Source organism: Massilia sp. MP_M2 (genome assembly GCF_039123635.1).
GTDB lineage: Bacteria > Pseudomonadota > Gammaproteobacteria > Burkholderiales > Burkholderiaceae_D > Telluria.
In genome coordinates this window covers 284,421-481,589 of record NZ_JBCHJF010000004.1, presented here as the reverse complement: position 1 = coordinate 481,589, position 197,169 = coordinate 284,421, and the positions used below count along the sequence as shown (strand labels likewise).

168 protein-coding genes, 1 tRNA gene and 1 riboswitch (1 of these 170 cut by a window edge) are annotated in these 197,169 nt (G+C 64.0%); of the genes, 110 read left to right on the top strand and 59 right to left on the bottom strand.

The features are described 5' to 3' along the window. Window positions 1-310: 310 nt before the first annotated feature. Together RCH14_RS12430 and RCH14_RS12425 are read right to left on the bottom strand one after the other, a co-directional pair. Window positions 311-1,753 carry a DHA2 family efflux MFS transporter permease subunit gene (locus tag RCH14_RS12430; RefSeq protein WP_343026420.1) on the bottom strand — a complete coding sequence of 481 codons (1,443 nt, stop codon included), beginning with the start codon at window positions 1,751-1,753 and terminating at the stop codon, window positions 311-313. Window positions 1,754-1,873: 120 nt separating this feature from the next. Further along, window positions 1,874-2,437 (bottom strand): acyloxyacyl hydrolase, encoded by a 564-nt coding sequence (locus RCH14_RS12425; protein ID WP_343026419.1) that lies wholly within the window; start codon window positions 2,435-2,437, stop codon window positions 1,874-1,876. A gap of 139 nt (window positions 2,438-2,576) precedes the next feature. On the opposite strand from RCH14_RS12425, the gene RCH14_RS12420 reads away from it, so the two are divergent. Next, window positions 2,577-3,278, top strand: coding sequence for a suppressor of fused domain protein (locus tag RCH14_RS12420; protein ID WP_343026418.1), 702 nt, complete (start codon window positions 2,577-2,579; stop codon window positions 3,276-3,278). A gap of 45 nt (window positions 3,279-3,323) precedes the next feature. Here RCH14_RS12420 and RCH14_RS12415 read toward each other — a convergent pair whose 3' ends face one another. Beyond that, the gene (locus tag RCH14_RS12415) at window positions 3,324-4,517 is read right to left on the bottom strand and encodes a M20 aminoacylase family protein (protein ID WP_343026417.1); all 1,194 of its coding nucleotides are present in this window, start codon (window positions 4,515-4,517) and stop codon (window positions 3,324-3,326) included. 245 nt (window positions 4,518-4,762) lie between these two features. Between RCH14_RS12415 and RCH14_RS12410 the strand changes: the two genes are divergently transcribed. The 4 genes from RCH14_RS12410 to RCH14_RS12395 all read left to right on the top strand — a co-directional run bounded on the left by RCH14_RS12410 (window position 4,763) and on the right by RCH14_RS12395 (window position 11,600). Further along, window positions 4,763-6,865 (top strand): molybdopterin oxidoreductase family protein, encoded by a 2,103-nt coding sequence (locus RCH14_RS12410; protein WP_343026439.1) that lies wholly within the window; start codon window positions 4,763-4,765, stop codon window positions 6,863-6,865. A gap of 25 nt (window positions 6,866-6,890) precedes the next feature. Then, on the top strand, window positions 6,891-7,967 hold the full coding sequence (locus RCH14_RS12405; protein ID WP_343026416.1) for an aminopeptidase: 1,077 nt from the start codon (window positions 6,891-6,893) through the stop codon (window positions 7,965-7,967). A 172-nt stretch (window positions 7,968-8,139) separates the two neighbouring features. Further along, the gene (locus tag RCH14_RS12400) at window positions 8,140-9,828 is read left to right on the top strand and encodes a long-chain-fatty-acid--CoA ligase (RefSeq protein ID WP_343026415.1); all 1,689 of its coding nucleotides are present in this window, start codon (window positions 8,140-8,142) and stop codon (window positions 9,826-9,828) included. An 89-nt stretch (window positions 9,829-9,917) separates the two neighbouring features. Beyond that, a complete protein-coding gene (locus RCH14_RS12395; RefSeq protein ID WP_343026414.1) occupies window positions 9,918-11,600 on the top strand; it encodes a long-chain-fatty-acid--CoA ligase in 1,683 nt (560 codons plus the stop codon). 182 nt (window positions 11,601-11,782) lie between these two features. On the opposite strand, the gene RCH14_RS12390 is transcribed toward RCH14_RS12395, so the two are convergent. After that, window positions 11,783-12,226 carry an acyl-CoA thioesterase gene (locus tag RCH14_RS12390; RefSeq protein WP_183555969.1) on the bottom strand — a complete coding sequence of 148 codons (444 nt, stop codon included), beginning with the start codon at window positions 12,224-12,226 and terminating at the stop codon, window positions 11,783-11,785. 56 nt (window positions 12,227-12,282) lie between these two features. Between RCH14_RS12390 and RCH14_RS12385 the strand changes: the two genes are divergently transcribed. Continuing rightward, on the top strand, window positions 12,283-14,166 hold the full coding sequence (locus RCH14_RS12385; RefSeq protein WP_343026413.1) for an ABC transporter ATP-binding protein/permease: 1,884 nt from the start codon (window positions 12,283-12,285) through the stop codon (window positions 14,164-14,166). Between the two features lie 107 nt (window positions 14,167-14,273). Here RCH14_RS12385 and RCH14_RS12380 read toward each other — a convergent pair whose 3' ends face one another. From RCH14_RS12380 to RCH14_RS12370, 3 genes are all read right to left on the bottom strand, one after another. Then, the gene (locus RCH14_RS12380) at window positions 14,274-15,347 is read right to left on the bottom strand and encodes a type II asparaginase (protein ID WP_343026412.1); all 1,074 of its coding nucleotides are present in this window, start codon (window positions 15,345-15,347) and stop codon (window positions 14,274-14,276) included. Between the two features lie 31 nt (window positions 15,348-15,378). Continuing rightward, entirely contained in the window at window positions 15,379-16,662 is a 1,284-nt protein-coding gene (locus tag RCH14_RS12375; protein ID WP_343026411.1) for an amidohydrolase family protein, read from the bottom strand. An 82-nt stretch (window positions 16,663-16,744) separates the two neighbouring features. Beyond that, a complete protein-coding gene (locus tag RCH14_RS12370) occupies window positions 16,745-18,013 on the bottom strand; it encodes a dicarboxylate/amino acid:cation symporter (RefSeq protein ID WP_343026410.1) in 1,269 nt (422 codons plus the stop codon). 264 nt (window positions 18,014-18,277) lie between these two features. Here RCH14_RS12370 and pyrC point away from each other — a divergent pair, with 264 nt between their 5' ends. From pyrC to RCH14_RS12345, 5 genes are read left to right on the top strand one after another with little or no spacing between them, the layout of a single operon-like run. Next, window positions 18,278-19,327, top strand: coding sequence for a dihydroorotase (pyrC, locus tag RCH14_RS12365; RefSeq protein ID WP_343026409.1), 1,050 nt, complete (start codon window positions 18,278-18,280; stop codon window positions 19,325-19,327). 5 nt (window positions 19,328-19,332) lie between these two features. Next, window positions 19,333-20,136 carry a DUF3025 domain-containing protein gene (locus RCH14_RS12360; RefSeq protein WP_343026408.1) on the top strand — a complete coding sequence of 268 codons (804 nt, stop codon included), beginning with the start codon at window positions 19,333-19,335 and terminating at the stop codon, window positions 20,134-20,136. A gap of 15 nt (window positions 20,137-20,151) precedes the next feature. Next, window positions 20,152-21,153: a Gfo/Idh/MocA family oxidoreductase gene (locus tag RCH14_RS12355; protein WP_343026407.1), complete on the top strand. Its 1,002-nt coding sequence runs from the start codon at window positions 20,152-20,154 to the stop codon at window positions 21,151-21,153. Next, window positions 21,150-21,506 (top strand): glyoxalase superfamily protein, encoded by a 357-nt coding sequence (locus RCH14_RS12350; protein ID WP_343026406.1) that lies wholly within the window; start codon window positions 21,150-21,152, stop codon window positions 21,504-21,506. The genes RCH14_RS12355 and RCH14_RS12350 overlap by 4 nt, the downstream gene beginning before the upstream one ends. A 57-nt stretch (window positions 21,507-21,563) precedes the next feature. After that, on the top strand, window positions 21,564-21,959 hold the full coding sequence (locus RCH14_RS12345) for a 50S ribosome-binding protein YggL (protein ID WP_343026405.1): 396 nt from the start codon (window positions 21,564-21,566) through the stop codon (window positions 21,957-21,959). 14 nt (window positions 21,960-21,973) lie between these two features. On the opposite strand, the gene RCH14_RS12340 is transcribed toward RCH14_RS12345, so the two are convergent. Beyond that, window positions 21,974-22,732, bottom strand: a complete 759-nt coding sequence (locus RCH14_RS12340) for a hypothetical protein (protein WP_343026404.1) — start codon at window positions 22,730-22,732, stop codon at window positions 21,974-21,976. A gap of 209 nt (window positions 22,733-22,941) precedes the next feature. Between RCH14_RS12340 and RCH14_RS12335 the strand changes: the two genes are divergently transcribed. Further along, entirely contained in the window at window positions 22,942-23,676 is a 735-nt protein-coding gene (locus tag RCH14_RS12335) for an NYN domain-containing protein (protein ID WP_343026403.1), read from the top strand. On the opposite strand, the gene recG is transcribed toward RCH14_RS12335, so the two are convergent. Then, window positions 23,673-25,733, bottom strand: coding sequence for an ATP-dependent DNA helicase RecG (gene recG, locus RCH14_RS12330; RefSeq protein ID WP_343026402.1), 2,061 nt, complete (start codon window positions 25,731-25,733; stop codon window positions 23,673-23,675). The two genes, RCH14_RS12335 and recG, sit on opposite strands and share 4 nt — an antisense overlap. A gap of 118 nt (window positions 25,734-25,851) precedes the next feature. On the opposite strand from recG, the gene queA reads away from it, so the two are divergent. The 6 genes from queA (at window position 25,852) to RCH14_RS12300 (ending at window position 35,611) form a co-directional block, all read left to right on the top strand. Then, the gene (queA, locus tag RCH14_RS12325) at window positions 25,852-26,874 is read left to right on the top strand and encodes a tRNA preQ1(34) S-adenosylmethionine ribosyltransferase-isomerase QueA (protein WP_343026401.1); all 1,023 of its coding nucleotides are present in this window, start codon (window positions 25,852-25,854) and stop codon (window positions 26,872-26,874) included. Between the two features lie 26 nt (window positions 26,875-26,900). Next, window positions 26,901-28,040: a tRNA guanosine(34) transglycosylase Tgt gene (gene tgt / locus RCH14_RS12320; protein WP_343026400.1), complete on the top strand. Its 1,140-nt coding sequence runs from the start codon at window positions 26,901-26,903 to the stop codon at window positions 28,038-28,040. A 179-nt stretch (window positions 28,041-28,219) separates the two neighbouring features. Continuing rightward, complete coding sequence (yajC, locus tag RCH14_RS12315; RefSeq protein WP_183555984.1) at window positions 28,220-28,552, top strand: preprotein translocase subunit YajC; 333 nt, start codon at window positions 28,220-28,222, stop codon at window positions 28,550-28,552. Window positions 28,553-28,603: 51 nt separating this feature from the next. Continuing rightward, window positions 28,604-30,478: a protein translocase subunit SecD gene (secD, locus tag RCH14_RS12310; protein ID WP_343026399.1), complete on the top strand. Its 1,875-nt coding sequence runs from the start codon at window positions 28,604-28,606 to the stop codon at window positions 30,476-30,478. 16 nt (window positions 30,479-30,494) lie between these two features. After that, a complete protein-coding gene (gene secF, locus RCH14_RS12305; protein WP_343026398.1) occupies window positions 30,495-31,517 on the top strand; it encodes a protein translocase subunit SecF in 1,023 nt (340 codons plus the stop codon). A gap of 356 nt (window positions 31,518-31,873) precedes the next feature. Next, window positions 31,874-35,611, top strand: a complete 3,738-nt coding sequence (locus RCH14_RS12300; protein WP_343026397.1) for a PAS domain-containing protein — start codon at window positions 31,874-31,876, stop codon at window positions 35,609-35,611. 66 nt (window positions 35,612-35,677) lie between these two features. On the opposite strand, the gene RCH14_RS12295 is transcribed toward RCH14_RS12300, so the two are convergent. The 5 genes from RCH14_RS12295 to RCH14_RS12275 all read right to left on the bottom strand — a co-directional run bounded on the left by RCH14_RS12295 (window position 35,678) and on the right by RCH14_RS12275 (window position 40,213). Continuing rightward, a complete protein-coding gene (locus tag RCH14_RS12295) occupies window positions 35,678-37,510 on the bottom strand; it encodes a glycoside hydrolase family 15 protein (protein ID WP_343026396.1) in 1,833 nt (610 codons plus the stop codon). Further along, window positions 37,503-38,300: a 3-oxoacyl-ACP reductase FabG gene (fabG, locus tag RCH14_RS12290; protein WP_343026395.1), complete on the bottom strand. Its 798-nt coding sequence runs from the start codon at window positions 38,298-38,300 to the stop codon at window positions 37,503-37,505. Before fabG ends, RCH14_RS12295 begins: the two co-directional genes overlap by 8 nt. 280 nt (window positions 38,301-38,580) lie before the next feature. Beyond that, complete coding sequence (locus RCH14_RS12285) at window positions 38,581-39,414, bottom strand: HDOD domain-containing protein (RefSeq protein WP_343026394.1); 834 nt, start codon at window positions 39,412-39,414, stop codon at window positions 38,581-38,583. 92 nt (window positions 39,415-39,506) lie between these two features. Beyond that, window positions 39,507-39,788 (bottom strand): hypothetical protein, encoded by a 282-nt coding sequence (locus RCH14_RS12280; RefSeq protein WP_343026393.1) that lies wholly within the window; start codon window positions 39,786-39,788, stop codon window positions 39,507-39,509. Continuing rightward, a complete protein-coding gene (locus tag RCH14_RS12275) occupies window positions 39,785-40,213 on the bottom strand; it encodes a MarR family transcriptional regulator (protein WP_343026392.1) in 429 nt (142 codons plus the stop codon). The genes RCH14_RS12280 and RCH14_RS12275 overlap by 4 nt, the downstream gene beginning before the upstream one ends. A 237-nt stretch (window positions 40,214-40,450) precedes the next feature. Between RCH14_RS12275 and RCH14_RS12270 the strand changes: the two genes are divergently transcribed. The 12 genes from RCH14_RS12270 to RCH14_RS12215 all read left to right on the top strand — a co-directional run bounded on the left by RCH14_RS12270 (window position 40,451) and on the right by RCH14_RS12215 (window position 58,301). After that, complete coding sequence (locus tag RCH14_RS12270; protein ID WP_343026391.1) at window positions 40,451-41,389, top strand: helix-turn-helix domain-containing protein; 939 nt, start codon at window positions 40,451-40,453, stop codon at window positions 41,387-41,389. Window positions 41,390-41,522: 133 nt separating this feature from the next. Then, a complete protein-coding gene (locus RCH14_RS12265; RefSeq protein WP_343026390.1) occupies window positions 41,523-42,824 on the top strand; it encodes an acetylornithine/succinyldiaminopimelate transaminase in 1,302 nt (433 codons plus the stop codon). A gap of 67 nt (window positions 42,825-42,891) precedes the next feature. Continuing rightward, a complete protein-coding gene (locus RCH14_RS12260) occupies window positions 42,892-43,944 on the top strand; it encodes an arginine N-succinyltransferase (RefSeq protein WP_343026389.1) in 1,053 nt (350 codons plus the stop codon). After that, a complete protein-coding gene (gene astA, locus RCH14_RS12255) occupies window positions 43,935-45,014 on the top strand; it encodes an arginine N-succinyltransferase (protein ID WP_343026388.1) in 1,080 nt (359 codons plus the stop codon). Before RCH14_RS12260 ends, astA begins: the two co-directional genes overlap by 10 nt. Then, complete coding sequence (gene astD / locus RCH14_RS12250; protein ID WP_343026387.1) at window positions 45,007-46,503, top strand: succinylglutamate-semialdehyde dehydrogenase; 1,497 nt, start codon at window positions 45,007-45,009, stop codon at window positions 46,501-46,503. The genes astA and astD overlap by 8 nt, the downstream gene beginning before the upstream one ends. A gap of 2 nt (window positions 46,504-46,505) precedes the next feature. Then, window positions 46,506-47,846, top strand: coding sequence for an N-succinylarginine dihydrolase (gene astB, locus RCH14_RS12245; protein ID WP_343026386.1), 1,341 nt, complete (start codon window positions 46,506-46,508; stop codon window positions 47,844-47,846). Window positions 47,847-47,944: 98 nt separating this feature from the next. After that, window positions 47,945-52,651, top strand: a complete 4,707-nt coding sequence (locus tag RCH14_RS12240) for an NAD-glutamate dehydrogenase domain-containing protein (protein ID WP_343026385.1) — start codon at window positions 47,945-47,947, stop codon at window positions 52,649-52,651. A gap of 13 nt (window positions 52,652-52,664) precedes the next feature. Beyond that, on the top strand, window positions 52,665-53,666 hold the full coding sequence (locus RCH14_RS12235) for a succinylglutamate desuccinylase (protein WP_343026384.1): 1,002 nt from the start codon (window positions 52,665-52,667) through the stop codon (window positions 53,664-53,666). Between the two features lie 242 nt (window positions 53,667-53,908). Beyond that, complete coding sequence (locus RCH14_RS12230) at window positions 53,909-55,021, top strand: NADH:flavin oxidoreductase/NADH oxidase (RefSeq protein ID WP_343026383.1); 1,113 nt, start codon at window positions 53,909-53,911, stop codon at window positions 55,019-55,021. A 124-nt stretch (window positions 55,022-55,145) separates the two neighbouring features. Then, window positions 55,146-56,009, top strand: a complete 864-nt coding sequence (locus tag RCH14_RS12225) for a head GIN domain-containing protein (RefSeq protein ID WP_343026382.1) — start codon at window positions 55,146-55,148, stop codon at window positions 56,007-56,009. 140 nt (window positions 56,010-56,149) lie between these two features. Beyond that, window positions 56,150-57,634: an amino acid permease gene (locus RCH14_RS12220; RefSeq protein WP_343026381.1), complete on the top strand. Its 1,485-nt coding sequence runs from the start codon at window positions 56,150-56,152 to the stop codon at window positions 57,632-57,634. A 13-nt stretch (window positions 57,635-57,647) separates the two neighbouring features. Beyond that, window positions 57,648-58,301 (top strand): CatA-like O-acetyltransferase, encoded by a 654-nt coding sequence (locus RCH14_RS12215; RefSeq protein WP_343026380.1) that lies wholly within the window; start codon window positions 57,648-57,650, stop codon window positions 58,299-58,301. A gap of 399 nt (window positions 58,302-58,700) precedes the next feature. On the opposite strand, the gene RCH14_RS12210 is transcribed toward RCH14_RS12215, so the two are convergent. The 3 genes from RCH14_RS12210 to RCH14_RS12200 form a co-directional block, all read right to left on the bottom strand. After that, entirely contained in the window at window positions 58,701-60,860 is a 2,160-nt protein-coding gene (locus tag RCH14_RS12210) for a S46 family peptidase (RefSeq protein ID WP_343026379.1), read from the bottom strand. 163 nt (window positions 60,861-61,023) lie between these two features. Continuing rightward, complete coding sequence (locus RCH14_RS12205) at window positions 61,024-62,301, bottom strand: phospholipase D-like domain-containing protein (RefSeq protein ID WP_343026378.1); 1,278 nt, start codon at window positions 62,299-62,301, stop codon at window positions 61,024-61,026. A gap of 70 nt (window positions 62,302-62,371) precedes the next feature. After that, window positions 62,372-62,641: a GlsB/YeaQ/YmgE family stress response membrane protein gene (locus tag RCH14_RS12200; protein WP_123067791.1), complete on the bottom strand. Its 270-nt coding sequence runs from the start codon at window positions 62,639-62,641 to the stop codon at window positions 62,372-62,374. Window positions 62,642-62,924: 283 nt separating this feature from the next. Between RCH14_RS12200 and RCH14_RS12195 the strand changes: the two genes are divergently transcribed. Further along, entirely contained in the window at window positions 62,925-64,247 is a 1,323-nt protein-coding gene (locus tag RCH14_RS12195) for a hypothetical protein (protein WP_343026377.1), read from the top strand. A gap of 101 nt (window positions 64,248-64,348) precedes the next feature. Here the strand turns inward: RCH14_RS12195 and RCH14_RS12190 are convergent, their stop codons facing one another. The 3 genes from RCH14_RS12190 to RCH14_RS12180 form a co-directional block, all read right to left on the bottom strand. Further along, window positions 64,349-64,918 carry a YceI family protein gene (locus RCH14_RS12190; protein ID WP_343026376.1) on the bottom strand — a complete coding sequence of 190 codons (570 nt, stop codon included), beginning with the start codon at window positions 64,916-64,918 and terminating at the stop codon, window positions 64,349-64,351. A gap of 145 nt (window positions 64,919-65,063) precedes the next feature. After that, on the bottom strand, window positions 65,064-65,639 hold the full coding sequence (locus RCH14_RS12185; protein ID WP_343026375.1) for a YceI family protein: 576 nt from the start codon (window positions 65,637-65,639) through the stop codon (window positions 65,064-65,066). Continuing rightward, window positions 65,636-66,184, bottom strand: a complete 549-nt coding sequence (locus tag RCH14_RS12180; RefSeq protein WP_343026374.1) for a cytochrome b — start codon at window positions 66,182-66,184, stop codon at window positions 65,636-65,638. The genes RCH14_RS12185 and RCH14_RS12180 overlap by 4 nt, the downstream gene beginning before the upstream one ends. 226 nt (window positions 66,185-66,410) lie before the next feature. Between RCH14_RS12180 and RCH14_RS12175 the strand changes: the two genes are divergently transcribed. Beyond that, a complete protein-coding gene (locus RCH14_RS12175) occupies window positions 66,411-68,306 on the top strand; it encodes a TonB-dependent receptor (protein WP_343026373.1) in 1,896 nt (631 codons plus the stop codon). A gap of 73 nt (window positions 68,307-68,379) precedes the next feature. Here RCH14_RS12175 and purB read toward each other — a convergent pair whose 3' ends face one another. Then, window positions 68,380-69,759 carry an adenylosuccinate lyase gene (purB, locus tag RCH14_RS12170; RefSeq protein WP_343026372.1) on the bottom strand — a complete coding sequence of 460 codons (1,380 nt, stop codon included), beginning with the start codon at window positions 69,757-69,759 and terminating at the stop codon, window positions 68,380-68,382. 157 nt (window positions 69,760-69,916) lie between these two features. Here purB and RCH14_RS12165 point away from each other — a divergent pair, with 157 nt between their 5' ends. Together RCH14_RS12165 and RCH14_RS12160 are read left to right on the top strand one after the other, a co-directional pair. After that, window positions 69,917-70,531 carry a glutathione S-transferase N-terminal domain-containing protein gene (locus tag RCH14_RS12165; protein ID WP_343026371.1) on the top strand — a complete coding sequence of 205 codons (615 nt, stop codon included), beginning with the start codon at window positions 69,917-69,919 and terminating at the stop codon, window positions 70,529-70,531. Beyond that, window positions 70,528-71,454 carry a PfkB family carbohydrate kinase gene (locus RCH14_RS12160; protein ID WP_343026370.1) on the top strand — a complete coding sequence of 309 codons (927 nt, stop codon included), beginning with the start codon at window positions 70,528-70,530 and terminating at the stop codon, window positions 71,452-71,454. The genes RCH14_RS12165 and RCH14_RS12160 overlap by 4 nt, the downstream gene beginning before the upstream one ends. Window positions 71,455-71,509: 55 nt before the next feature. Here RCH14_RS12160 and bfr read toward each other — a convergent pair whose 3' ends face one another. Together bfr and RCH14_RS12150 are read right to left on the bottom strand one after the other, a co-directional pair. Further along, window positions 71,510-71,980, bottom strand: coding sequence for a bacterioferritin (bfr, locus tag RCH14_RS12155; protein WP_183556014.1), 471 nt, complete (start codon window positions 71,978-71,980; stop codon window positions 71,510-71,512). Between the two features lie 251 nt (window positions 71,981-72,231). Further along, on the bottom strand, window positions 72,232-72,441 hold the full coding sequence (locus RCH14_RS12150) for a (2Fe-2S)-binding protein (protein WP_343026369.1): 210 nt from the start codon (window positions 72,439-72,441) through the stop codon (window positions 72,232-72,234). A gap of 248 nt (window positions 72,442-72,689) precedes the next feature. Between RCH14_RS12150 and RCH14_RS12145 the strand changes: the two genes are divergently transcribed. The 6 genes from RCH14_RS12145 to RCH14_RS12120 all read left to right on the top strand — a co-directional run bounded on the left by RCH14_RS12145 (window position 72,690) and on the right by RCH14_RS12120 (window position 77,176). After that, on the top strand, window positions 72,690-72,944 hold the full coding sequence (locus RCH14_RS12145) for a FeoA family protein (protein ID WP_343026368.1): 255 nt from the start codon (window positions 72,690-72,692) through the stop codon (window positions 72,942-72,944). 4 nt (window positions 72,945-72,948) lie between these two features. Beyond that, a complete protein-coding gene (locus RCH14_RS12140; RefSeq protein WP_343026367.1) occupies window positions 72,949-74,829 on the top strand; it encodes a ferrous iron transporter B in 1,881 nt (626 codons plus the stop codon). A 2-nt stretch (window positions 74,830-74,831) separates the two neighbouring features. Further along, on the top strand, window positions 74,832-75,092 hold the full coding sequence (locus RCH14_RS12135; RefSeq protein ID WP_343026366.1) for a DUF6587 family protein: 261 nt from the start codon (window positions 74,832-74,834) through the stop codon (window positions 75,090-75,092). Between the two features lie 76 nt (window positions 75,093-75,168). Beyond that, the gene (locus RCH14_RS12130) at window positions 75,169-75,849 is read left to right on the top strand and encodes a glutathione S-transferase (protein ID WP_343026365.1); all 681 of its coding nucleotides are present in this window, start codon (window positions 75,169-75,171) and stop codon (window positions 75,847-75,849) included. Window positions 75,850-75,960: 111 nt separating this feature from the next. Continuing rightward, window positions 75,961-76,743 carry a 5'-3' exonuclease H3TH domain-containing protein gene (locus tag RCH14_RS12125; RefSeq protein ID WP_343026364.1) on the top strand — a complete coding sequence of 261 codons (783 nt, stop codon included), beginning with the start codon at window positions 75,961-75,963 and terminating at the stop codon, window positions 76,741-76,743. Between the two features lie 34 nt (window positions 76,744-76,777). Next, window positions 76,778-77,176 (top strand): response regulator, encoded by a 399-nt coding sequence (locus tag RCH14_RS12120; RefSeq protein ID WP_343026363.1) that lies wholly within the window; start codon window positions 76,778-76,780, stop codon window positions 77,174-77,176. 56 nt (window positions 77,177-77,232) lie between these two features. On the opposite strand, the gene RCH14_RS12115 is transcribed toward RCH14_RS12120, so the two are convergent. Beyond that, a complete protein-coding gene (locus RCH14_RS12115) occupies window positions 77,233-77,979 on the bottom strand; it encodes a GAF domain-containing protein (RefSeq protein WP_343026362.1) in 747 nt (248 codons plus the stop codon). A gap of 165 nt (window positions 77,980-78,144) precedes the next feature. On the opposite strand from RCH14_RS12115, the gene RCH14_RS12110 reads away from it, so the two are divergent. Beyond that, entirely contained in the window at window positions 78,145-79,923 is a 1,779-nt protein-coding gene (locus RCH14_RS12110) for an EAL domain-containing protein (protein WP_343026361.1), read from the top strand. Between the two features lie 7 nt (window positions 79,924-79,930). Here RCH14_RS12110 and mnmA read toward each other — a convergent pair whose 3' ends face one another. Together mnmA and RCH14_RS12100 are read right to left on the bottom strand one after the other, a co-directional pair. Then, window positions 79,931-81,043 (bottom strand): tRNA 2-thiouridine(34) synthase MnmA, encoded by a 1,113-nt coding sequence (gene mnmA / locus RCH14_RS12105; protein WP_343026360.1) that lies wholly within the window; start codon window positions 81,041-81,043, stop codon window positions 79,931-79,933. Between the two features lie 21 nt (window positions 81,044-81,064). Further along, entirely contained in the window at window positions 81,065-81,547 is a 483-nt protein-coding gene (locus RCH14_RS12100; RefSeq protein WP_343026359.1) for an NUDIX hydrolase, read from the bottom strand. A 248-nt stretch (window positions 81,548-81,795) separates the two neighbouring features. Here RCH14_RS12100 and RCH14_RS12095 point away from each other — a divergent pair, with 248 nt between their 5' ends. The 5 genes from RCH14_RS12095 to RCH14_RS12075 all read left to right on the top strand — a co-directional run bounded on the left by RCH14_RS12095 (window position 81,796) and on the right by RCH14_RS12075 (window position 86,234). Further along, the gene (locus tag RCH14_RS12095; protein WP_343026358.1) at window positions 81,796-82,908 is read left to right on the top strand and encodes a Re/Si-specific NAD(P)(+) transhydrogenase subunit alpha; all 1,113 of its coding nucleotides are present in this window, start codon (window positions 81,796-81,798) and stop codon (window positions 82,906-82,908) included. A 38-nt stretch (window positions 82,909-82,946) separates the two neighbouring features. Then, entirely contained in the window at window positions 82,947-83,267 is a 321-nt protein-coding gene (locus RCH14_RS12090) for an NAD(P) transhydrogenase subunit alpha (protein WP_343026357.1), read from the top strand. Next, window positions 83,264-84,721, top strand: a complete 1,458-nt coding sequence (locus RCH14_RS12085; RefSeq protein WP_343026356.1) for an NAD(P)(+) transhydrogenase (Re/Si-specific) subunit beta — start codon at window positions 83,264-83,266, stop codon at window positions 84,719-84,721. The genes RCH14_RS12090 and RCH14_RS12085 overlap by 4 nt, the downstream gene beginning before the upstream one ends. 131 nt (window positions 84,722-84,852) lie before the next feature. Continuing rightward, a complete protein-coding gene (locus RCH14_RS12080) occupies window positions 84,853-85,458 on the top strand; it encodes a TetR/AcrR family transcriptional regulator (protein WP_343026355.1) in 606 nt (201 codons plus the stop codon). An 89-nt stretch (window positions 85,459-85,547) separates the two neighbouring features. Continuing rightward, window positions 85,548-86,234 (top strand): type 1 glutamine amidotransferase domain-containing protein, encoded by a 687-nt coding sequence (locus RCH14_RS12075; protein ID WP_343026354.1) that lies wholly within the window; start codon window positions 85,548-85,550, stop codon window positions 86,232-86,234. A 227-nt stretch (window positions 86,235-86,461) separates the two neighbouring features. Here the strand turns inward: RCH14_RS12075 and RCH14_RS12070 are convergent, their stop codons facing one another. The 4 genes from RCH14_RS12070 to RCH14_RS12055 are packed head-to-tail and all read right to left on the bottom strand — an operon-like array spanning window position 86,462 to window position 90,748. Beyond that, window positions 86,462-87,628 carry a UbiH/UbiF/VisC/COQ6 family ubiquinone biosynthesis hydroxylase gene (locus tag RCH14_RS12070; protein ID WP_343026353.1) on the bottom strand — a complete coding sequence of 389 codons (1,167 nt, stop codon included), beginning with the start codon at window positions 87,626-87,628 and terminating at the stop codon, window positions 86,462-86,464. Continuing rightward, window positions 87,607-88,953: a Xaa-Pro aminopeptidase gene (gene pepP / locus RCH14_RS12065; RefSeq protein WP_343026352.1), complete on the bottom strand. Its 1,347-nt coding sequence runs from the start codon at window positions 88,951-88,953 to the stop codon at window positions 87,607-87,609. Before pepP ends, RCH14_RS12070 begins: the two co-directional genes overlap by 22 nt. Continuing rightward, window positions 88,950-89,672, bottom strand: coding sequence for an N-acetylmuramate alpha-1-phosphate uridylyltransferase MurU (gene murU, locus RCH14_RS12060; protein ID WP_343026351.1), 723 nt, complete (start codon window positions 89,670-89,672; stop codon window positions 88,950-88,952). Before murU ends, pepP begins: the two co-directional genes overlap by 4 nt. 11 nt (window positions 89,673-89,683) lie before the next feature. Further along, the gene (locus RCH14_RS12055) at window positions 89,684-90,748 is read right to left on the bottom strand and encodes a phosphotransferase (RefSeq protein ID WP_343026350.1); all 1,065 of its coding nucleotides are present in this window, start codon (window positions 90,746-90,748) and stop codon (window positions 89,684-89,686) included. A 113-nt stretch (window positions 90,749-90,861) separates the two neighbouring features. Between RCH14_RS12055 and RCH14_RS12050 the strand changes: the two genes are divergently transcribed. The 4 genes from RCH14_RS12050 to rsmA all read left to right on the top strand — a co-directional run bounded on the left by RCH14_RS12050 (window position 90,862) and on the right by rsmA (window position 96,485). After that, window positions 90,862-93,138, top strand: a complete 2,277-nt coding sequence (locus RCH14_RS12050) for an LPS-assembly protein LptD (protein WP_343026349.1) — start codon at window positions 90,862-90,864, stop codon at window positions 93,136-93,138. A gap of 75 nt (window positions 93,139-93,213) precedes the next feature. Continuing rightward, the gene (locus tag RCH14_RS12045; protein WP_343026348.1) at window positions 93,214-94,614 is read left to right on the top strand and encodes a peptidylprolyl isomerase; all 1,401 of its coding nucleotides are present in this window, start codon (window positions 93,214-93,216) and stop codon (window positions 94,612-94,614) included. Window positions 94,615-94,617: 3 nt separating this feature from the next. After that, window positions 94,618-95,694: a 4-hydroxythreonine-4-phosphate dehydrogenase PdxA gene (gene pdxA, locus RCH14_RS12040; protein WP_343026347.1), complete on the top strand. Its 1,077-nt coding sequence runs from the start codon at window positions 94,618-94,620 to the stop codon at window positions 95,692-95,694. A gap of 14 nt (window positions 95,695-95,708) precedes the next feature. Continuing rightward, window positions 95,709-96,485 (top strand): 16S rRNA (adenine(1518)-N(6)/adenine(1519)-N(6))-dimethyltransferase RsmA, encoded by a 777-nt coding sequence (gene rsmA, locus RCH14_RS12035; RefSeq protein WP_343026346.1) that lies wholly within the window; start codon window positions 95,709-95,711, stop codon window positions 96,483-96,485. Window positions 96,486-96,842: 357 nt separating this feature from the next. Here the strand turns inward: rsmA and RCH14_RS12030 are convergent, their stop codons facing one another. Then, the gene (locus tag RCH14_RS12030; RefSeq protein ID WP_343026345.1) at window positions 96,843-97,487 is read right to left on the bottom strand and encodes a hypothetical protein; all 645 of its coding nucleotides are present in this window, start codon (window positions 97,485-97,487) and stop codon (window positions 96,843-96,845) included. Between the two features lie 19 nt (window positions 97,488-97,506). Further along, window positions 97,507-98,100 carry a hypothetical protein gene (locus RCH14_RS12025; RefSeq protein ID WP_343026344.1) on the bottom strand — a complete coding sequence of 198 codons (594 nt, stop codon included), beginning with the start codon at window positions 98,098-98,100 and terminating at the stop codon, window positions 97,507-97,509. Between the two features lie 232 nt (window positions 98,101-98,332). On the opposite strand from RCH14_RS12025, the gene RCH14_RS12020 reads away from it, so the two are divergent. Continuing rightward, window positions 98,333-99,106, top strand: a complete 774-nt coding sequence (locus RCH14_RS12020; protein ID WP_343026343.1) for an HAD family hydrolase — start codon at window positions 98,333-98,335, stop codon at window positions 99,104-99,106. A gap of 92 nt (window positions 99,107-99,198) precedes the next feature. Beyond that, window positions 99,199-100,215, top strand: a complete 1,017-nt coding sequence (hrcA, locus tag RCH14_RS12015; protein ID WP_343026342.1) for a heat-inducible transcriptional repressor HrcA — start codon at window positions 99,199-99,201, stop codon at window positions 100,213-100,215. A gap of 80 nt (window positions 100,216-100,295) precedes the next feature. On the opposite strand, the gene fur is transcribed toward hrcA, so the two are convergent. Further along, window positions 100,296-100,727, bottom strand: coding sequence for a ferric iron uptake transcriptional regulator (gene fur / locus RCH14_RS12010; protein ID WP_343026341.1), 432 nt, complete (start codon window positions 100,725-100,727; stop codon window positions 100,296-100,298). 79 nt (window positions 100,728-100,806) lie between these two features. Between fur and RCH14_RS12005 the strand changes: the two genes are divergently transcribed. The 26 genes from RCH14_RS12005 to RCH14_RS11880 all read left to right on the top strand — a co-directional run bounded on the left by RCH14_RS12005 (window position 100,807) and on the right by RCH14_RS11880 (window position 135,745). Beyond that, the gene (locus tag RCH14_RS12005; RefSeq protein ID WP_343026340.1) at window positions 100,807-101,418 is read left to right on the top strand and encodes an outer membrane protein assembly factor BamE; all 612 of its coding nucleotides are present in this window, start codon (window positions 100,807-100,809) and stop codon (window positions 101,416-101,418) included. An 8-nt stretch (window positions 101,419-101,426) separates the two neighbouring features. Next, a complete protein-coding gene (gene dapB / locus RCH14_RS12000; protein WP_343026339.1) occupies window positions 101,427-102,236 on the top strand; it encodes a 4-hydroxy-tetrahydrodipicolinate reductase in 810 nt (269 codons plus the stop codon). A 1-nt stretch (window position 102,237) separates the two neighbouring features. After that, window positions 102,238-102,564, top strand: a complete 327-nt coding sequence (locus tag RCH14_RS11995) for a barstar family protein (RefSeq protein WP_343026338.1) — start codon at window positions 102,238-102,240, stop codon at window positions 102,562-102,564. Between the two features lie 130 nt (window positions 102,565-102,694). Continuing rightward, window positions 102,695-105,337: a leucine--tRNA ligase gene (gene leuS / locus RCH14_RS11990; protein WP_343026337.1), complete on the top strand. Its 2,643-nt coding sequence runs from the start codon at window positions 102,695-102,697 to the stop codon at window positions 105,335-105,337. Continuing rightward, window positions 105,337-105,906 (top strand): LPS assembly lipoprotein LptE, encoded by a 570-nt coding sequence (gene lptE / locus RCH14_RS11985; RefSeq protein ID WP_343026336.1) that lies wholly within the window; start codon window positions 105,337-105,339, stop codon window positions 105,904-105,906. Before leuS ends, lptE begins: the two co-directional genes overlap by 1 nt. Window positions 105,907-105,909: 3 nt before the next feature. Beyond that, the gene (gene holA, locus RCH14_RS11980) at window positions 105,910-106,923 is read left to right on the top strand and encodes a DNA polymerase III subunit delta (RefSeq protein WP_343026335.1); all 1,014 of its coding nucleotides are present in this window, start codon (window positions 105,910-105,912) and stop codon (window positions 106,921-106,923) included. A gap of 66 nt (window positions 106,924-106,989) precedes the next feature. Further along, a complete protein-coding gene (locus RCH14_RS11975) occupies window positions 106,990-108,255 on the top strand; it encodes a glutamate-5-semialdehyde dehydrogenase (RefSeq protein ID WP_343026334.1) in 1,266 nt (421 codons plus the stop codon). Window positions 108,256-108,280: 25 nt separating this feature from the next. Then, entirely contained in the window at window positions 108,281-108,694 is a 414-nt protein-coding gene (locus tag RCH14_RS11970; protein WP_343026333.1) for a CopD family protein, read from the top strand. Between the two features lie 169 nt (window positions 108,695-108,863). Then, window positions 108,864-110,066 (top strand): class I SAM-dependent RNA methyltransferase, encoded by a 1,203-nt coding sequence (locus RCH14_RS11965; protein ID WP_407070072.1) that lies wholly within the window; start codon window positions 108,864-108,866, stop codon window positions 110,064-110,066. 14 nt (window positions 110,067-110,080) lie between these two features. Further along, window positions 110,081-111,364: a multidrug effflux MFS transporter gene (locus RCH14_RS11960; protein WP_343026332.1), complete on the top strand. Its 1,284-nt coding sequence runs from the start codon at window positions 110,081-110,083 to the stop codon at window positions 111,362-111,364. Between the two features lie 287 nt (window positions 111,365-111,651). After that, complete coding sequence (locus tag RCH14_RS11955; protein WP_343026331.1) at window positions 111,652-113,823, top strand: HDOD domain-containing protein; 2,172 nt, start codon at window positions 111,652-111,654, stop codon at window positions 113,821-113,823. 8 nt (window positions 113,824-113,831) lie between these two features. Beyond that, window positions 113,832-116,054, top strand: coding sequence for an EAL domain-containing protein (locus RCH14_RS11950; protein WP_343026330.1), 2,223 nt, complete (start codon window positions 113,832-113,834; stop codon window positions 116,052-116,054). A gap of 6 nt (window positions 116,055-116,060) precedes the next feature. Then, window positions 116,061-117,611, top strand: coding sequence for a tetratricopeptide repeat protein (locus tag RCH14_RS11945; protein ID WP_343026329.1), 1,551 nt, complete (start codon window positions 116,061-116,063; stop codon window positions 117,609-117,611). Window positions 117,612-117,749: 138 nt separating this feature from the next. Beyond that, window positions 117,750-118,979: a putative DNA modification/repair radical SAM protein gene (locus tag RCH14_RS11940; RefSeq protein ID WP_343026328.1), complete on the top strand. Its 1,230-nt coding sequence runs from the start codon at window positions 117,750-117,752 to the stop codon at window positions 118,977-118,979. Beyond that, a complete protein-coding gene (locus tag RCH14_RS11935; protein ID WP_343026327.1) occupies window positions 118,976-120,520 on the top strand; it encodes a UdgX family uracil-DNA binding protein in 1,545 nt (514 codons plus the stop codon). Before RCH14_RS11940 ends, RCH14_RS11935 begins: the two co-directional genes overlap by 4 nt. 165 nt (window positions 120,521-120,685) lie before the next feature. Further along, window positions 120,686-121,714, top strand: a complete 1,029-nt coding sequence (locus tag RCH14_RS11930) for a TraB/GumN family protein (RefSeq protein WP_343026326.1) — start codon at window positions 120,686-120,688, stop codon at window positions 121,712-121,714. A 275-nt stretch (window positions 121,715-121,989) separates the two neighbouring features. Beyond that, window positions 121,990-123,708: a circadian clock protein KaiC gene (gene kaiC, locus RCH14_RS11925; protein WP_343026325.1), complete on the top strand. Its 1,719-nt coding sequence runs from the start codon at window positions 121,990-121,992 to the stop codon at window positions 123,706-123,708. Between the two features lie 2 nt (window positions 123,709-123,710). Next, a complete protein-coding gene (locus RCH14_RS11920) occupies window positions 123,711-125,429 on the top strand; it encodes an EAL domain-containing protein (RefSeq protein ID WP_343026437.1) in 1,719 nt (572 codons plus the stop codon). Window positions 125,430-125,845: 416 nt separating this feature from the next. Next, window positions 125,846-126,889: a LacI family DNA-binding transcriptional regulator gene (locus RCH14_RS11915; protein ID WP_343026324.1), complete on the top strand. Its 1,044-nt coding sequence runs from the start codon at window positions 125,846-125,848 to the stop codon at window positions 126,887-126,889. A gap of 309 nt (window positions 126,890-127,198) precedes the next feature. Next, window positions 127,199-129,490 (top strand): TonB-dependent receptor domain-containing protein, encoded by a 2,292-nt coding sequence (locus RCH14_RS11910; RefSeq protein WP_343026323.1) that lies wholly within the window; start codon window positions 127,199-127,201, stop codon window positions 129,488-129,490. A gap of 61 nt (window positions 129,491-129,551) precedes the next feature. Further along, complete coding sequence (locus tag RCH14_RS11905) at window positions 129,552-131,369, top strand: alpha-amylase family glycosyl hydrolase (protein ID WP_343026322.1); 1,818 nt, start codon at window positions 129,552-129,554, stop codon at window positions 131,367-131,369. Between the two features lie 23 nt (window positions 131,370-131,392). Further along, window positions 131,393-132,331, top strand: a complete 939-nt coding sequence (locus tag RCH14_RS11900) for a PfkB family carbohydrate kinase (protein ID WP_343026321.1) — start codon at window positions 131,393-131,395, stop codon at window positions 132,329-132,331. A gap of 20 nt (window positions 132,332-132,351) precedes the next feature. Continuing rightward, window positions 132,352-133,719 carry an MFS transporter gene (locus RCH14_RS11895; protein WP_343026320.1) on the top strand — a complete coding sequence of 456 codons (1,368 nt, stop codon included), beginning with the start codon at window positions 132,352-132,354 and terminating at the stop codon, window positions 133,717-133,719. Between the two features lie 261 nt (window positions 133,720-133,980). Beyond that, window positions 133,981-134,054: transfer RNA gene (locus RCH14_RS11890), tRNA-Gly, on the top strand. Between the two features lie 81 nt (window positions 134,055-134,135). After that, a complete protein-coding gene (locus tag RCH14_RS11885) occupies window positions 134,136-135,065 on the top strand; it encodes an aldo/keto reductase (RefSeq protein WP_343026319.1) in 930 nt (309 codons plus the stop codon). After that, a complete protein-coding gene (locus RCH14_RS11880; protein ID WP_343026318.1) occupies window positions 135,062-135,745 on the top strand; it encodes a DUF6064 family protein in 684 nt (227 codons plus the stop codon). Before RCH14_RS11885 ends, RCH14_RS11880 begins: the two co-directional genes overlap by 4 nt. On the opposite strand, the gene RCH14_RS11875 is transcribed toward RCH14_RS11880, so the two are convergent. Beyond that, window positions 135,717-136,832 carry a succinylglutamate desuccinylase/aspartoacylase family protein gene (locus tag RCH14_RS11875; protein WP_343026317.1) on the bottom strand — a complete coding sequence of 372 codons (1,116 nt, stop codon included), beginning with the start codon at window positions 136,830-136,832 and terminating at the stop codon, window positions 135,717-135,719. The two genes, RCH14_RS11880 and RCH14_RS11875, sit on opposite strands and share 29 nt — an antisense overlap. A 156-nt stretch (window positions 136,833-136,988) precedes the next feature. On the opposite strand from RCH14_RS11875, the gene trmB reads away from it, so the two are divergent. The 3 genes from trmB (at window position 136,989) to RCH14_RS11860 (ending at window position 139,744) form a co-directional block, all read left to right on the top strand. Further along, entirely contained in the window at window positions 136,989-137,669 is a 681-nt protein-coding gene (gene trmB / locus RCH14_RS11870) for a tRNA (guanosine(46)-N7)-methyltransferase TrmB (protein ID WP_343026316.1), read from the top strand. A gap of 168 nt (window positions 137,670-137,837) precedes the next feature. Continuing rightward, the gene (locus RCH14_RS11865; protein WP_343026315.1) at window positions 137,838-138,998 is read left to right on the top strand and encodes a histidine kinase; all 1,161 of its coding nucleotides are present in this window, start codon (window positions 137,838-137,840) and stop codon (window positions 138,996-138,998) included. Continuing rightward, on the top strand, window positions 138,995-139,744 hold the full coding sequence (locus tag RCH14_RS11860; RefSeq protein ID WP_343026314.1) for a LytTR family DNA-binding domain-containing protein: 750 nt from the start codon (window positions 138,995-138,997) through the stop codon (window positions 139,742-139,744). The genes RCH14_RS11865 and RCH14_RS11860 overlap by 4 nt, the downstream gene beginning before the upstream one ends. 2 nt (window positions 139,745-139,746) lie before the next feature. Here the strand turns inward: RCH14_RS11860 and recQ are convergent, their stop codons facing one another. Continuing rightward, the gene (recQ, locus tag RCH14_RS11855; protein ID WP_343026313.1) at window positions 139,747-141,591 is read right to left on the bottom strand and encodes a DNA helicase RecQ; all 1,845 of its coding nucleotides are present in this window, start codon (window positions 141,589-141,591) and stop codon (window positions 139,747-139,749) included. Window positions 141,592-141,649: 58 nt separating this feature from the next. Beyond that, complete coding sequence (locus tag RCH14_RS11850) at window positions 141,650-142,483, bottom strand: undecaprenyl-diphosphate phosphatase (RefSeq protein WP_343026312.1); 834 nt, start codon at window positions 142,481-142,483, stop codon at window positions 141,650-141,652. 205 nt (window positions 142,484-142,688) lie between these two features. Between RCH14_RS11850 and RCH14_RS11845 the strand changes: the two genes are divergently transcribed. Continuing rightward, window positions 142,689-143,096 (top strand): hypothetical protein, encoded by a 408-nt coding sequence (locus RCH14_RS11845; RefSeq protein WP_343026311.1) that lies wholly within the window; start codon window positions 142,689-142,691, stop codon window positions 143,094-143,096. Here the strand turns inward: RCH14_RS11845 and RCH14_RS11840 are convergent. After that, window positions 143,093-143,392 (bottom strand): YkgJ family cysteine cluster protein, encoded by a 300-nt coding sequence (locus tag RCH14_RS11840; protein ID WP_343026310.1) that lies wholly within the window; start codon window positions 143,390-143,392, stop codon window positions 143,093-143,095. The genes RCH14_RS11845 and RCH14_RS11840 overlap by 4 nt on opposite strands. Before the next feature lie 183 nt (window positions 143,393-143,575). Between RCH14_RS11840 and RCH14_RS11835 the strand changes: the two genes are divergently transcribed. From RCH14_RS11835 to RCH14_RS11820, 4 genes are all read left to right on the top strand, one after another. Next, window positions 143,576-144,226 carry a TetR/AcrR family transcriptional regulator gene (locus RCH14_RS11835; RefSeq protein WP_343026309.1) on the top strand — a complete coding sequence of 217 codons (651 nt, stop codon included), beginning with the start codon at window positions 143,576-143,578 and terminating at the stop codon, window positions 144,224-144,226. A 183-nt stretch (window positions 144,227-144,409) separates the two neighbouring features. After that, entirely contained in the window at window positions 144,410-145,063 is a 654-nt protein-coding gene (locus RCH14_RS11830; protein WP_343026308.1) for a protein-L-isoaspartate O-methyltransferase, read from the top strand. A gap of 10 nt (window positions 145,064-145,073) precedes the next feature. Further along, entirely contained in the window at window positions 145,074-145,397 is a 324-nt protein-coding gene (locus RCH14_RS11825; protein ID WP_343026307.1) for a rhodanese-like domain-containing protein, read from the top strand. A gap of 39 nt (window positions 145,398-145,436) precedes the next feature. Beyond that, the gene (locus RCH14_RS11820; protein ID WP_343026306.1) at window positions 145,437-146,795 is read left to right on the top strand and encodes a TolC family outer membrane protein; all 1,359 of its coding nucleotides are present in this window, start codon (window positions 145,437-145,439) and stop codon (window positions 146,793-146,795) included. Between the two features lie 59 nt (window positions 146,796-146,854). Here the strand turns inward: RCH14_RS11820 and ribB are convergent, their stop codons facing one another. The 4 genes from ribB to RCH14_RS11800 all read right to left on the bottom strand — a co-directional run bounded on the left by ribB (window position 146,855) and on the right by RCH14_RS11800 (window position 149,113). Next, complete coding sequence (gene ribB / locus RCH14_RS11815; RefSeq protein WP_343026305.1) at window positions 146,855-147,502, bottom strand: 3,4-dihydroxy-2-butanone-4-phosphate synthase; 648 nt, start codon at window positions 147,500-147,502, stop codon at window positions 146,855-146,857. Window positions 147,503-147,607: 105 nt separating this feature from the next. Further along, a riboswitch (FMN riboswitch) is annotated at window positions 147,608-147,760 on the bottom strand. Window positions 147,761-147,829: 69 nt separating this feature from the next. Then, window positions 147,830-148,243 carry a lactoylglutathione lyase gene (gene gloA, locus RCH14_RS11810; RefSeq protein ID WP_343026304.1) on the bottom strand — a complete coding sequence of 138 codons (414 nt, stop codon included), beginning with the start codon at window positions 148,241-148,243 and terminating at the stop codon, window positions 147,830-147,832. A gap of 94 nt (window positions 148,244-148,337) precedes the next feature. Then, a complete protein-coding gene (locus tag RCH14_RS11805; protein ID WP_343026303.1) occupies window positions 148,338-148,769 on the bottom strand; it encodes an OsmC family protein in 432 nt (143 codons plus the stop codon). Window positions 148,770-148,771: 2 nt separating this feature from the next. Further along, entirely contained in the window at window positions 148,772-149,113 is a 342-nt protein-coding gene (locus RCH14_RS11800; RefSeq protein WP_343026302.1) for a hypothetical protein, read from the bottom strand. 144 nt (window positions 149,114-149,257) lie between these two features. Here RCH14_RS11800 and RCH14_RS11795 point away from each other — a divergent pair, with 144 nt between their 5' ends. The 10 genes from RCH14_RS11795 to RCH14_RS11750 all read left to right on the top strand — a co-directional run bounded on the left by RCH14_RS11795 (window position 149,258) and on the right by RCH14_RS11750 (window position 160,046). Further along, complete coding sequence (locus RCH14_RS11795) at window positions 149,258-150,145, top strand: DUF3667 domain-containing protein (RefSeq protein WP_343026301.1); 888 nt, start codon at window positions 149,258-149,260, stop codon at window positions 150,143-150,145. A gap of 130 nt (window positions 150,146-150,275) precedes the next feature. Then, complete coding sequence (locus tag RCH14_RS11790) at window positions 150,276-151,178, top strand: NAD kinase (protein ID WP_343026300.1); 903 nt, start codon at window positions 150,276-150,278, stop codon at window positions 151,176-151,178. A gap of 109 nt (window positions 151,179-151,287) precedes the next feature. Then, entirely contained in the window at window positions 151,288-152,952 is a 1,665-nt protein-coding gene (gene recN, locus RCH14_RS11785; RefSeq protein ID WP_343026299.1) for a DNA repair protein RecN, read from the top strand. Between the two features lie 76 nt (window positions 152,953-153,028). Further along, the gene (locus RCH14_RS11780) at window positions 153,029-153,457 is read left to right on the top strand and encodes an organic hydroperoxide resistance protein (RefSeq protein WP_343026298.1); all 429 of its coding nucleotides are present in this window, start codon (window positions 153,029-153,031) and stop codon (window positions 153,455-153,457) included. 148 nt (window positions 153,458-153,605) lie between these two features. After that, window positions 153,606-154,715 (top strand): ferrochelatase, encoded by a 1,110-nt coding sequence (gene hemH, locus RCH14_RS11775; protein WP_343026297.1) that lies wholly within the window; start codon window positions 153,606-153,608, stop codon window positions 154,713-154,715. A gap of 215 nt (window positions 154,716-154,930) precedes the next feature. Beyond that, window positions 154,931-155,482: a nucleotide exchange factor GrpE gene (grpE, locus tag RCH14_RS11770; RefSeq protein ID WP_343026296.1), complete on the top strand. Its 552-nt coding sequence runs from the start codon at window positions 154,931-154,933 to the stop codon at window positions 155,480-155,482. Between the two features lie 93 nt (window positions 155,483-155,575). Beyond that, window positions 155,576-157,528 carry a molecular chaperone DnaK gene (dnaK, locus tag RCH14_RS11765; RefSeq protein WP_343026295.1) on the top strand — a complete coding sequence of 651 codons (1,953 nt, stop codon included), beginning with the start codon at window positions 155,576-155,578 and terminating at the stop codon, window positions 157,526-157,528. 107 nt (window positions 157,529-157,635) lie between these two features. After that, window positions 157,636-158,763, top strand: coding sequence for a molecular chaperone DnaJ (gene dnaJ / locus RCH14_RS11760; protein ID WP_343026294.1), 1,128 nt, complete (start codon window positions 157,636-157,638; stop codon window positions 158,761-158,763). Window positions 158,764-158,989: 226 nt separating this feature from the next. Continuing rightward, complete coding sequence (gene can / locus RCH14_RS11755; RefSeq protein ID WP_343026293.1) at window positions 158,990-159,688, top strand: carbonate dehydratase; 699 nt, start codon at window positions 158,990-158,992, stop codon at window positions 159,686-159,688. Beyond that, the gene (locus RCH14_RS11750) at window positions 159,654-160,046 is read left to right on the top strand and encodes a nucleotide pyrophosphohydrolase (RefSeq protein WP_343026436.1); all 393 of its coding nucleotides are present in this window, start codon (window positions 159,654-159,656) and stop codon (window positions 160,044-160,046) included. The genes can and RCH14_RS11750 overlap by 35 nt, the downstream gene beginning before the upstream one ends. 13 nt (window positions 160,047-160,059) lie before the next feature. Here the strand turns inward: RCH14_RS11750 and gabD are convergent, their stop codons facing one another. Then, window positions 160,060-161,514 (bottom strand): NADP-dependent succinate-semialdehyde dehydrogenase, encoded by a 1,455-nt coding sequence (gabD, locus tag RCH14_RS11745; RefSeq protein ID WP_343026292.1) that lies wholly within the window; start codon window positions 161,512-161,514, stop codon window positions 160,060-160,062. A gap of 251 nt (window positions 161,515-161,765) precedes the next feature. Between gabD and RCH14_RS11740 the strand changes: the two genes are divergently transcribed. Beyond that, window positions 161,766-162,539 carry a gamma-glutamyl-gamma-aminobutyrate hydrolase family protein gene (locus RCH14_RS11740; protein ID WP_343026291.1) on the top strand — a complete coding sequence of 258 codons (774 nt, stop codon included), beginning with the start codon at window positions 161,766-161,768 and terminating at the stop codon, window positions 162,537-162,539. Further along, window positions 162,539-163,909, top strand: a complete 1,371-nt coding sequence (locus RCH14_RS11735) for a glutamine synthetase family protein (RefSeq protein WP_332533165.1) — start codon at window positions 162,539-162,541, stop codon at window positions 163,907-163,909. The genes RCH14_RS11740 and RCH14_RS11735 overlap by 1 nt, the downstream gene beginning before the upstream one ends. Window positions 163,910-163,964: 55 nt before the next feature. Here the strand turns inward: RCH14_RS11735 and RCH14_RS11730 are convergent, their stop codons facing one another. The 3 genes from RCH14_RS11730 to RCH14_RS11720 form a co-directional block, all read right to left on the bottom strand. After that, window positions 163,965-165,407 (bottom strand): sodium:solute symporter family protein, encoded by a 1,443-nt coding sequence (locus RCH14_RS11730; RefSeq protein ID WP_343026290.1) that lies wholly within the window; start codon window positions 165,405-165,407, stop codon window positions 163,965-163,967. 76 nt (window positions 165,408-165,483) lie between these two features. Beyond that, window positions 165,484-166,218 carry a LytTR family DNA-binding domain-containing protein gene (locus RCH14_RS11725; RefSeq protein WP_343026289.1) on the bottom strand — a complete coding sequence of 245 codons (735 nt, stop codon included), beginning with the start codon at window positions 166,216-166,218 and terminating at the stop codon, window positions 165,484-165,486. Between the two features lie 2 nt (window positions 166,219-166,220). Continuing rightward, on the bottom strand, window positions 166,221-167,282 hold the full coding sequence (locus RCH14_RS11720) for a histidine kinase (RefSeq protein ID WP_343026288.1): 1,062 nt from the start codon (window positions 167,280-167,282) through the stop codon (window positions 166,221-166,223). Between the two features lie 166 nt (window positions 167,283-167,448). On the opposite strand from RCH14_RS11720, the gene RCH14_RS11715 reads away from it, so the two are divergent. Beyond that, entirely contained in the window at window positions 167,449-168,600 is a 1,152-nt protein-coding gene (locus tag RCH14_RS11715) for an MFS transporter (RefSeq protein ID WP_343026287.1), read from the top strand. Window positions 168,601-168,613: 13 nt separating this feature from the next. Here the strand turns inward: RCH14_RS11715 and panB are convergent, their stop codons facing one another. Next, window positions 168,614-169,501 carry a 3-methyl-2-oxobutanoate hydroxymethyltransferase gene (panB, locus tag RCH14_RS11710; protein WP_343026286.1) on the bottom strand — a complete coding sequence of 296 codons (888 nt, stop codon included), beginning with the start codon at window positions 169,499-169,501 and terminating at the stop codon, window positions 168,614-168,616. Between the two features lie 267 nt (window positions 169,502-169,768). Here panB and RCH14_RS11705 point away from each other — a divergent pair, with 267 nt between their 5' ends. From RCH14_RS11705 to arsH, 6 genes are read left to right on the top strand one after another with little or no spacing between them, the layout of a single operon-like run. Next, the gene (locus RCH14_RS11705; protein ID WP_343026285.1) at window positions 169,769-170,101 is read left to right on the top strand and encodes a metalloregulator ArsR/SmtB family transcription factor; all 333 of its coding nucleotides are present in this window, start codon (window positions 169,769-169,771) and stop codon (window positions 170,099-170,101) included. A gap of 45 nt (window positions 170,102-170,146) precedes the next feature. Beyond that, window positions 170,147-170,647 carry an arsenate reductase ArsC gene (locus RCH14_RS11700; protein ID WP_343026284.1) on the top strand — a complete coding sequence of 167 codons (501 nt, stop codon included), beginning with the start codon at window positions 170,147-170,149 and terminating at the stop codon, window positions 170,645-170,647. Between the two features lie 24 nt (window positions 170,648-170,671). After that, window positions 170,672-171,151: an arsenate reductase ArsC gene (locus RCH14_RS11695; RefSeq protein ID WP_343026283.1), complete on the top strand. Its 480-nt coding sequence runs from the start codon at window positions 170,672-170,674 to the stop codon at window positions 171,149-171,151. A 56-nt stretch (window positions 171,152-171,207) separates the two neighbouring features. Further along, on the top strand, window positions 171,208-172,488 hold the full coding sequence (locus tag RCH14_RS11690) for an arsenic transporter (RefSeq protein WP_343026282.1): 1,281 nt from the start codon (window positions 171,208-171,210) through the stop codon (window positions 172,486-172,488). Between the two features lie 15 nt (window positions 172,489-172,503). Then, entirely contained in the window at window positions 172,504-172,926 is a 423-nt protein-coding gene (arsC, locus tag RCH14_RS11685) for an arsenate reductase (glutaredoxin) (protein ID WP_343026281.1), read from the top strand. After that, the gene (arsH, locus tag RCH14_RS11680) at window positions 172,923-173,639 is read left to right on the top strand and encodes an arsenical resistance protein ArsH (RefSeq protein WP_343026280.1); all 717 of its coding nucleotides are present in this window, start codon (window positions 172,923-172,925) and stop codon (window positions 173,637-173,639) included. Before arsC ends, arsH begins: the two co-directional genes overlap by 4 nt. Window positions 173,640-173,663: 24 nt before the next feature. On the opposite strand, the gene RCH14_RS11675 is transcribed toward arsH, so the two are convergent. From RCH14_RS11675 to hda, 5 genes are all read right to left on the bottom strand, one after another. Then, window positions 173,664-174,197, bottom strand: a complete 534-nt coding sequence (locus tag RCH14_RS11675; protein WP_343026279.1) for an NUDIX domain-containing protein — start codon at window positions 174,195-174,197, stop codon at window positions 173,664-173,666. A gap of 79 nt (window positions 174,198-174,276) precedes the next feature. Next, window positions 174,277-174,750 (bottom strand): 2-amino-4-hydroxy-6-hydroxymethyldihydropteridine diphosphokinase, encoded by a 474-nt coding sequence (gene folK / locus RCH14_RS11670; RefSeq protein WP_343026278.1) that lies wholly within the window; start codon window positions 174,748-174,750, stop codon window positions 174,277-174,279. Further along, window positions 174,747-176,210: a polynucleotide adenylyltransferase PcnB gene (gene pcnB / locus RCH14_RS11665; RefSeq protein WP_343026277.1), complete on the bottom strand. Its 1,464-nt coding sequence runs from the start codon at window positions 176,208-176,210 to the stop codon at window positions 174,747-174,749. Before pcnB ends, folK begins: the two co-directional genes overlap by 4 nt. Further along, complete coding sequence (locus RCH14_RS11660) at window positions 176,203-176,877, bottom strand: HAD family phosphatase (RefSeq protein WP_343026276.1); 675 nt, start codon at window positions 176,875-176,877, stop codon at window positions 176,203-176,205. The genes pcnB and RCH14_RS11660 overlap by 8 nt, the downstream gene beginning before the upstream one ends. Then, window positions 176,874-177,557 carry a DnaA regulatory inactivator Hda gene (gene hda / locus RCH14_RS11655; protein ID WP_343026275.1) on the bottom strand — a complete coding sequence of 228 codons (684 nt, stop codon included), beginning with the start codon at window positions 177,555-177,557 and terminating at the stop codon, window positions 176,874-176,876. The genes RCH14_RS11660 and hda overlap by 4 nt, the downstream gene beginning before the upstream one ends. Before the next feature lie 190 nt (window positions 177,558-177,747). On the opposite strand from hda, the gene purM reads away from it, so the two are divergent. Next, window positions 177,748-178,791, top strand: coding sequence for a phosphoribosylformylglycinamidine cyclo-ligase (purM, locus tag RCH14_RS11650; protein ID WP_332532772.1), 1,044 nt, complete (start codon window positions 177,748-177,750; stop codon window positions 178,789-178,791). A 27-nt stretch (window positions 178,792-178,818) separates the two neighbouring features. Continuing rightward, window positions 178,819-179,409: an adenylyl-sulfate kinase gene (gene cysC / locus RCH14_RS11645; RefSeq protein WP_343026274.1), complete on the top strand. Its 591-nt coding sequence runs from the start codon at window positions 178,819-178,821 to the stop codon at window positions 179,407-179,409. 37 nt (window positions 179,410-179,446) lie between these two features. Here cysC and RCH14_RS11640 read toward each other — a convergent pair whose 3' ends face one another. The 7 genes from RCH14_RS11640 to tssE form a co-directional block, all read right to left on the bottom strand. Continuing rightward, entirely contained in the window at window positions 179,447-179,725 is a 279-nt protein-coding gene (locus RCH14_RS11640; protein ID WP_343026273.1) for a PAAR domain-containing protein, read from the bottom strand. 25 nt (window positions 179,726-179,750) lie between these two features. Next, entirely contained in the window at window positions 179,751-180,680 is a 930-nt protein-coding gene (locus RCH14_RS11635; protein WP_343026272.1) for a DUF6396 domain-containing protein, read from the bottom strand. Between the two features lie 100 nt (window positions 180,681-180,780). Beyond that, on the bottom strand, window positions 180,781-182,724 hold the full coding sequence (locus RCH14_RS11630; RefSeq protein WP_343026271.1) for a phospholipase D-like domain-containing protein: 1,944 nt from the start codon (window positions 182,722-182,724) through the stop codon (window positions 180,781-180,783). Window positions 182,725-182,769: 45 nt separating this feature from the next. Further along, window positions 182,770-185,577 carry a type VI secretion system tip protein TssI/VgrG gene (locus RCH14_RS11625; protein ID WP_343026270.1) on the bottom strand — a complete coding sequence of 936 codons (2,808 nt, stop codon included), beginning with the start codon at window positions 185,575-185,577 and terminating at the stop codon, window positions 182,770-182,772. A 112-nt stretch (window positions 185,578-185,689) separates the two neighbouring features. After that, window positions 185,690-186,760 carry a type VI secretion system baseplate subunit TssG gene (gene tssG / locus RCH14_RS11620; RefSeq protein ID WP_343026269.1) on the bottom strand — a complete coding sequence of 357 codons (1,071 nt, stop codon included), beginning with the start codon at window positions 186,758-186,760 and terminating at the stop codon, window positions 185,690-185,692. Then, window positions 186,760-188,601 (bottom strand): type VI secretion system baseplate subunit TssF, encoded by a 1,842-nt coding sequence (gene tssF / locus RCH14_RS11615; RefSeq protein WP_343026268.1) that lies wholly within the window; start codon window positions 188,599-188,601, stop codon window positions 186,760-186,762. The genes tssG and tssF overlap by 1 nt, the downstream gene beginning before the upstream one ends. A 20-nt stretch (window positions 188,602-188,621) precedes the next feature. Next, a complete protein-coding gene (tssE, locus tag RCH14_RS11610; RefSeq protein WP_343026267.1) occupies window positions 188,622-189,104 on the bottom strand; it encodes a type VI secretion system baseplate subunit TssE in 483 nt (160 codons plus the stop codon). 51 nt (window positions 189,105-189,155) lie between these two features. On the opposite strand from tssE, the gene tssK reads away from it, so the two are divergent. Continuing rightward, window positions 189,156-190,631: a type VI secretion system baseplate subunit TssK gene (tssK, locus tag RCH14_RS11605; protein ID WP_343026266.1), complete on the top strand. Its 1,476-nt coding sequence runs from the start codon at window positions 189,156-189,158 to the stop codon at window positions 190,629-190,631. A gap of 15 nt (window positions 190,632-190,646) precedes the next feature. On the opposite strand, the gene RCH14_RS11600 is transcribed toward tssK, so the two are convergent. Then, on the bottom strand, window positions 190,647-192,674 hold the full coding sequence (locus RCH14_RS11600; protein ID WP_343026265.1) for a prolyl oligopeptidase family serine peptidase: 2,028 nt from the start codon (window positions 192,672-192,674) through the stop codon (window positions 190,647-190,649). A gap of 340 nt (window positions 192,675-193,014) precedes the next feature. On the opposite strand from RCH14_RS11600, the gene RCH14_RS11595 reads away from it, so the two are divergent. Next, window positions 193,015-193,875 (top strand): sulfotransferase, encoded by an 861-nt coding sequence (locus tag RCH14_RS11595; RefSeq protein ID WP_343026264.1) that lies wholly within the window; start codon window positions 193,015-193,017, stop codon window positions 193,873-193,875. Continuing rightward, a protein-coding gene (locus RCH14_RS11590; RefSeq protein ID WP_343026263.1) for an Ig-like domain-containing protein crosses the window boundary here: on the top strand, window positions 193,872-197,169 show its 5' portion. 2,555 nt of this gene lie beyond the right edge of the window; only the first 3,298 of its 5,853 coding nucleotides appear in the window; the start codon lies at window positions 193,872-193,874; the stop codon falls past the right edge of the window. Before RCH14_RS11595 ends, RCH14_RS11590 begins: the two co-directional genes overlap by 4 nt.

Sequence of the window (197,169 nt, the reverse complement as noted above, 5' to 3'; positions counted from 1 at the left end):
GATAGTGCTGCAACCAGTGTGAAAGTAGGTTATCGTCAGGCTAGTTATATAGAAAAGCCCCACTCAGTGATCTGAGTGGGGCTTTTCGCTTTGGGCGATCGATTTATCATGCCCCTTCCTCACAAGACCAAACCCTGCCATCTTGCTGATCGAGGCCAGCCCTGACCACCATGAATGCGTTCTCAACGCCACCATGCGCGTCAGGCGGTTGATGATCTACTCCGACGTGACCAAACGTATGGAAGCTAGTTTTCATCAACGTCATGTCGAACTATCGTGACCATCGGCCCCCTGACAAGGCCATTTCGACTCACTGCCCCGTCACCGTCACCGGTTCCACCGTCTTGGCCACGCCGCGGCTCTGACTGATACTGTCCCCATCATCCCGGCGCAGGCGCCAGAACACCAGGGAAGAAAATAGCGTCAGTATCGCCAGCGCCATGAACCCGTGGTGCATCGCTTGCGTTACCTGCCCCTGATTGGTCTGTGACACGTCACCAAGGAACCAAGCGGTGACGATCGATCCCGCTGCCAGTCCAAAGCTCATCGACAATTGTTGGAGCGAACTCGAGATCGTGCTCGCCATGCTCGAGTCTGCCGGTTCGATGTCGGCATAGGCCAGCGTGTTCATGCTCGAAAACTGCAGTGAGTTGAAGAATCCCAGCATCAGGCTGACGCACACGATCATGATCAACGGCGTGCTGGCATGGACCAGCGTGAACATGGCAATCGTCACGCCAATCATGATGGTATTGGACCGCAGCACCTGCCGATAACCGAAGCGAGCGAGCAAGCGCGGCGCGAACAGCTTCATTCCCATTGCCGCCAATGCCGACGGCATCATCATGAGCCCCGACTGCCACGCCGGCATCCCCAGGCCCAGCTGATATAGCAGCGGTAGCAGGAACGGCAGGCCGCCGACACCGAGACGGGTCACGAAGCCGCCCAGCACGGCAATACGGAAGGTACGCACCTTGAGCAGTGTCAGGCGCAGCAATGGAAACTTCGTGCGGCAGGCATGCCAGGCGTAGGCACCGAGCAAACCCAGCGCCAGCAGGAACAGCAGGCCGGCCGTGATGCCGTCGAGCGTGTGTTCGCCGAACACTTCCAGCACCCACGACAGCAACGCCGTGCCGCTGCTGAACAGCAGCAGGCCAACCACGTCGAGCGGGCGCTGCTGCTCTGCGCGGTAATCTGGCATATGGCGCCAGACAAAATACAGCGCGATCAGGCCTACCGGAATATTGACGAAAAAGATCACGCGCCATGTCGTCCAGTGCACGATCAGCCCGCCGATCGTCGGCCCCAGCAATGGCCCGATCAGCGCGGGGATGATCACGAAGTTCATCGCTCCCAGCAACTCGTTCTTGGGAAACGTGCGCACGATTGCCAGGCGCCCGATCGGGATCATCATCGCGCCGCCCAACCCCTGCAGCAGGCGCGCGCCCGTCATCATGCGCGCATCGACCGACAAGCCGCACAACACGGACGCAAAGGTGAAGATCGCAATCGCCGTAAAAAACACGCGCCGCGTGCCGAAGCGATCGGCCATCCAGCCACTGAGTGGAATACCGACGGCCAGGCCCAGGATATAGCTGGTGACGACCGATTTGAGGCTCAGCGGCGTAACGCCGAGACTGGCGGCAATGCTGGGAATGGCGGTGTTGACGATGGTCGCGTCCAGCTGCTCCATGAACAGCGCGATGGCGACGAGCCAGGGGAGATAGCGTTTGAGGGTAGGCGAAGGAGTCAATCGGGCCTCGACAACAGCGCGCGGACTGCGCCGCGAAAGGCCCGATTGTGTCACGAAATACTATTTACCCGCGCCGTGTACCCGCCGCCCAGGCGGGTGTCACGCGGGTAACGAAACCCATCAGAAGCGGTAGGCTGCCTTGGCGACGAGCCAGTTGGCACCGGCGTTCGGGCTCTTGATGCTGCCGTTCGAATAGTGCTGGTACTTCAGGCCGAAGTCCCACTTGGCGGTGGTGTAGCCCACGCCGAGATGGTCGCCAAACTGGAACGCGGTCGACAGTTCCTTGTCTTCATTCTTGTACAGCGTCGACAGAACGTTCAGGCCGATACCGATTTCGCCATACAGACCCAGCTTGTTGTCGTTCTGGTAGCGGAACACCGGCGTAAAGCCCAGCACGCCGATGTTCTTGTTGCGACCGGGGACGTTCTCGTACGCATTCAGGCGCCACAGGGCCAGGTTCGTTTCAAAGTAACCCGACAGGTGGCGGCCATTGCCGGCGAACCACTGCTTGTCCCAGTCCGACTGGATCGCGACGCGGCCCATGCGCTGCTGCGGATTGGTGCCGTATTCAAACGACACGGAATCGATGTAGCCGTTGCCCACGGTGGACTGGGCGAACGCGGCAGGCGCGCACAGCGCGGCGCTGGCCAGCGCCAGCATGCTGATTTTTTTGAAAGTGAACATGGTCTACCTGGAAAGGGTGGGAATGACGTTTTGGAATAATGCGGTATTGTACTAGCGAGAACAATAGCGTGCTGCCGGCCACGCAAGCGGACGGCGCAGGTATCATAGGCGCCCGCCGCAACAATATCGATCAATAACCATGGCCGAACCAACCATCACCCCGTTGTATCCCTTGAGCGCGCCGATGCAGCGCCAGCCGGAAACCGTCGTGCTGCCGCATGACCCGGTCGGCGAACACATTGCCACGCACCTTGGTGCGCCCACGATGTTCTTCCACGAGACGGATGGCGGCGCCATCCAGGTCGACATCCACGTGATCGCACCGACCGCCGATTTTCCTTACGTGCGCCTGCTGACCTCGGGGATGAGCAAGCGCCCGATGACGACGCCGGAAGGTGCGCCACCGTTTGCCGAGCTGATGATGGCCTTGCCGGCCAACTGGCAGCTCGATGAAGCGTCGGTCAGGGAAGAACGCTGGTACTGGCCGGTGGCCCTGATGCGCCATCTGGCGCACTATCCGCACAACCAGGGCACCTGGATTGGCCTGGGTCATGCGCTGCCCAATGGCGCACCACCCAAGCCCTACGTCGATGGCGTGGGCTTCTGCGGCGCCATCCTGCTGCCGCCGGTGTCGGCGCCCGAACCGTTTCATTCGGTGACGGTCGACGGCAAGGATATTTATTTCCACTGCGTCGTGCCGCTATTCAAGGAAGAACTCGACCTGGCGCGACACCGTGGCTTTGCCGCCCTGATCGACAAGTTCAACGACAAGGATGTGACTGATGTCGTCGACCCGGCGCGCAAGAACACGGTCAAGAAAAAATTCCTCGGCCTGTTCTAGACGCCGTCAAACAGGGCCGCGCGCGATGCGCGGCCCGCCAGGTTGTCAGGCAACCGGCAGACGCATCTCCACCAGGCGCGCCCAATAGCTCGCGCCAATTGGCAGCAGGTTGTCGTTGAAGTCATAACTGGCATTGTGCAACTGGCATGGGCCAAGGCCATGGCCACCTGCGCGGTGGTCGCCTTCGCCATTGCCGAGGAAGACATAGCACCCTGGCTTGGCCTGCAGCATGAAGGCGAAATCCTCGGCGCCCATGGTCGGCTCGACGTTTGCATTGACCGCGTCCGGGCCCACCACGGCGCGCATTGCCTCGATCGCAAACGCGGTCTGCTCGGTGTGGTTCACCAGCGGCGGATAATTGCGCTTGAAGCCAAAGTCGACCGTCGCGCCAAAGCCGGCGGCAATTCCGTCGGCCATTTCCTGCATGCGGCGCTGGATCAGATCCAGCACCTCGGTCGAGAACGTGCGCACCGTTCCCACCAGCTTTGCTTCATCCGGAATGATGTTGGTGGCACTACCTGCGTGGATCTGGGTGATCGACAACACCGCCGTGAGCAGTGGATTCTTTTCGCGCGAGATGATCGTTTGCCACGCTTGCGCGATCTGCACCGCCACCATGATCGGATCGATGCCGCGGTGCGGCTGCGCCGCATGGGCGCCCTTGCCGCGCACGGTCACGCGAAACTCGTTACTCGACGCCATCATCGGCCCGTCGACCACGGCAAACGTGCCTTCGGCGATGCCTGGCCAGTTGTGCATGCCGTACACGGCGTCCATCGGGAAGCGCTCGAACAGGCCGTCTTCGATCATGCGCCGCGCGCCGCCGCCGCCTTCTTCGGCCGGCTGGAAAATCAGGTACACGGTGCCGTCGAAGTTGCGGTGCTGCGCCAGATAGTGCGCAGCGCCGAGCAGCATCGCGGTGTGGCCGTCGTGGCCACAGGCGTGCATCTTGCCCGCGTGGGTCGATGCATGGGCGAAGCCATTGATTTCTTGCATGGGCAGTGCGTCCATGTCGGCGCGCAGGCCGATCGCGCGTTCAGACGTGCCGTTCTTGATGATGCCGACGACGCCCGTCACGCCCAGCCCGCGCACGACGGGAATGCCCCAGGCTTCGAGGCGGTCGGCCACGATCTGCGCAGTGCGGTGTTCTTCGTAGCTCAGTTCGGGATGCGCGTGCAGGTCGTGCCGGATTGCCTGGATTTCGGCGAGTGACGCCAGAATAGGTTCAACCAGTTTCATGATGTTCTCCGCGATGGGGACCTCGGTGGCGCTGCCGCGCACTGCAGCGCGTCAGGCGCTGCGGGCAGGGGTTTGCTGGAGGCCCCTCGGTTGTCTTGCCACCCTTGCATGGCATGGTTTTAACTATTGTAGCGTGCCTTAAACAGACTTGACAGGGGAGGTCACGAACCCCGTCCGAATCGTATAAAGTATTGGTTTAGCGCAGTATTTTCAGTGCAGCCTGCATGCAAAGCCCAAATAACAATATGACCACCACCACCGTCCGTGCGACCTGTCCCCACGATTGTCCCGATACCTGCGCGCTGCTCGTCAAAGTCGAGAACGGCGTTGCCACGGAGGTCAAGGGCGACCCGGACCATCCCACCACGGCCGGCGTGCTGTGCACCAAAGTCGCGCGCTACGTCGAGCGCACCTACCACCCGGACCGCGTGCTGTATCCGATGCGGCGCATCGGCCGCAAGGGCGAAGGCAAGTTCGAGCGCATCACGTGGGACGCAGCCCTGGACGAGATCGCCACGCGCCTGACCGCCATCGCCGCGCGCGACCCCGAAGCGATCCTGCCGTACAGCTATTGCGGCACGATGGGCCTGGTGCAGGGCGAATCGATGTCGCTGCGCTTTTTCAATCAACTGGGCGCGTCGCTGCTCGATCGCACCATCTGCGCCACGGCCGGCGCAACCGGCTACCGGTATTCCATCGGCAGTTCGATCGGCACCGACCTCGAACAGTTCCAGAACGCCAAACTGATTCTGATCTGGGGCGGTAACCCGATCGCGTCGAACCTGCATTTCTGGATGCGCGCGCAAGAAGCCAAGCGCAATGGCGCCACCTTGATTGCCATCGATCCGTATCGCTCGCTCACCGCCGAAAAATGCCATCAACATATTGCGCTGCTGCCCGGCACGGATGCCGCGCTGGCCCTGGGCATGATGCATGTGCTGATCCAGGAAGATTTACTGGATCACGCCTACATCGACCAGCACACACTGGGTTTCGAGCCGCTCAAGGCGCGCGCGCTCGAATGGCCGCCTGAACGTACGGCCGAGATCTGCGGCATCACCGTCGATGAAGTGGTCAACCTGGCGCGCCTGTATGGGCAGACCGCGAAGAATGGCGAGGCGGCCGCGATCCGCGTCAACTACGGCATCCAGCGCGTGCGCGGCGGTGGCATGGCCGTGCGCAATATCGCCTGCCTGCCGGCCCTGGTGGGCGCCTGGCGCCAGCCGGCCGGCGGCATCCAGTTGTCGAGTTCGGCGTCGTTCCCGACCAACCGCCCGGCGCTGCAGCGCCCCGATTTGCTGGCCGGCCGAACCCCGCGCACGATCAACATGACCACGATCGGCGACGACCTGCTGCGCGAGAGCGCGCCCGATTTCGGCCCGAAGATCGAGGCCGTCATCGTCTACAACGCCAACCCGCTGGCGATCGCGCCCGATTCGCGCAAGGTGCAGCAAGGCTTCGAGCGCGAAGACCTGTTTACCGTGGTGCTCGAACACTTCCATACCGACAGCGCCGACTACGCCGACATCCTGCTGCCGGCCACCACCCAGCTCGAACACGTCGATGCGCACCTGGCCTATGGGCACCTGTACATGATGGCCAACAACGCCGCTGTGGCGCCGGTGGGTGAATCCAAGCCCAACACCGAATTCTTCCGCTTGCTGGCAGCGCGCATGGGCTTTACCGATCCGTGCTTCCAGGAGAGCGATGACGCCATCGCCGCCCAGGCCTTCGACAGCAGGGATGCGCGTGCGGTGCACTTCGACTGGGAGTCGCTCAAGCGCACCGGCTGGAGCAAGCTCAACATGCCGGACGCGCCGTTTGCCGACGGTGGCTTCACGACGCCATCGGGCAAATGCGAGTTCTTTTCAGAGAGCATGCTGGCCGACGGCCTCGATCCGGTGCCCACGTATATCCCGCCCTACGAGTCGGTGGCATCGAACCCCGAGCTGGCGAAAACCTATCCGCTGGCCATGATTTCTCCGCCGGCGCGGAACTTCCTTAACTCGACGTTTGTCAATGTACAGAGCCTGCGTGCAACTGAAGGCGAACCGCACCTCGACATCCACCCGCACGATGCCGCCGCACGCGGCATCGGGCACGGTGACATGGCGCGCATTTATAACGATCGCGGTTCGTTCCTCGCCCGTGCACGCGTGACCGACAAGGCGCGCGCTGGTTTGGTGGTGGGCTTGTCGATCTGGTGGAAAAAGCTGGCCACCGACGGCAAGAACGCCAACGAAGTCACCAGCCAGCGCTTGACCGACATGGGCCGGGCGCCCACTTTCTACGACACCCTGGTGCAGGTTGAAAAAGCTGCGCCCCCAATACGAGATGACGCCCTCTAGATTCTCACAGGCCTTGCGGCCGCTCATGGCCGCGGCAGCTGCGGTCTTCATGTTGACCAGCTGCTCATCGCTTTCGTATTACACCCAGGCCGCGCAGGGCCAGCTGCAATTGCTGTCCGACGCGCGCCCGATCGACGACTGGATCGCCGATACCGGCACCAGCGTCAAATTACGGCATCGGCTGGAGGCGGCGCGCCAGATCCGCCGCTTTGCCATCCAGGACATGCAGCTGCCGGATAACGGCAGCTACACCAATTACACGAGCCTCCAACGCCCCTACGTGCTGTGGAACGTGGTGGCCACGCCCGAACTGTCCCTTAAACCGATCCAGTGGTGCTTTCCGGTGGCCGGCTGCGTGAACTACCGCGGCTACTACAGCAAGACCGACGCCCAGGCCTATGCCAGGCAATTGCGCGCAGAAGGTCACGACGTGGAAGTGGGCGGCGTGAGCGCCTATTCGACGCTCGGCTGGTTCAGCGATCCGCTGATATCGACTTTCATCAATTACCCGGACGCCGAACTGGCGCGCCTGATTTTCCATGAGCTCGCGCACCAGGTCGTCTACGTCGCGGGCGATTCGCAATTCAATGAATCGTTTGCCAGTGCCGTGGAGCAGGCCGGCGTGGAAGCCTGGCTCGAACGCTTCGGCAACCCGGCCATGAGCGCGGCCTACGATCGCTACAAGGCGCGCAAGCGCGATTTCCTGGCCCTGCTGCTGCATTATCGCGGCGAGCTCGAGCGCACCTACAAGAGCATCGAACCGGACGAGACCAAGCGCGCTACCAAAGGCCGTCTGTTCATCGCGCTGCAGAACGACTACCAGGTGCTCAAGGCAAACTGGGGCGGCTACGCCGGGTATGACCGCTTTTTTGCCGAGCCGCTCTCGAATGCCCACCTGGCGTCGGTGGCGACCTACAATGACCTGGTGCCGGCATTTCGCGCATTGCTGCATCGCGAGAAGACCTGGAACGGTTTCTACAGGGCCGTCAACCGGCTCGCCGCCCTCGACAAGAAAGAACGCAATCGCGTGCTGGCGCGGCTGGCGACGACAACGCCGCCGGGCTTGCAGGTGGTGCAGCGCACCATCGGCGCACTGCCGTAGAGGGCAGGTTCCAATCGGCGTAAAAGCGCTTGCGCACAAGGGCGCTGCCCGATAGCATCACACTCAGCGATAGCAAAGGCATAAGCTTCGTGCGCATGCGAGCCGGCAACATAGCACGGCCGCCGACAAAAACGACCACGATCCGACCAGGATCACGAGACAGAGGCAACCCATGGACAAGATTTGGCTGCAGTCGTATCCGCCAGGCATGCCGGCAGAGATCAATCCTGATCAGTACTCTTCGCTGGTGCAGTTGCTGGAAGAATCGTTCAGCAAATTCGCAGACCGCAATGCCTTTGTCTGCATGGACAAGTTCATCACTTACCGCGAGCTTGATGCGTATTCGCAAAAGCTCGCCGCCTGGCTGCAAAGCCGCGGCCTGACGCCCGGCGCGCGCGTGGCCATCATGATGCCGAATGTATTGCAGTACCCGATCGCGCTGGCCGCCGTACTGCGCGCTGGCTACGTCGTCGTCAACGTCAATCCGCTCTACACCGCGCGCGAACTCGAACACCAGATCACCGACTCGGGTGCCGAAGCGATCATCGTGCTGGAAAACTTCGCCCACACCGTGCAGAAGGTGATGGGCAAGACCCCGCTGCGCCACGTGGTGGTGGCGAACATGGGCGAGCTGCTTGGCGGCGTCAAGGGCATGGTGGTCAACCTCGTGGTCCGTCACGTCAAGAAGATGGTGCCCGAGTTCTCGCTGCCGAACATGGTCTCGTTCAAGGATGCACTGGCGCAGGGCGCCCGCATGACCTTCAAGCCGGCCACGCTCAAGGCCGGTGACGTCGCCTTCCTGCAGTACACGGGTGGCACCACGGGGCCATCGAAGGGCGCCACGCTCACGCACCGCAACGTGATCGCCAACGTGCTGCAAAGCGAAGCCTGGTCGGCGCCGGCGCTGGGCGAGGCGGGCGGCGAGCCGCTGACGATCGTGTGCGCGCTGCCGCTGTATCACATCTTCGCGCTGACCGCGTGCGCCATGTGGGGCATGCGCATGGGGGCGCTGAACGTGCTGATCGTGAACCCGCGCGACATCCCAGGCTTCGTGAAAGAACTGGCCAAGTACCGGTTCAACATGCTGCCGGCCGTGAACACGCTGTACAACGCGCTGGTGAACAACGCCGCTTTCACCCATCTCGATTTCTCCGGCCTGCGCATCTGCAATGGCGGCGGCATGGCGGTGCAAAAGGCCGTGGCCGACAAATGGCGCGATATCACCGGCGTGGCCATCATCGAAGGCTACGGCTTGTCCGAGACGTCGCCGGTGGCTACCTGCAACCGCGCCGACGTGCTTGACTTCACCGGCACCATTGGGCTGCCGGTGCCATCGACCGACATCGCCATCATCGACGATGCCGGCAACCAGGTGGCCCCAGGCCAGAGCGGCGAGATCGCGATCCGCGGTCCGCAAGTCATGCAGGGGTACTGGAACCAGCCGGCCGAGACCGCCAAAGTCATGACGGCAGACGGCTTCTTCCGCTCGGGCGACATCGGCATCATGGACGCGAGCGGCTACGTCAGGATCGTCGATCGCAAGAAGGACATGATTCTGGTCTCGGGTTTCAACGTCTACCCGAACGAGCTCGAAGGCGTCATCGCCGGTCATCCGGGGGTGCTCGAGTGCGCCGTGGTCGGCGTGCCAGACGCCCATTCGGGCGAGGCGGTCAAGGTATTCGTGGTAAAAAAAGACCCGAATCTCACGACGGACGACTTGCTGGCCTACTGCAAGCAGGAATTTACCGGCTACAAACGACCCAAGTACATCGAATTTCGCACTGAGCTTCCCAAGACCAACGTCGGCAAGATCCTGCGACGCGCGCTGCGGGATGAAAAGCAGGCGGACACGGTGGCGTAAGTCACGGCGAATGATGGGCAATCAGTCGAAGCCGCCTGCGGGGCGGCTTCGGCGTTTTATTGGAACCAACAAGGAAGGCAGTGGAATACATGGACAAATTCTGGCTAACGTCGTACGAAACCGGGATACCGGCAGAGATCGATGCGACGCAATATCGCTCGCTGGCGCATTTGCTCGAGGAGGCGTTCCGCAAGTATGCCGACCGCAAGGCCTATGCCTGCATGGGCAAGTCCATCACGTTTTCCGAACTCGATACGATGTCGCAGCGCATGGCCGCCTGGCTGCAGGCCAAGGGCCTGAAACCCGGCGCGCGCGTGGCGCTGATGATGCCCAACGTGCTGCAGTATCCGGTGGCGCTGGCCGCCGTGCTGCGCGCCGGCTACGTGGTCGTCAACGTCAACCCGCTCTATACCCCGCGCGAGCTGCAGCATCAGCTGATCGACTCGGGCGCCGAGGCGATCGTGGTGCTGGAAAACTTCGCCCATACACTCGAACAGGTGATCGGCCAGACGCAGGTTCGGCACGTCATCCTGGCCACGATGGGCGACCTTCTGGGCGGCCTGAAAGGCACGCTGGTCAACCTGGTGGTGCGCAAGGTCAAGAAGATGGTGCCGGCCTATTCGCTGCCAGGCGCGATCGCCTTCAACAAGGTGCTGGCCGACGGCGCGCGCGAAACCTTGGGGCAGGTTGCGATCGGTCACGACGATATCGCCTTCCTGCAGTACACGGGCGGCACCACGGGCGTGTCGAAAGGGGCGGTGCTGCTGCACCGCCACGTGATCGCCAACGTGCTGCAGAACGAAGCCTGGTTCGCACCGACCCTCGGTCGCATGCCGCCGGGCGAGCAGGCGCAGTTTGCCTGCGCGCTGCCGCTGTACCACATCTATGCGCTGACGGTCTGCGCGCTGCTCGGCCTGCGCGTGGGCGGCATGAACCTTCTGATCCCCAACCCGCGCGACATCAAGGGCTTCATCAAGGAGCTGGGTGGTTACCGCATCAACATCTTCCCGGCAGTAAACACGCTGTACAACGGCCTGCTGAACAACGACGAATTCGCCAAGCTCGATTTCTCGGGCCTGATGGTGTGTCCGGGCGGCGGCATGGCCGTGCAAAAAGCGGTGGCCGATAAATGGCTCAAGACGACGGGCATCCCGATCGTCGAAGGCTACGGCTTGTCCGAGACCTCGCCCGTGGTCACCGCCAACCGCTGCGACATCAGCGAGTTCACCGGCACCATCGGCTTGCCACTGCCATCGACCGAACTGCGCATCCTCGACGATGCCGGCAACGCCGTCCCGTTCGGCACCGCCGGCGAGATCGCCGTGCGTGGCCCGCAGGTCATGGCCGGCTACTGGCAGCGTGACGACGAAACGGCCAAGGTCATGACGCCCGACGGCTTCTTCAAGACCGGCGACATCGGCATCATGGACGACAAGGGCTACACGCGCATCGTCGATCGCAAGAAGGACATGATCCTGGTCTCGGGCTTTAATGTGTACCCGAACGAAGTCGAAGGCGTGGTCGCCTCGATGCCGGGCGTGCTCGAAGTGGCGTGCGTGGGCGTGCCCGACCAGCATTCGGGCGAGGCGGTCAAGCTGTACGTGGTCAAGAAGGATGCGAGCCTCACCGCCGACCAGGTCACGGCGTTCTGCAAGGAGCAGTTGACCGGCTACAAGCGGCCGAAGTTCGTCGAGTTCCGCGAGACGCTGCCGAAGACGAACGTCGGCAAGATCCTGCGGCGCGAACTGCGCGACGAAAAAAAGCCGGCTTGATGCCGCCGTCAGCCAGTAGGGTGGGCGGCTATGCCGCCCACGCGTTCAACGCACGGCTGCACCGCCCTAGCGCATGCCTCGTTTGAACGCGTGGGCGGGAAACCCGCCTCGCCGGCCGCGCCCACCCTACGACCGGCTAATTGAACGGTGTCAGCGGCATGGCGGCCTTCGTCACCACCGGATTACCGGTTCGCGATCAGCGATTCGAGCGGCGGCAACTGGCGCGGCTTGCGATCCGGGCCGGTGGCCACGTAGGTCAGCGTCGCCTCGGTCACCTTGACCACCTCGGCCGCCAGCCGGTTACGCTCGGCGTACACCTCGACGAACACCGTGATCGACGTATTGCCCACCTTGGTGATATCGGCATAGAACGACAGCAGGTCGCCGACGAACACCGGATTCTTGAACAAAAACGAGTTCACGGCGATCGTCGCCACGCGGCCATTGGCGCGGCGCGTGGCCGGCAGCGAACCGGCCAGGTCGACCTGGGCCATGATCCAGCCCCCGAACACATCGCCATAGACATTGGCGTCGGACGGGGCGGGCATGACCCGCAGTTCGGGCATCTTGCCGGCGGGGAGGCGAATGGTGCTGGGCGTGGTAACGGTATTTTCGGGCGTGGTCATCGTGAATTCTCGGTAAAAGCTACAATCGACCCGAATTGAACCACAAAAGTCTCCCCATGCGCCGCAATACCTCACTTCCGCCCGACCCCACAGGCATTCCCCGCAACGACTGGGCCACGCTCAAGACCTTGTTCCCCTACCTGTGGGTCTACAAGTGGCGCGTGCTGGCCGCCATGGGCGCGCTGGTGGCTGCCAAGATGGCCAACGTCGGCGTGCCGCTCGTGCTCAAGCGGCTGATCGACGGCCTGGCCATCGACCCCGCGCATCCGCACGCGCTGCTGGTGCTGCCGGTCGGCGTGCTGGTCGCCTACGGCTTGCTGCGACTGTCGATGACCGTCTTCACCGAGCTGCGCGAATTTCTGTTCGCGCGCGTGACGCAGCGCGCCGTGCGCACCATCGCGCTGCGCGTGTTTCGCCACCTGCATGCGCTGTCGCTGCGCTTTCACCTGAACCGCCAGACCGGCGGCATGACGCGTGACATCGAGCGCGGCACGCGCGGCGTGAACTCGCTGATCTCATACTCGCTCTTCAACATCTTGCCGACGCTGGTCGAGATCACGCTGGTGCTGGGCTACCTGATACTGAACTACGACATCTGGTTCAGCATCATCACCGCCGTGGCGCTGGTCTCGTACATCACCTTCACCGTGGTGGTCACCGAATGGCGCACGCACTTCCGGCGCACGATGAACGACCTCGAATCGAAAGCCAGTACCAAGGCGATCGATTCGCTGCTGAACTACGAGACGGTGAAGTACTTCGGCAACGAAGACTACGAAGCCAAACGCTATGACGAAGGCCTGAAGAACTACGAGAACGCCGGCGTGCGCTCGCAGACCTCGCTGTCGGTGCTGAACACGGGCCAGTCTCTGATCATCGCCACTGCTGTCACGCTGATCTTGTGGCGCGCCACGCAAGGCGTCATCAACGGCACCATGAGCCTGGGCGACCTGGTGCTGGTCAATACCTTCATGATCCAGTTGTACATGCCGCTGAACTTCCTGGGCGTGATCTACCGCGAGATCAAGCAAAGCCTGGCCGACATGGAGCGCCTGTTTGGCCTGCTCGACCAGAACCGCGAAGTGGCCGACGGCCCCAAGGCGCTGTCGCTGGTCATCAAGGGTGCACAGGTCGAGTTCTCGCATGTCGAATTTAGCTACGAGACCAAGCGCCAGATCCTGTTCGATGTCGACTTCACGATTGCCGCCGGCACCACGACGGCGGTGGTGGGCCACAGCGGCTCGGGCAAGTCCACGCTGTCACGCCTGCTGTTTCGGTTCTATGACGTGAACGGCGGCGCGATCCGCATCGATGGCCAGGACCTGCGCGACATCACCCAGGCGTCGCTACGCTCGGCGATCGGCATCGTCCCGCAGGACACGGTGCTGTTCAACGACACGATCGAATACAACATCGCCTATGGCCGGCCCGGCGCCAGCCGCGAGGACATCGTGGCAGCGGCGCGCGCAGCGTCGATCCACGACTTCATCGAAAGCCTGCCGGATGGCTATCAAAGCATGGTGGGCGAGCGGGGCCTGAAACTGTCGGGTGGCGAGAAGCAGCGCGTGGCGATCGCGCGCACGCTGCTGAAAGACCCGGCGCTGCTGATCTTCGACGAAGCCACGTCGGCGCTCGACTCGCGCGCCGAGCAGGCGATCCAGGCGCAGTTGAAAGAGATCGCGAAGAACCGCACGACGCTGGTGATTGCCCACCGCCTGTCGACGATCGCCGACGCGCAGCAGATCATCGTGCTCGATCACGGCAGGATCGTCGAGCGCGGCACGCACGGCGCGCTGCTGGCGGCGCGCGGCCTGTATGCGCAGATGTGGGATCGGCAACTGGCGCGGCCCGATGAGGATGTGGCGTCGCCGCCGCTGGTGCCGGAAGCGTTTGAGCGCGTGGACGGCGCAGCTGTCCACCCTACGATATCCGGCGCGTAATCAAACCGTGTAGAACATCCGCTGGATCTCCTTGGTGCTGGCCGTCTTCGTCAACGCCAGACGTAGGGTGGACGGCTCCGCCGTCCACGCGTCCAGCCAGCAGTGCATCAATACGTATAAAACATCCGCTGAACTTCCTTGGTGCTGGTCGTCTTCGTCAGCGCCAGCATCAGCAGGATGCGCGCCTTCTGTGGGCTGAGCGTATCGGCCACCACGAAGTCCAGCTCATCGTCATTGGCTTCGCCGTTACGCGCCACGATGCCCTGGCCGACGCGGCTCGCGCGCACCACGATGACCCCTTTGGCACGCGCAGCCACCAGCGCCGGCTTCGTTCTGGCCGGCAGGCTGCCGTTGCCGACACCCGCATGCACCAGCCCCTTCGCACCGGCCGCCACCAGTGCATTGACCGCCACATCACCCACGTTCGCATACGCATACGCCACGTCCACCTGCGGCAGCGCGTCGAGCCTGGCCAGATCGAATTCGGTATTGACCGTGTGCTTGCGCGTCACGTCGCGATAAAAGAACGGCTTGCCGCCCTGGATGTAGCCGATCATGCCCAGCTCGGTGGTGCGGAAGGTGTCGGCCGTCGTCGTATTGGCCTTGGTGACGTCGCGCGCCGCGTGGATCTGGTCATTCATCGCCACCAGCACGCCGCGTCCCGCCGCTTCAGGCGTGCCGGCCAGGCGCACCGCGTTGTACAGGTTGATCGGGCCGTCGGCCGACAGCGCCGTTGATGGCCGCATCGAGCCGACCACCACCACCGGCTTCCTGCTCTTGACGACCAGGTTCAAAAAATATGCCGTCTCTTCCAGCGTGTCGGTGCCATGCGTGATGACGATGCCATCGACGCTGCTCTGCGCCAGCAGCAGGTTGACGCGCTTGGCCAGTTGCAGCCACTGCGCATCGCTGATGTTTTCGCTGGCGATCTGGAACACCTGCTCGCCGGTGACGTTGGCCACCTTCGCAATCTCGGGCACGGCCGTGATCAGCGATTGCACGCCGACGGTGGCAGCGGTATAGCCGATCGTCGTCGTGCTGCTGGCGCCGGTCCCGGCGATGGTGCCGCCGGTGGCGAGGATCGTCACGTTCGGCAGCTTGGTGGTCTGGGCCTGGACGGCGGCCGCAAACAGAAAAAGAACGCCGCACAGGGCGGCGTGGGCAGATCGCGGGAACAGCATGAAGGTCTCCGGGCTTTTCAAACCCGGCAGCTTACAGCTTTTTATAGACCACGCCATCCTTCATCACGAACCTGACCTGCTCGAGCAGCTTGACGTCCTTGAGCGGGTCGCCCTCGACCGCGATGATGTCGGCCGCAAAGCCCGGTGCGATTGCGCCCAGTCGCTTGGGCTGATCCAGCAGCATGGCGGCATTGACGGTGGCTGCGCGGATTGCCTCGATCGGCGTCATGCCCGCTTCGACCATGTAGCCGAACTCTTTCGCATTCTCGCCATGCGGGAACACGCCGGCATCGGTGCCGAACGCGATCTTCACGCCGGCCTTACTGGCGCGGGCGAACGTGGCCTGCAGCTGCGGCCCGATCGCCGCGGCCTTGGGCTGCACCAGCGCCGAATAGTAGTTCGGCACCTTGGCCTTGTCCGCCACGTAGCGGCCGGCCGAGATGGTCGGTACGTACCAGCCGCCGGTCTTCTTGAAGAGCGTGATGACCTCGTCGTCCATCAGCGTGCCATGTTCGATCGAGTCGACGCCAGCGCGCAGCGCGCGCTTCATGCCTTCGGCGCCGTGGGCGTGGGCCGCCACGCGAAAGCCGTAATCCTTCGCGGTCGTGACCACGGCGCGCAGCTCGTCCTCGGTGTACTGCGAGTTCTGGCCGCTGGCGGCCTGGCTCAGCACACCGCCGGTGGCCGTCACCTTGATCAGGTCTGCGCCATCCTTGTAGCGCTGGCGCACGGCCTGGCGCGCTTCTTCGGGGCTGTTGAGCACACCCTCGACCGGGCCGGGCGTGCCGATCTTCTCGTTCAGGAAGTGCGACAGGTTGTTGGTCGGATCGGCGTGGCCACCCGTGGTGGCCAGCGACTTACCGGCCGTGAACATGCGCGGGCCCGGCACGTCGCCGGCGGCAATCGCCCGCTTGAGCGCGATGTTCAAATCATCGGCCGCGCCCAGGTCGCGCACCGTCGTGAAGCCCGCCATCAGCGTGCGCTCGGCAAACCTGATCGAGCGGTAAGCCATGTCGGCCGGGTTGGCGGTGAGGCGGTCGCGGTAGGCGTCGACTGCCGGCTGGGTCTCGCTGGTCAGGTGCACGTGCATGTCGATCAGGCCGGGCAGGCAGGCGTGGCGCGACAGGTCGATGTTCCCGGCAGCGCCGGTCATGGGGCCGACCGAGACGATGCTGCCGTTCTCGATGACGATGCTGACGCGTTCGCGCCAGACGCCTTGCTGCACGTCCAGCAGGCGCCCGCAATCGACTGTCTGGGTGGCGGCGTGCGCGCTGTTCAAGGCCAGCAGGATGCCGGCGGCCATCATGGTTTTCATCGTTCGTCCCTCGTTATTTTCATGAAAAAAAAGGCCCTCCATCGCTGGAAGGCCTTCGGGTATCAGGCAATGCCCGCCGCGCCTAGCGCAGCGGTGAAATGGCGGGTTCGGCGTTCGGCTCCCCGAGCTCGCCCTCCCACTTGGCCACGACGGCGGTGGCGATGCCGTTGCCGATGACGTTGGTGGCCGAGCGGGCCATGTCCAGGAAGTGGTCGATCGCCAGCAGCAGCAGCAGGCCTGCTTCCGGGATGTCGAACTGGTTCAGCGTGGCGGCGATCACCACCAGCGATGCGCGCGGCACGCCGGCCATGCCCTTGGAGGTCAGCATCAGCACCAGCATCATCGTGATCTGGGTGCTCATCGACAGCTCGATGCCGTAGGCCTGGGCGATGAAGACGGCGGCGAAGGTGCAGTACATCATCGAGCCGTCGAGGTTGAACGAGTAACCGATCGGCAGCACGAACGAGGCCAGGCGGTTCTTGACGCCGAAGCGCTCGAGGCCTTCCAGGGTTTTCGGGAACGCCGCTTCGGACGATGCGGTCGAGAAGGCCAGCAGGGTCGGGCCGCGCAGTTCGGCGATCAGGCGCAGGATGCGCGGGCCGATGAAGATCATGCCGATGCCGATCAACACCACCCACAAGAGCGCGATGCCGAAGTAGAACTGGGCCATGAAGACGCCGTAGGTCGACAGCACGCCCAGGCCGCTCTTGGCGATGATGCCCGAAACGGCGGCCAGCACCGCGATCGGCGCGAAGTTCATCACGTAGCCGGTCAGCTTGAGCATGACGTGGGCAACGCCGTCGATGGCGTCGATCATTGGCGTGGCGCGTGCACCGACGGCGGCGGCAGCGGTGCCGAAGAACACCGAGAACACGACGATCTGCAGGATCTCGTTGCGGGCCATGCCGTCGACGATCGAGGTTGGCACCAGGTGGGTGATGAAGTCCTTCATCGTCAGGCCGCTGGTGGTAATGCCCGAAGTGGCGTCCACTGGCGGCATCATGCCGGCGGCGAACAGCGCGTCACCGGGACGGAACAGGTTCACCAGGATCAGGCCCAGCGACAGCGAGATGAGCGAGGCAATGAAGAACCAGCCCAGCGCCTTGACGCCGATGCGGCCCACTTCCTTGGCGTCGCCCATCTTGGCGATGCCAACCACCAGGGTGGCAAACACCAGAGGCGCGATGATCATCTTGATCAGGCGAAGGAACAGCGTCGTGATCAGCGACATCGTGTCGGAGAAGCTTTGTGCGCCGGCCGTGTCCGAATTGGTGTTGACCAGATAGCCGACCAGAATACCGATCACCAGCGCGATCAGAATATAGGTGGTCAGGCGGTTTCGATTGTTCATAAAGCTTCCTGTCTTTGGGACCTGTGCGACACCCGCGGCAACGGCGCTGTCGCTGGTGAATTGTTCGGGCAGTGGCTGGCTGTCGAGGACCGAAAGACCAGTTGATTCTGAAGATTATGGCAAGTTCCGCAGTATCCTAGGGGCTGTTAGTGCTGTCAAGCATGCAGTCGCGTGTGGTGTGTGCGGACGATCACGCCACGTCGCGCGATGATCCAAGGCGCCCCGGCGCAGGTAAAATACGCCATCCGTTTTCCGAGAGCCGCCATGTCCACCATCGAAATCCCCGACACCATCACCATCACCCGACCAGACGACTGGCACCTGCACCTGCGCGACGGCGCGGCCATGGCCAGCGTGCTGCCGCACAGCGCGCGCCAGTTCGCGCGCGCGATCGTGATGCCCAACCTCCGGCCGCCCGTCACGACCACCGCCATGGCGCTGGACTACCGCGCCCGCATCCTGGCCGCGCTGCCCGAAGGCGTGCAGTTCGAGCCCCTGATGACGCTGTACCTGACCGACAACACCAACCCGGACGAGATCCGCCGCGCGCAAGACACCGGCTTCATCCACGCCGTCAAGCTGTACCCCGCCGGCGCCACGACCAATTCCGATGCCGGCGTGACCGACCTGACCAAGTGCTACAAGACGCTCGAGGTGATGCAGGAAATCGGCATGCCGCTGCTGGTGCACGGTGAAGTCACCAATCACGACATCGACCTGTTCGACCGCGAGGCCGTGTTCATCGAGCGCGTCATGCGCCCGCTGCGCCGCGATATGCCGGCCCTGCCGGTCGTGTTCGAGCACATCACCACCAAGGACGCGGCGCAGTACGTGGCCGAAGCCGAAGGGCCGATCGCCGCCACCATCACCGCCCACCACCTGCTGTACAACCGCAATGAGCTGTTCAAGGGCGGCATCCGCCCGGACTTCTACTGCCTGCCGGTGCTCAAGCGCGAAGAACACCGCCTGGCGCTGGTCACCGCCGCCACCAGCGGCGACGAGCGCTTCTTCCTGGGCACCGATTCGGCCCCGCACGCCGTGCATACCAAGTACGCTGCCTGTGGCTGCGCGGGCTGCTACACGGCGCTGCATGCGATGGAGATGTATGCCGAAGCGTTCGCCCAGGCCGGCGCGCTCGACCAGCTGGAAGCGTTCGCCAGTTTCAACGGCCCGGCGTTCTACAACCTGCCGCGCAACGAGGGCACGATCACGCTCAAGCGCGAAGCCTGGACCTTGCCCCAATCGGTGCCGATGGCCGAGCACCAGCTGGTGCCGCTCAACGCGGGCGAGACCATCAACTGGAAGATGCTGTAACACCGATGCTTCCGCCGATCGACTGGGCGCAGCCGTGGTACGACACGGTGCGTCCGGCCTTCGAGCGCGCCGCGCCACCGGCCGACGGCTTCATCGACGCCTTCAATGCTGCCGCGTGCGCACTCGATCTGCGCAACGGCGCCGGCCAGCTGCTGCGCTTCGTGCCGCAAGCGAGCCTGCCCGATGGCACGGCGTACGAGGCATTCATTGGCGCGACGGGGCAGGTGCCCACGCGCGACAATCTGCACGACTTCTTCAATGCGTTGGTGTGGCTGACGTTCCCGGGCATCAAGCGCGCCCTGAACTCGCTGCAGGCGGCGCAGATCGCGCAGGCTGGCGTGGGCAAGTCGCGCGGACCGGCGCGCGACGCCGCCACGATCTTCGACGAGAACGCGGCGCTGCTGGTGGTGCGTGACACGGATGTGGGGCGGACACTGGTCGACGACCTGCGCGCGCACCGCTGGCTCGACGCGCTGTATGACAAGCGGACCCTGTTCGGCCGCGATGCCGAAGTCTGGCTGTTCGGCCACGCGCTGATGGAAAAGCTGGTCACGCCGCGCAAGGCGATCACCGCGCACACGCGCGTCGTGTTCGTGGACGACGCTTACTTTGCGCTGGCGCCGGATGCGCGCCGCGCCTGGATCGACCGCGAGGTGGCCGCTGCACTGGCCGGCGAAGGCCTGGCGCACGGTGGCGCCACCTCGGGCTTCACCCCGCTGCAGGTGCTGGGCGTGCCGGGCTGGTGGCCGGGGCAGGATGCCGATTTTTATCGTGATACCACCGTGTTCCGTCCACGCCGGACGGACTAACCAAGGAGAATGTGCATGGCTGAAGCGGTACGTTGGGGAATCCTCGGGACGGGCAAGATTGCCCATGCCTTTGCCACTGCACTGAAGGATGTGCCGGGGGCGGTGCTGGCAGGCGTGGCGTCACGCAGCCAGGCGACGGCCGACGCGTTCGGCCACGAATTCGGCGCGCTGGCCAGCTACGGCGCGTACGAGGCACTGGTGGCGAACCCGGACATCGACCTGGTCTACATCGGCACCCCGCACCCGCAGCACGTCGAGAATGCCTTGATGGCCCTGCGCGCGGGCAAGGGCGTGTTGTGCGAGAAGCCCTTTACGATGAACCTGCGCGAAGCCGAGCAGGTCGTGACGCTGGCGCGCACCAGGCGCCTGTTCCTGATGGAGGCAATGTGGACGCGCTACCTGCCGGCCTACCAGGAAGTCCAGCGCATCCTGGCCTCCGGCGAAATCGGCACGCCGCGTCAGGTGGTGGCCGACTTCGGGTTTGCCGCCACGTTCGGCCCCGAGCACCGCGTCTTCAACCCCGAGCTGGGCGGCGGCGCGCTGCTCGACCTGGGCATCTATCCATTGTCGATCGCTGCCGGCCTGCTTGGCCCGGTGGCGGAAATCCGCGCCCAGGCCCAGATGGGCCCGACCGGCGTCGACGTGCAGACGGGCTTCACGCTCAAGCACGAAGGCGGCGGCATGTCGGTATGCAGCTGCTCGCTGCTGGCGCGCACGCCAGCCGAACTGACGGTGGCGGGCGAGCGTGGCCACGTGCGCATGAATACGCGCTTTCACTGCGCGACGTCGGTCACGGTCACGCTCGACGACGGCACCTCGCGCACGATCGACACGCCGTATCTGGGCAACGGCTACGTGCACGAAGCCATTGAAGCACAGCGCTGCTGGCAAGCCGGTTTGCTGGAAAGCCCGGCGATGACGCAGCGCGAAACGCTGGCGCTGATGGGCGTGATGGACGAGATCCGGCGCCAGATCGGCTTGCGTTACGAGGCGGACCGGGTACGCGCGCCAGCATGAGGCTTGGCGCCGTCACGCCGATCCTGCGCATCTTCGATGAAGCGAAGGCCAGGCAGTTCTATGTCGATTACCTTGGCTTCAAGGTCGACTGGGAGCACCGCTTCGCGCCCGACCTGCCGTTGTACCTGCAGATCGCGCGTGATGGGTGCGTGCTGCACCTGAGCGAACATCATGGCGATTGCTGCCCTGGTGCTGCGCTGCGGATCAACATCGACGACATTGACGTCTTGCACGCCGAACTGGCAGCCAGACAATATGGGTATGCGAGGCCGACGATCGAGGATACGCCATGGGGCACCCGCGAATTGAGCATCAAGGATCCATTCGGCAACCGGCTCACGTTCACATGCTAACGACACGATCGAACCGTCACCGGCGGTTCGAATAACACCGACAACAACAAGGACACCATGAAACGCGATGCTCGCTCCACCGCCCGTGTACGGCGCCTCAATCAACGCCAACGCAAGAAGCTGCGCGTTGGCGAATTCACGGAATACGTCTTCGACGTCGAGCTGACGTTCAGTCAGCCGATCAATGACGCTGCGCACAGCGCCCTGATCGATGACTTGTTCGGTTTTATCGAAGAGCGCGGGATGATCGGTGGCGGTTTCGGCGGGCGCTTCCCGCTCACCGAAACATCCGGCGTCATTACCGCCATGGAGCGTGGCTCGCCGAGCGAAGACGACCGTGAGGCTGTTGCGCAGTGGTTACGTGCCCGGCCAGAGGTGGCCGATGTTCGTGTTCTCGCGTTGGTCGATGGATGGCACGGCGAAACCCAACATGGGCATGCTCGTACCCAATAAAGGTATGTTCCGAGTCAGGTGGCTGGTGGCATCGACACGGTCGCCGCATCCAGCCGCCTGAACAACTCCCGGTGCAGATCCCGCGTGTGCTTTTCCATGTGCTTGCGCGCGTGCGCGATCTCTTGCAGCTCGCGCTGCGCCACCTCGATCTTGCGATTGGCGATGGCCCACAGCGCCAGTTCGACGCGCGCATCGATACTGCCGAAGCGTTCCACGACCGACGCCAACTTAACGCCGGCCTCAAGCTGCTGATTGTTCGCGGCATACGCGCGCCCCAGCGCTAGCCCAACCTCATCGGCGCGAAAGCCCGGATGCCTGGTTTGCAGCGGCGCGAGCAGCGCGATTGCTGCTGCCGGCTGGCCATGCGCCGCATTGGCACGCGCAGCGCCCAGGACCACTTCCGGATCGCCGGCGAATGGGCCACGCAGGCAGGCATCGTAATGCTGGACCGCTTCTTCGGACTGGCCAGCACCCAGCAGCGCGGCGGCCAGGCGCATCTGGTTGTGGGCCGTCGGCGTCAGGTCGAACGCGCGCCGCGCTTCACGCACGTCGCGGCCGGGATCGATGGTGTTCTGCAGCGCGCGGGTGGCGATGCGGCCCTTGCGCTCCAGGCGCGACGCGGGCAGGTACTCGGCCACGAAGTAGGCCAGGCTGCCAAGGACCGGGAACGAAAACAGGATCAGCAGCCAGTACATCTGGCGCCCGTTGCGTAGCGCATGGACCGCGAAGAACAGCGCGATCAGAAAGTGTAGGCCGAGTCCGACGATAGGCATGCCAGGTTCCGTGTCTTGTGATGGATGGGGCGCGACTGTTCAGAAGCAGGACGTTGCAACTCAGCCAAGATAACTTGAAACAGGGAGCAAATTTCTAACGGATTGTCACAGTGCGTTTGTATAACACGGTAAGCCATCAGATGGGAAATGCCGCCCGCCCGTCGTTAATATCCTGCTAGAGTTTAAGTTGTTGCCTAACGGGAATTCTCATGTCTGCAGAACGGAATGTCGCGGTATTGGTGGACTGCGAAAATGCGCAGAGCGCCGTGCTCGATCAGGCGATGCAGCATGCATCGACCCTTGGGCGTGTGGTCCTGCGGCGCGGTTACGGTAACGCGGCATCGCTGACAAACAAGTGGCAGGAAGCGCTGATCCGCCACGGCTTTACGCCGTGCCTGCAATTCCAGTATGTGGGCGGCAAGAACACGGCCGATATCGCACTGGCGCTGGACGCGCTGGAGATGCTGCTCGACGGGCGTGCCAATCAGTTCGTGATTGTCACGAGCGACTCGGATTTTGTCGGCTTGTGCCGCAAGCTGCAGGAGCGCGGGGCTGGCGTGCATGTATGTGGCGAAGCGAAAACGCCTGCAGCTTTGCGATACGCCTGTGGCGCATTTCATGAGGCGGCATCGGTCGTACCGGTCGTCGAATTGCCACCGGTCGCTTCGGGCGGCGTGAAAGCCGTCGTCGACTGGCGTAATCTACTGGTCAAGACGGTTCGCAAAGTCGCAAAGGCTTCGCCGAATGGATCGGTCAAGCTGAGCGAGCTGGGAAACCAACTGAAGCTAGCCAGTCCCGGTTTTTCTCCGGCAGCGCATGGTCATGCCAAGCTGCGGACGATGATCGAAGCATGCAGCCAGTTGCGGTTGCATCAGACCGAGGGTGGCCATTGCACCGTCGGCATGGCCCCAGCAGCGCCACCCACCGCCCTGCGCGCCGTCTAAACCTTCAGGAATTCCTCACGTCCACCCAGCCAGCGCGCCAGATGCGCATCGACCACGGCCATCTTTTCAGGCGTCTCGCCATCGAGCAGCCACTGCGCCACGTCGCGCGCCCGATCCACCATCCACTGGTCGATTTCCAGGTCGGCAAAGCGCAGCATCGCCTGACCTGACTGGCGCGCGCCCAGAAATTCGCCGGGCCCGCGGATCTCCAGATCGCGCCGCGCGATTTCGAAACCGTCCGTCGTCTCGCGCATCGTCATCAGGCGCTGCTTGGCCACCTGGCCGAGCGGCGACTGGTACAGCAGCAGACAGACCGACGCGGCCGAACCGCGGCCCACGCGTCCGCGCAGCTGGTGCAGCTGCGACAAGCCGAACCGCTCCGCATGCTCGATCACCATCAGCGACGCATTGGGCACGTCCACGCCCACCTCGATCACGGTCGTCGCCACCAGCACATGCACCTGGCCCGCCGTGAACGCGTCCATTACTTCCTGCTTCTCGGCCGGCTTCATGCGGCCATGCACGAGCCCTACCTGCAGGTCGGGCAGCGACTCGGCCAGCGTTTCATAGGTCTCGGTCGCAGTCTGCAATTGCAGCGCTTCGGATTCCTCGATCAGCGGGCAGACCCAGTACACCTGGCGCCCTTCGAGCGCCGCGGCGTACACGCGTTCGACGACTTCGTCGCGCCGCATCTGGTCGATGGCGCGCGTGACGATCGGGCTGCGCCCCGGCGGCAGTTCGTCGATCACCGACACCTCGAGGTCGGCGTAGTACGTCATTGCCAGCGTGCGCGGGATCGGCGTGGCCGACATCATGAGCTGGTGCGGCACCAGGCCGTCGCTGCCCTTGTTGCGCAGCGTGAGGCGCTGGCCGACGCCGAAGCGGTGCTGCTCGTCGACGATCACCAGGCCCAGTTTCGCGAACTGCACCGAGTCCTGGATCAGCGCGTGCGTGCCGATCACCAGGTGCGCTGCGCCCGACTCGATCAACGCGTTCGATGCGGCCTTGTCCTTTTTCTTCAGGCTGCCGGTCAGCCAGGCGACCTTCACGCCAAGGGGCTCCATCCAGGCGGCGATCTTGCGAAAGTGCTGCTCGGCCAGGATCTCGGTCGGCGCCATCAGGGCCGCCTGGTAGCCGCTGTCGATCGCCTGCGCGGCGGCCAGCGCCGAGACCACGGTCTTGCCGCTGCCGACGTCGCCCTGCAGCAGGCGCTGCATCGGGTAGCCGGCGCGCAGATCGGCGCGGATTTCTTCGACCACGCGCTGCTGCGCACCGGTCAGCGCGAACGGCAGGCCGGCCAGGAAGCCTTCGGACAGCTGGCCCACCGCGCGTAGTGGCGGCGCGCCTTTTTCGCGGCGCGCACGCTGCGCGCGTTTCAATGACAACTGCTGCGCCAGCAGTTCGTCGAACTTCATGCGGTCCCAGGCCGGGTGCGAGCGCTCGATCAGCGCATGCTCGTCGACGTCCGCCGGCGGGTAGTGCAAGAGTTTCACGGCCGGCGCGAAGTCCATCAGGTCCATGCGCTTGCGGATCGCGGGCGGCACGGTGTCGGCCCAGTCGATGCGCTTCATCGCGTCGGCGATCGCGCGCCGCAGCACCGTTTGCGACAGGCCTTCGCCGGCCGGGTACACGGGCGTGAGCGAGGCGGGCAGGGGCGCGCCTTCGTTGACCACCTTGTAGCCCGGGTGGACCATCTCGGCGCCAAAGAAGCCGTGTTTGAGTTCGCCCCGCGCGCGGATGCGCACGCCTTCGGCCATCTGCTTGACCTGGCTGCCGTAGAAATTCATGAAGCGCAGCAGCAGGTCGCCCGATGCATCCGCGATCGTGACGAGAAGCTGGCGGCGCGGCTTGAACGAGATCTCGTTCTTGGTCACGATGCCTTCCACCTGCCAGGTCTGGCCGCCGCGCATGCAGGCATCCCGGATCGTGATGATCTGGGTCTCGTCCTCGTAGCGCAGCGGCAGGTGCAGCACCAGGTCCATGTCGGTGTGCAGGCCGAGGCGGGCGAGCTTGCTTTCGAGCGTTTTTGGGGGTGTTGTGGTTTTAGGGGCGGGCATATTGCGGCAAAGTGGCGCTTGCTGACGTAAAATAGAAGGTTCGCCGTATGCGCTTCAAGCCCCTATTGTAAAGCTGGCAGCATTGATTTGCCGAGATTTGCCCAACCAATTGAACATCATGTATTCGCTATCCGATTTCGACTTCGACCTGCCCCCCGAGCGCATCGCGCAATTGCCGCTGCCGGACCGTAGCGCGTCGCGCCTGCTGCACCTCGATGGCGACCAGATCATCGACCGCCAGTTCGCCGACATCGTCGACCAGCTGCAGGCGGGCGACCTGCTCGTGATGAACAACACCCGCGTGCTCAAGGCGCGCTTCTTCGGCGTCAAGGAATCCGGCGGCCAGGTCGAGGTGCTGGTCGAGCGCGTGCTCGACAACCGCACGGTGCTGGCCCAGGTCCGCGCGTCGAAGTCGCCCAAGCCGGGCAACCGCATCCGCCTGGCCGACGCTTTCGATGTGACGGCGGGCGAGCGCGCCGGCGAATTCTTCACGCTGCATTTTGAAGGCGACGTGTTCGACCTGATCGAAGCGCACGGCCGCCTGCCGCTGCCGCCGTACATCGAGCACACGGCCGACGAATTCGACGAACAGCGTTATCAGACGGTGTACTCGAAAGAGCCGGGCGCCGTGGCCGCGCCCACGGCCGGCCTGCACTTCGACCAGCCGCTGCTCGACCGCCTGGCTGCGAAAGGCGTGAACTTCGCCTACGTCACGCTGCACGTGGGCGCGGGCACCTTCCAGCCGGTGCGGGTCGAAGACCTCAGCGAACACAAGATGCACACCGAGTGGTACACGATCGCGCAAGAGACGGTTGACGCGGTGCGCGCCACCCGGGCCGCAGGCCGCGATGTGGTCGCCGTCGGCACGACCAGCCTGCGCGCGCTGGAGTCGGCCTCGCAAAGCGGCGATCTGGTCGCCGGCAGCGCCGACACGGCCCTGTTCATCACGCCTGGCTACACCTTTAAAACGGTCACGCGCCTGGTGACCAACTTCCACCTGCCCAAGTCGACGCTCCTGATGCTGGTGTCGGCCTTTGCCGGCTACGCGCCGATCCGCGCTGCCTACGCGCACGCGATCGCCAATGAATACCGCTTCTTCAGCTATGGCGACGCCATGCTCTTGAGCACCACCTCCCGCTAAGCCAGAAAAATAGGCAAGACACCACAATGCTCGAATTTACCCTGCTCAAAAAAGACACCAGCGGCCTGTCGCACGCCCGCCGCGGCCGCCTGAAGCTGAACCACGGCACCATCGAAACCCCGATCTTCATGCCGGTCGGTACCTACGGCTCGGTCAAGGCAATGGACCCGATCGAGCTGAAAGACGTCGGCTCGCAAATCATCCTGGGCAATACCTTCCACCTGTGGCTGCGCCCGGGCGTGGATGTGTTGAACAAGTTCGGCGGCCTGCACAAGTTCATGGGCTGGGACGGTCCGATCCTGACCGACTCGGGCGGCTTCCAGGTGTTTTCGCTGGGCGCAATGCGCAAGATCACCGAAGAGGGCGTCAAGTTCGCCTCGCCGATCGACGGCTCGAAGCTGTTCCTGTCGCCCGAGATCTCGATGCAGATCCAGCGCGCGCTGAACTCGGACATCGTGATGCAGTTCGACGAATGCACGCCGTACGAAATCGACGGCCGGCCGGCCACCGCCGAAGAGGCAGCGAAATCGATGCGCATGTCGCTGCGCTGGGCCCAGCGCTCGATGAACGAGTTCACGGGCGGCGGCAACCCGAACGCGCTGTTCGGCATCGTCCAGGGCGGCATGTACGAGCACCTGCGCGACGAGTCGCTGGCGGGCCTGGAAGACATCAACTTCCCGGGTCTGGCGATTGGCGGCCTGTCGGTCGGTGAGCCGAAGGAAGACATGAAGCGCATCCTGGCCCACGTCGGCCCGCGCCTGCCCGAGAACAAGCCGCACTACCTGATGGGCGTGGGCACGCCGGAAGACCTGGTCGATGGCGTGGCCAACGGCGTCGACATGTTCGACTGCGTGATGCCAACCCGCAACGCCCGCAACGGCTGGCTGTTTACGCGCTTTGGCGACGTCAAGATCAAGAATGCGCGCTATAAAGAAGAGATGGCGCCGCTCGACGAGAGCTGCACCTGCTACTGCTGCCAGAATTTCTCTCGCGCTTACCTGCATCACCTGCACCGCTCGAACGAAATTCTGGGCGCGCGCCTGAACACGATCCACAACCTGCATTACTACCTCAATCTGATGCAGGAAATGCGCGACGCGATCGACGCCGATGGCTTCCAGGCCTTCCGCGTCAAGTTCGCGGCCGACCGCGCGCGCGGCGTGTAAGCACTTGCTTACTGTGCGGCCCCGACCTTGCCGTATTGACGCTCGGGGTTGCCAGCGAAACGACCGGTTTGTCTTGCAATACTTGAAAGCAAAACGACATACTGCCGGATATGGTTTGCGGCTTCTGGCCGATGCTAGAATACACCGCTTATTTTTTTAACTTCACCATCGGAGTTCTTGTGTTCATTTCCAACGCGTACGCGCAAACTGCCCCTGTCGCCGATGCCGGCATCATGGGTAGCCTGACGACCTTCCTGCCGCTGATCCTGATGTTCGTGGTCATGTATTTCCTGATGATCCGTCCTCAGCAAAAACGCCAAAAAGAGGCGAAAGCCATGATGGACGCTCTGGCCAAGGGCGACGAAGTCGTCACCGCCGGCGGTATCGTCGGCCGTGTGTCGAAAGTGGCCGAAGCCTATGTGACGCTGGAAGTTGCCGTCGGCACCGAAATCACCGTGCAAAAGAATTCGGTGACCACGCTGCTGCCAAAAGGCACGCTCAAAGCCCTGTAAGCCAAGCTGTGCGGGGCAACCCGCACTGCCTAACCTGAACGCCGGAACACTATGAATCGCTATCCCGTCTGGAAATACTTACTGATCGTCATTGCGCTGCTGCTGGGCGCCTTGTACACGGCGCCCAACTACTTCGGCGAAACGCCGGCGTTGCAGGTCACATCAGGCCGTTCTACCCTGAATATCACGAGTGCCTCCACCACCGTGGTCGAGGATGCGCTCAAGCGTGCCGGCATTCCTTCCACCGGTATCACCCTCGAAGGCACGGGCCACACCACCTCGGTGCGCGCGCGCTTCGCCGGTACCGAACAGCAGTTCAAGGCCAAGCTGGCCTTGGAGCGCGAACTCAACCGCGACCCTGCCAATCCCGATTATATTGTCACCGTGAACCTGGTGAAGAACACCCCGGCCTGGATGACGGCCATTGGCGCAGCGCCAATGAGCCTGGGCCTGGATTTGCGCGGCGGCGTGCACTTCCTGCTGCAGGTCGACACCAAGGCGGTGCTCGACAACAAGGTCAAGGCCCTGCAGTCGAGCGTGCGCAGCAACCTGCGTGACAAGAACGTGCGCCACACCGGCATCGAGCGCGTGCGCGACACCATCGAAGTGCGCTTCCGCGACGCCGCCACCCGCAGCAACGCGCGCAATGTGCTGGCCGCGCAATCGAGCGAGCTGGCCTTTGCCGACGCCGCCGATGGCGCCGACATGAAGCTGGTCGTGAGCCTGAAGCCCGAAGCCATCAAGCGCTCGGTCGAAGACGGCATCAAGCAGAACATCATGACGCTGTCCAAGCGCATCAATGAACTGGGCACCACCGAGCCGATCATCCAGCAGCAGGGCGCCGACCGCATCGTGGTCCAGCTGCCAGGCGTGCAGGACGTCGCGCGCGCGAAAGACATCATCGGCCGCACCGCGACGCTCGAACTGCGCATGGTCGACACCACCGTGACCCCGGGCACCGAGCTGTCGGCAGCGATTCCGCTGAACTCCGAACTGTTTACCGAAGGCCGCGGCGCACCGATCGTCGTCTCGCGCGACATCATCCTGACCGGCGAATCGATTTCGAGCGCCACCGCCAGCTTCGACCAGAACCAGCAGCCTGCCGTCTCGCTCGACCTGAACGGCGACGGCGGCCGTCGCATCCGCCTGGCCACGCGTGAAAACGTGGGCAAGCGCATGGCGATCCTGCTGAAAGAGAAGGGTGTCTACAACGTGCTGTCGGCGCCGACCATCCAGAGCGAACTGGGTTCGAGCTTCCAGATCACCAATATGGGCACCTCGCAGGACGCCAACGAGCTGGCGCTGCTGCTGCGCTCGGGCGCGCTGTCGGCGCCGATGGAATTCGTCGAAGAACGCGTGATCGGCCCGCAACTGGGCGCCGAAAACATCGAACGCGGCCTGCACTCGACGATCTGGGGCTTCGTGGCGATCGCGATCTTCATGGTCATCTACTACCACCTGTTCGGCGTGTTCTCGGCGCTGGCGCTGGCGGCCAACGTGCTGTTCCTGCTGGCCCTGTTGTCGATCCTGCAGATCACGCTGACCCTGCCGGGTATCGCCGCAATCGCGCTGGCACTGGGCGTGGCAATTGACTCGAACGTGCTGGTGAACGAACGTATCCGCGAAGAGCTGCGTGCCGGCGCGACGCCGCAGGCAGCGATTTCGGCCGGTTCCAAGCATGCTTGGGACACCATTGTCGACTCCAACGTGACCACGCTGATCGTCGGCCTCGCGCTGTTGATCTTCGGTTCGGGTCCGGTGCGCGGCTTCGCCGTGGTCCACTGCCTGGGCATCCTGACCTCGATGTTCTCGGCCGTGGTCGTGGCGCGCGGTTTCGCCAACCTGTGGTACGGCCGCCAGAAGAAGTTGACGAAGATTTCGATTGGCACGGTCTGGAAGCCTGACATGACGCCTAACAAGAACTAAGCACCGGGATACGACAATGGAATTTTTCAAGATCAAACGGGATATCCCGTTCATGCGCCACGCCCTGATCCTCAATGCGATTTCGGTGATCACATTCGTGGCGGCGGTGTTCTTCCTGATCACCAAGCCCCTGAACTTCTCGGTGGAGTTCACGGGCGGCACGGTGATGGAGCTGCTCTATCCGAAGGCGGCGGACCAGGAAAAGATTCGCAACACGCTGCGCGGCATGGGCTATTCACACCCTGAGGTGGCCAGCTTCGGCACCGCGCAGGACATCATGCTGCGCCTGCCGATCGTCGAAGGCGCGCCGGCGGCGAGCGGCTCGACGGCCGTGTTCAACGCGATCTGCCGCGACGAGCAGGGCACGCCCAAGCAGACGCAAACGACGACCGACAAAGGTGAAGTGCTCAACCGCACCAGCTGCGTCGCACCCGGTGGGCAAGAGCTGATCAGCCTGCAGCAAGTGCAGTTCGTCGGCCCATCGGTCGGCGACGAACTGGCCCAGAACGGCCTGAACGCGCTGCTGATGGTCATCCTCGGCATCGTGGTCTACCTGGCGATCCGCTTCGAATGGAAATTCGCTGTCGCCGCTGTCATTGCCAACCTGCACGACGTGGTCATCATCCTGGGCTTCTTCGCATTCTTCCAGTGGGAATTCTCGCTGACGGTGCTGGCGGCAACGCTGGCGGTGCTGGGCTACTCGGTCAACGAGTCGGTCGTCATCTTCGATCGGATCCGCGAGATGTTCCGCAAGCAGCGCCGCATGAGCGTGCCGGAAGTAATCGACCATGCGATCACCAGCACGATCTCGCGCACGATCATCACGCACGGCTCGACGCTGATGATGGTGTTGTCGATGCTGTTCTTCGGCGGCTACGCGCTGCACTACTTCGCGATCGCGCTGGCCATCGGCATTCTCTTCGGTATCTATTCGTCGGTGTTCGTGGCCGCGGCCGTGGCGATGTGGCTGGGCGTCAAGCGTGAAGACCTCATCAAGCCGGTCAAAGAGAAAGACGACACCGACGGCGCCGTCGTCTGATCGACAGCAGTTTCGCGACTTTGTGTGTGTCAACGCACGGAGTCGCGATCTGTACATACCTATAGTGGAACCGTCTCTTTCAGGACATCCCTAGTTTTGGACTTCACCCGCTCCGGCAACGGCGCGGGTTTTTTTTGTCCCGCTTTCCTTGCAGAAAAGCGGGGGCAGGTCTGACATTCGGACAAGATCTCGACAGTCGGGTAGCCGTAACTGGCTGGCTGTGCGTGCTTACTTCACGCCGAGGCGCGCTCAGGAAATGAACCATCGATGTGGGACTGCTTTCCAGCCCAGTTCGCGCGCTTCACGATGTCCCGCTGTGAGACAATCGGTGACATTCTGTTGAACGAGCCCGCCCTATGCTGACTGCACCGATGCCATTGGACGAACCGGAGCGCCTGCGGGCGCTTGAACGGCTCGGCGTCCTCGACTCCGCGCCCGAACGTGAGTTCGATGCCTTGGTGGCAATCGCTGCCTTGGTATGCGGCGTCCCGATCTCGCTGGTCAGCCTGATCGACCACGACCGGCAATGGTTCAAGGCCAATGTTGGCCTGCCCGGGGTGGCAGAGACGCCCCGTGACGTGGCGTTCTGCGCTCACGCGATCCTGGACGACGGCATCTTCGAGGTGCCGGATACCCTGGCCGACCCTCGCTTTTCCGATAACCCGCTGGTCGCAACTGCGCCGGACATCCGCTTCTACGCCGGTGCCACGCTGCGCCTGAGCGACGGTGCGCACGTCGGCACGCTGTGCGTAATCGACCGCGTACCCCGCCGTCTGAGTGAGAAGCAGCGCGAAGCGCTGCGCCTGTTGTCGATCGCTGCCGTTGAGGCGCTTGAATCGCGTCGCATGGCACGGGGTTTCGTGGCCAGTGAAACCCGCTTTCGTACGCTCAGCGAGGCATCTCCGTTAGGCATGTTCGCCACCGATGCGGCCGGCGCCTGCACCTACACCAATTCTCGCTGGCAAACCATCTACGGTTTGAGCGAGGCCGAGGCTCTGGGCGACGGCTGGAGCCGTACGCTGCACCCAGACGACAAGGCCGTCGTTTTCGCGCAATGGGCGCACGCAGCGGCGCTGAAGCAAGAATTCGACATGGAGTTCCGGGTTCGCCGCCACGATGGTGCGGTGCGCCATGTGCGTGCTGTTGCGCGTGCCTTGCTGGATGGCGATGATGAGGTCACGGGCTACGTGGGTTCGGTGGAAGACATCACCGAGCGCTTGCAGTCGCGCCGTGCCCTCGACGAAGAGCGCGAGCGTCTGGCAGCGATCATTCAGGGCACCGGCGCGGGCACCTGGGAATGGAACGTTCAGACTGGCGAGACGCGCTTCAATGCGCGCTGGGCCGAGATTGTCGGGGCCACCCTGGATGAGCTTTCCCCTACCACCATCCAGACCTGGGGCGATCTTGCTCACCCTGAGGACATGGCGCGATCCAGTGCGCTGCTTCAAGCCCACTTTGCGGGTGAGACGGCAGCCTACGAATGCGAGGCGCGCATGCGCCACCGCGACGGCCACTGGGTCTGGGTGCTCGACCGCGGCAAGGTACTGACCACCACCGCAGACGGCCAGCCCGAGTGGATGTTCGGCACGCATCTGGATATCACGGCGCGCAAGGCGCAGGAAGACCAATTGCGCAAGAGCGAAGAGCTGCTGAACCGCACCGGCGCTCTGGCACAGGTCGGGGGCTGGGAGGTCGACATCATCAGCGGCAGCGTTCACTGGTCCGAGCAGACCTGTCGCATCCACGGCGTGGCGCTCGATTACCAGCCCCAATTGGCCGAAGCAATCGAGTTCTATGCGCCGCAAGCCCGCCCCATCATCGAAGCAGCGGTGGCGCAGGCCATGGCCGACGGCACCGACTGGGACCTGGAACTGCCGTTCATCCAGAAGAGCGGTCAGAATATCTGGGTACGTGCGGTGGGCCATGCGAAGTTCGAGGGCGGAAAACCGGTGCAGCTGTTCGGAGCCTTTCAGGACATTACTCAACGGGTGGAAAGCCGCTTGGCCCTCGATGCCGCTCAACAACGCATTGTGCTGGCGACAGAGACTGGTGGCATCGGGGTGTGGGAGTTGAACGTGCAAACCGGCGCATTCACTTGTGATGCCCTGATGTACGCGCTGTACGGTTTGCCGGAGGGATCGGGTACGGACGGCTACGAGCTCTGGGCTCGCCACCTTCACCCCGCCGATCACAGCCGCGCTAAGCTGGAGTTCAAGTCGTCTTTGGAAAAAGGTACCGACTTTCGCTCCGAGTTCCGTGTGATCTGGCGCGACGGCTCCGTGCATTTTCTTCGCGCCGCTGGCAGGGTGACGCGTGATGCCGAGGGCCAGGCTCTGCACATGGTGGGCGTGAGTTGGGATGTGACGCCACTGCGCGAGCTCGCCAACCAACTGGCCGAACAGCATGAGCTCCTGCGCGTGACGCTGCAGTCGATCGGCGACGCCGTGATCACCACCGACGCCGAAAGCCGGGTGACCTGGTTGAACCCGGTCGCCGAGCGCATGACCGGTTGGCTGTCCAGTGAAGCACTCGGGCGACCACTGACCCAGGTCTTTCATATCGTCAACGAAGAGACCCGCAATCTCACCGAGAGCCCTGTGGCCACCTGCCTTGCACAGGGCAAGATCGTGGGCCTGGCCAACGACACCGTGCTCATCTCGCGCAATGGCGATGAGTTCGGCATCGAGGACTCTGCTGCACCGATCCGCAACCCGAGTGGCGACGTGCTGGGCGTCGTGCTGGTCTTTCACGACGTGACCGAGAAGCGGCGCATGTCCGGTGAGATGAGCTACCGCGCCACGCACGACGCCCTCACGGGCCTGGTCAACCGGGCCGAGTTCGAGACCCGGTTGCGCCGCACCCTGGACAAGGCGCACGAGGACCGTAGCGAGCATGCCCTGCTGTATATCGACCTCGACCAGTTCAAACTTGTGAACGATGCCTGCGGCCACTCGGTGGGCGACCAGCTCCTGCAGCAGGTGGCCAAGCTGCTGCGCGAAGCCGTGCGTGCGCGCGACACGCTGGCCCGCCTGGGCGGCGACGAATTCGCGGTCATCCTCGAGCACTGCATGTCCGATCAGGCGCTGCGCGTGGCGCAGCAGATCTGCGACCGCATGGAGGCGTTCAGGTTCGTGCACGACGACCGACGCTTCCGGATCGGCACCAGCATCGGCCTGGTGCCGGTGGACAACCGCTGGACCAACACGGCCGCCGCCATGCAGGCGGCAGACACCTCGTGCTACGCCGCCAAAGAGGCGGGCCGCAACCGCGTGCATGTCTGGTTCGACACCGACCAGGCCATGCGTACACGTCATGGCGAAATGCAGTGGGCCGCACGGCTGGAGCAGGCGCTGGATGAAGGCCGGTTTGTGCTCTATGTGCAGCGCATCGACCCGCTTGGCGAGGGCGCCACGGGGCTTCACGCGGAAGTGCTGATCCGGCTGCTGGACAGCGATGGCAGCCTGATCCAGCCCGGGGCCTTCCTGCCTGCTGCAGAGCGCTTCCACATGGCCACGCGCATCGACCGCTGGGTGCTGACGCACGCCGTTCAGCAGATCCATGGCATGGCCGATTTGCGTGCCCTGCAAACCTTGTGCATCAACCTGTCAGGCCAGTCGGTGGGCGACCGCGCGTTTCACAGGCATGCCATCGACGTGTTGACCGAAGCGGGGAGTGCGGTCTGCCGCTGCATCTGCCTGGAGATCACCGAGACCGCTGCCGTGACCAATATGGCCGATGCCGCGATCTTCATCGAGCAGGTGCGCGCTCTCGGGGTCAGGGTGGCGCTCGACGACTTCGGGGCCGGGGCATCGTCGTTCGGCTACCTGAAGACCCTCAAGGTCGACCTGCTGAAGATCGACGGCAGTTTCATCCGCGACGTGATCGACGACCCGCTGGACGCCGCCGCCGTGCGCTGTTTCGTCGACGTGGCCCGGGTGGTTGGGGTCAAGACGGTCGCCGAGTATGTGGACCAGCCGGCAGTGCTGGCGCGGGTGCGTGAGATTGGCATCGACTACGCGCAAGGATTCTTGCTGCACAAACCCGAGCCGATCGAGAACCTGTTCGGCGCTGTCGCGCTAGTCACGCCGGTCTGAATCAACGCAGCGGCCAGGCCGATGATCTTGCCGCCACTCTGAAAGGTGGCGTGCAAGCTGCTCGCTCTACAACTGCCACGGATGGTTGTTCCTGCCATCGAGGGCGCTGTCGAGATACGTGGCAGCGCTGATCAGGGCCAGGTGCGTGAACGCCTGCGGGAAGTTGCCGAGAAGCTCGGCCTGGCTGGTGAACTCCTCGGCGTACAGCCCGACGTGGTTGCCGTAGGCGAGCAACTTTTCCATATTGTTGTGCGCCTGCTCCAGACGCCCGGCGCGGGCCAGGCATTCGACGTACCAGAACGAACAGGCCGCGAACGCGCCTTCCTCACCCTCCAGGCCATCGTCGCGGTCGTAGCGCAGCACCAGCGCATCGTCGCCCAGCTGCTCGCCAATGGCGTCGAGCGTGGCCAGCCACTGCGGGTCGGTCGAGCCGATGAAGCGCACCAGCGGCATCATCAGCATCGCGCCATCGAGGTCGGTGGAACCCTTGCTGCGCACGAAGTAGCCCAGATCCATGTTCCAGAACGTGGCCCAGATGTAGTTGGAGATGTCGTTGCGCGCCGCGATCCAGCGGTCGAACGGGGCGCTCAGCGAGCGCTTGCTGGCCAGGCGGATCGCCCGGTCGACCGCCACCCAGCACATCAGTTGCGAGTGCAGGTGCTCGCGCGGCGCTTCGCGGCCTTCCCAGATACCGGCGTCGGGCCGGCGCCAGTTGGCGCACACGAAGTCGACCACGTGGCATACGCCCAGCCAGCCGGCATGCGAGATCGCCTCGCCGTACTTGTTGCTCAGGTAAACCGCGTCGAGCAGGGCGCCGAAGATGTCGAGCTGCAGCTGGGTGGCCGCGTCGTTGCCGATCCGGACGGGCTGCGAGCCGGCGTAACCCGCCAGGTGATCCAGGTCGACTTCGGCCTGCACCTCGCCGCCGTCGAGCGCGTACATGATCCGCAGCTGGCCGTGATCCGGTCCATGACCGGGCCGCTCGGCCGACCAGCGCGTGAACGCCTTGGCGTCGTCGGTGTAGCCAAGCCGCATCAGCGCGTACACGGTGAACGAGGCGTCGCGGATCCAGGTCGAGCGGTAATCCCAGTTGCGCGAGCCGCCCAGCACTTCGGGCAGGCCGAAGGTCGCGGCTGCGACCATCGAGCCGTGACGGCGCGAGGTCATCAGCTTGAGCACCAGCGCCGAGCGGGTGACGTCTTCGCGCCAGCGGCCCTTGTAGGTCGAGCGCCGGGCCCAGTTGCGCCAGTGCGCGACGACGTCGACGACCAGCGTATCGCGCGCCGCCAGATCGAGTGGCGGGTCGCCTTCTTCGTCCAGAACGATGTCGATCGACTCGCCGGCCTTCATCACGAAAACAGCGCCGGCGCCGCCGTCGATGGCAGTGAAGTCGACCGCCGCGCACAGGCGCAGCGACGGCGCGCCGGCCGCGGAAAACACCACCTGGTCCTGCGTGATGCTGACCTCGGGCTGCAGGCGCGCATAGTCGAAGCGCGGCTGACAATCGAGCCGCATCCGTACCTGGCCCTTCGTGACCTGCACGCGCCGCAGCAGACATGCCGCGCCGTGGCCGATTTCTTCGGGGCCGGCCATCAGGTCGGTAATCTGGACACTGGCCTCGTCACCCAGCCACTGCGTGAGCAGGACATTGGTGTCGGGCAGGTAGGTCTGCACGACGCGCGCATCCGCCATCTGCGGGGCCAGCGTGAAGTGCCCGCCCTTGTCCGGGTCGAGCAGGGCGGCGAATATGCTGGGGCTGTCGAAGTCGGGCCAGCATAAAAAGTCGATCGTGCCGTCGGTGGCGACGAGCGCCATCGTGGCCAGGTTGCCGATGGCGCCGTGGTTGGCGATGGGCCGTGGCGGTGGCGTGCCGTTGGAGTTGGCTGAACGGTCAACCATTGTCTTCAAAGCCCGGATACAGCGTCATGCCGCCGTCGACATACACCGTGGTACCGGTCATGTAGTCGGCCAGGTCGGATGCCATGAACAGCGCCAGCGCCGCCACGTCGTCCACGTCGCCGATGCGGCCATACGGGATCAGCTTGAGCAGCTTGTCGGCCGCCGCGCCTTCGGTGGCCTCGGCATTGATCGGCGTGCGGATGGCGCCCGGGGCGATGGCGTTGACGCGGATGCGGTCGGGCGCCACTTCCTGCGCCAGGGAGCGCATCAGCATGCCGATGCCGCCTTTGGACGCAGCGTAGTTGACGTGGCCGGCCCAGGGAATGATCTCGTGCACGGAACTCATGCACAGGATGGCGCCGTTGGCGCGCATGCGGCCGCGGTTGCCCTGCTCGCGAAAGCGCCGGATGGCCGCGCGCGTGCACAGGAACTGGCCGGTGAGGTTGACGTCGATGACGGCTTGCCAGTCCTTGAGCGTCATCTCGGCGATTGGCGCGTCTTTCTGGATACCCGAATTGGCTACCAGGATATCGATGCCGCCAAAGGCTTGAATGGTTTCGTCGAACAGGCGCGTGACGTCGTCTTCATGGCCGACATTGGCCTGGACCGCGACGGCGCGGCCCCCGGCGGCGGTAATCTGGGCGACGACTTCTTCGGCCTTGTCGCGGCTGCTGTTGTAATTGACGACGACATGCGCGCCGGCGTCGGCAAACGCAAGGCTGATGCCGCGGCCGATGCCGGAATCGCCGCCGGTGACGAGCACCACCTGGTCTTGCAGGCTGATTTTCATGGGATTCTCCAGAAGGTCGGGGCGCACGGTTGCGTGCGCCGGATATGAGAATGACCTTAGCAGAAAGCGGGGATGGGCCCGATACGCATGCCCTGGCAATGTCGCGCGGAAAAAGAGGGGGTGAATAATCGGGCTGAAATAAGCCGATTGAAATGCGTCCAGTGTGAGTCAGCGCACCGAGTGCGCATCCCACGGGACATAAGATCAGGCTGTCTCTTTCAGGACATCCCTAGTTTTGGACTTTGGCCCGCTCGTCACCGAGCGGGCATTTTTTTTTTGCCTACCGCAGCGCCGATGCCAGGCTTCTGACCTCGTCGCCCGACTCTGCCAGTACGCCCTTGAGCGTGCCGTGGCCGAACACGAAGTCGATGGTGGCCGCGCCCGCATAGGTCGTGGCGCCCACCGGCGCGAACAGCGGCGACGGGAACGGCGCCAGGTCATTGGCCAGCAGCAGCGTGTCGCCGAGGGTTTCGGGCGGCAGCGCGCGCATGCCGTCCCACAACGCTTCGATGGCGTCCATCACCGGCGCCGGCACGGCAAGCTTGTGCAGCACGCCGCGGCCGATGGCCGCTTCGCCATGGTCGAGCCAGGCATCGAGGTTATCGTCAAGCAGTCCCGGCATCGATTCGGCGCGCGACAGCAGATAAAAGCCGCCGACTTCGTGCACGATACCGGCGAACAGGGCGGTTTCAGGGTCGACGAACGACACGCGGCGCGCAATGACCTGCGCCAGCGCGGCCACGTGGGCCGAGTGGGTCCAGAGCTGGTCGGCCTTCTTGCGCAGGCCCGGATCGCGGATTTCGCCAGCCAGCTGGCGCACGATGACGGATGCGGCCAGCGCGCCGAGCGTGCGAAAGCCCACCCGCTGCACGGCGGCGGGCACGTTCGTGACGTCGTTGCCAGACCGGTTATAGGCGACCGAGTTGGCGATTGCCACCGTGCGCGCGGCCAGCAGCGGCTCGGCCTGCACGAGGCGGGCGGCGGCGTCGATGTGGCAGTCGGGTTCGCTCAGCGCCCGCTGCAACTTGAGCGATGCATGAACGCTGGTGGGGAACGTGAGTTCGCCCCGGCTGGCTTCAGCAGCGATGCTGTCGAGGGAGGAGAGTCGGTCCATGAAAAAATTATACCCCCAACCCATCGGAGCGCAACCAAATATATTGCTCTAGAGAACCACTGGCGATGGCCTGTGGTATCCCTGCGACCCGATTACGCTTCGCTGAAGATGGCGTCGCAGCCTTCTTTTGGCTCTTCGGTATTTTCCAGCTCGTCGGCCAGGCCCAGGTCGAACAGTTCTTCGACCGCGTTCATGTAGCTGTTGAGCTTGGTTGCGCCGATGAGGCGATAGATCTCGCCCGCTTCGTTGCGCACGCCGATCAGCATCGGTTCTTCCTGGACTTCATCCAGTGGTGCGACGTCGAGCAGGATGTTGCCGATGATGTGCTTGTCGAAATGAGCGGGCTTCTTGTCGTCGATGAGGGCGGTTTTCAAGGCGTTTCCTTCAGGTGGGGTGGTGATGGCGGGGGACCGTTGCCGTCGCTGGCGATGCGGGTACGCAGCAGCATCAGGGCGGTTTCGAGCGTGGCGAAGTCGGTGTCGCTGTAAGCGTGGAACAATTCCTTGCCGCGTGCGATCACAATCGGGAACACATCGCAGAATACCTGTTCGCCGGCGGGCGTGAGGCGCACGAAGAACGACCGCTTGTCGTCGCAGCTGCGCTCGCGCAGTACCAGGCCCTTGTGCTCCAGACGCTCGATGACGCCGGTGAGCGTGCCCTTGGTGATCAGGGTGCGCTCGCCCAGCTCCTTGTAGCTCATGCCGCTCGTGTTGCCGAGCGTGGCGATGATATCGAACTGCGCATGCGTCAAGCCGTTCTGGCGCACTGCGTCGCCCGAGACGCGCTCGAAGCTCTGCATGCACTCGGCCAGCAGTCGGACGCTTTTTAGATATCGTTCCCCCATGGGCCGGGATTATAGCCGCCCGCTGCACTGCCCGCTGCATTGCCCGAAACGCCACGCCTCCATCGCTACGCAATATTACCGGGCAGGCCGCCACAGGCTTGTGGCGTGAATGTTCTCCGGTATGATGTACGCCCATGTCGTTCGCACAGGCCTGTGGCCGTTTCCTTTTCGTGACCCTGACCATCCGCCGCGATGCAGCCTGACCTGTCCCTGCTGACGCAGGAGCGGCTTCTGCGCGTGCTCCTGGTCAATGCTGGCGAGCCCGACGCGCTGACCTGGTCCGGGTTGTACCAGCCGCTGCGGCTGGCCGCCAAGGTGCTGGGACCCGAGCGCCTGCACGTCGACGTGCGCAGTCCCGACAAATTCATGGGCGACGCCCAGCGTCACTGGCACCTGGTGCTGCTGGTGGCCGACGAAGCCGAAGCGGCGCTGCGCCCGGCCAATCTGCGCGCGCTGGTCGAACGCTGCCGCGCCGCGCCGTTCTGGGGTGGTGTCGGCGCCGGCGTGCTGTGGCTGGCCGATGCCGGCGCCCTGCACGGCGTGCGCACTGCGCTGCCGTGGGCGCTGTACCCGGACGTCAACGCCCAGGCCGAGCATGCCCTGCTCACGCCCAATTTATACGAATTCGATGCCAACCGCCTCACCTGCTGCGGCGGCGCGGCCAGTATCGACTTCGCGCTGACGCTGGTCGACCTGCTGTTTGGCGCGACCGTCCAGGCGCAAGTGAAAGAAACGCTGTGCATCGACCGCGTGCGCGGCCCGGACGAGCGCCAGCGCGTGGCGCTGCAAGCCCGCTTCGGCGCGCTGCAACCGAAACTGTCCGAAGCGGTGGCGCTGATGGAAGCCAATATCGAAGAGCCGCTGTCCACCGACGAGATTGCGCAGCTCTCGGGCATTTCGCGGCGCCAGCTCGAGCGCCTGTTCAAGCAATACCTGGGCAGCCTGCCATCGCGCTACTACCTCGAACTGCGCCTGCGCCGCTCGCGCCAGTTGCTGCTCGACACCAACCACTCGATCGTGCAGGTGGGGCTGATGTGCGGGTTTTCGTCGGGCTCGCACTTTTCGACGGCGTTCGGGGCCTTGTTCGGCAATACGCCACGCGAAGAGCGGCAGAGGAAATTGGCGCAATAGCGCCCTCCGGCGTCAAAAATGAAAATGCCTGTCGCACTTCTAAAAGAAGTTGTCAGCAAGCGTTTCTATAATGAATTGATCATGCGGGAGACCTGTCCCGCGCCATTTACATTGATTGGATGAGGAAAAAGCCATGAACGCTCAGCTCGATTCGGGTATCGCCACGCGGTCTGTCACCCGCCAGACCTTCGACGACGTCCTGGTCCCGACCTACGCCCCGGCCGCCATGGTGCCGGTGCGCGCATCGGGCCTGGACCTGTGGGACCAGGAAGGCAAGCAGTATCTGGACTTCACCTCGGGCATCGCCGTCACCTCGCTGGGCCACGCCCATCCTGAAGTGAACGAAGCGCTGACCAAGCAGCTCAACACCCTCTGGCACCTCGGCAACGGCTACACCAACGAGCCGGTGCTGCGCCTGGCCAGCGCCCTGACCGAAGCGACGTTCGCCGAGCGCGCGTTCTTCTGCAACTCGGGCGCCGAAGCCAACGAAGCCGCGCTCAAGCTCGCCCGTAAATATGCGCACACCAAGTTCGGTCCGCACAAGTCGCGCATCGTCTCGTGCCTGGCATCGTTCCACGGCCGCACGCTGTTTACCGTGTCGGTTGGCGGCCAGTCGAAATACACCGAAGGCTTCGAGCCGCTGCCACCTGAACTGAGCCACATCCCGTACAACGACATCGAGGCCGCGCGCGCCGCGATTACCGATGATGTCGCGGCCGTGATCGTCGAGCCGATCCAGGGCGAGGGCGGTGTCATCCCGGGCCACCCGGATTATCTGAAAGCGCTGCGCGAGCTGTGCGACCAGACCGGCGCACTGCTGATCTTCGACGAAGTCCAGTCGGGCATGGGCCGCACCGGCACGCTGTTCGCCTACGAGCAGATGAACGTCAAGCCTGATGTGCTGACCTCGGCCAAGGCACTGGGCAACGGCTACCCGATCGGCGCGATGCTCACCACCACCGAGATCGCCCAGCATCTGGGCGTGGGCAGCCACGGCACGACCTACGGCGGCAATCCGCTGGCCACCACCGTCGCACTGAAGGTCCTGGAGATCATCAACCAGCCGGCCTTCCTGGCGCGCGTGAAAGAAGCGAACCTGGCAATCATGACGAACCTGCTGCAACTGGCGGCGGACTTCCCGCAAGTATTCGGCCAGCCACGCGGCATGGGCCTGCTCCTTGGCCTGCCGATGGCAGAAGCGTCGAAAGGCCGCTCGAAGGACTTCACCAAGATCGCCGAGAAGATGGGCCTGATGCTCCTGATCGCCGGTCCTGATGTCGTGCGCCTGGCGCCGGCGCTGATCGTCTCGGATGCACAGATCGCAGAAGCGAACCGCATCATGCGCGCCGCCGTGGCTGAATTTTTGGCCGGCGCCATCGAGGCGCCTGCGGCGCCACGCAAAGAGGCACCCGTGCCGGCACCCGACGCCGCCTGACGCATCGGACCCGCCGGCCGCCTCGCACGAGGCGGCCGGCTGCACGCACTGACTCACAGGAGACCACATGTATGTTGTCCGTCCGGTAGACCGCGCGGATATCGGCGCGCTCGAAGCGATGGCCGCTATCTCGATGCCGGGGGTGCATACGCTCCCGCGCACGCGTGAAGGCATCAATGCCGCCGTCGAGCGCTCGCTCGCCTCGTTCGCCGCGCAAGTCGATATTCCAAGCGAAGAATCGTATCTTTTCGTGCTCGAAGACCTGCGCTCGCGCGAGGTCGTCGGCACCGCCGCCATCCACGCGTCAGCCGGCTCGAACGGCACCTATTTCGCGTTTCGCAACGATGTCATCCAGCAGGTCTCGCGTGACCTGAACATCAGCCACAACGTGCACGCGCTGACGCTGTGCTCCGAGCTGACTGCCTACTCGCACCTGTCGGGCTTTTTCGTGCGCGACCGCGACAGCGCCGGCGTCGAGGCGGCGCTGCTGTCGCGCGCGCGCCTGCTGTACGCAATGCTCGCCCCGCACCGCTTTGGCGACCGCTTCTTCGTGCCGCTGGCCGGGCGCGTCGATGCCGATGGCCAGTCGCCGTTCTGGAATGCGCTGGGCCGCAAGTTTTTCAAGATGGATTTTCTCGAAGCCGAGCGCCTGATCGAAGGCGCCCGCAACCGCACGCTGATCGTCGAACTGATGCCGCATTATCCCGTCTATGTGCCGCTGCTGCCGGGCGATGCCCAGGCAGCCCTGGGCCAGATCCATCCAGGTGGCCAGATGGCCTTCGACCTGCTGGCGCAAGAAGGCTTTGAAGCCGACGAGTACATCGACATCTTCGATGGCGGCCCGATCCTGCAGGCGCACAAGAACGCGCTGCGTTCGTTCGGCGCCTCGCAGCGCCTGCGCGTGGCCGCTGCCGGCCAGGAGCCGGCCAATCAGGGCGCGCCAGTGGAATACGCCATCGCCAGTGTCGGCAACGGCTTCCGGGCCGTCACGCTGCGCTGCGCGCCGCTCGAGCACACGTCAACGATCGCGCTGCCGCGCGACGTCCAGCAAGCCCTTGGCGTCGCAGCGGGCGACGAGGTCGTGTGCCTGCGCATCGAAGGAGAAGCATCATGCTCGTGATCCGCGCCGCCAAAACGTCCGACCTGGACGCCCTGATCGACATGGCGCGCCAGGCCGGCAGTGGCATGACGACCCTGAAGCCCGATCCCGAGATGCTCGGCCAGCGCCTGACCACGTCCGAGGCTTCGTTTGCCGAGACCATTCGCCCCGAGCAGCGCGACTACATGTTCGTGCTCGAACAACCGCACGATGGCAGCATCGCCGGCGTCTGTGCGATCAAGGGCGCGGTGGGCCTGACCGAACCGTTCTATAACTACCGCATCGGCACGCTGGTGCACTGCAGTCGCGAGCTGAATGTCTTCACGCGCATGGAGACGCTGTATCTGTCGAATGACCTCACCGGTTCGACCGAGCTGTGCTCGCTGTTTTTGCTGCCCGAATACCGCGTGGGCTTCAACGGCAAGTGGCTCTCCAAGAGCCGCTTCCTGTTCATCGCCCAGTTCCAGCAGCTGTTTACTGAAAAGATCATCGCCGAAATGCGCGGGTACCAGGACGAAGCGGGCGATTCGCCGTTCTACGAAGGCCTGGGCCGTCACTTTTTCAAGATGGATTTCAACCACGTCGACGGCCTGACGGCAATCGGCAAGAAATCCTTCATCGCCGAACTGATGCCGCGCCAGCCGCTGTATGTCGATTACCTGCCGCAATCGGCCATTGACGTCATCGGCAAGGTGCATACCTCGACCCAGCCGGCGCGCCGTCTGCTGGAACAAGAAGGCATGTACTACGAAGGCTATGTCGATATTTTCGACGCTGGTCCCGTGCTGCAGGGCCGCGTGTCCGAACTGCGCGCCGTGCGTGACAGCGTACTGGCCGTGGCAGCCGAAGGCTTGCCGGCGATCGACGCCGGCGAGGTGCTTGACGGCGCGCCAAAAGACATCGCCCACGACACCGAACACATGCTGGTGTCGAATACGCGTCTGGACGACTTCCGGATGATTCTCACGCGCGCCGTGCCCGGCGCGGGCAGCGTGGTCCTGAGTCCCGACGAGCTGGCGCTATTGCGTATCGCCGCCGGCGACAACGTGCGTACCCTGACACTCAATACCAGGAAAAACACCCATGGCTAATCTCTCGAATTACATCAACGGCGAATGGCTCGCCGGCAGCGGCGCCGAACTCGCGACGATCGACCCATCGACCGGCCGCCAGACCTGGACCAGCAATAGCTCGAGCCCGGACGACATCGGGCGCGCCGCGCAAGCCGCGCGCGACAGCTTCGAAGACTGGGCCTTGACGCCGCTGGCCGAACGCATCGCCATCGCCACCCGTTTTCGCGATCTGCTGAAGGACAACGCCGAGTCGCTCGCCGCGACGATTGCCGAAGAAGTCGGCAAGCCTTTATGGGAAGCGCGTACCGAAGTGGCCACGATGGCCAACAAGATCGACATCTCGGTCCAGGCGCACGCTGCCCGCACCGGCGAGAGCGCAACCAGGATCGCCGACGGCAACGCCGTGCTGCGCCACCGCCCGCACGGCGTGTTCGCCGTCTACGGGCCGTACAACTTCCCGGGCCATCTGCCGAACGGCCACATCGTGCCGGCGCTGATCGCCGGGAACACGCTGCTGTTCAAGCCCAGCGAATACGCACCGCGCACGGCGGTCAAAACGGTGCAGCTGTGGGAGCAGGCCGGTTTGCCCAAGGGCGTGCTGAACCTGGTCAACGGCGGCCGCGACACCGGCATCGCGCTGGGCCAGCAAGCGCTGATCGACGGCGTGCTGTTTACCGGCAGCAGCCAGACCGGCGCTGCGCTGCATAAACAGTTCGGTGGCCAGCCGGGCAAGATGCTGGCGCTGGAAATGGGCGGCAACAATCCGCTCGTCGTCTGGGGCCTGGGTGACAGCACCGTCGATGTCGACGCGGCCGTGCACCACACGGTGATGTCGGCCTTCATCTCGGCCGGCCAGCGCTGCACCTGCGCGCGCCGCCTCGTGATCGAAGACGGCGCTGCCGGCGACGCGTTCCTCGCGCGCCTGGTGGACGTGGCCGCGCAGTTGCAGGTCGGTGCGTCGAACGCCGAACCGCAACCGTTCATGGGCCCTGTTGTTTCGAGCGCTGTCGCTGCGCGCCTCGTGCAGGCGCAGGCCGATATGGTCGCCAAGGGCGGCAAGCTGCTGCTGGCGATGCGCCAGCTTGATCCTGCCACCGGCTTTGTCACCGCCGGCATCGTCGACACGACCGACGCGCAAGGCATCCCGGACGAAGAATGGTTCGGTCCCTTGCTGCAGGTGATCCGCGTGGCGAGTTTCGACGAGGCGCTGCGCGTAGCCAATGCCACCGAATACGGCCTGGCCGCAAGCCTGCTGTCGCCTTCCGAAGACCTGTGGACGCGCTTTGCCGTGCGCGCCCGCGCCGGCATCGTCAACTGGAACCGGCCGACCACCGGCGCGGCCAGCTCGGCGCCGTTCGGCGGCGTGGGCAAGTCGGGCAACCATCGCCCGAGCGCGTATTACGCTGCCGACTATTGCGCCTATCCGGTTGCCTCGATCGAGAACGCTGCGCTGGAGATGCCGGCCAAGCTCTCGCCCGGCTTGACCTTCCCGGCCGAAGGAGCTTGACCATGCGCGACGCACGCGAATTCAATTTTGACGGCCTGGTTGGCCCGTCGCACAACTACGCCGGCCTGTCGTTTGGCAACGTGGCCTCGTTCAGCAATGTGCGCAGCAGCTCCAATCCGCGCCAGGCTGCCTTGCAGGGCCTGGCCAAGATGCGCGAGCTGGCTGCGCGCGGCTTTGCGCAAGCGGTGATGCCGCCGCAGGGGCGGCCGAATTTCAGGCTGCTGCGCAGCCTGGGCTTTTCGGGTACCGATGCCGACGTGCTGGCCCGCGCCTACCGCGAAGCGCCGGTGATTCTGGCCTGCGCCTGGTCGGCTGCGCCGATGTGGACCGCCAACGCGGCCACCGTCAGCCCGTCGGCCGATTCGCTCGATGGCCGCGTGCACTTCACGGCCGCGAACCTGAACAACAAGCTGCACCGCTCGGAAGAACACGTGCAAGCCACGCGCACGCTGCGCGCGATCTTCGGCAACAGCGACCATTTCATGGTGCACGAGCCGCTGCCATCGGTGCCGGCCTTCGCCGACGAAGGGGCGGCCAACCACACGCGCTTTGCCGCGAGCCATGGCGCTGCCGGCGTCGAGTTCTTCGTGTACGGCCGCGTCGAGTTCGACCCATCGGCGCCGGCACCGAAAAAATACCCGGCGCGCCAGACGCTGGAAGCGTCGCAAGCCATCGCGCGCCTGCATGGCCTGGACCCGGCGCGCACCGTGTTTGCGTCGCAGAACCCGGACGTGATCGACCAGGGCGTCTTCCACAACGACGTCATCGCGGTCGGCAATGGCAATGTGCTGTTCTATCACGAGCAGGCGTTCGCCGATGAAGCGGGCACGCTCGACGCGCTGCGGCGCGCGCTGGCCGTTGCCGGTACCGAGCTGCATCCGGTGCGCGTGGGAAGCAGCCAGGTCGCGGTTGGCGACGCCGTCGCCAGCTACCTGTTCAACAGCCAGTTGCTGTCCAAGGCGGATGGCCGCATGGCGCTGGTGGTGCCGCAGGAATGCCGCGAGAACGCCGCGGTTGCCGATTATCTGGCAGGCTTGCTGGCCGGGCGCGGTGCGATCGACGAATTGATCGAATTCGATCTGCGCCAGAGCATGCGCAACGGCGGCGGGCCGGCGTGCCTGCGCCTGCGCGTGGCGCTGACCGATGCCGAGGCGGCCGCGATGCATCAGGGCGTGATCATGACCGAGGCGCTGTATGCGCAACTGGTTGGTTGGGTTGAACGCCACTATCGCGACCGCATCGAGACGCAGGATCTGATGGACCCGCAGCTGGCGCTCGAATGCGCCGCCGCGCTGGAAGAACTCACACGCATCCTCGGCTTGCCGGGGCTGTACGACTTGTAACAGGTAAGATTCGGGCGGGTAATCCCTGTCCATATAAAGCAGGGAAGCGCCATGCCACGAGCTGCGGCGCGCCAGGCACACAACTTTGGAGAAGCAAGATGAACGATATGTCCAACGATTTGCGCGGCCAGACGCTGGCGCTGGTCAACGAGAACGGTTCGGCCAATCAATCGGCCAGCAGCGCGCAGGTCAATGCCCTGATCGCGGCATGGCTCGCCTCGCTCGACGACGAAGACCTGGCCGGCACCGCGCCGCAAAGCCTGGCGCCCGTGCTGGTGGACGGTTTCTCGCAGCTGGCCCAGCGCACCGGTCCTGGCGCGCAGATCGCCACGATGGGTTACTCGGACGGCCGCGGCGGCAAGGCCACCGCACTCTTGATTCTCAACGATGACCGCCCGTACCTGGTCGACTCGTTCGTCATGGCGTTGCGCCGCGAGCGCATCGTCGCCGCCGGCGTCATGAACGCCGTGCTGCCGGTTCGCCGCGACGCCAGCGGCGCGTTGGCCGCCATCGGCGAAGCGGGCAGCCCGCTCGAATCGGTCGTCCTGTGCCTGCTGAACGATGAACTGCAGGTCGAAGAACTCGACAAGCTGACCGCGCGCATCCGCATGGTCGCCAACGACGCCGCCACCGTGCAGCGCGACGCCGTCGCCATGGGCGACCGCATGACTGCCGTGGCTGCAGCCGCAGCCGCCGCCGGCACACCGGACGGCCAGGAAGCCGCCGCCTTCCTCGAATGGGCCAAGAACGAAGGCTTCGAGCCGTTCGGCTATGCCTACTACGTCGTCAAGGCGGGCGAGCGCGAACTCGAACGCGATCTGGGCAGCCGCATCGGCGTGCTGAAAGACACCGCGCATCCGGTGTATGGCGATTGCCTGGCCAGCATCCCGGGCGACCTCGATACGCTGTCGCGCCGCGCCGACACGCTGTCGATCGTCAAGGCCGACGTGGGCGGCACGCTGCACCGCGACCAGCCGCTGGACTTCATCGGCGTGCGCGACACCGACGCGCAGGGCCGCATCCTGGGCGAGCACTGCTTCATTGGCCTGTTCACCCGCGCCGCCACCTCGACCCCGCTGGCGCGCCTGCCGTTTGCCCGTGGCCGCGTGGCCAAGGTGCTCGGCATCGCCGGCGTGCGCCAGGAAGGTTTCCGCGCCGAGAAATTCATCGAGATCCTCGAATCGCTGCCGCGCAACGAAGCGCTGGAAGCCGAGCCGGAATGGCTGGCCGAAGTCTGCAGCGCCGTGGTGTCGCTGTACAAGCAGCCACGTGCCAAGGTGTTTGCACGCCGCGATGTGTATCGCCGTCACCTGAACGTGCTGGTGTACCTGCCGCGTGAGCGTTTCAGCGCTGCCGTGGCCGCGAGCCTGGCTGGCGCCCTGAAGGAAAGCTCGGGCGCGCGCGAGGTCGACGTCCAGACCCTGGTGGCCGACGGTCCGCTGGCGCGCGTGTACCTGATCGCGCATGCTGCCCGCTATCCGCTCGACCTGGAAACCGATCTGCAGGCGCCGCTCCTGGGCGTGCTCGATGGCTGGCATGACCGCTTTGCCCAACTGACCAACAGCGTCGATGAAAGCCGCCTGCGCAGCCTGATGCGCAAGGTGGTGCCGACGCTGCCAGTGAGTTTCGTCGCTGCCACCGCGCCCGAAACGGCGTTCCGCGACGTGCACGCGCTGCTGACGCGCTGCCGTCCGGATCGCGTCACTGCCCGCATCGAGCAGGATGACGCTGCCGGCACCTCGATCCGCCTGTACTCGAGCGAAACCGTGCCGTCGCTGTCGCGCATCCTGCCTGCGCTGCAGAACGCCGGCATCGCGGTCGACCGCGAGCAGACCTTCCGTCACACGGGTCTCGATGGTGTGCGCCGCTACGTGACCGCGCTGTCGGTCGACGCCGAAAGCGCCACCAAACTCACCAAGCCGGGCATCGGCAAAGTGGCCGAAGAATTGTTCTCCGCCCTGTTCAACGATGAAGCCGAAGATGGCCGCATGAACGGCCTGACCATCGAAGGCGGCCTGTCGCTGCGCGAAGTGCAACTGGTGCGCGCGTACATCAGCTACTGGCGCCAGCTCGGCTCGAAGTTTTCGGTGCGCTACATGGCCGAAACGCTGCGCGCCCAGCCTGGTCTGGTCAAGGAATTCGTCAATGGCTTCATGCAGCGCTTCGATCCGGCGCTGACCGACGAACAACGCAACGAAGGCAGCAGCGCGCTGTATCTGCTGAAAACCAGCCTGCCGGGCGTGAACCACGCCGACACCGAAGAAATCATGGCGGCCCTGATCGACCTGGCGCTGGCCACCGTGCGTACCAACTACTTCCAGAACAGCGGCGAAAAAATCATCTTCAAGGTCGACACGAGCGACCTGGCGCTGGCGCCGGAGCCACGGCCGTTCCGCGAAATCTACGTGTTCTCGCGCCGCTTCGAAGGCGTGCACCTGCGCGGCGGCCCGGTCGCCCGCGGCGGCCTGCGCTGGTCGGACCGCATGGAAGACTACCGCACCGAGGTGCTGGGCCTGGTGAAGGCGCAGATGGTCAAGAACGCCGTGATCGTGCCGGCCGGCTCGAAAGGCGGCTTTGTCTGCAAGCAGATGCCGAAGGATGCGGCGCGCGACGTGGTCGCCGCCGAGGGCGAAGCCGTCTACCGCCTGTTCATCGCCAGCCTGCTGGAAGTGACCGACAACCGCGTGCGCGGCGAGATCGTGCCGCCAGAGGCGACCGTGCGTCACGACCAGGACGATCCGTACCTGGTGGTGGCAGCCGACAAGGGCACCGCGACGTTCTCGGACATCGCCAACAGCATCGCCGTGCAGCGTGGCTTCTGGCTGGGCGATGCGTTCGCGTCGGGCGGCTCGAACGGCTACGACCACAAGAAGATGGGCATCACCGCCAAGGGCGCGTTCGAAGCGGTCAAGCGCCACTTCTATGAACTGGGCCACGACCTGGCCAACAACCCGATCACGATGACCGGCGTGGGCGACATGTCGGGCGACGTGTTCGGCAACGGCGTGCTGCTGTCGCGCCAGCTGAAACTGGTGGCGGCGTTCGACCACCGCCACATCTTCCTGGACCCGACCCCGGATGTCGAGGTCTCGTTCAAGGAACGCGAGCGCATGTTCGCGCTGCCACGCTCGTCGTGGGAAGACTATGACAAGAGCCTGATCTCGGCAGGCGGCGGCGTGTACCCGCGCAATGCCCGCTCGATCGAACTCTCGCCACAGATCCGCGAAGCGTTGCAGATCGAAGAGACAGCGCTGTCGCCACAAGAACTGATGCACCGTATCGTCAAGGCGCCGGTCGACCTGTTCTATAACGGCGGTATCGGCACCTATATCAAGGCCTCGACCGAAACGCACGCACAGGTGAAGGACCGCGCCAACGACCAGATCCGCGTCAACGGCAATGAGCTGCGCTGCAAGGTGGTGAGCGAAGGCGGCAACCTGGGCGCGACCCAGGCCGGCCGCATCGAATTCGCGCTTGCCGGTGGCCGCATCTTCACCGATGCGATCGACAACTCGGCCGGCGTGGATTGCTCGGACCATGAAGTCAACGTCAAGATCTGGCTCGACACCGAAGTCAATGCCGGCCAGTTGTCGGAAACCGACCGTAACCGCACGCTGAACGAAATGACCGGCGAGATCGAGCGCCTGGTCCTGCGCGACAACACGCTGCAGACGCATTTGCTGACGCGCGAAGTGCAGGCGCAGGCCACCGGCGCGGTGGTCGACGGCTACATCGCCCTGATCGCCAACCTGGAAGCCGAAGGCGCCGTCTCGCGCGAGCTGGAGCAGCTCCCGAGCGACGTCGAACTGCTGCGCCGCAAGGCGCTGGGCCTGGGCCTGACGGCGCCGGAACTGGCCGTGGTCATCGCCAACGTCAAGAACCGCTTCAAGCGCACGCTGGCTGCACTGCCGCTGACCGACGAAGTGTGGGCCGATTCCCTGCTGCGGCCTTACTTCCCGGCGCAGCTGGTTGCCACCCGCGATCCGCTGGACCATCCGCTGGCCAACGCCATCCTGGCCACCGTGCTGGCCAACGAAGCCGTCAACCGCTGCGGTCCGCTGATGCTGCGCGACCTGGCGCTGGAACACCGCATCGACGACACCGAAGTCGTCAAGGCGTGGGCCAAGGCCTGGGCCGCGTTGCACCTGGCGCCGGTGTTCGACGACCTCGATGCCGATGCGCTGGTGGTGCCGCGCGACGTGTCGGTCTCGGTCGACAGCCGTACCCGCGCGCTGCAACGCGCCACGATCGAAGGCGTGCTGTCGCTGCCGCCAGGCTCGCAAGGTCTGGACGAGCTCTCGACGCTGTTCGCCGAAGCCGACGGGAGCGCCGCCGCCAAGTTCCGCTCCGAGGCCGATGGCCACACCGGCCTGCCGCCGCAGTTCGCGGCTGCCTGGAAGGCCGTCGAGATCATCGAGTCGCAAGCCTCGTTCCTGTTCGCAGCGGTATCGGTGCCACGGCCAGAGGGCATGACGCTGCTGCAGTTCCTGCAGGTGGGCACGCTGCTGCGCCAGCAGGTCGGCATCGACACGCTGGAACTGGGCCTGAAGCTGCCGGCGCAGAGCAAGTCGCAGGAACAGCTGCGCAACTACGCGCTGCAATCGCTGCGCCGCGCGCAACAGCGCCTGCTGCTGCAGGTGATCGAGCATGCGGGCCAGAACGGCAACGACATGCAGGCAGCGGTGGACGAAGTGACCGCCGCGCGCGGCTTGACGGGCTTTGCCCCGCCGACCGAGCTGGAGCAGGCGATGCTGGACGTGTGGGCGCTGTCGGAAGGCCTCAGCCCAGAACGTCTGGCCGCGTGATATGAGCACGGAGATGAGCACCGCAGCTGCAGAAGGGTTGCCGGAAGCGGTGCGCGCCCTGGCCGAAGCCGACTTCGGCGCGGTCGCGCAGCGTTTTCGTGACGCCGGCTTGGTCGTCGCGTTGCCGGCGTCGGGCATCCTGACGGTGCGCGCCGCAACGCCGGACGTCGATCGCCCCAGCGTGCTGGTGTCGGTCGGCGTGCATGGCGACGAGACGGGGCCGATCGAGATGGTGGCATATCTGGTCGACGCGCTGTCGCGCTCCGCAAGCGAACTGGCGGTGGACCTGATGCTGTGTGTCGGGCATATCGACGCCATCCGCGCCGGCAAGCGTTTCATCGACGCGGACCTGAACCGGATGTTCCGCGCCGAACGCGGCGCGCTGGCCGGGACGTTCGAGGCAGGGCGCGCCGATGTGCTGATCGAGGCGACCCGTGCGTTTTTCGAGGGCAGTGGCCCGGCGCGCTGGCACCTTGATCTGCACACGGCAATCAGGCCGTCGCACTATCCGATGTTCGCGATCGTGCCGGAACTGATTGCGGATGCGGCGCGCGCTAGCTTGATGGGGTGGCTGGGCGAGGCGGGGATCGAAGCGATCATCATGAATCCCGAATCGGCCGGCACCTACAGTTACTTCACGGCCGAGCATCTCGGTGCGGCCAGCAGCACGGTCGAACTGGGTCGTGTTGGCACGCTGGGGCAGAACGATCTGTCGCAGTTTGCCGCTGCGTCAAGCGCGCTGGATCGCCTGCTGCGTGGGAAGCCAGCGCAGCCAGCGACTGTGCCGCCGCGCGTGTTCGCGACGGCGCAGTCGATCATCAAGCTGTCCGACGCATTTAGCATGCGCGTGGGACGCGAGACCTGGAACTTCACGCCGATGCAACAAGGTGACGTGATCGCGCAGGATGGCGCAACGACCTATACGGTGCAGCACGACGAAGAACTGGTCGTGTTCCCAAACCCGGATGTGCGGGTAGGCTTGCGCGCCGGGATCATGGTAGTGCGCATCGGGTAAGACCAAGCGGGCCATGGCCTGATGTCGTTCTATCAGCTGTAGGGTGGACGGCTATGCCGTCCACGCGTCCAAACCAACCCCGCTCTGTTGTATGCAAAGGCAGGTTGAACGTGTGGACGGGAAACCCGTCCACCCTACGGTCCTTGACTGAACCACATTCGGGCTGCGGCCCGCTTTTTTTGGTCGACGACACGAATTTTCACGTCGGGCTAGACTGGTGCTCTCGATATGCAGGAGCCACCATGACCATGCTGTTTTCACCGTACTCGCTCGGCCCCCTCGAGCTGTCCAACCGTATCACCATCGCCCCGATGTGCCAGTATTCCGCTGTCGACGGCTTGCCCACCGACTGGCACATGATCCATCTTGGCAGCCTGGCGCTGTCCGGCGCCGCGCTGATCATCCTCGAAGCCTCGGCCGTCGTGCCGGAAGGCCGCATCTCGCCGAGTGATCTGGGCCTGTGGTCCGACGCGCATGCCGAGGCGCTCGCGCCAATTCTGGCGGCGATGCGGCGTCACTCGCCGATCAAGATCGGCATCCAGCTAAGCCACGCGGGCCGCAAGGCGTCGACGAATGTGCCGTGGGAAGGTGGCGCTCAGATCGCCCCCGACGCGGCCAATGGCTGGCAGACTGAAGGCCCGTCCGCCGTGCCGCATACCGAGGGCGACGCCGCGCCGCTGGCGCTCGATGCCGCCGGCCTGGAACGGGTGAAGGCCAGCTTCGTTGCCGCTGCACGCCGCGCGCATGTGCTGGGTTTTGACGCGATCGAGCTGCACGGCGCCCACGGCTACCTGCTGCACCAGTTTCTCTCGCCGCTGGCTAACCACCGCACCGACGCATACGGCGGCTCGCTCGAGAACCGCATGCGCTATCCGCTCGAGGTCTATGCCGCCGTGCGCGCAGCCGTGCCGTCGACGACGCTTGGGATGCGTATCTCGGCCACCGATTGGGTCGATGGCGGCTGGGACCTCGAGCAGAGCGTCCGTTTTGCGCAAGAACTCGAGCGCATCGGCTGCGACTTCATCCACGTCTCGAGCGGCGGCGTCTCGACCGCCCAGAAGATTCCAGTGGAGCCGGGTTACCAGATCGGCTTTGCCGAACGCATCAAGCAGGACACGGGCTTGCCGACGATCGGCGTGGGCCTGATCACCGAGGCGCGTCATGCCGAGGCGATCCTGCAGGCCGGCCAGGCCGACGTCATCGCCCTCGCGCGTGCGATGCTGTACGACCCGCGCTGGCCGTGGCATGCGGCGGCCGAACTTGGTGCGCAGGTGAGCGCGCCGCCGCAGTACTGGCGCTCGCAGCCGCACGAATTCAAGGCGCTGTTCGACACCACGCGGCTAGCCAAGAACTGACACGGTTCGCGCCGGGGGCATGCAGTCCACGGCGCCGTTCCTGCAGCCTGTCGCATGCAGCACCTTGCGGGGCAGGGCGGTTGGTAGAGTGCCATCACCCGAACAACAACCTGACAGGACTGCCATGCGTACCCTCATCGCCCTTGCCGCTCTTGCTGCCCTTGCCGGCTGCGCCATCATCGTCGCGCCGCAGGATGGCAGCGACATGCGCGTTCATACTTCGTGGAGCAGCGGTACGACGGAGGGCAACGGCATCGCGGCGCGCGATGCCCGCGCTATCGCGGCGCTGCCGGCGCTGGACGTGAGCGGCGCGCTGCCGGTCGATGTGCGCGTGGGACCGGTCGCGTCGCTGGTGGTCGAAGCCGACAGCAACCTGCTGCCGCTGATTCTCACCGAGACGCGCGGCGACACGCTGCGGGTCTGGTCCGAGCAGAACGTGCGCAGCAAGACACCGCTGCGGATCATCTACACCACGCCGCGCCTGAGCGAGGTGCGCGCGTCGGGCGCGACCCGCGTCGATGTGAGCGGCCTGAATGGCGCGCCGCTCGATGTGCGCAAGAGCGGTTCGGCGAGCGTGACCCTGGCCGGCACGGCCGGCAACCTGCATGCGCGGGCGAGCGGCTCCGGTCTGCTGGATGCGGCCCGACTCACCAGCAACAGCATCGATGTCACGCTGTCCGGGTCGAGCCGCATGCGCGTCGGGCCAGTCAGCGGCGAGGTCGCGCGCATGGAGTTGAGTGGATCGAGTTCGCTCGAGGCCAGCGGCGCGGTGCGCTCGCTCAACGCCCGCGTGAGCGGTTCGGCCAGCGCCGACCTGGCGGGCCTGACGACGCAGGACGCCGACCTGGGTGCGAGCGGCGCCGGCAGCATCCGGGCCACGGTCAGGCAGTCGCTGTTTGCCCGTACCTCGGGCTCGGGCGGCATCCGCGTGTATGGCCAGCCGGCCCAGCGCAGCATGACAGGCGAGCGGATCCACCTGCTCGATTGAGGTCTTGTCGCGCATGCAAACAAAATGTCTTCAGCGACAGCAGAGTCCCCTATAATCGCAGCTTCGTTTTGAGACTGCGTTTGGGGACTGCTTACCGGCGGCATCGAACGCGATTGCAACCGCGTACTGAAGGACTCGCCGTGAATCAGACTCTGGGCCAAAAGCTGCTACGTACCAAACCGGCGGGACGCCATCAAGATGAGGGCACATCCGTTGGGGTTGCCGGCGCCTTGCCCGGCCTTCACCGCTCGCTCGGGTTGTTCCCGCTGACGATGATCGGCGTGGGCGCCACGATCGGTACCGGCATCTTTTTCACGATGGTCGAAGCAGTGCCGAAAGCCGGTCCTGCCGTCGTGCTTTCGTTTTTGCTCGCGGCGATCACCGCCGGCCTGACGGCGCTGTGCTACGCCGAACTGGCCGGGCGCGTGCCGGCATCGGGCTCCTCCTACTCGTTCGCGTATGCGACGCTGGGCGAATTCGCGGCATTCATCGTCGCGGCCTGCCTGCTGCTCGAATATGGCCTCGCGGCCAGTGCGACGTCGATCGGCTGGTCCGATTACCTGAACAACTTCCTGCTCAATGCGTTCCACTGGCAGATACCGGCTGAACTGCGCTCGCCGATGTTCGTGTCGGACCACCATAAGGTCTCGTTCAATCCGGGGAATATCAACCTGCCGCCGATCATCCTCGTGATCATGTGCGGCATCATGCTGGTGCGCGGCACGAAGGAATCGGCCACGACCAACGCCATCATGGTGATGATCAAGCTGGCGATCCTGGTGTTCTTTGCCGCGATCGCGTTCACCGGCTTTGACGCCAACAACTTCCAGCCGTTCTTCAATGTCGACGAGAGCAAGGGTTACGCAGGCATGGCCGGCGTGACCGCTGCTGCCGGCACCGTGTTCTTCTCGTTTATTGGCCTCGACACCATCGCGACCGCCGGCGAAGAGGTCAAGGACCCGCGCCGCAACGTGCCGATCGGGATCCTGTCGGCGCTGGTCATCGTCACCGTGTTCTACATGCTGGTGGCGATTGCCGCGATGGGCGCGCAGCCGGCGCACCTGTTCGAAGGCCAGGAAGCCGGCCTGTCGGTGATCCTGCAGAACGTGACGGGCCAGGCCTGGCCGGCGCTGATCCTGTCGGCTGGCGCGGTGGTGTCGGTGTTCTCGGTGACGCTGGTGACGATCTACGGCCAGACCCGCATCCTGTACGCGATCAGCCGCGATGGCCTGATCCCGAAGGTATTCCAGAAAGTCAGCCCGCGCACGCAGGCGCCGGTGGGCAATACGATCATCGTGTGCTCCGTCGTGGGCCTGGTGGCCGGCACGGTCGATTCGACCTTCTTGTGGGACATGGTCAGCATGGGTACGCTGACGGCGTTCATGGTGGTGTCGATCGCGGTGCCGGTGATTCGCCACAAGCAGGGCCCTGACGCGCCGCCGGGCTTTCGCGTGCCGTTCGGTCCCTACATCGTGCCGGGGCTGTCGGTACTGGCCTGCCTGTACATCATGAAGGATTTGTCGGGCACGACGTTCCGCGTGTTCTTCATCTGGATGGGCGTGGCGGTCGTGACCTACTTTGTCTACAGCATGCGCAACAGCCGCCTGAATAAACCGCAGTCGTAAGCGGCTGGCGATCATGATGGAAAAGTTCGAACGACGGCGCGACCGCTTCGCGCTGTTCGACAGCATGGACAGCCCGGCACTGAATCTGTGCTTCACGCTGACGCTGCCGGACTTTCGTCCCTGGTGCCGCGCGCAGGGCCTGGCGCCATTCCACGTGCTGCTGTATGCCACGCTGCGCGCGGTGCTCAAGAGCGAGAACTTCTGCTACCGCGTCCTCGACGGCGAAGTCATCCGCATCGAGCGCTTGATCCCATCGTTTACGGTCACGAACGCCAACGACGACCTGAATTTCGCGATGTTCGGGTGGTCCGATGACCTGCACGATTTCGTTGCACGCAGCCGCGCCGCTGGTGTCGAGGCCGCCGGCATGACCGCGTTGAACGCCCAGTACGCAGCGCTGTCGCCGCGCCAGGCGAAAGAGCAAGTCTTCGTCACCTGCATCCCCTGGCTCGACTTCACATCGATCCAGCACCCGACAGCAACGCTGGCACAGCCCGACATCCCGTCACTGGCCTGGGGGCGCTTTCGCGACGCCCCGAACGGAAAATTGACGCTGCCATTCTCGGTCCAGGCCCACCACGGCTTCGTCGACGGCCTCCACATCCACCGCCTGGCCGAACAAATCACCGCCGAACTCACCACCATCCTCCAATCAGGGTCAGAGTAGAATTATTGGCAAATTGCCCGCGAGATAATTAGGGTCAGAGTCGCATTAACGGCTCATCCGCAAAAGTTGTCAAACAATTCGACTCTGACCCTAATTGTTTTTGAGGTGGTTTTCTGCTTGGGTTCGGTAGGAATTACATCGCATCCAAATATCCGCGGTATTACTTTCTTATAGCTACCAAAATCGCTACTTTTAACCCAAAAATTAATTAGGGTCAGAGTAGAATTATTGGCCAATTGCCCGCGAGATAACTAGGGTCAGAGTCGCATTGATGGCTCATCCGCAAAAGTTGTCAAACAATTTGACTCTGACCCTAATTGTTGGGAATTTCTTTGGGATATTAAAAAGGCCGCGCTCCTTTCGGTAGCGCGGCCTTCGGCTAGATGGACGACGCGAGATTTACAGCGCGTTCATCTCTTTCAGCAGGTTATCCGCCTTGTCCACATACTGCATATTCCACAGCATGTAGCGGGAATCGACCTGGATCGAGCGGGTCATCGCCTTGTTGAAGTCCCAGTCCGAAATGATCGAGTCAAGCGTGCCGTCGAATGCCAGGCCGATCAGCTCGCCCTTGGCGTTCAGTGCGGCTGAACCCGAGTTGCCGCCGGTGATATCCAGCGTCGCCAGGAAGTTCACAGGCAGCGTTTTCAGTTTCGGGTCGACGTACTTGCCAAAGTTCTTTGCCTGGATGGCGGCCAGTTGGTTGTCCGGTGCGTCGAACTCGCCTTCGCCCGTGTGCTTGGCAGTGACGCCGGCCACGGTGGTGAATGCGGTCCAGCCGGTGGTGCCGTCGGCGCCTTGCGGGCGGCCGGCGATTTTGCCGAAGGTGACGCGCAGCGTGCTGTTGGCATCCGGGTAGACGGCCTGGCCGCGGCTGTTCATGTAGGCGATCTTGGCCTTCATGTAGTTGCCGTAGGCTTGCTGGATCTTGCCGGCCGATTCTTCCTGCTTTTCTTCGTCCTTCATGTCGGCGTCGTACATCGCGACTGCGGCCTTGATGAAGCTGTCGTTCGATGCCTTGAACTCGGCTGGCGTCTTTTTGAGCCACGCAGTGCGCGCTGCCTTGTCGGCCAGCTTCGAGCCTGCATAGATGCGCTCGAGTGCGGCCTTCAGTTCGGCTTCGCTCATGCCGGCGCGCAGGCCCAGTGCGGCGTCGAACGCGGCATCATGCTCGGCGGCAGGTTGCGCGTTGTACTTGGTCAGGAAGTTCAGCACCAGCGCCTTGTCGACTTTTTCGTCGTAGGTGCGGTCCTGGCCTTCGACGACGGACGTCAGGCGCGGCAGGTCGCGTTCCTGGTAGCCGGTCTTGCGCTCAGTGTCCGGCTTGGTGCGCTCATTGGCCAGGCGGTACAGCGTGCGTGCCGACGACAGGAACTTCGGTTGCGCGTAGGTCTGGAAGAAGCTCTTCTTCATACCTGCATCGCGTTCGGCGATCAGCTTTTCGGCCATGTCGATGTCGGCCGCGTACTGCGCCTTGCGCGCTGCGTCGCCATTGACCCAGGCCTTGAGCGCATTGTGCTCGGCCGTTTTACGCTGCAGGAAGTCGCTGCCCTGGTACGACACCAGCATGCCCTTGCGATTCTTGTAGTAGTTGTTCACGCCCGCGATCTGGCCCGCGTATTTCAGCTTGGCAGCCGGATCGGTCTTGGTTTCGCGGTCGATGATGGCCAGCGTTTCGCTCGAGGCCTGGATGAAGGCCGGGTAGTTCCAGTCAAACGTGAACGCCACTTCGGATGGCAGGCGGTGACGGTTGGTGCGGCCCGGGTAGCCCAGCACCATCACGAAGTCGCCTTCTTTTGCCTGGTCTTTGGCGACCTTGATGATGTGCTTTGGCTGGTACGGCACGTTGTCCTTCGAGAACTCGGCCGACTTGCCGTCCTTGCTGACATAGGCGCGGTAGAAACCGTAGTCGCCCGTGTGGCGTGGCCACATCCAGTTGTCGGTGTCGCCGCCGAACTTGCCGACGCCCGACGCCGGCGCATGCACCAGGCGCACGTCGCGGATTTCGAGCTGTTTCAGGCGATAGAATTCCAGGCCGCCGTAGAAGCTGGCCACGGTGCAGCGGTAGCCGGCATCTTTTTCGCAGGCCGCCACCAGGGTTTTCTGGTTCTTTTCGATGGCGTCGATGCGCGCCTTGCCGGTCAGCTTGGCCACGTCGGGCGTGATGACCTGGGCGCTGACATTGGCCACTTCGTCGGTGACATACACGCGGCTGCCGGGCGAGGCCGGCAATTCGTCGGCCATGGTCTTGGCCAGGAAGCCGTTGGCCAGCAGGTCGCGCTCGGGCGTCGAGTTGACGGCGATGCTGTTGTAGACGCAGTGGTGGTTGGTCACGACCAGACCTTGCGGCGAGACGAACGATGCCGAGCAGCCGCCCAGGCTGACGATCGCGCCCATCGGGAATTCAGTCAGCTTGGTCAGATTTGCCGGATCCAGCTTGAGGCCGGCGGCTTTCAGTTGCTTGGCTACTTGTGGCAGCTGTTGCGGCATCCACATGCCTTCGTCCGCGTGGGCGGCGAAGCTGGAGAGGATGGCGAGCGAGAGAAGGGTCTTTTTCATGCGCTTTGGTCTGGTTGGGAAGGGATATTCATGGACTCCGGAGAGTGTCCATGAGTATGGTTAATCCGCTATCGGATCGTCAACCAGTATTTCAGCCACGCCAATGAAAAAGCCCGCGCCTGGATCGGCGCGGGCCTGCTTGCAACGGTGCGTGCAACTGCGCTTACAACTGCGCCTCGAACAGCGACACGAACCACGTCGCAGCGTGTTCCCACCACGGTCGCTTGGCAAGTGCATGTGGCGTTACCGGCTTGGCCAGCGCCCAGTCGGCGTCAAAGACGTCCGTCATCTGCGCCGCAAACCCGGTATCGAGCACGTTCAGGTTCGCTTCGTCGTTGATGCTGAACGAGCGGTTGTCGAAGTTGGTCGAACCCACCGAGACCAGCAACTTGTCGACGATCAGCGTTTTCACGTGATACATCGTCGGCTGGTATTCCGAGATCTGCACGCCGGCCGCCAGCAGCTCGGGCCAGCGGTCGCGCGAGGCCGCACGCACGAGATCCGAATCGATGATCTCGCCCGGCGTGATCAGGCGGACTTTCACGCCGCGCTTGGCCGCCGCGATCAGCGTACGCACCGTCAGCTCATCGGGCACGAAGTACGAGGCCGACAAATCGATCGTCTCGCGCGCCGACGTGATCGCCATCAGGTACATCAGGTGCATGCTCTCGCTGCCGCCCGTGGGCGAGCTGGAGAACATCTGCGCCGGCATCGTGCCCTTCGCCTGCAGCGGCGGGAAGTACGCCGCACCATCGAGCACGACGCCCGTGGCCTTGGTCCAGTTATCGTTGAACACGGCCTGCATCTGCCCGACGACCGGGCCTTCGACGCGGAAGTGGCTATCGCGCCAATGGTCTTCGTCCTGCGCATTGCCGCGCCATTGGTCGGCAATGCCCACGCCGCCCGTGAAGCCGACCGCGCCGTCGACGATCAGCAGCTTGCGGTGGGTGCGGTTGTTCATGCGCGCCAGCTTCCACCAGACGGGCTTGTGATAGCGCTGCACCTGCACGCCGGCCGCTTTCATCTTGTCGACCTGGGCATTGTCCATCTTCATGCTGCCCATGAAGTCGAGCATCACGTGCACCTTCACGCCAGCGCGAGCGCGCTCGGACAGGGCTTCGGAAAACTCGGTGCCGATCGATTCCGACCAGTAGATATAGGTTTCCAGCGTGATCGTTTTTTTCGCCCCGCGAATGGCCTCGAGCATCGCCGGGAAAATCTGGTCGCCATTGAGCAGCGCCTCGACCTGGTTGCCTTCAATGATCGGTGGACCAAGCAATACGCCGAGCGAGCGACGGAACTGTGGATCGGCCGTATCGTACTGCCGTGTCAGTTGCCGTTCGATCTGTTTTTCGCCCGGCATGAAATTCAAGGCGAGCACCCCCAGTACGAGAGTGGCGGCCACTGTCAGCAACAGTGTCCAGAATTTTTTTGAGCTCATCAGTAAGATCGCAGAGGAAAAAAAACCAACGCACAAGGCGTTGGTTCTTTATGGGTGGCGAACCACCATATTAGCGAACGCGACCGCGACGCAGCAGATTCACGATGGCCAGCAGGATCACTGCGCCCAGGAACGAGACCAGGAGCGACGCAACACTGAAGTCGTCGGAATTGATGGTGCCGGTACCGAACAGCGGCGAGAGCAACCAGCCGCCCAGGAAGGCGCCGATGATGCCGACCACGACGTTCAGGATGATGCCTTGCTCGGCATCGGTTTTCATGACCATGCTGGCCAGCCAACCCAGAATACCGCCAACGACGATCCAGATAATGAATAACATGGTGCTTCCTCCTCAAGTGAAAAGACATTTCCCCCAGGCCCAAGGAATGCCGTGACCATGTGAAAAATTTTAAAGACGCTACAAAGGCGGGTCGGTGCGGCAGCGTACCTTCGATGACGAATTTGCATCATCAAAAAAAATGCCTTTGTGCAATATTCCTGCAGTCACTCCGAGCGTGCGTCATCGAACAGAGCCAGGGGGCCCCGGGGCCTATGGTGAAGGTCCTTGGCAGCAACAGCTCATCAGTAGCTGGCTGCCTAAACCAACCAGCAAAGGATTCACCATGAGCAGCTTCGATACCACCCGCACCACGGATGACCAGCGCATGGTCACTGGTCTGTTCCCTGACCGTGCCAGCGCCGAGCGTGCGTATGGCACCGTGTCCGAGCGCGGCTACAACCGCGACGATGTCAACCTGATGATGTCCGACTCCACACGTCAAACCCACTTCGCCGACAAAGACACCGAACTGGGCAGCAAGGCTGCTGAAGGCGCGGGTATCGGCGCCGGTATCGGCGGCACCATCGGCGCCGTGCTGGCTGGTATCGCAGCAGTGGGCACCACGCTGGTTCTCCCAGGCCTGGGCCTGGTCGTGGCCGGTCCTTTGGCCGCGGCGCTGGCTGGCGCCGGTGCGGGCGGTATCACCGGTGGTCTGATCGGCGCGCTGATCGGCGCCGGCATCCCGGAAGAACGCGCACAGCATTATGAAGACGGCATCAAGGGCGGCGGCATCCTGCTGGGCGTGAATGCACGCTCGGATGAAGACGCAGCGCACATCCACAAATCGTGGACCGAACAAGGTGGTTCGCACGTGCTGGGTGCTGGCCTGGGCGTGGCAGGCGGCGCGGCGCTGGGCGCCACCGTCGGCACCGTTGCCGGTCCGATCGGCATGGCGGCGGGCGCCGTTGTTGGTGGCATTGCTGGCGGCCTCGCCGGCCAGGGCGCCGCTGAAGTGGTCAATCCAAAAGCCAATGACGACCTGTCCGAGCACCATCTGGCCAAGGGCGTCGGCGCAGGTTCGGGCGCAGCAGCGGGCGCACTGGTGGGCGCAGTCGGCGGTCCGATCGGCATGGCTGCAGGCGCCGTGGTTGGTGGCCTGGCGGGCGGTGCAGCCGGCCGTGGCGCGGGTGAAGTGGTCAATCCAAAAGCCACCGACGAACTGCATGACCATAATCTGGCGCAAGGCGTCGGTGCGGGTAGCGGCGCGACGGTTGGCGCCGTGATCGGTGCAGCAGCCGGCCCACTGGGCGTGGCGGCAGGCGCGGCCATCGGCGGCATGGTAGGCAGCGCAGCAGGCAAGGGCGTGGGCCACGTGGTCAATCCGAAGGCCGAGAATGACTACTGGCGCAACGAGTATCAGACCCAGCCGTACTATTCGCCAGGCTACACCTACGACGACTACGAGCCAGCCTATGCACTGGGCTACAACAACTACGACAAGTATGACGGTGGCTACGATGCCAACGAAGGTCGCCTGTCGACCGAGTGGGATCGCTCGAAAGGCAATTCGCGCCTGAGCTGGGACCAGGCCAAGTCGGCCACCCGCGCCGGCTGGCACCGTGTCGAGCGCGCGATCCCGGGCGACTTCGACCGTGATGGCCGTTAATTTGCACTGAGCTGCACTGAGCTGCACTGACTCGTCACAGCGCAGATAAAAAAAATCCCCGCCGGTGCGAACCGGCGGGGATTTTTCATGGTCGAACCAGATTACTTTTTCACTGCTTCAACCTGGATTGCCAGCTTCACTTCCGGCGAGAAATTCGGCAGGCCGAAGCTGATGCCGAAGTCATCACGCTTGAAGGTGCCAACGACGTCAGCGCCGCATGCTTCTTTCTTGAGCATCGGGTGCATGATGCACTTGAACTTGTTGATCTGCAGGGTCAGCGGCTTGGTCACGCCGTGCAGAGTCAGTTCGCCGTCGACCGAGGTCGGCACGTCGCCCGTGAACTTGATCGCTTTCGACTTGAAGGTTGCGGTCGGGTACTTGGCAGCATCGAAAATATCAGGCTTTTTCGCGTGCTCGTTCATCTTTTCGTGACCGAAATCGATGCTGTTGATGTCGACGGTGATATCCAGCGAGCCAGTCTTGGCTTCGCGGTCAATGGTGACGCTGCCGCTCGACTTGTTGAACTTGCCGCGCCATACCGACAGACCCATGTGGTCGGCTTCGAAGCTCGGGTAAGTGTGGTTCGGCTCGATGTCATACGTGACTGGCGCAGCGAAGGCCGACGTGGCGGCAAAGGCGGCGGCTGCCGCGATCAGGTGCTTGATGTTCATGGGGCGCGATTCCTGTAAAAGTTGAAAGGACGGTTTTTTTTCTGCGTAGCGTGGGCGGCTATGCCGCCCACGCGTTCAAACTGACCAAGCTTCGTTGAACGCGTGGACGGGGAACCCGTCCACCCTACAGTGGTGGTGAAACAATTTATTTTGCTGCAACGGCAGGTGCTGCGGTAACGCGAAACTTGATGACAACTTCATCGGCGACCATGCTCGTGTCTTTCCACTCGCCTTCGCCGATATTGAACGCCAAGCGCTTGATTGGCAACTGGCCTTCGAACACGGTCTTCGCACCGGCAGCCTTGACCGTCAGCGGGAACGTGACATTGGCACTCTTGCCTTTCAGGGTCAGCTTGCCCGTCACCGTCAGCTTGCCGGCGCCAGCCGGTGCGATGCTGGTCGAGACAAAGGTGGCCTTCGGAAACTGCGCCGAATTGAACCACTCTTTCTTGGCCACTTCCTTGTTGTACATGGCGTCGCCGATATCGAAGCTGGCGGTCGTGATCTCGACGCTGGCCTTGGCCGTTGCCGGCTTGGCCGCGTCGTAGTCGATCTGCGCGGCGAAGGTGCGAAACGGTGCTTCCACCGGGACGTTCATCTGCTTGAAGACGGCCGAGACGCCGCTGTTCGCCTGCTCAGTCGTGAGCGGGGCGGCGTGGACGGCGGTTGCAGCGCTGCCGGCGACCAGGGTCGCGAGTATCAGGGCCTTGATTGACTTCATGGTTTTTCCTTTGGAACAGGGATGGGAAGCATGCGCTGCATGATGCCGTCACGGTCGATGAACAAGTGCTTGAGCGCGGCGAGCACGTGCAGCGCGACCAGAGCGGCCAACAGCATATTGAGCCAGTAGTGCAGGTCGCGCAGCGTCTCGCGCAGCACGGGATCGGGGCCGATCAGCACCGGCAGCGCAATCTTGCTGAAATAGACGACCGGATAGCCTGCCGCCAGGCTGAAGAAATAGCCGGACAGCGGCACGGCAAACATCAGCACGTACAGTGTCAGATGCAGGCCATGGGCGGCGCCATGCTGCCAGCGCGGCAACCCGGCAGGATAGGCGGGCGGCTTGTTGAACAAGCGCCACAGCAGGCGCAGTGCGGCCAGCGCCAGGATTGTGATGCCGGCCCACTTGTGCCAGCTTGTGTAGCGCAGCTTGGCCATGCTGATGCCCTGGATGTCGGTCATCACAAGGCCCAGCGTGAAGGTGCCGATGATCGCAACGGCCATCAGCCAGTGCAGCACGATTGCAGGAATCGAATAGCGGCGCATTTTTCTTATGAGTAATTAGTACGGGCTAGAACTAACTCACTATAGCAAAAAAGGTCGTCGTGGTGTTGACACGGTTTTTCACGATCAACAAGGCACACCGGATTGCAAAAGATACACCACTGCGTTCCGCCGAATGTAATATCTGGTTATGAGCGCGTTCATACCCCGCAGACCGTTTGCCCCTGTGCCCTGGGCCGCTGCTGCCTGCGTTGCGCTGTGTTGGGCGGTGCCTGTCCTGGCGGCCGCACAAGGCCAGGTAACGCCTGTCGACCTGGCTGATCTGTCGATCGAAGAACTGGCCAATATCCAGGTGACGTCGGTCTCGAAGCGCCCCGAGCGCTTGCAGGACGCTGCCGCGGCGGTCTTCGTGATCACCGCCGATGATATCCGCAGCTCTGGCGCCGATTCGCTGCCCGAAGTGCTTCGCCTCGCGCCCAATCTGCACGTGGCGCGCATCAACGGCTACGCCTATTCGATCAGCGCACGCGGGATGAACAGCGGGCCCAGTGTCCTGTCCAACAAGATCCTGGTGCTGATCGATGGCCGCTCGGTGTATACGCCGCTGTTTTCGGGCGTGTTCTGGGATGCGCAGGACGTGCTGCTCGAAGACATTGCGCGCATCGAGGTGGTCAGCGGGCCGGGCGGCGTGATGTGGGGGCTGAACGCCGTCAGTGGCGTCATCAACATCAGCACGCGCTCGGCCGTCGATACGCAAGGGGGCATGGTGGCGCTGCATGGCGCCAGCGACGGCGTGGCAGGCACCGCATTTCGCCAGGGCGGCACGAGCGCTGGTGGCGTGGCCTGGCGCGCCTTTGGCAAGGTTACGCGGCGCAGCGACAGCGAGCGCGTTGGCGACGGGCGCATCGACGACGGCCACCGGCGCGCGCTGGTGGGCATGCGCGCCGACTGGGAACGTGGGGTCGATGCCTTCTCGGTCATCGGCAATGTCAATCGCGGCCGCCTCGATCAGCCGGCGCCGGGCGAACTGGCCACGCCGAACGGCCCGACCACCTTTGGCCGCGTGCGCTCGGACGGCGCCAACCTGCTGGCGCGCTGGCAGCGCACACTGGACGCGGGTGCCAGCGTGTCGCTGCAAGCCTATCTCGATCATACGGTGCGCGAATCGCCGCCGCTGTTTGCCGAGCGCCTCACGACCGCTGACGTGCAGGTCCAGCACACGCTGGCCACGAAAGGCCGTCACGACCTCCTATGGGGCGCCAACTACCGCAGCACGCGTGACCGCGTTACCAACAGCCGCTGGGTGGCGTTCCTGCCGGCGCGCACGCTACTGCGCTGGGGCAGCGTGTTCGTGCAGGACGAGATCCTGCTGAATGACGACTGGCGCCTGACGCTGGGCGGGCGCGTCGAATACAACCATTACACCGGTATCGAATGGCTGCCGAGCGCGCGCCTGTCGTGGCGTGTCTCGCCCCAGCACGCGCTGTGGGCGTCGGCCGCGCGCACGGTGCGCTCGCCTGCGCGGCTGGACGTCGATGCCTTTGTACCCGGCCAGCCGCCGTTCATCCTGCGCGGCGGGCCGCAAGTGCGCAGCGAAGTGGCGCGCGTGCTCGAACTGGGTTACCGCGGCCAGCCGGCGGCGGGGCTGTCGTACACGGTCGTGCTGTACCACCACGACTACGACCACCTGCGCGGGCAGCAGATCGACCCGGGCTTCAGCTATGTCGAGTTTGCCAGTCTGCTGGAAGGCAGCGCCAGCGGCATCGAAACGTGGGCCAGCTGGCAAGCGATGCCGCGCTGGCGCCTGTCGGCCGGCTGGACGGCGCTGCACCAGCGCCTGCGCCTCAAGCCGGGAGGCAACGATCTGATGGGCGTGGCCGCGGCGCGACGCGATCCGTCGCACACGCTGCAACTGCGGTCGCACTACAACATCGACGATGCGCGCGAAATCGACGTCACGCTGCGCCGCACCGGCGAGATGCCAGCGTCACGCATTGCGTCGGCAACGGCGCTCGATGCGCGCTTCGGCTGGCGCTTGCGGCCGGGCCTGACCTTGTCGGTGTACGGAGAGAATCTGAATGGCGGACACGCACAATTCGGCTCGACCACGTATTGGGCGGAGTTCGAGCGGCGCGTCGGGGGGAAGATCAGGTGGGATTACTGACGCGCCGGGGCCGGCGCGCCATCAAAGCGCGATGCCTGTGTGATGCCGCCGTGTGGCAGCATCACGCACGACATCAGATCTCTGCCGCCAGCTTGGCGGCCAACCCGATGTAGTTCGCCGGCGTCATCGCCAGCATCAGGTCTTTCGCCTCTTGTGGCACCGCCAGCGTCCCGATGAATTCACGCAGCGCGTCGCGGGTGATGCCTTTGCCGCGCGTGAGTTCCTTGAGCTGTTCGTACGGGTTCTCGATGCCGTAGCGGCGCATCACGGTCTGCACCGGTTCGGCCAGCACTTCCCAGTTCGCGTCCAGGTCCTGCTCGAGGCGCGCTGCGTTCACTTCCAGCTTGTTCAGGCCGCGCAGGCAGCTGTCGTAGGCCAGCAGCGTGTAGCCAAAACCCACGCCGATATTGCGCAGCACCGTCGAATCGGTCAGGTCGCGCTGCATGCGCGAGACCGGCAGCTTGTCGGCCATGTGGCGCAGCAGCGCGTTGGCCAGGCCCAGATTGCCTTCCGAGTTTTCGAAGTCGATCGGGTTGACCTTGTGCGGCATGGTCGACGAACCGATTTCGCCGGCCTTCAGCTTCTGCTTGAAGTAGCCCAGCGAGACGTAGGTCCAGATGTCGCGGTTCAGGTCGAGCAGGATCGTGTTGGCGCGGGCGAACGCGTCGAACATCTCGGCCATGTAGTCGTGCGGTTCGATCTGGATCGTGTACGGGTTGAAGCTCAAACCCAGGCGCGTCTCGATGACGTCCTTCGAGAATGCCGGCCAGTCAAAGCCCGGATAGGCCGACAGGTGTGCGTTGTAGTTACCGACCGCGCCATTCATCTTGCCAAGGATTTCGACGTCGGCGATGCGCTTGATGGCGCGCTGCAGACGGGCGACGACGTTGGCCATCTCCTTGCCCAGCGTGGTTGGGCTGGCCGTCTGGCCGTGGGTGCGCGACAGCATCGGCAGCGCTGCATTGGTGTGCGCGATCTCGGTCAGCTTGGCAATGATCGCCTGCAGTGCCGGCAGCATCACGCCGTCGCGCGCGCTTTTCAGCATCATGCCGTGCGACGTGTTGTTGATGTCTTCCGAGGTGCAGGCGAAGTGGATGAATTCGCTGGCCGCGACCAGTTCCGGCACGTCCTTGACCTGCTCCTTGAGCCAGTATTCGACCGCCTTGACGTCATGGTTGGTGACCGCTTCGATTTCCTTGATGCGGGCCGCGTCCTTCTCACCGAAGTTGGCCGCCATGCCGTCGAGGTGGGCGATCGCTTCGCTCGAGAATGGCTTGATCTCGGCGAAGCCGGCCTGCGACAGCGCCTGCAGCCACGCGATTTCAACCTTCACGCGGTGGTGCATGAAACCCGTTTCCGACAGGATGGGACGCAGCTTGTCGGTTTTGGTGGCGTAACGGCCATCGAGCGGGGACAGGGCCGACAGGGTCGGCGACAGAGCAGTAGAGGTCATGGCGGGCGTGTCGGTCAAAAACGCGGATTTTACCACTGGCCGGCCGGTCACCTCTTGCCGATGCTGCGATGTTGCGGCGCACCGCAGCAGCCGCAGTGCAGGTTTTGCGGCTGGGCCCGATGCTATACTGAAGGTCGATTTCCACTTGCGTACATCCATGAAACTCATCGGTTCCATTGCCAGCCCCTACGTGCGCAAGGTGCGCGTCGTGCTGGCTGAAAAAAAGCTCGACTGCGCCTTCATCCTCGAAGACGTCTGGTCGGCCGACACCACCATCGCGCAGACCAACCCGCTGGGCAAGGTGCCATGCCTGCTGATGGATGACGGCAGCGCCCTGTACGACTCGCGCGTGATTGCCGAATATCTCGACACGCTCACCCCGGTGTGCAAGCTGCTGCCGCCAAACGGGCGTGAGCGGGCCGAGGTCAAGGTCTGGGAAGCGCTGGCCGATGGCGTGCTCGATGCGGCCGTGCTGGTGCGCCTTGAAAAAACGCTGCGGCCCGAGGCACAGCAAAGTCCCGAATGGATCGCCCGCCAATTGGGCAAGGTGCATACCGGCCTGCGCGTGATGTCCGAGCGCCTGGGCGAGGGCGCTTTCTGTCGCAGCAACCAGTACACGCTGGCCGACGTCGCCGTTGGCTGCGCACTGGGCTGGCTCGCGTTTCGCTTTCCCGAAATCGACTGGCGCGGCGACTACCCGAACCTGGCGCGCCTGTTCGACAAACTGTCCGAGCGCCAGTCGTTCAAGGACACCGTGCCTGTCGTCGCATGAACCTCCCTACCACCGTGATCTTCGGCGAAGCGCTCGTCGACGACTTCAACAACGAACAGATCGTCGGTGGCGCGCCGTTCAATGTGGCGCGCCACCTGTCTGCCTTCATGGCACCGTGCCTGGCGATCACGCGCATCGGCGACGATCGCAGCGGCCAGCTGGTGCGCGCCGAATTCGAACGCTTCGCGATGAGCGACGCCGGGCTGCAGGTCGATCCGATCGAAGAGACTGGCCGTGTGCTGGTCGAGCGCAGCCCGCGTGGCCACCGTTTCACGATCCTGCCGCACCAGGCCTACGACTTCATCGACGCCGCCGCTGCCGGCACCGCGCTGGCAAACGTGCAGCCGGCCATGGTCTATTTCGGCATGCTGGCCCAGCGCAATACGCAGTCGCGCGCCGCATTGACGGCGGTGCTGGCGGCAAGCAGCGCGCCACGCTTTCTCGACCTGAACCTGCGCGATGGCCAGTACGACGAACGCCGCGTGAGCCGCTCGCTGGAGGCGGCCCAGATCGTCAAGGTCAATGAAGAAGAATTGCAGGTGCTGTTCGGCTGGCACTTCCAGATCAAGCCCGACGCCCCGGCGCTGGCGGCCGACGAAGTCCGCGCGTTTTGCCAGGCCCTGCTGCGGATGTTTTCGCTCGACGCGCTGATGGTCACGCTGGGCCACCGCGGCTCGGTGTATTTCGGCAGCGACGGCAGCGTGGTCACGCATCACGACGCGCCGGCGCCGCCGTTCGTGATCGACACGGTGGGGGCGGGCGACGCCTTCTCTGCCATCTTCCTGCTGGGGACGGCGCGCGGCTGGGCGCTGGACGTCACGCTCGCGCGCGCGAACGAATTCGCCGGTGCCATCTGCGCGATGCCGGGTGCGGTGCCAAGGGATATGGGGTTTTACGACAAGTGGATGACGCGCTGGCGCTGAGGATGCGCTAGTGCCTGAAGCGCCGGACTCCCGGGCGGGAATCCGGCGTGGCTGATTACTCGCCGATCTGCGTTTGCAGGTAGTTCTGGATACCGATCTTGACGATCAGGTCCAGCTGCGTTTCGAGCCACTCGATGTGCTCTTCGGTGTCTTCGAGGATCATCAAGAGCAGGTCGCGCGACACGTAATCGGCCGCTGCTTCGCAGGCGCCGATGCCTTCCTTGACCGTCACGTGCGCGGCGCGTTCGAGTTTCAGGTCGCATTCGAGCGTTTCCTGTGTCGACTCGCCGATCATGAGCTTGTGCAGCGCCTGCAGGTTTGGCAGCGCGTCGAGCATCAGGATGCGTTCGATCAGCTTGTCGGCGTGCTTCATCTCGCCGATCGATTCGTCGTATTCCTTCTTCGCCAGCTTGTCCAGGCCCCAGTGGCGGTACATGCGCGCGTGCAGGAAGTACTGGTTGATCGCGGTCAGCTCGTTGGTCAGCTGTGCGTTCAGCAGACGGATGACGTTTGGATCGCCTTTCATGGGGTGCCCTCGGTAGTGTTTTGAATGACCTCCATGATAGCAAACGGAGAGCCATTAAAACGCCAGAAATTGCACGAAAATGGGTAAAAAGCCGCATTAAATTACACGAAATGCGCCATTTTCGCGCGTAATAGCAACCGTTCTCAGTTCACTGTGCGAACGGTTCTCACTACCTCGCTACGCGGGAATACCGGACGTAAAAAAGCCCCGCACATATCGCGAGGCCAGCCGTACTGAAAAGCGGAGAAGGTTCAGGCGGCCTGCGGCAGGCGGCGCACTTCGGTGACGGTGGTTTTGCTGTCGATGTGTTCGTGCAGCACCTGGCGTGCATAGCTGACGCACGTGCCGCACATGGTACCAACGCCCAGTTCCTTGCGCAGTTCGGCCATCGACGAGATGCCCAGTTCGGCCGCCTGGCGGATTTCACGGTCGGAGATGTTGTTGCAGACACAGACGATCATTGGAGCAACCCTTTTGAAACAACCATTGCAGTTTAGTCTATAAAATGCGAATCATTCTCATTTGCGTTGCTATTTTCTGTAAACTCGGCCGTGAACGCAAGCGAAATTTTCGGTTCGAACACAGTATTTTTGGACTTGACCGTCTGGCAATGACAAGCTGCAAATAGAAATAATTCCTATTTAGGTTTATGATACCGGGATCGTTCCAGTCGCTGTCTCATACGCGCAACAATTTTTCGGAAGCCGCCATGACCCACGCCGCATTGCCAACACTCGACTCGCTCAAAACGGGCCAGAGCGCCACCGTTGTCCATCTTGCGTCTGGTGCGCAGGAGGGCGGCATCGATGTCCAGCGCCGCCTGATGGAGCTGGGCTTTGTGCCGGGCGAGCGGATTCGCGTGCTCAAGCGTGTGCTCGGTGGTCCGCTGGCCGTCAAGGTCGGCGAGTCGACGTTCGCGCTGCGCCGTTTCGAAGCCGCCCTCGTCTCGATCAAGGCGGACTAGTCGCATGGGAGTCATGGAATCGCAAGTCGCGTCGCGCACGCCATTGGTCGCACTGCTGGGCAACCCCAACTGCGGCAAGACTGCGCTCTTCAACCGCCTGACCGGCGCGCGCCAGAAGGTCGCCAACTATGCCGGCGTCACGATCGAACGCAAGGAGGGCAGCTTCACGTCGCCCGCCGGGCGCGCATTTCGCGTGCTCGACCTGCCGGGCGCCTACAGCCTGAATGCACAGACGCCCGACGAAGGCATCACGCGCGACGTGGTGGCCGGCCTGCGCGCCGGTGAAGTCCCGCCCGACGCCATCCTGTGCGTCGTCAACGCGACCAACCTGCGCCTGAACCTGCGCCTGGTGCTCGAGCTGCGCCGTCTGGGCCTGCCGATGGTACTGGCGCTGAACATGGTCGACGTCGCGAAAAAGCGCGGCATCGAGATCGATACCGCCAAGCTCTCGCAAGAACTGGGCATGCCGGTCGTCGAGACGGTCGCGATCCAGTCCGGCGGCGAGAAGGCCTTGCTGGCCCAGCTCGATGCGATGGCCTTCGGCGTGCCGGTGATGCCCAAGCCGCTGTCGGCGATCGACGAAGTGTCGGTCGAAGACACCCAGCGCGAGGTGCGCCGCATTCTGGCCGTCGCCGTTTCGTCGGCGAAGGATACCGGCAACCTGAGCGAAAAGATCGACAGCGTCGTGCTGCACCCGATCGCCGGTCCGGTCATCCTGGCGCTGTTGATGTTCGTGATTTTCCAGGCCGTGTTCAGCTGGGGCGACGCACCGATCGAGCTGATCGAGGCGGGCATGGGCGCCTTTGGCGAGATGGTCGGCTCGTGGATCGGCGAAGGCATGCTGCATAGTCTCATCGTCGACGGCATCATCGCCGGCGTGGGCAGCGTGCTCGTGTTCCTGCCGCAGATTCTGATCCTGTTCTTCTTCATCCTGCTGCTAGAGGACGTCGGCTACCTGCCGCGCGCCGCGTTCCTGCTCGACCGCATCATGGGCAGCGTGGGCCTGTCGGGCCGCTCGTTTCTGCCGCTGTTGTCGTCGTTTGCCTGCGCCATTCCGGGCGTGATGGCCGCGCGCACGATCCAGAATCCGCGCGACCGCCTGGTGACGATCATGATCGCGCCCCTGATGACGTGCTCGGCGCGCCTGCCGGTGTATGCGCTCCTGATTGCCGCGTTCATTCCCGACCGCGTCGTGGGCGGCTTCATGAACCTGCAGGGCATCGTGCTGTTCGTGCTGTACCTGGCCGGCATCCTGTCGGCAATGGCGGTGGCCTGGTTCATGAAGCGCCGCAACGGCTACAAGCAGCATGCGCTGATGCTCGAACTGCCGGCCTATCACTGGCCGCATCCACGCGGCCTGGCCTCGGGCCTGCTCGAACGCGCCAAGATCTTCCTGATGCGCGTCGGTACCCTGATCCTGGCCATGATGATCCTGCTCTGGCTGTTCTCCAGCTTCCCCGGCGCACCGGAAGGCGCGACCCATCCACCGATCTACTACAGCGTGGCGGGCATGATCGGGCGCGCACTCGAGGTCGTGCTGGCCCCGATTGGCTTTAACTGGCAGATCGCCATCGCGCTGGTGCCGGGCATGGCCGCACGCGAAGTGGCCGTCGGCGCGCTGGGCACCGTGTACGCGCTGTCGGGCGGCGATGAAGTGGGCAACACGCTGGCGCCGCTGATCGCCCAGTCGTGGTCGCTGGCCACCGGCCTGTCGCTGCTGGCCTGGTATGTCTATGCGCCGCACTGCCTGCCGACGCTGGCCACCGTGGCGCGCGAAACGGGCAGCCGCAAATATGCCTGGATCATGGCCGGCTACATGTTCGCGCTGGCCTACGTGGCGGCGTTCATCGTCTACCGCGTCACGCTGGCCATCACCGGAGCCTGACAATGCAAGAACTGACCGTCATCGTCATCGTTGCCATCGCCGCGCTGTACCTGGGCGCGAAGTACCTGCCGGCCCCTTTGCGCGCGCGCGCCGTGCTGGCGCTGACGAAGGGTGGCCGCCAGTCGGCGCTGGCGCGCTGGCTCGACACCAGCAGCGGCGGCGCCTGCGGTGGCGGCAGCTGCAACAGCTGCGCCCCGAAAGCCGCGGCGTCGGCGCCGCAGGGTGCAGGCAAGCACCGCGTCATCAAGCTGCACCAGCGTTAGCGCTAGCCCTAGCGGGCTGCAGGTGCATGGCCAACGGTGCTAAGCTGCCCATCATCTCCACTCTCCTTTCCACGCCATGATCGTCGTCCACCACCTGAACAATTCGCGCTCGCAGCGCATCCTCTGGCTGCTCGAAGAGCTTGGGCTCGAGTACGAGATCAAGCGCTACGAGCGCGATCCCAAGACGATGCTGGCGCCGCCCGAACTGAAGGCCGTACACCCGCTGGGCAAGTCGCCCGTGATCACCGATGGCGACCTGGTGGTGGCCGAATCGGGCGCCATCGTCGAGTACCTCACCGCGCGCGCTTCCGGCGCGGATGTCGCGCGTCTGGTGCCCGCCGCCGGCACACCGGCGCGCCTGCGCTACACGCACTTCCTGCACTTCGCCGAAGGCTCGATGATGTCGCCGCTGCTGCTCAAGCTCGTGTTCGACAAGATCGAAAGCACACCGATGCCGTTTTTTGCCAAGCCGATCGCGCGTGGCATCGCGCGCAAGGTCAAGGGCACCTTCGTGCTGCCGCAGATCGCGCTGCAGCTGGGTTACCTCGAGGCCGAACTGGGCAAGCACCCGTGGTTTTCCGGTGAAGAATTCAGCGCCGCCGACATCCAGATGAGCTTCCCACTGGAGGCGGCTGCCTCGCGCGGTGGGCTCGATGCCAAGTACCCCAACCTGACCGATTTCCTGGCCCGCATCCATGCACGGCCGGCGTATCGCCGCGCGCTCGAGCGTGGTGGCGAGTACGCCTACGCGAAGTAGGGTCGTCGTCGTCCTCACGGTCGTGGGCACTGCGCCTTGCCGCGCATCTTCCCGCGACCGTGCAACCGGTTTATGATGGGCGCCGTCCACGTCTCCTCATGACCATACCCCATGCCCAACCCGGCAAAGCTGCTCGCGATCGACGGCCTGAACATCGTGCGCCGCGTCTACGAAGCCAGCCCCGAGCCCGATTCCGACCTGAAGGCCAGCATCGCGCTGCGCCACGCGTTCTCGTCGTTTCGCCACGTGCTCGAGGCGCATGCGCCGACCCACGTGCTGGCCGCCTTCGACCATGGCGGCCCGACCTGGCGCCATGCGCTGTATCCGCGCTACCGTGAGGGCAGGGCGGCGATGCCGTCCGAACTGCGCGCGGCGCTGCCCGAATTTCACGACCGCCTGCGCGCGGCCGGCGTGCATGTCCTGATGGTGCCCGACGTTGAAGCCGACGATGTCATCGCCACCGGCGTGATGCGCTGGCTGTCCGAAGGCCGCGGCGAAGCGGTCGTGGCCACCACCGACAAGGACCTGCATCCTTTGATCGCACACGGCGCGCTGGTGTGGGATCATTTCAAGAACGAGTGGCACGACGACGCCTGGGTGCGTGCGCGCTTTGGCGTGGCGCCCGAGCAACTGCACGACCTGCTGGCGCTGATGGGCGACCCGACCGACGGCGTACCGGGCGTGTCGAAGGTCGGCATGAAGACGGCGGCGCGGCTGCTGGGTGCGTATGGCAATCTCGAGGCCGTGATGGCCGGCGCCGGCATCCTCAAGACGCCGCTCGGCGAGAGATTACGCGCCGAGCGTGAGATACTGGAGATGTCACGCTGCCTGGTGTCGCTGAAACTGGACGTGCGTCTGGGCGTGACATGGAAAACACTGGCGTACGAAAGCTGATTTTTTTCAGCGCACTGACAAGGAATGTGAAGCTATGCTCAAGGCGGTCATCGTGGATGCAAATGCAGTTTCGCGCGCGACGCTCGGCACCGTGCTGGCCGACGGCAGCTACGACGTGGTTGGCGCCACGCACACCAGCGCACTCGGGTTAGCGCTGGCGGTCAAGCACCATCCGCACGTGATCTGCATCGCGCGCGAACAGGTCGAGGATGGTAGCGACGTGGTCGAGCAGCTGCGCGCGGCGCTGCCCAAGACGCTCGTGTTCCTGGTTTCGGGCACGCTTGACGCCACGGCGGTCCAGAGCGCGCTCGCGCGTGGCGTGCACGGCTTCATCGTCAAGCCATTCAAGGCCGACACCGTGCTCAAGACGATTCGCAATACCGTGATTGCCTTCGTCAAGCAGCAGCAGCAGGCGCCGGCCAAGCCGGGCTGATACGCCGAGCGCCAGCGTGACACGCGCTCGCGCCCGGCGTCCGCCCGTAACGGAGGCTACGCGCGCCGCTGCAGTTCGTCCGAGGCGAGCAAGGCCAGTTCGCGCAGCGCGCGCATCTCGCGCTCGCGCAGGCGGCGTGGCTCGGTATCGAGCACGCACAGCGACCCCAACGCGAGCCCTTCAGCGGTGCGTACTGGATAGCCGGCATAGAACCGGATAAATGGCGCGCCGATGACCATCGGGTTGTCGGCAAAGCGCGGGTCGGCGCTGGCATCCTCGACCACGAAAGGCTCGTCCTGCATCAGCGCATGGCTGCAAAAGGCCAGTGAGCGCGCGGTCTCGCGGCTGTCCATGCCGACGCGCGATTTGGACCACTGCCGCTGCGCGGACAATAGGCTGAGCAGGGCCATCGGGCAGCCCGTCGCATGGCTGGCGAGCCAGGTCAGGCGATCAAAGGCCGCATCCTCTTCCGAATCCATCAGGCCGCTTCGGGCGAGCGCTGTCAGCCGCTGCTTTTCATTGGCCGGGACCGGGTAGTCCGGCGTGGCCGACGGCAGGAATTCCGCAGTCAATACGGCAGCAACTGGCGGCGTTGCCGCTTGGTCGTCTTCCTTCGGCGCGACGCGCTCGCGCACCAGCCGCATCACGGCGCTGTGGCGCACACGGCGATGCCCGCCCGGTGTCTTCCAGGCTGGCAGATCACCGCTCTCCATCCATACCTGCGCCGTACTGACAGCAACGCCAAGCAACTGCGCTGCTTCACGGGTGGTCAGTATCCGATCGTTAATTTCATGTGTTTTCATGACATCGTTCGTGTAATTCGCTGATTTTATTTTACACGAAGCAACTAAAAATGACGAATACAACGATTCTTTTGAAAATAGTGATTGACCTTAAGTTTTTTATTGGCAACAATAGATTCTTGTTCGTCATATTCGTCATATTTGCGCGCACCGCGCGTCGTCTCCATGAATTCTCCGCTCTCTCAACCGCACTGTGCCTCGCCCCAGTACGAGACCGCCCGTCTCGCTGCCTTGCGCCGCCTGGAGCTGCTCGACACGCCGCCAAGCGAAGCGTTCGATCGCATCACGCGCATGGCGGCGCAGTTGTTCGGGCTGCCGATCGCCGCGGTGTCGCTGACCGACACCAACCGCCAATGGTTCAAATCGAAGTTCGGCATTACTCACGATACGATTCCGCGGATAAAAGCGCCGTGCGCCACGGTGGCCGACGAGCGCGCAGTACTGGTCGTGCCGGATCTGCTGGAGGACCCGTATTTCCGCGACAGCCCGCTGGCTGACGGCGGTATCCGCTTCTATGCCGGCGCGCCGCTCACGACCAGTGAGGGCTTTTGCCTGGGCGCGATGTGCGTGCTCGGTACCGAACCGCGCCAGGTCACCATGGCCGAGCGCCAGGCGTTGACGGACCTGGCGACCATGGTGATGGCGCAGATCGAACTGCAGCATGCGTTCGGCCGGGTCGATCCGGTCAGCGGCCTGCCGAACCGGAACCAGTTCATCATCGATTTCAACGACCTGGAACTGCACGAGCCGAATGGCGAGGTGCGCACCGCGGCCCTGATCAGCCTGGCCAGCCCGCAAGAGCTGAGCGATGCGCAGCGCGTGATGGGGTCAAGCTATCTCGACGACATGGTGCGCGAAACGGTGCCGCAGCTGCGCCTGGGCGGCGCCGGCAAGATCTACCATGTCGGCAGCACGCAGTTTGCGTTCTTCGCGCCGCGCGGCCTGTCGATCGAGCCATTCTGCGAGCAGATGCAGTCATGGCTCGACGCGCGCGCCAGTTATGGCCAGGCGCGCCTGATCACGACGACGACAGTGGGTATCGCGCCGTTCACGGTCGGGCAGACCGAGGGCCTGGACCTGCTGCGCAATATGCACAGCGCTGCGCACGATGCGCTGGCGGCCGAACGCTGCGTGCGCGTGTTCTCGTCCCATCACGACGCGATCCTGCAGCGCCGCTTCTGGCTGGTGACCGAATTTGGCGCCGCGCTCGCAAGCGACGACGAACTGCATCTCGTGTTCCAGCCCAAGGTCAGCCTGCTCGACGGCGGCTGCGTCGGCGTCGAAGCGCTGCTGCGCTGGAACCATCCGACCGCCGGCGCGATCTCGCCCGGCGAATTCATCCCCGTGATCGAGACGACGTCGCTGGCGCGTGCCACCACCGAGTGGGTGTTGCGCGCGGCGCTGCGCCAGATGGTCGCCTGGCGCCGGGACGGCCTGGCGTTGCAGGTGGCAGTCAATGTCTCGGCGGTGAACCTGGAAGAGCCGGATTTCTGCGATCGCGTGCTGATGGAATTGCAGCACCATGGCCTGGCGCCATCGTGCCTGGTGATCGAGCTGACCGAGAGTGCGCTGATGCGCAATCCAAAGATCGCGCAGGCCACGCTCGAGCGCCTCGCGCGCGCCGGCGTGCAACTGGCGATCGACGATTTCGGCACCGGCTACAGCAGCCTGTCGTACCTGCAAAGCCTGCCGGCGAACGTGGTCAAGATCGACCAGAGCTTCATGCGCAACCTGGTCCAGGACGAACGCTGCCGCGCGCTGGTGGGCACGATGATCAAGCTGTCGCACGACCTCGGTCACAAGGTCGTGGCCGAAGGCGTGGAAACGGTGGAGGTGGAAGACTTCCTGCGCCTGGCCGGCTGCGACGAGATCCAGGGTTACCTGCACGCGCGGCCGCTGGCGCCCGGCGTGCTGGTGGCGTGGCTGGCGGCGCGCCAGCCTTGACGCGGTGTTAGTCGGCGCTTGACCGCGCGTCGATGATGCCGCCGCCCAGGCACACGTCGCCGTCGTACAGCACGGCCGACTGGCCCGGCGTGACCGCCCATTGGGCTTCATCGAAATCGAGTGCGAAGCGCGCGTCGCCATCGGCCAGCACGCGGCAGGCCATGTCGGCCTGGCGGTAGCGGGTCTTGGCCGAGAGCGCACCGGCAGCGGGTGCATGGCCGGCGATCCAGCTGGCCTGGCCGGCTTCCAGGCGGTTCGACAGCAGCCATGGATGATCATGGCCCTGCACGATGTAGAGCGTGTTGGCCTCGATGTCCTTGCGCGCCACGAACCAAGGCTCGCTGATCCCGTCAGCGGTCTTGCGCGACTTCAGGCCCCCTATACCGATCCCCTTGCGCTGGCCCAGCGTGTAGAACGACAGGCCGACGTGCTCGCCGACCTGCGTGCCGTCGTCGAGCCGGATCGGGCCCGGCTTGTAGGCCAGGTAGCGGTTCAAAAAGTCGCGGAACGGCCGCTCGCCGATGAAGCAGATGCCGGTCGAATCCTTCTTGGCCGCATTGGGCAGCTGGAGTTTTTCGGCGATCTTGCGCACCTCGGTTTTCGGGATCTCGCCCAGCGGGAACAGCGACTTGGACAACTGCGCCTGGCTCAGGCGATGCAGGAAATAACTCTGGTCCTTGGTGGCGTCGAAAGCCTTGAGCAGCTCGAAGCTGCCACTGGCCGGGTTTTCGCGCACGCGTGCATAGTGGCCAGTGGCGATCAGGTCGGCGCCCAGCTTCATCGCGTGGTCGAGGAAGGCCTTGAACTTGATTTCGGCATTGCACAGCACGTCCGGGTTCGGGGTGCGGCCGGCCTGGTATTCGCGCAGGAACTCGGCGAACACGCGGTCCTTGTATTCGGCGGCGAAGTTGACTGCCTCGATGTCCACGCCGACCACGTCGGCCACGCTGGCCGCATCGATCCAGTCCTGGCGCGTCGAGCAGTATTCGGAATCGTCGTCGTCTTCCCAGTTCTTCATGAACAGGCCGACCACGTCGTAGCCTTGTTCCTTGAGCATCCAGGCCGCGACCGAGGAGTCGACTCCGCCCGACATCCCGATCACGACTTTTTTCTTGCGCATGTTACGTCCGTAGTGAATTCTTCAGATCCCGCCTTCGAACACCGAAGGGTGGGTGTACAGCAATGACAGCGGCGTGCTATGGCCGGCCAGGTAGTCGTCCACGCAGCGCAGCACGATCGGGCTGCGGTGGCGATCGGCCGTGGCGGCGATTTCGTCGCGCGTCATCCACATGGTGCGCAGGATGCCGTCGTCGAGCGGCTGGTCGAACTGGCGCCCGACGCTGCCGGCAAAGGTAAAGCGCAGGTAGGTGACGTCGGCATTGCGCGATTTCGAGTGGTAGCGCGACATGTACATGCCCACCAGCGAGCGCGGGATGAACTCGTGCGCCGTTTCTTCAAGTGCTTCGCGCACCACCGCCTGTTCCAGCGATTCGTGCGGGTCGAGATGGCCGGCGGGCTGGTTCAGCTTGATCCCTTCGCTCGTCTCTTCTTCGATCAGCAGGAACCGGCCCTCGTGCTCGATGATCGCTGCCACGGTAACCGATGGTTTGAAGATATCGCTCATGCCTGTCCTTGAAAATGAGCCGGTATTCTACCTTGACAAGGCCTGTGTTTGCTCAGCCGGTCCCTTCCTTCGACGTTGGCATGTGGTTAATCGGGCTTGATCTGTCGCAAAAACAACCGTCATGGTGCGGTGCGCCCTGCACCATGTCTACGGATGATCAAATCGGCCACCCAAATTTAATATTTGAACAATCACTGTAAAGACGTGATAGATTTGCTGGCGCGGCAGTTCAACGAATGGAGGGATCCATGAGAATAGGCATTCCGGCCGAAACCCGGCCGGGCGAGACCCGTGTTGCAGCCACCCCCGAGACCGTGAAAAAGCTGGCCGCGCGCCACGAGGTCGTGGTGCAGGCCGGTGCCGGACTGCCTGCGGCAGCGCCAGACGCCGCGTTCGAAGCCGCCGGCGCCGTCATCGTCGATGCCGCCGGCGCATTCGGCGCCGATCTGGTTCTCAAGGTGCGCAGCCCGGCCGCCGGCGAGCTGGCCATGATGCGCCGCGACGCGGTCTTGGTCGGGATGCTCGATCCGTTTGATGTTGCGGGTCTCTCTGCGCTGGCCACGGCCGGCATCACCGCCTTTGCCCTGGAAGCGGCGCCGCGCATCACGCGCGCGCAGTCGCTCGACGTGCTGTCGTCACAGGCGAACATTGCCGGCTACAAGGCCGTCCTGCTTGCCGCAAATACCTACGGGCGCTTCATGCCGATGCTGATGACGGCCGCCGGCACCGTCAAGGCCGCGCGCGTGCTGATCATGGGCGTGGGTGTGGCCGGCCTGCAGGCGATCGCCACGGCCAAGCGGCTGGGCGCCGTGATCGAAGCGTCTGACGTGCGCCCGCCGGTGAAAGAGCAGGTGGAGTCGCTGGGCGCGAAATTCATCGACGTGCCGTATGAAACCGACGAAGAGCGCGAGATCGCGGCCGGCAGCGGCGGCTATGCGCGCGCGATGCCGGCCGACTGGATGCGGCGCCAGGCGCAGCTCGTGCACGAGCGCGCGAAGCTGGCCGACATCATCATCACCACGGCCCTGATTCCGGGCCGGCGCGCGCCGGTGCTGATCGGCGAAGACACGGTGCGCGCCATGAAGCCCGGCTCCGTGATCGTCGACATGGCCGTGGCGCAGGGCGGCAACTGCGTCCTGAGCGAGCTGGGGCAGACAGTCATCAAGCACGGCGTGCACATCATTGGCGAGCCCGATCTGGCCACGCTGGTGCCGGCCGATGCATCGGCCCTGTACGCGCGCAATGTGCTTGATTTTCTCAAGCTGGTGATCGACGCCGACGGCCATTTTCATGTCGACCGCGACGACGAGATCGTGCGCGCGACCCTGATGTGCAGCGCCGGAGAACTGCTGCGCAAATAAGACGTTGGCATCGTTGACAACAACGGACAGGAGACACCATGGACATCAGCCACACCGTCATCAACCTGATCATCTTCGTGCTGGCGATCTACGTCGGCTACCACGTGGTCTGGACCGTCACCCCGGCGCTGCACACGCCGTTGATGGCGGTGACCAACGCCATCTCGGCCATTGTCATCGTCGGCGCCATGCTGGCCGCCGGCCTGACCGAAGGCTTGACAGGACGCGTGGCCGGTACGCTGGCCGTCACTCTGGCGGCGGTGAACGTGTTCGGTGGTTTCCTGGTCACGCAGCGCATGCTGGAGATGTTCCGCAAGAAGGCGCCCAAGGCCGCGCCGAAGCAGGAGGATGCGGCATGAACGCCATCAGCATGAACCTGGTCACGCTGTTCTATCTGGTGGCCTCGGTGTGCTTCATCCAGGCGCTCAAGGGCTTGTCGTCGCCGTCGACGGCGCGCCTGGGCAATGCATTCGGGATGGCCGGCATGGCGATCGCGGTGCTCACCACCATCGCGCTGATGCTCAAGCTGCAGGAACGGCTGCAGCAGGGCGGGGGGCTGGGATTCGGGCTGGTGCTGCTGGGCGTGGTGGTGGGCGGCGCGATTGGCGCGACCGCCGCGAAGAAGGTCGAGATGACCAAGATGCCGGAACTGGTCGCAGCGATGCACTCGCTGATCGGGCTGGCCGCCGTCTGCATCGCGATCGCGGCGGTGGCCGAACCGTGGGCCTTCAACATCACGACGCGGGGCGAGCCGCTGCCGTTCGGGAACCGGCTCGAGCTGTTCATCGGCACGTTCGTCGGCGCGGTGACGTTTTCGGGCTCGGTGATCGCGTTCGGCAAGCTGTCGGGCAAGTACAAGTTTCGCCTGTTCCAGGGCGCGCCGGTGCGCTTTGCGGGCCAGCATATCCTGAATCTGTTCGTCGCCATCGCCATTGTCGCGCTGGGCCTGGTCTTCTGCTTTGCCGATGGCGCGCAGCCCGCATGGGGCGCGTTCATCGTGATGGCGGCGCTGGCGTTCGTGCTGGGCGTGTTGATCATCATCCCGATCGGCGGGGCTGACATGCCGGTGGTGGTTTCGATGCTCAATTCATACTCGGGCTGGGCGGCGGCGGGGATCGGTTTTTCGCTGAATAACGCGATGCTGATCATCGCCGGCTCGCTGGTCGGCTCGAGCGGCGCGATCCTGTCGTACATCATGTGCAAGGCGATGAACCGCTCGTTCTTCAATGTGCTGCTGGGCGGCTTCGGTGGCGAAGCGGTGGCCGACGTCGGCGCTGCGAAAGAGCAGCGGCCCGTCAAATCCGGCTCGGCCGAAGACGCCGCGTTCATCCTGCAGAATGCCGAGTCGGTGATCATCGTTCCCGGCTACGGCCTGGCCGTGGCGCGCGCGCAGCACACGGTCAAGGAACTGGTCGACAAGCTGACCGCGCACGGCGTGACGGTCCGCTACGCGATCCACCCGGTGGCCGGGCGCATGCCAGGCCACATGAATGTGCTGCTGGCCGAGGCCGAAGTGCCGTACGACCAGGTGGCCGAGATGGAAGACATCAACGGTGAATTCGGCCAGACCGACGTGGTGCTGGTCCTGGGCGCCAACGATGTGGTGAACCCGGCTGCGAAAGACCCGAAGTCGGCCATTGCCGGCATGCCGATCCTGGAAGCCTACCGGGCCAAAAGCATCATCGTCAACAAACGCTCGATGGCCTCCGGCTACGCCGGCCTGGACAACGACCTGTTCTACCAACCCAACACGATGATGGTCTTCGGCGACGCCAAAAAAGTCATCGAGGCGATGGTCAAAGCCGTCGACTAAGCAATAGCCCAACAATTAGGGTCAGAGTCGAATTATTGGCTAATAGCCCTCAGGAACTCTGGCCATCCAGCCTGGCACCCCGCTTGCGCACGGCCCTAGACGACTGGTCTAATTTAGGATATAGTGGGTTCATGGCAAAAGCATTGACATCCGAATCGTCCGGCGTTCGCGACACTATCCTCGACGTTGGGCAGCGCATCATGGCCAAAAAAGGGTTCTCGGCGGTAGGGCTGAACGAGATCCTGGTTGCGGCCGGCGTGCCGAAGGGATCGTTCTACCATTACTTCGGCTCGAAAGACGCGTTCGGCGAAGCACTGCTGGCCAGGTATTTCGAGACGTATCTGGCGGAGATGGACGGTACGCTGCGCGATCCGGCTGGGCCAATGGCCGGCAAATTGCTGACCTACTTCGGGCAATGGCGCTCGAACCAGTCGCTTGATGATTGCCAGGGCAAGTGCCTGGCCGTCAAGCTGGGCGCGGAGGTGGTCGATCTGTCCGAGCCGATGCGCCTGACGCTCAAGCAAGGTACTGCCGGCATCGTCGCCCGTCTGGCCGATGCCATTGAAGGCGGTATCGCCGACGGTTCGCTGACGGTGGAGGGCGAAGCAGGGCAGGTGGCGCAGAGTCTGTATCAGTTGTGGCTGGGCGCCAGCCTGATGGCCAAGATCGCGCGGGATGCGGTGGCGTTCGATGCAGCGCTGGTGACCACGCGGCGCCTGTTGCAATTGCCGGAGTAACACGAATACCGAACGCTTCTCGGGAAGCGTTTTTTTGACACGTAATCTAGACGACTGGTCTATTAACATCAACAACAAGGAGCCACACCATGAACATCCTGATCGTATTGACTTCGCACGACACCCTGGGCAACACCGGCCGCAAGACCGGCTTCTGGCTCGAAGAGCTGGCTGCCCCATATTACGCGTTGAAGGAAGCCGGCGCCAACATCGTGCTGGCCTCGCCTGCCGGTGGGAAGCCGCCGCTCGACCCGAAGAGTGATGATGCATCGGCCCAGACCGATGACACCCGCCGCTTCAAGGCCGATGCCGCCGCGAACGCGCAACTGGCCGCGACCGTGCGCCTCGACACCGTTTCGCAGGCTGACTTCGATGCCGTGTTCTACCCGGGTGGCCACGGTCCGCTGTGGGACCTGGCCGAAGACCGCAACTCGATTGCGCTGATCGAGTCGTTCATCGCCGCCAACAAGCCGGTGGCGCTGGTGTGCCACGCACCTGGCGTGCTGCGCCACGTGAAGAACACCGACGGCACGCCACTCGTGCAGGGCAAGCGCGTCACCGGCTTTACCAATAGCGAAGAAGCCGCGGTCGAGCTGACGGACATCGTGCCGTTCCTGGTGGAAGACGAGCTCAAGGCAAAAGGCGGAGTCTATTCGCGTACCGACGACTGGGGTTCGTACGTGGTCACCGATGGCTTGCTGATCACCGGCCAGAATCCGGGTTCGTCGGCGGCCACCGCTACCAAATTGCTGGAAGCGCTGTCGCGGTCGAATTGAATCAGTTGGCCGTAGGGTGGGCGGGTTTCCCGCCCACGCGTTCAACAAATTGTGGTGTACCACGAAATCGAATGGATATGAACGCGTGGACGGCGTAGCCCTCCACCCTACGCGAGTGACAGATATGGCCGCCCATACATCGCCTTTGGCAATGTATGGGCGGCCATGTCACAAAACGTTGTCAAAGAATTCGACTCTGACCCCAATTGTTGGGTAATTGCTTGGGGTTAGCGGCGGCCGAACATCATCAGGTCGGCCAGCAGCGTGCGGGCGGGGCGGGTCAGGTCGAGCGCGGCCAGGCTCAGGCCGAGCAGCGGTTGCAGCGGGCCGGGGATCGTGAAGGCGCGGGCCATCGTGTCGGTCAGGCCGATGGTCGTGCGGCGGTCGCCTGCGCGGTCATCCGTGAAACGGGCGATCGCATCTGGGTCCGCCCCGCGCGCCAGCTGGCGTGCCAGCACGGCGGCGTCGCGCAGGCCCAGGTTCAGGCCCTGGCCGGCCACCGGGTGCAGCGTTTGCGCGGCATTGCCGATGGCGACCGTGCGGGCCGTGGCGCGTGCTTCGGCGTTCAGACCGAGCGGGAAGGCGCTGCGTGGCGATACCTTCGTGAAGGCGCCCAGGCGTGCGCCGAAGGCCTCGCCCAGCTGCGTGAGAAAGCGCGCGTCGTCCAGCGCCAGGATCGCCTGTGCACGCTCCGGGCGCATGCACCAGACCAGCGCGTACCCGTGGCCGTCGGCGCCGTCTTCGGGCAGCAGCGCCAGCGGGCCTTCGTCGGTGAAGCGTTCGAACGCGCGGTGCGCAATCGGCAGCGCGGTCGTCACGCGCGCGATGACCGCGCTCTGTTCGTAGTCGCGGCTGCGGGCGCGCTGGTCTTGCGCGCCAAACAGGCCGCCTTCGGCCTGCACTGCCACCCGTGCACGCACCGTGCTGCCATCGTCCAGATGCAGCTGGACCGCATCGGGCTGTTCGTCGAGCGATGCCACGCGCGCCGGGCGCAGCATCAAGACCCCGGCCTGCCCGCACACCTTCGCCAGCGCATCGACGACGGCGCCGTAGCGCGTCACGTAGCCCAGCGCCGGCACGTCGTGGTCGTCGCGGCGCATCAGGCTGCGGCCCAGCTGGCCGCGGCGCGAGACGTGGATCTCGTGGATCGGCGTTGCGGCCAGCGGCCAGGCGCCGATTTCTTGCAGCAGTTGCGCGCTGCCCCACGACAGCGCGATCGAACGCGGATCCGCAGTCGCCTGGTCCAGCGACTTGCCGTCGATGAGCGCGATGCGCGCCCCGGCGATGCCGCGCCGGACCAGAAAGCCCGCCAGCGCCAGGCCCACCGGCCCCGCGCCGCAGATCGCCACATCGACGTCGTGTAGTGGGTTCGTCATCGTGCTGCCTTCATCCATGCTTCAATCTCCGCCACGTCTTTCGGTACGCCGTCCGTCAGGATGCGCGCGCCCGTCTCGGTGACGACGACGTCGTCCTCGATCCGGATGCCGATGTTCCAGTATTGTTCGGGCACGCCGTCGGCCGGCCGCACATAGATGCCCGGCTCCACGGTCAGCGCCATGCCCGGCTGCAGCGCGCGCGATGGTTTCTCGGGTAGCGCCAGGTCGCGATACACGCCCACATCGTGCACGTCCATCCCGAGCCAGTGGCCGGTGCCGTGCATGTAGAACTGGGCAAACGCGCGCGTGTTGATCGCATCGTCGACCGAGCCGACCTTGCGTTTGTCCAGCAGGCCCAGGTCGAGCATGCCTTCGGTCAGCACCTGCACCGCCGCCTCGTGGATCCCGCTGTACGGTTGCCCCGGCCTGACTGCCGCCAGCGCTGCAGCCTGGGCGCGCAGCACCAGGTCGTACAGCGTGCGCTGCGGCGCCGTGAAGCGGCCGTTGGCCGGATAGGTGCGCGTGATGTCGCCCGCGTAGCCATCAAATTCGCAGCCGGCGTCGATCAGTACCAGCTCGCCATCGAGAATGCGCCGGTCGTTGGCACTGTAGTGCAGCACGCAGGCATTCGGGCCCGATGCAACGATCGACGAATACGCCGGCGCCTGCGCGCCATGGCGGCGAAATTCGTGCAGCAGTTCGGCCTCGATCTCGTATTCGATCATCCCGGGGCGCGTGGCGCGCATCGCGCGCGCATGCGCCCCGGCCGAGATGGCGCCGGCGCGCGCCATCAATGCCACTTCATGCGCATCCTTGACCAGCCGCATCTCGTCCAGCAGCGCCAACAGATGATGCGTCGTCGCCGGCGCCGTCACGCCCGTGCGGCCCAGTGCGCGCACGCCCTTCAGCCAGCCGGCGACCTGCGCATCGAGCGCTGCGCCGTGGCCCAGCGCGTAGTGCAGCGCCGGTGCATTCGACAGGATGCCGACCATGCGCGCGTCAAGTTCGTCGATCGGATATGCCTCGTCGAACCCGAACGCCGTACGCGCCGCCTCGGGCCCGTAGCGAAAACCATCCCAGATTTCATGGTCGGGGTCTTTCGCGCGGCAGAACAGGATCGTGCGGGCAGCGCGCGCATCGGGCGCCGCCACCAGCACGATGAAGCTGTCAGGCTCGGCGAAGCCGCTCAGGTAGTAAAAGTAGCTGTCGTGCCGGTATGGATACGGGCTGTCGCCATTGCGCATGACCTCGGGCGCCGTGCCCAGCACCGCCACCGCGCCCGGCGGCATCTGCGCCAGCACGCGCGCGCGCCGGTTGGCATGCACGGCGCCGGCCGGCATCATGGCGCCGACTTGGCCGGCCGCAGCGGCGCGTTCAGTTCTTCCAGCTGGCCGACGGTGCCCACATTGACCCACTGGCCGTGATACACCTCGCCGCCGATGCGACCCTGCTCGATGTACTGGCGCATCAGGGGGCCGAACTTGACGAACTCGCCGGCGCGGATGCCGTCGAACATCTCGGGCCGGTACACGCCGATGCCGGCGAAATTGAATTTGGCCTCACCCTCATTGCGCAGCGTATACATGTCGAGCGCGAAGTCGCCCTCGGGGTTGTGCCACGGGTTCGGCGTGAGCCACAGCCAGGCGATGTCGCGCTGGTCGACCGCATACACCTGGCCTACTGCGTCCTTGTCCTTGAGTGCATCGAGCGCCTCGGTAAAGTCGAAGTAGGGCGCATAGATGTCGCCCGACACCGCCAGAAATGGTTCGTCGCCCAGAAGGTGCAGCGCATTGGCCACGCCGCCGGCCGTCTCGAGCGGGCTCGGTTCGTGCGAGTAGACGATGCGCGCACCGTAGCGGCTGCCGTCGCCCAGTTCGGTCTCGATCATGTGGCCCAGGTGCGAGTGGTTGATGACGATGTCGACGATCCCGGCGCGCACCAGGTTCAGCACGTGCCAGGTGATCAGGGGCCGGCCGCGCACCTTGAGCAGGGGCTTCGGGCAGGTATCGGTCAGTGGCCGCATGCGCTCGCCGCGGCCGGCGGCAAAAATCATCGCTTTCATGATGGATGCCTTTAGAAGGTGTAGCCGAACTGTTGCGGCTTGTCGTCGACTGCGTCGAGCAGGCGCAGCAGCGGCTTGAGTTCGTTGTAGCGGTTGGCGGTCTTGCGCACGTAGTCGAGCACCGTCGGCAGATCACCCATGTAGTGGGCCTTGTTGTCGCGGTAGTTCAGGCGGCAGAAGATGCCGAGGATTTTCAGGTGGCGCTGCAGGGCCATGAATTCGAAGTCGCGGTAGAACGCGTCGATGTCCGGATTGACCGGCAGGCCGACGCTCTTGGCGCTTTGCCAGTAACGCACCACCCAGTCGAGCACCATGTCTTCGTCCCACTGGATGTAGGCGTCGCGCAGCAGCGAAGCCAGGTCGTACGTGACCGGGCCATACACGGCATCCTGGAAGTCGAGCACGCCCGGGCTGTTCTGGTCGAGGAACATCAGGTTGCGCGAATGGAAATCGCGGTGCATGTAGACCTGCTGCTGTGACAGCACGTTGGAGGCAATGGCTTCGAATACCTTGTCGAGCTGCGCCTGCTGCTTGGCGTCGAGCGTCACGCCCAGGTGCTTGCCCAGGTACCACTCGGGGAAGATGCCCAGTTCGCGCATGATGAAGGCGCGGTCGAACTCGGGCAGCACGTCCGGCTGGCTGGCCATCTGGAACTTGAGCAGCGCGTCGACGGCGTCCGAATACATGAAGGCGGCATTGTCAATGGACAGGCGCGACAGGTACGTGGTGTTGCCCAGGTCGGACAGCAGCAGGAAGCCCTGTTCGACGTTGCGCGCGGCGATGGCCGGCACGCTCACGCCGGCCTCCAGCAGCAAGCCCTGCACATGGACATAGGCCGGCACGTTCTCGCGCTCGGGCGGGGCATCCATCGCGACCAGCGTCGCGCCGAGCTTGGCCTGCATGTCGGCGACGACATCGTAGCGGAAGTAGCGCCGGAAACTGGCGTCGACGGAGGCGCGGCGGCCGGACGCGACGTCGACCAGGCCGGTCGTGGCCAGCCATTCGTTCAGTTGCGACAGCCGGGTATCTGGCACTGCGTCGGTGGAGGCGGTAAGGTTTTGAGACAAAGATGACATGAAGCGGCCTGATGAATCCGGTTGGTTGAACTAATTCCCCTATAATAAGGGATTCATCCCAAAAAAACCGCCCTTTATGGCGCACGTCGATTCTCCATGAGCTGCGATTTTCCATGAGCTGGTCCTCGGCCCAACCATTCCCACCACGACACGTGCTCGCACTGTATGCATTGGCTTCGGTCACTGCGATGCCTGCGTTCGCCCAGACGCCTGCCACCGTCAACGTCACCGCCCCCGCGCCAACAGTCCAGGCCGAAGACGAACTTCCCGTCACGGTCAAGGCCGAGGACATCGCCGGGCGGCCCGACCGCCGGCTTGACCTCGCCCGCAACGTGGAGATCACGCGCGGCCAGACCGGCATGACTGCCGACACGGCCTGCTACCTGATCGTCGAAGACGAGGTCACGGCCACCGGCAACGTCGACATGTGGCGCTTTGGCGACCGCTACAAAGGCGACGAGCTGCAGCTGAACCTCGAAACCGGCAAGGGCTACCTGCTCAACCCGACCTATTTCATGGCGGCGAACAATGCCCAGGGCCAGGCGAGCCGGATCGACTTTCTGGGTGAACAGCAGGCCGTCGTGCGCGACGGTACCTACAGCACCTGCGAAGGGCCGAACCCGGACTGGTATCTGAAGTCGAGCACGCTGCGCCTGGACAAGGGCCGCGACGTCGGCACCGCCGGCAAGACGGTCATCTACTTCAAGGATGTGCCGATTCTCGGCACGCCGGCGATGTCGTTCTCGCTGTCGGGCCAGCGCCGTTCGGGCTGGCTGCCGCCAACCGTCGGTTTCGGCTCGCAGGGCAAGGCCGAAGTGATGGTGCCGTACTACGTCAACATCGCACCGAACCGCGACCTGACGCTGTACCCGCGCATGATGTTCGACCGCGGTTTCCAGTTGGGCGCGACCGGGCGCTATCTGGGCAGCACCTACAGCGGCGAAACCCACGTCGAAGTGCTGCCGGACGACCGCCAGACGGGCACCACGCGCTGGCGCGCCGACTCGCTGCACAACGGCGCGATCAAACCGAACTGGTCGTACGGCTGGAACCTGCATGGCGCATCGGACGATGAATACCCGTCCGACTTTTCGCGCACCGTCGCGGCCAGTGCCGAGCGCCAACTGCTGCGCGAACTGCGCACCGATTACTCGGGCCAGTACTGGAGCCTGTCGGCGCGCGCGCAGAATTACCAGGTGCTGCAGGATCCGGCCGCCGCCACCAATCCAAGCCTGACGGTGCCGCGCCCATATGATCGCCTGCCGCAGATTAACTTCCGTTCGGCGCGCTACGACGTGGCGGGCTTCGACTGGGCGCTGGACGCCGAGGCGACCCGCTTCGCCCACCCAACCGACGTGGGCGGCTCGCGCGCCGTGGTCCAGGGGCAGGTCAGCTATCCGATCGTGCGCCCGGGCTGGTTCGTCACGCCCAAGCTGATGTACAACGCGGCCCAGTACGATCTTGACGACCATGCCACGCGCCTGGGCAAGCCGACCAAGCTCACGCGCACGATTCCGACGGTGTCGTTCGACAGCGGCATGGTGTTCGAGCGCGAGGCTTCGCTGTTCGGCAAGTCCACCACGCAGACGCTCGAACCGCGCCTGTTCTATGTGTACACGCCGTACGAGAACCAGGACGATGTCCCGCTGTTCGACACGGGCCGCTCGGGCTTCAATTACGCCCAGCTGTTTTCCGAGAACCGCTACGTGGGCCTGGACCGCGTGTCCGACGCCAACCAGCTGACCGCAGCGCTGGTCTCGCGCTTCATTCAGGAAGACGGCGCCGAGCGCTTGCGCCTGGCCATTGGCCAGCGTCTGTACTTCGAAGAGCCGCGCGTGCGCATCGCGGGCGAAGCGGCGCAGCAAAGCCGGTACGACCTGCTGCTGGCCGCCGGCGGCACCATTTCCGAGTCCTGGACCTTCGATAGCGGCGTACAATACGACGCAGCCGGAAGCAGTCTGTACAGCTCGAACGTGAGCGTGCAGTGGCGTCCGGGGAAGATGAAGGCGGTGAATGCCGAGTATCGTTATCAGCGTGACAGCTTCCGCAACATCGATCTGTCGGCGCAGTATCCGATCTCGCGACGCTGGTATGGCGTGGGCCGGGTCAGCTATGCGCTGCGTTCGTATGGCGTGGGGCAGGCAGTCAATCCGTCCACCGGCAGCAAGCTGATCGAGAGCCTGATCGGTCTCGAGTACCAGGCCGATTGCTGGGTGTTCCGGATGGGCGCGCAGCGTTTCGTGACCGCCGCCCAGACGACGTCGACGCCGATCTTCTTCCAGCTCGAGCTCAATGGCTTGTCGCGCCTGGGCCTGGGCAACCCGCTCGAGTCGTTCAACAAGAGCGTCCCGGGCTATACGCGACTGAATGCCGGCATTGGGCGCCCCTAAGTCAAATTTCAGACTCGGTGTCCATACTTCGTCGTCCAACCTGACGTGAACAATCCTCAAATGAGTGCTTTCCAGATGATGCGTACTACCCGTTTGCAGTCTCTCCAGTTGGCAGCCGCGCTGCTGTGCGCGATCAGCGCCGGCCAGGTCCTGGCCCAGGCCGCAGCGCCTGCCGCCGGTACGCCAGCCGCAACGACACCGGCCGCCGCCGGCTCGGGCTTCCTGCCGCCTGCCTCGGCCAATGCCAAGGTGGTCGACTCGATCCAGGTCGTCGTCAACGATGAAGTCATCACGCGCAACGAAGTGGCCGGCCGCATGGTCCAGGTGACGGCGAACATGAAGGCGCGTAACGCCCAGATGCCCGACACCGCCACGATGGAGCGCCAGGTGCTCGAGGCGATGATCGTCGAACGCGCCCAGCTGCAGCTGGCCAAGGAAATGGGCGTCAAGGTCGACGACCGCACGCTGGACGCCACGATTGGCCGCATCGCCGAGAACCAGAAGCTGTCGGTGCAGGACATGCGCAACCAGATGGAAAAAGAAGGCATGCCCTTCTCGCAGTTCCGCCAGGACATCCGCAACGAAATCATGATGCAGCGCCTGCGCGAGCACGAAGTCGACAGCAAGGTGCAGGTCTCGGAAGCCGAGATCGATACCTATATGGCTGCCGCCAAGGCCGCCGCCGCCGACCGCATCGAAGTCAACATCGCCCAGATCCTGGTGCGTGTGCCCGAAAACGCGTCGCCCGAGCAGATCGCCGCCCGCGCTGCGCGCGCCGAAGAAGTAATGCGCCAGCTGCGCACCGGCGCCGACTTCGCGCGCATGGCCTCGACCTATTCCGACGCACCGGACGCGCTCAAGGGTGGCGATATCGGCTGGCGCGATGCCGACCGCCTGCCGCCGAATTTCTCGACCGAGCTGCGCAAGCTGGAATCCGGCCAGGTCACGCCGATCCTCAAGACCAATGTTGGCTTCCACATCCTGAAACTGGCCGGCAAGCGTTCGCTGGCCGGCGAGACCGACAAGGCCGTCGTCGAGCAGACCCGCGCGCGCCACATCCTGCTCAAGGTCACCCCGACCATGACCGAGGCTGAGGTCAAGCGCAAGCTGCTGGAAATCAAGGAGAAAATGGCCAACAACGCCGGCACCTTCGAAGAGCTGGCGCGCCAGTATTCGCAGGATGGTTCGGCCAGCAAGGGCGGCGACCTGGGCTGGCTGTATCCGGGCGACACCGTGCCGGAATTCGAGACCGCGATGAACGGCCTCAAGCCGGGCGATACGTCCGATATCGTGCAGTCGCCGTTCGGCTTCCACCTGATCCAGGTCGTCGAGCGCAAGAGCGAAGACGTGACGCAGCAGAAAGAGCGTAACGTCGCGCGCCAGGTCCTGCGCGACCGCAAGATGCAAGAGGCGATGGAAGACTGGATGCGTCAGGTGCGCGACCGCGCCTACGTCGAATTCCGCGAGGAGGGGTAAGCGATGGTCGCGCCGCAGGCGCCTGCGCGCCCACCGGCGCACCAACGTCCCACACTGGCGATCACGGTCGGCGAGCCGGCCGGCATCGGCCCCGAAATCGCGATCCGCGCTGCCTGGGCCATGCGCGATGATGCCAACTGCGTGCTGGTGGGCGACGCCGCGTTTTTGGCGCTCACGGCCAGCCTGATCGACCCTGCCATCCGCCTGGCCGCCTTGTCGACCCAGGCGCTGCGCAACGGCGGCCTGCCGCACTTCGGCGCCACACGGCTGGCCGTGATCGACGTACCGCTCGACGCCCACGTGGTGCCGGGCCGGCTCGACCCCGAAAATGGCCGCGCCGTGCTGGCCACGCTGGACCTGGCGATCGAAGGCTGCGAGCAAGGCTGGTTTGACGCCATCGTCACCGCGCCGCTGCAGAAAAGCACGATCAACGATGCCGGTGTTGCGTTCTCGGGTCACACCGAATACCTGGCCGAGAAAACCGGCACCGCCAAGGTGGTGATGATGCTGGCAGGCGCGCCAGGCGGGGATCAACCTTACCTGCGCGTCGCGCTGGCCACGACCCATCTGCCGCTGAAGGACGTCCCGGGTGCGCTCACGCGCGAGAACCTGACCCAGGTGCTCGACATCCTGCACGCCGATCTGACCACCAAGTTCGGGATCGTCGCGCCCGTCATCCTGGTCACCGGCCTGAACCCGCACGCGGGCGAGAACGGTTACCTGGGCCGCGAAGAAATCGACGTCATCACGCCGGTGCTGGAGGCAGCGCGTGCGCGCGGCATCGATGCACGCGGCCCGTATCCAGCCGACACGCTGTTCCAGCCGAAATACCTGAAAGACGCCGATTGCGTGCTGGCGATGTACCACGACCAGGGTTTGCCGGTACTCAAGTACGCAACCTTCGGGCGCGGCATCAATGTCACGCTCGGCCTGCCGTTGATCCGCACCTCGGTCGACCATGGCACCGCGCTCGACCTGGCCGCGCGGGGCCTGGGCCTGGCCGATTGCGGCAGCATGATCGAAGCGATCCGCGCCGCCATGCACATGGTGCTGGCGCAGCGCGCGGCCGGCGTCAAATAATCAAGAAAGCATTCATGAAACACGTAGCACGCAAGCGCTTCGGCCAGAACTTCCTGACCGACAAGCAAGTCCTCTCCGACATCATCGACGCCATCGCGCCGCGCCAGGGCGAGACAATGGTCGAAATCGGGCCGGGACTGGCAGCGATGACGGCGCTGCTGCTCAAGCAGTTGACGCACATGCATGTGGTCGAGCTCGACCGTGACCTGGTCACACGCCTGGAAAAAGCCTATCCGCGCGAGCGCCTGACGGTGCATTCGGGCGACGCCCTGAAGTTCGACTTTGGCGCGATTCCCGTGGCCGAGGGACAGCAGCTGCGCGTGGTGGGCAATTTGCCGTACAACATTTCAAGTCCGCTGCTGTTCCACCTGGCGGACTTCGCTCACCTGATCGAAGACCAGCATTTCATGCTGCAAAAGGAAGTGGTCGAGCGCATGGTGGCCGCGCCGGGCAGCAAGACCTATGGCCGCCTGTCGGTGATGCTGCAATGGCGCTATGACATGTCGCTGATGTTCATCGTGCCGCCCACCGCGTTCGATCCGCCGCCGCAGGTTGAATCGGCCATCGTGCGCATGGTGCCGGTCAAGCAGCAACTGCCATGCGACGCCAAGCGTCTGGAAGCCGTCGTGGCCAAGGCCTTCTCGCAGCGGCGCAAGGTGATTCGCAACTGCGTGGCGGGGATGTTTACCGAGGCGCAGCTGGTGGAAGCGGGGATCGATCCGAGCGTGCGGCCCGAAGCCGTGAGCCTGGCGCAGTATGTGGCGCTGGCCAATCTGCCGAGCCAGGCCTAGTTGCTGCGGGCATCCGGCCCGCATGTCAACCAATCAAAGCGCCTCCAGAGGCGCTTTTTTCATGGATGCGCGATCAGACGTAGGGTGGACGGCGATGCCGTCCACGCGTTCAACGTAACGCGGCATGCCGCGGTGCAAAGTTTGTGTGAACGCGTGGGTGGAAAACCCGCCCACTCTACCGTCTTGGTACTGCGAAGAGAGACAGGCAAAAAAAAGGCCCGCTACAAGAGCGAGCCGAAATCCAATTCTTTTCTGAGGAGAGTTGGAGGAGACAGGATCAGTATGCTGCGTTACAGCATATAAATCCAATTTTCCTTTCGCATACTCGACATAAGAATTTCGTATAACTCTCGAGAGTTATGCGCCGACGCAGGTGACGTTGACGTTTTGTACTTTCACGTCACCCATCGTACCGGTCGGGTTTGCGACAGTGCAGACCTGGCCAACCGGCTGCTTGCTGACCGTGACGCCATAGGTAATGTTGAATTTCACCGGAGGCAGCTCATAGGCAATCGGGGTCGTGGAAGGTGGCGTTGCCGGCGTCGCTGCCGTGTAGGTGCCACCCGTGCTGCCATTGGCCAGCACCAGGCCGGCGCCGGTCAGGCCAGTGATCGTGCCGCCAACGGTGTATTCGTTGATCGTGCACTTCATCACGATGTCGATCGATACGAGACGGCCCGCCGTGTCGGCGTTGTTGGCGTAAAAACCGTTGACCGGTGCGCCGGGCTCGCAGAACTGGTGCTTCGGCTGCGTCAGGACCCGGACATCATAGGTATCGCCGTATTCCAGTTTGTCCGGGAAGGCAAAGCGAACAGGTGCTTCGGGGGTGGTTGGCGGTACGACCTTCAATGGCACGCCGGCATTGGTGAGGACCAGGTCCTCATAAACAAGGCCGTTCACCGTACCGGCAACGGTGAATTCTGCTTTGTCGCTGCCGCCACAGGCGGCCAGGCTTGCAGCCAGCGCCAGCGCAAGCGCCGGGCGGATCAGGGAAGACTTCATGCGTTTGACTCCAGAAAAATTAAGGTGCGCACGTGACGGTCACGTTGTTCACATCGGCCGCGCCCATGGTGCCGACGCCGTTGGCAATGGTGCAGCTCTGGTTGGCAGGATTCGTCAGAATCGACACGCCATAGGGCGCGTCTTGTGCGACGCGGGCCATGCTGAACGTGGTCGCGCCAGCGGGAACGATCACGCGGTTGGCGCCATTGACAAGAATCAGGTCGTTCTTGAGGTTGCTCACGGTGCCGGTCAGGGCCTGGGTTTTGAATTCGCAAGCGATCTGGATCGTCGTGACGTCGAAGCCTGCACGGCCCTTGTTCTGAGCCAGCCGGCACGTCGACGCATCGACATTGGTCGGCGTGCTCTTGATCTGCACATCATACTTGTCATCGGACGAGATGCGATTCGGGAAGAGGAACTGGGTCACGCCCGTACCGTTAGCCGGCACTGGGACTTCATAGTCAGAGCCGCCGTTATTGGTCAGGACCATGCCCGGCTTGGTCACGCCGGTAATCGTACCAGCCAGCAGCAGTTGGCCATCGCCGCCACCGCAAGCAGTCAACACGACCGCGCATGCCAGCGCTGCGCTTGCGCACAGGTAGGAACTCTTCATATATTCTCCAAAAAATCTAGCGGGAAAGCGCAGGCTGCGCGGTTGGAATTAAAAATCGCTCAACATTTTAGTTCATTTATTAGGCAACCGGTCCATTTGCGTCCCATTTCCATGTGTATCAGGTTGTAAGCACAATGTCACATAAGCAACGCGCCGACCGTGCGGTTTGCTTTTGGCGGCCTGCATCGCTATGCTGGCGTAGCGTTTTTTCATGCCTGTTCCCTGGAAGCCGATGACCCGCCGCCCCTGGCCCAAAGCCGTACTGTTCGACCTCGACGATACCCTGTGGCCAATCGTGCCCGTGATCCGGGCTGCCGAAACCATTCTATATACGTGGCTGCAGCAGCATGCACCGCGCGTGGCGGCCCGGTTCACGATCGACAGTCTGCGTCAGGCGCGCCTGGAATTGCTGGCACGCCAGCCCGAGTACGCCATCGACCTGAGCGCACTGCGCCACGCCGGTCTGGTCGCCGCGTTCGGGCAGGCAGGCGAGGATGTGGCACGGGTGGACGAGGCCATGGTCCTCTTCGTCGCCGCGCGCAATGCCGTGACGCTGTATGACGATGTGGCGCCGGGCCTGGCGCGGCTTCGGCAGCGAACTCTGCTCGGCTCGGTCACGAACGGCGTGGCCGATCTGGCCACGATCGGCCTGGCCGACCAGTTCCAGGCATCGGTGGCGGCGCGCGACTTTGGCCGCGCCAAGCCCGACCCGGGGATTTTTTTGGCCGGCTGCGCTGCGCTGGGCGTGCAGCCGGCCGACACCCTGTATGTGGGCGACGACCTGCTGCTCGATGTCCAGGGCGCCCAGCAGGCGGGCTTGCGCGCCGCCTGGATGAACCGCAGCGGCAAGGTCAATGAGCTGGCCGACCAGGTGCGGCCCGATGTCGAGGTGGACAGCATCGATGCGCTGCTCGCCTGGCTCGATGCCACACACGAGCCCCCACATAAGCCGCCACAGGAGCCGCCGCACGAGTTGCCACACGGATCCGCGCCGATGCGCGTATAACACTGGGATCGGTCAGCAACCCTTGCGCTGCCGTGCCGCGCCCCAATTTGATTCTCACCGCAGCACCACAGAAAAAGACGTTTCCCGGAACCATGCAACTCGATCACCGTGCCCAAACCCTGCTCAAAGCGCTCGTCGAACGCTATATTGCCGACGGCCAGCCGGTCGGCTCGCGCGCGCTGTCCAAGCTGTCGGGCCTGGAATTGTCGCCCGCGACGATCCGCAACATCATGGCCGACCTCGAGGACATGGGCTTTGTCGCCAGTCCGCATACATCAGCCGGCCGGATTCCGACGCCGCGCGGCTATCGCGTGTTTGTCGATACCCTGTTGACCGTCAAGCAACTCGATGAAACAACGGTCGGCGCCGAGCGCATGCGCCTGCCGCTGCAGCATCCGCAAAAGCTGATCGCCAACGCGGCGCAGATGCTCTCGTCGCTGTCGCAATTTGCCGGCGTGGTGCAAAGTCCGCGCCGCGAATCAGTGTTCCAGCAGATCGAATTTTTGCGTCTGTCCGAAAAGCGCATCCTGCTCGTGATCGTCGATCCGCGCGGCGATGTGCAGAACCGCCTGCTCTTGACCGATGTCGACTACACGCCGACGCAATTATCGCAATCGGCCAATTACCTGAACCAGAATTTTGCCGGCCAGTCGTTCGACGGCGTGCGCCAACGCCTGAGCGGCGAATTGCGCCAGCTGAGCAACGACATGGGGCGCCTGATGCATGCTGCGGTCGAGGCGGGCAGCGAGGCCATGGCCGACAGCGACGACGTGGTCATTTCCGGCGAACGCAACCTGCTGTCGGTGACCGACCTGTCGTCGAATATGAGTTCGCTGCGCCAGATGTTCGAAATGTTTGAGCAAAAGACCGGCCTGATGCAATTGCTCGACATGTCGAGCAAGGCCGGCGGGGTGCAGATCTTTATCGGCGGCGAATCGAACCTGGTGCCGATGGACGAGATGAGCGTGGTCACCGCGCCGTACGCCGTCGATGGCCGCATCGTCGGCACCTTGGGCGTCATCGGCCCCACGCGAATGGCGTACGAGCGGGTCATTCCCATCGTCGACATCACCGCCAAGCTGCTGTCGAACGCGCTCAGCCAGCCGTAAGGTCGCTAGACGCAAAAAAGGGCGCACGGGAAATTCCGGTGCGCCCTTTTTGTCGTGCAGCCTTGCCGGCCGCAGATGACTTAACTGGTCTTGCGCGCTGCCTGGCACTGCGGGCAACTGCCGTAGATCGCCAGCGCGTGGTCGACGATCGTGTAGCCATGGGTTTGGGCAATCATCTTCTGGCGGTGCTCGATTTCTTCGTCGTAGAACTCTTCGACCCGGCCGCAGGTGACGCACACGAGGTGGTCGTGGTGCGAGCCGGCATTGAGTTCGTAGATGGCCTTGCCGGTTTCGAAGTGGTTACGGTTGAGCAGGCCGGCCTGCTCGAATTGCGTCAGGACGCGGTAGACAGTGGCCAGGCCAACGTCCATATTCTCGGCCAACAAGATCTTGTAGACATCTTCGGCGGTGAGGTGACGCACGGCGCTGTTCTGGAAGATTTCCAGGATTTTCAGGCGCGGGAGCGTGGCCTTCAGGCCGCTTGCCTTCAGGTCGGTCGGATTGTTACTCATGTTTGTTACTCGCATATTGGCGGAGTGCTTTATGATATAGCGTTTTGAAAGCTCCCGCTCGAACGATTTGAGGTTACCTATGCGCGTCAAACAAGCCGTATCCCATCGATTTTCCGCCAAGGCGGTGCTGGCGGCAGGGCTCGTCTGCACGCTGACGCTGTCGGGCTGCGCATCCTGGCGCAACCAGACCCGTGCGGCGCCACCGGTGGCAACGGACGCTGCGGCCACTGCCGCCGATGCCGACAAGTCGGCCGCCATCGCCAATGCCGGCGCGCAGACGGTGCAGGCCTCGCGCCTGCAAAAGTTCCTGTGGATCTTCTCGCCTTACCGTCCGGACATTCAGCAGGGTAACTTCGTCTCGCAAGAGATGCTGAACCAGCTGAAGGCCGGCCAGACGCGCGACCAGGTGCGCTTCCTGCTCGGCTCGCCTCTGCTGCTCGATGCCTTCCATGCCGACCGCTGGGATTACCCGTTCTACCTGGCCCGTGGCAATGGCGAACTGACCACCAGCCGCGTCACCGTGTTCTTCAAGGATGACGTGGTCGAGCGTTTCGAAGGCGGCAACCTGCCAAGCGAGCGCGACTACATCGACCGTATCGCGGGCCCTGCCAAAGTGCCTGAAAAGAAAGACAAGCCGGAAAGCCGTCCGGTCGCACCGATTACGGTGACCGCCCCGGCAACCCAGCAGTAAGGATTGCCATGACGATGTTGAATATCGCCGTAGCCGGCGCCAGCGGCCGCATGGGCCGCATGCTGATCGAAGCCATCCAGTACGCACCCGACGCCCGCCTGGCCGGCGCCCTCGACATGCCCGGTTCGCCGTTCATCGGTCAGGATGCCGGCGCCTTCGGGGGCTTTCTCACCGGCGTGATGATCGAAGACAGCATCAAGCACGGCCTGCACAATGCCGACGTACTGATCGACTTTACCCGCCCCGAAGGCACGCTGGCGCACCTCGCTTACTGCGCTGCCAACGGCAAGCAGATGGTGATCGGCACCACCGGTTTCGATGAGGCCGGCAAGGCCGAGATCGCCGCCGCCGCCGGGAAGGTCGGGCTCGTGTTCGCGCCGAACATGAGCGTGGGCGTGAACGTCACGCTCAAGCTGCTCGAAATGGCCGCAAAAAGTTTCGCCGAAGGCTACGACATCGAAATCGTCGAAGCGCATCACCGGCACAAGGTCGATGCACCATCGGGCACCGCGCTCAAGATGGGCGAAGTCATTGCCGACGCCATCGGCCGCGACCTCAAGGAATGCGCCGTGTACGGCCGCGAAGGCGTCACCGGCGAGCGCGATCCATCGACGATCGGCTTTGCCACCGTGCGCGGCGGCGACGTCGTGGGCGACCATACCGTCATGTTCCTGGGCACGGGCGAGCGCATCGAGATCAGCCACAAATCCAGCAGCCGCGTCACTTACGCACATGGCGCGCTGCGCGCCGCGCGCTTCCTGGCAGACAAATCCCACGGCCTGTACGACATGCAGGACGTGCTGGGCTTGAAAGCCTGATATGGCCGTTACAGAACTGAACGGCGCGGCAATCGTCGACGAAGCGTCGTTTCATGCGCAAAGCCGGGCTGCATTCGGTTTCCCGGCGTCGTATGCGAACAGCATCGACGCCTGGGTCGATTGCCTGAGCTACCTGCGCGACGACGAAAACATGACCCGCTTCCAGCTGGCGCCAGACGAAGTGCTCGAGGTCGTGATCCTCGACGCCGCCGCCATGAAGGCGGCCACGCCGGATCTGTTTGACGAGCTGGCCTTTTGTATCGGCGGCATCAACGAGCGCTACGAGGATTATGGCGAGACGCCGGCACTGAAACTCGTGCTGCGCTGAATTGCCCGGGGCAGCGTTCAGCGAGCGCTGCCTTACTGCACCATCCCTGCCTGCACCGCGCCGCGCCGTAGTGCAAAATCAACAGGTTATAATGACCGGTCCCATCTCCCACATTACGTCTGCAGAAATCATGCAAGAAAAATATAGTCCAGCCGAAGTCGAACAGGCCGCCCAGGCCTACTGGAAATCGATCGACGCCTATAAAGCCGTCGAACACGATCCGCGTTTCCCGAAGGGCAAGTATTACGCCTGCTCGATGCTGCCTTACCCATCGGGCAAGCTGCACATGGGCCACGTGCGCAACTATACGATCAACGACGTGATGTACCGCTACCTGCGGATGAATGGCTACAACGTGTTGATGCCGATGGGTTGGGATGCATTCGGCATGCCGGCGGAAAACGCGGCGATGGCCAACAACGTGCCGCCGGCCGAATGGACCTACTCGAACATCGCCCACATGCGTGGCCAGATGGAGTCGATGGGCCTGGCGATCGACTGGTCGCGCGAGATGACCGCCTGCAAGCCGGACTATTACAAGTGGAACCAGTGGATGTTCCTCAAGATGCTCGAAAAGGGCATCATCTACCAGAAGACGGGCACCGTGAACTGGGACCCGGTCGACCAGACCGTGCTGGCCAACGAGCAGGTTGTCGATGGCCGCGGCTGGCGTTCGGGCGCGCTGATCGAAAAGCGCGAAATCCCGATGTACTACGTGCGCATCACCGAGTACGCCGACGAACTGCTCGACCACGTCGACAACAAGCTGCCAGGCTGGCCCGAGCGCGTGCGCACGATGCAGGCCAACTGGATCGGCAAGTCGACGGGCGTGCGCTTCGCGTTCCCGCACACGATCGTGGGCGACGCCGGTGAGCCGATCGACGACGGCAAGTTGTACGTGTTCACCACGCGCGCCGACACGATCATGGGCGTGACCTTCTGCGCCGTGGCGCCGGAGCACGCGCTGGCCCAGCACGCCGCAAAGAACAACCCGGCGCTCCAGCAATTTATCGCCGAATGCAAACTCGGCTCCGTGATCGAAGCCGACATGGCGACGATGGAAAAGAAGGGCATGCCAACCGGCCTGTTCGTCACCCATCCGGTCACGCAAGAGCAGATTCCGGTCTGGGTCGGCAACTACGTCCTGATCACCTACGGCGATGGCGCCGTGATGGGCGTGCCGGCGCATGATGAACGCGATTTCGGCTTCGCCAAGAAATACAATCTGCCGATCAAGCAGGTCGTGGCCGTCGAAGGCCAGGAATTCTCGCTCGACGCCTGGCAGGAGTGGTACGGCGACAAGGACAACGGCCGCACGATCAATTCGGGCAAGTACGACGGCCTCGATTACATCTCGGCCGTCAACGCGGTCTCGGGTGAACTGGCGAGCCAGGACCTGGGCGCCAAGAAGGTCACGTTCCGCCTGCGCGACTGGGGCATCTCGCGCCAGCGCTACTGGGGCACGCCGATCCCGATGATCCACTGCGCCGAGTGCGGCATCGTGCCGGTGCCCGAAGCCGACCTGCCGGTCGTGCTGCCCGAGCACCTGGTCCCGGACGGCACCGGCAATCCACTGAACAAGGACGAAGCGTTCCTCAAGTGCGACTGCCCGACCTGCGGTAAGCCTGCGCGCCGCGAGACCGACACGATGGACACGTTCATCGATTCGTCGTGGTACTACATGCGCTATACGTCGCCGGGTTCGAACAACGCGATGGTCGACGAGCGCAATGATTACTGGATGCCGATGGACCAGTATATCGGCGGCATCGAGCACGCCGTCATGCACCTGCTGTACGCGCGCTTCTGGACCAAGGTGATGCGCGACTTCGGCCTGGTCAAATTCGACGAGCCGTTCGTGAACCTGCTCACGCAGGGCATGGTGCTCAACGAAACCTACTACCGCGAAGAGGCATCGACCAAGAAGACCTGGTTCAACCCGGCCGACGTCGAACTGACCTTCGACGACAAGGGCCGCCCGCACAGCGCCGTGTTGAAGGCCGATGGCCAGCCGGTGGAAATCGGCGGCACCGAAAAGATGTCGAAGTCCAAAAACAACGGCATCGATCCGCAAGCGCAGATCGAGCAGTACGGCGCCGATACCGCGCGTCTGTTCACCATGTTCGCGTCGCCACCGGAGCAGACGCTCGAATGGTCGAACAGCGGCGTCGAAGGTGCCAGCCGCTTCCTGCGCCGCGTGTGGGCCTTTGGCTACGCGCAGCGCGCGCGCATTGCCGCCGCCCTGGCCGGTGAAGTGCAGGGCACTCACAGCGACGCACAGAAAACGCTGCGCCGCGAAGTACACAAGATCCTGCAACAGGCCGACTATGACCTGAAGCGCATCCAGTACAACACGGTGGTTTCGGCCTGCATGAAGATGCTCAACACGCTCGAATCGAGCAAGCTCGATGACAGCGCAGCCTCCAACGCGATCATCGCCGAAGGCTTCTCGATCTTCCTGCGGTTGCTGAACCCGGTCGCGCCGCACATCACGCACGCACTGTGGCAAGAACTTGGCTTTGCCGACGTGCACGGCGACCTGCTCAACGCACCATGGCCGGAAGTCGATCCACAGGCACTCGAACAGTCCGAGATCGACATGATGATCCAGGTGAACGGCAAGCTGCGTGGCTCGGTCAAGGTCGCCAAGGATGCCGACAAGGCGACCATCGAAGCGGCTGCGCTGGCCAGTGAAGCGGTGCAGAAGTTCATCGAAGGCACGCCGAAGAAGGTCATCGTCGTGCCGGGCAAACTTGTCAATATCGTGGTCTGATGATGAACACCTCGAACAACAACTACTTCGTGCGTGCCCTCGGTGCAGTCCTGCTGGTGGTGATGCTGGCTGGCTGCGGCTTCAAGCTGCGCGGCAGCGACGGCCAGTACAACGTGCCGTTCCAGAGCATCTGGCTGTCGTTCAACGAAGCCTCGCCGCTGGGCACGGAGCTCAAGCGCAACCTGCGCGCGGGCGACAATGTGCGCATCGAGCCCGATGCGTCCAAGGCCGAGGCGTTGTTCGATGTGATCAGCGAGTCGCGCGGCAAGTCGATCCTGTCGCTCAACAGCCTGGGTCGCGTGCGTGAATACTCGCTGAGCTACACGCTGGTGTTCCAGGTGCGCGACGCCAATAACCGCCAGCTGCTGGCGCCTACCGAGATCACCCTGCGCCGCAATATCGCGTTCGATGAATCGCAGGTGCTGGCCAAGGAATCCGAAGAAGCGCTGCTGTACCGCGACATGCAGTCCGACCTGGTGCAGCAGATCCTGCGCCGCCTGGTGGCGATCAAGCCGCTGGCGCCGGTGTCGGCGCCAGCGACGCCGGCTGCCGCCTTGCCGACCCCGTAAACGATGCAACTGCGGCTCGAAGCGCTCGACGGGCACCTGGCCAAGAACCTGGCGCAGTTGTACGTGATCGCCAGCGACGAACATCTTCTGGCGCTGGAGGCGGCCGACCGTATCCGCAAGGCAGCACGGGCGCAAGGCTATACCGAGCGCGATGTGCTCAGCGTGGAGCGCACCTTCAAATGGGGCGAGCTGCTGGCGGCGAACCAGGCACTGTCGCTGTTCGGCGACAAGAAGCTGATCGAACTGCGCATCCCGACCGGCAAACCGGGCAAGGATGGCAGCGCCGCGCTGCAGGCCTATGCAAAAGACCTCAGCCCCGATAACCTGACCCTGATCACGCTGCCCAAGCTCGACTGGCAAACGGCCAAGGCGTCGTGGGTGACGGCGCTGCAGGGGGCCGCCGTCTACATCGATATCCCGAACATCGAGCGCGCGCAGTTACCGGCCTGGATCGGCAACCGGTTGGCAAGCCAGGGCCAAAGCGCCGAGCGCCAGAGCCTGGACTTCATCGCCGACCGCGTCGAAGGCAATCTGCTGGCGGCGCACCAGGAGATTCAAAAGCTTGGCCTGCTCCACGAGCCGGGCAAATTGACGTTCGAACAGGTGCACGACGCGGTGCTGAACGTGGCGCGCTACGACGTGTTCAAGCTGTCCGAGGCGATGCTCACGGGCGACACGGCGCGCCTGGTGCGCATGCTCGAAGGCTTGAAGGGCGAAGGCGAAGCGCTGCCGCTGGTCTTGTGGGCAGTGGCCGAAGAAATCCGCACGCTGCTAAAATTGAAGAGCGGGATGGGGCAGGGCCGGCCGTTGAATGCCCTGCTCAAGGAATACCGGATCTGGGGGCCGCGCGAGCGGATGATGGAGCCGGCGCTGCGCCGCGTGTCGCTCGCGACGCTCGAAGCGGCGCTGCAAGAGGCAGCGCAGGTCGACCGCATGGTCAAGGGCTTGCGCGCCAAAAAATTCGCGGGCGACGCGTGGGATGCGATGTTGCAGCTGGCGCTGCGGGTGGCGCGGTAAGGCCCTCTTCAACGCCGATGGGCAGCGCCGCCTTGCGCGAGCCATGTTAATGCACTGGGAAACTCGATGGACATCACCGCACACATGCACCAGCTGGGCCAGCAAGCCCGCGCCGCCGCACGCGCCATGGCGCGCGCCGACACCGCTACCCGCAACCGCGCCCTGAACCTGATTGCCGACGCCATCGAACGCGATGCCGATGCGCTGCGCGCCGCCAACGCGCAAGATCTGGCCGCCGCCGGGGCAGCTGGCCTGGCCCCGGCGCTGATGGATCGCCTGGCGTTATCCAACGCTGCGATTTCGACGATGGTCGCCGGCCTGCGCCAGATCGCCACCTTGCCCGACCCGGTCGGCGAAATCTCGAACATGAAGGTGCGCCCGAGTGGCATCCAGGTCGGGCAGATGCGCGTGCCGCTGGGCGTGATCGGCATCATCTACGAGGCGCGTCCGAACGTGACGGTCGACGCGGCAGGCCTGTGCATCAAGAGCGGCAATGCGGCGATCCTGCGCGGCGGCTCGGAAGCCATCCACTGCAACCGCGCGCTGGCCAGGCTGGTGGCCGAAGGCCTGGCTGGCGCCGGCCTGCCGCAGGCGGCAGTGCAGGTGGTCGACACGGTCGACCGCGCCGCCGTCGGCGCGCTGATCACGATGCCACAGTACGTGGACGTGATCGTCCCGCGCGGCGGCAAGGGTTTGATTGCGCGCCTGATGGCCGAAGCCACGGTCCCGATGATCAAGCACCTCGATGGCATCTGCCACGTCTACATCGATGACAAGGCCGATATCGACAAGGCACTGGCCATCGCGTTCAATGCCAAGTGCCATCGCTACGGCACCTGCAACACGATGGAAACGCTCTTGGTCGCGCGTGGTATCGCGCCGACCGTGCTGCCGCGCCTGGCCGAACTGTATGCGACCAAAGACGTCGAATTGCGCGCCGATCCGGAAGCATTCGCGATCCTGGCCGGTTATCCGCACCTGGTGGCCGCGACTGAAGAAGACTGGCGCACCGAGTACCTGGCCCCGATCCTGGCAGTAAAGGTGGTGGCCGGCATCGACGAGGCGATGGATCACATCGACGCGTATTCGTCGAAGCACACCGAATCGATCGTCACGGAAGACCACAGCGGCGCCATGCGTTTTTTGCGCGAAGTCGATTCGGCGTCGGTGATGATCAACGCGTCGACGCGCTTTGCCGATGGTTTCGAATACGGCCTGGGCGCCGAGATCGGCATCTCGAACGACAAGCTGCACGCGCGTGGCCCGGTGGGCCTGGAAGGCCTCACGTCGCTCAAGTATGTCGTGTTCGGACACGGCGAAGTGCGCAACTGAATTCAACATTCACCACAAGGAAAGCATGTACCTCTGGATCAAAGCACTGCACATCGTCTTCATTGCGTCCTGGTTCGCCGGCCTGTTCTACCTGCCGCGCCTGTTCGTCAACCTGGCCGAGGAAACCAACCCCGCGGCGCGTGACCGCCTGCTGGGCATGGCGCGTCGGCTGTACCGCTTCTCGATGATCCTGTCGGTGCCGGCCGTGCTGCTGGGCGTATGGCTGTGGATGGGTTACGGCATCAAAGGCGGCTGGCTGCATGCCAAGCTGCTGCTCGTGTTCCTGACGATCGGCTACCATCATATGTGCGGCGGCATCCTCAAGAAATTCGAACGCGGCGTCAATGCGCGCAGCCATACCTGGTATCGCTGGTTCAATGAAGTGCCGGTCGTGCTGATGCTGGCGATTGTCATCCTGGTGACCGTCAAGCCGTTTTGATGCATTGATGGTTGGCGGCGCCGCTTTCGCGCCGGATGATCTCACGGCCAGCCATCACCGCGTGGACGGCGTAGCCGTCCACCCTACGTTTTAAACAATTCACGGTCATCCAGCTTCACGGCTGACGCGTTATCTCTACAGAATCATCAACGGACAAAGGGTACCCCTCATGACCTCATATTTTTGCCCCTGCCCACGCGGCATGGAAGCGGCGCTGGCCGAAGAAATCGGCGAAATCGCCGCGCAAAGCACCACCCTCAAGGTGCACAACCAGGTGCCCGGCGGCGTGCACTGCTCGGGCACGATGCAGGACGCCTGGCTGCTCAACCTGCATTCGCGCATCGCCTCGCGTGTGCTCATGCGCATGGCCCAGCGCAGCTATACCACCGAAAACGACATCTACGATCTCGTGCTCGAGCAGGTGTGGGAAGACTGGTTTGGCCCCGATCACACGATCCGCGTCGACGTCACCGCCGTCAAGTCGCCGCTGCGCAGCCTCGAATTCACCACGCTCAAGATCAAGGACGCCATCTGCGACCGCTTCCGCGACCAGTTCGACAAGCGCCCGTCCGTCAACACGCGCGAACCCGACATGCGCATCGTCGGTTTTCTCGATGCGCGCAATTTCATCGTCTACCTCGACACCTCGGGCGAAGCGCTGTTCAAGCGCGGCTGGCGTGAAGAAACGGGCGACGCGCCGCTGCGCGAGAACCTCGCCGCGGGTCTCTTGCGCGTGTCGGGCTGGAAGCCGGGCGCGCCGCTGTTCGACCCGATGTGCGGTTCGGGCACGATCCTGGTCGAAGCGGCCCAGATGCTGCAGGGGATTCCGTCCGGCGCGCGCCGCAGCTTCGCCTTCGAAAAATTCGCCGACCACGACGGCCAGGCCTGGGCCGCGATGAAAGCGGCGGTCAAGCCGAACGTGCTGCCGCAAGAGCCCACCATCTTCGGCTCCGACATCTCGGGCGACATGGTCGAAATGACACGCCATAACCTGAAGATCGCCGGCATCCTGTTTGACGTGCCGCTCAAGCAGATCGAAGCGCAGCACGTGTCGGCGCCGACGACCGAGCCGGGCATCCTCTTGACCAACCCGCCGTATGGCGAGCGGATCGGCGTGCGTGGCGACAGCACCGTGCCGCAGGACGACATGGCGGCCGGCTTCTACGCCGCGTTTTCGACGACGCTCAAGCAGCGCTTTGCCGGCTGGACCGCCTATCTGTTCACGGCCGACCTGGGCCTGCCGAAAATGCTGCGCCTGAAAGAGTCGCGCAAGACCCCGTTCTTCAACGGTGCGCTCGAATGCCGCCTGTTCCGTTTCGATATGGTGGCCGGCTTCAATCGCCGCGAGGAAGCCAAACCAAAGCAGGACTGACCCGGAACCGCCCCATGCTGCCAGAACCATCCGATCTGCCGAAGGACCCCGTCACACCGGTGCCGGCGCCGCCGCCCCACAAGATCGCGATGCTCTCGGCAGGCGGACTGGCAACGCTGCTGGCAGGGCTGTCGATGCTGGGGCCATTCTCGATCGATGCCTACCTGCCGGCCTTCCCGCAGATTCAGGCCCAACTTGCGGCCACACCGCTGCAGGTCCAGCAGACCCTGACCGCCTACATGCTGGCCTTTGCCGGCATGGTGCTGTGGCATGGCGCGCTGTCCGATGCGTTCGGGCGGCGCAACGTGATCCTGGTGGCGCTCGTGGTGTTCGCGATCGGCAGCTTCGGCTGCGCCTCGGCGTCCTCGGTGGAATACCTGTGGGTGTTTCGCGTGCTGCAGGGCGTCTCGGCGGGGGCCGGCGTGGTGGTGGGGCGCGCGATCATCCGCGACCTGTATTCCGATACGGCGGCGGCGCGCCTGCTGTCGATGGTCACGATGATCTTCTCGATCGCCCCGGCCATCGCGCCGGTGGTGGGCGGCTGGATCGTCATGCTGCTCGACTGGCGTGCGATCTTCCTGGCGCTGACGGTCTACACCGTGCTGCTGTTCTGGTTCTGCTGGAAGCACCTGCCCGAGACGGTGCCGCTGACCGAGCGCCAGCCTTTCAATCCGCGCTTCCTGGCCCAGAGCTATGGCGCCATCTTCAGCTCGTTCCTGTTTCTGACGATGGCTGGCGTGACGGCGCTGAACTTCGCCGGCCTGTTCCTGTACATCGCCGCGGCGCCCGTCATGCTGCCCGAAAGCCTGGGCCTGGGGCCGTCCCAATTCGCGTGGCTGTTCGTGCCGACCGTGAGCGGCATCTTCCTCGGTTCGCTCGTTGCCAACCGGCTGGCTGGCAAGATGGACTTCGCGCGCCAGATCCGCATGGGCTTTTTCTTCATGCTGGGCGCCGTGACCTTCAACGTGGCCTACCACGCGTTCTTTGCGCCGGCCCTGCCGTGGAGCGTGGCGCCGATGTTCTTCTTTACCTTTGGCAGTTCGCTGATCGCGCCCGGCGCGACGCTGCTCGCGCTCGACCTGTTCCCACGCATTCGCGGCACGGTGGCGTCGTGCCAGTCGTTTTTGCTGACGCTGCTCGGCGCGCTCGTGGCCGGGGCAGTTGCGCCGGCGCTGTCGCATTCGATGCTGGCGCTGGCGCTCGGCCAGGCGTTCTTCGTGCTGCTGTCGCTGGCATGCTGGGATACCGCGCGGCGCCATCGCCGCAAGCTGCGCGCCCAGGGCGAATCCACCTCGTGAAAACGCATGTGCTGAGCATGAATCGAGGAAACAGTCGTATCGCTGCAACAAGTTTTAGATTGCGGCTGTGTTTACGCCCGGAGGATGCCCCTGGCAACAAGTATTCCCGTAACTATTGTTCCTGATCAGAAATGTATATATGTTACGATACGTTTTTATCACCTGGAGCAGTGGGCAGACTTCTCGCCTGTTCCATGCACTGAAGTGCAGGGCGACGTGGCATGCCTGTTCGGGCGCGATCGCCACCTACCAGAACCCTTCGACAAGTGGCGGCCGTGCTTGATAACATGCTCCTATCCGATCAGGATATTCGCAATCGCTTGCTGATCGCCCGGCTGCCGGCCATGCCGCAGATCCTGGTCAAGCTGATCGAGCACCTGCAGGCCGACGATCTCGGCATGCCCGAACTCGCCGCCCTGATCGCAAAAGATGCCGGCATGACGGCCAAGCTGCTGGCCGTCGCCAACAGCTCGGCCTACCACCGCAGCACGCGCAGCGCCAATCTCGAACAGTCGCTGGTGGCCCTTGGCACCGACATGATCAAGACGCTGGTGATCAGCGATTCGGTGTTCCAGACCTTTAACAGTTTCCCGCATGCCGGCAGCATCGACCTGCGCGGGTTCTGGAAGAACTCCCTGACGGCCGCCGTGATTGCGCGCGATGCGGCGCGCACGCTCGATTACGTCCATCCCGAAGAAGCCTACCTGGCCGGCTTGCTGCACAATGTCGGCCGGCTGGCACTGCTGGCCGCCGCGCCCAAGGAATACGCGTTCAACTTCACCGCGATCGATGACGAAGACCTGTGCGCGGTCGAGCAGCGCACACTCCAGATCACCCACGCCGAAGCCGGCGCCTGGCTGATCGAACGCTGGCAGCTCGATTCGTTCCTGGCCGACGCGGTGCTGTACCACCACGAGCCGGGCGAGCGCCTGGAAGGCAGCCACCTCCTGATCCGCATCGTGCGCCTGGCGCATGTGCTGACCTGTCATGCGAATGACGAGACGATGGTGCTGGATGCCTGCGCGCTGTGCGGCATCGACAGCGCGCGTGCGCTGCAACTGATTGAGGGCGCTGCGCGCCAGGTCGAGCAGGCCGCCGCGCACCTGGGCATCGACCTGGCCGGTGCCGACGACATTCCGCAGCCATCGGCCTATGCGCCGCCGCCGCCGGTCGATCCGGTGCAAAAGCGCCTGAATGAAGAAGTGCGCAATATGGTGCTGGTGTCCGAGGTCGGCCAGACGCTGGCGCGCCAGCAGGGCGAGGCCGGCCTGCTCGACGCGATGACGCGCACGGCCCGCATCCTGTTCGATTTCGAAAGCGCCGTCGTGCTGCTCGAGAACCCGACCGGCCACCTGTTGTCGGGGGCGCCGGCGCCGGGCGTGGCGCGTATCGCCGATTTCTCGGTGTCGCTGGCCAAGGGCGGCCCCGTGGCGCGCAGCGCGCTGGAGCGCCGTCCTGCATTCGTGGGCGGTGAACGCCAGCAGCTTGGCCTGGCCGAAGAGCAGCTGCTGCGCATCCTTGGCACCGACAGCCTGGTGGTGGTGCCGCTGGTGGCCGGCGCGCGCTGTCTGGGCGTGCTGGTTGGCGGCGTGCCGGCCTGGCAGTTGCCGCATTGCCAGCGCCGCGAGCGATTCATGCAGGCCTTCGGCGCGCAGGCCGCGAGCGCCCTCGAGAACCTGCTGCTCGAACGCGGCCACGCGCGCCGCCAGCTGGCCAACGTGGCCGAAGAATTCCGCGACGCGTCGCGCCGCGTGGTGCACGAAGTGAACAACCCGCTGGCGATCATCAAGAATTACCTCAGCATCCTGGACGGCAAGCTGGCGCGCCAGGAACCGGTGGGCGGCGAGCTGTCGATCCTGAACGAAGAGATCGATCGCGTGGGCCAGTTGATCGGCTCCCTGGCCGAACCGCATGCGCCGGATACCGGTCCGCGGCCGGTCGATGCCGCCCGCGTCGTCGATGACGTGCTGCGCCTGTTCCGCACCAGCGGCTTCGTGCCTGGCGGCGTGCAGATCGTGGCCCATATGGATGGCGACAGCGCGATCGAGGGCGACCCCGATGTGCTCAAGCAGATCCTGGTGAACCTGGTCAAGAATGCGGTCGAAGCATTCGGGCCACAGCACAAGAACGGCGGCCGGATCGAGGTCGTCAATCGCGGCCACGTCAACCGCGAGCGCCACCTGTACCTCGAACTGGGCGTGAACGACAACGGCCCGGGCCTGTCGCGCGAGGTGCTGGCCAACCTGTTCATGCCCGTCAAGAGCAGCAAGGAAGGCGCGCTCGATGGCGGCAAGCGCGGCCTGGGCCTGTCGATCGTTCACGGCCTGGTCAAGAAAATGGGCGGCCATATCGCCTGCCGCAGCGCCAGTTCGGGCACCTCGTTTGAAATACTCCTGCCGGCGTACACCGGCGCCGGCAATGCGCTTGCGCTGCCGGCGCGCGCGCTCGGTTCCGCCTGAACCTCACCATGCACGCGCACCCTGCCACCATGCTCCCTGGTGAACCTTCACCGTTTTCCCCGACACTCGACGCCGACAGCCAGCCACGCCTGCTGCTGGTCGACGATGAACCCCGTCTGCTGTCGTCGCTGTACGAATTGCTGCAGGGGCGCGGTTACCGCCTCACGACCGCGCCATCCGGCACGGAGGCGCTGGCGCAGCTGTCGCGCCAGCGCTTCGATCTGGTCCTGCTCGACCTGCGCCTGCCCGATATCGGCGGCCACGAGATCATGGACTTCATCAACGACAAGGGGATCGACGCCGACGTGATCGTGATGAGCGGCGAGGTGGGCATCGACGCCGCGATCGGCGCGCTCAAGCGCGGCGCCTACAGCTACCTGCGCAAGCCGTACAGCCGTGAAGAGCTGCTCTCGACCGTCAGCAATGCACTGGGGCGCCGGCGTCTGGCGCTGGAAAACGCGCGCATCGCGAACCAGCTCGAAAACTCCGAGAAGATGTACCGCTATCTGGTCGACTCGTCGCCGGACATCATCTACACGCTCAACCACGAAGGCCGCTTCACGTTCGTCAATGACCGCGCCTACCAGCTGCTCGGCTACACGCGCGAAGAGCTGATCGGCAAGCATTACTCGATCGTCGTGCACGAAGAAGACCTGGAACGCGCGCGCTACGCATTCAACGAGCGCCGCATCGACGAGCGTGCGTCGCGCAACGTCGAACTGCGCCTGAAGTGCCGGGGCGGGAATGGCAACAGCAGCAGCGACCGCACCTTCAACACGACGTTGATGACGATCTCGCTCAATGCGATCGGCATGCATGTGCCGGACCAGGAAGTAAAAAAGCTCGAGTTCTTCGGTACCTACGGCGTGGCGCGTGACATCACTGACCGCAAGCGCGCCGAAGAAGTCATCGCCTACCAGGCCTACCACGACATCCTGACCGACCTGCCGAACCGCATCCTGTTCAAGGACCGCCTGGGGCTGGCCGTGATCCAGGCCAAGCGCAAGCAGACCGAGCTCGCGGTGATGTTCATCGACCTTGATCGCTTCAAGCTCGTGAACGACACGCTTGGCCACGTCAAGGGCGACGAACTGCTGCAGCAGGCGGCCAGCCGCCTGAAGGAATGCCTGCGCAAGGGCGACACGCTGGCGCGCCAGGGCGGCGACGAATTCACCATCGTGCTGCCCGAACTGGCCAGCCACGACGACGCGCGCATGGTCGCCGACAAATTCCTCGCCTGCCTGCAACTGCCGTTCGACCTCGATGGCCACGAAGTGCACATCTCGGCCTCGATCGGCATCGCGATCTATCCGAAGGACGGCGAATCGATCGACGAACTGCTGCGCCACGCCGACATCGCGATGTACCAGGTGAAAGCGCTGGGCAAGAACGGCCACAGCTTCTATCACGACTCGATGCTCGAAGTGTCGCACCAGAAGATCGCGCTGGAACAGGCGCTGCGCCGCGCGCTCGAGCACGACGAGCTGGAGATGTTCTACCAGCCGCAGATCGATGCCATGACCGGCAACATCACGGGCGCCGAAGCGCTGATGCGCTGGAACCACCCGACGCGTGGGCGTCTGTCGGCCGGCGAGTTCCTGCCGTTTGCCGAAGAAAATGGCCTGATGCTGCCGATTTCGGACTGGATGATCGGGGCACTGTGCCGCGACATGCTGCGCTGGAACGCCATCGGCGGCAGCGATATCCGGCTCTCGCTGAACCTGTCGCCGCAATACCTCGACCGCGGCGACTTCTTTGAAAAGATGCGCGGGGCGCTCGCGCGCTACGCCATCTCGCCGCAGCAGATCGAAGTCGAGATCACCGAGAACATCTGCATCCGCAACCCGCAGTATGCAATCGAGCAGCTCAACAAACTGTGCGAGCTGGGCGTGTCGATCGCGATCGACGACTTCGGTACCGGCTACTCGTCGCTGTCGTACCTGCACCGCTTCCCGATCCACACGATCAAGATCGACCAGTCGTTCGTTAAAGAGATCCACGAGGAGGACGGCCACTATCCGGTGATCCTGGCGATCATCTCGATCGCGCGCGGTCTGGGCCTGAACCTGATCGCCGAAGGCGTCGAGACCGAAGAACAGGCGCGCTACCTGCGCGCCAACGGTTGCATGACGATGCAGGGCTACCTGTTCTACCGCCCGATTTCGCTGGGCGACTTCATGGTGGCGCTGCGCAACCGGCCCGGATCGAACCTGCGCGCCGTGCTGGCCTGAGCGGGTATGCCCGACACGTCCTTGTACAGCGCTGAGTTCCTGCGTGTGAAAAGCCTGGCCGAGCGTGGCGTGGCCGAGGCCCAGCATAGCTTGGGTTTCATGTACGTGAACGGCCAGGGCGTCGCGCAAAGCGATGAACTGGCGGCGAACTGGTACCGGCTCGCGGCCACGGCCAATCTGGCCCAGGCCCAGTACAACCTCGGCGTGATGGTGCAGAAGGGCCAGGGCGTGAAGCAGGACTTCACGCTGGCCGCCCACTGGTACGAACGCGCCGCCAGCCAGGGTTACGCGCTGGCCCAGTACAACCTGGGCTGGCTGTACGCCAAGGGGCAGGGCGTGGCGCAGGACGTGGGCCGCGCGCTGTACTGGTTCCGGCTCGCCGCAGAGCAGGGCGAGCCGGGCGCCCAGCACAATCTCGGGATGATGTACGACACCGGCAAGGGCGTGGCGCAGGACCAGGATGCGGCCCTCGACTGGTACCGGCGCGCGGCCAGCCAGGGCTACGCCCGTTCGCAGTACAGCCTGGGCCTGCGCTACGACAGCGGCCAGGGTGTGGCGCGCGATCCGGCGCAGGCACTGGAGTGGCTGCGCAAGGCCGCGCTGCAGGGCTATGCGCAGGCCCAGTTCAATCTGGGCCTGCGCTACGACAAGGGCCAGGACGTGGAAGCGGACGGCGAGCAGGCCATGCTGTGGTACGGCCGCGCCGGTATCCAGGGGCATGCCAGCTCGCAGTTCAACCTGGCGCTGATGTACGACACCGGCCATGGCGTGCCGCAGGACGATGCGCTGGCCGCCACCTGGTACCGGCGCGCCGCGCAGGGGGGCCACGCAGGCGCGCAGGACAGTCTGGGCATGCGCCATGAGCACGGGCAGGGCGTGGTGCAGGATGCGGCGCAGGCGGCCATCTGGTACCGACGCGCGGCCGAGCAGGGCTTGCCGGTGGCGCAGTACCACCTCGGGCAGTTGCTCGACAGCGGCAACGGCGTCGAGCAGGACGCGGTCGAGGCCACGGGCTGGTACCGCAAGGCCGCCGAGCAGGGCCACCTGCGCGCGCAGTTCGACCTGGGCCTGCGCCACGAAAACGGCGTCGGCGCGGCGCAGGACAGCGTGCAGGCACTGGCCTGGTACCGGCGCGCCGCGGCGCAGGGGTATGCGGCGGCGCAGTACATGGTGGCCACGCTGCTCGACCGGCTCGACCTGGGCGACCCGGCGGACGCCACCGACTGGCTGCACAAGGCGGCCGACCAGCAGCACGCGCTGGCGCAGTTCGAACTGGGACTGCGCTACGACTGTGCCAAGGGCGCCGAACGCGATTACGAAGCGGCCCATTTCTGGTACCTGCGCGCGGCGCGTCAGGGCCACGCGCGGGCCCAGTTCAATCTGGGCGTGATGTATGCGGCGGGGCAGGGCGCGCAGCGTGATCTGGTCGAAGCCTATGCATGGCTGCATCGGGCGGGTGGCGCCGGGATCGGGCCGGCCCGTGACTACCTGGCCCGCACCGCGCGCCGGATGGATGCGCAGCAGTTGTCGCTGGCCGAGCGCTTGCTGCACGCATAGAACCCTGACCGCGCAGGTGGCAGGCGCTGATCGACGTCCCGTCTTTGACCCGGCGCCACCCGCGCACGGGTGCGCCGCCGCACCCTCTGTAATAACGCACCACGCTATACTGTATGCCCATACAGCCACGGGCGTCCGATGGAACTCAACGACAAGCTCGAAATCCTGGCCGACGCGGCCAAGTACGACGCATCCTGCGCCAGCAGCGGTGCGCCTAAGCGTGGCTCCGAGGGCAAGGACGGCCTGGGCGACACCACCGGCATGGGCATCTGCCACAGCTACACGCCCGACGGCCGCTGCGTCTCGCTGCTCAAGATCCTGCTCACCAACTTCTGCATCTACGACTGCCAGTACTGCATCAACCGGCGCACGTCGAACGTGCCGCGCGCCCGCTTCGCGGTCGACGAAGTGGTCAAGCTGACGCAGGATTTTTACCTGCGCAACTACATCGACGGCCTGTTCCTCAGTTCAGGCATCATCCAGTCGGCCGACTACACGATGGAGCAGCTGGTGGCCGTGGCGCGCACCCTGCGCGAGGTGCACAACTTCCGCGGCTACATCCACCTCAAGACGATTCCCGATGCCGACCCGCTGCTCATTACCGAGGCGGGGCGCTGGGCCGATCGCCTGTCGGTCAATATCGAACTGCCGACGCACGACAGCGTGACCAGGCTCGCGCCCGAAAAGAGCGTGCACACGATCAAGCTGGCGATGGGCGCCATCCGCCGCAAGCTCGATGAAAAAGCCGAAGAGCCAAGGGCGCCTGCATTCGCGCCAGCCGGCCAGAGCACGCAGATGATCGTCGGGGCCGACGCCAGCGACGACCACACGATCCTCAACACCGCCGAGACGCTGTACGGCAGCTATAAACTCAAGCGCGTGTACTACTCCGCATTCAGTCCCATCCCGCAAAGCCCCAAGAGCGTGCCACTCGCGCCACCGCCGCTGCTGCGCGAGCACCGCCTGTACCAGGCCGATTTTCTGCTGCGCAGTTACGGCTTCACGGCCGGCGAGATCATGCCGCAGACGGGCAACCTGGCGCTGGACATCGATCCCAAGCTGGCCTGGGCGCTGTCGAACCGCGACCAGTTTCCGATGGACCTGAACCGCGTCGACGCGACGCTGATTGCGCGCATTCCCGGCATTGGCCTGCGCAACGCCAAGCGCATCGCCGACCTGCGCCGCATCCGCCGCATCCGCTGGGAAGATCTATCGCGCCTGCGCTGCAGTATGAAAAAACTGGCGCCGTTTGTCGTCACTGCCGACTACAGGCCGACGCAGGGCGCGACCAGCTCCGACCTGCTGCGCAAGCACATGGCCGACGCGCCGCAGCAGATGAACCTGTGGCCGGAACTGCAGGCAGCATGACCCCCGCAGCCAGCGCGGCCGCCGTCGCCAGCGAGGCTGTCGCCGCGGTCCGCGCGGGGCAGCCGCTGCTGGTGGCCTCGTTCGTCGAGTGGCGCGCCACGGCGAGGGCCCTGCTGCGCGCCGGCGTGCCGCCCGAGGCAGTGACGTGGGGGGCGCCGGGCGCCGACCTGTTCTCGAGCGCGCCGGCAGTGTCGGCATCGTCGGCATCGGCCTTGGAGACGGTGCGGCCGAGCGGCGACCTGCTCGCTGCGCCGCCTGTCGAACGGGTGGCACAAGCCACGCCCAGGCCGCAAGTGCCGCGCTCGCTGATGGAGATGCTGCAAACGGCCGCCTGCTACCGCGACCACGACCGCTGGGCCTTCCTGTACCGCGTGGTCTGGCGCTGGCAGCAGGGCGAGTACGACGTGCAGTCGCCCGCCGATCCCGATGGCGCGCGGTTGGCGTCGATGGTCAAGTCAGTGCGGCGCGAGGTGCATGACATGCACGCCTATATCCGCTTTCGCGAACGGCCAATCGAGGCCGGGCCGCCGCAGTTCGTGGCCTGGTTCGAACCGGCGCACGACGTGCTGGCGCAGGTGGCCGAACATTTCGTCGCCCGCATGGGCAGGATGACCTGGATGATCGCCACCCCGGAGGCGAGCGTGCTGTGGGATGGCGCCACGCTGCACGATGCCGGGCCGTTGATGTCCGGCCCGGCCGACCTCGAAGACGACGGCGAGGCGCTGTGGCTGACCTATTACCGCAGCATCTTCAACCCGGCGCGCCTGAACACGAAAGTCATGCAAAGCCATATCCCGTCGCGTTTCTGGAAGAACCTGCCCGAGGGCGCGCTGGTGCCGTCGATGGTCAGCCAGGCCGGCCTGGGCGCGCGCCGCATCGGCCAGGTCGCCGAAGTGGGCCAGCGCCGTGGCACGACGATCCCGATCGCGGCCGAAAAAGCCCAGCCCGACCGCGAGCAGCCGTCAAAGCTCGACGAGTGCCGGCGCTGCGAACTGTGGCAGCACGCGACGCAGGCCGTCGGCGGCATCGGGCCGGACCACGCGCAGATCATGGTGGTCGGCGAGCAGCCGGGCGACCAGGAAGACCTGTCCGGCCAGCCGTTCGTCGGCCCGGCCGGCCAGCTGCTCGACCGCGTGTTTGCGCAGGCAGAGGTGGACCGCAAGGGGGTCTACATCACCAACGCCGTCAAGCATTTCAAGTGGGAGCCGCGCGGCAAGCGACGCCTGCACAAGACACCGGCGCAGAAAGAGATCGAGGCCTGCCACTACTGGCTCGAAAAAGAAATCGCCACCCGCAAGCCGAAGGTGATCGTGGCGATGGGCGCTACCGCCCTCAAGTCGGTGCTGCAGACGGGGAGCGTGACGCTCAGGGACCGGCTCGGGCAACCGGTGCGCCATGGCGACGCGTGGGTGGTGACGATCTACCACCCGTCGTACGTGCTGCGCGTGCCGGATGAAGCGACCAAGCACGAGGCGTTTGCCGTGATGGTCGAGGGCTTGCGGATGGCGCAGTCGCTGCTCGAGGGGCCTGGCGAGAACTGATCCGCGTAGCGACATCGTGACGGCGTGCGGGGGCGCACAGCCCTGCCAGGCCTTCCTTATCCGCACACTGCGCCTGGCGTATGCATTCGAAAATCCTTGTGATCGCCGCGATGGCCGCCTCATAATTGGCGCTCGCTCTGGCTACTTTCACAACAGGATATCTTCATGCGCCCACTCGTCGTTCCCGCACTGTGCTTGTCGTTGCTGGCTGTCCCTGGATGGGCGCAGTCGCTTGACGGGGCCGATGCCCCGCCTGCCGCTGTTGTTACGACGGACGCAGTCGAACCCGCGCCGGAGCAGATCCATGTCGTCGCCCAGCGCCCCGGTCCGGGCATGTGGAAGGTGAAGAAGGGCGATCATGTGCTCTGGGTATTCGGCACCTATGCACCGCTGCCGAAGAACATGACGTGGCGCTCGCAGCAGGTGGAAAACGTGATCAGGAATTCGCAGGAGTACCTGTCGCCACCAGGGGCCACAGCCAAGCCGGGCTTTTTCAAAATGGTCACGCTGCTGCCAAGCCTGATCGGGGTGCGCAAGAATCCGGATGGCGCGCAGCTGCGTGATGTTCTGCCTCAGAAAGACTACGCACAGTGGAGCACGCTCAAGGCGACCTACCTGCCCGAGAACAGTGACGTCGAACGCGAGCGGCCGATCTTTGCCGCGCAGGCGTTGACAGAAGCGGCGCGCAAGGAGGCAGGTCTGGTGAACGGCTACGCGGTGCGCAAGCAGCTGCTTGCCCTCATCAAGAAGAGCGAGCTGAAACAGACGTCGACGGACGTTGAACTACCGACGGACAATGCGCGCGCGTTGATCAAGAACTTCAAGAAGTCGAATCTGGCTGACGCCGCCTGCCTGAGGACAACGATGGCCACACTGAAGCAGGATCTCGACGGCGCAACAGCGCGCGCCAACGCCTGGGCCAAGGGCGACGTGGATGAGATGCGCAAGCTAAACTACGCCGAACGCGAGGAGGCGTGTTTCGGCGCGCTGATGAACAGCGCCGCACTCGATACGGAGCCTGAATGGAAGAACGTGAAGGCGCGCTCGCATGCGAAGTGGATCGCATCGGCCGAGAAAGCACTTGCTGCCAATGCATCGACCTTTGCGCTGTTGTCGATGGACGATATTTTCGATCCGAAAGGCGTGATCGCGGCGCTGGTGGCGAAGGGGTATGAGGTCGAGCAGCCCGAGTAACCGCATGCGTCAGGCCCCGGCGCTCGTGCGCCGATAGTGCTGCGGCGGGCCTGACGCGCGCAATCCACCGCATCCACGGCAGGGCGTTGTTCAAGGCCGTGGCAGCATCGATGGGCTTGCCGTTGCGGTTGCGCGCCGCCAGGCAAGCTGTCGCTCTATTGTTCGGCCCATGTCAAGGCGCCGCGTCCTTTCGCGCCACATCTGGAACTCCCTATCCGTCCTTGCTGTCCTATCAACCAATCGGCGTGCTCCAGGCGCCGCCTTGGAGCATCCTCATGCCTGACGTTGACGTTGCGACTGTGAAAAAATCCCCCACCGGCATTGAGGGGTTTGACGCGATTACCGGCGGCGGCCTGCCGCATGGGCGCACATGCACTCTTATTGGCGGGCCCGGCAGTGGCAAGACCGTGTTCGCCTTGCAGACACTGATCAATGGCGCGCTCCTGTACGGCGAACGCGGCATTTTCGTCGCATTCGAAGAAAATTCGCAAAGCGTCATTGCCAACGCCGCCTCGTTCGGCTGGGATCTTGCTGACCAGGACAAACTCACATTCATGGATGCCGGCATGTCGCCCGATGTCGTGCAGACCGGGCGTTTCGATGTCAGCGCCCTCTTGACCGGCATCCGCGCCCGGTTTGCCGAGAACCATGCCACGCGCATCGTGTTCGACTCGATCGACGTGCTGCTGTCGTTGCTCGACGACCCGTTTACAGAGCGGCAAGAGCTCTACCGCATTCAGGACTGGTTGGCCGTCAACGGCATCACCGGCATCGTTACTACCCGGGCGCGTACTGCCAACCAGACGAACGGGTCCGGAAACGACTTCCTTGAGTACATGGCCGATTGCGTCGTGCATCTGAGTCAGCACGTCATCGGTGGCCTCGCGCATCGCGACCTGCGCGTGGCCAAGTACCGCGGCTCGCCGATCTACGAAGGGGTATTCCCGCTGATCATCGGCGCGGACGGCATCGAAGTGGCCATGCCGATGTCGCACGAGATGCGTTTTCCAGCCTTGTCCGAACGCGTCTCGGCGGGCGTGGAGCGGCTCGACACCATGCTCGACGGCGGCTATCTGCGCGGCAGCACCATCCTGGTGACTGGCTCGCCCGGCACCGCCAAATCGACGCTGGCTGCTGCCTTCGCCCATGCCAGCGTCCGGCGCGGCGAGCGCTGCCTGTACGTCAGCTTCGACGAAAGCAGCAGCGAGATCATCCGCAACATGTCGTCCATCGGCCTCGATCTGGCCTCTGCGGTCGCAGACGGCAATCTGCGCTTTCATTCCGTACAGACTGGCGCGCTCAATGGCGAACAGCATCTGTTGTATATCAAAGCCCTGATTCGCCAGTACCAGCCGCGCTGCCTGGTGATCGATCCGCTGTCCGCCGTGCTCAGGTCGCAGGCATTCGGCATCATGATGGATGTGCCGTTGCGCCTGATTGGCTTCACCAAGACAGAAGGCATCACCATGCTCAGCACGAGCCTGGTGAATAACAGCGACAGTCCCGAAAGTACGGAAATGAAAGTGTCCACCATCGCCGACACCTGGATCCACCTGTCATTCAAGGTCCAGATGGGCGAACGCAATCGGCTGCTGTCAATTGTCAAGGCGCGCGGCACCGCTCATTCGCGCCAGGCGCGCGAACTGATCCTGTCCAAAGACGGTGTGACGCTGTCGGACGTCTATGTCGCCGGCGGCGAAGTCTTGATGGGTACGCTGCGCTGGGAAAAAGAAGAAGCCGTACGCCGCGAGTTGGCGTTGGCGCATGCAAGCTTACTGAAAAAGGAACGTGAACTGTCGCTGGCCGAGGCCCAGGTGCGTACCCGCATCGAACTGCTCAAGGGTGAACTGGCGCTGCGCCATCTGGAAAGCGAGGCGCTTGCCGAAGAAATCGCGCGTGATAAAGCGCAGTATGCCGCCGCCGCCAGTGAAATCAGTCGCCTGCGTGGCGCCGACCAATCATCTCACTCTGGCCACGAGCCGGGCGCACCGTGACCATGCCGGCATGGCTGGACGGCGTCGAACCGCCGTTGCATGTTGAACAGGTTCTGGCGTGCTTTGCCGAAGGGATCTTCGTTGCCGATGCTCGGCGTCGTATTCTGGCCGTCAATCCCGCCTTCACCATCATCACCGGCTTTGCGCCGGCGGATGTCACGGGCGCGACCATGAGCCAGCTGAACGTCGCGCGCATGGATGCTGCAGCCTGCCGTGTCATGTGGCGTGCCCTCCGCAGCACCGGGCACTGGCGTGGCAAGCTGTCGTGCTTCACCAGCGTCGGCGTTCAACTGCCGCTGGCGCTGTCGCTGAGTGCAGTGCGCGACGAGCACGCCGTGCTGACCCATTACGTCGGCGTTTTCTCCGACCTCAGCGAGCGTAAGGCCGAGGAAGAGCGCATGGTCTTTCGCGCCCAGCACGATGCACTGACCGGCCTGCCGAACCGCTACCTGCTGGGTGAGCGGCTGGCGCGCGCGCTGGCCGCTGCCAGCGGCCATGCCGGCCCGGTCGCGCTGCTGTTCCTCGATCTCGACCGCTTTAAGTTGATTAACGACTCGCTCGGCCATCGCGTGGGCGATCTCCTCCTGCGCAGCGTGGCGGCGCGGCTGCAGTCGCTGATCCGGCCGGCGGACACCGTCGCACGGGTCGGCGGCGATGAATTCGTCTTCCTTCTCCCGCATGTCGAGCAGCCTGACGTGCCTGCCACCATGGCACAACGGATCATCTCGGCCATGGCTGCGCCATACGATATTGAGGGCGAACGCCTTTCCATCGGCGCCAGTGTCGGCATCAGCATGTATCCGGCCGACGCTGCCGACGCTGACATGCTCACCCGCAATGCCGACAGCGCCATGTACAACGCCAAGGCGCGCGGCGGCAACTGTTTCGAGTTCTACACCACGAAGCTGACATCGCGCGCCGTAGAGCGGCTCATCCTTGAAAACAGTCTGCGCAGCGGCCTCGAGCACGATGAGTTCTTCATTTTTTACCAGCCTCTGGTGGCACTGGCCACCGGCCGGGTCGTCGGCGCCGAAGCGCTGCTGCGTTGGTCCCATCCCGTGCTGGGCATCCTGGGGCCAGACCGCTTCATTCCGACCGCTGAAGAGACCGGCCTGATCGTCGACATCGGCGAATGGGTTCTGCGCCGCGCCTGTTCCCAGAACAGCCTCTGGCAGCGGCAAGGCCTGCGGCCAATCAGTATTTCCGTTAACGTCTCGGCGCGTCAGTGCGGCCCACAACTGGTGTCTGCGGTGTCGAGTGCGCTGGCTGACAGTGCGCTCGACACGCGCTACCTTGCACTTGAACTGACAGAAACGACGCTGATGGGCGACGTCGGCGACACGCTGCACAAACTGAAGGCGCTTGGCGTTCAGCTGTCGATCGACGACTTCGGCATCGGCTATTCCAGCCTGGGCTACCTGAAACGCTTTCCGATCGATAACCTGAAAGTTGACAAGTCGCTCATCGCAGAAATCGGCATTGGCGACCGCAACAGCTTGATCGCCGGCGCCACCATCGCGCTCGCCCACAGCCTGAACCTGACCGTTACCGCCGAAGGCGCCTACGCCGCCTGGCAAGGGCGCTATCTGCGGGAGCGCGGCTGCGACCTGGTACAGGGCTATTACTTTAGCCGCCCGCTGCCGCCCCACAAGCTGGCCACGCTGCTGCGCGATGGCAGGGCGGTCCGACTCGGTCCAGGTTACATGCGGTCGGATACGTAGCGCATGCCATGGGCGCGAACGAGTCGTGCACCTGGCAGCGACGACAGGCGTATTTCGACCCCACTTCCGTGTCGAAAAGCTGTTGCGGTGCATCGGTGACTTTAGGCCGCAAACCCGGACGGTCCTCGCCTTGCCGGTGGACGATCCGCGCCGCATCGTCAAGGACTTCAGGAAATCCTCGCTCGACGACGCGGCCTGCTTCGTCGACACCTTGCGCTGGAAACCGATATCGACGCCACGCGCCTGCGCCAGGGGCGACATCGACGGCATCCGCAAGCGCGATTTCGTGGACCACCAGGAAAGCTGCAGCGACGTCATCCGCAACAGCGCCGCAGTGCGCGGCGCCTTTGCCGGGCAGCTGCGCTGGCATACAATGAGTCCCGATTTGCCCGTACACAGAGATGAGGAAGAGGACCATGACCAAAGCCGGGCCGGACCAGGACGACCCCGAGCGCGTCCAGCGCCGCCTGCAGATGGCAGACATCGCGCGCCTGGCAGGGGTGTCCACGTCGACGGTGTCGCGTGCCCTGAGCCATAGCCCGCTGGTGAACGAGGAAACGCGCACCCGGATCCAGGAGCTGGCCGGATCGCTGCGCTATTCCGTGAACGTGGCGGCGCAAAATCTGCGTATGAAGCAGAACCGCACGGTGAGCGTGCTGATTCCGTTCGACCGCGCAACGCGCCAGCCGCTGTCCGACCCATTCCTGCTGGCCATGCTGGGCACCCTGGCAGACGCGCTGACCGAGCAGGGCTACGAGATGCTGCTCTCGCGCATAGGTACCGATGAATTCGGCGCTGCCGCAGCGCCCTTCGATACCGGCCGCGCGATCGGCATCATCATGGTCGGACAGTGGGGGCGGCATCAACAGCTCAACGAGATGGCGGCCCGCAAGCTACCCATCGTCGTGTGGGGCGCCCAACTCCCCAACCAGCTGTATTGCTGTATCGGCAGCGACAATGTCAGCGGCGGCCGGATCGCCACTGAACACCTGATTGGCAAGGGGCGCCGCCGCATTGCTTTTCTCGGCGACATTGCGCTGCCGGAGCCGCAGCAGCGCTACCTCGGCTATTGCGAAGCCTTGGCCGCCCACGGCATCGAGTTCGACCCCCAGCTGCAAGTGAGCGTGCCATTTCTCTCGCAGGGCGGCATCGAAGGCGTACAGGCGCTGGCCGAGCGTGGCGTCGCTTACGATGCGGTGTTTGCGTGCAGCGACTTGCTGGCCATGAGCGCGGTCGACGCCCTGCGTTCGCGCGGGATCGGCGTGCCGGACGAGGTGGCGATCGTGGGCTATGACGACATCGCTCTGGCCGCGCTGTCGCACCCCCGGCTGACGACGGTACGCCAGCCGATCGATGTCGCCGGCAAGGCATTGGTTGCGGCACTGCTGTCGCTGGTTCAAGGCCACGCCCCGGTCTCACGCCAATTGCCGACCGAGCTGATCGTCCGCGCCAGCACCTGAGCTGCATCCCTACAAGGCCAAGAAGATGCAATCGATTGCATCTTCGCTGGTTTTTTTGATCCTCTCACACGAAATTCTGTGCTGCGGCGCAGCAATTTCCTGTCGAATCCTCCCAGTCAAGACGAAAAATCGGTAGCGCTCCAGAGGGGACTTGCGCGGAAAACAACATGCTGCGCCGCGTCTTTGCAATCGATTGTATCAATTCCCACTTGGTGCGCATAATGTACACACCGCCTGGAATGTGTCGACGTCAGCGGACGGGATCGATACCACCCCAACGGCCAATAATTACAACTCCGGAGACAAGTCATGAAAGCGAATATTTCACGGATGGCTGCTGCCGTGTCCGTGGCAGTACTGCAGATGAATGTTGCGTACGCTCAGCAGGAGGCGCCAGCACCGGCCGCCACGCCGGCGGCGGACAGCATGAACATGGAGCGCATCGTCGTCACGGGTACCAGTAGCGCATCGTCCAAGATGAAGTCGAGCGTCTCGATCAGCACCATGGACAAGGACGTGATCCTGCAGGCCGCGCCGACCAGCGCGGCCGAGGTGCTGCGCTCGATCCCCGGCGTGCGCTCCGAGTCGTCGGGTGGCGAAGGCAATGCCAACATGACGGTGCGCGGGGTACCGATTTCCGCCGGCGGCGCGCGTTACGTGCAGATCCAGGAAGATGGCTTGCCAGTGCTGCAATCGGGCGACTTCAACTTCATCACGCCGGACGCCTACGTGCGTATCGACGGCGCGCTATCGCACCTGGAAGTGGTGCGCGGCGGTTCGGCCTCGACCCTGGCGACCAATTCGCCGGGCGGTATCATCAACTTCATCAGCAAGACCGGTACCGAACAAGGCGGCAGCATCGGCCTGACCACGGGACTCGACTACGACAGCACGCGGGTCGACTTCGACTATGGCGCGCCGATCTCCGACAAGACGCGATTTTTTGTCGGCGGCTTCTATCGCAATGGCGAAGGCATACGCAACAGCGGGGGCACCAGCGAGAAGGGCGGCCAGATCCGCGGCAACCTGACCCACGAGTTCGACAACGGATTCGTGCGCCTGTCGTTCAAGCACCTGGACGACCAGACCCCGACCACACTGCCGGTGCCGGTCAGCGTGAGCAATCAGCGCATCTCCACCATCGACGGGATCGACCCGCGCACGGCCACGTTCTACTCGCCCTACTGGGTGCCCGATGTGACGCTCGACAAGGGCAACCGGCGCATCGCCACCGATGTCAACGACGGCTTGACCGTCAAGAGCAATACCGTGGGGCTCGAAGCGCAATGGCGGATCGGCAACGGCTGGACGCTCAGCGAAAACTTCCGCAAGTCGCACAACAGCGGCCGCTTCATCGGCGTGTTCCCATCCAATAACGGCACGGTCGGCAACTACGTCTTTGCCACCGGCCCGGCCGCCGGCAAACCCTACAATGGCCGCGCATTCTCGGCCGTGGTGTTCAATACCTCGATCGACGACGCCGGATCGACCATGAGCGACACCCGGCTGGCAAAGAGCTTCACGCTGGCCGATCAGTCGAAGCTCACGGCCACCGCGGGCCTGTATGCGTCGCGCCAGCAGCTCGGCCTGACCTGGAACTTCAATGAGTACCTGATGCAGGCCAGCGGCGACAAGCCGGCCCTGCTCAGGACCGCCAGCAGCACGCCCGGGCTGATCGGGCCGGCGTTCGGCAGCTGCTGCTCGCGCGCACTCGACATGCAATACGATTACCTGTCGCCCTACATCAACCTGGGCCTGGAGCGTGGCGCTCTGAATATCGACGCCAGCGTACGCCATGACCGGCAGGACGTGAGCGGGGTCGCCAACATCGCCACCGCGGCGACCCGCTACGACCCGGCCACGCGCCAGTTCGTCGATTACGCGTTGAGCCACAATTCATTTTCCGTCGGCGGCAATTACCAGCTGACCCCGTCGCTGGCGCTGTTCGCCCGCGTCAGCGATGGTGTCGCGTTCAATGCCGACCGCATCCTGTTCGGCACGCCGCTCGACGGCAGCGCCCCGATCAACCTCAATACGGTCGAGCAGGTCGAAGGCGGCGTCAAATGGCGCAGCGGCGGCCTGAGCACCTTTATCACGGCCTTCCGCGCCAAGACCAAGGAAACCAACTACGAAGCCACCACGCAAAGGAGCACCGCCAACAGCTATGACGCCAAGGGTCTCGAAGTCGAAGCGGCTTACCGGCTGGGAGCGCTGCGGGTGGCCGCCGGCCTTACCTTGACCGATGCCGAGATCACGGCCACTGCGCCGGGGGGCGAAGCGGTGATCGGCAACACGCCGCGGCGCCAGGCGCGCGTGGTCTACCAGGTGGCGCCGACCTACACGGCCGGAAATGCCATGTTTGGCGTGAGCGTGATCGGCACCGGCAAGTCGTGGGCCGACGACGCGCACACCATCCTGATGCCTGCCTACCATGTCGTCAACGGCTTCCTGAACTATCAGGTCAGCGCGCCGCTGTCGGTGTCGCTCACCTTCAATAATGTGTTCGACAAGCTTGGCTACACCGAGGTCGAGGGCGACGGTCACGCCGCGCGTGCGATCACCGGGCGCTCGGTCAAGCTCGGCCTGAAATACACGTTCTAGAGCACGCTCCGTCCGGCGCGCGTGCGCGTGCGCCGGTCCACCCCATTTTCTGAACAATACGATGCAGATTCCCGCACCAGACCGGCTACTCGCCGTTCTTCCCTCGCACTTGCACGCCGACGCGCGCAGCCGCTACGCCGAACACGGCGCCACCTTGTACCGGCGCCTGGCGCAGCTTTACGGGGGTAGTGCCGGTTTCGATGCATGGTATGAGGACCTGCTCGCCTTGGCCGGCCAGCTCCTTGGTGCGCGTCCGGCGTCCCTGCTGGCGATCGACGCGCAGCGCGCCGCGCAGCCGGACTGGTTCGCCAGCGAGCATATGCTCGGGTACAGCGCCTACGTGGAGCAGTTCGGCACCAGCTTCCAGGGCGTGGCCGAGCGCATCGGCCACCTGCAGGAAGCCGGCGTCAGTTACCTGCACCTGCTGCCTTTCCTGCGCCCGCGCGCTGGCGAGAACGACGGCGGGTTCGCCCTGGCCAGTTTCGATGACGTCGACCCTGCGCTGGGCACCAACGAGGATCTCGACGCGCTATGCACGGCGCTGCGCGAGGCCGGCATCAGCCTGTGCGCCGACCTGGTACTGAACCATGTGGCGGACGACCATCCGTGGGCCGTCGGTGCCGTCCAGGGCGATGCCCGGCTGCGCGAATTCTTCCACGTTTTTCCTGACCGCAGCATGCCAGACCGCTACGAGCCGACCCTGGGACAAGTGTTTCCCCAGGCCGCGCCTGGGAATTTCACCTATGTCGAGGCGCTGGACGGCTGGGTATGGACCACTTTCTACCCATTCCAGTGGGATTTGAACTACGCCAATCGCGCGGTGTTCGCCGAGATGGCGGCAGCGCTGCTGCGCTTGGCCAACCGCGGCGTGGAAGCATTCCGGCTCGACTCGACCGCCTTCCTGTGGAAGCGCGAGGGAAGCAGCTGCATGAACCTGCCGGAGGCGCACGCCATCTTGCAGGCGCTGCGCGCGCTGGTCAGCATCGTCGCGCCCGGCGTGCTGCTCAAGGCCGAGGCGATCGTTCCCACCCGCGACCTGCCGGCTTACCTGGGCAGCGCCGACACCGCCGAATGCCATCTGGCCTACCACAGCACGCTGATGGCGGCCGGCTGGGCTGCGCTGGCCGAACAAGACACCTCGCTGCTGCGCGAGGTCATCGCCAACACGCCGCCCTTGCCGCCGGCAGCGAGCTGGGTCACCTATATCCGCTGCCACGATGATATCGGCTGGAAGATCCTCGCCGAGGAAGCACGCTCGCAGGAGCGCCTGGACGGCATCGCCGATTTCTTCCATGGCCGCCATGGCAGCTTCGCGCGCGGGGTGGCGTTCCAGTCGGGCCGGGCGACCAATGGCACTGCCGCGTCGCTGGCCGGTTTTGAGACGGCCTCCACCCCCGAGCAGGCGGCCGACTGCCTGCGCCGGCTGGTGCTGCTGCACGGCCTGGCGTTCTCGTTCGGCGGCCTGCCCTTGCTCTACATGGGCGATGAGCTGGGCACGCTGAACGAGCATGGCTACCTGGCCGATCCAGGGCGCGCGCATGACACGCGCTGGGTGCAGCGGGCGGCGCTGGACCCGGCACGCCTGGCGCAGCGCCATGACGCGAGTGGCGCCGCCGGCGCCGTGTTCGGCGCCTTGCGCACGCTGGCCGCGCGCCGCCAAAGCCAGCCCGACCTGGCTGCCGGACAGCCGCGCACCCTGTTGCACGCGGTCGATCCGGCGGTGCTGGCGCTGGCCCGCGGCGAGCGTTTCCTGAATCTGTCGAATTTTTCAGCCCGCAGCATCGAGCTTGACCTGGCGGCAATTGGCGCCGGCCAGTGGGCGGTCGATGGCGGCCGCGTGGTGCTCGGTCCCTGGGCCATGCTGTGGCTCGAGCGCTAGCACTACTTTTGAAGGAGCACTACATGCAAACCGAGAGCACTGGCATCGCGGTCTTTGGCGAAGCGCTGGTCGATGATTTCCTTACCGAGCAAGTGGTCGGGGGAGCGCCGTTCAACGTGGCGCGCCACCTCGCCGCGTTTGGTATCGCTTCCCTGATGATCACGCGGATTGGCGGCGACGACAACGGCGCCATGGTGGCAGCCGAATTCAAGCGCTTCGGCATGCGTACCGACGGGCTGCAGATCGATCCGCAGGCGCCGACCGGGCGCGTGATCGTCGAGCGCAGCGCCGGCAATCACCGTTTCGAGATCCTGCCGCGGCAGGCCTACGACCTGATCGATGTGGACGCGGCGCTGGCCGCGATGGCGCGCTGCACGCCAAGCGTGATCTGTTTCGGCACGCTGGCCCAGCGCGAAGCCACCTCGCGCGGGGCGCTCAGGGCGCTGCTGGCGGCCACGCCGGCGATGCGCTTCCTGGACTTGAATCTGCGCGAAGGGCAGGTGACCGAACGCTGCGTGTTCGAGTCGCTGCACGAGGCCGACGTCGTCAAGGTCAATGAACAGGAGCTGAGCGAACTGTTTCGTTGGTACACCGACACGCAGCCGCCGACGACGGACATGGCCGCCTCCGAAGTGCAGCTTGCCTGCTCGCGGCTGATGCAGGTGTTCGGAGTGAGCGGCCTGATCGTGACACTCGGCCCGCGCGGCGTGGTCTATTTCGGCGCCGATGGGATCCTGCACGGCGCCAGCGCGCAGGCGGATACGGGCGCGCTGGTGGACACGGTGGGGGCGGGCGACGCCTTTTCGGCGATCTTCCTGCTGGGATCGATGCTCGCCTGGCCGCTGGCGACAACGCTGCAGCGCGCCAACGATTTTGCCGCGGCCATTTGTGCGCTTGCCGGCGCAGTACCCGCCGATATTGCGTTTTACGAGCAGTGGCATACTCGCTGGCTCGCTGACTGAACCTACAGAGGGAAACCGCGATGACGCATAAACCGCACTTGTCGTTCTGGCAGATCGTCAACATGAACGTTGGCTTCTTCGGCATCCAGTTCAGCTTCGGGCTGCAGCAAAGCAGCATGAGCCCGATCTACAAATACCTGGGCGCGGACGAGGCAACGCTGCCCTTGCTGTGGCTGGCAGGTCCGGTGACCGGCCTGGTCGTGCAACCGATCATCGGCGCGATGAGCGACCGTACCGTCACCCGCTGGGGCCGCAGGACCCCTTACTTCCTGATCGGCGCGATCCTGTGCAGCCTGGGACTGCTGGCGATGCCGTTCAGCCCGACCCTGTGGATGGCGGCCAGCCTGCTGTGGATTCTCGATGCCGCCAATAACGTGACGATGGAGCCCTACCGGGCCTTCGTCAGCGACAAGCTGGCTCCGAAGCAGCACTCCCTCGGCTTCCTGACCCAGAGCGCATTCACCGGGCTGGGCCAGACGCTGGCTTACCTGACGCCGACGTTGCTGGTGCTGTTAGGCATGAACAAGGACGCCACCAATTCCAGTAACATCCCGCATATCGTGATCGCGGCCTTCATGATCGGGGCGGTGTTTTCGATTTCCAGCGTGTTGTGGACCTTGAAGACCACCAAGGAGATACCGCTCGAAGCAGACGAACTGGCCAGGCTGCGCGCAACGCGTCCGGGAGTGAAGGCAATCGCTGCGGATATCGTGCTGGCCATCCGCGAGATGCCGTCGACCATGAAGCAGCTGGCCCTGGTCAAATTGTTCCAGTGGTATGCGATGTTCTGCTACTGGCAATACATCATGCTGTCGCTGGCAAGCACCATCTTCGGAACCTCCAACCCGGCCAGCGCGGAGTTTCGCGACGCCGGCCTGCTCAATGGCCAGATCGGGGCATTCTATAATTTCGTCGCCTTCATCGCCGCCTTTGCACTGGTGCCGTTCACGCGCCGCTTCGGGCCAAAGGCCGTGCACAGCGTCTGCCTGGCGCTGGCGGGCGTCAGCATGCTGTATATCCCGATGATCCAGGCGCCAGGCCTGTTATTCGTGGCGATGATCGGCATCGGGCTGGCATGGGCCAGCATCATGGGCAACCCCTACATCATGCTGGCCGGTTGCATTCCGCCGCGGCGCACAGGCGTGTATATGGGGATCTTCAATATGTTCATCGTGATTCCAATGATCATTCAGATCTTCACGCTGCCGCTGTACTACCACGCCTGGCTGGGAGGACGGCCCGAGAACGTGATCCGGCTCGCGGGGGCGCTGATGCTGTGCGCCGCTGCCGCAGTCTGCTTCGTCAGGATCAGGCAGGCCGACACCGGCGAGGCGGCCAGCATGGATACCGCCGACGCGTCGTTGCCACTGCGTCCGAGCGGTCATTGATTCGGGCATCCTGGGCATCCCGGCCCAGGCGGTCGAGCAAGTCGGGGCCGGGGCTTCAGGAGTCGCGGCGCTGCGCGGCAGCGCACTGGCGTCTTACTACGCTCGGTAGAGTATTCGGGAGACGTCCGTGGACAGTGGCGAATATAGGGAGTTTTTGGTCAGCCATCACACCTCGGACGAAGCGGCCATCCCATTTTCCATCACAGCTGCCGCGGTGGAAATTTGTCAAACACGCTAGAACCCGCGTAGAATGGGGCTGACGCGGGTGTAGCTCAATGGTAGAGCAGAAGCTTCCCAAGCTTACGACGAGGGTTCGATTCCCTTCACCCGCTCCAGGCGCCGCAGCAATGCGCCGCGCCATGTTCTGTTCAGCCGACGTACCCTTGCGTTTCCCCTTCAAAGCAAGGAACACGCATATGCCCCCGATTTCCCCTTCACGCCGACGTCTGCTGGAATCGCTGATTGCCGCTACCGGCAGCCTGGCCCTGCCATCGCTTTACGCAGCGACGCCGCCCGTGCCCTTGCTCACCCGTCCGATCCCCTCAACCGGCGAACAAGTCCCCGTCATCGGCCTTGGCAGCTGGATCACCTTCAACGTTGGCCGCGACCCGCAAGGCCGTCGCGAATCGGTCGACGTGATGCGCCAGTTCTTCGCCGGTGGCGGCAGGCTGGTCGATTCCTCGCCCATGTACGGCTCGGCCCAGGACGTGATTGGCGAGGCGGTGCAAACCCTCAAGCCTGCCCGGCTGTTCTCGGCCGACAAGGTCTGGGTCAGCGGCGGCGCGCGTGGTGTGGCGCAGGTCGAGGCGTCGCGCAAGCTGTGGCGCGTGCCGCGCTTCGATCTGCTGCAGGTGCATAACCTGCTGTCGTGGGAAGAGCATTTGCCAATCCTGCTGGCGATGAAGCGGGAAGGGCGGCTGCGCTATGTCGGCATCACCACGTCGGAAGGCCGGCGCCACGCCGAGATCGAGAAAATCATGGCGTCGCAGCCGATCGACTTCGTGCAGATCTCGTACAACGCGCTCGATCGCGAGGTTGAGCAGCGCATCCTGCCGCTGGCGCGCGAGCGCAAGATCGGCGTGATCGTCAACCGGCCATTCCGCCAGGGCGACTTGACGCAGGCGCTGGCCGGCAAGCCGTTGCCGGGCTGGGCGGCCGATATCGGCTGCACGACGTGGGCGCAGGCGCTGCTCAAGTTCATCGTGTCGCATCCGGCCATCACGTGCGCGATCCCGGCCACGTCCAGCGTCGTGCACGTGCGCGAAAATCTGCTGGCCGGCACCGGCCGCATGCCGGACGAGGCGCTGCGCAAGCGCATCGCGCAGGATGTCGAAAGGCTGGCATGAGCGAGTGGTGGACGTATTCGCTGTCCGACTTCCTGATGTTTTCAAGCCGCAGTTACTACCGGCTGATCGAGAGCTGCAACGCCGCCATCTGGCCTGCGCATCTGTTGGCGCTGGTCGCAGGCGTGATCGTCATCAACGCCATCGCGCGGCCAAGTCAGCACACGCAACGAGTCGCAGCGCTGGTGCTGGCTGGCGCCTGGGGCTGGGTCGCATGGGCGTATCACCTGGAACGCTATGCCGAGATCAACACGGCGGCGCCGTATTTTGCGGCAGCGTTTTTAGTGCAGGCGCTGCTACTGTGCTGGCTCGCCTTCAGGCCAGGTAACGCAGCGCCAGCGCCGCGACGTGTGGCGCTGGGTCTGACTGGCCTGGCCATCGTCGCCTATCCCTTGCTGGCGCTGGCGCGCGACGGCGGCGAATGGCGTCAGGCAGAAGTCTTCGGCATCGCACCCGATCCCACGGTCATTGTCACCCTGGGCGTGCTGCTCGCATGGCGTGCGCACGCGATCTTCTGGCTGATCCCGGTGAGCTGGTGCCTGGTCAGCGGCGCGACGCTGATGGAGTTGAAGGTCGGCCATGCATGGCTGCTGCCGGCGCTCGCATTGACAGCCGTACTTGCCCGAGTCATGGGCAGCAAAAAACCACGCGATCTCAACTCGACAGCAAATCCCCGATCCTGAACGAGTCCGTCCCGGCCACTTTGCACACGTGCATCCCGCGCAGCAGATGCCGGTGCGCCGTGCAGGCAAACAGCAACCCCGGCCGGCTCGCCGCCACCGGCGTGACCTGCCCGCTGACGGGATTGACGATGTCCGCGATCGGCTCGCCTGCCTCGACCCGGTCCCCCAGCGTCTTGCGCAGCACGAGCACGCCGGCATGCGGCGCGGCCAGCGGTTCGACGGCGTCGAGCGGTGTCGGCGCGCAGGCGTAGGCGGGCATGTCGCCAACCGGGATATCCAGTACGCCCTGGTACGCCAGGTAGCGCAGCAGCGCATCGGCATCCTTGCGCGCGTAGTCGTAATTGACGTCGTTCTCGCCCCGCAGTTCGACGGTGACGGCCACGCAGGCTGGCGGAATCGCGGCGTCGGGATAATGGCGCGCGAGGTCCCACCACAGGCGCCCGCACGCTTCGTCGAACGGTTCGCCGCCCGACTCGGTCGCCACCAGCAGCACGCGCGCTTCCATCAGCGCGGCCAGCGGCAGCACCGCCTCGACCAGCGGCGTGCCCGTGTACATGTGCAGCACTGCCTCGGTGTCGCAGTGCAGGTCGAGCATGATGTCGGCGTCGATCGCCATCGTGAGCAGGGTTTTCTTGAGCACGGAGGTCGCGTTGCCAGGCTCCCAGCTTGCCACCGAGCGCCGTGCATGCTCGCGGATCAGCGCGACGTTGGCGGCGGCGTCCTGCCCGAGCTGGCCTGCTACTCCCGCCATGACATCCTGGGCCACGTGGCGGTAGGCGCGATTGAAGTTGGTGCCGGTCGCCAGGTCGTAGCGGCCAAACGGCGCGCCATGGACCACTTGCGCCAGCCCGATCGGATTGGCCACCGGCACCAGGATCACTTCGCCCTTGATGCGGCCTTCGGCGTCGAGGCGCTCGAGTTCCTGGCGCAGCACGTGCGCGACCAGCATGGCCGGCACTTCGTCCGCGTGCAGCGAGGCCTGGACATACACCTTCTTGCCGCTGCCCGGCGCGCCGTAATGGAATGAGGTCAGGTTGACGGCGGCGATATGCTCGTCGATCGCGATCGGGTGTTTCGTGGAATGCATGAATAGACTCCGGCAGGGCGCAGGTGAAAACGCGATTATGGCCGATCCGGGCGGCGCCGCGCGTCGGCTATAATGACAGCCGCATTTTCCTCTTCACTTTCTTCGTCCCCACATCCCATGTCTCTTGATAAGCCCAACAATGGCCCGGCGCGGTCCATGCTGTACGATCCCACCGAACACCGCATCCGCAGCTTCGTCACGCGCGCGGGTCGGCTGTCGACCGCGCAGGCGCGGGCCTTCGATGAACTGGGGCCGAAGTTCCTGATCGGGTACAAGAAAGAACCGCTCGACGTGGCGCAAGCCTTTGGCCGCACCGCGCCCGTGATCCTGGAAATCGGCTTCGGCATGGGCGACACCACCGCCCATATCGCCCGCTTGATGCCGGAGAAAGACTTCATCGGCGTCGAAGTGCACACGCCGGGTGTCGGCAGCCTGCTCAAGCAGATCGGCGAGCAGGACATCGCCAACCTGCGCCTGATTCAGCACGATGTGTTCGAAGTGCTGAACCACATGATCGTGGACGGCTCGCTCGACGGTGTGCACGTGTTCTTCCCGGACCCGTGGCACAAGGCGCGCCACAACAAGCGCCGCCTGATCCAGCCGGCATTCGTCAAGCTGCTGTGCCAGAAGCTGGCACCGGGCGGCTACCTGCACCTGGCCACCGACTGGGAAGACTACGCAGTGCAGATGCTCGAAGTCTTGAGCGCCGAGCCCGAACTGGCCAATACCGCCGACGGCTACGCGCCGCAGCCGGCCTACCGCCCGCTGACCAAGTTCGAGAACCGCGGCATCAAGCTCGGTCACGGTGTGTGGGATCTGGTCTTCACGCGCAAATAAAGAAGTCGTCGTTCGCACCATTCCCTTCGTCGTTCGTCACGCGCCGCTGTCCAGACCAGCGGTCCTTCCCCAGACTGGTCTTGTTGCTATACATTGACGAGAACGGAGGAAGCCATGTGGGGACGATACACCGAGTGGTGCAGGGAGTGCGACGAGGAGCAATTGGCGGTGCTTCGTGATCCCGCTGTGGCTGCCGGGGTGCAGCCCGGGTGGCGTCGCGCCATCGCCCTCAATCTTGCTGCGCTCTCGCCCATCCAGCGCCAGGAAGTGGTGCGCTTTACCACCACCTACCAGGGCGCCCGGCTGTGGCGCGCCATCGCCAGGCTCTGCCTTGTTTTCTCGGTCGCAGGCGCACTGGTCAAGCTGGCCTTGCTGCCAGAGATGCCGTTGCTGTTGGCAGTTGCATTGGGCAACTTCGTCGGATTCGCTGCGGCCATGGCATTGATCACGGTCTGGTTCAATCACGAAAAATACACCCGGCCCAATCTGAAGATGATTGCGGTGGTAACGGGCCTGGGATTGATGGGTGGGCTGTACGGCGGTGCCGTAGCGGCAATGTCAAAAGGCGGCTCGTGGCAGCATTTCATGGACATCCTGCCGAACGTCCTGATCGGCGTCGGCTTGGGCGTCCTGCTGCTGGTGGCGCTGCCGGGCGTCGTCGTGACAATGGTGCGCAACCGCCATTTTGCACTGCTCGCCGCACAACTCAAACACGAAGCCGAGCAGCAACGCCTGGCGCGCGAACTGAGCGAAACCCAACTGCGCCTGTTGCGCGCCCAGATCGAACCACACTTCCTGTTCAACACCCTCGGCGCCGTGCAGCAACTGGCCGAGCAAGGCGCGCCGCGCGCCGCCGAACTCACGGCGCACCTGATCGATTTTCTGCGCGCCAGCATGAGCGACATGCGCTGCGAGCAGGTGAGCCTCGCCACCGAATTCGGCCTGGTCGAATCGTACCTGGCCGTGATGCAGATCCGGATGGGTGAGCGGCTGCGGTTCCGGATCGATCTCCCTACCAGTTTGGCGGCCACCCGTATCCCGAGCATGCTGGTATTGACCCTGGCCGAGAACGCGATCAAGCATGGCATCGAGCCGTCGCTGCGCGGCGGCGAGATCACGGTCACCGCGCAGGAAGACGCCGACCAGATTCGCATCGCGGTGCACGACAGCGGCGTGGGCATGAGCGACACGCCTGGCAACGGCACGGGGCTGGAGAATGTGCGCAGCCGCCTGCGCCTGGCCTATGGCGAGAGCGCCAGCCTGGCGCTGAGTGAAGCTGAACCTGGCCTGCTGGCCGAACTCCTGATCCCCCGCAAGGACGCGCAATGACAGTCACGATTCTGGTTGCCGAAGACGAACCGCTGATGCGCGAGCGCCTCCTCGACATGCTGGCGCTGGCCTGGCCCGACGCGCAGGTGGTCGCGGCGGTCGACAACGGCCTCGATGCCTGGGACGCCTATCTGGAGCATGCGCCGCGCGTGGTGTTTCTGGATATCCGCATGCCCGGCCTGTCGGGCCTGGAAGTGGCCGAGCGCATCGGCCGCCAGGCGCACGTGGTGTTCGTCACCGCCTACGACCAGTACGCGGTCGATGCGTTCGACGCCGGCGCCGTCGATTACCTGCTCAAGCCGATCCAGCCGGGCCGCCTGGATAAAGCGCTGGCGCGGCTACGTGAAAAACTCGACAGCCAGCCGATGGATGTCAGCGCAGTCGTCCGGCAAGTAAAAGCGGCGTCGCCCGCGCCAGCGCGCGAAAAACTGAAGTGGCTCAAGGCCAGCGTGGGCAAGCAGATCCGCCTGATCGACGTTGAGGAGGTGCTGTTCTTCCAGGCCGACACCAAGTACACGCGCGTGGTGCTGGAAGGCTCGGAAGCGCTGGTGCGCATCCCGCTGAAAGATTTATTGGGCGGGCTCGATGCCGACCGCTTCTGGCAGATCCATCGCGGCACGGTCGTGAAGGTGACGGCGATCCGCGCTGCCGAGCGTATCGACGCCGAGCGCATGCAGGTGCTGCTGCGCGGCAGCAGCGAAGTGCTGCCCGTCAGCCGCAGCTTCACGCACCTGTTTCGCGAATAGCGTTACAGCATCTCGTTGATGATCGCGACGATCGCGTCGCCATACGAGACGAGCTTTTTCTCGCCCACGCCGGTCACGCCGCGCAGCTGATCGATCGAGGTCGGCTTGACCTTGGCGATCTCGCGCAGCGTCGCATCCTGGAACACGACGTACGCCGGCACGCCGTGCTCGCGCGCGGTGCCCATGCGCCACGAGCGCAGGCGCTCGAAAATGCCTTGCTCGGAGCGCGACAGCTCCACTTCCTCGAACGTCGAGCGCGACGTGGAAGGGCGCTTGGCCTTGACCGGTTTTTGATACTGACGCAGTTGCACGGTCTGCTCGCCCTTGAGCACGGGCCGCGCTGCATCGGTGAGCTTGAGCGAACTGAACGCATCGTGGTCGACCGTGACCAGGCCCAGCGCGATCGCCTGACGCAGGATGGCGCGCCACTCCTGTTCGCTGCGGTCGGCGCCGACGCCATACACGGTGAGCTTGTCGTGGTGCCATTGCGTGATGCGCTCGGTGGTCGCGCCGCGCAGCACGTCGATCACGTGGCCGCCGGCAAAGCGCTGGTCGACCCGGTAGATGGTGGAAAGAAGCTTTTGCACCGGCACCGAACCGTCGAAGCTCACCGGCGGAATCAGGCAGGTGTCGCAGTTGCCGCATGGGCCGGAGCGTTCACCGAAATAGTCGAGCAGGCGCATGCGGCGGCACGACAGGGTTTCGCACAGGCCGAGCATGGCGTCGAGCTTCATCGACAGCACGCGCTTGAAGGTTTCGTCGGCTTCGGATTCGTCGATCATCCGGCGCTGCAGCACCACGTCTTGCAGGCCGTAGGCCATCCAGGCGCTGGCGGGGCCGCCGTCACGGCCGGCGCGGCCGGTTTCCTGGTAATACCCTTCGATGCTCTTTGGCAGATCGAGGTGGCACACGAAGCGCACGTCGGGTTTGTCGATGCCCATGCCGAAGGCGATGGTGGCGACCATGACGATGTTTTCTTCGCGCAGGAAGCGCGCCTGGTTCTTGGCGCGCACCGCGTACTCCATGCCGGCGTGGTAGGCCATGGCGCGGATGCCGTTTTCGTTGAGGAAGTCGGCGGTTTCTTCGACCTTCTTGCGCGACAGGCAGTAGACGATGCCCGAGTCGCCCGAGTGCTCGCCGGCGATGAAGTCGAGCAGCTGCTTGCGGCCGTTGGCTTTTTCGACGATCGAGTAGCGGATGTTGGGGCGGTCGAACGACGAGACGAACTGGCGCGCTTCGCCCAGTTGCAGGCGCAGCGCGATTTCGGCGCGCGTTTGCCCGTCGGCGGTCGCCGTGAGCGCGATGCGCGGCACGTTCGGGAAGCGCTCGTGCAGGATCGACAGGCGGATGTATTCGGGGCGGAAGTCGTGGCCCCATTGCGAGACGCAGTGCGCTTCGTCGATCGCGAACAGCGAAATCTTGGACGCCTCGAACAGCTCGAGGCAGCGCGGCGTCATCAGGCGCTCGGGTGCCACGTAGACCAGGTCGATTTCGCCGGTGCGCACGAGGCGCTCGATGCGCATGGCTTCTTCGAACGTCTGGGTCGAATTGAGGAACGCGGCGCGCACGCCGACTTCTTCGAGCGCATCGACCTGGTCTTGCATCAGTGCGATGAGCGGCGAAATGACCACGCCGACGCCGTCGCGCAGCAGCGCGGGAATCTGGTAGCACAGCGACTTGCCGCCGCCGGTGGGCATCAGGACCAGCGCGTCGCCGCCACTGGCCACATGCTCGACGATCTCGCCCTGCTGGCCGCGGAAGGCGGGGTAGCCAAAGACGGTCTCGAGCACGTGAAGCGCGCGCGCGCTGAGGTCGGCGCTGGTATCGGCGCCGGTGTCGGAATTCATACGTTCAATGTCGGACAGAGTGTTCAAGCTGTGTGTTGGACCGGCTGATGCTGCAGGGTTAGTCCGCCCAGGTAAGCAGGTCGAATTGGGCGGTCACGAGGATCAGGATACCGAATACGATACGGTACCAGGCGAAGATCGTGAAGTCGTGCGTGCTGATGTAGCGCAGGAGCCAGCGCACGCACAGGAATGCGGAAATAAACGCTGAGAAAAAGCCCAGGCTAAACAGCGGTACATCGGCCATCGACAGCAGGTCGCGCTCCTTGGCGATCGAGTAGACCGTGGCGCCGAGCATCGTCGGCATGGCCAGGAAGAACGAGAATTCGGTGGCCGCCTTGCGCGACAGGCCAAACAGCATGCCGCCGATGATCGTCGAGCCCGAACGGCTGGTGCCGGGGATCAGCGCGAAAGCTTGTGCGCAGCCGACCTTGAGCGCGTCGAGCATGCTCATGTCGTCGACTGTCTCGACCCGCGCGGGCTTGGGGTTCTGGCGGTTGCGGTGCTCAACCCACAGGATGATGAAGCCGCCGAGCACCAGGGCAATGGCGACCGGAACCGGGTAGAACAGCACTTCGGTAATCGCCGCGCTGAACAGCACGCCGGCAATGGCGGCGGGGAAGAACGCGATCACGACATTGCGCGCAAAGCGCTGCTGGACGGGATCGCCGCCCAATCCGGCAAACACCTTCGCGATGCGCTCGCGGTATTCCCAGACCACGGCCAGCATGGCGCCGGCCTGGATGACAATCTTGAAAACGGTCGCCTTGGTACCCGTGAAATCGAGCAGACTGCCCATCAGGATCAGGTGGCCGGTCGACGAAATCGGAAGGAATTCAGTGAAACCCTCGACCAGGCCCATGATGATTGCCTTAATGGCGAGAACGATATCCATGGTGTTTTTGTGCTGTGGAAGTGAACTGTGGGAGGTACGTGCGAGGGGGCAAAGCTTACCATGAGCGCGGGGGCTGCCGTTGGGCTAACTGAACCGTACCGGGCGCGGGACGACCGCCGATGTGCCGCTGTGGATCGGATCGGGGCTGTTTTAATCTCGCTGTAAAGATGTGTCATGCGTAAAAACGCGTGCTACACTCAGATCCATGAGTCTTTTTCTTGTCCTCATTCTTGCTGCGCTGGCCTGGGTAGCATTTCATGACTGGCAGTTGCCCAACGCCTTGCGTTACCGGCCTTTTCAGGGCCGGGCGTGGCGTAGTTCTTTCCCTTCCGCATCCCGCAAGGACATCCGCGATTTCCTCGCCGTCTTCGGCTCGGCCTGCGCTTTTGCCGCTTGCGACCGCTTGCATCTGCGTCCGGATGACCCGGTACTCAATGTCGTGCGCGCAGCCAAGCCGTCGCGCTGGATGCCGGACGCCACCGACATCGAACCACTGGCGCGCGCACTGCGCGAGCGCTACGGGGTCTTGCTGCACGATATCTGGCACGACGGCCTGACGCTCGGCGGGCTGTTCCAGCGCGTGCAGCAGGCGCGCGGCAAGCCAGCGGTTTAAGCCACCGCGCCGGCTACCGGATCGGGCGCCGTCAGCCGCTCCAGCTCACTCAACCAGAACATCGCCTGCGCCCGCGTATCGCCACACATCTCGTGCGACGGTTGCAGGCCACCGCAAAAGGCCGGCCGCTCGGGCTGCCCAAAGATGCGGCAGCGTTCATCCTCTCCCAATTGCACACAACGTACGCCTGCCGGCTTGCCATTGGGCATTCCAGGAATGGCACTCGTGATCGACGGTGCGGTACAGCAGGCGCCGCATTGCGGCCGGCACTGGAAGGGGGCGGAAGTGGACAGCATGGCGTATGCAAAGTAGCGGACCGCAAGTATACATCGGACTCCACCTCAGATATGACATGATGCATTGTCTACTTCTCGTACGATTCCAGCAGGAATCGTTTCGGTTGCACAACGGTCGCTTGACGGCAGCAACATGACGGGTCTATATTGGTTGTTCCTTAGATAATTTTCTGGGTGGGTGAAATGGACTGCCAAACAGACAGCAAGCCACGCTGGGAACGTCGCAAGGAGGCGCGTCCGCAGGAGTTGCTCTCCGCTGCGGTCGAGCTGTTCGTCGAGCGGGGCTTTGCTTCGACCCGCCTGGAAGACGTGGCCAAGCGCGCCGGCGTTTCCAAAGGCACCTTGTATCTGTATTACACCAACAAGGAAGACCTGTTCAAGGCGGTGGTGCGCCAGAGTATCGTTCCGATGCTGGGCCAGGCCGAAGTCTCGGTAGCCGAATTCGAAGGCCACAGCGCCGCTCTGCTGCGCAGTGTCATTCTGTCGTGGTGGCATAGCGTGGGCGCGACCAAGGCGTCCGGCATCAGCAAGCTGATTTTCGCGGAAGCCGATAATTTCCCTGAACTGGCGCGCTTTTACCAGACCGAGGTGATGAGCCGCGGCATGCGCATGATTTCCAGCATGCTCGAACGCGGCGTGCAGCGCGGTGAATTTCGCGCGATCGATATCCCCCAGACCACCCAGGTCCTGATCGCGCCGATGCTGATGCTCTCCACCTGGAAGCACACCATCGCCCCGTGCGAGCGCTGCGACCTGCATCCCGAAGCGTTCCTCGACGCCTTCCTCGACATCACCCTCAATGGCCTCGTGCCGGCTGGCCACGCAGCCCACTGAACGGCGCTTCGCGCCAGAACCGGTTTTCTGGCGTTCATCCCCTCCAAACTGCAGACTGTCGCAATTTTCCTCTGGGGAAGTCGTGCGTCGATAAGATGTGCCTCGAGATCCCTATTCAGGTAGGTTCCGGCACCGTTCACGGATTAGAATATCGAATTGTTTATTTTTCCACCGAGAACTGAAATGAATATCGAACAAGCCCGCTTCAATATGATCGAACAGCAGATCCGTCCTTGGAATGTGCTGGACCAGGACATCCTCGACCTGCTGCACGTGGTCAAGCGTGAACAATTCGTGCCACAGGCCTACCAGAACCTGGCATTTGCCGACACCGAAATCCCGCTGCCGGGCGGCGAAGCCATGCTCAACCCGAAGGTCGAAGCGCGCATGGCGCAAGAGGCCGCCGTCAAGCAGGGCGATAACGTGCTGCAGATCGGCACCGGTTCCGGCTACCTGGCAGCGCTGCTGGCAAGCAAGGCGCGTCACGTGACGAGCGTAGAAATCCTGCCGGAAACCGCGGCCCAGGCCAAGCAGAACCTCGACGCTGCCGGCATCACCAATGTGGCGGTCGAAGTAGGCAATGGCGCGCAAGGTTGGGCCACCGGCACCGACTACGACGTGATCGTGGTCTCGGGCGCGCTGCCGCTGCTGCCGGAGTCGCTGGTCAAGCAACTGAAAATCGGTGGCCGCATGATCGCGATCGTCGGCGCCGCGCCAGCCATGACGTGCCAGCTGATCACCCGCACCTCGGCCACCGCGCATGACGCAGTCACCGTGTTCGAAACGGTCGCCAAGCCGCTGACGGGCGCATCGAAGCCGTCCGGTTTCACGTTCTGAGGGCGCTGTGATGCAACAGATTACGGCTCCCGAACTGGCTGCCTTGCTGGCCGATCCGGCGCGCGAGCAGCCACTGCTGCTCGATGTGCGCGAAAACTGGGAATTCGACACCTGCAAGATTGCCGGCTCGACCCAGATTCCGATGAACCTGATTCCGGTGCGCGTGACCGAGATCGAGGACGACCGCGAGGTCGTCTGCATCTGCCACCACGGGGCGCGCAGCATGCAGGTGGCTGCCTTCCTCGAGCGCAATGGATTTAGCAATGTAACCAACTTGACGGGCGGGATACACGCCTGGGCTTTGCAAGTCGATCCGTCGATGCCGACGTATTGACCTGATTCCAAAAACTTGATGACCCCTGTGGAGATAGCAATGCAGAAACCCCTTATCGCCGTGCTGCTTGCGAGCGCGTGCTTCTCGCTCAACGCCGGTGCTGCCGACCTGATTCAGGTGTATCAGCAGGCACTGGCCAATGACGCGACGTATGCGAGTGCGCGTGCGTCGCTGTCGGCGAGCCGCGAGCGCATCATCCAGGGGCGTGCAGGTTTGCTTCCGACCGTGGGCATCAGCGGCGGGCTCAGCAAGAGCGACAATGACTTCGATCCATGGAATGCCGGTCAGCTCGGTACTTTGCCGAATGGCCAGCCGGGCATCGTCGGCAGCAGCGGCTCGAATCTGCGCACCAATGAATACACGCTGGCGCTGCAGCAGCCGCTGTATCGTTGGGATCGTTGGGAAACCTACCAGCAAAGCAAGCTGCAGCAAGCCATTGGCGAAGCCCAGTTTGCCCAGGCCCAGCAAGACCTGATCACGCGTGTGGCGCAAGCCTACTTCGATGTGCTGGCGGCGCAGGACAAGCTCGAATCGACCCGGTCCCAGAAGGACGCGACCACCGAGCAACTGGCATCGGCCAAGCGCAATTTTGAAGTGGGCACCCAGACCATCACCGACACGCACGAAGCGCAAGCCGCGTACGACCTGGTGCTGGCGCAAGAATTCGCTGCCGTCAATGACCTGGACAACAAGCGCAACGCGCTGCAGGCCATTATCGGCACCGCGCCGGGCAACCTGGCGGCGCTGAAACCCGGCACCACACTGGCCGTGCCGCAGCCGGCCACCGTCGACCCATGGGTGTCGTCGGCCGAGAACCAGAACTATGGCGTGACGGTCAGCCAGCTTCAGGTTGCCATCGCCACGCGCGACATCTCGCGCAACCGCGCCGGCCACTTGCCGACGCTCGACCTCGTGGCCAGCTCGACCCGCCGCGACGTCAACGGCCGCACCGGCAGCTCGGGCGACACCAAGAACAATGCCATCGGCCTGCAGTGGAGCGTGCCGATCTTCAGCGGCTTTGCCGTCACCAGCCGTGTGCGTGAATCGATCGCACTGGAAGACCGCGCGCGCAACGACCTGGAAGCGACGCGCCGCAACGCCGCGCTGCAGGCGCGCCAGTCGTTCCTTGGCGTGAGCAGCGGCCTGGCGCAGGTCAAGGCACTCGAAGCAGCAGAAGTATCGAGCCAGTCGGCGCTCGAATCGAACAAGCTCGGCTATCAGGTGGGTGTGCGGATCAATATCGACGTGCTCAATGCGCAGCGCCAGCTGTACCAGACCCGCACCGACCTGTCGCGTGCGCGCTATGACGTAATCGTCAATGGCTTGCGCCTGAAGGCGGCGGCAGGTTCGCTGCGCGAGGCCGACCTGACGCCGGTGAACAGCTTGCTGGCAGAGTAATTCTTCTGCTGCATCATCGGAGCCCGGTCGGCCATGCAAGTGGCGACCGGGCTTTTTTTTTATAGCGCCCGCGCCTTGCGCCACTGAATCAATTCAGCGATCGTCAGGATCGGGAAATCGCGCTCCCCGGCGAACTGCTCGATCTGCTCTCCGCGCATCATCGTCCCGTCGGGGTTCATCAATTCGCACAGCACGGCTGCCGGCTGCAAACCTGCCAGCCTGGCCAAATCCACTGAGCCTTCGGTGTGCCCGGCGCGCGCCAGCACGCCACCTGGCGTGGCGCGCAGCGGGAACACGTGGCCCGGGCGCACCACGTCGTCCGGCCGCGCATCGCGCGCGATGGCGGCCTGGATGGTCGTCACGCGATCGGCCGCCGAGACGCCGGTGGTCACGCCGTGGCGCGCCTCGATCGAGACCGTGAACGGCGTGCCGAAGCGGCTGCCGTTGTCCGGCGCCATCGGCGGCAGTTCGAGCGCACGGACCTTGTCGTCAGGCAGGCACAGGCAGACGATGCCGCTGCATTCGCGGATCATCAGGGCCATGGTGTCATTCGTGATTTTTTCGGCGGCGACGATCAGGTCGGCCTCGTTCTCACGGTCGAAATCGTCGAGCAGGATGACCGGAATCCCGGCGCGCATGGCGTCCAGCGCAGCGGCGATGCGACCTTCCAGGTCGTTACTGTAAAGGGTGTGGGTAGAAACCAGCATGTGAAACGCTCCTCGCAAAGTGGGCGAAAAACGCATCAGGGCAAAGCGCAGCCGCACGCCCGTCCGCCCCCGACGCAAGGCAGGGCAGGCTGGGCGCGTGAACGCGCACATCTTCTTTCATCCGGACTATACCGTCGGCCCTGGCATCGCACCAGATCTGCTGACCCTGCCCAGCATGATGCCGGGCAGGCGCTCGCGGGCTCGACCGTTGCCGGTCATACCGCCGGTGGGGAATCGCACCCCGCCCCGAAGACGTAATTTTGTGTGCCTGCAGGCTGCAGGCGCGGCGATTGTAGCAGCGCCGCGCTATCCCTGCAGGCGGCAGGCTTACTTGCTCAGGCCGCCACCGCTGGCGTGGTCGGCGCGTTCGATCAGCTCGACCTTGTAGCCATCCGGATCGGTGATGAAGGCGATCACGGTGCTGCCGCCCTTGACCGGGCCCGGCTCGCGCGAGATGTTGCCGCCGGCTGTGCGCACCTGGTCGCAGGTAGCGTAGATATCGGCGGTGGAGATGGCGATGTGGCCGTAGGCCGTGCCCATGTCGTAGCTGTCGGTGCCCCAGTTATAGGTCAGCTCGAGTTCGGCGTGATCGGGATTGCTGCCGTAGCCAAGGAAGGCCAGGCTGTATTTGTACTCGGCGTTTTCGCTCGTGCGCAGCAGTTTCATGCCCAGCACGGTGGTGTAGAAGTCGATGGAGCGTTGCAGGTCGCCGACCCTCAACATGGTATGCAGGACGCGCATCGTGTGTGCCTTATCTGGTTCGGAAAGACGGTCATTCTATGCGTTTGACGGTTTCCTTGCCGGACAGAGGCGGATGCGCATCCAATCCCGGCTATCAGCTCTCGAGCTTGGCGTCGAGCGTGATGGTCGCGTTCAGCAGCTTTGACACCGGGCAGTTTTCTTTTGCCGTGGTGGCTGCCTTGTCGAAAGCTTCCTGGGTCGCGCCCGGAATCTTCGCGCGCAGTTCCAGGTGGATCGCCGTGATCGAGAAGCCGCCTTCGACTTTTTCCATCGACACGGTGGCCTTGGTGCGCAGTTCGTCGGCAGTCAGGCCGGCCTGGCCGAGCTGCCCCGACAGTGCCATCGTGAAGCAGCCTGCATGCGCCGCGCCGATCAGTTCTTCGGGGTTGGTGCCTGGGGCATCTTCAAAGCGGGTGTTGAAGCCATACGGCTGGTCTTTCAGTGCGCCGCTGCCGGTCGATACCTGGCCCTTGCCATCCTTGATGCCACCACTCCATACGGCGCTGCCGTCGCGTTTGATCGTCATGTTTATTTCCTTTCGGTGTTGTTGTCAGAATCATTGTCGTCGTTTGCCTCGGGTGCCGGTTCGGCCTCGTGGTCGCGCATGTCGCGATGACGGTCCGGCAGCGGGGTGGCCTGGCCACTCGCGCCCGGCGCCGCATCGACGGCTGCCGAGATGCCCGGCGTGCCGCGTGCCTCGGTGTCGATCAGGCCTTGCTCAAGGTCGCTGGCGGCCTGCTTCATGATGCCGCGCGGCTCCGTGTCCTGAGCGTCCGGCGTTTCATCGCGTTCGTGTGGTTGGCGTTTGACGCCATCGTTGCCCATCGGTTCGTCCGTATTCACGGCGCGGTCTTTTGCGTTGGTCGCCATCGCGATCTCCTTTTGTATTTTCGTCATCCTCATCCTAACTGCCCACGCCCAAAACGGTCGCTCAATTGAACTTTGTAAATATGATGCTTTTTTGCAATTACATGGCTAAGATAGAATTTTGAACGTCTTGACGGAAGATGCACCGTGACGCCTGACACCCTGCCGCAGCACGCCACCTCGGTTTGCAAGAACTGCCGCGCCGCCACCGATGGCAACTATTGCCACCAGTGCGGCCAAGCCACGCACCTGCACGTGCCGAGCGCGCGCGAGTTCCTGCACGAATTCATTGCTCACTACGTGGCGCTCGAAGGCGCGCTGTGGAAGTCGCTTGGCGGATTGCTCTTCAAGCCAGGCTTTCTCACCTGCGAATACATCGAAGGCCGGCGCGCGCGCTACCTGCAGCCGTTGCGGCTGTATCTGACGTTCAGCATCATCTTTTTTGCGCTGTTCAAGTTCAGCGGGGTGGAAGTGATCAATCTCGGCGAAGAGACGCCGCCTCCGGCCATCGTCGTGTCCGGTGACCCGAAAGAAGCGCCTGAGCCTGCCACTGAGTTCAAGCGCGCCGTCGCGCCACTCGTCACTGGCGCTGGTTCGCTCAACGCGACCCTGGGCCAGAAAATCCAGCGCTTCCTCGACTTGCCGCGGCGCGATCAGGAAGTGGCACTCAAGGGGGCATTCTTCAGCTATACGCCGTATGCGGTGTTCGCGCTGATGCCGGTGTTCGCCCTTTATCTGCGCATCCTGTACGTGCGCACTGGAAGGCGTTACGGCGAGCATTTCCTGTTCGCGCTGCACACCAATGCGTTTGCCTTCCTGATGTTCAGCGTGCTGCTGACGCTGCCGCCGATGCTGGATTTCCTGGAGCTGCCACTGTCGCTGTGGCTGCTGTTGTATCTGCCGCTGGCAATGCACAGGGTGTATGGCGGCGCGCGCCTGGCCACCGGCCTGCGCTGGATCGTGCTGAGCCTGCTTCATGTGCTGAGCCTGGTTCTGGCGGTGGTGGTGGCCATGGGCGCGGCACTCGTGGCCTGAACTTGCGGGACAGGGGCGGCGACCGGTATACTGTGCATCTGTACAGTGTTTGCCGAGCGCTGCTATGGCAGCCGCAGGAATTATCGGTTAATCTCCAGCGTGTTGTTAACCTACTACTGCCGAGATCGCCATGCCCGCTTCACCCCAACCGCAACAGATCATCGCGCTCGTGGTGCGGCATAACACGCCGGGCGTCGAAGAGCCGGTCAGCCGCATCCGCGATTTTCTGGTCGGGGCCGGCTACCGCGTTGTGTTCGAGGCCGATACTGCCGCCAATCTCGCGCTCGACAATCTCGAGTCGATGACCGTGGCCGAGATCGGCGTCCAGGCGCAGATCGGCATCGTCGTCGGTGGCGACGGCACGATGCTCGGCATCGCGCGCCAGCTGGCCCAATACGATATCGCCCTCATCGGCATCAACCTGGGGCGCCTGGGCTTCATCACCGATATCGCGCTCGACGACATGCTGCCGCAACTGAGCGGCATCCTGCAGGGCCGCTCGCGGCGCGAAGAGCGCACGCTGCTCGAGGCGCGCGTCATGCGCGATGGCGTGCTGATCTTTTCCAGCATGGCCGTCAACGACGTGGTCGTGGCGCGCGGCACCGGCGCCGGCATGGTCGAACTCAAGCTGTCGGTCGACGGTCAATTCATGTACAACCAGCGCGCCGATGGCCTGATCGTCTCCACGCCCACCGGCTCGACGGCGTATGCGCTGTCGGCCGGCGGGCCGTTGCTGCATCCGAGCCTGGGTGGCACGGTGCTGGTGCCGATCGCGCCGCATGCGCTGTCGAACCGGCCGATCGTGGTGCCCGACACGAGCGAGATCGTGGTCGAGCTCGTCAGCGGGCGCGACATCAGCGTCAACTTTGACATGCAGACCTTCACCAGCCTGCAACTGGGCGACCAGATCGTGATCTCGCGCTCGCCACACACGATCACGTTCCTGCATTCGCTCGACTGGAGCTACTACCACACGCTGCGCCAGAAACTGCACTGGAACGAGTACCCCACCAACGAGGGACTACTCAAGTAATTCACCCGTCGCAGCTGCCCGCATTTGCCACAGAATCGCCAAAGAGTCGTTCAAGAGTCGTTCAAGAGTCGTTCAAGAATCGCCCTAACCGCCGGAGACCCGATTTTTCATGCTGCGTACACTTACCATCCGCGACTTCGTCATCGTCGACGCCATCGAACTGGAATTCTCGAACGGCTTCTCGGTGTTTACCGGCGAGACCGGCGCCGGCAAGTCGATCCTGATCGATGCGCTGCAGCTGGCGCTGGGCGGCCGCGGCGACGCCAGCATGGTGCGCGAAGGTGCCGCCAAGGCCGACATCACCGCTGATTTCGCACCGACCGACGTGGCGCGTGTCTGGCTGGCCGAGCACGAATTCAGCGTCGACGAGGGCGGGGCGCTGCTGCGCCGCGTGATCGACAACGCCGGCCGCTCCAAGGGTTACATCAACGGCGTTGCGGCCACGGCGGCGCAACTGCGCGAGCTGGGCGAACTGCTGGTCGATATCCACGGCCAGCACGCACACCAGAGCCTGCTCAAGCCCGACGCCCAGCGCGCGCTGCTCGACAACCAGATCGGCGTGCGCGATCCGGCCGCGCGCATCGAAGCGCAAGAAGTGTCGCAAGCCTGGCGCACCTGGCGCGCGCTGGTGCGCCAGCGCGAAGAATACGAAGCCGATGCCAAGAACGTGCTGATCGAGCGCGAGCGTCTCGAGTGGCAAGTGGCCGAGCTCGACAAGCTGGCCCCGAAGGCCGGCGAGTGGCTCGAGATCGGCAACGAGCACAGCCGCCTGTCGCACGCTGCGACGCTGCTCGAAGGCGCGCAGGAAGCGCTGGCGGCGATCTCGGAATCCGACCATCCGATCCTGTCGCAACTGTCGGCACTCAATGCCAAGCTGGGCAAGCTGGTCGACGTCGATACGCAGCTGCAGTCGGTGCTCGACTGCATGGAGCCGGCGCGCATCCAGCTGCAAGAAGCAGTGTCCGAACTCAACACCTATATCGACAAGGTCGAGCTCGACCCGGCGCGCCTGCGCGAAGTCGACGCGCGCATGGAAGCGCTGCACACGGCGGCGCGCAAGTACCGCGTCACGCCAGAAGAACTGCCGGACGAACACGCCGTGCTGGCCACCAAGCTGCGCCAGTTGGCCGACGCCACCGACATCGACGGCTTGCGCAAGCAGGAAGAAAAAGCCGGGGCGGCGTACATGGACGTGGCAGGGCGCCTGTCGGTGCGGCGCGCGGCAGCGGCGCACGAACTGGGCACGCAGGTGACGGCGGCGATGCAAGAGCTCAGCATGAGCGGCGGCAGCTTTGCCATCGGCCTGAACCGCGGCGAACCGACGGTGCATGGCCTGGAGCAGATCGAATTTCTGGTGGCCGGCCACGCAGGCGTCGTGCCGCGCGCGCTCGCCAAGGTCGCATCGGGTGGCGAGCTGGCGCGCATCTCGCTGGCGATCTCGGTCATCACGTCGAATGCGACGACGGTGCCGACGCTGATCTTCGATGAAGTCGACACCGGTATCGGCGGCGGCGTGGCCGAGGTGGTGGGGCGCCTGCTCAAGCGCCTGGGCCAGCAGCGTCAGGTGCTGTGCGTGACGCACTTGCCGCAGGTGGCCAGCCAGGCGAACCAGCACTTCCAGGTGGCCAAGGGCACGACCGACGCCGGCCGCACGGTCTCGCGCATCGACGTGCTCGACAAGCGCGCGCGGGTCGAGGAAGTGGCGCGCATGCTGGGCGGGATCGAGATCACGGAGACCACGCGCAAGCATGCCAGGGAGTTGCTGGCGTCGTGATGGCTTGCATGGCGCGGGTGCAAGGTGTTTTTGTGGCACAGTAAGCACCCCATCAACCACTCCCGAAGGAACTCGCATGAGCATCGAAAAAGTCCTGTATCGCGCGCAAGCCACGTCGCAAGGCGGCCGTGAAGGCACATCGAAAAGTTCGGATGGCGTCCTGGACCTGACCCTCTCCACGCCCAAGGAACTGGGCGGCGGTGGCGGCGCGGGCACCAATCCCGAGCAGCTGTTTGCAGCCGGTTACTCGGCCTGCTTCCTGGGCGCCCTGAAATTTGTCGCGGGCCAGGCCAAGGTCACGTTGCCGGCCGACCTGACCATCACGGGCGATGTCGGCATCGGCCAGATTCCGACCGGCTTCGGCATCGAAGTCGACCTGAGCATCAAGGGCCCGGGCATGGACCAGGCGCAGCTGCAGGAGCTGGTGGACAAGGCCCACATCGTGTGCCCGTACTCAAACGCCACCCGCAACAATATCGACGTGCGCCTGCACGTGAGCACCTGATTCTGATCCTGATCTTGCGCTAGAACCAGCCGGTCCGTGGTTCGAACACCACGGACCGGTCCCTCAAAGCGTGCTGACCCGCTGTTGGGTCCTGCGGGCAGGGCATGCCAGACTTATAATGGCCAGATCCTGTCTTCACCATTCCCTCATGTCATTTCGCCCTGAACCGCCTTACACCCACGGTACCATCCCGCGCAGCGCGGTCCTGCTGGTCAACCTCGGCACGCCTGACGAGCCCACGCGCGGCAAGGTGCGCAGCTACCTGAAGCAGTTCCTGTCCGACCCGCGCGTGGTCGAGGTTCCGCGCCTGGTCTGGTGGTGCATCCTGCACCTGATCATCCTGCCGTTCCGCTCAGGCCAGTCGGCCGCGAAATACCGCACGATCTGGACCCGTGACGGCTCGCCCCTGCGCGTGAACACGGCCCTGCAAGCCACGCGCCTGCAAGCGATGCTGACCGAGCGCGGCCATGAAGACGTGAGCGTGGCGATGGCGATGCGCTATGGCTCGCCATCGATGCCCGAGGTGCTCGATCGCCTGAAAGAGGAGGGCGTCGACCGCATCGTTGTGCTGCCTGCCTACCCGCAATATTCTGGCACTACCACGGCGTCGATCTGGGATGCCGTGTTCCAGCACTACGCGAAGGTGCGCAATATCCCCGAACTGCGCCTGGTGAAGCACTACCACGACCACGAAGGCTATATCAACGCGCTGCGCGACAACGTGCTGGCGCACTGGGACAACCACGGCCGCGGCCAGAAACTGGTGATGAGCTTCCACGGCGTGCCCAAGCGCACCCTGCTGCTCGGCGACGCGTACCACTGCGAGTGCTATAAAACCGCGCGCCTCTTGGCCACCGCGCTCGAGCTGTCGCAGAACGAGTACATGGTCACGTTCCAGTCGCGCTTCGGCAAGGCCGAGTGGCTTCAGCCGTACACCGCGCCGACCGTCGCGCAACTGGCGCGCGATGGCCTCGAGCGCATCGACATGATCTGTCCGGGCTTTACCAGCGACTGCCTGGAAACGCTCGAAGAAATCTCGATGGAAGTGCGCCACGATTTCGAAGAGGCCGGTGGCAAGGAGTTTCATTACATCCCGTGCCTGAACGCGTCGCCGGCCTGGATTCGCGGTCTGGCCGAAATCGCCGAGCAGCACCTGATCGGCTGGCCGACGATCCTGACGCCGGCCCAGCGCGAAGCGCGCCGCATCGATGCCGAACGTGGCGCCGCACGTGCCAAGAGCCTCGGCGCCCCCAACTAGCCCAATACCCGCACCAGACCCTTACCGGACTTTCCTGTTGACAACCTGCTAAAATAGCGGGTTGTTGGCGCTGGATGGCCGCGTTTGCCTGAATTCCAGATGGCTTTCCTGCAATTCCCCTTGAAATTGTAGGAGATCGCCCCATCTGCTGCGCTGTGTATCAATCAGGATACGTTTCCAATTCAGCCAAGTCCTTGATTCCAGGAGTTTTTCCGATGCAAGACCAAGAAAACAAAGAGATGAGCAACGAGCAGGATGTACAGGCGCCTGGCGCCGACATCAATGACACCGCCGCGCAGGCGGGTACGCCGGGCCTCGAAGAACAACTGAGCGCCACTGAAGCCAAGCTGGCCGAAATGCACGACGCCTTCATGCGCGCCAAGGCCGACGCGGAGAACATCCGCCGCCGCGCCCAGGAAGACGTCAGCAAGGCCCACAAATTTGCCATCGAAAGCTTCGCCGAGGCCATGGTGCCGGTGCGCGACAGTTTAGAGATGGCACTGAAGGTCGAAGCGCCGACGGTCGAATCGATCAAGGAAGGCGTCGAGATGACGCTCAAGCAGCTCACCAGCGCGTTCGAAAAGAACCGCCTGGTCGAAGTGCTGCCGCAAGTGGGCGACAAGCTCGATCCGAACAAGCACCAGGCCGTTGCCGTGGTGCCGGCGGAGCAGGAAGCCAATACCGTGGTCACCGTGCTGCAAAAGGGTTACATGATCGCCGACCGCCTGCTGCGTCCGGCCATCGTGACGGCAGCAGCACCAAAATAAGAATGGCCGCGTGCCGCGCAATGCTCTTGAAAGCACGCCGTTTTTCCCAATATTGAATCCATCAGAAACTCAGCATATAAAAAGGAATACATCATGGGCAGAATTATCGGTATCGACCTTGGCACCACGAACTCGTGCGTGGCCATCATGGAAAACGGTCAGCCAAAAGTGATCGAGAACGCCGAAGGCGCGCGTACCACGCCATCGATCATCGCTTACCAGGAAGACGGCGAGATCCTCGTCGGCGCGCCGGCCAAGCGCCAGGCTGTGACCAACCCGAAGAACACGCTGTTCGCGGTCAAGCGCCTCATCGGTCGCAAGTTCGATGAAAAAGAAGTGCAAAAAGACATCTCGCTGATGCCATATGCCATCGTCAAGGCCGACAACGGCGACGCATGGGTTGGCGTGCGCGACAAGAAACTGGCTGCCCAGCAGATTTCGGCTGAAGTGCTGCGCAAGATGAAGAAGACCGCCGAGGACTACCTGGGCGAAGAAGTCACCGAAGCGGTCATCACCGTGCCGGCGTACTTCAACGACTCGCAGCGCCAGGCAACCAAGGATGCCGGCCGTATCGCGGGTCTGGACGTCAAGCGCATCATCAACGAGCCAACCGCTGCCGCACTGGCATTCGGCCTGGACAAGACCGACAAGGGCGACCGCAAGATCGCCGTGTATGACCTGGGCGGCGGCACGTTCGACGTCTCGATCATCGAAATCGCTGACGTCGATGGCGAAAAGCAGTTCGAAGTGCTGTCGACCAACGGCGACACGTTCCTGGGCGGCGAAGACTTCGACCAGCGCATCATCGATTACATCATCGACGAATTCAAGAAGATCAACGGCCTCGACCTGTCGAAAGACGCGATCGCCCTGCAGCGCATCAAGGCTTCGGCCGAGCGCGCCAAGATCGAACTGTCGTCGTCGCAGCAGACCGAAATCAACGAGCCGTACATCGCCATGGCGAACGGCGCGCCGGTCCACCTGAACCTGAAAATGACCCGTGCCAAGCTCGAGTCGCTGGTGGAAGAGCTGATCATCAAGACCATCGAGCCATGCCGCATGGCCATCAAGGATGCAGGCGTCAAGGTCTCGGACATCGACGACATCATCCTGGTCGGTGGTATGACCCGTATGCCGAAGGTGCAAGAGAAGGTCAAGGAGTTCTTCGGTAAAGACGCACGCAAGGATGTCAACCCGGACGAAGCCGTCGCTGTTGGCGCTGCGATCCAGGGTTCGGTCCTGTCGGGCGAGCGCAAGGATCTGCTGCTGCTGGACGTGACGCCACTGTCGCTGGGTATCGAAACCCTGGGCGGCGTGATGACCAAGATGATCCACAAGAACACCACGATCCCGACCAAGTTCTCGCAGGTGTTCTCGACTGCCGACGACAACCAGCCGGCCGTGACGATCAAGGTGTTCCAGGGCGAGCGTGAAATCGCGGCCGGTAACAAGGGCCTGGGCGAATTCAATCTGGAAGGCATCCCGCCAGCATCGCGTGGCACGCCACAGATCGAAGTGACCTTCGACATCGACGCCAACGGCATTCTGCACGTCGGCGCCAAAGACAAGGCCACCGGCAAAGAGAACAAGATCACCGTCAAGGCGAACTCGGGTCTGACGGAAGAAGAGATCCAGAAGATGGTCAAGGACGCCGAGCTGAACGCCGAAGAAGACAAGAAGGTCAAGGAAATGGCGGAAGCGCGCAACCAGGGCGACGCTCTGGTGCACTCGACCCGCAAATCGCTGACCGAATACGGCGACAAGCTGGAAGCCGGTGAGAAAGAGCAGATCGAAGCGGCAATCACCGACCTCGAAGGCGCGATCAAGAGCGGCGACAAGGCCGACATCGATGCCAAGACCGCTGCTCTGTCGAGCGCGTCGCAGAAGCTGGGCGAGAAGATGTACGCCGACATGCAGGCGCAGCAGGCTGGTGGCGCTGGCGCGGCCGGTGGCCCGGGCGCCGGTGCAGCCGGTGGCGAGCAGTCGGGCAAGCAGGATGACGACGTTGTCGACGCCGACTTCAAGGAAGTCAAAGACGCGAAGTAAGCGTCTCCGGCGCGAAGGCTCTACGCCTTCGCGTACAGGCCGAGCCGACACCTTTCAGGTACTCGGCTCGGTTTTTTTGGTTTAAAGAATTCATTTAGGTGCCGACCATGGCGAAGCGTGATTTTTACGAGATCCTTGGGGTCGCAAAGGGTGCGTCGGAAGACGAGATCAAGAAGTCTTATCGCAAGCTTGCGATGAAGTTCCACCCTGACCGCAATCCGGACAACAAGGAAGCGGAAGAGAAGTTCAAAGAGGTCAAAGAGGCCTACGAGATGCTGACCAACCCGGAGAAGCGCGAAGCGTATGACCGCTATGGTCACGCGGGCGTCGATCCGAACAGCGGCATGGGCGGCATGGGCGGCGGCGCCGGTGGTTTCGGCGATGCGTTCGGCGACATCTTCGGCGACATCTTTGGCGGTGGCCGTGGCGGCCGAAGCGCTGGCCCGCAGGTGTACCGCGGCGCCGACCTGCGCTACAACCTCGAGATCACGCTGGAACAAGCGGCCCACGGCTTCGACACGACGATTCGCGTGCCGAGCTGGGACAAGTGCGACACCTGCCACGGCAGTGGCGCCAAGCCGGGCACGCAGCCGGTCACCTGCACCACCTGCGCCGGTCATGGCCAGGTGCGCATGCAGCAGGGCTTCTTCAGCGTCCAGCAGACCTGCCCGAAATGCCATGGCAGCGGCAAGATCATCCCCGAGCCGTGCGCGGCCTGTGGCGGCGCCGGGCGCATCAAGCGCAACAAGACGCTGGAAGTGAAGATCCCGGCCGGTATCGACAACGGCATGCGCATCCGCTCGTCGGGCAATGGCGAACCGGGTACCAATGGCGGGCCGGCGGGCGACCTGTATGTGGAGATCCACATCAAGCCGCACGCCGTGTTCCAGCGCGAAGGCGACGACCTGCATTGCGAAATGCCGATCTCGTTCTCGAAAGCGGCCCTTGGTGGCGAAATCGAAGTGCCGACCTTGACCGGCAAGGTGTCGTTCACGGTGCCTGAAGGCACCCAGACCGGCAAGACCTTCCGCCTCAAGGGCAAGGGCATCAAGAACGTGCGTTCGGGTTACACGGGCGACCTGTTCTGCCACGTGATCGTCGAGACGCCGGTCAAGCTGACCGACAAGCAGAAGGACATGCTGCGCGAGTTCGAACGCCTGACGATCGAAGGCGGCGCCAAGCACAGCCCGCAGAGCAAGGGCTGGATGGACAAGGTCAAGGACTTCTTCGAGTGACCCAACTTACCGCTGAACGGCATTTGCCCTCGGCGGTTTTTTTTGCCCACATGGTTGGCGTCTTGCCAACGAGTGAAGCATTCAGAGCGGGTGTTATCGTATTGACGACGGTGCCCGCGAGTGCGGTTATACTCCCCCTGTTTCGAGACGTACCCGCCGTAAAACCTGCTCCAGAACAGGCCAGGCAACGCCCCATCCGGGACGGTAACAAGCACAAGGAACCAAGATGGACAAATACAAGACCAAGGGATTGACTGCGACAGAGCTGTTCGAGCGCAACCGGACGTGGGCAGCCACGATGGTGGCCGAGGACCCGAACTTCTTCAAGGCGCTGTCGGAACAGCAGGCACCGGAATACCTGTGGATTGGCTGCTCGGACAGCCGCGTCCCCGCCAACGAATTGCTGGGCATGGCGCCGGGCGAACTGTTCGTTCACCGCAATATCGCCAACGTCGTCGTGCACTCCGACCTGAATTGTCTGAGTGTGCTGCAGTTCGCGATCGACGTACTGAAGGTCAAGCACATCATCATCTGCGGCCACTACGGCTGCTCGGGCGTGCACGCGGCGCTGACCGATGCGCGCGTGGGCCTGGCCGACAATTGGCTCGGCCACGTGCGCGACGTACGCGACAAGCATGGCAAGTATCTGGGCCACGTGAGCGGCCGCGCCGCCACCAACCGCCTGGTCGAGCTGAACGTGGCCGAGCAGGTCATGAACACAGCCCACACGACCATCGTGCGCGATGCGTGGGAACGCGGCCAGCCATTGACCATCCACAGCTGGGTGTACGGCGTGCACGACGGCTTGCTGCGCGACCTGGGCATCACCGTGAGCAGCTTCGAAGAGATCGAACCGAAGCTGCGCCGCGTGCTCGATGGCTACGTCGATGATGGCGTCGTGCGTGAAGAGCGGCGTGGACAGTGATCTGATGCGGCTGCGCGCGCTGGTGCGCGCGTTTGTCGACGAGCGGGATTGGGATCAGTTCCACACGCCCAAGAACCTCGCTTCGGCCTTGACCGTCGAGGCGGCCGAGCTGCTGGAGCATTTCCAGTGGCTGCAGTCGGGCCGCGCCGAAGAACTTGGCGCGGATAAACTGGTCGAGGTGCGGCACGAGATGGCCGATGTGCTGGTGTATCTCGTGCGGCTGGCGGACAAGCTCGACGTCGACCTGGTTGCGGCGGTCGAAGAAAAGATGGTGCTCAACCGGGCGAAGTACCCGGCCGAGCTGGTGCGCGGCGATGCACGCAAGTACCATGAGTACAAGGATTACAAAAAAACGTGATCGCCGGCGCCGCTTACATGCCGCCCATGCAGATGTACTTCACGACCAGGTAATCATCCATCCCGTAGGTCGAGCCTTCGCGGCCCAGGCCTGACTGCTTGACGCCGCCGAAGGGCGCGATCTCGGTCGAGATGATCCCGGTATTGACCCCCACCATCCCGCTCTCGATCGCCTCGGCCACACGCCAGACGCGGCCGATGTCGCGCGCATAGAAGTACGACGCCAGCCCGAACTCGGTATCGTTGGCCAGTGCAATCACTTCTTCTTCGGTCTTGAAGCGGAACAGCGGCGCCAGCGGCCCGAAGGTTTCTTCGCGCGCCACCAGCATATCGGACGTTACGTCGGTCAGCACCGTCGGTTCGAAGAAGCTGTGCCCCAGCGCGTGGCGTTTGCCGCCCAGCAGCAGCTTGGCGCCCTTGGCCTGCGCATCCTCGATGTGCTGCTCGATCTTGCGCACGGCTTTTTCTTCGATCAGCGGGCCTTGCGTAACGCCTTCTTCGCGGCCGTCACCCACCTTGAGCTTGCCCACCGCCACGGCGAGCTTGCGCGCGAATTCGTCATACACGCCATCCTGCACGTACAGGCGGTTGGCGCACACGCAGGTTTGCCCGGCATTGCGGAATTTTGACGCGATTGCGCCCTCGACCGCAGCATCCAGATCGGCATCGTCGAACACGATGAACGGCGCATTGCCGCCCAGTTCGAGCGAAATCTTCTTGACCGTCGGCGCGCACTGCTCCATCAGCAGACGCCCCACGGCGGTCGAGCCGGTAAAGCTCAGCTTGCGCACGAGCGGGTTGCCCGTCATTTCGCCGCCGATGGCTTTCGAGTCGCCAATGACGACGCTGAACACGCCGTTCGGTACACCGGCGCGCTCGGCCAGCACGGCCAGCGCCAGCGCCGACAGGGGCGTGAGTTCGGCCGGCTTGAGCACGATCGGGCAACCGGCAGCCAGCGCCGGCGCGACCTTGCGGGTGATCATCGCGGCCGGGAAGTTCCAGGGCGTGATCGCGGCGCACACGCCGATCGGCTCCTTGGTCACGACGATGCGTTTGTCCGGCCACGGCGAGGCCAGCGTCTCGCCGGCAACGCGCTTGGCTTCTTCGCCGAACCACTCGAAGTACGAAGCGGCGTAGGTGACTTCGCCCTTGGCCTCAGGCAGTGGTTTGCCTTGTTCCAGCGTCATCAACAGCGCCAGGTCGTCGGCGTTTTCGAGCATCAGGTCGGACCAGCGACGCAGGATCACGGCGCGTTCTTTTGCAGGCAGCTTGCGCCAGGCGGGCCAGGCGGCGTTGGCCGCGTCGATGGCACGCTTTGTTTCGGCAGCGCCCATATGCGGCACGCTGGCCACGGTTTCGCCATTGGCGGGATTGATCACGGCGATGGTCTGGCCATCGTCGGCGTCGCACCAGGTGCCTGCAATAAAGGCTTGCTGGCGCAGCAGGGAAGGGTCTTTCAAATTCGGCATAGTGTCCTCGTCATTTCATGTCGAGCATCGGCTGCAGGGCGCGGATGCAAGGTGTCATGGTAGACCTATTCCGCGGCGAACGTCCCCGCACACGGGATTGCCGCATACCAAGATTCTGGAAGTTGTAATGACTATTGGAAACGTGTGGGCGGGGTGTCCGGAATGACGTTAGGCTTTTGACATGCAATTTCCCCCTTGCCCGACCCACCGATTTGCTCGCGGTCGCGCGCTTCAAAGAGAAGGACAACACCATGCGCCCTATCGTCATCGTCCCCGCATGCACGCGTGATTTCGGCGAACACCCGTATCACGCCGCCCAGCACAAGTATGTCGACGCCGTCACCCTGGGCGCCGATTGCGCTTCGCTGATCCTGCCATCGTCCGGCGAATCGCTGGACCTTGACACCATCTTCGGCACCATCGACGGCATCATGCTGACCGGCTCGGCATCCAATGTCCATCCCAGCTACTACTCGGAAGAACTACTCGACCCGTCATTGCCGCAAGACCCGGCGCGCGATCAGACCACCTTGCCCCTGATCCGCGAAGCGGTGCGCCGCGGCGTGCCGATCATCGCCATCTGCCGTGGTTTTCAGGAGATGAACGTGGCGCTTGGCGGCAGCCTGCACCAGGCAGTGCAGACGGTGGCCGGCAAGTTCGATCACCGCGAAAAAGCCGAGCTCGGCATGGACGAGCAGTACGGCGACGCGCACAACGTCACCGTCACGCCCGGCGGCGTGCTCGAAGGCATTCTCGGCGCGGCCGAGATCCCCGTGAACTCGCTGCACGGGCAGGGCGTGAACGAACTGGCGCCTGGCCTCACGATTGAAGCAGTGGCCGAGGATGGCCTGGTGGAAGCGTTCACCGTATCGACCGCGCCCGGCTTCACGCTGGCCGTACAGTGGCATCCCGAATGGCGCATCCAGCACAACCCGTACTCGATGAAGATGTTCCGCGCCTTTGGCGACGCCTGCCGTACCTACCACGCCGCCCGCAAGCGGTCGCTTACCGACATGAGGCAATAATGGCAATCCGCGAAAATTTCAGTTATACCGATATGGAAGAGTGGCTCGACGCAAAGCGGGTCACCGAGATCGAATGCCTGGTGCCCGATCTGACCGGCGTTGCGCGCGGCAAGATCCTGCCGCGCGTGAAGTTCACGGACGACCGTGGCATGCGCCTGCCCGAAGTCGTGCTTGGCATGACCGTCACCGGCAACACGCCGGAACGCGACGATGCCTACGAACGGGCGATTTCGAGCATCGACCGCGACATGATCCTCAAGGCCGACCCCACCACGATCACGATGGTGCCGTGGGCCGTCGACCCCACCGCGCAGGTGATCCACGACTGCTATTACGCCGACGGCCGCCTGGTCGACTTCGCGCCACGCAGCGTGCTGCGCCGCGTGCTCAAGCTGTATGAGCAGCGTGGCTGGAAACCGCTGGTGGCGCCCGAACTCGAGTTTTATCTCACGGCCAAAAACATCGACCCGAACCTGCCGCTGGTGCCGCCGATCGGCCGCAGCGGGCGCGCCGAAACGAGCCGCCAGGTCTACAGCATCGACGCGGTCAACGAATTCGATCCGCTGTTCGAGGACATCTACGATTACTGCGAGCTGATGAACCTGGACGTCGACACGCTGATCCACGAGATCGGCGCCGGCCAGATGGAAATCAACTTCCAGCACGGCGAGCCGCTGGGCCTGGCCGACAAGGTGTTCTACTTCAAGCGCACCTTGCGCGAAGCGGCGCTCAAGCACGACATGTACGCGACCTTCATGGCCAAGCCGATGGTCGACGAGCCGGGTTCGGCGATGCACGTGCACCAGAGCGTGGTCGATGCCGGCACCGGCAAGAATATCTTCAGTACCGAAGACGGCGCGCCATCCGACCTGTTCCACCACTATATCGGCGGCCTGCAGCGCTACATGCCATCGGCAATGGCGATCGTCGCGCCGTACGTGAACTCGTACCGCCGCATCGTGCGCCACACGGCTGCGCCGATCAATCTGCAGTGGGGCATCGACAACCGCACGGTGGGCTTTCGCGTGCCGGTCTCGGGCTCGCAAGACCGCCGCGTGGAGAACCGCGTGATCGGGGCCGATGCCAACCCGTACCTGGCACTGGCGATCACGCTGGCCTGCGGCTACCTGGGGATGGTCGAAGCAATCGAGCCGTCAGCGATGGTGGAAGGCAGCGCCTACGATCTGCCGGTGGAACTGCCGCAGGGGCTGTCCGAAGCGATCACGGTGCTGCGCCGCGAAGACCGCCTGCGCGACGTGCTGGGCGAGCGCTTCATCGACGTCTACACGGCAGTCAAGGACCTGGAGCACCAGGAGTTCATGCGGGTGATCAGCCCGTGGGAACGCGAGCACTTGCTGCTGCACGTTTGATCGGCCGACTGTTGCATGCGTGGACGGGGAACCCGCCCACGCATGCAACCAATGCTTACGCCACCACTTCGCGGCGATTGATCAGCACCTGCGGCGCCAGCGACCCGACGACCATGCCGGCGAACGCCATGATCAACCCGGCCAGCTGCCCCGGGAAATGCACGCCCCATCCGGTGATCTGCTCGAAGAACAGCACCCACGTCAGCAAGCCCCCGGCGATCGACAGGATCGCACCCTGGGTCGTCGCGCGCTTCCAGTACAGGCCCATCACCAGCGGCACGAACGCCCCCACCAGCGGCACCTGGTAGGCGCTCGAGACCAGCTCATAGATCGACGTGCCTTGCATCGCGATCGCGTACATCAGCACCAGCGCGGCGAAAATCACGATCGTGATGCGCATCGCCAGCAGCTGCTGGCGGTCGGTCATGCCGGGCCGGATATTCTTGAGGATGTTCTCCACAAAACTCGTCGACGGCGCCAGCAGCGTGGCCGACGACGTGCTCTTGATCGCCGAGAGCAGGGCGCCGAAGAACAGGATCTGCATCACCAGCGGCATCTTGGTCATCACGAACGTGGGCAGCAGGCGCTGGTAGTCGTTCTGCGCGATGTCGAGTGCCTGGCTGCCCATCACCACCACGGCGGCAGCGACGATGAACATCGGGACAAAAGCGAACAGGATGTAGCTGACGCCGCCGATCACGGCGCCGGTGCGCGCGGTTGGCGCGTCCTTGGCCGACATCACGCGCTGGAACACGTCCTGCTGCGGGATCGAACCGAACATCATCGTCACGGCCGCGGCGATGAAGAACATGATGTCGGTAAAGCTCGGCTCGGGCCAGACGCGCCACAGGTCGGCGCTCTGCGCCATCGCCATCACGTTGCCGGCGCCCCCGGCCAGGTCTGCCGCGAACCAGGCGATCACGCTCATGCCCACCACCAGCACGATCATCTGGATGAAGTCCGTGATCGCCACCGCCAGGAAGCCGCCCACCACCACATAGATCAGCACCGTCAGCGTGCCGACGATCATGCCGGTCGCCGGCGACATCGCGCCGGCCGTCAGGACCGAAAACACCAGGCCCAGCGCCGTGATCTGCGCCGCGACCCAGCCGAGGTAACTCATGATGATCGCGACCGAGCAGAAGATCTCGATGCCCTTGCCGTAACGCTGGCGGTAGTAGTCGCCAATCGTGAGCAGGTTGAGTTTATACAGCTTGGTGGCGAAGAACAGGCCCACCAGCACAAGGCACATGCCGGCGCCGAACGGGTCTTCGATGACGGCGTTCAGGCCGCCCTGGACGAACTTGGCCGGAATGCCCATCACGGTCTCGGCGCCGAACCAGGTGGCGAACGTGGTGGTGATGACCATGATCAGCGGCAGGCTGCGCCCGGCGACGGCAAAGTCGCTGGTATTCTTGATCCGCGTGCCCGCCCACATGCCGAGAGCCAGCGTGCCGAGCAGATAGAGCACGACGAAGGTGATCAAAGTGAGGTTCATGCAGTAGGTGCTCCGAAGCCAGGAAATTTATGAGCGGAAAATTCCGCGATTATAAATCCGAAACCTGGCCGGCGGCCTAAATTGCCATCTCGCGCAGCAGTCGGGAGGCTTCGCGGTTGGCGCCGATGCAGGTCCCGTCGCGCATGAAGATCTGTAGTTGCGACTGGTCGTCGGCGCGCATCGATTCGACGAAGTCCAGGTTCACCAGCGCCGAGCGGTGCACGCGGATGAAACGCCGTGGATCGAGCTGCGCTTCGAGTTCCGACATCCCGATGCGCACCAGGAAGTGCTGGCCACGTGCGCTGATCACGGTGTACTTCGAATCGGCCTTCATGTATTCGATCTCGTGCGCAGCGAGGGGAAAGATGCGGCCCCGGTCGCGCACGAGGATGCGATCGAGCGGCGCCGGCCCTGCGCTGGCGCGCACCAGCGCACCCTCGACGGCGGCGCGTTCGGACCGCGCGCCATCGAGCAGGCGCGCCACGCTGTCGGCAAAGCGCGCCCGCGTGAACGGCTTGAGCAGGTAGTCGACGGCGTGCAGCTCGAACGCAGCCACCGCATATTGATCATAAGCGGTCGTGAAGACGATCTGCGGCAGGTAGTCGAGCTGGCGCAGCACCTCGAGACCCGTCATCTCGGGCATCTGGATGTCCATGAACACCACGTCGGGCCGCAGCGTCCCGATGCGCGCCAGCGCGCTCGCGCCGTCAGCGGCTTCGCCCACCAGCCGCAGGCCGGGATGGGCATAGATGGCGTCGCGCAGCACGTCGCGCGCGAGCGGTTCGTCTTCGGCGAAAAATACGGTCTTCATGGTCATGGCGTCGTGGGCACGGTGACGCAGGCGGCAAAGCCGGCGCCGGGTTGGGAATCGATGCGCAGCGCGGCGCGGCCGGCGTAGTCGAGCTCCAGGCGCCGACCGATGGTGCGGATGCCCAGGCCGGGCGAAGCCTCGATCGTGGCCGCTGCGGCGCCGGGGCCGTCATCGCGCACGGTCACGCGCAGCAGGCCGGTAGCGGATTCGCGTCGGCTCTCGATGCGCAGCACGCCATGGCGCGTGAAGGGATTGAAGGCGTGCTTGATGCTGTTCTCGACCAGCGGCTGCAGGCTCAGGGCCGGCACCAAACAATCGCCCAGGTCGGGGTCGAGATCCCATTCCACCCGCAGGCGCTCGCCCAGGCGCAGGCTTTCCAGCTCCAGGTAGTCGCGCACGAAATCGAGTTCGGCGTCCAGCGTGACGCGGTCGATGCCGGCGCGCTCGGTGTCGAGCACATAGCGCAGCATGTTCGAAAACTGGAACAGCGCCGTCTCGGCTGCCTCCGGATTGCGGCCGGTGAGGGCAATGATCGAGTGCAGGGTATTGAACAGGAAGTGCGGATTGAGCTTGCTGCGCAGCGCGCCCAGTTCGCTCGCCACCAGCAGCGTCTGCGCCTGCTGCGTGGCGAGGGCCTGGCGCTGGGTCGCGGCGTTGGCGCGCACCAGGTGAAACACGCCGGCCACCACGGCGTAGCTCATCATGTTGTACAGGAAGGGCCACAGGTGCCACGACAGCGGCTGGGGTGGCGGGTTCTGCGTCACCACCAGCACCGTGTGCGCATAGGTGGCAAACGCCAGCGCCCCCACGACATGGATGACGAAGCGTTGCACGCCGGGCACGGCGCGCCGTTCGAAGCGGCCACTGAGCGGCCAGAGCAGGGCCAGCATCGCGGCCGATGGCGCAATGCTCACGAACGCGCGCCAGAACAGGGACGGGTCGAACTGGCCGGCCAACAGGGTGTCGGCCTGCATCACCAGCGCGATCACCAGCATGTAGCTCAGCCAGGCGGCGACATACAGGCGCCACATCGGCGAGAGGATGGAAGACTTGGTCGAGGTCATTCGTCGAGTATCGCGCAGAACGGTTGGGTTGCGGCGGGTCTTGCGCCGGAATACGGAAATCCGGCGCGAACTGCGAGATGGTGGCCACGAGGTGATGATGCCGGGGCGCTTGCCAGCCATGGCACACCTCTCTACAGTAGCCGTACTGAACCCGAAAGGCCATTGCATGCCCCATGCTGTTACCCTCGACCCACGCAGCATCGACGCGGCGCGCTGGGCCATCTCCACCGTGTTCCTTCTTAACGGCGCCGGCATCGGCCTGTGGGCCGCGCACGTGCCGACCGTGCAGGCGCGCATGGGGATCGACACCGGCATGCTGAGCATGGTGCTGTTGACCATCGCTGCCGGCGCGCTGCTGGCGATGCCGCTGATGGGCGGGCTGACCGGGCGCTGGGGCACGCGCCGCATGGTGCTGCTCTCGGGCTTTGCGTTTGCGGCAATGACGCCCCTGATCATGGGCGCACCAAGCCTGCCGCTGCTGTTCATCGCCGCGTTCCTGTTCGGCGTGAGCAACGGCGCGCTGGACGTCGCGATGAATGCCAACGCAAGCGAAGTCGAAACCGCGCGCGGCCTGCCGACGATGTCGTCGTTCCACGGCTTCTTCAGCCTCGGCGGCCTGTTTGGCGCCGGCATCGGCGGGCTGCTGGTCGGGCAGGGCCTGGGCCATGGCCAGGGCGCGCTGATGGTCGGCGTGGTCACGGCGGTCGTGCTGGCGCTGTCTGCGCCGCGCGTGATGGGCTTTGCCGCCACGCACGGCGCAGGCAGTCACTTCTCGCTGCCGCGTGGCGCAGCGCTCGGCCTGGGCCTGCTGGCGCTGCTGTGCTTTGCGGTCGAAGGTGCGCTGGTCGACTGGAGCGCATTGCTGATGGAAGAGCGCACCGGCGCCACGCCGGCGTCGGCGGCGCTGGGCTTCTCGGCGTTTTCGATTGCGATGGCGGCGTGCCGCTTCGCCGGCGACCGGCTGATCGTGCGCTTCGGCGCGCTGCGCATCATGGTCGTTGGCGGCCTGGCGATGTTCGCCGGACTGGTGCTGGCAGTGGCCAGCACACACTTTGCGCTGTCGGCGGTCGGTTTTGCGCTGGTGGGACTGGGCGCGGCAAACGTGGTGCCGCTGCTGTTCGGGGCTGCCGCGCGCATCCCCGGCATGAGCGCCGGGAGTGGCGTGGCGGCGGTGGCCACGCTCGGCTACGGTGGCTTGCTGCTGGCGCCGCCGGTGCTCGGCTGGGTTGCCATGCACTCGAGCGTGATGGTGGCGCTCGGCGCGCTGTCGCTGTCGGGCCTCGTGATCGCCCTGAGCGCCCGTATTATCAGGCGCTAGGGCGTCATCAACCTCAGAAGCAGTGTTCGGCAGCCGGGAAGCTGCCATCCTTCACGGCCGTTACATAGCTCGTGACGGCCGCATCGATGCTGGTCTGGCCGTCCATGAAATTCTTCACGAAGCGTGCCTTGCGGCCCGGGAACACGCCCAGCAGATCGTGCATCACCAGCACCTGGCCCGAGCAATCGGGGCCGGCGCCGATGCCGATCGTCGGCACCGACAGCAGCTCGGTGACTTCCTTGCCCAGCGCCGCCGGCACCGCTTCGATCAGGATCAGCGCCGCGCCGGCTGCCTGCAGTGCCAGCGCATCGTTCTTCAGGCTGTCGGCGCTGGCGTCGGTCTTGCCCTGCACCCGGAAGCCACCCAACTGGTGCACGAACTGCGGCGTCAGGCCAATGTGCGCGCACACCGGAATGCCGCGTTCGACCAGCAGGCGCACGGTGTCGGCCAGCCAGGCGCCGCCTTCGATCTTGATCATCTGCGCGCCGGCGCGCATCAGTTGCACGGCGCTGTCGTAGGCTTGCTGCGGGTTGCCGTAGGCGCCGAACGGCATGTCGGCCAGCACCAGTGCGTGCTTGTTGCCACGTGCGACCGAGGCCGTGTGATAGACCATGTCGGCCACCGTCACCGGCAGCGTCGAATCGTAACCGGCGCAGACCATGCCCAGCGAATCGCCGATTAGCAGGATCTCGACGCCGCAGCGGTCCATCAGCGAGGCAAAGCTGGCGTCGTAGCAGGTCAGCATCGCGATCTTGTTGCCGGCGGCGCGCATGGCCAGCAGCGATGGCACGGTGACGGCTTTCGGGGTTGCCGGTACGGGGGCCGCGGGCGCGGGCACAGCGGCGGGCGTGGGTACACCGGCGCCAGCCGTCATCTCGTTACCCTGCAAATATCCACTCATGAAGAAATCCTTTAAAACGATACGTCCTGGCCGCGTAGTGTAATGCGGCCCCTGCGAAGCTGCAGGATCTCGAACGAAAAATAAAGCCTGCGGCGCTCGGTTCTTGTCAGCGCGCATTCTACTGCAGCCTGCCTTTCCTGACACGGGCCCGCCAACGGGCTAGTCGGCCACATGTCATCAAGCCGTCAAAATACTTCAATATTCTTTGAATTGTTGTACTGTTCGACTATCATGTTCATGTCTTCTAACGCATCACTCGGGAACCTCATGGATACCAAAGCCACACTTGCCGCCCTGTCAGCGTTGTCGCAGGGTAGCCGCCTTGCGATTTTCCGGCTGCTGGTCCAGGTGGGACCGGCGGGGCTCGCGGCCAGCCGGATTGCCGAGCACCTCGATGTGCAGCCTTCGGCGCTGTCGTTTCATCTGAAAGAGCTGTCGCACGCAGATTTGCTGTCGTCCCGGCAGGACGGGCGCTTCGTGATCTATTCAGCCAACATCGCGACGATGAATGGCCTTGTCGGCTTTCTGACCGAGAACTGCTGCGGTGGCGTGCCGTGCGACGCGGCCGTGGCCAATGCCGATGCCTGCAAGGCGCCATGACGCCGGCAAGGTGCAATCCGATCTGTCCTATTGAAAGGAAACGTCATGCAAGACCATGTTTATAACGTGCTGTTCCTCTGTACCGGCAATTCGGCGCGCAGCATCATGGCCGAAGCGCTGCTCTCGACGGTTGGCAAAGGGCGTTTTCGCACATTCTCGGCGGGCAGCCATCCTGCCGGCGCGGTTCACCCCCTTGCCATCGAACAGGTGCGCGCCACCGGCTATCCGATCGACCAGTTGCGCAGCAAGAGCTGGGACGAATTCGGTGGTGCAGACGCGCCGCACATGGACTTCATCTTCACTGTCTGCGACAAGGCTGCAGGTGAAGCCTGCCCGTATTGGCCGGGCCGCCCCCTGTCAGCGCATTGGGGCTTCGAAGATCCGGCCGCCTGCAAGGGCAGCGAAGACCAGCAACGTGCCATGTTCCAAAAAATTTTCCGCCAGATCCTGGCGCGCGTAAACGTGTTTGCCAGCCTGCCGCTGCACATGCTCGAAAAGAACGCCATCCAGGCCGAGATGATCGCCATCGGTAAAACGCCAGTCTGACCCTTCAACCCAACCTACGATCCCATGAACGTCCTCTTTCTCTGCACCGGTAATTCCTGCCGTTCCGTCCTCAGCGAGGGCACTTTCAACCATCTGGCGCCCGACGGGCTCAAGGCCATCAGCGCCGGCAGCCAGCCGGCGGGCAAGCTGCATCCGCGCGCTGTCGCGCTGCTGCACCGAAAGGGCATCTCGACCGAGGGCTACTACAGCAAGTCGTGGGACGCTTTGCCGGTGACGCCGGATATCGTCGTCACCGTCTGCGGCAGCGCGGCTGGTGAGACTTGTCCTGCTTACCTGGGCCCGGTCCTGCGTACGCACTGGGGCCTGGACGACCCGGGGCATGTGGACGGTACCGACGACGAGATCGAAGCGGCATTCGAGCGCACCTATGCCATCATCCTGGCTCGCACGCAGGCCTTCCTGGCGCTGCCGCTGGACGAATTGAAGGCCGACCGCAACCGCTTCAAGGCCGAGCTCGACCGCATCGGCACCCTGTTGCCCTGAACGTCGTCCTGCACTGCCGACGTTGTATTTGATTGACCTGTTCACTAGGACCCTTCGTGCTCATCGCATCGCTGATTTTTCTTGTAACACTCATTTTTGTCATCTGGCAGCCCCGGGGGCTGGGCATCGGCTGGAGCGCCACGGCCGGCGCGGTCGTCGCGCTGCTCGCCGGTGTGATCCACGTTGCCGACATCCCGGTGGTATGGGGCATTGTCTGGAATGCGACCGGTGCATTCGTCGCCATCATCATCATCAGCCTGCTGCTGGACAAGGCCGGCTTCTTCGAGTGGGCCGCGCTGCACGTTGCGCGCTGGGGCAACGGCAATGGCCGGCGCCTGTTCATCCTGCTCGTGCTGCTGGGCGCCGCGGTATCGGCCCTGTTTGCCAATGACGGCGCCGCCCTGATCCTGACGCCCATCGTGATCGCGATGCTGCTGGCGCTGCGCTTCACGCCCAAGGCCACGCTGGCCTTCGTCATGGCGGCCGGCTTCATCGCCGACATGGCCAGCCTGCCGCTGGTCGTGTCGAACCTGGTCAACATCGTCTCGGCCGACTATTTCGGCATCAGCTTCGCCCGCTACGCGGCGGTGATGGTGCCGGTCAATCTGGTGTCGGTGGCGGCAACGCTTGCCGCGCTCACCTGGTTCTTCCGCAAGGATATTCCGGCGAACTACGACCTGGCGCAATTGAAGCGTCCGGCCGACGCCATCCATGACCGCGCAACGTTCATCACCGGCTGGTGGGTCCTGGCGATGCTGCTGATCGGTTTCTTCTGGCTTGACGACATGGGCGTGCCGATCAGCGCCGTGGCCGCCGCCGGCGCCGCGCTCCTGCTGGCCGTGGCCGCGCGTGGCCACCGCATCTCGACCCGCGCCGTGCTGCGCGACGCGCCGTGGCAGGTTGTCGTGTTTTCGCTTGGCATGTACATGGTCGTCTATGGCCTGAGGAATGCAGGGCTGACGAACTACCTGACCGAGCTGTTGAACGCGTGCGCGCAGTACGGCGTCTGGGGCGCGGCGCTTGGCACCGGCTTCATCACGGCGATCCTGTCTTCGATCATGAACAATATGCCGACGGTCCTGGTGGGCGCCCTGGCGATCGACGCCACCACGACCACCGGCGTGGTACGCGAGGCGATGATCTATGCGAACGTCATCGGCGCCGACCTCGGCCCGAAAATCACCCCGATCGGCAGCCTGGCCACGCTGTTGTGGCTGCATGTGCTGGCGACCAAGGATATCCGGATCTCGTGGGGCTACTACTTCCGGGTGGGTATCGTGCTGACGCTGCCGATCCTGTTCATCACCCTGTGCGCGCTTGCCCTGCGCCTGAGCTAAGAAAGGTTACCTGCCATGAACGTCACCATCTATCACAACCCGAATTGCGGCACGTCGCGCAACACGCTCGGCATGATCCGTAACGCCGGCATCGAGCCGACCGTCATCGAGTACCTGAGCAACCCGCCCGACCGCGCGACGCTGGTCGACCTGATCGAGCGGGCCGGCCTGCCGGTGCGCGGGGCCGTGCGCGACAAGGGCACGCCCTTTGCCGAGCTCGGCCTGGACGATCCGGCGACCACGGACGAACAGCTGATCGACGCGATGCTCGCGCATCCGGTCCTGATCAACCGCCCGTTCGTGGTCACGCCCATTGGCGTGCGCCTGTGCCGGCCCTCCGAGACGGTCCTCGCCATCCTGCCGGCGCCCCAGCAGCGCGCGTTCACGAAGGAAGACGGCCAGGCAGTCACCGACGCCGAAGGAAAGCCGGTCCAATGAACAAGATCGCGAACCTGCCCAATATCCAGCCCGAACTGCTGGACATCCCGACCGTCGACAAGCTCGAACCAGTGGGCGAGATGAATCATCCGCCGCGCATCCTGCTGCTCTACGGTTCCCTGCGCGAGCGCTCGTTCAGCCGCTTTCTGACATTCGAGGCAGCGCGCATCCTCCAGCACTTCGGCGCCGAGGTGAAGATCTTCGATCCGATGACCTTGCCGATGGTGGGCAGCGTGCCGGAGACGCACCCGAAAGTCGTTGAGCTGCGCGAGTTGTGCCTGTGGTCGGAAGGCCAGGTCTGGTGCAGCCCCGAGCGCCATGGCACGGTGACTGCCGTGATGAAGAACCAGATCGACTGGATCCCGCTGGAGCAGGGCGCCGTGCGTCCGAGCCAGGGCCGGACGCTGGCCGTGATGCAGGTCTGCGGTGGTTCGCAATCCTTCAACGTCGTCAACACGCTGCGCCTGCTGGGCCGCTGGATGCGCATGATCACGATTCCGAACCAGTCGTCGGTACCGATGGCGTACAAGGAATTCGATGACGAAGGCCGGATGCGGCCCTCGGCCTATTACGATCGCGTCGTTGACGTGATGGAGGAGCTGGTCAAGTTCACGCTGCTGACCCGGGGCCGCAGCGACTACCTGACCGATCGGTACAGCGAGCGTAACGAGCGTGCGCTGAAGGCGATCGACCGGCAGATCGAGAAAATCTGAACCGGTCGGGCGCCGACATCGGCGTCAGGCCGGGGCAGCGCCTGCCGCCATCATGGCCAGCGCGTACCTGAGCATCCACGTCTCACGCGCAATCGACAGCCCCATGTGCGCCGGCTTGGTACCCAGTATCCGCTCGTTGTGTTCGATGGCGGCATCGATATCGATCCAGCGCGGCACCATGCCGTTGGCCACCTCGTACGCTTCGGGTGAGGTCGCGCCTAACCCTCCGTCAACGTGGCAGCGATAGAAGTGCGAGCGCATGAATAGCACGTCGTAGCCACTTTTCAGCGGTGGGCGATACTCGTCCAGATAGCCGACATAACGTTCGACAGTAACGTTGGCGGCGCCCGTTTCCTCCAGCAGTTCGCGGCGCAGGCCGTCGATCGGATCTTCGCCCGCATCCAGTCCGCCGCCAGGAAAGCTGTAGTCATCGTAACGGCGGGTATACAGCAGCAGAATGTCACGGTCGCGCAGGATGATGGCGCGCACGGCCTGCCGTTCGAAGATGGCGCCTTCGAGCGAGACGCCAGGATGGGTCAGTGTATGCAGCAGCGTCACAAAAGCTCCTGGTATTTCATGAAAGTGGGCGCCGTGGTGGCAAGGCCGCAACCGGCACGCCGTGACTGGCGCACGGGTATCAGGCGAGTCTGGTGATCGTCTGGCCAGCCACCAGCTGCGCGAAGTCGCGCGCAGCGCCGTGGCCCGGGATCACGATGTCCGGTGCGATTTCCAGCAGCGGCGCGATCACGAATGCGCGTTCGTGCATGCGCGGATGCGGCACGGTCAAGGTGTCGGTGGCGATCGTCTCGTCGCCGTACAGCAGCAGGTCAAGGTCGAGCGTGCGCGGGGCATTGTGGTACGGGCGCTCGCGGCCATGTGCCTGTTCGATCGCTTGCAGCGCCGCCAGCAGCTCGTGCGCGCCAAGCGACGTATCCAGGCAGGCCACGGCATTGATGTAATCGTTGCCGTTTGAATCGATCGGGGCGGTGCGGTACATGCTGGACGTGTGCAGCAGCATGCCGCCGTCCATGCGCGCCAGGCGCGCGAGCGCATCGAGCACGTTGGCACGTGCGTCGCCCAGGTTCGCACCGATGCCGATGTAGGCGATCATTTGCCGCGCATGGCCCGGTACTTGGCTTCTTCGTGCGCCGCATAGGCAGCGTCGCGGGCCCGGTCTTCGGCGGTCAGGCCATCGTCAGGGTCCGGCGCGCGCATGGTGTCGCCCGCATCGCCTTCGCCGCCGGCCTTGCGCGGCGCGCGCCGTGGACGGCGTTTCTTGGCCGGGCCGCCTTCGCGCTCGCGCGACACCGCCACTTCGACCAGGCGCTCGCGGTCACCACCTTCGGCGGCATAGAAATCGGTCCACCAGTCGCCGATTTCCATGTCGAGTTCACCCGATTCGCAGCGCAGCAGCAGGAAGTCGTAGCCGGCGCGGAAGCGCGGGTGTTCAAGGAGCTTGTACGGCGCGCGGCCGGCGCGGCGCTCGAAGCGCGGCTGCATGGCCCAGATATCGCGCATGTCGGTGGCGATGCGGCGCTGCAGCGCCAGGTTGTCGGTCTGCGTTTCGAGCACGTCGTCGGCCGCCAGGTGCAGGGCAGGGATTGGCGACTCGCCGGCGGTAACATACGCCGTCCACTTTTCGAGCACCTGGTGCCACAGCAGCGAGGCAAACAGGAAGCCCGGCGAGACGCCCTTGCCGGCCTTGATGCGGTTGTCGGTGGAGTCGAGCGCCAGCGTGACGAACTTCATGCCAATCGGCTGCTCGAGGACGACGTCCAGCAGCGGCAGCAGGCCGTGATGCAGACCGGCCGAGCGCAGTTGCTGCAGGCACGCCAGCGCGTGGCCGGACATGAGCAGCTTGAGCATCTCGTCGAACACGCGCGCGGCCGGCACGTTGTCGATCAGCGGGGCCATGACGGGGATCGGCGCCAGCGTCGCCTGCTCGATCGAGAAGCCCAGCTTGGCCGCGAAGCGCACCACGCGCAGCATGCGCACCGGGTCTTCGCGGTAGCGTTCTTCGGGCACGCCGATGATGCGCAGCAGCTTGTTGCGGATGTCTTCCATGCCGCCGTGGTAATCGAGCACCTGCTGGCTGGCCGGATCGTAGTACAGGGCGTTGATGGTGAAGTCGCGGCGCGCCGCGTCTTCGTGCTGCGGGCCGAAGCTGTTGTCGCGCAGGACGCGGCCATGTTCGTCCTTCGGCGCGTTGTCGCTGCCGTTGCCGCGGAAGGTGGTCACCTCAAGCAGGTCCTGGCCGAACATCACGTGCACGATCTGGAAGCGACGGCCGATGATAAAGGCGCGCCGGAACAGTTTTTTCACCTGTTCGGGCGTGGCGTCGGTGGCGATGTCGAAGTCCTTGGGTTTGACGCCCAGCAGCATGTCACGCACGGCGCCGCCGACGACAAAGGCTTTGAACCCGGCCTCCTGCAGTGCCTGCGTCACGCGGATCGCGTTGGACGACACGCTGCGCGGGTCGATCCCGTGTTCGTCGGGGCCGAGGATGACCGGCTCGGTCGGGTCGCGCTGGTCTTTCACACCCAGGATTTTACGGATGAAGGTTTTAATCATTGAATAGTTGGATGGTTGGCCAGCCCTGTTCGCGCGCGTGGCTTGCGAGCGCCTTGCCGGGATTGGTGGCGACCGGATGGGACACGATCGACAGCAGCGGGATGTCGTTGTGCGAATCGCTGTAGAAGTAGCTGCGCCCGAAGCTGTCGAACGGTTGCCCCAGGCGTTCGAGCCAGGCGTGCATGTGAACGACCTTGCCGGGGCCAGATGTCGGCGTGCCGGCCAGGCGCCCGGTGAGCATGCCGGCCGCGTCGAATTCGGGCATCGCGGCGATGTGGTGCTCGACGCCGAAGGCCGCCGCAATCGGCGCCGTGATGAAGTGGTTGGTGGCGGTGATGATCGCCACCAGGTCGCCGGCTTCCTGGTGATCGCGCACGAGCTGGATGGCCTGCGGCGTGATGGCCGGCTCGATCACTTCGCGCAGATAGCGCGCATACAGCGCGTCGAGTTCCGGGCGCGGGAACGCGGCCAGGGTGCCGAGGGCGAATTCGAGGTACTCGACCGGATCGAGGACACCGGCGTTGTACTGGGCGAAGAAGGCATCGTTGCGGGCCCGGTAGGCATCGCCATCGACTGCGCCGACCCGCGCCAGAAATTCGCCCCATTCGTGATCGGAGTCGATCGGCAGCAGCGTGTGGTCGAGGTCAAACAGGGCGAGGTTTTTCATTCTTTGGATTCGAGCGGCAGGTTTTCTTGCAACAGCAGGTCGCGCAGCAGCGGCAGCGTGACCGGGCGCTGGGTTTCAAGCGAATACTGGTCAAGCGCATCGAGCATCGTCGACAGGGAACGCATGTCGCGTTTGAAATGAGACAACAAATAGGGTAACACGCTGGCCGACAGCGTCAAACCGCGCGCCTCGGCGGCATGCGTCAGCGCTTCGATCTTCTGATCGTCGGACAGGCCGTGGATCTGGTACACCAGGCCCCAGCCCATGCGCGTGCGCAGATCTTCGCGCACCTGCAGCACCGCCGGCGGCACGGGGCCGGTGCAGACCATGTAGGCGCCGTGCTCGCGGATCTGGTTGAACAGGGCAAAGGCATCGATCTGGCGCCGGGCACTGAGGCGATGGCAGTCGTCGAGCAGATACAGCGTGGTGCCGGTGGCATGCACGAACTGGCTGGCCGGCGCATCGAACGGGATGTAGCGCGCGCCCGGGCTGGCGGCCAGGCCCTGCAGCAGGTGAGTCTTGCCGGCGCCGGTGTCGCCCCACAGATAGGCGAAATGCTCGCGCGAGCTGCGCTCGGCGAACAGGTGCATCAGGTGCGTCAGTTCGGCATTGGCCCCGACCTGGAAGGTGTCGAGGCTCTGGGCCGGTTCGGCGCCTAAATCGAGCACCAGCTGTTTCATCGCGGGGGCCGATTCATGCCGGAAGATGGAGGAATGGGCATGCCAGTAAGGATAAGTTTTCGTTGTGATGTACGTTAAACGGCGGCGATCGGCCCATAAAAGGAATACAGGGGAAGCCGTTTTGCTAAAATAGTGGATTGACCAGTTTCGCCGGTCGCCTCCTATTTTACCGCCTCCGCTGCCAAATACCATGAACCAACCATCTAATGTTTCTCTCTCCTACCGCGATGCGGGTGTTGATATCGATGCCGGCGACGCGCTGGTCGAAGCGATCAAGCCACTTGCCAAGCGCACCATGCGTGAGGGCGTACTGGGCGGCATCGGCGGCTTCGGCGGCCTGTTCGAGATCAGCAAGAAGTTCAAGGAGCCGGTCCTGGTCTCGGGCACCGACGGCGTGGGCACCAAGCTGCGCCTCGCGTTCGAGCTGAACCGCCACGACACGGTCGGCATCGACCTGGTGGCCATGAGCGTCAACGACATCCTGGTCCAGGGCGCCGAGCCGCTGTTCTTCCTCGACTACTTTGCCTGCGGCAAGCTGGACGTGGCCACCGCCACCGCCGTGGTCAAAGGCATTGCCCTGGGTTGCGAACAGTCGGGCTGCGCCCTGCTGGGCGGCGAAACCGCCGAAATGCCGGGCATGTACCCGGACGGCGAATACGACCTGGCCGGCTTCGCTGTTGGCGCCGTCGAAAAATCGCAGATCATCGATGGCAGCAAGATCGTTCCGGGCGACGTGGTACTGGGCCTGGCCTCGTCGGGCATCCACTCGAACGGTTACTCGCTGGTGCGCAAGATCATCGAAGTGGCCAAGCCGGACCTCGACGGCGACTTCCACGGGCGCAAGCTGGCCGACGTGCTGATGGCGCCAACCCGCCTGTACGTCAAGCCGCTGCTGGCGCTGATGGCGTCGATGGAAGTCAAGGGCCTGGTGCACATCACCGGCGGCGGCCTGGTCGAGAACATCCCGCGCGTGCTGCAGGATCACCTGACGGCCGTGCTGGATGCTTCGTCGTGGACGATGCCGCCGCTGTTCCAGTGGCTGCAGCAGCACGGCGGCGTGGCTGACGCTGAAATGCACCGCGTGTTCAACTGCGGCATCGGCATGACCGTGATCGTCTCGAAAGAGAACGCCGACGCGGCTTTTGCCCAGCTCGAAGCGGCCGGCGAGACCGTCTACCGCATCGGCGAAATCCGCGCCCGCGCCGACGGCGAAGCGCAAACCATCGTCGTCTAAAGCGCGATGATGCCCCTGGCGCCGTCCATGTCCGTTCGCGATGAGGAACGGCGCCAGCGGGCCGGCCACGGCGGCGCCGTGGTCTGGATCACCGGCCTGTCCGGCGCCGGCAAGACCACGCTGGCCGACGCACTCGAACGCACGTTGTTCGACCTGGGCTGCCAGGTATTCGTGCTCGATGGCGACAAGGTCCGCAGCGGCCTGTGCGCCGATCTCGGTTTTTCTCTTCCTGAACGTGCCGAAAACATTCGCCGCATCGGCGAAGTGGCGCACCTGTTTTGCCAGGCCGGCCAGATCGTGATCGTCTCGGCCATTTCGCCGATGCGCGCCGACCGCGCCCGCGTGCGCGCGCTGGTGCCGGCGCCGCAGTTCATCGAGGTGTATTGCCACTGCCCGCTGGCAGTGTGCGAAGCGCGCGATCCGAAAGGGTTGTACCGGCGGGCACGGGCAGGGCAGCTGGCGGAATTTACGGGGATTTCATCGCCGTATGAGGCGCCAGAGGCGGCTGAGGTGATTGTTGATAGTGCTGCGGCTTCGGTTGATGATGGGGTGGGTAAGGTGTTGGCCAGGCTGCGGCAGCACGGGATGATCAATGCCTCAAACACCGACGGCCCGTAATCCCGTTGCAGGCATTTCAAACATCGATGCAGGATCGCTAACCGACGCTGGCGGGCTGGCTGCCGATCAGCTTGCATCCGCATTCTGTTGTGCACCCTTCGACAGCAACAGGTACGCCGTTAATCGTGACGGTATTACAGGCGGTAATGATTTTGTTGACGCCGTGTGGTTTTCCTCCAGGGTAGAACTGTGGACAGTCGACTTTATCTCCAAGCCTTGCGACCGCGCGGCCATGAATATTCTGGTTGGGCGCGCCGCTGATGACGGTTCCGCCGTGATCGGTCTTGTCGCCAACGGTGATGATTTTCAGGGACACGTCGTTCTCCTTGAAGTCGTTGATGTCAGTAGGTCGGGGGGCCGTCCGGCTCCGGCTCGATCGCGTCATTGATGCTCTGCCATGCGGGCAGTTCGGCAGGGGGCAATGGCAGTACCTGATCCAATCGGGAAAGTTTCAGATTTGGGTTGAGGTCGAGCGCGTCGGCGAGCTGGTCGTACCGATACTCGCGTTCCGGATCGGGCAGGATTTGCAACTCTTTAAAGGCAGCCTGATCCTGTTTGTCGCGTAGGTCCCATTCCCTGATGTCAAAGATCATCCGCAGTGATACTGCGGAATTCTTGCTACCGAATCTTGTTCCCGCCTGGTGGTACCTCACCGCAGCAGCGAAATCTTTTAGGATTTCCGCCCTGATTCCAAGTTTGTAGGCAGCGGGGCCGTGGCCCTGTTTATAAGAGCACATCACCATCGCGGCATCGGCATCGCGACGCCCAGCTTTCAAATAAGCTCCTGCCAAGGCCATTTGTGCTTCCGGACTGCCAAGCTCTGCCGCTTTTAGGTAATACGCCCACGCGATATTTTTATCGTATGCGGCTCCCCCGTAGCCATGCTCGTGAGCGACACCGAGATCGTAGTAGCCCCAAGCTTGGCCTGCAGCGACAGCAGTGCGCACGATCTCGACGACTTTGTCACCGTCGGGCTCAAGTACGTGATTGGACTTGAGAGGGCCGAGGCCGGACCGGTAGAAGTAGGCCATTAATGCGCGAGCACCCCAGTCCCCCAGGTTGGCGGCAGTCTGTACGTCGCTTAGAATGGAAATTGCTTCTTGGCGCGTTAGCTGCCATTCGATCTTGCTGCGCCACAGATTGCGGGCATTGATATAGAGCCGATAGGCGTTAGCGTCACGGGTCTTCGGCATCGTGTCCTTCCAGCGGCCGCAGGCCGGGATCGGGTTGTTGACATCGAACGTCCGCAAGCCAGTAGGAATGGTATGCATCTTCACGTACTCCAAATGTCTTTGCAGGAAATAGGCCCCTGTCAAAATGGCGACGAATGCGGTGGCAATATAAATAGATTGACGAAGTAGTATTCGCATATCAGATCACTGGCCAGCCGGGTTGTCGGTTAACGTGAAAAGTAGCGATCTGGCCAGATAGCGGTGAGCAATTCGCCATCGCTTCAGTGTTTTTACTCATCAAGTCCAGCCATTTTCCAAACGTTTTATTCATATCTCCGAACTGCGCCGGCCCTTCATCATTCGTGCACTGTTTGAACAATTTCCTGCGTAAGTCGAAAGCAACATCCATAGCCTGACTGAGCAGGTTCAATTCGCTGTCCAATGCCATGCTGCGCACGTTCAGATTGGCTGACCCGACCGTGAAGGCCGCGTCATCGACGATCGCCACCTTTGCGTGGATATAAGTTTCCTCAAAATCAGATGCGGATGTTGGCTTGGCAGCGCCACTCCACATCGACGCCATGAGTGCCTTGATTCCTCGCTTTTCCAGCGCTTCGGGCGTAATCGGCATCTTGGCCTTGCCTCGTTCAGCCTGCGCGACCGTCTCCGCATGCTCCACCTTCATCTTCTCACTGCTCCCAAGCCGCAAGGCGATGTCGTAGGTCGCCAGATCCATGCCATCCGACTCTGGCGTCGAGGTCACGATGAACACGTAGATCGGCTTGAGATAGCCGGCGTTACGTAGCTTGTCGGCGCACTCGGTCAGATGGGTGGCCCAGTCTTCATATTGGACGTACTGGTTCTGGATAAAAAGGTAGTGCTCGGTGAGCCGATTCAGATTTGCATAGCATTCCTTGATCGCTTTTTCTTTCGTGGCCGGATAGGTGCGCAGGAGCTGCGCACTGTGGCGAGCGCCGCGCACAATGAATTCGGCTGCCTTGATGTGCTTCCTGCTCTGCGCCGGATCGGGCAGGCGCGGCGCTGCGGTGACGATCGCCCCGACAATGGCCTGTGTCGCGTTGACTGCAAGGCCAATTGGGGTCAGGCCCAAGGCCGTGCTGAAGGTCGATTTCACCGACCCGGTTTCGGCCCAGCCAGTGCAGAAATTGTGATTCAGGTCGTAGAGGACGGGACCGCACACGCGCAGCGATACATCCTGGTAGGGTTTGGCGACAAAGGCGTGCTTTTCCGCGAATTCAGCCATGCGCCCGGCCCGCCTGCGTCCCGGTTGAAAAGGGGTGGCGGAATAAGCCATTTGTTCGTAACGATCGTGGGCTTCATCGATCGTGGCCGCATACTGGCTGATCGCTTCAGCCGGATTTTTATCGAAGAGTATTTCACGGTTCGGGTCGTGGAAGCGATGCTCGATCGTGTCCCAAAAGTCGGTCGTCGAGTTATGACCCATCACGTAACCAACGGCCCGCGCCGGCGTTTCGTAGTCGATCAGCAGCGACTTCTGGTGGTGTGTCGGATAGGCGGATCCGAGCACGCCCTTGGCGCTACTTTTGTAGTTTTCTCCTTCGAGCGCAGGGCCGCGACACTTCAACGCAACTTCACGCCCCTGAAGCACAATATTCGCCACCTTGCCCCCGATGATGTCCTTGAACCATTCGCAGTTATAGCGTTCGTGCAGTTCGTCGAAAAAACCGGCATAGCCTTTGATAGTTGGGATACGGCCCCCGTAGTAGCCGGGGTTGTTCTTGGCCATTAAGTGCGAGGCGACGTCGTCGTTCCATAAAAGAAGACGAACCATGACCGGGTTGTCCTTGCGCGTCGCAATCCGCTTGAGCAGGTCTCCGTAGCGGAGGCCGGTTTCGCCTGCGCCAGTGCGAACCAGCACCATGCCCGGATCAAATCCCCAGGTGATGATATCTACGCTGTGCTGTGCTGCCAGAAGGTCGGTCTGTATGCTGCGAAATACCTCTTCGCCACAGACGAGCGCCTCGATGCAGCATGCGTGGCGAGGCGGGTACACGGCGTGTTTGCCGGTCCGTATCCACCAGGGTTTAGACAGGCATTGGTACGGCCCCATTGTCTTGTTGTAGCTGAGCTTCTGCGCGTACAGTCCGGCATTCTCGTCCATTCCCATTGGGATCCTCTTTGGATAGGGCTGCTATGAAAGACCGCATCAAGGCTTCTCGCCTGTCAAGGGACTGGCATCGATGCGATCCTGTTCTGGAGACACGACGTCTTCGGGCAGAAGTCCGCCGGGATTCTCGTAGCCGTGGTATCCCACGCCCGCATTGATTTCGTGCTGTTCGGCGTGATCACCGGGAGCGATGTCAAAGGACGGGCCAGTTGGAAGCTCGACCTTGTAGTTCGCCACGGCATCGAGTTCGTGTGCGAACCCGATATTTCCCTTGGCATCGAACTGTCCCTGCTCGACCAATGCGCCGTTCTTGAACAGCTTGAAGGGCAGCCCGGCACTGATGCGCCCGGCGGTCTCGGCATGGCTACCGATGTTCAGAGTGCCGCTCCCATTGCGCAAGACGTCGGCCACCGGCGGCATATTGACCGCCATCGCCATGTTCTTTGCGCTGAGCAGACTGTGATTCGCAGCGTGCGCGACGAATGTCCCATTGGTGCCATGCTCAATGCCGCCAGCAGTGAATTTGACGTAGCTGCCGCCGCCATTGATGACGACTTCTTCCTTGGCGGTGATCGTGATCCGGTTGGCCGTCTGCGTGATGTCCAGTTTTGCCAGAAGCTTGATGTTGTCTGTCAGCGCCTGCAGATCGATGTCGCCAGCGGCAGCGACCATTTTCATGCCGGCCTTCTGGACAAACAGGCGGAAGCTTTTGCGGATGCTGGCAAAGAAGTGCGTACCGGCAGCCAAGGACAGACTTTTTCCGGATGTGAAGGCGGTATGGCGGTCACTGGCGATGTGCGTGTCGCCGGCTGTCGTCGTGGCGATGCCAGCGGGGCTCGCCAGAACCAGATGCGGTTTACCCAGTTCCGGGAAGCTGCCAGCCTTTGATCCGGCCCCCTGCACCGCATCGGTTTGCGCTTGCAGGAGTGCCGCGATGTCGTTCTGATTGTCGACAGGCTCCTGGGTACCGTTCTTTTGCGCGATCTCCGCCAGCAGCTGATGCTGTTCAGTAGCGAACATTAATCGGCGCGCTGTTTCATCCATATCCTTGATCGCCCCACGCGCCGCCTGCCTCGCCTCAGTCGTGATCAACAGCCCCTTGGCTGCCCGCGCGACGCCATGCCCGTCCGTACGCAGTTCCCAGCCTTCCCCTCGCGCATCCTTGCGCCCGGCGTTATCCTCAATCCGTGTGATATGCCCAAGCGACAGCTGACTGCACTGGTGATCGCTTTTCAGCTGTGCCTGAATCATTTCCTTCGTGTCATCCAGCACCAGGTGATTGCCGCGTGCACCGCCGCCGAGCTCGCGGCTACGCAAGCCTGCCAGGGCCGATTGCGCCGGCAGCGCCCATGGCGGCATGTGTGTGCCGTTGTACAGCGCGCCCAGGATCAGCGGATGGTCGATATTCCCGTTGGGATAGACAACAGCCACTTCTTCGCCAACGCGCGGCAAGCGGACGTGGCCAAACGCCTTTCCCGCAGCCGGGCTCAGTACCCGGATCCATGGCGAGCTGTTCTCGTCGTGCTTACCCAAGCGGTCCCAGTGGCATTGCAGCTTGACCCGGCCGAAGCCATCGGTGTGGATCTCGGCGCCAGCCGGACCGACGACCGTCGCCGTGTGCAAGCCCATGTAGGCGCCTGGCTCGCTGTTGAAGTCGCGACCCGGCCGCCAGCGGATGTCCCTGTTGATGCAGGTGAACCGGTTCTCGTAGTGCGACGGGGCACCCGCGCCGGCCTGGTAGTTGTTGGTCGCTTCGTGCTCGACAGACAGGATCAGGTAGCTGCGGTCGCCAATACCGCGGCGCGGTTCCGGGTCGTAGTCCATCGAGCGCGGCTGTGCGCTGAAATGCCCGCCGAGTTTGAAGGTGCGCCCAGGCTGGACACTGCGCGCATTGCTGGTGGCATCGAACGTTTGTGTGTTCTTGTCCTGCTCCACCATGCGCTGCGTTGCGAGCCGTTCGCCATCGCTGCGCATGCGAAAGCCGTAGGCGCCGCTGTCTTCGTACACTTCGTAGGCGACTATGTCGCCTTGCCGGTTGGCGGAATAACCGGTGGCGCGCTGGGCGCCGGGATTCTTGTAGTCGACGCTGGCCAGCGTGGTCGTGCCAGAGCCAAGGCGCCGGCTGGCACTCCACAGGTGAATGCCGTCATCTTCGAGCGAGCCGCTCTTGTCGTGAAACGCGATGACGTCCACGTCGTCGTAGCTGGTGGCGTCGATCGGCTCGTTATGGAAGCTCTTGTCGGAGAGCAGGAGCTTATGACCGTCAAAGCGGTGTTCGTACCAGTAATGCATGCCCCTCGCTTCCCAACGGCGGTGCAGGTGGTTGTAGTCGGTCTCGTTGTATTGATTGGCGACAGTCAGTGGTGGATCTTCTTCGAAAACGTGCATGTGCCAGTCGGCCTGGCGGTAATGCTTGAGCGTTGCTTCGGTGATTTGCTGCACGCTCTTGCCATGGAACGACACGTTGTCCTTGCGCAGTCGCGCGAAGGCAAGCCAGGGCTCGAGCACCATCCGGTAAAAGGCAAAGCCGCCATCGGCGCGCAAGAACGACAGCTGCGTGATGTACCCGTTGAAGTAACGCAGCGAGCCGTCCTGGCGTACCAGCGAAATCGTGACCAGCCGGCCCATCAGCATCTTGAGCGGAATGCGCGGGTCGTCCGACAGGACCTCGACCTCGAACCGGAATCCGCGTGAGACTTCCTCGCGGGCAACCAGCTTGTTTGGCAGCAAAATCGCGGGCGGACCATCCTCGAAAGGAAAGTCCAGTCGCATCAGCCGGTTGTGCTGCGAGTTGCCGCGAAATGCCGACAGTGCGGCGCCGGCTGCGATGGTCTGGCTCTCGCCCATTGCGTTGCTCCCGATGGCCGCTGCACGGCCGCAATTGACATGTTCGACTTGGTCAGCGACCACGTTAGCCCGCCGTCACGCAGCCTAAATTGATTGGCATCAACGCCGTTTTTTAAGCCACGTCACCGTGTTCCTGTGTGTATCTTTTGCACGTCATCGGAGCGTGCAGCATCAACCGGACGTCGGGACGATCCGTGATGCCTGGCGTTGCGGTAAGAAACGTATTCCATCCAAGCTGACGCGACGGCGTCCTTGTGCTCAGCGTGAGCTGCTTGATGGCAGGGGGAGCAAGCAGTAACCGTAGTTTGTAGTGCAAGGTCGGCACCGCAAACATCCTTGTCATTTCCCGCAGTGCTGCCAGCGCCGTGCCGCCGGGAAGAAAATCGCGCGCTTGCGCCTCGTCCAGTGGCCCGACATGCAGACGCGCGCAGATGTCATGCCGCCACAGGCGCGTGCCCAGCGCCGTACTGGTGCCAAGCACGGGCTTGGTGACGCCCAGTGTGCTGCGCCGGTTTTCGGGAATGGGATCCCAGCAGCCGACGAATTGTTCGAGTCTGACCGGCACGTTGAAGTAGCTGCTCAACACCTGTTCAACAGTGCCGGCTGCCACCGGGCGGGTGCGAAGCAGCCCGGCGAAACAGGCTGCAGTGTCCGGTCTGACTTGCCTGACTGGTTGCCTGGCGCTTGCAGCCCGTGGCGAGCACGTGCCTGCCAAGGCAGTCATCATCGGCAGCAACCGGTCCCCGTCGCCAATCGACAAATCGTGCTCGACCCGGTACTTGACCGATGCCTCATAGAACAGGCCGATCAACCGGGTCGACATGACATCGAGCAGTTCGCGCTGACTGGCATCGTCCCCAAGCGACTTGCGCGCTGCGATCCGTTCGGTATCGTGCACCGGCAGGGTGCCACTGGCGCCGAGCAGGCCGATGAATGCAGGCGTGATCCGGATGCGGCGCAGTGTTCCCGAACGTAGCGCGCCAAGTGGATCCTGTGTTGCCGGCTCGACGTCAATCGCTTCGACTTCGCTGGCAGGAAACGACAGCGACAGGCTGTTGCGAAACGAGAGCACGGTGTGCAAGGCGCGTTCGCGGCCGATGCCCTGGCGCTGCAGCGCGCGCAGCAGGATGTTGACGAGCTGGGTAAAGCTGAACCGGTATGGTTCAGCCAGGAGTCGGGCCATTACAGCAGGCTCATGCTTCCGCTTCGTGGGGCGCATCGGATCAGCTCCTTTCCGCTTTGATGCGAGAGGGCGACGAGTTCGACGAAGCTGTTCAGCTGAACGTACAGCGCAAAGAACTGGTGCAGAACCTGGACGAACAGATGCAGGCCGGCGCCGGCATACGCTTCTTCGTCGAGCGTGACGCGCACTTCAAGGCCGTGTACCAGCGATGTGCCGTTCTTGTGCCTGATCCAGGCCGTGGTGTCCTGCTGGTCGAGCGCGATGATGCCGCGGATTTGCCGGCGCGAGACGGACGACGAGGCCAGGTCGTACAGGGACAGCATTTCGCGCAAGCCGTGCACGCCGTCGTCCATCAGGGAGTGATGGTTCAGCGCCAGGTGCGAGATCAGGCGCCAGTGCATGCCTGCGTCATTCGTCAAGCGCGCAGGGCGGGTCGGCCTGCGCACCATGCGGATCGCTGCGTTGCGTGTTGCGCCGGGAATGAACAGGTCGCCTTCAGGGGCGCCGATGGCCAGTGAGCAGGGCAGATCGCGGTTCGTGCAGCTCAGTTCAACCGACAGGATATTTCTTTCGATCTCGAACGGGTCGCAATCGGCGCCGACGAGCGTAATCGATTTTTCATGGCCCGGACTGCACAAGGCAAGCGTCTCGTCGTGACGCAGGAACCAGTAGCGCCCTTTCTCGCTGGCGTATTGTGCGCCGTGCCGAAGCGCATAGAACGGCTGGAATGCCGTGATCGACGTGTCGTTGCCGTTCTGGCGCACCAGGTGCACCGCATCGACCGAATACACCTCATATGCCTGCGGAAAATTGGCGTGCGCCAGAAGGGTATAGTCGGCCGCGCGCTGGTCGTACGTGATCGGCACGCCGGGCTGCTGGAACAGATTGACGACAGGCGTGCAACCTTGCACCAGATGCTGTGTCGACAGGCTGGCGAGCATGCGCGCCTTGTCGGCGTCGGGCCGGATGCCGGCAAGGCCCAGGCGTAACGTGGCACTGGCGCTGCCGGCAGGTATACGTGCCAGCAGCAAGGGAATATCGATGTCGAAAAAATTGAACTTCTCGGGAAAGGCGAAATATTCGGCAAGAATGCGGTAAGCCCCATGCGAGCGGGCATCGAACGGGATCAGGGCATCGTCAGGGGCAAAGCCAGCCGGTGTGATCGGGATGCAAGGTAACCGTTCCCACGGGCCGTCCTCGTCAAGCTGCACGTACGCTGCCACCGTGTGCATGAAGAGGGCATCGCGCAGCGTGGCGCAGAACGAGGCATCGCCATCGGCATACACGCGCAGCACGGTCGCCGCATCCGGCGCCGGCAGCGGGCCCCATCCGGATGCGCCGAATGTCAGCGTCAGCGACGATGTGACGTCGTCCGGCAGGCGCGTTGCGACCGGCGTCTGGATGATGGTCTCGAAGCTTGCGGCGCGCAGTGCGACAGGCGACGGCTTGATGTCGTGGATGGTCTTGAAGCGGCATGCCACGCCGTGGACTGGCTTCGATTCCAGCAACGTCCCGCGCGGCATGGCGGGGATCGCGTCCGGGCGATCGGGTGTGCTGGAAACGCGCGCGATTGCGCACGAGGGAAACGGGCGCAGATAGTGGGGATAGAGCAGGTTGAGCAGGGCTTCAGTAAATTCGGGATACGAGTCGTCGAGCCGCTTCGACACGCGCGCGTTGAGCAGGGCCGTGCTCTGGATCAGGCGTTCGACATGCGGATCGTCGCAGGTATCGCCACCCATTTGCAGCCTGGCGGCAACCTTGGGATAGCGTTGGGCATATTCCCTGCACAGCGACCTGAGAATGACGAGTTCGCGCTCGTACTTTGTCAACAATTCATCCATGGGATCAGCGCTTGCGCCCTCTAGTTGGCACCTTCGATCGAATACTGCTGGAGCGAGGGGCGAAATACCGCATTGAACGACATCGCCTCGCGCACCGACGCATGTTTCAGCTGCGCAGTAATCACGAATTCCACGCGGTTGATGGTGCCCCTGGCGCCCTTGGCGCCCCGGAGTGACACGAGGACCTTGTGCAGCCGGGGCTCATGGCGCTGGATGGCCAGCTGGACGGCCCTGCAGATTTCCTGCTGGTCCGTATCGCTGTTCATGCACATGCCGGCGAAGTCGATCAGGCCATAGTTCAGGATGGAGCCCGATACCGCCGGGAGTGGGCTGAACGATGCCTGGTGCACGCCGCAGCGGGTATTGAGCAACGCCTGCAGGTCACGCGTGATGCTGCGCAGTGCATGCTCGACAGCGCGCACACGGGCGTCGCGCCGGTTACCGGATGGCGTTTCGGTGGTGTCGTCCAGGCGGTCGAACAGACCGGAAGTAAAGCCGCGCATCGCGTTCCTTTCAGCAAGGGTGACAACACCCACGGCAGCCATTGTCGGATCGTGAATCTCGGCAATGTTGTGCCGTCACAAGGGAATGCACTGGCTGATCGATACGATGCCTGGCTGCGCGAAATCAATATCGCGCTTCAGACGCAACGCCATCCTTCCGAGAATGTGTCCAGCGAAACTTCAACGGGAGGAACCATGAGCGCAACATCGAAGGTCCTGTGGTCGGAAGGTTTGACGCTGGGGCCGCAGCACTTTCAGCGTCAGGATCTCTATCACGAAACCCGCCTCCAGCGCATCGCTTCGGCCCTCCATCCGTACTGTTGGGGGGTGTGCAAGGTGACGTGGAATGTGGACGGATTGGGACACAACCGCCTGAGCGCGAACACGATGTCGCTCATCTATTCCGATGGAGACATCGTCGAGGCGCCCGGCGCTGACCTGCTGCCCGAGCCGGTCGATCTCACGCGCCTGCCGCCAGAGGACGAATCATTCACGTTTTACGCAGCCCTTGCCCTGGTCAAGCCGCATGGGGGCAATGCCGACGACAACAGCCGCTATGTACGCTGCGACCTGGATACCACTGACCTGTTCAGTGACGCGCTGGCGATCGAGGTGCCGTTCCTTAAAAAGCAGGTGCGGCTGTTGCTGCAGGCCGAGCCGCATGGGGCGCGTGCCAGCATCCCCGTGGTGCGGGTGCGGCGGGTAGCGGAAGGGGGCTTCGAGCTGGTGCCGGAGTTCATCCCGCCGAGCGTCACGGTGAGCGCAGCGCCAGGCCTGGTGCGCATGCTCGATGGCTTGATCAGTGTGATCACGACGAAGATCGAATCGCTTCAGCGCACGCACCGCATGACGAACAACAGCATGTACGAAGCCGGTGCGGGCGATATCTCGTCGTGGTGGATGCTCAACATCCTGAGCACGGCCAATGCGTTGCTGATGCACTGCGCCAGGTCGCCCGGGTTTCATCCCGAGGTGATGTTCCGGCAAATGCTTGCCGCTGCGGGCGGACTGATGACGTTTTCCGATCGCTACAAAACGGCCGACCTGCCCGCCTACCGCCACGAAGCGATGGGCGAGGCATTCGCCGAACTCGACGCGTTGCTGCGCGATCTGGTCGATACGGCGATCGGTACCAACTATGTCATCATTCCATTTGTGGCCGACAAGAGCCGGCGCACGTTCTCGCAGGCGATCCTGGATCCGGCCAAGGTCACGAAACAAAGCCAGCTTTATCTGGCGATTACTGCCGATATGGCTGGCCTTGATCTGGTGGCGACGGTGCCCATCCGGCTCAAGGTCGCTGCGCCCGAGAATATGGAAAGCATCGTCGGGTCAGCATTGCCAGGCGTACCGATCGCACACATGGCGCAAGTGCCCGCGGCGATCCCGGTGCGGCCCAACACCTACTATTTTTCGCTGTCCACCAAACATCCCTTGTACGAGAAGGCACTCGAGGCAGGCGTGCTGGCGGTGTATGCGCCGGACGGGATCCCGGGACTGAAAATCGATCTGGTCGTGGTGCTCTAGTGAACGACCGCGATGTCAGCGCACCGCTCCGCTGCCGATATTCTTGTCGAGGAACTTCTCGACCCGTCCCCAGAAATCGATGCGGTTCTTTTCCAGCGCCCAGCCGTGGCCTTCTTCGGGGTATTCCACCCATTCGACCTGCTTGTTGGTGCGCATGACGGCGTCGCGCAGTGCGGTGCCATGGTTGATCGGCACGCGCCGGTCGACGCCGCCGTAGGCCAGCAGCAGCGGCTGGGTGATGCGCGCTGCCTGCCGCAGCGGTGACGTCGCCTTGAACTGGTCGGCATCCTTGACCGGGTCGCCGATCCTTTCCGGCAGGCTGTGCTTCTTCACGTCGCGTGACGTGTCGCTGCTGTAATGCGCGCCATTGTCAAACAGCAGGCCGATGTCGGTCACGCCGACAAAGCTGATGCCGCAGCGGAACATGTCCGGGTCGTTGACGAGCCCCATCAGCGTCGAATAGCCACCGTAGCTGGCGCCGGCAATGCAGACGCGCTTGGGGTCGACCAGTCCCTTGTCGACGGCCCAGCGCACGCCATCGGCGATGTCGTTCTGCATGGCCAGGCCCCATTGCTTGTAGCCGGCGCGTTCGTGGTTGGCCCCGAACCCCAGGCTGCCACGGAACTCGGGTTCGAGCACGGCATAGCCGCGCGTGGCCAGAAATTGCGAGTCGGCGGCCCAGCCCCAGGATTTGCCGCGCACCCAGGGGCCGCCATGGACCATCACCACCAGCGGCAGGCCGGTACGCTTGGCGCCCGGTGGCAGGGTGAGGAGGGCAGGAATGTCCAGACCATCGCGCGCCTTGTAGCGCAGGAACTGCTGGCGCCCCATCTGCGTCGGATCAATGCCTGGCCGCGCTTCGCCGACTTTGTTCAGCGACTTGGTTTTGCTGTTGTACAAGAAAAAGACCGGTGCGACCACGTCCGAATAGGCGGTGACCACGAGCAGGGGCGAGTCACCCCGTGCCGGCACCGACATCAGGTTGACCGTCGTCGGGAGCAGCTTGTCGACATCATGCTGGATCGCCTTCATGCCAGCGTCGAACCATTCATTCGATACCGCATCGGTGCGAAACTGCATGCCCAGCACCTTGTCGCGGTTGATCACCAGCTCACCGTCGATATCGTAGCCGGGCGCCGACAGCAGCGGTTGCGGATCGAGCTTGCCGGTGTTCACATCGAACGTGTGCATGGCGGTCGTTCCGGCCTTGCCGCGCGCCGTCACGAACAGCGTGCCGGTCGGTCCGAAGGCCACCGGTTCGACCGTCGCGGCGGTTTCCTTGAAGGTCGGGAAACTGGTCAGTTCGCGCCACTTGCCGGTGGCCGGGTCGAGATACTGCAGCGTCGTGGTCAGGTCCTTGTAGGTGATCGCCAGGCGCGGTTCGCCCTTGTGGTCGAGCAGCCAGCCGCGCGTGGCGCCGGGGCGCGGCACCGTTTTGTACTGGCCCGACACGGTGTTCACCTGGAGCAGGTCGACATGGCTCAGTTCATTGCGGGTGTCGCCGACCGCTGCCAGCGCGTAGGTCTCATCCGAATCGGCCCACGGGGTGTTGCCGGCCATCTCGCTCGACGGTGGCAGCAGCCGGCGCACGATGCGCGTGCCGGTGCTGCTGTTGACGAGGTTGCGGCTGGCCAGTTCAAGGAAGCGGCCGCCGTCGAAGTCGACCGCGTACATGCCCGGCATGAAACGCTGGTCGCCCGGGCCGACGCCTTTGTCATGCGTGTCGAACACCAGGCGCCGGTCGTTGATCCAGTAGAAATTGCGGACATCGGCGTCGTTGTAATGGGCGACGATCGTGGCGCTGTTGGTGTTCAGGTCGATGACCGTCAGGAAGTCGCGCTTGCCCGGCGCGCTGGCGCGCACGGCAAGGTGGCTGCCGCTCGGGGAGAGCCTGGCGTCGCCGAATGGGGCGCTGCCGAAGAAGGCGGACAGTGGTGGCTTGGCAGGCGGCGTACCTGCTTGCGTTTGTGCGAAGGCGGTTGTTGAAGCGACCAGCACAAGAGCGGCGACGACCGTTCCCAGGGCGCGGGTAAATGAAGGCATGGCGTTCCGTAAAGCGTGTGATTGTTGTTTGCTTGCCGATAGCGGCGCGCGCCAGAATAGCACTGGCATCCTGGCTGCAATGTATTCAATTCCCACCTGGCCCCGGCATTGCCGGGGGGCGCTCCATGCGGCCGTCCGAGCCTGTTTGGACTGTGCATTGGCCGGCGAATCTGGCTTTAAGCATTGTCCGAATCTGGTGAGCCGCCATGGTGCGTAAGCCACACTTTGTGAACATGGTGTCCAAAATCCACCGCCCAAACTTGGAAAATATTGCTCTGAGGCTAGTTCTGGTTCATGATTTGCAGATCAACTGCCCTGCATATTGCATCAGCACGCCGCCATGACATCGCCAGCCACACCAAGGAAGTATCACTTCATCTCGGGCCTGCCGCGCTCGGGCTCGACCCTCTTGTCTGGCATCCTGCTGCAAAATCCCCGTTTTCACGCCGGCATGACCAGTCCGGTCAGCGCGCTGTGCAATGCCGTATTGGGGCAGGTCAGCGCAGGCAGTGAATTCGGTGCGGTGGTCGGACGCGACAAGCGCCGCCAGCTGCTGCACGGCCTGTTCGATTCTTACTATGCCGACGTCGGGCGCGAGATCGTGTTCGACACCAGCCGCACATGGTGCGCCCGCATGCCGCTGGTGCACGACCTGTTCCCGCAGGCGAAAGTCATCGCCTGCGTGCGCAGCGTTGCGTGGATCATGGACAGCTTCGAGCGCCTGTACCGCGCCAACCCCTACGAGCACACGCGCCTGTTCGGCGCTGGCGGCGCGCGCGGCACTGTCGTGAGCCGCCTGGAGGGACTAGGCCAGCACGACAGCACGGTGGGCCACCCATGGGCCGCGCTGCGCGAAGCCTTCTATGGGGAGCATGCCCGTTCTCTCCTGCTGGTCGATTACGAGCTACTGAGCCGCGCACCGGCCAAGGTCATGCCGCTCATTTACGACTTCCTGGGCGAGCCGCATTTCGAGCACGATTTCGATAACGTCGAGTATGACGCCGAACCGTTCGACGCCCAGCTCGGCGTGCCCGGGCTGCACCGGGTGCGCGCGAAGGTGAGCCATGTGCCGCGCCAGACCATCATGCCGCCCGACCTGTTCGAGCGCTTCGACAAGATGTCGTTCTGGCGCGACACCGCCGGCAGCGCCGCCAATGTCATCGCCCCCCACACCACACCACAAGAAAGAAAACCAGCATGACGTCCCCGTCCCACGACCCCGCTTTCGGCGAACTCGTTATTGCGCGCGCACGCCAGGAAATCGTCTTCATCGAGAACAACGTTCCTGACATCGACACCCTGATCCGCAGCGTGGGCGCGGGCAGGGACATCGTCATCCTGGATGCGGCAAGCGACGGCCTGGTGCAGATCGTCGCGGCGCTGGCGGGCCGCAGCGGCGTCGATGCGATTCATATCATCTCGCACGGCGCGGCCGGCGCGCTCAATCTCGGCGCGCTCACGCTTGATGCGGCCAATCTGAACGCCCACGACGCGGCGCTGCAGACGATCGGCGCCAGCCTGGCGCCAGGCGGCGACATCCTGCTCTATGGCTGCCAGATCGGCGCCGATGCTGCCGGCGGCGACTTCGTCGGCCGGCTGGCGATCGCCACCGGCGCAGACGTGGCGGCATCGGACGACCTGACCGGGGCGCTGACTGCGGGAGGCGACTGGGCGCTGGAAGTCATGCGCGGCGATATCGAGGCAACACCGGTCATCGACGCCGGCACCGCCAGCCTGTACCAGGATGTGCTGGCGCTGGGCGGTGTGCCGGTCACGGTGACGTTCGAGACAGACAACAACTTTATCAGCGGTAATGACGGCGACACGAATTCCGGCCCTGGGTTGGACGTGGTCTACAAGGTGGGTGGCAACGATGCCTATCGCCTGGTCATCGACGCATCGGCAACCGCGGCGGTGGCGTATAACTACGTAGATACCTACGTCAATATCGCCGGCAGCACTGCAGCCACCAATGGCGGGGTGGAGCGGGAGGTGACGATCAAGTTCGAGGCAGGGCAGGTGTTCACGCCGACGTCGATGGAGATCAGCCGGGCGGGCGTGGCAACGTCCACGCAGGAGCTCACGTTCACGGGCTGGAACAGCGCCAATCAGGTCGTCAAGACAACCACCGGGGCGCTCACCACGGACAATGGCACGGCGGTCGTTGACTTCAGCGGCTTCAACGATATCGCGCGGCTGGTCATCACCAGCACCCAGAATGGCGGCTACCTCAAGTTCGTCGCGCTCGACGACCTGATCCTCAGCGACGTGCACATGCAGGGCGCCAGCACGCCGGCCGTGACCGCTGTGAGCGCCACCACCCCCGACGGCGTCTTCAATGCCGGCGACCAGATCCTGGTAACCGTCACGTTCAGCGAGGCGGTGACCGTGGCCGGCGGCAACCCGTTGCTGCAACTCGAGACCGGCACGACCGACCGCAGCGCCGTCTACCAGAGCGGCAGCGGCACCGATACCCTAACCTTCGTCTACGTCGTCAGCACCGGCGACACCAGTGCCGACCTGGACTACACGGGAACCACGGCGCTGTCGCTGTCGGGCGCGACCATCAAGGGCACGAGCGGCGGCGCCAATGCCGTGTTGACCCTGCCGGCAGCCGGCGCCGGGGCTTCACTGGCCGGCAGCAAGGCGATCGTGATCGATACCACGGCGCCGGCCGCGCCCGCCGCCCCGGTGCTGGCCGCACAGAGCGACACCGGCAGCAGCAATTCGGACGGGGTCACGAACGACATCACGCCGACCTTCGAGGGCGCGCCCGGCAGCGTCGAAGGCGGCGCCACCGTACGCCTGTACGACACCGACGGCGTGACGCTGATCGGTTCGACAACCGCCAGCGTCAACGGCAGCTGGACGGTGACCGCCAGCGCACTGAGCGCCGGCGCCCACACGATCACCGCCAGGGCAACCGATGCCGCCGGCAACACGAGCGCCGTCTCGGCCGGTACTGCGGTCACGATCGACAATACGGCGCCGGGCGCACCCTCCACGCCCGACCTGCTCGCATCGTCGGACACGGGCGCATCCGCCAGCGACAACATCACCGGCAACACGACCCCCTCCTTCATCGGCACGGCCGAAGCGAACGCAAGCATCACCCTGTACGCCAATGGCAGCGAGGTAGGCAGCGGCACGGCAAACGGCGTTGGAAAGTGGAGCATCACCTCGAGCGCCCTCGATGGCGGCGACTACAAATTCACAAGCGTGGCGACCGATCTGGCCGGCAATCAGGGAGCGCTATCAAATGCCCTGAATGTGTCGATCATTACCTCGACGCCGGCGACGGCAAGCACCAGTTTCACGCTGGACTACGACAGCGGCCTGGTGAACGACGACCGTATCACCAGTATCGCGGACCAGCGCTTTGAAGGCGCGCTCGATGCCGTCCTCGCCGCAGGCGAGATGGTGGAGGTGTACATCAATGGTGCCTGGCAGAGCGCGACCGCAGGCACCGGCAGCGACAGCTGGTCGCTCGAGGCGCAGCTCGAAGAAGGCACGCAGTTCGTCGAAGTCCGGGTGGTCAATGCGGTCGGCAACACCGGCCCCGCTGGCAAGTACGAAGTCACGCTCGACACGACCGCGCCGACGGTGGCCATCACGAGCGACCGTAGCACCGTCAACGCCGGCGAGAGCGCGGGCATCACGTTCACCTTCAGCGAAGACCCGGGCGCGGCCTTCAGCCAGGACGACATCAAGGTCACGGGAGGCGTGCTGACCGGTCTGAAGGGGGATGGCGCCATCTGGAGCGCGACCTTCACGCCCGATGCCGGCGTCGCCAGCGGCAATGCCGGCATCGCGCTCAAGTCCGGCGTGTTCGAGGATCTGGCGGGCAACGCCAGCAGCGCCGCCTCCTTCAGCGCGCTGAGCATCGATACGCTGGCGCCGGCCGCCCCATCCGCGCCGCAGCTGGACAGCGCAAGCGACACTGGCGCATCGAGCAGCGATGGCATCACGGCCAACAACCGGCCGACGTTCAATGGCACCGGCGAGAGCGGCGGCACGGTCATCCTGTACGACGCTGGCGGCGCTGAAATCGGTCGCGGCGACGTGGTAAGCGGCGTCTGGTCGATCACGCCGGTCGCGGCGTTTGCCTCCGGCGTCCATACAGTCAGTGCGCGCATGCTTGACGCCGCCGGCAACCTGGGCGCGGCCAGCGCCGGCACCCAGTTCACGGTCGACACGACCGCGCCGACCGTGTCCGTTTCCGCCGACCGTGCCATCGTGGCGAGCGGCGAGACCGCCACCATCACCTTCACCTTCAGCGAGGCGCCGGGCGCCAGCTTCGACGCCAGCGACCTCAAGATCGGCGGCGGCACGCTCGGCGCCCTCAATTCGTCCGGCGTCGATGGTCTGGCCTACACGGCCGTCTTCACACCGACGGCTGGCGTCAATGCCGGCACGGCGAGCATCCTGGTGGGAGGTGGCTACCTTGACGTTGCCGGCAACAGCGGCGTCGGCGGGCGGCTCACCGGGCTGGCGA

Excerpts from the sequence above, each read along its gene's own strand:
- RCH14_RS11625 (WP_343026270.1), bottom strand. The coding sequence starts at position 185,577 with ATGGGCGAGAGCCAGACCATCGCAGCCGGCGCCGCACTGTCGGCATTT.
- RCH14_RS12185 (WP_343026375.1), bottom strand. The coding sequence starts at position 65,639 with ATGAAGTCAATCAAGGCCCTGATACTCGCGACCCTGGTCGCCGGCAGC.
- tssE (WP_343026267.1), bottom strand. The coding sequence starts at position 189,104 with ATGCGCGGCTTTACTTCCGGTCTGTTCGACCGCCTGGACGACACCACC.
- RCH14_RS11780 (WP_343026298.1), top strand. The coding sequence starts at position 153,029 with ATGAGCATCGAAAAAGTCCTGTATCGCGCGCAAGCCACGTCGCAAGGC.
- RCH14_RS12020 (WP_343026343.1), top strand. The coding sequence starts at position 98,333 with ATGACCCGCCGCCCCTGGCCCAAAGCCGTACTGTTCGACCTCGACGAT.
- RCH14_RS12385 (WP_343026413.1), top strand. The coding sequence starts at position 12,283 with ATGCGCCGCAATACCTCACTTCCGCCCGACCCCACAGGCATTCCCCGC.
- RCH14_RS11630 (WP_343026271.1), bottom strand. The coding sequence starts at position 182,724 with ATGGACGAGAATGCCGGACTGTACGCGCAGAAGCTCAGCTACAACAAG.
- recG (WP_343026402.1), bottom strand. The coding sequence starts at position 25,733 with ATGCCCGCCCCTAAAACCACAACACCCCCAAAAACGCTCGAAAGCAAG.
- RCH14_RS11830 (WP_343026308.1), top strand. The coding sequence starts at position 144,410 with ATGAATATCGAACAAGCCCGCTTCAATATGATCGAACAGCAGATCCGT.
- RCH14_RS11885 (WP_343026319.1), top strand. The coding sequence starts at position 134,136 with ATGCCCCCGATTTCCCCTTCACGCCGACGTCTGCTGGAATCGCTGATT.
- RCH14_RS12090 (WP_343026357.1), top strand. The coding sequence starts at position 82,947 with ATGGACATCAGCCACACCGTCATCAACCTGATCATCTTCGTGCTGGCG.
- RCH14_RS12050 (WP_343026349.1), top strand. The coding sequence starts at position 90,862 with ATGAGCTGGTCCTCGGCCCAACCATTCCCACCACGACACGTGCTCGCA.
- RCH14_RS11820 (WP_343026306.1), top strand. The coding sequence starts at position 145,437 with ATGCAGAAACCCCTTATCGCCGTGCTGCTTGCGAGCGCGTGCTTCTCG.
- RCH14_RS12410 (WP_343026439.1), top strand. The coding sequence starts at position 4,763 with ATGACCACCACCACCGTCCGTGCGACCTGTCCCCACGATTGTCCCGAT.
- RCH14_RS12355 (WP_343026407.1), top strand. The coding sequence starts at position 20,152 with ATGGCTGAAGCGGTACGTTGGGGAATCCTCGGGACGGGCAAGATTGCC.
- RCH14_RS12205 (WP_343026378.1), bottom strand. The coding sequence starts at position 62,301 with ATGAGCTCAAAAAAATTCTGGACACTGTTGCTGACAGTGGCCGCCACT.
- folK (WP_343026278.1), bottom strand. The coding sequence starts at position 174,750 with ATGATCGCCTACATCGGCATCGGTGCGAACCTGGGCGACGCACGTGCC.
- RCH14_RS12145 (WP_343026368.1), top strand. The coding sequence starts at position 72,690 with ATGACCCACGCCGCATTGCCAACACTCGACTCGCTCAAAACGGGCCAG.
- holA (WP_343026335.1), top strand. The coding sequence starts at position 105,910 with ATGCAACTGCGGCTCGAAGCGCTCGACGGGCACCTGGCCAAGAACCTG.
- RCH14_RS12380 (WP_343026412.1), bottom strand. The coding sequence starts at position 15,347 with ATGCTGTTCCCGCGATCTGCCCACGCCGCCCTGTGCGGCGTTCTTTTT.
- can (WP_343026293.1), top strand. The coding sequence starts at position 158,990 with ATGGACAAATACAAGACCAAGGGATTGACTGCGACAGAGCTGTTCGAG.
- RCH14_RS11930 (WP_343026326.1), top strand. The coding sequence starts at position 120,686 with ATGCGCCCACTCGTCGTTCCCGCACTGTGCTTGTCGTTGCTGGCTGTC.
- panB (WP_343026286.1), bottom strand. The coding sequence starts at position 169,501 with ATGAGTGGATATTTGCAGGGTAACGAGATGACGGCTGGCGCCGGTGTA.
- RCH14_RS11695 (WP_343026283.1), top strand. The coding sequence starts at position 170,672 with ATGAACGTCCTCTTTCTCTGCACCGGTAATTCCTGCCGTTCCGTCCTC.
- RCH14_RS12370 (WP_343026410.1), bottom strand. The coding sequence starts at position 18,013 with ATGAACAATCGAAACCGCCTGACCACCTATATTCTGATCGCGCTGGTG.
- recQ (WP_343026313.1), bottom strand. The coding sequence starts at position 141,591 with ATGAATTCCGACACCGGCGCCGATACCAGCGCCGACCTCAGCGCGCGC.
- fabG (WP_343026395.1), bottom strand. The coding sequence starts at position 38,300 with ATGAAAATCAGCCTGCAAGACCAGGTGGTGCTCGTCACCGGCGGCGAT.
- RCH14_RS11840 (WP_343026310.1), bottom strand. The coding sequence starts at position 143,392 with ATGCTGTCCACTTCCGCCCCCTTCCAGTGCCGGCCGCAATGCGGCGCC.
- arsH (WP_343026280.1), top strand. The coding sequence starts at position 172,923 with ATGAACAAGATCGCGAACCTGCCCAATATCCAGCCCGAACTGCTGGAC.
- RCH14_RS12345 (WP_343026405.1), top strand. The coding sequence starts at position 21,564 with ATGAAACGCGATGCTCGCTCCACCGCCCGTGTACGGCGCCTCAATCAA.
- RCH14_RS12045 (WP_343026348.1), top strand. The coding sequence starts at position 93,214 with ATGATGCGTACTACCCGTTTGCAGTCTCTCCAGTTGGCAGCCGCGCTG.
- purM (WP_332532772.1), top strand. The coding sequence starts at position 177,748 with ATGAACCAACCATCTAATGTTTCTCTCTCCTACCGCGATGCGGGTGTT.
- RCH14_RS11965 (WP_407070072.1), top strand. The coding sequence starts at position 108,864 with ATGACCTCATATTTTTGCCCCTGCCCACGCGGCATGGAAGCGGCGCTG.
- RCH14_RS11805 (WP_343026303.1), bottom strand. The coding sequence starts at position 148,769 with ATGACGATCAAACGCGACGGCAGCGCCGTATGGAGTGGTGGCATCAAG.
- hda (WP_343026275.1), bottom strand. The coding sequence starts at position 177,557 with ATGAAACAGCTGGTGCTCGATTTAGGCGCCGAACCGGCCCAGAGCCTC.
- RCH14_RS12125 (WP_343026364.1), top strand. The coding sequence starts at position 75,961 with ATGCCCAACCCGGCAAAGCTGCTCGCGATCGACGGCCTGAACATCGTG.
- secD (WP_343026399.1), top strand. The coding sequence starts at position 28,604 with ATGAATCGCTATCCCGTCTGGAAATACTTACTGATCGTCATTGCGCTG.
- RCH14_RS12180 (WP_343026374.1), bottom strand. The coding sequence starts at position 66,184 with ATGCGCCGCTATTCGATTCCTGCAATCGTGCTGCACTGGCTGATGGCC.
- RCH14_RS12415 (WP_343026417.1), bottom strand. The coding sequence starts at position 4,517 with ATGAAACTGGTTGAACCTATTCTGGCGTCACTCGCCGAAATCCAGGCA.
- RCH14_RS12295 (WP_343026396.1), bottom strand. The coding sequence starts at position 37,510 with ATGGTTGACCGTTCAGCCAACTCCAACGGCACGCCACCGCCACGGCCC.
- RCH14_RS11975 (WP_343026334.1), top strand. The coding sequence starts at position 106,990 with ATGGACATCACCGCACACATGCACCAGCTGGGCCAGCAAGCCCGCGCC.
- RCH14_RS11635 (WP_343026272.1), bottom strand. The coding sequence starts at position 180,680 with ATGCATACCATTCCTACTGGCTTGCGGACGTTCGATGTCAACAACCCG.
- rsmA (WP_343026346.1), top strand. The coding sequence starts at position 95,709 with ATGAAACACGTAGCACGCAAGCGCTTCGGCCAGAACTTCCTGACCGAC.
- RCH14_RS11725 (WP_343026289.1), bottom strand. The coding sequence starts at position 166,218 with ATGAAGACCGTATTTTTCGCCGAAGACGAACCGCTCGCGCGCGACGTG.
- RCH14_RS11950 (WP_343026330.1), top strand. The coding sequence starts at position 113,832 with ATGCACGCGCACCCTGCCACCATGCTCCCTGGTGAACCTTCACCGTTT.
- hrcA (WP_343026342.1), top strand. The coding sequence starts at position 99,199 with ATGCAACTCGATCACCGTGCCCAAACCCTGCTCAAAGCGCTCGTCGAA.
- RCH14_RS12025 (WP_343026344.1), bottom strand. The coding sequence starts at position 98,100 with ATGAAGAGTTCCTACCTGTGCGCAAGCGCAGCGCTGGCATGCGCGGTC.
- RCH14_RS11940 (WP_343026328.1), top strand. The coding sequence starts at position 117,750 with ATGGAACTCAACGACAAGCTCGAAATCCTGGCCGACGCGGCCAAGTAC.
- RCH14_RS11970 (WP_343026333.1), top strand. The coding sequence starts at position 108,281 with ATGTACCTCTGGATCAAAGCACTGCACATCGTCTTCATTGCGTCCTGG.
- RCH14_RS12235 (WP_343026384.1), top strand. The coding sequence starts at position 52,665 with ATGAGCACCGCAGCTGCAGAAGGGTTGCCGGAAGCGGTGCGCGCCCTG.
- RCH14_RS11595 (WP_343026264.1), top strand. The coding sequence starts at position 193,015 with ATGACATCGCCAGCCACACCAAGGAAGTATCACTTCATCTCGGGCCTG.
- RCH14_RS11880 (WP_343026318.1), top strand. The coding sequence starts at position 135,062 with ATGAGCGAGTGGTGGACGTATTCGCTGTCCGACTTCCTGATGTTTTCA.
- RCH14_RS12395 (WP_343026414.1), top strand. The coding sequence starts at position 9,918 with ATGGACAAATTCTGGCTAACGTCGTACGAAACCGGGATACCGGCAGAG.
- RCH14_RS12135 (WP_343026366.1), top strand. The coding sequence starts at position 74,832 with ATGCAAGAACTGACCGTCATCGTCATCGTTGCCATCGCCGCGCTGTAC.
- queA (WP_343026401.1), top strand. The coding sequence starts at position 25,852 with ATGTATTCGCTATCCGATTTCGACTTCGACCTGCCCCCCGAGCGCATC.
- RCH14_RS12270 (WP_343026391.1), top strand. The coding sequence starts at position 40,451 with ATGCAGCCTGACCTGTCCCTGCTGACGCAGGAGCGGCTTCTGCGCGTG.
- RCH14_RS12150 (WP_343026369.1), bottom strand. The coding sequence starts at position 72,441 with ATGATCGTCTGTGTCTGCAACAACATCTCCGACCGTGAAATCCGCCAG.
- RCH14_RS12130 (WP_343026365.1), top strand. The coding sequence starts at position 75,169 with ATGATCGTCGTCCACCACCTGAACAATTCGCGCTCGCAGCGCATCCTC.
- lptE (WP_343026336.1), top strand. The coding sequence starts at position 105,337 with ATGATGAACACCTCGAACAACAACTACTTCGTGCGTGCCCTCGGTGCA.
- RCH14_RS12360 (WP_343026408.1), top strand. The coding sequence starts at position 19,333 with ATGCTTCCGCCGATCGACTGGGCGCAGCCGTGGTACGACACGGTGCGT.
- RCH14_RS12030 (WP_343026345.1), bottom strand. The coding sequence starts at position 97,487 with ATGAAGTCTTCCCTGATCCGCCCGGCGCTTGCGCTGGCGCTGGCTGCA.
- RCH14_RS12275 (WP_343026392.1), bottom strand. The coding sequence starts at position 40,213 with ATGCAGAGCTTCGAGCGCGTCTCGGGCGACGCAGTGCGCCAGAACGGC.
- gloA (WP_343026304.1), bottom strand. The coding sequence starts at position 148,243 with ATGCGCGTCCTGCATACCATGTTGAGGGTCGGCGACCTGCAACGCTCC.
- leuS (WP_343026337.1), top strand. The coding sequence starts at position 102,695 with ATGCAAGAAAAATATAGTCCAGCCGAAGTCGAACAGGCCGCCCAGGCC.
- RCH14_RS11720 (WP_343026288.1), bottom strand. The coding sequence starts at position 167,282 with ATGACCTCGACCAAGTCTTCCATCCTCTCGCCGATGTGGCGCCTGTAT.
- RCH14_RS12075 (WP_343026354.1), top strand. The coding sequence starts at position 85,548 with ATGAACATCCTGATCGTATTGACTTCGCACGACACCCTGGGCAACACC.
- RCH14_RS11895 (WP_343026320.1), top strand. The coding sequence starts at position 132,352 with ATGACGCATAAACCGCACTTGTCGTTCTGGCAGATCGTCAACATGAAC.
- RCH14_RS11910 (WP_343026323.1), top strand. The coding sequence starts at position 127,199 with ATGAAAGCGAATATTTCACGGATGGCTGCTGCCGTGTCCGTGGCAGTA.
- astA (WP_343026388.1), top strand. The coding sequence starts at position 43,935 with ATGCTCGTGATCCGCGCCGCCAAAACGTCCGACCTGGACGCCCTGATC.
- fur (WP_343026341.1), bottom strand. The coding sequence starts at position 100,727 with ATGAGTAACAATCCGACCGACCTGAAGGCAAGCGGCCTGAAGGCCACG.
- RCH14_RS11905 (WP_343026322.1), top strand. The coding sequence starts at position 129,552 with ATGCAGATTCCCGCACCAGACCGGCTACTCGCCGTTCTTCCCTCGCAC.
- RCH14_RS11750 (WP_343026436.1), top strand. The coding sequence starts at position 159,654 with ATGGCGTCGTGCGTGAAGAGCGGCGTGGACAGTGATCTGATGCGGCTG.
- RCH14_RS12100 (WP_343026359.1), bottom strand. The coding sequence starts at position 81,547 with ATGAGCGATATCTTCAAACCATCGGTTACCGTGGCAGCGATCATCGAG.
- RCH14_RS12260 (WP_343026389.1), top strand. The coding sequence starts at position 42,892 with ATGTATGTTGTCCGTCCGGTAGACCGCGCGGATATCGGCGCGCTCGAA.
- RCH14_RS11995 (WP_343026338.1), top strand. The coding sequence starts at position 102,238 with ATGGCCGTTACAGAACTGAACGGCGCGGCAATCGTCGACGAAGCGTCG.
- RCH14_RS11735 (WP_332533165.1), top strand. The coding sequence starts at position 162,539 with ATGGCAATCCGCGAAAATTTCAGTTATACCGATATGGAAGAGTGGCTC.
- RCH14_RS11845 (WP_343026311.1), top strand. The coding sequence starts at position 142,689 with ATGAGTCTTTTTCTTGTCCTCATTCTTGCTGCGCTGGCCTGGGTAGCA.
- hemH (WP_343026297.1), top strand. The coding sequence starts at position 153,606 with ATGTCATTTCGCCCTGAACCGCCTTACACCCACGGTACCATCCCGCGC.
- RCH14_RS11860 (WP_343026314.1), top strand. The coding sequence starts at position 138,995 with ATGACAGTCACGATTCTGGTTGCCGAAGACGAACCGCTGATGCGCGAG.
- RCH14_RS12215 (WP_343026380.1), top strand. The coding sequence starts at position 57,648 with ATGATGGAAAAGTTCGAACGACGGCGCGACCGCTTCGCGCTGTTCGAC.
- RCH14_RS12070 (WP_343026353.1), bottom strand. The coding sequence starts at position 87,628 with ATGGATGAAGGCAGCACGATGACGAACCCACTACACGACGTCGATGTG.
- kaiC (WP_343026325.1), top strand. The coding sequence starts at position 121,990 with ATGCCTGACGTTGACGTTGCGACTGTGAAAAAATCCCCCACCGGCATT.
- ribB (WP_343026305.1), bottom strand. The coding sequence starts at position 147,502 with ATGCTGGTTTCTACCCACACCCTTTACAGTAACGACCTGGAAGGTCGC.
- trmB (WP_343026316.1), top strand. The coding sequence starts at position 136,989 with ATGCTGTACGATCCCACCGAACACCGCATCCGCAGCTTCGTCACGCGC.
- RCH14_RS12225 (WP_343026382.1), top strand. The coding sequence starts at position 55,146 with ATGCGTACCCTCATCGCCCTTGCCGCTCTTGCTGCCCTTGCCGGCTGC.
- pepP (WP_343026352.1), bottom strand. The coding sequence starts at position 88,953 with ATGATGCCGGCCGGCGCCGTGCATGCCAACCGGCGCGCGCGCGTGCTG.
- RCH14_RS11825 (WP_343026307.1), top strand. The coding sequence starts at position 145,074 with ATGCAACAGATTACGGCTCCCGAACTGGCTGCCTTGCTGGCCGATCCG.
- RCH14_RS12140 (WP_343026367.1), top strand. The coding sequence starts at position 72,949 with ATGGGAGTCATGGAATCGCAAGTCGCGTCGCGCACGCCATTGGTCGCA.
- pcnB (WP_343026277.1), bottom strand. The coding sequence starts at position 176,210 with ATGATTAAAACCTTCATCCGTAAAATCCTGGGTGTGAAAGACCAGCGC.
- RCH14_RS12055 (WP_343026350.1), bottom strand. The coding sequence starts at position 90,748 with ATGTCATCTTTGTCTCAAAACCTTACCGCCTCCACCGACGCAGTGCCA.
- RCH14_RS12420 (WP_343026418.1), top strand. The coding sequence starts at position 2,577 with ATGGCCGAACCAACCATCACCCCGTTGTATCCCTTGAGCGCGCCGATG.
- RCH14_RS11790 (WP_343026300.1), top strand. The coding sequence starts at position 150,276 with ATGCCCGCTTCACCCCAACCGCAACAGATCATCGCGCTCGTGGTGCGG.
- tgt (WP_343026400.1), top strand. The coding sequence starts at position 26,901 with ATGCTCGAATTTACCCTGCTCAAAAAAGACACCAGCGGCCTGTCGCAC.
- RCH14_RS12190 (WP_343026376.1), bottom strand. The coding sequence starts at position 64,918 with ATGAACATCAAGCACCTGATCGCGGCAGCCGCCGCCTTTGCCGCCACG.
- RCH14_RS12390 (WP_183555969.1), bottom strand. The coding sequence starts at position 12,226 with ATGACCACGCCCGAAAATACCGTTACCACGCCCAGCACCATTCGCCTC.
- RCH14_RS12375 (WP_343026411.1), bottom strand. The coding sequence starts at position 16,662 with ATGAAAACCATGATGGCCGCCGGCATCCTGCTGGCCTTGAACAGCGCG.
- RCH14_RS11800 (WP_343026302.1), bottom strand. The coding sequence starts at position 149,113 with ATGGCGACCAACGCAAAAGACCGCGCCGTGAATACGGACGAACCGATG.
- dnaJ (WP_343026294.1), top strand. The coding sequence starts at position 157,636 with ATGGCGAAGCGTGATTTTTACGAGATCCTTGGGGTCGCAAAGGGTGCG.
- RCH14_RS12120 (WP_343026363.1), top strand. The coding sequence starts at position 76,778 with ATGCTCAAGGCGGTCATCGTGGATGCAAATGCAGTTTCGCGCGCGACG.
- RCH14_RS12265 (WP_343026390.1), top strand. The coding sequence starts at position 41,523 with ATGAACGCTCAGCTCGATTCGGGTATCGCCACGCGGTCTGTCACCCGC.
- dnaK (WP_343026295.1), top strand. The coding sequence starts at position 155,576 with ATGGGCAGAATTATCGGTATCGACCTTGGCACCACGAACTCGTGCGTG.
- RCH14_RS12230 (WP_343026383.1), top strand. The coding sequence starts at position 53,909 with ATGACCATGCTGTTTTCACCGTACTCGCTCGGCCCCCTCGAGCTGTCC.
- RCH14_RS12405 (WP_343026416.1), top strand. The coding sequence starts at position 6,891 with ATGGCCGCGGCAGCTGCGGTCTTCATGTTGACCAGCTGCTCATCGCTT.
- RCH14_RS12195 (WP_343026377.1), top strand. The coding sequence starts at position 62,925 with ATGAGCAGCTTCGATACCACCCGCACCACGGATGACCAGCGCATGGTC.
- RCH14_RS12095 (WP_343026358.1), top strand. The coding sequence starts at position 81,796 with ATGAGAATAGGCATTCCGGCCGAAACCCGGCCGGGCGAGACCCGTGTT.
- cysC (WP_343026274.1), top strand. The coding sequence starts at position 178,819 with ATGTCCGTTCGCGATGAGGAACGGCGCCAGCGGGCCGGCCACGGCGGC.
- RCH14_RS11920 (WP_343026437.1), top strand. The coding sequence starts at position 123,711 with ATGCCGGCATGGCTGGACGGCGTCGAACCGCCGTTGCATGTTGAACAG.
- arsC (WP_343026281.1), top strand. The coding sequence starts at position 172,504 with ATGAACGTCACCATCTATCACAACCCGAATTGCGGCACGTCGCGCAAC.
- RCH14_RS11915 (WP_343026324.1), top strand. The coding sequence starts at position 125,846 with ATGACCAAAGCCGGGCCGGACCAGGACGACCCCGAGCGCGTCCAGCGC.
- RCH14_RS11945 (WP_343026329.1), top strand. The coding sequence starts at position 116,061 with ATGCCCGACACGTCCTTGTACAGCGCTGAGTTCCTGCGTGTGAAAAGC.
- RCH14_RS11900 (WP_343026321.1), top strand. The coding sequence starts at position 131,393 with ATGCAAACCGAGAGCACTGGCATCGCGGTCTTTGGCGAAGCGCTGGTC.
- RCH14_RS11935 (WP_343026327.1), top strand. The coding sequence starts at position 118,976 with ATGACCCCCGCAGCCAGCGCGGCCGCCGTCGCCAGCGAGGCTGTCGCC.
- purB (WP_343026372.1), bottom strand. The coding sequence starts at position 69,759 with ATGACCTCTACTGCTCTGTCGCCGACCCTGTCGGCCCTGTCCCCGCTC.
- RCH14_RS11960 (WP_343026332.1), top strand. The coding sequence starts at position 110,081 with ATGCTGCCAGAACCATCCGATCTGCCGAAGGACCCCGTCACACCGGTG.
- RCH14_RS12080 (WP_343026355.1), top strand. The coding sequence starts at position 84,853 with ATGGCAAAAGCATTGACATCCGAATCGTCCGGCGTTCGCGACACTATC.
- RCH14_RS12425 (WP_343026419.1), bottom strand. The coding sequence starts at position 2,437 with ATGTTCACTTTCAAAAAAATCAGCATGCTGGCGCTGGCCAGCGCCGCG.
- RCH14_RS12110 (WP_343026361.1), top strand. The coding sequence starts at position 78,145 with ATGAATTCTCCGCTCTCTCAACCGCACTGTGCCTCGCCCCAGTACGAG.
- mnmA (WP_343026360.1), bottom strand. The coding sequence starts at position 81,043 with ATGCGCAAGAAAAAAGTCGTGATCGGGATGTCGGGCGGAGTCGACTCC.
- RCH14_RS12085 (WP_343026356.1), top strand. The coding sequence starts at position 83,264 with ATGAACGCCATCAGCATGAACCTGGTCACGCTGTTCTATCTGGTGGCC.
- RCH14_RS12350 (WP_343026406.1), top strand. The coding sequence starts at position 21,150 with ATGAGGCTTGGCGCCGTCACGCCGATCCTGCGCATCTTCGATGAAGCG.
- RCH14_RS11700 (WP_343026284.1), top strand. The coding sequence starts at position 170,147 with ATGCAAGACCATGTTTATAACGTGCTGTTCCTCTGTACCGGCAATTCG.
- RCH14_RS12240 (WP_343026385.1), top strand. The coding sequence starts at position 47,945 with ATGAACGATATGTCCAACGATTTGCGCGGCCAGACGCTGGCGCTGGTC.
- RCH14_RS12400 (WP_343026415.1), top strand. The coding sequence starts at position 8,140 with ATGGACAAGATTTGGCTGCAGTCGTATCCGCCAGGCATGCCGGCAGAG.
- RCH14_RS12165 (WP_343026371.1), top strand. The coding sequence starts at position 69,917 with ATGAAACTCATCGGTTCCATTGCCAGCCCCTACGTGCGCAAGGTGCGC.
- RCH14_RS12200 (WP_123067791.1), bottom strand. The coding sequence starts at position 62,641 with ATGTTATTCATTATCTGGATCGTCGTTGGCGGTATTCTGGGTTGGCTG.
- astB (WP_343026386.1), top strand. The coding sequence starts at position 46,506 with ATGCGCGACGCACGCGAATTCAATTTTGACGGCCTGGTTGGCCCGTCG.
- RCH14_RS12285 (WP_343026394.1), bottom strand. The coding sequence starts at position 39,414 with ATGGACCGACTCTCCTCCCTCGACAGCATCGCTGCTGAAGCCAGCCGG.
- RCH14_RS12210 (WP_343026379.1), bottom strand. The coding sequence starts at position 60,860 with ATGAAAAAGACCCTTCTCTCGCTCGCCATCCTCTCCAGCTTCGCCGCC.
- RCH14_RS11740 (WP_343026291.1), top strand. The coding sequence starts at position 161,766 with ATGCGCCCTATCGTCATCGTCCCCGCATGCACGCGTGATTTCGGCGAA.
- grpE (WP_343026296.1), top strand. The coding sequence starts at position 154,931 with ATGCAAGACCAAGAAAACAAAGAGATGAGCAACGAGCAGGATGTACAG.
- RCH14_RS12115 (WP_343026362.1), bottom strand. The coding sequence starts at position 77,979 with ATGAAAACACATGAAATTAACGATCGGATACTGACCACCCGTGAAGCA.
- RCH14_RS11730 (WP_343026290.1), bottom strand. The coding sequence starts at position 165,407 with ATGAACCTCACTTTGATCACCTTCGTCGTGCTCTATCTGCTCGGCACG.
- RCH14_RS12005 (WP_343026340.1), top strand. The coding sequence starts at position 100,807 with ATGCGCGTCAAACAAGCCGTATCCCATCGATTTTCCGCCAAGGCGGTG.
- RCH14_RS11850 (WP_343026312.1), bottom strand. The coding sequence starts at position 142,483 with ATGGATATCGTTCTCGCCATTAAGGCAATCATCATGGGCCTGGTCGAG.
- gabD (WP_343026292.1), bottom strand. The coding sequence starts at position 161,514 with ATGCCGAATTTGAAAGACCCTTCCCTGCTGCGCCAGCAAGCCTTTATT.
- dapB (WP_343026339.1), top strand. The coding sequence starts at position 101,427 with ATGACGATGTTGAATATCGCCGTAGCCGGCGCCAGCGGCCGCATGGGC.
- pyrC (WP_343026409.1), top strand. The coding sequence starts at position 18,278 with ATGTCCACCATCGAAATCCCCGACACCATCACCATCACCCGACCAGAC.
- RCH14_RS11835 (WP_343026309.1), top strand. The coding sequence starts at position 143,576 with ATGGACTGCCAAACAGACAGCAAGCCACGCTGGGAACGTCGCAAGGAG.
- RCH14_RS11660 (WP_343026276.1), bottom strand. The coding sequence starts at position 176,877 with ATGAAAAACCTCGCCCTGTTTGACCTCGACCACACGCTGCTGCCGATC.
- RCH14_RS12160 (WP_343026370.1), top strand. The coding sequence starts at position 70,528 with ATGAACCTCCCTACCACCGTGATCTTCGGCGAAGCGCTCGTCGACGAC.
- secF (WP_343026398.1), top strand. The coding sequence starts at position 30,495 with ATGGAATTTTTCAAGATCAAACGGGATATCCCGTTCATGCGCCACGCC.
- recN (WP_343026299.1), top strand. The coding sequence starts at position 151,288 with ATGCTGCGTACACTTACCATCCGCGACTTCGTCATCGTCGACGCCATC.
- astD (WP_343026387.1), top strand. The coding sequence starts at position 45,007 with ATGGCTAATCTCTCGAATTACATCAACGGCGAATGGCTCGCCGGCAGC.
- tssG (WP_343026269.1), bottom strand. The coding sequence starts at position 186,760 with ATGGCCCGACTCCTGGCTGAACCATACCGGTTCAGCTTTACCCAGCTC.
- tssF (WP_343026268.1), bottom strand. The coding sequence starts at position 188,601 with ATGGATGAATTGTTGACAAAGTACGAGCGCGAACTCGTCATTCTCAGG.
- RCH14_RS11875 (WP_343026317.1), bottom strand. The coding sequence starts at position 136,832 with ATGCATTCCACGAAACACCCGATCGCGATCGACGAGCATATCGCCGCC.
- RCH14_RS12335 (WP_343026403.1), top strand. The coding sequence starts at position 22,942 with ATGTCTGCAGAACGGAATGTCGCGGTATTGGTGGACTGCGAAAATGCG.
- bfr (WP_183556014.1), bottom strand. The coding sequence starts at position 71,980 with ATGAAAGGCGATCCAAACGTCATCCGTCTGCTGAACGCACAGCTGACC.
- RCH14_RS12300 (WP_343026397.1), top strand. The coding sequence starts at position 31,874 with ATGCTGACTGCACCGATGCCATTGGACGAACCGGAGCGCCTGCGGGCG.
- RCH14_RS12340 (WP_343026404.1), bottom strand. The coding sequence starts at position 22,732 with ATGCCTATCGTCGGACTCGGCCTACACTTTCTGATCGCGCTGTTCTTC.
- RCH14_RS11705 (WP_343026285.1), top strand. The coding sequence starts at position 169,769 with ATGGATACCAAAGCCACACTTGCCGCCCTGTCAGCGTTGTCGCAGGGT.
- RCH14_RS11600 (WP_343026265.1), bottom strand. The coding sequence starts at position 192,674 with ATGCCTTCATTTACCCGCGCCCTGGGAACGGTCGTCGCCGCTCTTGTG.
- RCH14_RS11715 (WP_343026287.1), top strand. The coding sequence starts at position 167,449 with ATGCCCCATGCTGTTACCCTCGACCCACGCAGCATCGACGCGGCGCGC.
- pdxA (WP_343026347.1), top strand. The coding sequence starts at position 94,618 with ATGGTCGCGCCGCAGGCGCCTGCGCGCCCACCGGCGCACCAACGTCCC.
- RCH14_RS11955 (WP_343026331.1), top strand. The coding sequence starts at position 111,652 with ATGCTCCTATCCGATCAGGATATTCGCAATCGCTTGCTGATCGCCCGG.
- murU (WP_343026351.1), bottom strand. The coding sequence starts at position 89,672 with ATGAAAGCGATGATTTTTGCCGCCGGCCGCGGCGAGCGCATGCGGCCA.